This is a genomic window from Mycobacterium gordonae (genome assembly GCF_017086405.1).
GTDB classification, from domain to species: Bacteria; Actinomycetota; Actinomycetes; order Mycobacteriales; family Mycobacteriaceae; genus Mycobacterium; species Mycobacterium gordonae_D.
This window is the reverse complement of record NZ_CP070973.1, coordinates 5,756,783-5,987,468: the sequence shown is the minus strand read 5'-3', so window position 1 is coordinate 5,987,468 and position 230,686 is coordinate 5,756,783. Positions and strand designations below refer to the sequence as shown.

At 66.1% G+C, this 230,686-nt stretch carries 212 protein-coding genes, 4 tRNA genes and 8 pseudogenes (2 of these 224 cut by a window edge); 122 read left to right on the top strand and 102 right to left on the bottom strand.

The annotated features are described in order from the left end of the window. Both istA and istB read left to right on the top strand, forming a co-directional pair. Positions 1–969, top strand: the 3' portion of a protein-coding gene (istA, locus tag JX552_RS25595; RefSeq protein ID WP_205873161.1) for an IS21 family transposase. 273 nt of this gene lie to the left of the window's left edge; 969 of the gene's 1,242 nt are visible here — the last part of the coding sequence; its start codon lies beyond the left edge, outside the window; the stop codon is at positions 967–969. 2 nt (positions 970–971) lie between these two features. After that, on the top strand, positions 972–1,754 hold the full coding sequence (gene istB, locus JX552_RS25590) for an IS21-like element helper ATPase IstB (protein ID WP_205873160.1): 783 nt from the start codon (positions 972–974) through the stop codon (positions 1,752–1,754). A gap of 40 nt (positions 1,755–1,794) precedes the next feature. Here istB and JX552_RS25585 read toward each other — a convergent pair whose 3' ends face one another. The 8 genes from JX552_RS25585 to JX552_RS25550 form a co-directional block, all read right to left on the bottom strand. Next, positions 1,795–1,956 carry a hypothetical protein gene (locus tag JX552_RS25585; RefSeq protein ID WP_205874589.1) on the bottom strand — a complete coding sequence of 54 codons (162 nt, stop codon included), beginning with the start codon at positions 1,954–1,956 and terminating at the stop codon, positions 1,795–1,797. 129 nt (positions 1,957–2,085) lie between these two features. Further along, positions 2,086–2,158, bottom strand: a tRNA-Arg gene (locus JX552_RS25580). Between the two features lie 49 nt (positions 2,159–2,207). Beyond that, positions 2,208–3,032, bottom strand: coding sequence for an LLM class F420-dependent oxidoreductase (locus JX552_RS25575; protein WP_205874588.1), 825 nt, complete (start codon positions 3,030–3,032; stop codon positions 2,208–2,210). Between the two features lie 7 nt (positions 3,033–3,039). Next, positions 3,040–4,110, bottom strand: a complete 1,071-nt coding sequence (locus JX552_RS25570; protein ID WP_205874587.1) for a poly-gamma-glutamate hydrolase family protein — start codon at positions 4,108–4,110, stop codon at positions 3,040–3,042. Further along, positions 4,111–5,352, bottom strand: a complete 1,242-nt coding sequence (locus tag JX552_RS25565; protein WP_205874586.1) for an Nramp family divalent metal transporter — start codon at positions 5,350–5,352, stop codon at positions 4,111–4,113. A gap of 77 nt (positions 5,353–5,429) precedes the next feature. After that, positions 5,430–6,137 (bottom strand): flavodoxin family protein, encoded by a 708-nt coding sequence (locus JX552_RS25560; protein ID WP_205874585.1) that lies wholly within the window; start codon positions 6,135–6,137, stop codon positions 5,430–5,432. A gap of 80 nt (positions 6,138–6,217) precedes the next feature. Next, positions 6,218–7,297: an NAD(P)H-dependent amine dehydrogenase family protein gene (locus JX552_RS25555; protein ID WP_205874584.1), complete on the bottom strand. Its 1,080-nt coding sequence runs from the start codon at positions 7,295–7,297 to the stop codon at positions 6,218–6,220. Positions 7,298–7,307: 10 nt separating this feature from the next. Further along, positions 7,308–8,099: an SDR family oxidoreductase gene (locus JX552_RS25550; protein WP_205874583.1), complete on the bottom strand. Its 792-nt coding sequence runs from the start codon at positions 8,097–8,099 to the stop codon at positions 7,308–7,310. Positions 8,100–9,375: 1,276 nt separating this feature from the next. Here JX552_RS25550 and pstS (JX552_RS25545) point away from each other — a divergent pair. Genes pstS (JX552_RS25545) through pstA form a run of 3 tightly spaced genes read left to right on the top strand, consistent with a single transcriptional unit; the run spans position 9,376 to position 12,389 of the window. Next, positions 9,376–10,494: a phosphate ABC transporter substrate-binding protein PstS gene (gene pstS / locus JX552_RS25545; RefSeq protein ID WP_205874582.1), complete on the top strand. Its 1,119-nt coding sequence runs from the start codon at positions 9,376–9,378 to the stop codon at positions 10,492–10,494. Between the two features lie 12 nt (positions 10,495–10,506). After that, complete coding sequence (gene pstC, locus JX552_RS25540; protein WP_205874581.1) at positions 10,507–11,481, top strand: phosphate ABC transporter permease subunit PstC; 975 nt, start codon at positions 10,507–10,509, stop codon at positions 11,479–11,481. Then, complete coding sequence (gene pstA / locus JX552_RS25535) at positions 11,478–12,389, top strand: phosphate ABC transporter permease PstA (protein WP_205874580.1); 912 nt, start codon at positions 11,478–11,480, stop codon at positions 12,387–12,389. The genes pstC and pstA overlap by 4 nt, the downstream gene beginning before the upstream one ends. 6 nt (positions 12,390–12,395) lie before the next feature. Here pstA and JX552_RS25530 read toward each other — a convergent pair whose 3' ends face one another. The 4 genes from JX552_RS25530 to JX552_RS25515 form a co-directional block, all read right to left on the bottom strand. Next, positions 12,396–14,513, bottom strand: coding sequence for a serine/threonine-protein kinase PknD (locus JX552_RS25530; RefSeq protein WP_205874579.1), 2,118 nt, complete (start codon positions 14,511–14,513; stop codon positions 12,396–12,398). 263 nt (positions 14,514–14,776) lie between these two features. Then, the gene (gene pstS / locus JX552_RS25525) at positions 14,777–15,901 is read right to left on the bottom strand and encodes a phosphate ABC transporter substrate-binding protein PstS (protein ID WP_205874578.1); all 1,125 of its coding nucleotides are present in this window, start codon (positions 15,899–15,901) and stop codon (positions 14,777–14,779) included. Between the two features lie 47 nt (positions 15,902–15,948). Continuing rightward, positions 15,949–16,875: a non-homologous end joining protein Ku gene (ku, locus tag JX552_RS25520; protein WP_205874577.1), complete on the bottom strand. Its 927-nt coding sequence runs from the start codon at positions 16,873–16,875 to the stop codon at positions 15,949–15,951. 4 nt (positions 16,876–16,879) lie between these two features. Continuing rightward, positions 16,880–17,830, bottom strand: a complete 951-nt coding sequence (locus JX552_RS25515) for a carbohydrate kinase family protein (protein ID WP_205874576.1) — start codon at positions 17,828–17,830, stop codon at positions 16,880–16,882. A 24-nt stretch (positions 17,831–17,854) separates the two neighbouring features. Between JX552_RS25515 and JX552_RS25510 the strand changes: the two genes are divergently transcribed. Together JX552_RS25510 and JX552_RS25505 are read left to right on the top strand one after the other, a co-directional pair. Beyond that, on the top strand, positions 17,855–20,128 hold the full coding sequence (locus tag JX552_RS25510; RefSeq protein WP_205874575.1) for an ATP-dependent DNA ligase: 2,274 nt from the start codon (positions 17,855–17,857) through the stop codon (positions 20,126–20,128). Continuing rightward, positions 20,125–22,062, top strand: a complete 1,938-nt coding sequence (locus JX552_RS25505) for a fumarylacetoacetate hydrolase family protein (protein ID WP_205874574.1) — start codon at positions 20,125–20,127, stop codon at positions 22,060–22,062. The genes JX552_RS25510 and JX552_RS25505 overlap by 4 nt, the downstream gene beginning before the upstream one ends. A gap of 100 nt (positions 22,063–22,162) precedes the next feature. Here the strand turns inward: JX552_RS25505 and JX552_RS25500 are convergent, their stop codons facing one another. Further along, a complete protein-coding gene (locus JX552_RS25500) occupies positions 22,163–23,080 on the bottom strand; it encodes a class I SAM-dependent methyltransferase (RefSeq protein WP_205874573.1) in 918 nt (305 codons plus the stop codon). A 56-nt stretch (positions 23,081–23,136) separates the two neighbouring features. Between JX552_RS25500 and JX552_RS25495 the strand changes: the two genes are divergently transcribed. Beyond that, positions 23,137–23,952 carry an enoyl-CoA hydratase/isomerase family protein gene (locus JX552_RS25495; protein ID WP_205874572.1) on the top strand — a complete coding sequence of 272 codons (816 nt, stop codon included), beginning with the start codon at positions 23,137–23,139 and terminating at the stop codon, positions 23,950–23,952. Between the two features lie 3 nt (positions 23,953–23,955). Here the strand turns inward: JX552_RS25495 and JX552_RS25490 are convergent, their stop codons facing one another. The 4 genes from JX552_RS25490 to JX552_RS25475 form a co-directional block, all read right to left on the bottom strand. After that, complete coding sequence (locus JX552_RS25490) at positions 23,956–24,825, bottom strand: TIGR03619 family F420-dependent LLM class oxidoreductase (protein WP_205874571.1); 870 nt, start codon at positions 24,823–24,825, stop codon at positions 23,956–23,958. 54 nt (positions 24,826–24,879) lie between these two features. After that, on the bottom strand, positions 24,880–25,644 hold the full coding sequence (locus JX552_RS25485) for an STAS domain-containing protein (RefSeq protein WP_205874570.1): 765 nt from the start codon (positions 25,642–25,644) through the stop codon (positions 24,880–24,882). A 333-nt stretch (positions 25,645–25,977) separates the two neighbouring features. After that, positions 25,978–27,141, bottom strand: a complete 1,164-nt coding sequence (locus JX552_RS25480) for a DUF4873 domain-containing protein (RefSeq protein ID WP_241010728.1) — start codon at positions 27,139–27,141, stop codon at positions 25,978–25,980. After that, complete coding sequence (locus JX552_RS25475; RefSeq protein WP_205874569.1) at positions 27,138–28,043, bottom strand: AurF N-oxygenase family protein; 906 nt, start codon at positions 28,041–28,043, stop codon at positions 27,138–27,140. Before JX552_RS25475 ends, JX552_RS25480 begins: the two co-directional genes overlap by 4 nt. Positions 28,044–28,169: 126 nt before the next feature. Here JX552_RS25475 and cobF point away from each other — a divergent pair, with 126 nt between their 5' ends. The 7 genes and pseudogenes from cobF to JX552_RS25445 all read left to right on the top strand — a co-directional run bounded on the left by cobF (position 28,170) and on the right by JX552_RS25445 (position 35,303). After that, positions 28,170–28,913 (top strand): precorrin-6A synthase (deacetylating), encoded by a 744-nt coding sequence (cobF, locus tag JX552_RS25470; protein WP_205874568.1) that lies wholly within the window; start codon positions 28,170–28,172, stop codon positions 28,911–28,913. A gap of 101 nt (positions 28,914–29,014) precedes the next feature. After that, positions 29,015–30,712 (top strand): PE family protein, encoded by a 1,698-nt coding sequence (locus tag JX552_RS25465; RefSeq protein ID WP_205874567.1) that lies wholly within the window; start codon positions 29,015–29,017, stop codon positions 30,710–30,712. A 123-nt stretch (positions 30,713–30,835) separates the two neighbouring features. Next, positions 30,836–31,693, top strand: coding sequence for a PE family protein (locus JX552_RS25460; protein ID WP_205874566.1), 858 nt, complete (start codon positions 30,836–30,838; stop codon positions 31,691–31,693). Between the two features lie 126 nt (positions 31,694–31,819). Next, positions 31,820–33,532, top strand: coding sequence for a PE family protein (locus tag JX552_RS25455; protein WP_205874565.1), 1,713 nt, complete (start codon positions 31,820–31,822; stop codon positions 33,530–33,532). Positions 33,533–33,619: 87 nt separating this feature from the next. Continuing rightward, positions 33,620–33,916 (top strand): annotated as a pseudogene (locus JX552_RS32750) (DNA-formamidopyrimidine glycosylase family protein); the annotation flags it as partial. Positions 33,917–34,069: 153 nt separating this feature from the next. Continuing rightward, complete coding sequence (locus tag JX552_RS32745; protein WP_241011211.1) at positions 34,070–34,537, top strand: zinc finger domain-containing protein; 468 nt, start codon at positions 34,070–34,072, stop codon at positions 34,535–34,537. A gap of 16 nt (positions 34,538–34,553) precedes the next feature. Continuing rightward, positions 34,554–35,303, top strand: a complete 750-nt coding sequence (locus JX552_RS25445) for an SDR family oxidoreductase (RefSeq protein WP_205874563.1) — start codon at positions 34,554–34,556, stop codon at positions 35,301–35,303. Between the two features lie 75 nt (positions 35,304–35,378). Here JX552_RS25445 and pgi read toward each other — a convergent pair whose 3' ends face one another. The 3 genes from pgi to JX552_RS25430 form a co-directional block, all read right to left on the bottom strand. Next, positions 35,379–37,040 (bottom strand): glucose-6-phosphate isomerase, encoded by a 1,662-nt coding sequence (gene pgi, locus JX552_RS25440; RefSeq protein ID WP_205874562.1) that lies wholly within the window; start codon positions 37,038–37,040, stop codon positions 35,379–35,381. 35 nt (positions 37,041–37,075) lie between these two features. Beyond that, positions 37,076–38,047, bottom strand: a complete 972-nt coding sequence (locus tag JX552_RS25435) for an esterase family protein (protein ID WP_205874561.1) — start codon at positions 38,045–38,047, stop codon at positions 37,076–37,078. Between the two features lie 61 nt (positions 38,048–38,108). After that, positions 38,109–38,423 (bottom strand): chorismate mutase, encoded by a 315-nt coding sequence (locus JX552_RS25430; RefSeq protein WP_205874560.1) that lies wholly within the window; start codon positions 38,421–38,423, stop codon positions 38,109–38,111. Positions 38,424–38,774: 351 nt separating this feature from the next. On the opposite strand from JX552_RS25430, the pseudogene JX552_RS32740 reads away from it, so the two are divergent. Together JX552_RS32740 and pcrA are read left to right on the top strand one after the other, a co-directional pair. Then, positions 38,775–40,792: pseudogene (locus JX552_RS32740) on the top strand (PPE family protein). A 53-nt stretch (positions 40,793–40,845) separates the two neighbouring features. Then, positions 40,846–43,179, top strand: coding sequence for a DNA helicase PcrA (pcrA, locus tag JX552_RS25415; protein WP_205874559.1), 2,334 nt, complete (start codon positions 40,846–40,848; stop codon positions 43,177–43,179). An 85-nt stretch (positions 43,180–43,264) separates the two neighbouring features. Here pcrA and JX552_RS25410 read toward each other — a convergent pair whose 3' ends face one another. Both JX552_RS25410 and JX552_RS25405 read right to left on the bottom strand, forming a co-directional pair. Continuing rightward, complete coding sequence (locus tag JX552_RS25410) at positions 43,265–43,816, bottom strand: hypothetical protein (protein ID WP_241010727.1); 552 nt, start codon at positions 43,814–43,816, stop codon at positions 43,265–43,267. A gap of 3 nt (positions 43,817–43,819) precedes the next feature. Beyond that, positions 43,820–44,884, bottom strand: a complete 1,065-nt coding sequence (locus JX552_RS25405) for a M23 family metallopeptidase (protein WP_241010726.1) — start codon at positions 44,882–44,884, stop codon at positions 43,820–43,822. A 281-nt stretch (positions 44,885–45,165) separates the two neighbouring features. Between JX552_RS25405 and sucC the strand changes: the two genes are divergently transcribed. Beyond that, the gene (gene sucC / locus JX552_RS25400) at positions 45,166–46,329 is read left to right on the top strand and encodes an ADP-forming succinate--CoA ligase subunit beta (RefSeq protein WP_205874557.1); all 1,164 of its coding nucleotides are present in this window, start codon (positions 45,166–45,168) and stop codon (positions 46,327–46,329) included. A 23-nt stretch (positions 46,330–46,352) separates the two neighbouring features. On the opposite strand, the gene JX552_RS25395 is transcribed toward sucC, so the two are convergent. Beyond that, positions 46,353–47,612: an IS110 family RNA-guided transposase gene (locus tag JX552_RS25395; protein WP_205873902.1), complete on the bottom strand. Its 1,260-nt coding sequence runs from the start codon at positions 47,610–47,612 to the stop codon at positions 46,353–46,355. Between the two features lie 338 nt (positions 47,613–47,950). Between JX552_RS25395 and sucD the strand changes: the two genes are divergently transcribed. Then, positions 47,951–48,853: a succinate--CoA ligase subunit alpha gene (gene sucD, locus JX552_RS25390; protein WP_205874556.1), complete on the top strand. Its 903-nt coding sequence runs from the start codon at positions 47,951–47,953 to the stop codon at positions 48,851–48,853. A 69-nt stretch (positions 48,854–48,922) separates the two neighbouring features. On the opposite strand, the pseudogene JX552_RS25385 reads toward sucD, so the two are convergent. Beyond that, positions 48,923–50,124: pseudogene (locus JX552_RS25385) on the bottom strand (PE family protein). Positions 50,125–50,254: 130 nt separating this feature from the next. On the opposite strand from JX552_RS25385, the gene JX552_RS25380 reads away from it, so the two are divergent. Continuing rightward, complete coding sequence (locus tag JX552_RS25380; RefSeq protein ID WP_205874555.1) at positions 50,255–51,781, top strand: acetyl-CoA acetyltransferase; 1,527 nt, start codon at positions 50,255–50,257, stop codon at positions 51,779–51,781. On the opposite strand, the gene JX552_RS25375 is transcribed toward JX552_RS25380, so the two are convergent. Continuing rightward, positions 51,778–52,626, bottom strand: a complete 849-nt coding sequence (locus JX552_RS25375; protein ID WP_205874554.1) for an LLM class F420-dependent oxidoreductase — start codon at positions 52,624–52,626, stop codon at positions 51,778–51,780. The two genes, JX552_RS25380 and JX552_RS25375, sit on opposite strands and share 4 nt — an antisense overlap. A gap of 183 nt (positions 52,627–52,809) precedes the next feature. On the opposite strand from JX552_RS25375, the gene JX552_RS25370 reads away from it, so the two are divergent. The 6 genes and pseudogenes from JX552_RS25370 (at position 52,810) to JX552_RS25345 (ending at position 60,928) form a co-directional block, all read left to right on the top strand. After that, positions 52,810–53,712, top strand: coding sequence for a DUF5336 domain-containing protein (locus JX552_RS25370; protein ID WP_205874553.1), 903 nt, complete (start codon positions 52,810–52,812; stop codon positions 53,710–53,712). Between the two features lie 39 nt (positions 53,713–53,751). Then, entirely contained in the window at positions 53,752–55,071 is a 1,320-nt protein-coding gene (locus tag JX552_RS25365) for a cell division protein PerM (RefSeq protein ID WP_241010725.1), read from the top strand. Positions 55,072–55,338: 267 nt separating this feature from the next. Further along, the gene (purN, locus tag JX552_RS25360; RefSeq protein ID WP_205874552.1) at positions 55,339–55,968 is read left to right on the top strand and encodes a phosphoribosylglycinamide formyltransferase; all 630 of its coding nucleotides are present in this window, start codon (positions 55,339–55,341) and stop codon (positions 55,966–55,968) included. After that, positions 55,965–57,530 (top strand): bifunctional phosphoribosylaminoimidazolecarboxamide formyltransferase/IMP cyclohydrolase, encoded by a 1,566-nt coding sequence (gene purH, locus JX552_RS25355; protein WP_205874551.1) that lies wholly within the window; start codon positions 55,965–55,967, stop codon positions 57,528–57,530. Before purN ends, purH begins: the two co-directional genes overlap by 4 nt. 44 nt (positions 57,531–57,574) lie before the next feature. Then, positions 57,575–58,956, top strand: a pseudogene (locus JX552_RS25350) (sigma 54-interacting transcriptional regulator). Continuing rightward, entirely contained in the window at positions 58,949–60,928 is a 1,980-nt protein-coding gene (locus JX552_RS25345) for a vWA domain-containing protein (RefSeq protein ID WP_205874550.1), read from the top strand. The pseudogene JX552_RS25350 and the gene JX552_RS25345 overlap by 8 nt, the downstream one beginning before the upstream one ends. Before the next feature lie 71 nt (positions 60,929–60,999). Here JX552_RS25345 and JX552_RS25340 read toward each other — a convergent pair whose 3' ends face one another. From JX552_RS25340 to JX552_RS25295, 10 genes are all read right to left on the bottom strand, one after another. Continuing rightward, positions 61,000–61,656 (bottom strand): LppA family lipoprotein, encoded by a 657-nt coding sequence (locus JX552_RS25340; protein ID WP_241010724.1) that lies wholly within the window; start codon positions 61,654–61,656, stop codon positions 61,000–61,002. Then, the gene (locus JX552_RS25335) at positions 61,653–63,287 is read right to left on the bottom strand and encodes an alpha/beta hydrolase (RefSeq protein ID WP_205874548.1); all 1,635 of its coding nucleotides are present in this window, start codon (positions 63,285–63,287) and stop codon (positions 61,653–61,655) included. The genes JX552_RS25340 and JX552_RS25335 overlap by 4 nt, the downstream gene beginning before the upstream one ends. Next, a complete protein-coding gene (locus JX552_RS25330) occupies positions 63,284–63,580 on the bottom strand; it encodes a WXG100 family type VII secretion target (protein WP_205874547.1) in 297 nt (98 codons plus the stop codon). The genes JX552_RS25335 and JX552_RS25330 overlap by 4 nt, the downstream gene beginning before the upstream one ends. A 96-nt stretch (positions 63,581–63,676) precedes the next feature. Then, a complete protein-coding gene (locus JX552_RS25325) occupies positions 63,677–64,279 on the bottom strand; it encodes a DUF1707 SHOCT-like domain-containing protein (RefSeq protein WP_205874546.1) in 603 nt (200 codons plus the stop codon). An 84-nt stretch (positions 64,280–64,363) separates the two neighbouring features. Next, positions 64,364–65,149, bottom strand: coding sequence for an enoyl-CoA hydratase family protein (locus tag JX552_RS25320; protein ID WP_205874545.1), 786 nt, complete (start codon positions 65,147–65,149; stop codon positions 64,364–64,366). Continuing rightward, a complete protein-coding gene (locus JX552_RS25315; protein ID WP_205874544.1) occupies positions 65,149–66,315 on the bottom strand; it encodes an acyl-CoA dehydrogenase family protein in 1,167 nt (388 codons plus the stop codon). Before JX552_RS25315 ends, JX552_RS25320 begins: the two co-directional genes overlap by 1 nt. Further along, on the bottom strand, positions 66,315–68,294 hold the full coding sequence (locus JX552_RS25310; protein ID WP_205874543.1) for an acetyl/propionyl/methylcrotonyl-CoA carboxylase subunit alpha: 1,980 nt from the start codon (positions 68,292–68,294) through the stop codon (positions 66,315–66,317). The genes JX552_RS25315 and JX552_RS25310 overlap by 1 nt, the downstream gene beginning before the upstream one ends. 5 nt (positions 68,295–68,299) lie before the next feature. Further along, entirely contained in the window at positions 68,300–69,895 is a 1,596-nt protein-coding gene (locus JX552_RS25305; protein WP_205874542.1) for an acyl-CoA carboxylase subunit beta, read from the bottom strand. Then, positions 69,892–71,040, bottom strand: coding sequence for an acyl-CoA dehydrogenase family protein (locus tag JX552_RS25300; RefSeq protein WP_205874541.1), 1,149 nt, complete (start codon positions 71,038–71,040; stop codon positions 69,892–69,894). Before JX552_RS25300 ends, JX552_RS25305 begins: the two co-directional genes overlap by 4 nt. After that, complete coding sequence (locus JX552_RS25295) at positions 71,037–72,719, bottom strand: acyclic terpene utilization AtuA family protein (protein ID WP_205878681.1); 1,683 nt, start codon at positions 72,717–72,719, stop codon at positions 71,037–71,039. Before JX552_RS25295 ends, JX552_RS25300 begins: the two co-directional genes overlap by 4 nt. 266 nt (positions 72,720–72,985) lie before the next feature. On the opposite strand from JX552_RS25295, the gene rpmF reads away from it, so the two are divergent. The 5 genes from rpmF to JX552_RS25270 all read left to right on the top strand — a co-directional run bounded on the left by rpmF (position 72,986) and on the right by JX552_RS25270 (position 77,634). Beyond that, positions 72,986–73,159 (top strand): 50S ribosomal protein L32, encoded by a 174-nt coding sequence (rpmF, locus tag JX552_RS25290; RefSeq protein ID WP_055576903.1) that lies wholly within the window; start codon positions 72,986–72,988, stop codon positions 73,157–73,159. Positions 73,160–73,270: 111 nt separating this feature from the next. Continuing rightward, positions 73,271–73,957 (top strand): two-component system response regulator MprA, encoded by a 687-nt coding sequence (gene mprA, locus JX552_RS25285; RefSeq protein WP_205874540.1) that lies wholly within the window; start codon positions 73,271–73,273, stop codon positions 73,955–73,957. Further along, on the top strand, positions 73,957–75,504 hold the full coding sequence (locus tag JX552_RS25280; RefSeq protein WP_205874539.1) for a HAMP domain-containing sensor histidine kinase: 1,548 nt from the start codon (positions 73,957–73,959) through the stop codon (positions 75,502–75,504). Before mprA ends, JX552_RS25280 begins: the two co-directional genes overlap by 1 nt. 115 nt (positions 75,505–75,619) lie before the next feature. Beyond that, the gene (locus tag JX552_RS25275; protein ID WP_205874538.1) at positions 75,620–77,089 is read left to right on the top strand and encodes a S1C family serine protease; all 1,470 of its coding nucleotides are present in this window, start codon (positions 75,620–75,622) and stop codon (positions 77,087–77,089) included. After that, positions 77,089–77,634, top strand: a complete 546-nt coding sequence (locus JX552_RS25270) for a MogA/MoaB family molybdenum cofactor biosynthesis protein (protein WP_065045409.1) — start codon at positions 77,089–77,091, stop codon at positions 77,632–77,634. The genes JX552_RS25275 and JX552_RS25270 overlap by 1 nt, the downstream gene beginning before the upstream one ends. A 7-nt stretch (positions 77,635–77,641) precedes the next feature. Here JX552_RS25270 and mscL read toward each other — a convergent pair whose 3' ends face one another. Further along, on the bottom strand, positions 77,642–78,103 hold the full coding sequence (gene mscL / locus JX552_RS25265; protein ID WP_205874537.1) for a large-conductance mechanosensitive channel protein MscL: 462 nt from the start codon (positions 78,101–78,103) through the stop codon (positions 77,642–77,644). A gap of 919 nt (positions 78,104–79,022) precedes the next feature. Between mscL and JX552_RS25260 the strand changes: the two genes are divergently transcribed. The 7 genes from JX552_RS25260 to JX552_RS25230 all read left to right on the top strand — a co-directional run bounded on the left by JX552_RS25260 (position 79,023) and on the right by JX552_RS25230 (position 87,837). After that, positions 79,023–79,760 (top strand): ATP-binding cassette domain-containing protein, encoded by a 738-nt coding sequence (locus JX552_RS25260; protein ID WP_205874536.1) that lies wholly within the window; start codon positions 79,023–79,025, stop codon positions 79,758–79,760. Between the two features lies 1 nt (position 79,761). Next, positions 79,762–82,332 (top strand): FtsX-like permease family protein, encoded by a 2,571-nt coding sequence (locus tag JX552_RS25255; RefSeq protein WP_205874535.1) that lies wholly within the window; start codon positions 79,762–79,764, stop codon positions 82,330–82,332. Between the two features lie 6 nt (positions 82,333–82,338). Next, complete coding sequence (locus JX552_RS25250; protein WP_205874534.1) at positions 82,339–83,493, top strand: lipocalin-like domain-containing protein; 1,155 nt, start codon at positions 82,339–82,341, stop codon at positions 83,491–83,493. A gap of 30 nt (positions 83,494–83,523) precedes the next feature. Then, positions 83,524–84,798 carry a sugar phosphate isomerase/epimerase family protein gene (locus tag JX552_RS25245; protein WP_205874533.1) on the top strand — a complete coding sequence of 425 codons (1,275 nt, stop codon included), beginning with the start codon at positions 83,524–83,526 and terminating at the stop codon, positions 84,796–84,798. Between the two features lie 29 nt (positions 84,799–84,827). Continuing rightward, the gene (locus tag JX552_RS25240) at positions 84,828–85,307 is read left to right on the top strand and encodes an S-ribosylhomocysteine lyase (protein WP_205874532.1); all 480 of its coding nucleotides are present in this window, start codon (positions 84,828–84,830) and stop codon (positions 85,305–85,307) included. After that, positions 85,304–86,434: a sedoheptulose 7-phosphate cyclase gene (locus JX552_RS25235; RefSeq protein ID WP_205874531.1), complete on the top strand. Its 1,131-nt coding sequence runs from the start codon at positions 85,304–85,306 to the stop codon at positions 86,432–86,434. The genes JX552_RS25240 and JX552_RS25235 overlap by 4 nt, the downstream gene beginning before the upstream one ends. 497 nt (positions 86,435–86,931) lie before the next feature. After that, positions 86,932–87,837, top strand: a complete 906-nt coding sequence (locus JX552_RS25230) for a UbiA prenyltransferase family protein (RefSeq protein WP_205874530.1) — start codon at positions 86,932–86,934, stop codon at positions 87,835–87,837. On the opposite strand, the gene JX552_RS25225 is transcribed toward JX552_RS25230, so the two are convergent. From JX552_RS25225 to JX552_RS25210, 4 genes are all read right to left on the bottom strand, one after another. Beyond that, positions 87,830–88,795 carry a polyprenyl synthetase family protein gene (locus JX552_RS25225; protein ID WP_205874529.1) on the bottom strand — a complete coding sequence of 322 codons (966 nt, stop codon included), beginning with the start codon at positions 88,793–88,795 and terminating at the stop codon, positions 87,830–87,832. The genes JX552_RS25230 and JX552_RS25225 overlap by 8 nt on opposite strands. Positions 88,796–88,849: 54 nt before the next feature. Continuing rightward, entirely contained in the window at positions 88,850–89,506 is a 657-nt protein-coding gene (locus tag JX552_RS25220) for an SAF domain-containing protein (protein WP_205874528.1), read from the bottom strand. 92 nt (positions 89,507–89,598) lie between these two features. Further along, on the bottom strand, positions 89,599–89,925 hold the full coding sequence (locus tag JX552_RS25215) for an FmdB family zinc ribbon protein (protein ID WP_205874527.1): 327 nt from the start codon (positions 89,923–89,925) through the stop codon (positions 89,599–89,601). Positions 89,926–89,977: 52 nt separating this feature from the next. Beyond that, the gene (locus JX552_RS25210) at positions 89,978–90,595 is read right to left on the bottom strand and encodes a 5-formyltetrahydrofolate cyclo-ligase (RefSeq protein WP_205874526.1); all 618 of its coding nucleotides are present in this window, start codon (positions 90,593–90,595) and stop codon (positions 89,978–89,980) included. 88 nt (positions 90,596–90,683) lie between these two features. Here JX552_RS25210 and JX552_RS25205 point away from each other — a divergent pair, with 88 nt between their 5' ends. The 7 genes from JX552_RS25205 (at position 90,684) to JX552_RS25175 (ending at position 97,344) form a co-directional block, all read left to right on the top strand. Further along, positions 90,684–91,595 (top strand): UTP--glucose-1-phosphate uridylyltransferase, encoded by a 912-nt coding sequence (locus JX552_RS25205; RefSeq protein WP_205874525.1) that lies wholly within the window; start codon positions 90,684–90,686, stop codon positions 91,593–91,595. A gap of 43 nt (positions 91,596–91,638) precedes the next feature. Continuing rightward, the gene (glp, locus tag JX552_RS25200; RefSeq protein WP_205874524.1) at positions 91,639–92,919 is read left to right on the top strand and encodes a molybdotransferase-like divisome protein Glp; all 1,281 of its coding nucleotides are present in this window, start codon (positions 91,639–91,641) and stop codon (positions 92,917–92,919) included. Between the two features lie 14 nt (positions 92,920–92,933). Further along, on the top strand, positions 92,934–93,587 hold the full coding sequence (locus tag JX552_RS25195) for a GNAT family N-acetyltransferase (RefSeq protein ID WP_205874523.1): 654 nt from the start codon (positions 92,934–92,936) through the stop codon (positions 93,585–93,587). 259 nt (positions 93,588–93,846) lie between these two features. Further along, entirely contained in the window at positions 93,847–94,905 is a 1,059-nt protein-coding gene (sepX, locus tag JX552_RS25190; RefSeq protein WP_205874522.1) for a divisome protein SepX/GlpR, read from the top strand. 49 nt (positions 94,906–94,954) lie between these two features. Then, positions 94,955–95,030 (top strand) — tRNA-Ala (locus JX552_RS25185). A 262-nt stretch (positions 95,031–95,292) separates the two neighbouring features. Next, on the top strand, positions 95,293–96,156 hold the full coding sequence (locus JX552_RS25180) for a bestrophin family protein (RefSeq protein WP_205874521.1): 864 nt from the start codon (positions 95,293–95,295) through the stop codon (positions 96,154–96,156). Positions 96,157–96,534: 378 nt separating this feature from the next. Beyond that, on the top strand, positions 96,535–97,344 hold the full coding sequence (locus JX552_RS25175) for a sulfotransferase family protein (RefSeq protein WP_205874520.1): 810 nt from the start codon (positions 96,535–96,537) through the stop codon (positions 97,342–97,344). A gap of 130 nt (positions 97,345–97,474) precedes the next feature. Here JX552_RS25175 and JX552_RS33495 read toward each other — a convergent pair whose 3' ends face one another. Together JX552_RS33495 and JX552_RS25165 are read right to left on the bottom strand one after the other, a co-directional pair. After that, a complete protein-coding gene (locus JX552_RS33495) occupies positions 97,475–99,964 on the bottom strand; it encodes a PE family protein (protein ID WP_205874519.1) in 2,490 nt (829 codons plus the stop codon). A 132-nt stretch (positions 99,965–100,096) separates the two neighbouring features. Further along, positions 100,097–100,333 (bottom strand): annotated as a pseudogene (locus tag JX552_RS25165) (hypothetical protein); the annotation flags it as partial. A gap of 441 nt (positions 100,334–100,774) precedes the next feature. On the opposite strand from JX552_RS25165, the gene JX552_RS25160 reads away from it, so the two are divergent. Beyond that, the gene (locus JX552_RS25160) at positions 100,775–101,731 is read left to right on the top strand and encodes a helix-turn-helix transcriptional regulator (RefSeq protein ID WP_205874518.1); all 957 of its coding nucleotides are present in this window, start codon (positions 100,775–100,777) and stop codon (positions 101,729–101,731) included. Between the two features lie 50 nt (positions 101,732–101,781). After that, on the top strand, positions 101,782–103,725 hold the full coding sequence (locus JX552_RS25155; RefSeq protein WP_205874517.1) for a SpoIIE family protein phosphatase: 1,944 nt from the start codon (positions 101,782–101,784) through the stop codon (positions 103,723–103,725). Here the strand turns inward: JX552_RS25155 and JX552_RS25150 are convergent. After that, positions 103,717–104,259 carry a hypothetical protein gene (locus tag JX552_RS25150; RefSeq protein ID WP_205874516.1) on the bottom strand — a complete coding sequence of 181 codons (543 nt, stop codon included), beginning with the start codon at positions 104,257–104,259 and terminating at the stop codon, positions 103,717–103,719. The two genes, JX552_RS25155 and JX552_RS25150, sit on opposite strands and share 9 nt — an antisense overlap. A gap of 285 nt (positions 104,260–104,544) precedes the next feature. Between JX552_RS25150 and JX552_RS33780 the strand changes: the two genes are divergently transcribed. The 3 genes from JX552_RS33780 (at position 104,545) to JX552_RS25140 (ending at position 105,178) form a co-directional block, all read left to right on the top strand. Further along, positions 104,545–104,688 carry a hypothetical protein gene (locus JX552_RS33780; protein ID WP_346779289.1) on the top strand — a complete coding sequence of 48 codons (144 nt, stop codon included), beginning with the start codon at positions 104,545–104,547 and terminating at the stop codon, positions 104,686–104,688. After that, the gene (locus JX552_RS33775) at positions 104,685–104,828 is read left to right on the top strand and encodes a hypothetical protein (protein ID WP_346779288.1); all 144 of its coding nucleotides are present in this window, start codon (positions 104,685–104,687) and stop codon (positions 104,826–104,828) included. Before JX552_RS33780 ends, JX552_RS33775 begins: the two co-directional genes overlap by 4 nt. Positions 104,829–104,932: 104 nt before the next feature. Continuing rightward, positions 104,933–105,178 carry a hypothetical protein gene (locus JX552_RS25140; RefSeq protein WP_205874515.1) on the top strand — a complete coding sequence of 82 codons (246 nt, stop codon included), beginning with the start codon at positions 104,933–104,935 and terminating at the stop codon, positions 105,176–105,178. A gap of 2 nt (positions 105,179–105,180) precedes the next feature. Here the strand turns inward: JX552_RS25140 and JX552_RS25135 are convergent, their stop codons facing one another. Next, positions 105,181–105,927 (bottom strand): class I SAM-dependent methyltransferase, encoded by a 747-nt coding sequence (locus JX552_RS25135; RefSeq protein ID WP_205874514.1) that lies wholly within the window; start codon positions 105,925–105,927, stop codon positions 105,181–105,183. A gap of 134 nt (positions 105,928–106,061) precedes the next feature. Between JX552_RS25135 and pat the strand changes: the two genes are divergently transcribed. Genes pat through JX552_RS25120 form a run of 3 tightly spaced genes read left to right on the top strand, consistent with a single transcriptional unit; the run spans position 106,062 to position 108,453 of the window. Then, on the top strand, positions 106,062–107,057 hold the full coding sequence (gene pat, locus JX552_RS25130; protein WP_205874513.1) for an acetyltransferase Pat: 996 nt from the start codon (positions 106,062–106,064) through the stop codon (positions 107,055–107,057). A 37-nt stretch (positions 107,058–107,094) separates the two neighbouring features. Further along, complete coding sequence (locus JX552_RS25125; protein ID WP_205874512.1) at positions 107,095–107,766, top strand: DUF5642 family protein; 672 nt, start codon at positions 107,095–107,097, stop codon at positions 107,764–107,766. Positions 107,767–107,793: 27 nt separating this feature from the next. Further along, the gene (locus JX552_RS25120; protein WP_205874511.1) at positions 107,794–108,453 is read left to right on the top strand and encodes a DUF5642 family protein; all 660 of its coding nucleotides are present in this window, start codon (positions 107,794–107,796) and stop codon (positions 108,451–108,453) included. On the opposite strand, the gene JX552_RS25115 is transcribed toward JX552_RS25120, so the two are convergent. After that, a complete protein-coding gene (locus tag JX552_RS25115) occupies positions 108,450–109,058 on the bottom strand; it encodes an alpha-ketoglutarate-dependent dioxygenase AlkB (protein ID WP_205874510.1) in 609 nt (202 codons plus the stop codon). The genes JX552_RS25120 and JX552_RS25115 overlap by 4 nt on opposite strands. An 81-nt stretch (positions 109,059–109,139) precedes the next feature. Here JX552_RS25115 and arcA point away from each other — a divergent pair, with 81 nt between their 5' ends. Next, positions 109,140–110,348 (top strand): arginine deiminase, encoded by a 1,209-nt coding sequence (gene arcA / locus JX552_RS25110; RefSeq protein ID WP_205874509.1) that lies wholly within the window; start codon positions 109,140–109,142, stop codon positions 110,346–110,348. Positions 110,349–110,449: 101 nt separating this feature from the next. Further along, complete coding sequence (locus JX552_RS25105; protein WP_205874508.1) at positions 110,450–111,298, top strand: type IV toxin-antitoxin system AbiEi family antitoxin; 849 nt, start codon at positions 110,450–110,452, stop codon at positions 111,296–111,298. A gap of 149 nt (positions 111,299–111,447) precedes the next feature. On the opposite strand, the gene JX552_RS25100 is transcribed toward JX552_RS25105, so the two are convergent. Further along, positions 111,448–113,028 carry a dolichyl-phosphate-mannose--protein mannosyltransferase gene (locus JX552_RS25100; RefSeq protein ID WP_205874507.1) on the bottom strand — a complete coding sequence of 527 codons (1,581 nt, stop codon included), beginning with the start codon at positions 113,026–113,028 and terminating at the stop codon, positions 111,448–111,450. 24 nt (positions 113,029–113,052) lie between these two features. On the opposite strand from JX552_RS25100, the gene rsmI reads away from it, so the two are divergent. Further along, positions 113,053–113,922, top strand: coding sequence for a 16S rRNA (cytidine(1402)-2'-O)-methyltransferase (rsmI, locus tag JX552_RS25095; RefSeq protein WP_205874506.1), 870 nt, complete (start codon positions 113,053–113,055; stop codon positions 113,920–113,922). A gap of 22 nt (positions 113,923–113,944) precedes the next feature. Here rsmI and JX552_RS25090 read toward each other — a convergent pair whose 3' ends face one another. The 5 genes from JX552_RS25090 to JX552_RS25070 form a co-directional block, all read right to left on the bottom strand. Further along, positions 113,945–115,303, bottom strand: a complete 1,359-nt coding sequence (locus JX552_RS25090) for a hypothetical protein (protein WP_205874505.1) — start codon at positions 115,301–115,303, stop codon at positions 113,945–113,947. Positions 115,304–115,434: 131 nt separating this feature from the next. Continuing rightward, positions 115,435–116,697 (bottom strand): aminodeoxychorismate synthase component I, encoded by a 1,263-nt coding sequence (locus JX552_RS25085; RefSeq protein ID WP_205874504.1) that lies wholly within the window; start codon positions 116,695–116,697, stop codon positions 115,435–115,437. 47 nt (positions 116,698–116,744) lie between these two features. Further along, positions 116,745–117,647: an RNA polymerase sigma-70 factor gene (locus JX552_RS25080; protein WP_205878680.1), complete on the bottom strand. Its 903-nt coding sequence runs from the start codon at positions 117,645–117,647 to the stop codon at positions 116,745–116,747. A gap of 2 nt (positions 117,648–117,649) precedes the next feature. Then, positions 117,650–118,846 (bottom strand): NAD(P)/FAD-dependent oxidoreductase, encoded by a 1,197-nt coding sequence (locus JX552_RS25075; RefSeq protein ID WP_205874503.1) that lies wholly within the window; start codon positions 118,844–118,846, stop codon positions 117,650–117,652. Positions 118,847–118,960: 114 nt separating this feature from the next. Next, a complete protein-coding gene (locus JX552_RS25070) occupies positions 118,961–119,755 on the bottom strand; it encodes an FkbM family methyltransferase (RefSeq protein ID WP_205874502.1) in 795 nt (264 codons plus the stop codon). A gap of 265 nt (positions 119,756–120,020) precedes the next feature. On the opposite strand from JX552_RS25070, the gene JX552_RS25065 reads away from it, so the two are divergent. The 8 genes and pseudogenes from JX552_RS25065 (at position 120,021) to JX552_RS34290 (ending at position 129,541) form a co-directional block, all read left to right on the top strand. Further along, complete coding sequence (locus JX552_RS25065) at positions 120,021–121,883, top strand: putative bifunctional diguanylate cyclase/phosphodiesterase (RefSeq protein WP_205878679.1); 1,863 nt, start codon at positions 120,021–120,023, stop codon at positions 121,881–121,883. Between the two features lie 138 nt (positions 121,884–122,021). Next, entirely contained in the window at positions 122,022–123,590 is a 1,569-nt protein-coding gene (locus tag JX552_RS25060; protein WP_431195892.1) for a hypothetical protein, read from the top strand. Between the two features lie 137 nt (positions 123,591–123,727). Then, positions 123,728–125,230: a tyrosine-protein kinase domain-containing protein gene (locus tag JX552_RS25055; protein ID WP_205874500.1), complete on the top strand. Its 1,503-nt coding sequence runs from the start codon at positions 123,728–123,730 to the stop codon at positions 125,228–125,230. A 44-nt stretch (positions 125,231–125,274) separates the two neighbouring features. Continuing rightward, positions 125,275–126,705: an O-antigen ligase family protein gene (locus JX552_RS25050; RefSeq protein WP_241010723.1), complete on the top strand. Its 1,431-nt coding sequence runs from the start codon at positions 125,275–125,277 to the stop codon at positions 126,703–126,705. Then, positions 126,702–127,778 carry a glycosyltransferase family 4 protein gene (locus JX552_RS25045; RefSeq protein ID WP_241010722.1) on the top strand — a complete coding sequence of 359 codons (1,077 nt, stop codon included), beginning with the start codon at positions 126,702–126,704 and terminating at the stop codon, positions 127,776–127,778. Before JX552_RS25050 ends, JX552_RS25045 begins: the two co-directional genes overlap by 4 nt. Next, positions 127,775–128,641 (top strand): FkbM family methyltransferase, encoded by an 867-nt coding sequence (locus tag JX552_RS25040; protein ID WP_205874498.1) that lies wholly within the window; start codon positions 127,775–127,777, stop codon positions 128,639–128,641. The genes JX552_RS25045 and JX552_RS25040 overlap by 4 nt, the downstream gene beginning before the upstream one ends. 50 nt (positions 128,642–128,691) lie before the next feature. After that, positions 128,692–128,955, top strand: a pseudogene (locus JX552_RS34295) (DUF222 domain-containing protein); the annotation flags it as partial. A gap of 112 nt (positions 128,956–129,067) precedes the next feature. Beyond that, positions 129,068–129,541, top strand: coding sequence for an HNH endonuclease signature motif containing protein (locus tag JX552_RS34290; protein WP_431195891.1), 474 nt, complete (start codon positions 129,068–129,070; stop codon positions 129,539–129,541). Here the strand turns inward: JX552_RS34290 and JX552_RS25030 are convergent. From JX552_RS25030 to JX552_RS24980, 11 genes are all read right to left on the bottom strand, one after another. Then, entirely contained in the window at positions 129,493–130,566 is a 1,074-nt protein-coding gene (locus JX552_RS25030) for a glycosyltransferase family 4 protein (RefSeq protein WP_205878677.1), read from the bottom strand. The two genes, JX552_RS34290 and JX552_RS25030, sit on opposite strands and share 49 nt — an antisense overlap. An 11-nt stretch (positions 130,567–130,577) precedes the next feature. Then, positions 130,578–131,681, bottom strand: coding sequence for a transferase (locus JX552_RS25025; protein ID WP_205874497.1), 1,104 nt, complete (start codon positions 131,679–131,681; stop codon positions 130,578–130,580). Further along, positions 131,678–132,931, bottom strand: coding sequence for a class I SAM-dependent methyltransferase (locus JX552_RS25020; RefSeq protein WP_205874496.1), 1,254 nt, complete (start codon positions 132,929–132,931; stop codon positions 131,678–131,680). The genes JX552_RS25025 and JX552_RS25020 overlap by 4 nt, the downstream gene beginning before the upstream one ends. Positions 132,932–132,989: 58 nt before the next feature. Beyond that, positions 132,990–134,957 (bottom strand): glycosyltransferase, encoded by a 1,968-nt coding sequence (locus JX552_RS25015; RefSeq protein ID WP_205874495.1) that lies wholly within the window; start codon positions 134,955–134,957, stop codon positions 132,990–132,992. Next, complete coding sequence (locus JX552_RS25010) at positions 134,954–136,420, bottom strand: flippase (RefSeq protein ID WP_431196009.1); 1,467 nt, start codon at positions 136,418–136,420, stop codon at positions 134,954–134,956. Before JX552_RS25010 ends, JX552_RS25015 begins: the two co-directional genes overlap by 4 nt. A gap of 17 nt (positions 136,421–136,437) precedes the next feature. Further along, positions 136,438–137,958, bottom strand: coding sequence for a sugar transferase (locus JX552_RS25005; protein ID WP_241010721.1), 1,521 nt, complete (start codon positions 137,956–137,958; stop codon positions 136,438–136,440). Beyond that, positions 137,955–138,797, bottom strand: a complete 843-nt coding sequence (locus tag JX552_RS25000) for a WecB/TagA/CpsF family glycosyltransferase (protein ID WP_241010720.1) — start codon at positions 138,795–138,797, stop codon at positions 137,955–137,957. The genes JX552_RS25005 and JX552_RS25000 overlap by 4 nt, the downstream gene beginning before the upstream one ends. 10 nt (positions 138,798–138,807) lie before the next feature. Beyond that, positions 138,808–139,476, bottom strand: coding sequence for a PIG-L deacetylase family protein (locus tag JX552_RS24995; protein WP_205878674.1), 669 nt, complete (start codon positions 139,474–139,476; stop codon positions 138,808–138,810). Next, on the bottom strand, positions 139,473–140,273 hold the full coding sequence (locus JX552_RS24990; protein ID WP_205874493.1) for a glycosyltransferase family protein: 801 nt from the start codon (positions 140,271–140,273) through the stop codon (positions 139,473–139,475). Before JX552_RS24990 ends, JX552_RS24995 begins: the two co-directional genes overlap by 4 nt. 232 nt (positions 140,274–140,505) lie before the next feature. After that, a complete protein-coding gene (locus JX552_RS24985) occupies positions 140,506–141,654 on the bottom strand; it encodes a PPE family protein (RefSeq protein WP_205874492.1) in 1,149 nt (382 codons plus the stop codon). 18 nt (positions 141,655–141,672) lie between these two features. Further along, a complete protein-coding gene (locus JX552_RS24980) occupies positions 141,673–141,972 on the bottom strand; it encodes a PE family protein (RefSeq protein WP_205874491.1) in 300 nt (99 codons plus the stop codon). Positions 141,973–142,381: 409 nt separating this feature from the next. Here JX552_RS24980 and JX552_RS24975 point away from each other — a divergent pair, with 409 nt between their 5' ends. Next, the gene (locus JX552_RS24975; protein ID WP_205874490.1) at positions 142,382–143,059 is read left to right on the top strand and encodes a TetR/AcrR family transcriptional regulator; all 678 of its coding nucleotides are present in this window, start codon (positions 142,382–142,384) and stop codon (positions 143,057–143,059) included. A gap of 139 nt (positions 143,060–143,198) precedes the next feature. Further along, the gene (locus JX552_RS24970) at positions 143,199–143,903 is read left to right on the top strand and encodes a TetR/AcrR family transcriptional regulator (RefSeq protein ID WP_205874489.1); all 705 of its coding nucleotides are present in this window, start codon (positions 143,199–143,201) and stop codon (positions 143,901–143,903) included. On the opposite strand, the gene JX552_RS24965 is transcribed toward JX552_RS24970, so the two are convergent. The 3 genes from JX552_RS24965 to metG form a co-directional block, all read right to left on the bottom strand. Beyond that, positions 143,900–144,463 carry an LbetaH domain-containing protein gene (locus JX552_RS24965; RefSeq protein ID WP_241010719.1) on the bottom strand — a complete coding sequence of 188 codons (564 nt, stop codon included), beginning with the start codon at positions 144,461–144,463 and terminating at the stop codon, positions 143,900–143,902. The genes JX552_RS24970 and JX552_RS24965 overlap by 4 nt on opposite strands. A gap of 95 nt (positions 144,464–144,558) precedes the next feature. After that, on the bottom strand, positions 144,559–144,924 hold the full coding sequence (locus JX552_RS24960; protein WP_065133381.1) for a PAS domain S-box protein: 366 nt from the start codon (positions 144,922–144,924) through the stop codon (positions 144,559–144,561). A gap of 157 nt (positions 144,925–145,081) precedes the next feature. Further along, positions 145,082–146,644, bottom strand: coding sequence for a methionine--tRNA ligase (metG, locus tag JX552_RS24955; protein WP_205874488.1), 1,563 nt, complete (start codon positions 146,642–146,644; stop codon positions 145,082–145,084). A gap of 58 nt (positions 146,645–146,702) precedes the next feature. On the opposite strand from metG, the gene JX552_RS24950 reads away from it, so the two are divergent. From JX552_RS24950 to JX552_RS24925, 6 genes are all read left to right on the top strand, one after another. After that, positions 146,703–147,548, top strand: coding sequence for a TatD family hydrolase (locus tag JX552_RS24950; protein ID WP_205874487.1), 846 nt, complete (start codon positions 146,703–146,705; stop codon positions 147,546–147,548). A gap of 218 nt (positions 147,549–147,766) precedes the next feature. Further along, positions 147,767–148,894: a resuscitation-promoting factor gene (locus tag JX552_RS24945; protein WP_205874486.1), complete on the top strand. Its 1,128-nt coding sequence runs from the start codon at positions 147,767–147,769 to the stop codon at positions 148,892–148,894. Beyond that, entirely contained in the window at positions 148,858–149,802 is a 945-nt protein-coding gene (gene rsmA, locus JX552_RS24940) for a 16S rRNA (adenine(1518)-N(6)/adenine(1519)-N(6))-dimethyltransferase RsmA (RefSeq protein WP_431196008.1), read from the top strand. The genes JX552_RS24945 and rsmA overlap by 37 nt, the downstream gene beginning before the upstream one ends. 66 nt (positions 149,803–149,868) lie before the next feature. Further along, entirely contained in the window at positions 149,869–150,831 is a 963-nt protein-coding gene (locus JX552_RS24935; RefSeq protein WP_205874484.1) for a 4-(cytidine 5'-diphospho)-2-C-methyl-D-erythritol kinase, read from the top strand. A gap of 248 nt (positions 150,832–151,079) precedes the next feature. Further along, a complete protein-coding gene (locus tag JX552_RS24930; protein WP_205874483.1) occupies positions 151,080–152,714 on the top strand; it encodes a fatty acyl-AMP ligase in 1,635 nt (544 codons plus the stop codon). A gap of 185 nt (positions 152,715–152,899) precedes the next feature. Next, positions 152,900–153,841 carry a DUF302 domain-containing protein gene (locus JX552_RS24925; RefSeq protein WP_205874482.1) on the top strand — a complete coding sequence of 314 codons (942 nt, stop codon included), beginning with the start codon at positions 152,900–152,902 and terminating at the stop codon, positions 153,839–153,841. 6 nt (positions 153,842–153,847) lie between these two features. On the opposite strand, the gene JX552_RS24920 is transcribed toward JX552_RS24925, so the two are convergent. The 4 genes from JX552_RS24920 to JX552_RS24905 form a co-directional block, all read right to left on the bottom strand. Then, positions 153,848–154,810, bottom strand: coding sequence for a hypothetical protein (locus JX552_RS24920; protein ID WP_205874481.1), 963 nt, complete (start codon positions 154,808–154,810; stop codon positions 153,848–153,850). 43 nt (positions 154,811–154,853) lie between these two features. Next, positions 154,854–155,429, bottom strand: coding sequence for an aminoacyl-tRNA hydrolase (pth, locus tag JX552_RS24915; RefSeq protein ID WP_205874480.1), 576 nt, complete (start codon positions 155,427–155,429; stop codon positions 154,854–154,856). A gap of 6 nt (positions 155,430–155,435) precedes the next feature. Then, positions 155,436–156,092 carry a 50S ribosomal protein L25/general stress protein Ctc gene (locus JX552_RS24910; RefSeq protein ID WP_205874479.1) on the bottom strand — a complete coding sequence of 219 codons (657 nt, stop codon included), beginning with the start codon at positions 156,090–156,092 and terminating at the stop codon, positions 155,436–155,438. A gap of 192 nt (positions 156,093–156,284) precedes the next feature. After that, positions 156,285–157,154, bottom strand: a complete 870-nt coding sequence (locus tag JX552_RS24905) for an oxidoreductase (RefSeq protein WP_205874478.1) — start codon at positions 157,152–157,154, stop codon at positions 156,285–156,287. 107 nt (positions 157,155–157,261) lie between these two features. Between JX552_RS24905 and JX552_RS24900 the strand changes: the two genes are divergently transcribed. Continuing rightward, positions 157,262–157,705, top strand: a complete 444-nt coding sequence (locus tag JX552_RS24900; protein WP_205874477.1) for a nitroreductase family deazaflavin-dependent oxidoreductase — start codon at positions 157,262–157,264, stop codon at positions 157,703–157,705. Positions 157,706–157,775: 70 nt separating this feature from the next. Continuing rightward, positions 157,776–161,090, top strand: coding sequence for a LuxR family transcriptional regulator (locus tag JX552_RS24895; RefSeq protein ID WP_241010718.1), 3,315 nt, complete (start codon positions 157,776–157,778; stop codon positions 161,088–161,090). An 87-nt stretch (positions 161,091–161,177) separates the two neighbouring features. Here the strand turns inward: JX552_RS24895 and JX552_RS24890 are convergent, their stop codons facing one another. The 5 genes from JX552_RS24890 to JX552_RS24870 all read right to left on the bottom strand — a co-directional run bounded on the left by JX552_RS24890 (position 161,178) and on the right by JX552_RS24870 (position 164,880). Beyond that, positions 161,178–161,834 (bottom strand): LpqN/LpqT family lipoprotein, encoded by a 657-nt coding sequence (locus JX552_RS24890; protein WP_205874475.1) that lies wholly within the window; start codon positions 161,832–161,834, stop codon positions 161,178–161,180. After that, on the bottom strand, positions 161,831–162,175 hold the full coding sequence (gene arsC, locus JX552_RS24885; RefSeq protein ID WP_205874474.1) for an arsenate reductase (glutaredoxin): 345 nt from the start codon (positions 162,173–162,175) through the stop codon (positions 161,831–161,833). Before arsC ends, JX552_RS24890 begins: the two co-directional genes overlap by 4 nt. Next, complete coding sequence (locus JX552_RS24880) at positions 162,176–163,156, bottom strand: ribose-phosphate diphosphokinase (RefSeq protein ID WP_205874473.1); 981 nt, start codon at positions 163,154–163,156, stop codon at positions 162,176–162,178. A gap of 73 nt (positions 163,157–163,229) precedes the next feature. After that, positions 163,230–164,693, bottom strand: a complete 1,464-nt coding sequence (glmU, locus tag JX552_RS24875) for a bifunctional UDP-N-acetylglucosamine diphosphorylase/glucosamine-1-phosphate N-acetyltransferase GlmU (RefSeq protein WP_205874472.1) — start codon at positions 164,691–164,693, stop codon at positions 163,230–163,232. A 115-nt stretch (positions 164,694–164,808) separates the two neighbouring features. Beyond that, positions 164,809–164,880, bottom strand: a tRNA-Gln gene (locus JX552_RS24870). 585 nt (positions 164,881–165,465) lie between these two features. Between JX552_RS24870 and JX552_RS24865 the strand changes: the two genes are divergently transcribed. The 7 genes and pseudogenes from JX552_RS24865 (at position 165,466) to JX552_RS24835 (ending at position 168,998) form a co-directional block, all read left to right on the top strand. Beyond that, the gene (locus JX552_RS24865) at positions 165,466–165,606 is read left to right on the top strand and encodes a hypothetical protein (RefSeq protein WP_205874471.1); all 141 of its coding nucleotides are present in this window, start codon (positions 165,466–165,468) and stop codon (positions 165,604–165,606) included. A gap of 194 nt (positions 165,607–165,800) precedes the next feature. Beyond that, positions 165,801–166,633, top strand: a pseudogene (locus JX552_RS34285) (transposase); the annotation flags it as partial. 96 nt (positions 166,634–166,729) lie between these two features. Further along, on the top strand, positions 166,730–166,873 hold the full coding sequence (locus JX552_RS24855; RefSeq protein WP_205874470.1) for a hypothetical protein: 144 nt from the start codon (positions 166,730–166,732) through the stop codon (positions 166,871–166,873). A 29-nt stretch (positions 166,874–166,902) separates the two neighbouring features. Next, the gene (locus JX552_RS24850; RefSeq protein ID WP_205878778.1) at positions 166,903–167,406 is read left to right on the top strand and encodes a hypothetical protein; all 504 of its coding nucleotides are present in this window, start codon (positions 166,903–166,905) and stop codon (positions 167,404–167,406) included. Between the two features lie 9 nt (positions 167,407–167,415). After that, positions 167,416–167,787: a hypothetical protein gene (locus JX552_RS24845; RefSeq protein ID WP_205874469.1), complete on the top strand. Its 372-nt coding sequence runs from the start codon at positions 167,416–167,418 to the stop codon at positions 167,785–167,787. A 235-nt stretch (positions 167,788–168,022) separates the two neighbouring features. After that, positions 168,023–168,616 (top strand): TetR/AcrR family transcriptional regulator, encoded by a 594-nt coding sequence (locus tag JX552_RS24840; protein ID WP_065135958.1) that lies wholly within the window; start codon positions 168,023–168,025, stop codon positions 168,614–168,616. Between the two features lie 106 nt (positions 168,617–168,722). Further along, positions 168,723–168,998, top strand: coding sequence for a hypothetical protein (locus tag JX552_RS24835; protein WP_205874468.1), 276 nt, complete (start codon positions 168,723–168,725; stop codon positions 168,996–168,998). Here JX552_RS24835 and JX552_RS24830 read toward each other — a convergent pair. Next, positions 168,971–169,756: a type III PLP-dependent enzyme domain-containing protein gene (locus JX552_RS24830; RefSeq protein ID WP_431195890.1), complete on the bottom strand. Its 786-nt coding sequence runs from the start codon at positions 169,754–169,756 to the stop codon at positions 168,971–168,973. The two genes, JX552_RS24835 and JX552_RS24830, sit on opposite strands and share 28 nt — an antisense overlap. Before the next feature lie 108 nt (positions 169,757–169,864). On the opposite strand from JX552_RS24830, the gene mfd reads away from it, so the two are divergent. The 8 genes from mfd (at position 169,865) to JX552_RS32720 (ending at position 179,425) form a co-directional block, all read left to right on the top strand. Then, positions 169,865–173,509: a transcription-repair coupling factor gene (mfd, locus tag JX552_RS24825; protein WP_205874467.1), complete on the top strand. Its 3,645-nt coding sequence runs from the start codon at positions 169,865–169,867 to the stop codon at positions 173,507–173,509. Further along, positions 173,509–174,615, top strand: coding sequence for a nucleoside triphosphate pyrophosphohydrolase (locus JX552_RS24820; protein WP_205874466.1), 1,107 nt, complete (start codon positions 173,509–173,511; stop codon positions 174,613–174,615). The genes mfd and JX552_RS24820 overlap by 1 nt, the downstream gene beginning before the upstream one ends. Before the next feature lie 186 nt (positions 174,616–174,801). Further along, complete coding sequence (locus JX552_RS24815) at positions 174,802–175,533, top strand: lytic transglycosylase domain-containing protein (RefSeq protein WP_205874465.1); 732 nt, start codon at positions 174,802–174,804, stop codon at positions 175,531–175,533. 52 nt (positions 175,534–175,585) lie between these two features. Beyond that, positions 175,586–176,875, top strand: coding sequence for a phosphopyruvate hydratase (gene eno, locus JX552_RS24810; RefSeq protein ID WP_205874464.1), 1,290 nt, complete (start codon positions 175,586–175,588; stop codon positions 176,873–176,875). Between the two features lies 1 nt (position 176,876). Continuing rightward, complete coding sequence (locus JX552_RS24805; protein ID WP_241010715.1) at positions 176,877–177,551, top strand: FtsB family cell division protein; 675 nt, start codon at positions 176,877–176,879, stop codon at positions 177,549–177,551. Beyond that, the gene (locus JX552_RS24800; protein WP_205874463.1) at positions 177,544–178,035 is read left to right on the top strand and encodes a DUF501 domain-containing protein; all 492 of its coding nucleotides are present in this window, start codon (positions 177,544–177,546) and stop codon (positions 178,033–178,035) included. Before JX552_RS24805 ends, JX552_RS24800 begins: the two co-directional genes overlap by 8 nt. After that, positions 178,026–178,976, top strand: coding sequence for a Ppx/GppA phosphatase family protein (locus tag JX552_RS24795; protein ID WP_205874462.1), 951 nt, complete (start codon positions 178,026–178,028; stop codon positions 178,974–178,976). Before JX552_RS24800 ends, JX552_RS24795 begins: the two co-directional genes overlap by 10 nt. A 119-nt stretch (positions 178,977–179,095) precedes the next feature. After that, positions 179,096–179,425 (top strand): hypothetical protein, encoded by a 330-nt coding sequence (locus tag JX552_RS32720; RefSeq protein ID WP_241010714.1) that lies wholly within the window; start codon positions 179,096–179,098, stop codon positions 179,423–179,425. A 140-nt stretch (positions 179,426–179,565) separates the two neighbouring features. Here the strand turns inward: JX552_RS32720 and JX552_RS24790 are convergent, their stop codons facing one another. From JX552_RS24790 to JX552_RS24735, 12 genes are all read right to left on the bottom strand, one after another. After that, the gene (locus JX552_RS24790) at positions 179,566–180,246 is read right to left on the bottom strand and encodes a response regulator (RefSeq protein ID WP_205874461.1); all 681 of its coding nucleotides are present in this window, start codon (positions 180,244–180,246) and stop codon (positions 179,566–179,568) included. Next, on the bottom strand, positions 180,243–182,792 hold the full coding sequence (locus tag JX552_RS24785; protein WP_205874460.1) for a sensor histidine kinase: 2,550 nt from the start codon (positions 182,790–182,792) through the stop codon (positions 180,243–180,245). Before JX552_RS24785 ends, JX552_RS24790 begins: the two co-directional genes overlap by 4 nt. A 12-nt stretch (positions 182,793–182,804) precedes the next feature. Next, positions 182,805–183,659 (bottom strand): potassium-transporting ATPase subunit C, encoded by an 855-nt coding sequence (locus JX552_RS24780; RefSeq protein ID WP_205874459.1) that lies wholly within the window; start codon positions 183,657–183,659, stop codon positions 182,805–182,807. Position 183,660: 1 nt separating this feature from the next. Next, entirely contained in the window at positions 183,661–185,766 is a 2,106-nt protein-coding gene (gene kdpB / locus JX552_RS24775; RefSeq protein ID WP_205874458.1) for a potassium-transporting ATPase subunit KdpB, read from the bottom strand. Then, a complete protein-coding gene (kdpA, locus tag JX552_RS24770) occupies positions 185,766–187,436 on the bottom strand; it encodes a potassium-transporting ATPase subunit KdpA (protein ID WP_205874457.1) in 1,671 nt (556 codons plus the stop codon). The genes kdpB and kdpA overlap by 1 nt, the downstream gene beginning before the upstream one ends. Continuing rightward, positions 187,436–187,525: a potassium-transporting ATPase subunit F gene (locus JX552_RS24765; RefSeq protein WP_205874456.1), complete on the bottom strand. Its 90-nt coding sequence runs from the start codon at positions 187,523–187,525 to the stop codon at positions 187,436–187,438. The genes kdpA and JX552_RS24765 overlap by 1 nt, the downstream gene beginning before the upstream one ends. Positions 187,526–187,903: 378 nt before the next feature. Continuing rightward, the gene (locus JX552_RS24760; RefSeq protein WP_205874455.1) at positions 187,904–189,436 is read right to left on the bottom strand and encodes a sensor histidine kinase; all 1,533 of its coding nucleotides are present in this window, start codon (positions 189,434–189,436) and stop codon (positions 187,904–187,906) included. Positions 189,437–189,443: 7 nt separating this feature from the next. Continuing rightward, positions 189,444–190,217: a response regulator transcription factor gene (locus JX552_RS24755; RefSeq protein WP_205874454.1), complete on the bottom strand. Its 774-nt coding sequence runs from the start codon at positions 190,215–190,217 to the stop codon at positions 189,444–189,446. A 501-nt stretch (positions 190,218–190,718) separates the two neighbouring features. After that, positions 190,719–191,003 (bottom strand): WXG100 family type VII secretion target, encoded by a 285-nt coding sequence (locus JX552_RS24750; RefSeq protein WP_205874453.1) that lies wholly within the window; start codon positions 191,001–191,003, stop codon positions 190,719–190,721. Positions 191,004–191,038: 35 nt separating this feature from the next. After that, entirely contained in the window at positions 191,039–191,335 is a 297-nt protein-coding gene (locus JX552_RS24745) for a WXG100 family type VII secretion target (RefSeq protein WP_205874452.1), read from the bottom strand. 120 nt (positions 191,336–191,455) lie between these two features. Further along, a complete protein-coding gene (locus JX552_RS24740) occupies positions 191,456–192,649 on the bottom strand; it encodes a PPE family protein (protein WP_205874451.1) in 1,194 nt (397 codons plus the stop codon). A 52-nt stretch (positions 192,650–192,701) separates the two neighbouring features. Continuing rightward, positions 192,702–193,583 carry a PPE family protein, SVP subgroup gene (locus JX552_RS24735; protein ID WP_205874450.1) on the bottom strand — a complete coding sequence of 294 codons (882 nt, stop codon included), beginning with the start codon at positions 193,581–193,583 and terminating at the stop codon, positions 192,702–192,704. Between the two features lie 349 nt (positions 193,584–193,932). Here JX552_RS24735 and JX552_RS24730 point away from each other — a divergent pair. Further along, positions 193,933–194,006 (top strand) — tRNA-Leu (locus JX552_RS24730). 38 nt (positions 194,007–194,044) lie between these two features. Here the strand turns inward: JX552_RS24730 and JX552_RS24725 are convergent. Continuing rightward, positions 194,045–195,268 carry a tyrosine-type recombinase/integrase gene (locus tag JX552_RS24725; protein WP_205874449.1) on the bottom strand — a complete coding sequence of 408 codons (1,224 nt, stop codon included), beginning with the start codon at positions 195,266–195,268 and terminating at the stop codon, positions 194,045–194,047. A gap of 4 nt (positions 195,269–195,272) precedes the next feature. Further along, positions 195,273–195,845 carry a DUF6214 family protein gene (locus tag JX552_RS24720; RefSeq protein WP_205874448.1) on the bottom strand — a complete coding sequence of 191 codons (573 nt, stop codon included), beginning with the start codon at positions 195,843–195,845 and terminating at the stop codon, positions 195,273–195,275. A 376-nt stretch (positions 195,846–196,221) separates the two neighbouring features. Between JX552_RS24720 and JX552_RS24715 the strand changes: the two genes are divergently transcribed. The 11 genes from JX552_RS24715 (at position 196,222) to JX552_RS24665 (ending at position 202,559) form a co-directional block, all read left to right on the top strand. Further along, entirely contained in the window at positions 196,222–196,617 is a 396-nt protein-coding gene (locus JX552_RS24715; protein WP_205874447.1) for a DUF2742 domain-containing protein, read from the top strand. A 32-nt stretch (positions 196,618–196,649) separates the two neighbouring features. Next, entirely contained in the window at positions 196,650–197,993 is a 1,344-nt protein-coding gene (locus JX552_RS24710; protein ID WP_205878671.1) for a DNA primase family protein, read from the top strand. A gap of 148 nt (positions 197,994–198,141) precedes the next feature. Then, entirely contained in the window at positions 198,142–198,552 is a 411-nt protein-coding gene (locus JX552_RS24705) for a hypothetical protein (RefSeq protein WP_205874446.1), read from the top strand. Beyond that, the gene (locus JX552_RS24700) at positions 198,549–198,797 is read left to right on the top strand and encodes a WhiB family transcriptional regulator (protein WP_205874445.1); all 249 of its coding nucleotides are present in this window, start codon (positions 198,549–198,551) and stop codon (positions 198,795–198,797) included. The genes JX552_RS24705 and JX552_RS24700 overlap by 4 nt, the downstream gene beginning before the upstream one ends. A gap of 53 nt (positions 198,798–198,850) precedes the next feature. After that, positions 198,851–199,114, top strand: a complete 264-nt coding sequence (locus JX552_RS24695) for a hypothetical protein (RefSeq protein ID WP_205874444.1) — start codon at positions 198,851–198,853, stop codon at positions 199,112–199,114. Next, positions 199,111–199,434: a hypothetical protein gene (locus JX552_RS24690; protein WP_205874443.1), complete on the top strand. Its 324-nt coding sequence runs from the start codon at positions 199,111–199,113 to the stop codon at positions 199,432–199,434. Before JX552_RS24695 ends, JX552_RS24690 begins: the two co-directional genes overlap by 4 nt. Before the next feature lie 364 nt (positions 199,435–199,798). Further along, positions 199,799–200,104, top strand: a complete 306-nt coding sequence (locus JX552_RS24685) for a hypothetical protein (protein WP_205874442.1) — start codon at positions 199,799–199,801, stop codon at positions 200,102–200,104. Then, positions 200,104–200,979, top strand: a complete 876-nt coding sequence (locus tag JX552_RS24680) for a hypothetical protein (protein ID WP_205874441.1) — start codon at positions 200,104–200,106, stop codon at positions 200,977–200,979. Before JX552_RS24685 ends, JX552_RS24680 begins: the two co-directional genes overlap by 1 nt. Positions 200,980–200,995: 16 nt before the next feature. Continuing rightward, positions 200,996–201,196, top strand: coding sequence for a hypothetical protein (locus tag JX552_RS24675; protein ID WP_205874440.1), 201 nt, complete (start codon positions 200,996–200,998; stop codon positions 201,194–201,196). Between the two features lie 696 nt (positions 201,197–201,892). Beyond that, a complete protein-coding gene (locus tag JX552_RS24670; protein ID WP_241010713.1) occupies positions 201,893–202,198 on the top strand; it encodes a hypothetical protein in 306 nt (101 codons plus the stop codon). After that, positions 202,185–202,559 (top strand): hypothetical protein, encoded by a 375-nt coding sequence (locus tag JX552_RS24665; protein WP_205874439.1) that lies wholly within the window; start codon positions 202,185–202,187, stop codon positions 202,557–202,559. The genes JX552_RS24670 and JX552_RS24665 overlap by 14 nt, the downstream gene beginning before the upstream one ends. Positions 202,560–202,671: 112 nt before the next feature. Here JX552_RS24665 and JX552_RS24660 read toward each other — a convergent pair whose 3' ends face one another. From JX552_RS24660 to JX552_RS24640, 5 genes are read right to left on the bottom strand one after another with little or no spacing between them, the layout of a single operon-like run. Then, on the bottom strand, positions 202,672–203,811 hold the full coding sequence (locus JX552_RS24660) for a hypothetical protein (protein ID WP_241010712.1): 1,140 nt from the start codon (positions 203,809–203,811) through the stop codon (positions 202,672–202,674). 1 nt (position 203,812) lies between these two features. Continuing rightward, positions 203,813–204,469 carry a hypothetical protein gene (locus JX552_RS24655; protein ID WP_205874438.1) on the bottom strand — a complete coding sequence of 219 codons (657 nt, stop codon included), beginning with the start codon at positions 204,467–204,469 and terminating at the stop codon, positions 203,813–203,815. Between the two features lie 51 nt (positions 204,470–204,520). Further along, positions 204,521–205,000, bottom strand: coding sequence for a riboflavin biosynthesis intermediates N-glycosidase (gene ybiA, locus JX552_RS24650; RefSeq protein ID WP_205874437.1), 480 nt, complete (start codon positions 204,998–205,000; stop codon positions 204,521–204,523). Then, positions 204,997–205,497, bottom strand: a complete 501-nt coding sequence (locus JX552_RS24645) for a hypothetical protein (protein WP_205874436.1) — start codon at positions 205,495–205,497, stop codon at positions 204,997–204,999. The genes ybiA and JX552_RS24645 overlap by 4 nt, the downstream gene beginning before the upstream one ends. Next, positions 205,494–205,775 carry a hypothetical protein gene (locus tag JX552_RS24640; protein WP_205878777.1) on the bottom strand — a complete coding sequence of 94 codons (282 nt, stop codon included), beginning with the start codon at positions 205,773–205,775 and terminating at the stop codon, positions 205,494–205,496. The genes JX552_RS24645 and JX552_RS24640 overlap by 4 nt, the downstream gene beginning before the upstream one ends. A gap of 93 nt (positions 205,776–205,868) precedes the next feature. Between JX552_RS24640 and JX552_RS24635 the strand changes: the two genes are divergently transcribed. After that, on the top strand, positions 205,869–206,315 hold the full coding sequence (locus JX552_RS24635) for a hypothetical protein (protein WP_205874435.1): 447 nt from the start codon (positions 205,869–205,871) through the stop codon (positions 206,313–206,315). Between the two features lie 23 nt (positions 206,316–206,338). Here JX552_RS24635 and JX552_RS24630 read toward each other — a convergent pair whose 3' ends face one another. From JX552_RS24630 to JX552_RS24620, 3 genes are all read right to left on the bottom strand, one after another. Continuing rightward, positions 206,339–206,776: a hypothetical protein gene (locus JX552_RS24630; RefSeq protein WP_205874434.1), complete on the bottom strand. Its 438-nt coding sequence runs from the start codon at positions 206,774–206,776 to the stop codon at positions 206,339–206,341. A 33-nt stretch (positions 206,777–206,809) separates the two neighbouring features. After that, a complete protein-coding gene (locus tag JX552_RS24625; RefSeq protein ID WP_205874433.1) occupies positions 206,810–207,121 on the bottom strand; it encodes a hypothetical protein in 312 nt (103 codons plus the stop codon). Between the two features lie 77 nt (positions 207,122–207,198). After that, a complete protein-coding gene (locus tag JX552_RS24620; RefSeq protein ID WP_205874432.1) occupies positions 207,199–208,083 on the bottom strand; it encodes a zinc finger domain-containing protein in 885 nt (294 codons plus the stop codon). Between the two features lie 297 nt (positions 208,084–208,380). On the opposite strand from JX552_RS24620, the gene JX552_RS24615 reads away from it, so the two are divergent. Next, positions 208,381–208,575: a hypothetical protein gene (locus JX552_RS24615; protein WP_205874431.1), complete on the top strand. Its 195-nt coding sequence runs from the start codon at positions 208,381–208,383 to the stop codon at positions 208,573–208,575. A 337-nt stretch (positions 208,576–208,912) separates the two neighbouring features. Here the strand turns inward: JX552_RS24615 and JX552_RS24610 are convergent, their stop codons facing one another. From JX552_RS24610 to JX552_RS24600, 3 genes are all read right to left on the bottom strand, one after another. Further along, on the bottom strand, positions 208,913–209,608 hold the full coding sequence (locus JX552_RS24610; protein ID WP_205874430.1) for a hypothetical protein: 696 nt from the start codon (positions 209,606–209,608) through the stop codon (positions 208,913–208,915). 277 nt (positions 209,609–209,885) lie between these two features. After that, positions 209,886–210,287, bottom strand: a complete 402-nt coding sequence (locus tag JX552_RS24605) for a hypothetical protein (protein WP_205874429.1) — start codon at positions 210,285–210,287, stop codon at positions 209,886–209,888. Positions 210,288–210,629: 342 nt separating this feature from the next. Continuing rightward, on the bottom strand, positions 210,630–211,889 hold the full coding sequence (locus tag JX552_RS24600; RefSeq protein WP_205874428.1) for a TolB family protein: 1,260 nt from the start codon (positions 211,887–211,889) through the stop codon (positions 210,630–210,632). Positions 211,890–212,018: 129 nt separating this feature from the next. Here JX552_RS24600 and JX552_RS24595 point away from each other — a divergent pair, with 129 nt between their 5' ends. Next, complete coding sequence (locus JX552_RS24595; RefSeq protein WP_205874427.1) at positions 212,019–212,585, top strand: dihydrofolate reductase family protein; 567 nt, start codon at positions 212,019–212,021, stop codon at positions 212,583–212,585. A gap of 23 nt (positions 212,586–212,608) precedes the next feature. Here JX552_RS24595 and JX552_RS24590 read toward each other — a convergent pair whose 3' ends face one another. Beyond that, complete coding sequence (locus JX552_RS24590) at positions 212,609–213,886, bottom strand: PQQ-dependent sugar dehydrogenase (RefSeq protein ID WP_205874426.1); 1,278 nt, start codon at positions 213,884–213,886, stop codon at positions 212,609–212,611. 90 nt (positions 213,887–213,976) lie between these two features. Here JX552_RS24590 and JX552_RS24585 point away from each other — a divergent pair, with 90 nt between their 5' ends. The 11 genes from JX552_RS24585 to JX552_RS24535 all read left to right on the top strand — a co-directional run bounded on the left by JX552_RS24585 (position 213,977) and on the right by JX552_RS24535 (position 223,941). Beyond that, the gene (locus JX552_RS24585) at positions 213,977–214,978 is read left to right on the top strand and encodes an AAA family ATPase (protein ID WP_205874425.1); all 1,002 of its coding nucleotides are present in this window, start codon (positions 213,977–213,979) and stop codon (positions 214,976–214,978) included. Between the two features lie 7 nt (positions 214,979–214,985). Then, positions 214,986–215,852, top strand: a complete 867-nt coding sequence (locus tag JX552_RS24580; RefSeq protein ID WP_205874424.1) for a DUF58 domain-containing protein — start codon at positions 214,986–214,988, stop codon at positions 215,850–215,852. Continuing rightward, the gene (locus tag JX552_RS24575; RefSeq protein WP_205874423.1) at positions 215,842–216,315 is read left to right on the top strand and encodes a hypothetical protein; all 474 of its coding nucleotides are present in this window, start codon (positions 215,842–215,844) and stop codon (positions 216,313–216,315) included. The genes JX552_RS24580 and JX552_RS24575 overlap by 11 nt, the downstream gene beginning before the upstream one ends. Then, positions 216,312–217,271, top strand: coding sequence for a hypothetical protein (locus JX552_RS24570; RefSeq protein WP_241010711.1), 960 nt, complete (start codon positions 216,312–216,314; stop codon positions 217,269–217,271). Before JX552_RS24575 ends, JX552_RS24570 begins: the two co-directional genes overlap by 4 nt. Continuing rightward, a complete protein-coding gene (locus JX552_RS24565) occupies positions 217,268–218,176 on the top strand; it encodes a vWA domain-containing protein (RefSeq protein ID WP_205874421.1) in 909 nt (302 codons plus the stop codon). The genes JX552_RS24570 and JX552_RS24565 overlap by 4 nt, the downstream gene beginning before the upstream one ends. Beyond that, positions 218,173–218,907 (top strand): hypothetical protein, encoded by a 735-nt coding sequence (locus JX552_RS24560; RefSeq protein ID WP_205874420.1) that lies wholly within the window; start codon positions 218,173–218,175, stop codon positions 218,905–218,907. Before JX552_RS24565 ends, JX552_RS24560 begins: the two co-directional genes overlap by 4 nt. Positions 218,908–219,048: 141 nt before the next feature. Further along, positions 219,049–219,495: a putative copper homeostasis (lipo)protein LpqS gene (lpqS, locus tag JX552_RS24555; protein ID WP_205874419.1), complete on the top strand. Its 447-nt coding sequence runs from the start codon at positions 219,049–219,051 to the stop codon at positions 219,493–219,495. Between the two features lie 216 nt (positions 219,496–219,711). After that, positions 219,712–220,836 (top strand): PPE family protein, encoded by a 1,125-nt coding sequence (locus JX552_RS24550; protein WP_205874418.1) that lies wholly within the window; start codon positions 219,712–219,714, stop codon positions 220,834–220,836. Between the two features lie 82 nt (positions 220,837–220,918). Beyond that, a complete protein-coding gene (gene lpqS / locus JX552_RS24545) occupies positions 220,919–221,386 on the top strand; it encodes a putative copper homeostasis (lipo)protein LpqS (protein ID WP_241010710.1) in 468 nt (155 codons plus the stop codon). 97 nt (positions 221,387–221,483) lie between these two features. Next, positions 221,484–222,668, top strand: coding sequence for a PLP-dependent cysteine synthase family protein (locus JX552_RS24540; protein ID WP_205874417.1), 1,185 nt, complete (start codon positions 221,484–221,486; stop codon positions 222,666–222,668). Between the two features lie 7 nt (positions 222,669–222,675). Then, the gene (locus JX552_RS24535) at positions 222,676–223,941 is read left to right on the top strand and encodes an MFS transporter (RefSeq protein WP_205874416.1); all 1,266 of its coding nucleotides are present in this window, start codon (positions 222,676–222,678) and stop codon (positions 223,939–223,941) included. 89 nt (positions 223,942–224,030) lie between these two features. Here JX552_RS24535 and JX552_RS24530 read toward each other — a convergent pair. Beyond that, positions 224,031–224,508 (bottom strand): annotated as a pseudogene (locus tag JX552_RS24530) (transposase); the annotation flags it as partial. A gap of 253 nt (positions 224,509–224,761) precedes the next feature. On the opposite strand from JX552_RS24530, the gene JX552_RS24525 reads away from it, so the two are divergent. The 7 genes from JX552_RS24525 to JX552_RS24495 form a co-directional block, all read left to right on the top strand. After that, the gene (locus JX552_RS24525) at positions 224,762–225,079 is read left to right on the top strand and encodes a hypothetical protein (RefSeq protein WP_241010709.1); all 318 of its coding nucleotides are present in this window, start codon (positions 224,762–224,764) and stop codon (positions 225,077–225,079) included. 167 nt (positions 225,080–225,246) lie between these two features. Then, positions 225,247–225,918, top strand: a complete 672-nt coding sequence (locus JX552_RS24520) for a TetR/AcrR family transcriptional regulator (RefSeq protein WP_205874415.1) — start codon at positions 225,247–225,249, stop codon at positions 225,916–225,918. Positions 225,919–226,378: 460 nt separating this feature from the next. Next, complete coding sequence (locus JX552_RS24515; RefSeq protein WP_205874414.1) at positions 226,379–227,173, top strand: MlaE family ABC transporter permease; 795 nt, start codon at positions 226,379–226,381, stop codon at positions 227,171–227,173. A gap of 1 nt (position 227,174) precedes the next feature. Continuing rightward, complete coding sequence (locus JX552_RS24510; RefSeq protein WP_205874413.1) at positions 227,175–228,035, top strand: MlaE family ABC transporter permease; 861 nt, start codon at positions 227,175–227,177, stop codon at positions 228,033–228,035. 5 nt (positions 228,036–228,040) lie between these two features. Next, a complete protein-coding gene (locus JX552_RS24505) occupies positions 228,041–229,348 on the top strand; it encodes an MCE family protein (RefSeq protein WP_205874412.1) in 1,308 nt (435 codons plus the stop codon). Then, positions 229,345–230,385 carry a virulence factor Mce family protein gene (locus JX552_RS24500; protein ID WP_205874411.1) on the top strand — a complete coding sequence of 347 codons (1,041 nt, stop codon included), beginning with the start codon at positions 229,345–229,347 and terminating at the stop codon, positions 230,383–230,385. The genes JX552_RS24505 and JX552_RS24500 overlap by 4 nt, the downstream gene beginning before the upstream one ends. Beyond that, positions 230,382–230,686, top strand: the 5' end (the start) of a protein-coding gene (locus JX552_RS24495; RefSeq protein WP_205874410.1) for a virulence factor Mce family protein. 1,117 nt of this gene lie beyond the right edge of the window; only the first 305 of its 1,422 coding nucleotides appear in the window; it begins with the start codon at positions 230,382–230,384; its stop codon lies off the right edge, out of view. Before JX552_RS24500 ends, JX552_RS24495 begins: the two co-directional genes overlap by 4 nt.

The window sequence follows — 230,686 nt, the reverse complement described above, 5'->3', positions numbered from 1 at the left end:
CGCGAGCGGGTCCGAGCGATCCGCCCGGAGCACCTGCTCGCCGATCCGGTTGACCGCCTCGACCATCCTCCGGGGCGAGCGGTTCAGTGCGACCTGTGGTTCCCGGCACCCAGGATCGCGGTCGGGTTCGGCCAGGAGGCGATGCTGCCGGTGCTGGTGATGGTCGCGGCGTTCTCCCGGTTCATCGCCGCAATGATGCTGCCCTCGCGTCAGACGATGGACCTGGTGGCCGGGATGTGGCAGCTACTCTCGGGCAGCTTCACCGCGGCACCCCATGAGTTGTGGTGGGACAACGAGGCCGGGATCGGACGCCGCGGTCGGTTGACCGATCCGGTCACCGCGTTGATGGGCACGCTCGGGTCGCGGCTGGTGCAACTCAAACCCTATGACCCCGAATCCAAGGGGATCGTGGAGCGAGCCAACCGCTATTTGGAGACCTCGTTCCTGCCGGGGCGCAGCTTCACTTCGCCAGCGGACTTCAACACTCAACTGGGCCAATGGCTTCCGACCGCCAACGCCCGTCGGGTGCGGGTCCTCGATGGTCGTCCGGTCGACTTCCTCGACGGCGATCGAGCCCAGATGCTGGCGTTGCCGCCCGTGGCGCCGGTCACCGAGGCGGTGACCTCGGTGCGGCTGGGGCGCGACTACTACGTGCGGGTGGCCGGCAACGACTACTCCGTGGACCCGCATGCGATCGGACAGCTCGTCGAGGTGAGGACCACCTTGAATCAGGTGGTGGTGACCCGAGCGGGGCGCCAGCTGGCGGCTCATGACCGCTGCTGGGCGGTACGACAAACGCTGACCGATCCCACCCACGTCGCGACTGCCGCAGCATTGCGTCGACAGTTCCAAACCGGCCCACCACCGGTGGTCGGTGATTACCTGGTCCGTGATCTGGCCGACTACGACCGCGCGTTCGGTGTCGACTTCACCACGGCAACAGTCACTTCCGACGGGGAGGTGGCGTGATCATGGCCGAGGATCCGATCAAATCCGTCCTGCATTACGCCCAGGCCCTTAAGGCGCCGCGCATCCGCGACGCCGCCGCCCGGCTCGCCGAGCAAGCCCGTGACGCCAACTGGACTCATGAGGAGTATCTGGCGGCGGTGCTTTCCCGGGAGGTCGCGGCCCGGGAAGCCTCCGGTGCGGCGACCCGCATCCGCTCGGCGGGGTTTCCGACGCGCAAGTCGTTGGAAGACTTCAACTTCGATCACCAACCGGCCTTGAACCGGGACATGGTCGCCCACCTAGGCACGGGTGCGTTCCTGGCCAGGTCCCGCAACGTGGTGCTGCTCGGCCCACCGGGAACCGGCAAGACTCACCTCGCCATCGGATTGGCCATCAAAGCCGCCCAGACCGGGCATCGCATCGCGTTCGCCACCGCGGTGGACTGGGTCGCTCGCCTCAAGGCCGCCCACACCGCGGGGCGACTGCCCGTCGAGTTGGCCAAGTTGCGCCGCATCGGCCTTCTCGTCGTCGACGAGGTCGGATACATCCCCTTCGAACAGGACGCCGCGAACTTGTTCTTCCAACTGGTCTCCAGCCGCTACGAACACGCCTCGCTGATTCTGACCTCGAACCTGCCCTTCGCCCGCTGGGGCGACGTGTTCGGAGATCAAGTCGTCGCCGCGGCGATGATCGACCGCATCGTCCACCACGCCGACGTCCTGACCCTCAAAGGCTCCAGCTACCGGCTCAAAGACACCGGAATCGACACCCTGCCCTCCGCCAGAGCCGACAACACGGCACAATAACCACCGACCACGTGGCCTACTTTTCACCGTCGTCTGTGGCCTAGTTTTCGACCGTCGTCAACAGCCGGTAACGGAATCGAGGCGACAAAGCACGTGTACCGCGCTTCGACGTGCTCGCCGTCGATGGCGTGACGGCCACCTGACAAATCGACAAACCATCGGCAATCACGGCCATCACGGCCTGATACCGCTGCTCGGCCACGCTCAACTCCCTCATCTAGGGAGTGTCAAGGATCAACCGAAGTAACTGTCAAACATCAGCCGAAACACTGTCAGGCATCAACCGGAGGCGAAATGTCAAACATCAACCGACGTCATACATGTACCCCTGTGCCCCCGGCAGGATTCGAACCTGCGACACCGGCTTTAGGAGAGCCGTGCTCTATCCCCTGAGCTACGGGGGCGACGGGCTGAGCTTACCGGGCGTCCCGTCGACCACCGACCGCTCACCGATCAGCGCAGCTCGGCGATCACATTGGCGAAGTTGTCGATGTGGTTGTCCTGCACGGTGAAGTGCGTGACGCCGTACTTCTCCCGGTGCCCCGCAAGTTTGTCCGCCATCTCCCGCGGAGAGCCGCTGAGTACCGAGTGCATGGCCAGCAGCTCTTCATCGGAGCGGTCCGGCGCGTTGCGGCGGGTCAGGGACAGGTCGGGCATGGTCTCGTCCGGACCGGGCACCGCGGTGATCACCAGGTTCAGTTCCAGCGCGCTGAACCGGTCTCCCGCCGCGTTGCGGACGAACTCGATGCGCTCGGCCAGCGGGTCCTCGACGTCACGCACTCTGGCGCCGGTGAGCCCGATGATGTCGGCGTGCCGGGCGGCCAGCCGCATCACCCGGTCGCCGCTGCCGGCGATCATGATCGGCACCCGCGGGTGATGCTCGGTCAGGTACTCCGTCATGTGCTGCAGGTAGTCGACTCGCGCGCCCGCGCTCGGATAGGACAACTCGGCGGCCTCGAATTCCTCTCGGACGTAACCGGTTCCGAGTCCGACCTCCAGACGCCCGTCGCTGAGGATGTCCAGGGCGCCGATGTCGCGGCTCAACAGCGCCGGCTTGTAGAACGCTGCGTTGAGCACATACATGCTGAGGTGGATTCGCTTGGTCACCATGGCCGCCGCCGTCAGCGTGGGAAACGGCGCCGCCGCACCGAGATGGTCTGGCACGCAGAGGACATCGAATCCGATATCTTCGGCCCGCTTGGCGATCTCCACCAAGGCCTCGCGCGACCTGAAGTAGCGGATGCTCAAGCCGAATCGAAAATCCTTGTCCACCAACAACCTCCAACTAATCCGAAGACACCTGCCAGGAACGGGCTGCGGTCGCCAACCCCTGCGTCAAACTGGATGTGACCGGTGACAAACCGTCGGCACCCGGGAGTGGGCTACGGGGGCTGAGACCGCGGGCTCGAACCGGCAGTTCGAGCTGTGTCCCTCCATTGCGGACCCGGTTCACTGGGTTGTCCGGATGCAGCCCCCTCAGCTCCGAGGGGATCGCGTCGAGATCGGTGATGACGGCATACCCCGGCAGCCGCACATGTCCGGCCACATGGTCGGCGAGTGCGCGGTTGCGGCCGCCGGCCAGCAGCTGTGTGCCGCGCCCGAGCCGGCCGTAGCCGTGCAACGAGACGGCGACGTCGACGTGGTCGAGAAACTCGGCCAGCTGTGCAGACTCGGCCGGATCGAACCGTGACGACGGCAGGTGGTGCGGATAGCGGTTGGGATGACGCAGCAGATACACCGAGGCACCGGAGGCCTCGGCGGCGCGCTCGGCGATCACGTCGGTCATCTGCTCGAGACCGCCACCATGGATCGCGAGAAAGCCGAAGCGTGACCGCAACCGGCTCAGCTCCACCACGCCCGGCTCGCTCAACAACTCCGAAAGAGACTGCGGCCCAGACCCGTCGGAGGACGCTGGTGCCGGCCAGTGGGTCGGGTCCCAGCGGTGCAGAAAGTCGATCCAGCGCTGCGGCAGCCCGTGGTGCAGCGCGCCGTCGATGATGCGCGACAGGTAACCGGGTCGGGGAGGTCCCGGGGTCACCCGGTGGTCGATGTACACCCAAGCCGGCAAGGGCCCCGAGTCGGTGTGCACGTCCATCTGGTCCCGCCGATAGCGCACCGGCACACCCTCGGCGCTGTCCAGCACCGTCAGGTCGCGATCGGAAAGGCGCCACAGCACACCGTGCACTTCGCTTCCCGCGCACGGCTCGACCGTGGCCACCCCGCGCTCGTTGATCAGCCAGTCGTGGTTGCACAGCACTGCCGGACGGGGGTCAATGGCATCGGGACAGCGTGCCGCCATCTGTCGCACGCACAGGTTGGATCCGTATGCGAAGTAGAGGTGCCGGCGGACCGGCATTCAGCCCGTCACCGTCAGATAGATCAGCGCCACGTTAAGCAGACTAATCATCACCGCGACCACCCAGCCAACGACCGTCGTGGCGGGATGGTTGGCATCGGAGCCCATCAGCTTCCGGTTAGCGGTGAGGCGGACCAGCGGCAATATCGCGAACGGGATCCCGAACGACAGCACCACCTGGGAGAGCACCAGGGTTCGGGTGGGGTCGACGTTCATCGCCAGCAGCGCGATCGCCGGACCCAGCGTGACGAGGCGGCGCACCACCATCGGCACCGACCAGTGCAGCAACCCCTGCATGATCATCGCCCCGGCGTAGGCGCCCACCGAGGACGATGCCAACCCCGACGCCAGCAACCCGATCGCGAACAGCACCGCGATCGTCGGCCCCATGGTGTCGCGCACCGCGCCGTACGCGTCATCAATGGATGCCACATCTCCGTGGCCGCGCATGTTGAACGCGGCGACCAGCAGCATCGCGGCATTGACCCCGCCGGCGATCACCATCGCCACGCCGACGTCCCAGCGGGTGACGCGCAGCAACCGCCGCCGGGCAGCGCCCGCCTCGGGTTGCCCGTGCCGGTCGCGGGACAGCCCGGAATGCAGATAGACCGCATGCGGCATGACGGTGGCACCCAGAATCGCGGCCGCCAGCAACACGCTTTCGGTGCCCTGGAACCGCGGCACCAGCCCGGACATCACCTCGCCCGCCGGCGGTGTGGCGACGAAGAAGCTGGCCGTGAAGCCCAGGGCGATCACCAGCAGCAATCCGGTGATGACCGCCTCGAACAGGCGTTGGCCCCGACGGTCTTTAATCAGCAGCAGCACCAGGGAGATGGCGCCGGTGATCAGTCCGCCCAGCGGTAGCGGCAGCCCGAACAGGATGCGCAATGCGATCGCCCCGCCGATCACCTCGGCGACGTCGGTTGACATGGCGACGATCTCGGCTTGTGCCCAGTAGGCCAACCGCGCAGGACGCCCCATTCCGCGGCCGATCGCCTCCGGCAGCGAATGGCCGGTCACGAGCCCGAGCTTGGCCGACAGGTATTGCACCAGGCCCGCCATCACGTTGGCGCCGACGATGACCCACAGCAGCAGATAGCCGAACTTGGAGCCGGAACTGACGTTGGCCGCGACGTTGCCCGGGTCGACGTAGGCGATCGCGGCGACGAAGGCGGGACCCAGCAGATACCAGCCCGCCCGGTCCGAACCCGCCTTATCCGGGATTGCCGTCTCTTGCGCCAACTTCGCGACCCGTACCTATCCGTCGAAGTAAAAAGTTAGGTTAACCGAAACCTGACGTGCCGCGGGCATCGAGCAGGTCAGCTGCGGTATTCGGGATTGGCGAAGGTGGGACGGCAACCCGCGTCCCACTCCGTGCGCTGGTTGCCCTCGGCGGGTATGCCTCCGCCGGCCTTCAGCATCCGCGCGACGTGCACGAGGTTGTAGGTCATGAATGTCGTGTTGCGGTTGGTGAAGTCGTTCTCCGGGCCGCCAGAGTCCGGATCGAGATACGACGGCCCTGGGCCGGCCGGCCCGATCCAGCCCGCGTCGGCCTGCGGCGGAATCGTGTACCCGAGATGCTGCAGGCTGTAGAGGACGTTCATCGCGCAATGCTTCACGCCGTCTTCATTGCCGGTGAGCAGGCAACCACCGACCCGTCCGTAGTAGGCGTACTGCCCCCGCTCGTTGAGCAGATGGGAACACGCATACAGCCGCTCGATCACGCGCTTCATCACCGAACTGTTGTCGCCCAACCAGATTGGTCCGCAGAGCACCAGGATGTCGGCGGCCAACACCCGCTGATAAAGGGCGGGCCATTCGTCTGTGGCCCACCCGTGTTCGGTCATGTCCGGCCACACACCGGTGGCGATGTCATGGTCGATCGCGCGCAAGTTGTCGACCTCGACACCCTGCTCACGCATGATGCCGGCGCTGCGTTCGATCAGTCCGTCGGTGTGGCTGAGGTCCGGGGAACGTTTCAGGGTCGCGTTGATGAACAGGGCGCGCAGGGCGTCGTCAGTGGTCAAGGTCTGCCTACCTGCCTGATTAGTGGTGGCGTTTTCGCCGTGAGGATACCGCTGTCGGCGAACGCGACAGCCAGGAGCAATCAGTCAGCCGGTCGATACAGACCGCGACCGGTGATGAGCGGCAGATCCAGGGTGGTGCGGATCCCTGGCGGGGCCGCCACCACCGCGGGAATTGCGTTGACCACCCGCATTGCGGTGGCGACCAGACCCGCGTGGTTGTGATCGCCGTGTGGGCTGCTCAGGCAGATGTCCATTGCGTACGACGGCTCACCGGTGATCTCCACCCGGTAGGAGCCGCCGGGCTGGGCGGGCTGGGGCCAATGCGGACACAGGTCCTCGCGCAACCGGGTGATGTGTTCGAGCACCACGGCCGGTCGTCCGTCGACCAGGCCCAGCACCTCGAACCGCAACGCCGCGGCGCTGCCCTGCGGGACATGACCCGACGCGATGTCGAAGGCCTCGGGTGCCGGTACCCGTTCATATTTCTCGGTGACCTGGTCAAGCGAAATGCCAAGGCCCGTGGCAAGTTGTCGCACCACCGAACCCCAGGCCAGGCTCAGCACTCCGGGTTGCAGCAGGATCGGCGTCTCGTCGAGCGACTTGCCGAAACCCATCACGTCGAACATGACGACGGCGCTGTCGTAGGTCGCGTAGTCGACGATCTCCATGCACCGCACCTGCTCGACGATCTGACAAGTGCCGGCCAGCGCCATGGGCAGCAGGTCGTTGGCGAAGCCGGGATCGATGCCGCCGACAAAGAGGCTCGAATTGCCTTCGCGTGCTGCATCTTCCAGCGGCTTGATCAGCTCCTCGGGAAGCACCTGCCACGGGTACTGCAGGAAGACCGGTCCGCTGCCGACGACGTTGACGCCGGCCGCCAGCACGCGCCGGTAGTCCTCCAGCGCTTCCGGTAGGCGGTTGTCGGCCATGGCGTTGTAGACAGCGCATTGCGGTTTGGTGGCCAGTACGGCGTCCAGATCGGTGGTGGCCAGCACGCCGGTGGAGGCGTCCAGGCCGGCCAGTTCCGCTGCGTCCTTGCCCGCCTTGGCCTCTGAGGACACCCAGACCCCGGTGAGTTCGAACTCCGGGTTCTCGATCAGGGCCCGGAGTGAATGGATGCCGACGTTGCCGGTGCCGAGTTGCGCGACGCGAATTGCCATGGTCAGTTCCTCACAGATCCGGGACGGGGATGTCGAGATTGGGGTAGGTCAGGCCGCCGTCGACCTCCAGCGTCTTGCCGGTCAGGAAGCCCCCGGCGGGCGAGGCCAAATAGACTGCGGCAGCGGCGATATCGAGAGGATCGCCGAGGCGGCGCAGTGGCGTTGCCTGCTCCATCGGTGCGCGGAGCTCCTCGTTGCCGGCCACCACGTCGAGCGCCGAGGTCAGGATGGAACCCGGCGCGATCGCGTTGACCCGGATGCGCGGGCATAGGTCCAGCGCGGTCAGGCGGGTGTAATGGGACAACGCGGCCTTGGCGGTGCCATAGGCGGCGAAGCCGCGGCCGGCCAGTCGGCCGATGGCCGAGGTGATGTTGATGATGCTGCCTCCACCGGAGTATTCGAGCATCAACGGCACGGCGGCGACGGTGAGGGCGTGCGCGGTGCCCACGTTGAACGTGAAGGCGTCCTTGAGGTCTTTGGTCGAGGTGGTCAACAGTGTGTTGGGCATCGTGCCGCCGACGTTGTTGACGACGATGTCTAGTTTCCCGAAGGCATCAACGGCCGCGCCGGCCAGCTTCGCCGTGTCCTCGGGGTGCGCCAAGTCGGCGGTGACCACGTGAGCACGCCGCCCGGTGGCCCGGACCTGCTCGGCCACCTGGTCCAACTGAGATTGTGTTCGCGACGAAATGACGACGTCAGCACCGGCTTCGGCGAATGCCAGCGCCATGGCCGCACCCAGGCCACGCCCGGCTCCGGTGATGACGGCGACTTTGTCGTCCAGACGGAACCTGTCGAGGATCACGGCGGCCTCGCTTCAGTAGTCGGCCGAAACGGTGTGCGCCGTCCCGGAATGAAGTTCTGTAACAGGTTCTACTTTGTCATACCGTCCGGGAAACGTAACGCAGGAGGCCCCGAGTCCGATGCCGTCGGACGGGGGTGGCGAGCGGTGCGCGCAACCGCCGTTCCACCTCCGGGAGGGGGTCCGCGCTTTGCTGTGCCTTTCACTAAACCCCCTTCGGGTGGATGTGTTTTGGGCCGGTGTGTGCTCTCGCGGAGCAGTCGCGCGATTGTTGTGGCGCTGCCGAAGCTGCCGAAACGAGAGCCGTGAGCTTGCTGTCGTCGGCCCCCATTGAGTCGAACCGTAAGCGCCCAGGTCAATAGGGGCATCGAACAATGGCACGCCATAAGATGTTTGTTATTGGAACGTTCTGTGACCAGTGGTCATTGTGACGCACTTTCACAGAACGGTGAATTTGTTTATGAATTGGATTCGGTCGCTGTGTCAGCTGCGTTAGCGAATGCTCGACTTCTGGATAAACAGTTCGTCAGATTCCGAACCGCGCGCTCGGTCCCGGCTCGGCGCCATGGTCGCCGCGGCCCAGCGGACAGGCTAGGGCACGATCCAAGTGGGTTGTGCAGCAGATTATTTCGCTGTCGGGAGCATCGTCGGCGCGGCGCGCGAACGGGGGGCGCGCGCCCGACGGCCGGCTTGTTGGACGCCCTGAATTGTTTTACCCAAGTCCTTCTCGTGCGGTGGGCGTGTGTCGGCAAACTGTCGAATGAAGATGGCTTCGACCGCCAACTTCGCGTGTGTTGCCCGGCGCGTCTCGGCCGTATTCCACTAAATTGCCCGGCTGAGGGCTGCCAAATCGCTCACTCGGGTGGCGCCAAGTTGTGCACGCCGGTGGCAACCAGCGCCGGTGGCAACCAGCGCCGGTGGTATCGAGCGCCGGTGGCGGGCGCCATCGTGTCCGAGCCGTCCATGTCGGCCAGGCTGTGATCGAAAAGGCCGGTCCCGCAGCGGGATCCGGTCGGGTCGGCCCTGACGCCCGGCGATCGCCGAATTGCGGTTAGCGGTCGTGCTTCCTGGGGACACCGGCCGGTATCGGTGCGGAGCCCGGTGAAGACGCCGGGCCGGGGCCGGCGCGGGATGCGGCAACGTCGCTTTCGTCGACTCTTTCACTGCTCGTTACCTGTTGTTAATGTAGCGGCAAGGGAGTGAGGAAAGGGTCTGGGCGGACAAGCCGTGGCGGAGGGACGGCGGTTAGTATGTTTCGAGTCTACCGATAGGAAGTGAATTGAAACTCAACCGATTTGGTGCCGCGCTGGGTGTCCTGGCATCAGGTGCACTGGTGTTGTCGGCGTGCGGTAGCGACAACAACGCGAGTGGGGGAGGTCAGGGTACTTCGGGCGGCTCGTCGGGCACCGTGAATTGCGGTGGCAAGAAGACGTTGAAGGCCAGTGGCTCGACGGCGCAGGCCAACGCGATGACCCGGTTCGTCAAGGCATTCGAATCCGCCTGCCCCGGCCAGACGCTGAACTACACCGGCAACGGCTCCGGCGCGGGGATCAGCGAATTCAACGGCAACCAAACCGATTTCGGCGGCTCCGACTCGCCGCTGGGCAAAGACGAGGCGGCCGCGGCGCAGAAGCGGTGCGGCGACTCGCCGGCCTGGAATCTGCCGGTCGTGTTCGGCCCTATCGCGGTCACCTACAACCTCGGCGGTGTCAGCTCACTGAACCTGGACGGGCCGACGCTGGCCAAGATCTTCAGTGGCGCCATCACCAGCTGGAACGACCCGGCGATCGCGGCGATCAACTCCGGTACCAACCTGCCTGCCACCCCGATCCACGTCGTGTTCCGCAGCGACGAGTCCGGTACCACGGACAACTTCCAGCGCTACCTCGAGGCCGCCGCCAACGGCGCGTGGAACAAGGGCACCGGCAAGGCGTTCAAGGGCGGCGTCGGTGAAGGCGCCAAGGGCAACGACGGCACCTCGGCGGCCATCAAGAACACCGAGGGCTCGATCACCTACAACGAGTGGTCATTCGCCCAGGGGCAGCGCTTGAACATGGCCAAGATCATCACCTCGGCCGGCCCCGAGCCGGTCGCGATCGGCACCGATTCCGTCGGCAAGACGATCGCCGGTGCCACGATCGCGGGCCAGGGCAACGACCTGGTGCTGGACACGATCTCGTTCTACCGGCCCACGCAGCCCGGTTCGTATCCGATCGTGCTGGCCACTTACGAGATCGTCTGCTCGAAGTACCCGGACGCGCAGGTCGGGACGGCCGTGAAGGCGTTCCTGCAGTCGACCATCGGCAGCGGCCAGAACGGGCTGGGTGACAACGGCTATGTCCCCATCCCGGACGCGTTCAAGTCGAGGTTGTCGACCGCGGTCAACGCGATCTCCTGATCTGAGGTTCACGTGGTCAAAGCCCCGCTAGCAAAGTCTGCGCTAGCGGAGGTAGACGCGCGCGCAGCGCGCCGGGCGGATCGCCTGTTCAGGCTGGTAGCTTCGGCGGCCGGTTCGACGATCGTGGCGGCGATCCTGCTCATCGCGGTGTTCCTGCTGATCAAGGCGATTCCGTCGCTGCGCGCGAACCAAGCGAACTTCTTCACCAGCGCGCAGTTCGATACCTCCACCGACGACACGCTGGCGTTCGGAATCCGCGACCTGTTCATGGTCACGGTGCTCAGTTCGATCAGTGCCCTCGCACTGGCGGTGCCGATCGCCGTCGGTATCGCCGTGTTCATCACCCAGTACGCACCGAAACGGCTGGCGCGGCCGTTCGGGGCGATGGTCGATCTGCTGGCTGCCGTGCCGTCGATCATCTTCGGGTTGTGGGGGATCTTCGTCCTGGCCCCGAAGTTGCTGCCGCTGGCCACCATCCTGAACAAGAACCTGAATTGGGTGTTCCTGTTCAAGAAGGGCAACGTCTCGCTGGCCGGTGGGGGCACGATCTTCACCGCGAGCATCGTGCTGGCGGTGATGATCCTGCCGATCGTTACCTCGGTGTCACGCGAAGTGTTCCGCCAGACCCCGCCGATCCAGATCGAAGCCGCGCAGGCACTGGGCGCCACCAAGTGGGAGGTGGTGCGGATGACCGTGCTGCCGTTCGGTCGCAGCGGCGTCATCGCGGCATCCATGCTGGGCTTGGGTCGCGCGCTGGGCGAAACCGTGGCGGTGCTGATCATCCTGCGCTCGGCCGCCAAGCCGGGAAACTGGTCGCTGTTCGACGGCGGCTACACGTTCGCGTCCAAAATCGCCTCGGCGGCTTCGGAATTCAGCGAGCCACTGCCGACCGGTGCGTACATCTCGGCGGGATTCGCGTTGTTCGTGCTGACGTTCATGGTCAATGCCGCGGCCCGCGCGATCGCCGGCGGGAAGGTCAACGGATGAGCCAGATCAGCGCCACCGCCCTGGAACAGCCGGTCAAGGCGATGCTGTACCGCCACCTCAGCGTGCGGCGCCGGGTCGCGAACAACGCTGCGACGGCTTTCTTCCTCGCCTCGTTCCTGATCGCGCTGGTCCCGCTGGTGTGGCTGCTGTGGGTGGTCATCGCGCGCGGCTGGCATGCGGTGATCCAGGCCGACTGGTGGACGCACTCGCTGCGCGGGGTGCTGCCGGAGGAATTCAGCGGCGGCGTTTACCAGGCGCTGTACGGGACGGTGGCTCAGGCGGGCGTGGCGGCGCTGATCGCGGTGCCGCTGGGTCTGATGACCGCCGTGTATCTGGTCGAATACGGCACCAGTCGACTGGCGCGGGTGACCACGTTCATGGTGGACGTGCTGGCCGGCGTCCCGTCGATCGTCGCTGCGCTGTTCATCTTCAGCCTGTGGATCGCCACGCTCGGATTCCAGCAGAGTGCCTTCGCGGTGTCGTTGGCGCTGGTGCTGCTGATGCTGCCGGTGGTGGTGCGCTCCACCGAGGAGATGCTGCGGCTGGTGCCGGACGAGTTGCGCGAAGCCAGTTACGCACTCGGCGTTCCGAAATGGAAGACGATCGTGCGGATCGTGGCGCCCATCGCGATGCCGGGCATCATCTCCGGCGTGCTGCTAGCGGTCGCCCGGGTGATCGGCGAGACCGCCCCGGTGCTGGTGCTCGTGGGTTACAGCCGGTCGATCAATTACGACATTTTCAACGGCAACATGGCGTCACTGCCGCTGCTGATCTATACCGAACTCACCAACCCCGAACACGCCGGTTTCCTGCGCGTCTGGGGAGCGGCACTGACCCTGATCATCATCGTCGCCCTGATCAACCTGTCGGCCGCGGGGATACGGTTCCTGGCTACTCGGCGGCGCTGACCCGGTTCACGAGCCGGGCGGAAGGCGCAGCACCCGGCCGTTGCCACGGTCGGCGACGTAGACGTTGCCCTTCTTGTCCACCGCAACCGACAACGGGGTGTTCAGACCGGTGAACGGCAACTCCACCGATGCGGTCGCGCCGGCGGGCAGCTTCGCCACCACGTTGTTGTCATGCTCGGTTACGTAGACGTTGCCGGCGCCGTCGACGGTGATGCCCCACGGCGCGCTCATGCCGGTGAACGGCAGCACCGTCTGATTGCTGGTCCCGGCATCGAGCATCAACACCCGGTTGTTGTCGGTGTCGGTGACGTAGATGTTGCCCTCGCTGTCCAACGCCACCCCGTCGGGGTTCTTCAAGCCCTGAAACGGCAGCTCGGTCTGCGTGTTGCTGCCCGCCGCCAGCTTCAGCACCCGGTTGTTGCCGCGGTCGGCGACGTAGACGTTGCCCTGCGGGTCCACGGCGACGCCCTCCGGGTAGTTGAGCCCGGTGAAGGGCAGCACCACCTGGTTGTTCGACCCCCCCGCCAGTGCCACCACCCGATTGTTGAAGTCGCTGACGTAGATCTTGCCGGCGCCGTCCACGGCGATGCCCTGCGGTTCGTACAACCCGTTGAACGGCTTGACCGTGGGGGACGTGGATCCGTCCGGCAGCGCCACCACGCGGCCGTACATCGTCTGGTTGGTGACATAGATGGTGCCGCTGCCGTCGACCGCAACCCCGCCCGGCGCGAAGCGGAAATTGAGACCGTTGAACGGCATCACCTGCTGTCCGCTGGCGTTCTGCGTCGACGATTTGTTGCCGTCTTTACCGCTGAGGAAGAACGCGGTGGCGGCGATCACGACCAGCAGGACGGCCACGGCGGCGGCGCCGATGATCAACGCCTTGCGCGACTTGCGTGACTCGGGCGGTGGCGACGGCGTCATCGGATGCGGTTGCGACGGCTGCTGGTAGGGCGGCGGACGCATGGGGACGGGGCCCGACGGGGCGACGCCGGGATGGCTGGCCCAGCCGGCGGCGGCCACCGGGGCGGCCTGGGTGAACTGATCGGAGTTGTTCTGCGGCCGGTCTCGCCATCCGCCGCTGTTGGACGGCAACGGTTGAGCAATCGTCTCGTCCCCGGTGCGAAACGGGGGCACCGGGGCTCGCATGGTTGCGGGGCTGCTCGGATAGGAACCCGAGCCGCCCTGGCTGGACCAGCCGCCCGCTCCGGGGTCTACCGCAGGGAGCATCAGCGTCTCGTTGTCGCCCTGACGCAGGATGGTGGCCTCCTGGCGCTGTTCGGGCGTGCTGAGCGCCTCGTGCGCGGCCATGGCCAGATCGCCGGCGGTCATGTAGCGCTCGGTGGGATTCTTCGCCATGCCTTTGGCGATCACCTGGTCCAACGCGGCGGGGACGCGTCCGGGCCGCAGCACGCTCGGCCGCGGGACCGGCTCCATAAGGTGCGAGGCGATCAGGCGCTCGACGCTGTCCGCGCGGTAGGGCGGCGCCCCGGTCAGGCACTCACCTAGCACGCAGGCGAGCGCGTAGATGTCGGCCCGGTAGGTGACGTCGTCGCCGGTGAACCGTTCCGGGGCCATGTAGTTGTAGGTGCCGACGGCCATGCCGCTTTGCGTCAGGTTCGGGTCGTGCGCGGCGCGGGCGATGCCGAAGTCCACCAGATAGGCGAAATCATTCTGGGCGACCAGGATGTTCTCCGGCTTGATGTCGCGGTGGGTGATGCCGCTGGCGTGCGCGGCGTCCAGTGCGGCGGCGACCTGCCGGATGATGGCGACCGTCCGGGCCGGGGTGAGTGGGCCGAACTGCGTCAACATGGACCGCAGCGAAACACCGTCGATCAGGCGCATCTCGACGAAGAAGTGTCCGTCGAGTTCGCCGTAGTCATGGATCGGCACGATGTGCGGCTCGTTGAGGCGGCCGGCGATATCGGCCTCCCGCTGCATCCGGGACCGGAATACCGGGTTGGTGGAGAACTGCGTCGAGATCAGCTTGAGCGCCACCACCCGGTTCTTGCGCGTGTCCTCGGCTTCGTAGACCTCGCCCATTCCGCCGCGGCCGATCAGGCGTACCAAATAATAGGGCCCAAAGCGTGACCCCACCCGCGATTCCGACCCGGTGTTGGTCACCGTCGATGCTCCCTTCGCCCGGCAGACGCCACCGGCGCCGTCGCGCCGAAACTGATGGTTAACACACGGTAAATCCTCCCAGAGCGGGCACACAACAAAATCCGGCGACTCTGGATGAATTTTGAATCACGAGTGAGTAACGGGCGGTCGGAAGACCGCCCTGTCGGGCAAAGCCTATACGCGCTGAAATCCGTTGTCGGCCAATGACAGTCATAGTCTTTGATGGAACCGGCCGCCTGGCAAGGGGTCCCGGTGACTGGCGGTCACGCGATGGCGTTGACCACCGGCACCAATTTCGACTGGAACGAGTTCGGCAGCGGGATGTATCCGTACTCGTCCAAACCGACCTGACCGTCGCCAATTGTGGCTTGCATGAACGCCTTTACCGCCTGGCCGGTCGGGGTGTCGGGATATTTCGAGCAGACGATCTCGTAGGTGACCAACACGATCGGATAGGCGCCGGCCTGGGTCGGCTTGTAGAACGACGACGTGTCGACGATAAGGTCGTTCGTGTCGCTTCCGGCTTTGAAGGTGGCCCCGGCGATCGTCTTGCCGACGGTCTCGGCGCTGATCGACACCGCCTGCGGCCCGGCCGAGGTGATGATCTGGGCCATGTTCAGCTGGTGGCCCACCGCGAAGGACCATTCGTTGTAGGTGATCGACCCGTCGGTTCGTTTCATGGCCTGCGACGTACCGTCGTTGCCCGCAGCGCTTTCGCCGACGCCGCCGTTGAACACCTGGCCCGTGCCTTTGCCCCAGGCGCCGTTGGAGGCTGCGTCCAGGTAGCGCTGGAAGTTGTCGGTGGTTCCGGACTGGTCGCCGCGGAAGACGACGTGGATCGGCGTGGGTGGCAGGTTGGTGCTCGGGTTGAGTGCCTTGATGGCCGGGTCGTCCCACTTGGTGATGGCGCCGTTGAAGATCCTGGCGATGGTGGGTCCGTCCAGGCTCAGCGAATTGATCCCGTTGATGTTGTAGGTCACCGCGATGGGGCCGAAGACGACCGGAACGTCCCACGCCGGCGAGCCGCACCGCTCGCGGGCCCGATCCGGTTCGCCTTTGTCGGGATTCATCGGGGAGTCTGAACCGGCGAAGTCTGTCTCATTGCCGAGGAACGCCTTCATGCCGGCGCCCGAGCCGTTCGCGGCGTAGTCCAGGGTGTGGCCGGGGCAGGCGTGGATGTAGGCGTAGACGAACTGTTCCATCGCGTTCTTCTGCGCGGTGGAACCGCCGGCCAGGATCTTCTTCTTGCCGCCGCAGTTCACCGGGACCACCGGCGCGGCGCTGGAAGACGAGGACGCCGATTTGCCGGAGTTGCCGCCACATCCGGACAGCACCAGTGCGGTGACGACCAGCAGACTGAGGGCGACGCCAGATCGAGTCAACTTCACGGCAACTCCTCGAGGGGTCGGCAGCACGATGAGCTTACCCGGGGTGCTCATTTGCTGGTGGCTTTGGTGCCAGCCTTCTTGGCGGCAGATTTCTTGGCCGGCGCTTTCTTGGCCGGAGCCTTCTTCGCCGCCTTGGCGGGGGCCTGCTGCGCGGGCTCCTTCTTGGCGGGTTCCTTGTCGGCGCCCGAGCGTGCTTTCACGCTGGCCTCCAGTTTGGCGAGCAGGTCGGAGACATCCTCGGTCTCGTCGAGCTCGGTCGGCTGTTCCTCAACCGTAAAGGCTTCTTCGCCTTCGAGTTTGGCGTCGACCAGTTCCTGCAACTGTTCCTGGTAGGTGTCGTGGTAGCGGTCCGGGTCGAAGTCGTCAGCCATCGACTCGACCACCTGGCCGGCCATCTTCAACTCGGCGGGCTTGATCTCCACCTCTTTGTCCAGCACCGGGAAGTCCGGGTCACGGATCTCGTCGGGCCACAGCAAGGTATGGATCACCATCACGTCGCGTTTTCCGAAATCCTTGACCCGTAAGGCAGCCAGCCGCGTCTTGCTGCGCAGCGAGAAATGCACGATCGCCATCCGGTCGGTCTCGGCGAGCGTCTTGGCAAGCAGCACATAGGATTTGGATGATTTCGAGTCGGGCTCCAGAAAGTAGCTGCGGTCGAATAACATCGGGTCGACCTCGCTGGCCGGGACGAACTCCAGAACCTCGATCTCCCGGCTGCGTTCCTCGGGCAGGGTGGCGATGTCGTCGTCGGTGATGATCACGCTCTTACCGTCGTCGGATTCGAAGGCGCGGGCGATATGGCTGTATTCGACGACCTCGCCGCACACCTCGCACACGCGCTTGTAGCGGATGCGGCCGTTGTCCTTGTCGTGCACCTGGTGGAACTTGATGTCGTGGTCCTGAGTGGCGCTGTACACCTTGACCGGCACATTCACGAGCCCGAAAGCGATCGAGCCCTTCCAGATGGAGCGCATTTTGTCAGTATGCCCCGTGCGCATCCGGGTAGTCCGGTGACACCCGTGGGTGAGTGTGCGCCTGCAACGCGTGCCGGTCCGGGAGATCCGCACCGGCACGCGCGACGGTCAGTGCCGAGGCGGTGGCCGCGACTTCCAGTGCCGATGCCAGCGTGTCGAGAGTGATGCGGCGTAGCTGGTCCCGCCGATCGCCGCCGAGAAGGCCACGTCCCCACAGCGTGTCGAGCAGACCGACCATGAATGCGTCGCCGGCGCCGACGGTGTCGACCACGTCGACAGGCTTGGCCGGCACCTCGGCTCGACCGGCCGCGCAGCAGGCCGACGCCCCCCGATCGCCCTGGGTCAGCGCCACGATCGCGGGTCCACAAGCCAACCAGCTGCGCGCGGTGTCCAGCGGCGCGCGCTCGGGTACCAGCCAGCGCAGATCTTCGTCGCTGACTTTCACCACGTCGGCGCGGCCGATGAGATTGTCGATGCGTTCGCGCGCCTGGTCGCGGTCGGCGATCAGCGACGGCCGCACATTGGGGTCGAACGTGACCGTGGCGGACACCCGGTAGGTGTCCAGCAGCGCGGCGACAGCCAGGCAGCCCGGTTCGCGCACGGCGGCGATCGATCCGGTGTGCACGAACAGCGGCGGCGGGACGGGCGGGGTACCTTCGAGTCGCCAGTCCAGGTCGAAGTCGTAGGTGGCCGAGCCGTCCGCGGCAATAGTGGCCATCGCGGTCGATGTCTTGTCGGCATCAGCGCTGCCCGGGACCAGTTGCACCCCAGTGTCTTTGAGGTATTCAGCGATCTTGCGGCCGTAGGCGTCGGTGCCGATGTGGGTCAGGAAGTCGACGTCGCGGCCCAACCTTGCCAGTCCGGCGGCGACATTCAGCGGGCTGCCGCCGACATGCTCGGACCGCCCGTTGACGATGTCGATCAGGGCTTCGCCGATGATCAGCCCACGCGCCATGCCCAACACGTTACGTTGAGGAGTATGGGTGCGGCGTCACAGCAGCAGGTCAAGCTGACCAACGCCGACAAGGTGCTCTACCCGGCCACCGGGACCACCAAGGCCGAAATCTTCGACTACTACACCGGTATCGCCGAGGTGATGCTGCCACACATCGCCGGGCGGCCGGTCACCCGCAAACGCTGGCCCAACGGAGTCGATCACGACTCGTTCTTCGAGAAGCAGCTCGCCTCCTCCGCGCCGGATTGGTTGCCCCGCGCCAGCGTCAAGCACCGTTCCGGGACCACGACCTACCCGATCATCGACAGCGTCGACGGGTTGGCATGGATCGCGCAGCAGGCGGCGCTGGAAGTGCACGTGCCGCAGTGGCGATTCGAGGCGGAGTGGACCCGGGCCGGTGAGAGCCTCAAGCCGGGCCCGTCGACTCGCCTGGTGTTCGACCTGGACCCCGGCGAAGGTGTGACGATGACGCAGCTGGCCGACGTAGCGCGCGAAGTGCGGGACCTGATCGCCGACATCGGGTTGCGGACCTATCCGCTGACCAGCGGCAGCAAGGGCCTGCACCTCTACAGCCCGCTCGACGAGCCGGTGACCAGCCGCGGTGCCAGCGTGCTCGCCAAACGCGTTGCGCAGCAACTGGAAAAGACGATGCCGAAACTGGTCACCGCCACGATGACCAAGAGCTTGCGGACCGGCAAGGTGTTCATGGACTGGAGCCAGAACAGTGGCGCCAAGACCACCATCGCCCCCTATTCATTGCGCGGGCGCGAACATCCGACGGTCGCGGCGCCGCGCACCTGGGAGGAACTCGACGACCCGGATCTGGGCCAGCTCAGCTACTCCGAGGTGCTGGACCGGGTGGCGCGCGACGGCGATCTGCTCGCCGAACTCGACGCCTCGGATACTCCGGTGCCGGTCGCGGACCGCCTGAGCAAGTACCGCAGCATGCGCGACGCGTCCAAAACCCCGGAGCCGGTTCCGCGGGCGAAACCGGCTGCCGGGCCGGGCAATACGTTCGTCATCCAGGAACATCACGCTCGCCGGCTGCACTACGACTTTCGGCTGGAACGTGACGGTGTGCTGGTGTCCTGGGCGATCCCGAAGAATCTGCCCGAAACCACGTCGGTGAATCACCTGGCGGTGCATACCGAAGACCACCCGCTGGAGTACGGCGGCTTCGAGGGCACCATCCCCAGGGGGGAGTACGGGGCCGGCAAGGTGATCATCTGGGATGCGGGCACTTACGAGGCCGAGAAGTTCCTGGACAACGAGGTCATCGTGACGTTGCACGGCAACCGGATTTCCGGGCGCTACGCGCTGATACAGACCAACGGCGACCAATGGCTGGCGCACCGGATGAAAGACCAGAAGGTCTTCGACTTCGACGGCCTGGCGCCCATGCTCACCACCCACGGGTCCGTCGCCAAGCTGAAGGAGGGCCAGTGGGCGTTCGAGGGCAAGTGGGACGGATACCGGCTGCTGGTCGACGCCGACCACGGCAACATTGCTTTGCGCTCGCGCAGCGGACGCGACATCACGTCCGAATTCCCGCAGTTGCGTTCGGTGGCAGCCGATCTCGCGGATCATCATGTGGTGCTGGACGGTGAGGTGGTGGCGCTCGACGGCCACGGCGTGCCCAGCTTTCATCAGATGCAGAATCGAGTGCGCGCCACCCGCATCGAGTTCTGGGCCTTCGACCTCTTGTATCTGGACGGCCGGTCGCTGCTGCGGGCCAAGTACTCCGACCGCCGGCTTCTGCTGGAAACCCTGGGTGCCGCAGGTGATCTCATCGTTCCCGAGCTGCTGCCCGGCGACGGTGCGCAGGCACTGCAATATTCGGCCGAGCACGGCTGGGAGGGCGTGGTCGCCAAGAAACGGGACTCGACGTATCAGCCCGGCCGACGCTCGGCGTCGTGGATCAAGGACAAACTCTGGAGCACCCAGGAAGTCGTCATCGGCGGCTGGCGGCAGGGAGAGGGCGGACGCAGCAGCGGCATCGGCGCGTTGCTGGTCGGCATTCCCGGACCCGCCGGGTTGCAGTTCGCCGGCCGCGTCGGCACCGGATTCACCGACCGTGACCTGGCCAACCTCAAGAAGACGCTGGAACCGCTGCACACCGACGAATCGCCGTTCAGTGTCAAGCTGCCCGCCCGAGACGCCCGTGGGGTGACCTTCGTGCGGCCGACACTGGTCGGCGAGGTGCGCTACAGCGAATGGACTCCGGACAACCGGCTTCGCCAGCCCAGCTGGCGCGGGCTACGGCCCGACAAGAATCCAAGTGAGGTGGTGCGCGAATGAAGTGGGTGACCTACCGCAGCGCCGAGGGGGAACGAGTTGGCGTGCTCTCCGGTGACCAGATCTATGCCGTGGCGCCGGGAACGACGCTGCTCGACCTGATCGGCAGCGGGCCGGAGGGGCTGCGTTCGGCCGGCGAAGCGGCGTTGGCGTCGCCGGCATCGGTGGTGGCACTGGCCGATGTCTTGCTGGCGGCGCCGATTCCGCGCCCGCCGTCGATCCGGGACAGCCTGTGCTTCCTCGACCACATGCGCAACTGCCAGGAAGCGACGGGCGGCGGCCGGGTGCTCAGCGATACCTGGTATCGCATCCCGGCGTTCTACTTCGCCTGCCCGGCAACGGTATTGGGGCCCTACGAGGACGCGCCGTCCGCGCCCGGCAGCGCCTGGCAGGACTTCGAATTGGAGGTCGCCGCGGTGATCGGGGTGGCCGGCCGCGACCTCACGGTCGAGCAGGCCGAGCGGGCGATCATCGGCTACATGATCTTCAACGACTGGTCGGCACGTGACCTGCAGATGCTGGAAGGCCAGCTGCGGATCGGACAGGCCAAGGGCAAGGACAGCGGGGTCACGCTGGGCCCGTACCTGGTCACCGCGGACGAACTCGAGCCTTATCGCCAGGGCGGCAAGCTCAGCCTGGACGTGCGGGCGCTGGTCAACGACACCGTCGTCGGCACCGGGTCGACCGGGACGATGGACTGGACCTTCGGTGAGGTCATCTCCTATGCCTCGCGCGGTGTGACGCTGCGCCCCGGCGACGTGATCGGCTCCGGCACCGTGCCCACCTGCACCCTCGTCGAGCACCTGACGAAGCCGGCGTCGTTTCCCGGCTGGCTGCGCGACGGGGATGTGGTGACGCTTCAGGTCGAAGGGCTGGGGGAGACCCGGCAGACCGTCCGCGCCTCTCCGGCGCCTGTTCCGCTTGCGCCGCGTCCGAATCCGGCGGCGGCTGCTGAGGCGGTGCGGGTCAACCCGGCGCCCGCCAAGGTGCCCTACACGCGCGGGCTGCACTCGGTCGGTGACAGGGTATGGGCGTGGACGCTGCCGGACGGCGGATTCGGTTGGAGCAATGCCGGTTTGGTGGCCGGTGACGGTGCGTCGCTGCTGGTGGATACGTTGTTCGATCTGCCGTTGACACGCGAGATGCTTTCGGCGATGAGGGGTATCACCGAGGGCGCGCCGATCACTCAGGCGTTGATCACCCATTCCAACGGTGACCACACCCACGGCAACCAGTTGTTGGATCCGGACGTCGTTATTATCGCCGCGGCCGGCACCGCCGAGGAGATCTCGCACGATCTCACCGCCGACCGCCTGGTCACCATCCAAGTGGCTGACCTGGGCCCGGTCGCGACGCCGTTCGTGCGGGACCGCTTCGGGCACTTCGACTTCCGGGGCATCAAGGTGCGCAACGCCGACCAAACGTTCGACCGTTCGCTGACGATCGACGTCGGCGGCCGCCGAGTCGATCTGATCAACCTCGGCCCCGCCCACACCGCGGCCGACTCGGTGGTGCACCTGCCCGATGCCGGTGTGCTGTTCGGTGGGGACCTGTTGTTCATCGGGTGCACGCCCATCGTGTGGGCCGGCCCGATCGCGAACTGGATCGCTGCGTGCGATGCGATGATCGCATTGGACGCACCCACCGTCGTGCCCGGCCACGGCCCGGTGAGCGATCCCGACGGAATCCGCGCTGTGCGTGACTATTTCGTGTATGTCACCGAGCAGACTGACGCTCTGTATGCGAAGGGCCTGTCATTCGCCGAGGCCGTCGACGCCGTCGACCTCGGTGAGTACGCGTCGTGGCTGGACTGCGAGCGGGTGGTCGTCAACATGTATCAGCGGTATTGCGAACTGGATCCGGCGACTCCGGCGCGGGAGGTGCTGGGGTTGGTGGTGATGCAGGCGGAGTGGCTGGCGAAGCGGGGGAATGGCTGAGCGACGGGGATGTCTACCGACGGCTACTCGATCAAGACCATCGCGCTGGCTCAACGACCGCCCGTCCCGCGACCGTCCGCGTCATAGCCGATCCGCCCCGCTACCCCCACGACGCCCGCACAAACCCGATCGACTTCGCCGGCCCCGCCAGACCGGCCTCGCCCAGCGGCGCCAGCCCCGCCGCACTGAACAGCTCGGCCAGGTTCGACGTGATCGTGTTCCACCGGTTCGCCCACAGATGCGCTGCCACGTCGGTGTGCTCGCCGGGGTAGGTCAGGGCTGCGATATCCAGATCCAGTCCGAGCTCGCGCCACGAGTCGGTCATACGCACCGCCTGTTGCTGATCGGCTACCGACCGCCCGGCGACCTGTCCGTAGTCGGCGGCCAGCCAACTGCCGGAATCACTGAGCGAGATGACGTTGTCAAGCAACCGGACTTCGGCTTCCTGCGGCAGGAAGCCGATCAGCAAGCCCTCGGCGAGCCAGGCCGTCGGCTGGTCCACGTCGAACCCCGCGGCCAGCAGAGCCGCGGGCCAGTCGTCGCGGAGATCGATGCCGACGGTGCGGTGGTCGACGTCGGCGGTGACACCGAGCGCCCCCAGCGTCGACGTCTTGAAGTCGATGACTTCGGGCTGGTCGATCTCGAACACTCTGGTGCGGCCGGGCCATGGCAGTCGGTAGGGGCGGCAATCCAGCCCGGAGGCCAGGATCACGAACTGTTGCACGCCCATGCTGCCGGCCTCGGCGAAATAGTCGTCGAAGAACTTCGCGCGGGCGGCGAACGTGTCGATCATCCGTGGGAAGCCCAGTTTCCCGGCAGCGTCAACCTCGTCGAGCTCACCCGCCGCAAGCCGCACGAAAAGCTCCACTCCCACCGCCCGCACCAGTGGCTCGGCGAACGGGTCGTTGACGATGATGTTGTGGCGTCTGCTGGCGGCCGCCCGCGCGGCCGCGACCATGGTGGCGGTGGCCCCCACGCTGTTGGCCAGGTCCCAACTGTCGTCATCGGCGCGTGCCATGGACCTACCGTAAGCCCGGTACCCGCCAGTCCGCTGAAGTCGCTTAACGTTCGGATATGGCACCCGAACCCGCAGTCACCCTGGAGACCCTCGAGGACGAGATCGCCTGCATCACGCTCAACCGGCCCAAGCTGTTGAACGCCATCGACGGATCGTTGCTCAACGGGGTCGACGAGGCACTGAACACGCTGAGCCACGGCGACTTTCGTGCCGCGATCCTGACCGGAGCCGGCCGCGGGTTCTGCGCCGGTGCCGACCTGAGTGGTACCGGGGAGGCCTGGACCGACGTGAAACCCGCCACCCCGCCGTTCAAGGTCACCTACGACGCGCAGGTGCGGCTGGCCGATCTGCTCGTCCAGATGTACGAGCTGCCTATTCCGGTGATCGCCGCGGTCAACGGTGTCGCCGTCGGCGGTGGGCTCGCGTTCGCGCTGCACTCGGACATTCGGATTGCATCAGAGAACGCGCGGTTCGGCTCGGTGTTCATTAAAGCGGGTTTCTCGTCGATGGACATGGGCACCAGCTACCTGCTGCCCAAGATCGTCGGCGCCGGCGTCGCGCGCGAGCTGATGCTGACCGGCCGCATCATCGACGCCGCCGAGGCTTACCGCATCAGGTTGGTGCACGAAGTGGTCTCACCCGCCGATCTGATGGAAGCGACGCTGGCCAAGGCCCGCGAGATCGCCGCGAACAACGCGTTCGGGGTGTGGCAGACCAAGATCGGCCTCAACGCGGCGCTGGACGCCCCGAGTTTGCGCCATGCCATCGAGATCGAGAACCGCACTCAGATCCTGACCGGCTTCACCAGCAATCCCACCGAGGCCGCCATGGCGCATCGAGAGAAGCGGGCGCCGAAGTGGGATCCGCTGTGATAACTAGACTTTCGACATCACCTTGTCGGCGTACCTTTCCAGGTGCCCGACCTTGACCTCGAGCGGCTCCAGATCCGGTCCCTTGATGTAGGGCCAGCGGAAGCCGACGATGACATCGGTGACGCCCTTGTCCTCGAGACGCTTGATGCCGTCGACGGTGTAGGCGTCCGCGGAGATGACGTGAATCTCGAACGGGCCGCTCTTGCCCTCTTCCTCACGGAACTGCCGCACCCGAGCGATAAGTCGGTCGAGTTCCGCCGGGTCGCTGCCCCCGCCGTGCATCCAGCCGTCCAGACGCGCGGCGCGGCGCAACGCGGCGTCGGCGTGACCGCCCACCAGGATCGGGATCGGTTGTGAGGGAGCCGGACTCATCTTGGTCTTGGGGATGTCGTAGAACTCGCCGTGAAATTCGAAATAGTCGCCGGTAGTGAGGCCCTGCACGATTTCGATGCATTCATCGATTCGCTTGCCCCGCTTGGTGAATGGCAACCCCATCAGCTCGTAATCCTCCGGCCACGGGCTGGTGCCCACGCCCAGGCCCAGCCGGTTGCCGATCAGCGCGGCCAGCGAGCCCGCCTGCTTGGCCGTCAGGGCCGGGTGCCGGACCGGCAGCTTGAGGACGAAGAAATTGAACCGCAGTGTCGTCGTCACCGCGCCCAAAGCCGCTGTCAGGACGAATGTTTCGATCATATCCTTGCCGTCGAGGAATTCGCGGTTCCCGTCGGGCGTGTACGGATACTTCGAGTCCGATTCGAAGGGGTAGGCGAGGCTGTCGGCGATGGTCATGCTGTGGTACCCGGCCGCCTCGGCGGCTTTGGCCAGCGGGATGTAGAAAGCGGGGTCGGTCATCGACTCGGCGTAGCTGAACCGCACGTGATGTCTGCTTTCGTCGAAGGGGTGCGTCCCCCGACAGTAGAACCTGGGTCGTTAGAGCTGGTTCTCCGGCCCGATGACCGCCCACACCGTCTTGCCCGACGAGGTCGGCGTGCTGCCCCAGGCCCGCGACAGTGCTTCGACGATGGCCAGCCCGGAGACGTCGATGCCCTTGGAGGGAGAGGTCAGTCGCAACGCTGGTGCGCTGCTGGAATCGGACACCGCGATGGTCGCCGTCTGCCCCTCGCACTCGATGCGCATCACCGGGTCGCTACCGGTGTGTTCCAGCACGTTCTCGATGAAAACGTTCACCACTACGAGTGCGACCGGGATCAACCCGGGTTTTGACCAGGTGGTCAGCCATTCGCGGACCAGCTGCCGCGACTCGCGCAGGCTGGTGAGGTTGGCGGGCAGCTTCGCCTGCGCGTGCTGCAGCTTGCGGCGGCCGAGCTTGGCGACGCCCTTCAGCGCCCCTTTCTCGGTCGGATAGACGGGCATGAACTGGGCGACCCCGCTGCGGGTGATCGCTTCGCGGGTCGCGCGGTTCGACGAAACCAGGACGATCGGCACATCGGGCCGGGTGTCCAGCTGCCAGCGCGCGCTGACGAAGGCCGACCACGAGGCATCGTCGGGCACTTGAAGCGCGCTGACGTCGACGATGACAGCGCTGGGCACATCGAGCGTGGCTTTGGTGATGGTGTCCCGCAGCTCCGCGGAGTTCTTGGCGTCCAACAGGCCTTCGGCGGTCAGCACCGCCACCGACTGCTCGGTCCGCGATGCCAGGGCCAGCGAGCTGGAGGATTTGGCGACCGCGCTCATCGGGATGCCAGTCCGATCGTGTCGTCCGGTTCCATGTCCCGCTCCTCGAACTCATGCCCCGCCGCCGAATGCCGCCAAGAACGTCTATCTTCGGCCAACCGGGCCGTTTTGCGAAAGTGTGGACCCACCGGTGCGGCCCGGTATCGGTCCGCGGGGCTGAGCAGCGCCGGCGATCACGACGCCGAGCACTGCCGTCCCCGCTGTCGGGTCGCCGGCCGCAGCATGCACCACAATCGGGGGACTACCCATTAGCTGCCGGTGGTCAACCTCCAAATTGGAGCGACACCTAGCCTAACTGCTGTCTGATGGGTGCAGCTGCACGAATTTCGGCCGTCAGCCGTTGCGGGCGTACGGCGGCGCGCCGACCCCTGCCACCGAGTGCGTTCCCCAGGGCGTCTGCTCGACGATCCGGGCGGTTGCGCTGTGCCGGCCCACCGACAACGTTCCGACCCGTTCTCGAGACAGTTCCGCCACGTCGAACACGGTCCCCTGCCAGTGGTAATTGCCGTCGAGCGGATCCAAATGCCCGACCAGTCGCACGCGGACCGGATGGCGGGTGCCGCCGACCTCTAGCGTCGCCTCGCCGTCATAGGTGTCTTCGTAGTCCGGCGCATACGCCGACAGGTCGAACGCCGATGCCGCCGGTGGTGGCGGGGCGGGTGCGAGTTGGGCGCGTTCGTTGTACACCTGCTGGCTGCTGTGGCGCACCTCGATGCGGCGGCTGCCGCTGCGGTGCAGCAGCGCCACGCAGTCCGCGATGTAACGGGCCTGGGCATTCACGTCGGGCCCTGCGACGAGGAAGTAATTCGGGAACCCACGCACTGCCACGCCGAAGAACGGCTCCATGCCGTCGACCCAGGTTTGACGCAGGGTCAATCCGCCGGAACCGGCCAACGGCGGATCGTCCTCGATCGTGAAACCGGTGCCGTAGATGATCGCGTCGACGGAGTGCTCGCCGCCGTCGACGGTATGGATGCCGGTAGCGGTAATCGATTCGATCGGCGGTGCCACGTGCGGTCCGCTGCAGGTCCGGCGGAGCAACCGACGCTTGACTCGGGTGGGCCACAGTTCGATGTCGGTGACCACTCGCCGTGGGGCATGCGGAAAAACGGTTACCGCGCTTGCTGATTCGACGAGCCGGCGCAGGCGGTGCCCGGCGAACGAGTCGGTGCCGACCACCGCGATCCGCTTACCGGTTGCGTGGAAATTGTTGTCCCACTTCGCTGCGTGGAGCGAGTCGCCACGGAAATCGTTTTGGCCGTTTATCCTCGGAACCCAGGGGGTGGCCGGTGCCGGGCGGGCGGCCACGACGACGCGGGTCCGGACGACGTCGTCGTCGGTGTGTAACGCCCAACTGTCGGTGTCGTCGTCGAACGCCGCCCGCTCTACCCCGTCGAGCATCTCGATGTGTCCGACACCGGCTGCCCCCAGAGCGGCCTGCACGCTGCGGCCACGGGCTCCCGTACCGACGATCAGCACCGCGTGCGGTGTCGTCACAGGAACCTGCTGCGCTTCCAGCCCCGGCGTGCGATCCGGCCCATCAGCCCCACTTCGGTCAAAAACGCTGCCAGCGGAGCGAATCCGGCGACCTGAACCTCGCGGCGGTGCTCGCTGGTGCGTGCGGCGTGCCGGGCCCGCATCGGGTCCAGACCGGCACGGGCGTAGGGGACCGGGTTGCTGAACAGGTAGTTGAAGAAGTATCCGCCGAGGCCGTTGATGTTGGCCATGAACCAACGATTGAATCTGGGCATTTCGGCCGCCCGCTTGCGCGCACCGTCTCGCGCGAACTGAATGTGGCGAGCTTCTTCGGTGACGTGAATTCTCATCAGCCGCTGAATGATCGGCTGCAGCTCCGGGTCGTCCATCATCTGCCGCTGCAACGAGTCGAAGATCTCCTCGCCGATCAGCGCGGCTACCCACAGCATCGAACCGCGCTGGAACGCAAGCGGCAGCGCATTGATGATGTAGCGGTGAAAACGCCTCGGCTGCACGGGTTTTGCGCCGATCCGTTCGATCGCCTTACCGAACATGACCATGTGCCGGGTTTCGTCGCCCAGCTCCGTCAGCTTGTAATGCGTCGATCGGCTGGTGGGATCCTCGTGCAGGATGGTACGCAGCAAGGACTGGTTGAGCATGTTCTCGAACCAGATGCCGGCCGAGAGCGTGTTGACCAGTTCCTGGCGGGAAAGCTCGATCTGCTGCTCGCGGCTCATCTCGTCCCACATCGGTGTGCCGTACAGCGACACCAGTCGGGGTGGCAGGAAGAACTTGTCCGGGTCCAGCGGGGCGTCCCAGTCGATATCGACGACAGGTTCATAGGACTTCTTGACCGAGCCCTTGAGCAGACGCTCGGAGAACTCTTCACGACTGGGCCCACCCGGGCGCACCGCAGTGGTCATCGTTGACCGTCCCTTCGATCGCGTACCTCCGACGTTAGGCAGATCACACCGCATAGTCAATACCATTGGTACCGGATACCGCCGGTTCCGGGTAGAAATCCCGCATCCTCAATTAGCTTGGGCGACATGACCCGTCACATCCACGTCATCGGCGTCGGTGCCGGTGACCCCGATTATGTGACCGTCCAGGCGATCGACGCGCTCAACAACACACAGGTGTTCTTCGCCATGGACAAGGGCGAGGCGAAGAGCGATCTGGTCGCGTTGCGCCAGCAGATCTGTGCGCGCTTCATCCGGGAGCCGGCCTACCGGTTCGTCGAACTGACCGATCCGCAGCGCGCCGCGGTGGGCGACTATCGGCAGGCGGTGTCCGACTGGCACGCCGCGCGCGCCAGGATCTGGGCGGATGCCATCACCGCCGAACTCGGGCCCGACGGCGTGGGCGCCTTCCTGGCCTGGGGCGACCCGTCGCTGTACGACAGCACGCTGCGCATCCTTGCGGCGGTGGCCGCCGAGGTGGACTTCACCTTCGACGTCATTCCCGGCATCACCGCGATTCAGGCACTGACCGCCCGGCACCGTATTCCCCTCAATGACATCGGCGCGCCGGTGCTGATCACCACCGGCCGTCAATTGCGCGCTCATGGATTGTCGGGCGCTGCGGTGGTGATGCTCGACGCCGACTGCTCGTTCCAGGTTTGTCCGCCCGACACCCGGATCTGGTGGGGCGCCTATCTCGGCACCGCGGACGAACTGCTGAAGGCGGGCACCGTCGGGGCGGTCGGCGCCGAGATCGCGGCGTTACGGGCACAGGCCCGCGCGCGGCACGGCTGGATCATGGATACCTACCTGCTGCGGCCGCGCGACTGATCGCACCGCTGTTATCAGGCGTTATGCACTTTCAACGCCTTATTGCACAGATGTCGGAAAGTCTGCGAACATGTGCTCCCTAGAGCGACGGAGGTATGGGGATGGCGTGGGTTTTCGCAAATCCCGAATACGTGGCAGCGGCAGCGCATGACCTGTCCGGGATCGCATCGACGATCGGCTCGGCGAACTCGGCGGCCGCCGCCCCGACTTCCGCCGTCCTGGCCGCCGGCGCCGACGAGATATCGGCGGCCATAGCCTCGCTGTTCAGTGCACACGCACAGGCATATCAACTGGTCAGCACTCAGGCCGCGGCGTTTCACCAGCAGTTCGTCGCCTTGATGAGCGGGGGTGCGAACCAGTACGCCGCAGCGGAAGCCCTCAATGCGGCACCGCTGCAAGCGCTCGCGGCCGCGGCGACCACCGATCCGTTCGTCGCGCTCACCGGCCGTCCCCTGATTGGCAACGGCGTCGACGCCACCACGCCGGGAGGCAACGGCGGCGACGGAGGCTGGCTGTTCGGTAACGGCGGCAACGGCGCTCCCGGCGCCGCGGGCCAGAACGGCGGCAGCGGCGGATCCGCGGCCTTTTTCGGCAACGGCGGCAATGGCGGCGCCGGTGGGGCGGGCGCGACCCCCGGTGGCCCGGGACTGCCCGGCGGCAACGCCGGTAACGGCGGTAACGGCGGCAGCGGCGGCTGGATCTGGGGCACCGGCGGAAGCGGAGCCGCGGGCGGGCTGGGCGGCAGCGCGACGATCCCGTTGGGCGCGCAAGCCGTCGGCCAGATCGGCGGCAACGGCGGCCATGGTGGCTTCGGTGGTCGCGGCGGATTGCTGTTCGGCGACGGCGGGGTGGGCGGTCGCGGCGGCGGTGGCGGGCAAGGCACCAGCAGCATCGGCGTCAACCCGGGATTCGGTACCGAGGGCACCGGCGGGTTCGGCGGCAACGGCGGCAACGGCGGTCAGGCTGGCTGGCTGTACGGCAACGGCGGCGCTGGCGGCAACAGCGGCGACGGCGGCGGGTACATCAACCAGGCCGCGTATGGCGGCGCCAACGGCGGTTCGTCCGGGACCGGCGGCACCGGAGGCAACGCCGGTTTGTTCGGTCATGGTGGAGCGGGCGGTCACGGGGGTCTGGGCGCCAACGGCTTGTCCGGTAGCGACAGCGGTGGCGATGGTGGCGGCGGCGGTTGGGGCGGCGAGGGCGGCACCGGTGGACTGATTTGGGGTGACGGCGGGCTGGGCGGCAACGCCGGCAACGGTGGGACCGGCGGGAACATGGGTGACGCGTTCATCCTGAACACCGCGGGCAACGGCGGCGCCGGCGGCTGGGGCGGCGGCGGTGGCGCGCCGGGCGTGTTCGGCAACGGGGGCGGCGGGGGGAACGGTGGCAACGGCGGCATCGCCGGGCATGGCAACGTCGCGCAACCGAGCCCGCACGTCGCCCACGGTTATGCAGGCCAAGGCGGCAACGCCGGGCAAGGTGCCGACGCCAAGCTGTTCGGCAACGGCGGTAATGGCGGGCAGGGCGGCAACGCTGCCGGCAGCCCGGATCCCAGCAAAGGCCAGGCAGGAGGAATGGGCGGCTTCGGCGGCGACGGCGGCCTGATCTTCGGCAACGGCGGCAATGGTGGCGACGGCGGCCTCAACGGCGTCGTCGGCGGCAACGGCGGGGGCGGCGGCAGTGCCACCTTCATCGGCAATGGCGGCAACGGCGGCAACACCCACGGCCCGGGCGGGCCCGGCTTCGGCGGCGACGGAGGGATTCTGGGCGTTGCCGGGGCTCCCGGCATCACCATCTGACCTCGCCTTGGGGTCCGTCGCCGAAAAGAACGTGCGCTCCGGGGGTCGATTCCCGCGCTAGGATCTGATTCCACGTGCTAAACACGTGATAGGCACTTCACACTGGTCGGGAAAGGTTGCCGAATGTCCTATGTGTTCGCCAGTCCAGAGTGGGTTGCCGCAGCGGCCTCGGATCTGGCGAGCATCGGTTCCACGATCAACGCGGCCAGCGCGGCGGCGGCGATGCCAACTTCCGCGGTAATGGCGGCAGGCGCCGACGACGTGTCGGCGGTGATCGCGGCACTGTTCGGTGCGCACGCGCAGGCCTACCAGCAGCTGAGCGCGCAGGCGGCGATGTTTCACGAGCAGTTCGTCCAGCTGATGAGCAGCGGCGCCAATTTGTATGCGGGCGCAGAAGCCGCCAACGCGACGCCGATGCAGCAGGGCGCGGCGCCCTCCAATGACGTCGCTATGGCCACCGCAGCCGCGGCACAGTCAATGAATACCGGCGCTGCCAACCGGGTAGGTGCGGCGCTGGGCGCCGCTCGAAGCGGTGCTTCGTCGTTCGCCTCCCGGGCCACGGCGCTCGCCCGGCCGGGGGGTCGGCAGGACTCTTCGGCAACGGCGGCTGCGGCGCGGTGGGCGCCCTGGGCGGTCAGGCCGGTGTCGCGCCGGCCGCCGACATCGCGGCCGCCGAGGCTGCTCCGGCGCAAGCTTTCGCGCCCGGCTTCTTCGGGCCAGCCGCCGGATTCGGCGCCGCGAACGGCCAGCCCGCCGCTCAACCCGCCAAGGGCAGTAGCGAAGGGCACTCGGCCGCGACCACGCATGCGGAGCACGCCGCGCCGAGCCGTGCGCTCGAGGGCGACCGCAGCGGCTGGCTTCATGGTGACGGCCCGTCCCTCGCCGGTCACACCCTTCGCGGTGGAGACAGCCTCTTCGCCCCCGATGGACGAGGCGTCGGATTGTTCGGACATAGCGCGTCCGGTGGCAGTGGCGCTTTAGGCGAAACCGGCATCGCTGCACCGGCCTAGTCCCTGACTTCGCCAAATCCCTGATCGAGGCCCGGCCAGAGCGCTACCATGCCCTCTCACTTGGAACTCGGGCGAGGTCTATCGGGAAGGCTGCCGCATGTCTTTTGTGTACGCGTCGACGGAGTATCTGGCCGCGGCGGCATCCGATCTGACGACCATCGGTTCCTCGATCAACCAAGCGAGCGCGGCCGCGGCGGCGCCGACATCGGCGGTGCTGGCTGCTGGCGCCGATGAGGTGTCGGCTGCTTTGGCGGCCATGTTCGGTGCGCACGCGCAGGCCTATCAAGCGTTGAGTGCCCAGGCAGCGTCGTTTCACCAGCAGTTCGTTCAGCTCATGAGCACAGGCGCCAACCAGTACGCCACCGCCGAAGCGCTTAGCGCGCTGCGGATGCAAGCATTCGCTGCGGCCACCAATGATCCGTTTGTAACTCTGACCGGTCGTCCGCTGTTCGGCGACGGCGCCAACGGTGTCAACGGCACCGGTGGCGCAGGTGGCGACGGCGGGTGGCTGTTTGGCAACGGCGGTAACGGAGGCTCGGGTGCGGCGGGTCAGAACGGCGGAGCCGGCGGATCCGCGGGTCTGTTTGGCAACGGCGGAGCCGGAGGTGCCGGCGGCGCCGGCGCCAACGCCGGCGCCAACGCTGCAGGCCAGGCAGGCGGAAACGGTGGTGCCGGTGGTAGTGGCGGATGGCTGTACGGCATGGGTGGTCAGGGTGGGGCCGGGGGTAGTGGTGGCAACGCCCACGGCGCCGCCGGAGGCGGCCAGGGGTTCAGCGGCGGCTCGGGCGGTAACGGCGGTGTCGGAGGCGCCGGCGGACTCCTTTTCGGCCAGGGCGGCGTCGGTGGTCGGGGTGGTAACGGTGGCGACGCCACTGGTGGATTGAATATCGCCGCTCCTGGTAGCGCCGGGCAGGCCGGCAACGGCGGCAACGGCGGCCACAGCGGCTGGGTGTACGGCGACGGGGGTGCCGGAGGGAACGCCGGCAACGGCGGGTCGTTTGTCACCGATTTCAACGTCGGCATCGGCGTCAGTGGAGGCGGTTTTGCGGCGACCGGAGGCAACGGTGGCAGCGCCGGGCTAGTCGGTAACGGCGGTGCCGGCGGGAACGGCGGTCTCGGTGGCCAAGGCCAGTCGGTCTCCCTCGGCATAGCCCTCCTTGCCGGTAACGGTGGCGATGGTGGCTTCGGTGGCAGTGGCGGCAATGGGGGCCTCTTCATAGGCAACGGCGGGCAGGGTGGGATAGGTGGTCTGGGTGGTAACGGGGGGGACATCCTAGTGGCCGCAGTCGGTGGCAACGGCACAGGCGGCTACGGAGGCTTCGGCGGCGTCGGTGGACAAAGCGGTCTGATCGGCAACGGCGGGAGTGGTGGCGCCGGTGGTAACGGCGGGAATTCGGGCACCGGCGGCAATCTCGGTGGCGGCGCGGGTCCCGGTGCGGCGGGAGGCATCGGCGCCGACGCCAAATTCTGGGGGATGGGTGGAGCCGGCGGGAACGGTGGCAACACCGGGGCAGTCGGGGCTGGCCCGGCAGCAATGGTGTTCCAGACCGGCAGTGGCGGCGACGGCGGTGATGGCGGCATCTTTTTCGGCAACGGCGGCAGCGGCGGATTCGCGGGCACCATCCCGGCTGGCTTCATGGCTCCGCCGAACACGCTCAGTGGTGTCGGTGGAAAGGGTGGAAACGCCGCATTTGTCGGCGATGGCGGCAACGGCGGTGCGGGAGCGGGTGCGAGCCAGGGCGGTGTCGGCGGTATTGGCGGACGCGGCGGGCTGCTATTCGGCCATGCCGGCGTCAACGGACCCGCCTAGTTGGTCCGGCAGACTTCGGCATTGGGCGGACCGGCGCAACGGGCCGGGGCCGCGAACACCGTCCTCGCCTTCGTGTGCACGTAAACCATGACGGCGATGCCGGGCGCCGCGTTGCAACGGCACGTCCGGCACACTGAACACGTGCCCGAACTCCCTGAGATCGAAGCGCTGGCCGACCATCTGCGCCGGCACGCTGTCGGGTTGACCGTCGGACGCGTCGACGTCGCCGCGTTGTCGGTGCTCAAGACCTTCGACCCACCGATCAACGCCCTGCATGCCCAGACCGTGGTCGGGGCCGGTCGGTGGGGCAAGTATCTGGGCCTGCAGGCCGGTGACTTGTGGCTGATCACCCACCTGTCCCGCGCGGGGTGGCTGCGCTGGTCGGACAAGCTGGCCGCGGCCCCGCTGCGGCCCGGCAAGGGGCCGATCGCGCTGCGCGTGCACCTGGGTACCCCCGGGGAAGCCCCCGGCTTCGACCTCACCGAGGCGGGCACCCAGAAGCGGCTGGCGGTGTGGCTGGTCAACGACCCGCAACAGGTGCCGCAGGTCGCGTCGCTGGGTCCGGACGCGCTGGAGCTCGGGCCCGACGATCTCGCGCGGGTGCTGGCCGGCAACACCGGGCGGATCAAGACAGTCATCGCCGACCAAAAGGTGATCGCCGGCATCGGCAACGCCTACAGCGACGAGATCCTGCATGTCGCGCGCCTTTCGCCGTTCGCTACCGCGGCGAAACTGACCGCCGAGCAGCTCACCACCCTGCACGACGCCATGATCTCCGTCCTGACCGACGCCGTGAGCCGATCCGTCGGTCAGGGCGCCGCCATGCTCAAAGGCGAAAAGCGATCCGGGCTGCGGGTCCACGCTCGCACCGGACTGCCCTGCCCGGTATGTGGGGACACCGTGCGCGAAGTGTCGTTCGCGGACAAGTCTTTTCAGTACTGTCCGACGTGTCAGACCGGCGGCAAGGTGCTGGCCGACCGGCGCATGTCGCGGCTGCTCAAGTGATCGATATGCTGCCTGAGTGACCCGCCAGAAAATCCTCATCACCGGAGCCAGTTCCGGCCTGGGCGCCGGCATGGCCCGCGCTTTCGCCGCCCAGGGCCGTGACCTGGCGCTGTGCGCGCGCCGCACCGATCGCCTGGAAGAGCTGAAAGCAGAACTCTCCCAGCAGTATCCGTCGATCACGATCGCGGTGTCGCAGCTCGACGTCAACGACCATGACCAGGTGCCCAAGGTGTTCGCGGAGTTGAGCGAGGAATTGGGCGGCATCGACCGCGTCATCGTCAATGCCGGCATCGGCAAGGGCGCTCGGCTGGGCTCGGGCAAGTTGTGGGCCAATAAGGCGACCCTGGAGACCAATTTGATCGCGGCGCTGGTGCAGATCGAAGCCGCCCTGGAAATGTTCAACCAGCGTGGCTCCGGCCATCTGGTGCTCATCTCCTCGGTGCTGGGCAACAAGGGTGTGCCCGGAGTCAAAGCCGCGTACGCCGCAAGCAAGGCCGGACTCAGCTCGCTGGGCGAATCGCTGCGCGCCGAATACGCCAAAGGCCCGATCAAGGTCTCGGTGATGGAGCCGGGCTACATCGAGTCGGAGATGACGGCCAAGTCAGGCACCACGATGTTGATGGTGGACAACGAAACTGGCGTCAAGGCGCTCGTTGCCGCCATCGAACGTGAACCGGGTCGCGCGGCCGTGCCGTGGTGGCCGTGGGCGCCGCTGGTTCAGCTAATGCGGGTGCTGCCACCGCCGCTGACCAAGCGCTTCGCCTGAGCCCGGCGAGCAGACGCAAAAGCACCCGACACGCCGGGAAAAGGGGTGCTTTTGCGTCTGCTCGCGGTCGAAATGTTATTGGGCGCGGCCTCTTTCGGACCGGTAGTGGCGTACCAGTGCATCGGTCGAGCTGTCCGACAGCTTGTCCGGCGGCGGGTCACTGGTGATCACCGGCAGCAGCGCCTTGGCCTGCGTCTTGCCGAGTTCCACGCCCCACTGGTCGAAGGGGTCGATTCCCCACACCACACCTTCGGTGAATACCTGATGCTCATAGAGTGCGATCAGTTGCCCTAGTACAGACGGTGTCAGCCGTGTAGCCAAAATCGAAGTGGAAGGCCGGTTTCCGGGCATCACCTTGTGCGGCACCACATCCTCCGGGGTGCCTTCGTCGGCGATCTCCTCGGCGGTTTTGCCGAATGCGAGCACCTGGGTCTGGGCGAAGAAGTTGCTCATCAGCAGGTCGTGCATGCTGCCGGTGCCCTCGGCGGTCGGTAGGTCGTCCAGGGGTTGGCTGAAGCCGATGAAGTCGGCCGGTATCAATCGCGTGCCTTGGTGGAGGAGTTGGTAGAACGCGTGTTGGCCGTTGGTTCCTGGTTCTCCCCAATAGATTTCACCGGTGTCGGCGGTCACCGGCGTGCCGTCGGCCTTGGTCGACTTACCGTTCGATTCCATGGTCAGCTGCTGCAGATAGGCGGCGAACCGGGCCAGGTCGTTGGAGTACGGCAACACCGCGCGCGATTGTGCGCCGAAGAAGTTCGAATACCACAGCCCGATAAGCCCAAGCAGTGCAGGCGCATTCGACTCCAGCGGTGCGGTCCGGAAATGCTCGTCGACGATGTGGAAGCCGGAGAGGAAATCGGCGAATGCTTCCCGGCCGATCACGGCCATCACCGACAGCCCGATCGCCGAGTCCACCGAGTAACGCCCGCCGACCCAGTCCCAGAAACCGAACATGTTGGCGGTGTTGATGCCGAATTCGTCGACCAGCCGCTTGTTGGTGGAGACGGCGACGAAGTGCTTGGCCACCGCGGAGTCGCCGAGTGCGTCGGTCAGCCAGCGGCGCGCGGCGGTCGCGTTGGTCAACGTCTCCAACGTGGAGAACGTTTTCGACGCCACCACGAAAAGCGTTGTGGCAGGGTCTAGATCGCTCAGCGTCGCGACCAGGTCGGCGGGGTCGACATTGGAGACGAAGCGCGCCGAGATGCCGGCGTCGGCGTAGTGGCGCAATGCCTGGTACACCATGACCGGGCCCAGGTCCGAACCACCGATCCCGATGTTGACGACGGTCTTGATGCGCTCGCCCGTGGCGCCCTTCCAGTCGCCGCTGCGCAGCCGGTCGGTGAAGTCGCCCATCGCGTCGAGCACCTCGTGCACTTCCTTGACGACGTTCTGGTCGTCCACGATCAGGTCGGCGTCACGGGGCAGTCGCAGCGCGGTGTGCAGCACCGCGCGATTTTCCGAGGTGTTGATGCGCTCGCCGGCGAACATGGCGTCGCGCCGTTCTTCCAGCTTGGCCGCGCGGGCCAGCGCGGTCAGCAGTTGCACCGTCTCGCGGGTGATGCGGTGTTTGCTGTAGTCGATATAGAGGTCGCCGACAGTGAGGGTGAGGTCTCGGCCGCGGTTGGGATCGTCGGCGAAGAGCTCGCGCAGGTGGGTGGCTCCGATCTGATCGTGATGCTTGCGCAGGGCGTCCCACGCCGAAGTGCCGGTGATATCGGGAATTGATTCGGAGGTCATGTTTCGACCCTAACGCCGAGTGGCCGGTCACAGCCTCAGCGCGATGCACCGCCCAGCACCCGTTGCAGATCCGGCAGCATCGCCTGCAGCTGCTCACCCCAGTACGACCACGTGTGAGTGCCGTTGGCCGGGAAGTTGAAGACGCCGTTGTGGCCGCCCCCGGCCTGGTATCTGGTCTGAAAAGCCTTGTTGCTGATACGCGTGGCGCTTTCCAGCAGACTGGCGTCGAGCTTGGTGCCCACCTCCGACGGGCCGCCGTTGCCGGTGTATACCCAGATGCGCGTGTTGTTGGCCACCAGCTTCGGCACGTTGACGGTCGGATCGTTGGCCGCCCACGCCGGGTCCCCGGGCGGCCCCCACATGGCGTCGGAGTGAAACCCTCCGGAGCCCAACTGCGCCGCGCTCACCAGGGCAGGCCAGTTGCCGGCGGACAGATTCAGAAAACCCGACATCGAGGCGGCATAGCCGAAGTTCCGTGGATGATCGGCGGCAAGCACCAGGGCGGCGGAACCGGACATCGACGCCCCCACCACCGCGTTGCCCGAGGCGTTGATCGCCTTGTTGGCCGCCAGCCATGCCGGCAATTCCTCAGAGAGAAAGGTCTCCCACTTGTAGGTGTACGTTCCGCTGCGGCCGACCGCGGGCCGGTACCAATTGGTATAGAAACTCGCCTCCCCGCCCACCGGCAAAACCAGGGACAGTCCGGATCGGGCGAACCATTCGAACACCGCGAGGTGGATGTCCCAACCATTGAAGTCGTCACGGGCAAGCATCCCGTCGAGCAGGTAGACCGCGCGGGTACCCCCGCCCTGGAACTCCACTTTCACCTGACGGTTCATCGAGGCCGACGGGACCATCAGGTATTCGATCGGCGTTCCCTGTCTCGACCATGCGAACGACGTGGCGGCACCCTCGGACAGCCCGCCCAGCACGGCGAGCAACGCTGCGGCTGACACCGATATCAGCCGGCGCAACGGCGAAAGCGCAGCTATTGATGCCGTAACCATTTCCGGCGAAATTTACCCTGGCAAAGCCGCGATTCGCCGAATGTAACGTAATTAGTGCCGTTTAGTGGCCGAGTCGTCCCCGGCCCAACCGCAAGAGCAGCATCGCCAGATCCTTACCTTCGGGACCCAGTTCGCTGTAGCGCTCGATGACTTTCATTTCGCGGCTGTGCACCAGCCGGGTGCCGCCGGAGGCCATCCGCACTTTGCCGATCGCCTGCGACACTTCGGCGCGGCGCTTAACCGCTGCCAGGATCTCGGCGTCCAGGCGGTCGATCTCCTGGCGCAACTCGTCGATGCCGAGGTGTTCGGCACCGATGGTCTCTGTGTTCATCTCTGCAATCTCCGCGTTCTCGTGAGGTGGTGGTTCTGGTCTCATCCGGTTCGGGCCTCACACAAGAGACGAGCCCCGAATCCGGAAGCGGACCACGGGGCTCTGCGAAAGCAGCTAGACCACGGGCACCGCTGGCCGGTACCCGTAAAAAAATCGGGGCTGCGTATTGAGCACGCACCGAGTGTGCCACCAAGTGGCGTACGTGTGCAAAAACCCGGCAGCAGGATCAACCCTCGGCCCAGTCGGCTCATCGTCCGCGACGTTGCGCGGCAAGCGAAGTGAAGGCATGCACAGCAAGGAACGTTTCGTCGAAATGCCCTATGCGGCCGAGCGCATGCCCGTAGGCTCACTTTTCGCAGTAGTGGCGGTCGTTGGATGGTCACGAAGGGACGGTCGATGAATTTCTCGGTATTGCCGCCAGAGATCAACTCGCTGCTGATGTTCAGTGGCGCCGGGTCCGTTCCGATGCTGGAAGCCGCGCAGGCCTGGGACGTGTTGGCCGCAGAACTCGGCGCAGCTGCCTCGTCATTCGGTTCGGTGACCGCCGGGCTGGTCGGCCAGGCGTGGCAGGGTCCGGCGGCGGCGGCAATGACGACCGCAGCCTTGCCGTATACGAACTGGCTCACCGCGGCGGCGGCCCAGGCCGTGGACGCCGCCGGGCATGCTCGCACGGTGGCGGCGGTGTTCGAGGCTACGCAGTCGGCGATGATCCAGCCAATTGCCGTGGCGGCCAACCGTTCTCAGTTCGTTCAGCTGGTGTTGTCGAACCTGTTCGGCCAGAATGCTCCGGCGATCGCGGCCACCGAAGCCGTCTACGAGGAAATGTGGGCCCGGGACGTCGCGGCGATGGTCGGCTATTTCACCGGCGCCTCGGCCATTGCCGAGGCGCTGCCTCCGTGGGATCAGCTACTCCCGCAACTCTTCTCCGCCGTCGGCAACGTCGGCGCCGGGAATCTGGGTCTGGGAAACATCGGCAGCGTCAATCTGGGCAGCGGCAACACCGGTGGTCTCAACTTCGGTAACGGCAACAAAGGCAACCTCAATTTCGGTGACGGCAACCTCAACGGGATCCTCAATCTCGGCGGCGGCAACACCGGTTCGTTCAACCTCGGCGGCGGTAACACCGGGAGCAGGAACCTCGGTGGCGGCAACCGGGGCAACGGGAACATCGGCTTCGGAAACTCCCAGAGCACCGGCGGCGGAAACGTCGGCAGTGGCAACAGCGGCAGCGGCAACTGGGGAACGGCAATACCGGCAATCTCAACATCGGCAGCGGAAACTTCGGCAGCTCCAACATCGGCTTCGGAAACAGCGGTCCCGGCGCGGTGCCCACGGCCGGCAACTCCAACCTGGGCCTGGGCAACACCGGCAACTCCAATATCGGCATCGGGAACTTCGGCAACTTCAATATCGGCCTGGGCAATAGCGGCGAGTTCAACATCGGCTTCGGCAACTCTGGCAAGAACAACTTCGGCATCGGTCTGACCGGAGAGAATCAGGTGGGGATCAACTTCAACGGGTTGAATTCCGGAAGCGGAAACATCGGCCTGTTCAATTCCGGCAACAACAACGTCGGATTCTTCAACTCCGGACACGGCAACTGGGGTTTCGGCAACTCCGGTGACTTCAACACCGGGCTCGCGAACTCTGGCGACATCAATACCGGCATCATGAACTCCGGTCATCACAACACCGGCTGGGTCAACACCACCAACACTAACGTGGGCTTCGGGAACTCGGGCCACGGAAACGTCGGGTTCTGGAACGCCGGTAGCAACAACGTCGGCGTCGGCAACGGTGGCGGTTTCGCGGTCGGTGCCTTCAACTCGGGCTCGAGCGGCGCCGTGGGCTTCCTTAACTCCGGTGCCAGCAGCGTGGGCTTTTTCAACTCGGGCTCGGGTAACACCGGCTTCGGAAACTCCGGCAACACCAACACCGGTTACTGGAATTCGGGCAGCATCAACACCGGCGCCGGCAACGCGGGCGCGGTCAACACCGGTTTCGGCAGCGCGACCAATACCGGCGCCGCCAGCTCCGGTTTCGGCAATACGGGTGTCGGCACCTCGGGCTTCAACAACAACGGGAACAGCACCTCGGGTTTCCAGAACACCGGCAACTCCAGCGAGGGCTACGGAAACATCGGCAATTTCCAGACCGGCTTCCAAAACACGAACAGCCGCAACACGGGCTTCTTCAATTCGGGCTTCAACGCCGTGGGCTTCTCCAACACCGGCAGTTTCGCCATCGGTTATGCCAACGGCGGCGTCACGGGCAACGTCGGCTTCATGAACGTCGGGACGGACAATTCGGGTTTCGGGCAATCGGGCACGCTGAACTCCGGTTGGGGCAGCTCGGGTAGTAAGAGCTCGGGCAGCAACCATACGGGCGTGAACCAGTCGGGATTTCAGTTCTAGCTGCGCACGGCCGGCGGCGGACTGTCAGCCGGCGGCGGTAAGTTTGGACCGACATGAGTGTGCATGCAACCCAAGCCAAGTACCCCCGTCCCAGCGCGGTAGACGAACTGCTGGACGGGCTCAACCCACAGCAGCGCCAGGCGGTGGTGCACGAAGGCTCGCCGCTGCTGATCGTCGCCGGCGCCGGATCGGGCAAGACGGCGGTGCTGACCCGCCGTATCGCCTACCTGATCGCCGAGCGCGGTGCCGGCGTCGGCCAGATCCTGGCCATCACCTTCACCAACAAGGCCGCCGCCGAGATGCGGGAACGGGTAGTGAATCTGGTCGGTGACCGCGCGCGGTACATGTGGGTGTCCACCTTCCACTCGTCCTGCGTGCGGATCCTGCGCAACCAGGCGTCGTTGATCGAGGGCCTCAACTCCAACTTCTCTATTTACGACGCCGACGACTCCCGGCGGCTGCTGCAGATGATCGGCCGCGACATGGGCCTGGACATCAAGCGATACTCGCCGCGGCTGTTGGCCAACGCCATCTCGAACCTCAAGAACGAACTCATCGACCCGCACCAGGCGGTGTCCAGCCTCACCGACGAATCCGACGATCTGGCACGCACCGTCGCATCGGTCTTCGGCGACTACCAGCGCCGGCTGCGGGCGGCCAACGCGCTGGACTTCGACGACCTGATCGGTGAGACGGTCGCGGTGCTGCAGACGTTTCCCGACATCGCCCAGTACTACCGGCGCCGCTTCCGCCACGTACTGGTCGACGAATACCAGGACACCAACCACGCCCAGTACATGCTGGTGCGGGAGTTAGTGGGGCACGGCACCGCTGAATCGGAAGACGGCGTGCCGCCTGCCGAACTCTGCGTGGTCGGTGACGCCGACCAGTCGATCTACGCCTTCCGCGGAGCCACCATCCGCAACATCGAAGACTTCGAGCGTGACTACCCGGACGCCACCACCATTCTGCTGGAACAGAATTACCGCTCGACGCAGAACATCCTGTCGGCGGCCAACTCGGTGATCGCCCGCAACGCCGGACGCCGCGAGAAGCGGTTGTGGACCGACGCCGGCGAAGGCGAGCTCATCGTCGGGTACGTCGCCGACAACGAGCACGACGAGGCCCGATTCGTGGCCGACGAGATCGATGCGCTGGCCGACCGCGGCGATATCACCTACAACGACGTCGCTGTCTTCTACCGCACCAATAATTCGTCGCGCTCGCTGGAGGAGGTCTTCATCCGGGCCGGCATCCCGTACAAAGTCGTTGGGGGAGTGCGCTTCTACGAGCGCAAGGAGATCCGCGACATTGTGGCCTATCTGCGGGTGCTGGACAACCCGGGTGACGCGGTCAGCATGCGGCGCATTCTCAACACCCCGCGCCGCGGCATCGGCGACCGGGCCGAGGCGTGCGTCGCGGTGTATGCCGAGAATACCGGCGCCAGCTTCGCCGACGCCCTGCAGGCCGCCGCCGAGGGCAAGGTCCCGATGCTCAACACCCGCGCGGAAAAGGCGATCGCCGGCTTCGTCGAGCTGCTCGACGAATTGCGCGGGCACCTCGACGACGACCTGGGTGAGCTCGTCGAGGCGGTGTTGGAACGCACCGGATATCGCCGCGAGCTGGAATCGTCGACCGATCCGCAGGAGTTGGCGCGGCTGGACAACCTGAACGAATTAGTCAGCGTCGCACACGAATTCAGCATCGACTTGGCGAATGCGGCCGCCTTGGCCGATGACGCGCCGGAGGACGAGGACGTTCCCGACACCGGCGTGTTGGCCGCCTTCCTGGAGCGGGTGTCGCTGGTCGCGGATACCGACGAAATCCCCGAGCACGGTTCTGGACTGGTGACGCTGATGACGCTGCACACCGCCAAGGGACTGGAGTTCCCGGTCGTCTTCGTCACCGGCTGGGAGGACGGCATGTTCCCGCACATGCGGGCGTTGGACGACCCGATGGAGCTGTCCGAAGAGCGGCGCCTGGCTTACGTCGGCATCACCCGGGCTCGGCAGCGGCTCTACCTGAGCCGGGCCATCGTCCGTTCATCCTGGGGCCAGCCCATGCTGAACCCGGAATCGCGTTTCCTGCGTGAGATCCCGCAACAACTCATCGAGTGGCGCCGGGTCGCGCCCAAGCCGTCGTTCAGTGCACCGGTCAGTGGCGCGGGGCGGTTCGGGACCCCACGCTCGGCGCCCGTGCGTTCCGGTCCGAGCAAACGGCCGCTGGTGGTGTTGGAGCCCGGCGATCGGGTGACGCACGACAAGTACGGCCTGGGACGCGTCGAGGAAGTCTCCGGCGTCGGAGAATCGGCGATGTCGCTGATCGACTTCGGCAGTGCGGGACGGGTCAAGCTGATGCACAACCACGCGCCGATCAGCAAGCTCTGAGCTCATCGCGCCGAGCGTGCACTGACGGCGACAAAATCGCGAAAAACTAGCCCTCAGTTCACATTCGGCGAAGACGCGGGCCGCACTATTCGGCCCAGCGCTTGGTATCCGGCAGCATCGCCAGGACCACGCTCGCCACCGGCAGCAGTGGCAGCGCGTGCACTATCCATCCCACCCGGGCGCCCGCGATGAACACGCCGAGGTACGTCAGCAGCGCGACAATCGCTCCGGCCACGATCAGATAGCGCCCGAACTGGCGGCGCAGCAACAACATGATCACGCCGCAGACCGTGGTCAACGCGAAGACCAGTGCCAGGAATCCGACGGCGATGCAGAACAGTCGGTCGGTCTGCCACCAACCGGCGATCAGGTCGGTGGCCACTACCGACGTCGCCCATCCGCTGACAATGCTCACGGCGCTGGCCGCCACCGCCGTCCGGGCACTCGGCTCGTGCCGCAGTACGGCGGGCAGCGGCGGAAGCCCTGCGGGACGCGGGATCTGGGTTGTTGGTTGAGAAGTGATCGGGGGCAGCGGACCGGTTGGCGCACGCCGAATGATCTTGGTGCGTGCCCCGTTCGGTGGCTCGGTGGGCTCAGGCGGACTTTCGCTCAGGGACGGATCGCTCGGCCCGGTCACCGTTCAGCCGGCGTAGTTGCCGACGGACAGTCCCCGCTTGGCCAGCCACGGCACGGGGTCGATCCGCTCACTGCCACCCAGCAGCACCTCGAAGTGCAGGTGCGGGCCGGTGGAGTTGCCGCGATTGCCCATGGTGGCGATCTGGTCGCCCGCCATCACGCGTTCACCGACGCTGACCAGCGTGGTGTTGACGTGGCCGTACAGTGTGACGGTGCCGTCGGCATGCATCAGCTTGACCCAGGCGCCGTAGCCGGCGGTGGGCCCGGCGTCGATGACGACGCCGTCGGATACCGCGTAGATCGGCGTCCCGATCGCGTTGGCCAGGTCGATACCGGCGTGCAGGACGCCCCAGCGGTAGCCGAAGTTCGAGGTGAAGATGCCCTTGGTCGGCATGACGTACAGCGGCTGCTGCAGGCGCGCCTCGCGCTGTGCCCGCTCCTGTGCGAACGCCACGCCGCGGGCGAATTCCTCGTTGTGCACCGCAACGTTGGCCGGCTGCGCGGCGATCACCTGGACGCCACGTGGCGCGCTGGAGCCGGGCGCGCCCGACCCGCCGGTGAGCGTCGAGGCGTTGGCGGTAAGCACGGTCTCGATCTTGGTGTTGTTGTCGGACTGGCTAACCGCGGTGTGCGTGGCCGCGGCTGCCGCTCCGGCGGCCATCGCCCCGATCAGCAGACGCCCCTTGGCGGCACTGGTCGGCTGCTTGCGGTGGCTGCCGCCGCGGCGCGGGGCGGGCGTGACGTTGATGGCCTGGGTGATCGCGTGCGCGGTCTCGACGGAAACCCGGGGCAGGACCTCGGTGGCCGGGGCGGCCAGCCACAACGGCGTCAGATCGTCGGTGTCGTCGAGGTCGTCGAGTTCCGGGGCCTGCAGCAGCAAGTCGTCGAACGCGAACTCGGATTCACCGAAATCCAACTCGTCGAGGTCGGCCAGCTCCATGTCATCGAGTTCATCAAACCCATCTAACGGGATGATCTCGGTGACTTCATTGCGCTGATGGGGCCAGCGTTCCCGGGATGCGCGCGCCGATACTGCGGCGGCTGAGCGGGCGAAAAGGTGCTGGGACAACCTGAAATGTCCTCGGATCGTGACCATAACGTTATCTGGACCTTGAGAAGGTATCCGCAAACGTAGGGGGCTGGCAACCTCAGTATGGAAACCGGTCATTTTTGTGACTTGGATCACGTTTCGTGTCGATGGCCATGGCGTGACGTATGCCACAGCGGTGGGATGCGGCGGCAAGGCTGATTTCCGGGGTCGATACAGTTCCTCCGTGCGAGTTGCCGAGTACCGGCACCGCCACCCTAGTTGGCCCTAGCAAGTAAGCCGAGCAAAGGCAGTGACGCCCCATGGATCTGTTCGAGTATCAAGCTAAGGAACTGTTCGCCAAGCACGGCGTACCCGGCACGCAGGGCCGGGTGACCGACACCGCCGAAGGCGCAAAAGCCATCGCGGAGGAGATCGGTGCCCCCGTGATGGTCAAGGCGCAGGTCAAGACCGGCGGCCGGGGCAAGGCGGGTGGCGTGAAATACGCCGCGAACGCCGAGGAAGCCTACGAGCACGCCAAGAACATCTTGGGCCTGGACATCAAGGGCCACATCGTCAAGAAGTTGCTGGTCGCCGAGGCCAGCGACATCGCCGAGGAGTACTACCTCTCGTTCCTGCTCGACCGCGCCAACCGCACCTACCTGGCGATGTGCTCGGTCGAGGGTGGCATGGAGATCGAGGAGGTCGCCGCCACCAAACCTGACCGGCTGGCCAAGGTGCCGGTGAACGCCGTCAAGGGTGTCGACCGGGCCCTTGCACGGTCCATCGCCGAGCAGGGCCACCTGCCCGCAGAGGTGCTCGACGCCGCCGCCGTCACGATCGAAAAGCTATGGGGCGTATTCGTCGGCGAGGACGCCACCCTGGTCGAGGTCAACCCGCTGGTGCGCACGCCGGATGACAAGATCTTGGCGCTGGACGGCAAGGTCACCCTGGACGCCAACGCCGATTTCCGTCAGCCCGGGCACGCCGAGTTCGAGGACCGCGCTGCTACCGACCCCTTGGAGCTCAAGGCCAAGGAACACGACCTCAACTACGTCAAGCTCAGCGGTGAAGTCGGGATCATCGGCAACGGCGCGGGCCTGGTGATGTCGACGCTGGATGTGGTCGCCTACGCCGGTGAGAAGCACGGCGGCGTGAAGCCGGCCAACTTCCTGGACATCGGGGGCGGTGCGTCGGCCGAGATCATGGCGGCCGGACTGGACGTGATCCTGGGCGACCCGGAAGTCAAGAGTGTGTTCGTCAATGTCTTCGGCGGCATCACGTCGTGCGACGCGGTGGCGGCCGGGATCGTCAAGGCCCTGGAAATCCTGGGCGACGAGGCCAACAAGCCGCTGGTGGTCCGCCTGGACGGCAACAACGTCGAAGAAGGCCGTCGCATCCTGGCCGACGCCAACCACCCGCTGGTGATCCAGGCCGACACCATGGACGCCGGCGCCGACAAAGCCGCCGAGCTGGCGAGCGCCTGAAAGACATCTCACGAAGTTAAAGGTCAAGCCGCGAGCTGGAGAGGAGGTGGGAACGCAACATGTTCGTCGTAGAGCTGGCCGGTGTGCAGGCAGTGGTGGAGTTGGCCGAGGAATTTGTTGAACAGGTGTCGTTGGGCTTGATGGTTCCAGTCTCCGGCTGCGCGGCGGGCGTCGAAGTGCCTGCGGGCTCCCGGGGAGGCGCGCAGCGATGCCAGGGCCCAGATCGGGCCGACAGCGTTGAGGCGACGGTTTTTGATATGGCGTTGCAGGACAGCGGTTTTCTTGCCGCTAGCACGGGTGATCGGCGCCGATCCGGCGAACGCTTTGAGTCCGCGGGCATCGGCGAAACGGGTGCGGTCGTCACCGATCTCGGCGAGCACCCGGGCACCGGCGAGCATCCCCAGTCCGGGGAAACTGGTGATGATCTTGGCGTCCGGGTGTTGGTCAAAATGGGCGATCGCCGCCTCGGCGAGTGCGTCGGCGGCAGCGCAGGCCGCGTCGAACTGGCTCAGCAGCGCGGTCAGGTGAATGCCCATCGCGTTCTCCACCACCGGTGGCTGGTGCAGGTAGGTGTCGGTGAAGATGTCGCGCAGCCGCTCGACGTCACGGTCGAGGTAGCGTTTGCGGCCGGCTTTGATCAGCAGCCGCCGCAACCGGGCCGGCGTCAGGTTGGCGGCCTGAGTGGGCGTCGGCGCGGCGGTCAGGACGGTGCGGGCATCGGCGCGGGCCAGTCCGCCTTCGGGCAGGCCGGCGAACGCGACCAGCGCGGCCGGGTAGAAGTCTTTGAGGAGATCGCGGATCTGATTGCCGACCTGCTGACGCGCCCAGACCGCGTCCTGCTGGGCCCGGGCCAACACCCGGATCGCTTGGGCCAGATCGGTATCGGCCGGCAACGGGCGGTGCGCGTCTGGGTCGGTGCGCACGATGTTGGCGAGCAGCACCGCGTCGGTGGCATCGGATTTGGCGCCGGAGACCGAGTACCGGGCCCGGTAGCGGGAGGCAGCCAGTGGGTTGATCGGATAGATCACCCGGCCGGTTTCGCGCAACGCCGCGACGAACAGGCCACGGTCGGTTTCGATCCCGATCGGGATCGGATCCTCGGCGGTGTCGCCGGCTTCGGCCAGCAGCGTCAGCAGTGCGGCGAATCCGGCGGCGTCGTTACTGACCCGGCCGCGGGCCACCACTTTGCCATCGTCATTGATCACCGCGACATCGTGATGGGCTGTAGCCCAATCAATTCCGCAATACTGTCTCAATGTTCCTTGACTCCTTCGGTTGATCATCGTGCTGTTACCGGTGGACTCACGCGGCGCCCTAATCGTGGGACTCAAAGGTCCGTCATCTCACTAGCCGTCCGTGACTCCAGCGCACCGCAGGACTTCGTTCTGTCGAAGAGCTCAAGGCTCGGGAACAACCATCGGGAAGTCAACCCTGCGGCAGGCTCGGGCAACGGAATCCCACCACCTCACCGGGAGGTCTGCCGCCAGGCGCGCCGTTCTTTCAGAAGTCGTCGAACGACGGGACAACTCAGGCGTCACCTGGCAGCAGACCGATCAGAAATAGTCCCGGTCATTTCGACCGATCAACCCATCCCTACAAACGATTAGGACCCCTGAGAGCAATGGCTATCTTCCTGACTTCTGAGAACAAGGTCGTCGTCCAGGGCATCACCGGCGCAGAGGCCACCAAGCACACCGCGCGGATGCTGGCGGCCGGCACCCAGATCGTGGGCGGGGTGAATGCCCGTAAGGCGGGTACCACGGTCGCGCACAAGGACGCCGAGGGCAACCCGATCGAGTTGCCGGTTTTCGGCAGCGTCGTGGAGGCGATCGAGAAGACCGGCGCCGATGTGTCGATCATCTTCGTGCCGCCGGTGTTCGCCAAGGACGCGATGATCGAGGCCATCGACTCGGAGATCCCGTTGCTGGTGGTCATCACCGAGGGGATTCCGGTGCAGGACAGCGCATATGCCTGGGCCTATAACGTCGAGAAAGGCCAGAAGACCCGGATTATCGGGCCGAACTGCCCGGGCATCATCAGCCCGGGACAGTCGCTGGTCGGCATCACCCCGGCCAACATTAGCGGTCCCGGTCCGGTCGGGCTGGTGTCCAAGTCGGGCACGCTGACCTACCAGATGATGTACGAGCTGCGCGATTTCGGGTTTACCACCTCGATCGGCATCGGCGGCGACCCGATCATCGGCACGACCCACATCGACGCCATCGAGGCGTTCGAGAAGGACCCCGACACCAAGCTCATCGTGATGATCGGTGAGATCGGCGGTGACGCCGAGGAGCGCGCGGCCGATTTCATCAAGGCCAACGTCACCAAGCCGGTGGTCGGCTATGTCGCGGGATTCACCGCGCCGGAGGGTAAGACCATGGGCCACGCGGGCGCCATCGTGTCCGGTTCATCGGGCACCGCGGCCGCGAAGAAGGACGCATTGGAAGCCGCCGGCGTGAAGGTCGGCAAGACGCCGTCGGAGACCGCTGCCCTGGCGCGGGAGATCCTGAAGACCTTGTAGCGCGCGAGCAGCCGCAACAGCCCCTCGTTTCGTGCCGAAATGAGGGGCTGTTGCGTCTGCTCGGCTGAGTCAGGGCAGCCCGTCGGCGCCGAGGAGCAACCCGGCGGTGCCGCCCTGCCCGACCACACCGCCCGGGCCACCGGGGTTGCCGCCGTTGCCCCCGTTGCCGATCACCTTGGCGGAGCCACCGTTGCCTCCTGCTCCGGCGCTACCGACGGCGAAGAACTTCTGGCCACCAGTACCACCGGCGCCGCCGTCTCCGGCGAGAATTCCGCCGTCGCCGCCGTTACCGCCGACTCCGCCCAGGTCTGCGCCGAAGCCGCCGTTCCCGCCGACGCCGCCCGGACCGAAGAGTGGCGTCGCCCCGCCGTCGCCACCGTGGCCCCCAATGCCGAGCAGTACGCCCCCGGTGCCCCCGGCGCCGCCGAACCCGGCGTTGCCCTGCGGGCCGAAGCCACCTGTCCCGCCGGTGCCCCCGAACCCCGTGAGACCGGCGTTGCCGCCCGCGCCGCCCGCACCGGCGACACCAGAACCGGTCCCGCCGGTTCCGCCCACGCCTCCGGCGCCGCCGGCGCCGAACAGGACGCCGATCAGAACTTGGTCCGTTCCGCCTGCGCCGCCGCCGCCACCGATGCCGAACAATCCCGCCGCGCCACCCGCACCGCCCTGACCGGCGGGAGCGCCGGCGGCGACGGCCCCACCGCCGGTACCACCGGCCCCCGCCGAAACCGATGAATAGCCCGCCCGCGCCGCCTTTCCCACCGACGCCGCCGTCTCCGGCGCTGCCGCCGGGCCCGCCAGTGCCGAACAATCCCGCGGCGCCGCCGTTACCACCGTTGCGCAACGCCGAACCGCTCCCGCCGGCACCGCCGTCGCCCCACAGCAGCCCGCCGTCGCCGCCATTGGCTCCGGATCCCGGTGCGGCGTTGGCCCCGTTGCCGATCAGCGGGCGGCCGAGCAGCAACTGGGTAGGTGTATTGATCACGCCGAGAATCTGCTGCTCGATAAGCTGCAGCGGCGAGGCGGCCGCCGCCTCCGCGGTGGTGTACTGCGCCGCGCCTGCGCCCATCAGCTCTACGAATTGGCTGTGGAACGCGGCCGCGTGGGTGCTGAGCAACTGATAGGTCCGGGCGTGGGCGCCGAACAGGGCGGCGATCGCCGCGGACACTTCATCGGGCCATCGCGTTGGCCTGGCTGAGCGTCGAGCCGATGTTGGCCAGATCGGCGGCGGCGGCCGTGAGGAAGTCGGGCGCCGTGGTGACGAAGGACATCTGCTCACCTACCCACGGGCGATGGGGTGTTCGAGAGGTGCTTGGCGTATCCCGATATTGCTGCAGGTGAGCCCGGTTTCCCCGGACCCGCCGCGGCTGTCTCGCGGCAGGTCCGGTAGATAGTAAGGCTATGAATCTTGATCCGCGGACGCCCGTGCTCGTCGGCGTCGGGCAGGCCGCCGAGCGCATCGACGACCCCGGTTATCGGGCGATGTCGCCTGTAGAACTGGCCGCGGCCGCAGCCCAGGCCGCGCTCGACGATTGCGGCGTCACCGCCGCTGCCGCCGAGGTCGACACCATTGCGGCGCTGCGACAGTTCGAGATCTCCGGACCGGTGGCCAACGCGCCGCTGGGGCGGTCCAACAATTACCCACGCTCGGTCGCCAAGCGGATCGGTGCCGAGCCGCGTCGTGTGATTCTGGAGATCGTGGGCGGGCAGGGCCCCCAGCACCTGGTCACCGAACTGGCGAGCGAGATCGCGGCGGGTCGCTCGGAGGTCGCCCTGGTATTCGGCTCGGATGCCACGTCCACGCTGCGGTATTTCGCGGGGCGCGAGGACAAGCCGGACTTCAGCGAGACCGTCGACGGTGACCTGGAAGACCGCGGACCCGGCATCGAGAAGTACATGTCGCACTACACGGTGATTCACGGACTGGTGGATGCGCCGACGCAATACGCGCTGATGGAGAACGCGCGGCGCGCGACCACCGGCCTCGGGCCGGCCAGCTACCTGCGGCGGATGGCCGAACTGTTCGCGCCGTTCAGCAAGGTCGCGGCCGGCAACCCCTACTCCGCCGCGCCAGTGGAGCGGACGGTCGAGGAATTGCTCACCGTCACCGAGAGCAACCGGATGATCGCCGAGCCCTATCCGCGGTTGCTGGTGGCCCGCGACCAGGTGAACCAGGGTGCGGCGGCGCTGCTGATGTCGGTGGAGGCCGCGCGTCGGCTCGGTGTTCCCGAGGAAAAATGGGTGTTCCTGCACGGACATGCCGACCTGGAAGAGCAGAGCTTCTTGGCGCGTCCGGATCTGGGGCATGCGCCGTCGGCGGTCATGGCGGCCCGCGAAGCACTCGACGTGGCCGGCATCGGCGTCGACGATATCGCCACCTTCGATCTGTATAGCTGCTTTCCGGTGCCGGTTTTCAACATCTGCGACGGGCTGGGTATCGCCCCCGACGATCCGCGCGGGTTGACGCTGACCGGCGGGTTGCCGTTCTTCGGCGGTGCCGGCAACAACTACTCGATGCACGGTGTTGCTGAAACCGTGAATCGAATGCGAAGCGTCCCAGGGCAATTCGGTCTTGTCGGGGCCAACGGCGGCATCCAGAGCAAGTACTCGGTCGGCGTCTACTCGACCACCCCGGCCCAGTGGCGGCCGGATCGCAGCGCGGAACTGCAGGCGCAGATCAACAGCGGACCGACCGTGTCGGTCACGGAGAACCCCGACGGTCCCGCCACCATCGAGACCTACACGGTGCGTCGCGATAACGGCCGACCGACGGGCATCGTCATCGGTCGGCTCGCCGCCGACGACAGCCGTTTCCTGGCCACCACCGAGGACGACGCACTGGTGGCCCTGTTGACCGACGGTGACCCGCTCGGGCAGCCGGTGCTGGTGCGCTCGTTCGATTACGGCAACCGCTGCACCGCAGGTTAGGCGAAGGACGCCAGCTTGCCGGCCAGTCGCTCCACGTATGAGGCCACCTTGTCCTCGTCGGCGTCCGGCAGGCCGAACAGCACCTCGGTCACGCCGAGGTCCGCCCAGCGGGCCAACTTCTCCGCATCCGGCTTGAAGTCGAGCGCCACGATCTGCGGGGCACCGTCGCGGCCCGCTGCCGCCCACGTGTCCTGCAGCAACTTGACCGGCTCATCGATGTCGAAGTCGCGCGGCGTGGTGATCCAGCCGTCGGCGCTGCGCGCGATCCACTTGAAGTTCTTTTCGTTGCCCGCGGCGCCCACCAGCACAGGAATGTGCGCCTGAGCCGGCTTGGGCCACGCCCAGCTCGGACCGAATTTCACGAACTCGCCGTCGTACTCCGCCTCTTCCTGGGTCCACAGCGCGCGCATCGCCTCCAGGTACTCGCGCAGCATGGTCCGTCGCCGGCCGGGTGGCACGTTGTGGTCGGCCAACTCGTCGGTGTTCCAGCCGAATCCGACACCGAGACTGACGCGCCCGCCGGACAGATGATCCAGCGTGGCGATACTTTTCGCCAAGGTGATCGGGTCGTGCTCGACGGGCAAGGCCACCGCCGTCGACAGCCGGACCCGAGACGTCACCGCGCACGCCGCGCCCAGGCTCACCCAGGGGTCCAGAGTGCGCATGTAGCGGTCGTCGGGCAGTGACTCGTCACCGGTGGTGGGATGAGCCGCCTCGCGTTTGATCGGGATGTGGGTGTGTTCGGGCACGTAGAAGGTTTGAAAACCATGCGTGTCGGCGAGTTGCGCGGCTGCCGCCGGGGAGATGCCGCGGTCGCTGGTGAACAGAACGAGGCCGTAGTCCATGCCCCAATTTAGAACGTGTTCTACTTTTGTCCGCGGGCGGCCCCTGGGTCCGGCCCCGGCGGCTGGCGGCATTGGTTGAGGAACGTGCGCTAGCGTGGTTGATCGAATGGCGTCGTAGGAAGCAACGCAGCGTGGTGGCGCCGCCCCGGCGTTCGAAGGCAGCGGAAAGCAACAGGAGGACTCATGACCTACCCGCCCGGTAGTCCCGGATACCCATCCGCGCAACAACCGGCCGGCTCGTACGGCGCCGCCGCACCTGCCGCCCCCGCCGAGCCAGGCGAAAGCAAGCTGGGGCTCTACCTGGCCATTGCGGTAGCGGCCCTGGGCCTGTTGGCATACTTCTTCAGCTTCGGCCCGATGTTCACCTACAACTCCGAGATCGGTGGATCCGGCGCTGAGGTGTCCGGTGACACCGGCTTGGCGGTTGCCGTCGCCCTGTTGGCCGCGCTCCTCGCGGGTGTCGGGCTGCTGCCCAAGGCCAAGAGCTACGTGCCCGTCGTGGCGGTGCTCTCGGTGCTCGGCGTGTTGCTCATCATCGCCGCCACATTCAACAAGCCCAGCTCGTTCTCCACCGGCTGGGCGCTGTGGATCGTGCTGGTGTGCATCGTGTTCCAGGCGGTGGCAGCGGTCGGTGCGCTGCTCCTGGACTCGGGTGTGATCACCGCGCCGACGCCGCGTCCCAAGTACGACCCGTTCGGCGGCGGTTACGGGCAGTACGGGCAGTACGGGCAGTACGGGGGCCAGCCGGGCGGGTACTACGGTCAGCCGGGTGCACAGCAGCCCGCGCAGAATCCGGGGCAGTCGTCCGGGTACGGCTCGCAGTATGGGGGTGGCTACTCGTCGAACCCCAATCCCCAATCCGGCGGATTCTCGGCGCAGCCCACGCAGCAGGTGCCCCAGCAACAGGGCCCGACCAACACCCCGCCCACCGGCTTCCCGAGTTTCAGCCCGCCACCCCCGGTCAGCGCAGGCACCGGATCACAAGGTGGGTCTGCGCCGGTTAACTACGGCAACCCCGCCAGCGGTGGCCAGCAGTCGTCCTATGGTCAGGGCCAGCAGTCGTCGCCTGGTTCGGCGCCGGTATAACCGTGCGCTCGCGCGCCTAGTCAGGCTCGTGCGCGAAGAGTGACGAGGGTGTCGGCAAGAAACGGAGAAACGGGCGCCCGTCAGGCGCGGGACCTGGTCCGGGTCGCATTCGCTCCCGCTGTGGTGGCGGTGGTGGTCATCGCGGCAGTGACGCTGCTGCAGCTGCTGATCGCCAACAGCGACATGACCGGCGCATTGGGCGCCATCGCCAGCATGTGGCTTGGGGTGCACCAGGTACCCGTCTCCATCGGCGGTCGTGAGCTGGGCGTGATGCCGCTGTTGCCGGTCATGCTGATGGTGTGGGGTACCGCACGGACCACGGCGCGCGCGACCTCGCCGTATTCGTCGTGGCTGGTGATCCGGTGGGTCATCGCGTCGGCGTTGGGCGGTCCGCTGTTGATCGCCGCCATCGCACTGGCCGTCATCCACGATGCGTCGTCGGTGCTGACCGAGCTGCAGACGCCCAGTGCGCTGCGCGCGTTCACCAGCGTGCTGGTGGTGCACGCCGTCGGGGCCGCGATCGGGGTCTGGTCACGGGCGGGACGGCGCGCCCTGGCCGCGTCTGTACTGCCCAACTGGCTCGGTGATTCGTTACGCGCCGCTTCGGCCGGGGTGCTGGCCCTGCTCGGACTCTCCGGTGTGGTGACGGCGGGGTCGCTGGTCGTGCACTGGTCGACCATGCAAGACCTGTACGGCATCACCGATTCGATCTGGGGCCAGTTCAATCTGACCGCGCTGTCGGTGCTGTACGCGCCGAATGTCATGGTGGGTGCCGCTGCAGTCGCCGTCGGGTCCAGCGCCCATATCGGCTTCGCGACGTTCAGTTCGTTCACCGTGTTCGGCGGCGACGTGCCGGCCTTGCCGATTCTGGCGGCGGCGCCCACTCCGCCACTGGGTCCGGTCTGGGTCGCGTTGCTCATCATCGGCGCGGCATCCGGTGTGGCGGTGGGTCAGCAGTGTGCCCGGCGTGCGCTGCCGCTCATCCCTGCGGTTGCCAAGTTGCTGGTGGCGGCCCTGGTGGCGGCGATGATGATGACGCTGCTGGGTTACGGCGGCGGCGGCAAGCTGGGTAACTTCGGCGACGTCGGCGTCGACCACAGCGCCATGTTCCTGGGCGTGTTGTTCTGGTTCACCGTGGTGGGTGGGGTCACCGTGGTGATGGCCGGAGGCGTTCGGCGACGGCCGCGACGGCGGCGGGTCAAACCGGCGGCTCGGGTGCCGGTGCCGGAGCCGGTGGACCAAGACGAGCCGTTGTTGGGGGCTTTCGACGACGATGATGTCGACTTAGGTGGCGAAGAGGAACCCGCGTCGCCCGACGGGCAGGCGGACGATCCGCCCCGCGTTTCGGAGGAAGACTAGTTCGTCTCGGTCCGCCTTGAGTCTGCAAAGGTGGCGTCGAGTCTGAGCTGAGGGCTGCGCCAAGGGCGGCGGGATAGCCCTGGGTGCAGTCTCGTTGAAGCCTCCGGCCGCAGAGCGGCCGGCATCGTCGCCCGACTAGGCTCGACTTGTCGGACTCCTCCTCCGGCCGCAGAGCGGCCGGCATCGTCGCCCGACTAGGCTCGACTTGTCGGACTCCTCCTCCGGCCGCAGAGCGGCCGGCATCGTCGCCCGACTAGGCTCTGGCGTGTGCAGGAACCGCTCCGTGTACCCCCGAGTGCACCGGCGCGGCTGGTGGTGCTGGCATCCGGCACCGGTTCGCTGCTGAACGCGATGCTGGACGCCGCCCGAGGTGACTATCCGGCGCGGGTGGTGGCCGTGGGGGTCGATCGCGACTGCCGGGCCACCCAGATCGCCGCCGGCGCCGACATTCCCGCCTTCGCCGTCCGCGTCGGCGAGCACCCGACCCGCGACGACTGGGACGCGGCGATCACCGAGGCCACTGCCGCCCACCACCCCGACCTGGTAGTCTCCGCGGGATTCATGAGAATTCTTGGCCGGCAATTCCTTTCGCGATTCAACGGTCGCATCCTGAACACTCACCCGGCCCTGCTGCCCGCCTTTCCCGGCGCGCACGGCGTCCGCGACGCGCTGGCTTATGGCGTGAAAGTCACCGGCTGTACGGTGCACCTGGTGGATGCCGGCGTGGACACGGGCCCGATACTGGCGCAGCAGCCCGTCGAGGTGCGCGACGGCGACAACGAAGAGACCCTGCATGAACGCATCAAGGTTGTGGAGCGCCAACTGCTGGTGGAGGTGGTGGCCGCGATCGCGACCCGCGGTGTGACGGTTACAGAGCGAAAGGCGACCCTGGGATGAACATCGACAAGAAGCCGATCCGTCGCGCCTTGATCAGCGTGTACGACAAGACCGGTCTGGTCGAACTCGCCCAGGGCCTGACCGCCGCCGGTGTCGAGATCGTCTCGACCGGATCGACCGCGAAGACCATTGCCGACAAGGCGATTCCGGTGACCCGCGTCGAGGAACTCACCGGCTTTCCGGAGGTGCTCGACGGCCGCGTCAAGACCCTGCACCCCAAGGTGCACGCGGGCCTGCTGGCCGACCTGCGCAAGCCCGAACACCGCGCCTCGCTCGAGAAGCTCGGCGTCGCCGCCTTCGAACTGGTCGTGGTCAATCTCTATCCGTTCACCCAGACCGTCGACTCCGGTGCCAGCCCCGACGAGTGCGTCGAGCAGATCGACATCGGCGGGCCGTCGATGGTGCGCGCGGCGGCCAAGAACCACCCCAGCGTCGCGGTGGTCGTCGACCCGCTCGGGTACGACGGCGTGCTGGCCGCGGTCCGGCACGGCGGATTCACCCTGGCCGAGCGGAAGAAGCTGGCGTCGTTGGCTTTTCAGCACACCGCCGAATACGACATCGCCGTGGCGACCTGGATGCAGCAAACGCTGGCGCCCGAAGAACCGCCGCAGGAGTTCCTGCACTTCTTCGCGAAGAACTGGCGCCGCCAGGCCACCCTGCGCTACGGCGAGAACCCGCACCAGCACGCGGCGCTCTACACCGACCCCGCCGCCTGGCCGGGTTTGGCGCAGGCCGCGCAGCTACACGGAAAAGAGATGTCCTACAACAACTTCACCGATGCCGATGCGGCCTGGCGGGCGGCCTTCGACCACCAGCAGACGTGTGTGGCGATCATCAAGCACGCCAATCCGTGCGGCATCGCGATCTCCGACGTCTCGGTTGCCGACGCCCACCGCAAGGCCCACGACTGCGACCCGTTGAGCGCCTTCGGCGGTGTGATCGCGGCCAACACCGAGGTCAGTGTCGAAATGGCGGAGTACGTCAGCACCATCTTCACCGAGGTCATCGTGGCGCCCGCGTACGAACCCGGCGCCGTCGAGGCATTGACGCGCAAGAAGAACATCCGGGTGCTGCTCGCCTCCGAGCCACTCGAGGGCGGACACGAACTCCGCCCGATCAGCGGTGGCCTGTTGATTCAGCAGCGCGACCAACTCGACGCCCCCGGCGACGACCCGAACAACTGGACCCTGGCCACCGGCGAGCCCGCCGACCCCGCCGCCCTCACCGACCTGGTGTTCGCCTGGCGGGCCTGCCGCGCGGTCAAGTCGAACGCGATCGTGATCGTCGCCGGCGGCGCCACCATCGGCGTCGGCATGGGCCAGGTGAACCGGGTCGACGCAGCCCGGCTTGCCGTCGAACGCGGCGGTGACCGGGTCAACGGCGCCGTGGCGGCCTCCGACGCGTTCTTCCCCTTCCCGGACGGACTGGAGACGCTTACCGCCGCCGGCGTCAAAGCAGTCGTGCACCCGGGGGGTTCGGTGCGCGACGAGGAAGTCACCGCGGCCGCCGCCAAAGCCGGTGTCACGCTGTACCTCACCGGCGCCCGGCACTTCGCGCACTGAGCGCTCACCGAGTCACGGTCGTGCGCAGCGCGTAGCTTGGAGAGGTGACTTCACCGAGCAATCTGCCCCGAACCCTTGGCGAGCTGCGTGCCTCCGGTCATCGCGAGCGGGGGGTCAAGCAGGAGATCCGCGAAAATCTGCTTACCGCGCTGGCGGACGGCGACGAAGTATGGCCCGGCATCCTCGGTTTCGACGACACCGTGATTCCTCAACTCGAACGGGCGTTGATCGCCGGACACGACTTCGTGCTGCTCGGCGAACGCGGCCAGGGCAAGACCCGCCTGCTAAGGGCGCTGACTGGTCTGCTCGACGAGTGGACGCCGGTGATCGACGGATCCGAGTTGGGCGAACACCCCTACACACCCATCACCCCGGAGTGGATCCGGCGCGCCGCACAGCTGCAGGACGACCTGCCGGTGGCCTGGAAGCACCGCAGCGAGCGCTACACCGAGAAGCTCGCCACGCCGGACACCAGCGTGGCCGACCTGGTCGGGGACATCGACCCGATCAAGGTCGCCGAAGGCCGCAGCCTCGGCGACCCGGAAACCATTGCCTACGGACTGATCCCGCGCGCACACCGCGGCATCGTCGCCGTCAACGAGCTGCCGGACCTGGCCGAGCGGATTCAGGTCTCGATGCTGAACGTGATGGAAGAGCGCGACATCCAGGTCCGCGGCTACACGTTGCGGCTGCCGCTGGACGTGCTGGTGGTGGCCAGCGCCAACCCCGAGGACTACACCAACCGCGGCCGCATCATCACTCCGCTCAAGGACCGGTTCGGCGCCGAGATCCGCACCCACTACCCGCTGGAGTTGGCGGCCGAGATCGGCGTGATCGCCCAGGAGGCCCACCTGAGCGCCCAGGTGCCCGACTATCTGCTGCAGGTGATCGCCCGGTTCGCCCGCTACCTGCGCGAGTCCAGTTCGGTGGACCAGCGTTCCGGGGTGTCGGCGCGCTTCGCCATCGCGGCGGCCGAGACGGTCGCGGCCGCGGCCCGGCACCGCGGCGCGATCCTCGGCGAGACCGACCCGGTGGCCCGGGTGGTCGACCTGGGCACCGTCATCGAGGTGCTGCGCGGCAAGTTGGAATTCGAATCCGGCGAGGAAGGCCGCGAGCAGGCCGTGCTCGAGCACCTGCTGCGCCGCGCCACCGCCGACACCGCCTCCCGGGTGCTGGGCGGTGTGGACGTCGGCACTCTGGTGTCCGCGGTCGAACGGGGATCCGCGGTGACGACGGGGAACGTGTGTCGGCCAAAGACGTGTTGGCCGCGGTGCCCGGGCTGCCGGTCGTGGACAAGATCGCGACGAAATTGGGCGCCGAGTCCGAGGGGGAGCGGGCCGCGGCATTGGAACTGGCGCTGGAGGCGTTGTATCTGGCGAAGCGGGTCGACAAAGTCTCCGGGGAGGGGCAGACCGTCTATGGCTAGTAGCGGGCACTCACAGCGATACTCGGCGTATACCGGCGGTCCCGATCCGCTGGCTCCGCCGGTGGATCTGCGTGAGGCGCTCGAACAGATCGGGCAGGACGTGATGGCGGGCACCTCGCCGCGCCGGGCCCTGTCCGAATTGCTCCGGCGCGGCACCGAGAACATGCGCGGCGCCGACCGGCTGGCCGCCGAGGCCAACCGCAAGCGTCGGGAGTTGCTGCGGCGCAACAACTTGGACGGGACTCTGGGAGAAATCAAGAAGCTGCTGGACGAGGCGGTGCTGGCCGAACGCAAGGAACTGGCCCGTGCGCTGGACGACGACGCGCGCTTCTCGGAGCTGCAGCTGGAGTCGTTGCCGCCGTCGCCGGCGAAGGCGGTCCAGGAGCTGTCCGAATACCAGTGGCGCAGCCCGGAGGCCCGGCAGAAGTACGAGCAGATCAAGGACCTGCTGGGGCGGGAGATGCTTGACCAGCGCTTCGCGGGGATGAAGCAGGCTCTGGAAGGCGCCACCGACGAGGACCGCCAGCGGGTCAACGAGATGCTGGACGACCTGAACGACTTGCTGGACAAGCACTCTCGCGGCGAAGACACCCAGCAGGACTTCGAGGAATTCATGGACAAGCACGGCGAGTTCTTCCCGGAGAACCCGCAGAACGTCGATGAGCTGCTGGACTCGCTGGCCAAACGGGCCGCCGCCGCGCAACGGTTCCGCAACAGCCTCAGCCAGCAGCAGCGCGACGAGCTGGACGCGTTGGCGCAGCAGGCCTTTGGGTCACCGTCGCTGATGAACGCGCTGAATCGCCTAGATGCCCATCTGCAGGCCGCCCGGCCGGGTGAGGACTGGACGGGGGATCAGCAGTTCTCCGGCGACAACCCGTTGGGCATGGGCGAGGGCGCCCAGGCGCTGGCCGACATCGGCGAGTTGGAGCAACTGGCCGAGCAGCTCTCGCAGGCGTACCCGGGCGCGACCATGGACGACGTCGACCTTGACGCGTTGGCCCGGCAACTCGGTGACGACGCTGCCGTGGATGCCCGAACGCTGGCCGAACTCGAACGTGCGCTGCTCAATCAGGGCTTTCTGGACCGGGGTTCCGACGGCCAGTGGCGCCTGTCTCCCAAGGCCATGCGCAGGCTCGGTGAGACGGCGTTGCGCGATGTGGCACAACAACTTTCGGGTCGACATGGAGAACGTGACCACCGGCGGGCCGGCGCGGCCGGTGAGCTGACCGGAGCCACCAGGCCCTGGCAGTTCGGCGACACCGAACCGTGGAACATTTCCCGCACCCTCACCAATGCTGTGCTGCGACAGTCTGGAACGCATACGCTCGACGGCTCGTTGCGCATCACCGTCGACGACGTCGAGGTCTCCGAGACCGAGATGCGTACGCAGGCCGCCGTGGCGCTGTTGGTGGACACCTCGTTCTCGATGGTGATGGAGAACCGGTGGCTGCCGATGAAGCGGACCGCGCTGGCGCTCAACCATCTGGTGAGCACCCGGTTCCGGTCAGATGCGTTGCATATCGTGGCCTTTGGCCGCTATGCCCGTACCGTGACGGCCGCCGAGCTGACCGGCTTGGAGGGCGTCTACGAGCAGGGCACCAACCTGCACCATGCGCTCGCACTGGCGGGCCGCCACCTGCGCCGACATCCCAACGCGCAGCCCGTCGTGCTGGTGGTCACCGACGGAGAGCCGACCGCCCACCTGGAGGACTACGGTGGGGAAGGGCGTTCTGCTGTGTTTTTTGATTACCCGCCGAATCCGCGGACCATCTCCTTCACCGTCAAGGGTTTCGACGAGATGGCCCGGCTTGGCGCGCAGATCACCATTTTCCGGCTGGGCAGCGACCCCGGGCTAGCCCGGTTCCTGGACAAGATCGCCCGCCGGGTCGAAGGGCGGGTGGTAGTGCCCGATCTCGACGGACTCGGAGCCGCGGTCGTGGGGGACTACCTACGTTCACGACGGCGCCGTTGACAAGCGCGAGGAGACGCGAAAGCAACGCCAGCAGCACGAAAAGGGCGCTTGCACGTGGTGCTTGCGCCCAACTAGTAAGCGTCGACGCTGCGGCCGCCCGGCGATCCGTACAGGTATGGGTAGTGCACACTCGGGTCGTTCGCGGGCCGTGAGTCCGGCGGCGGCGGTGCGGTCCGCCACGCGCCCGGCAGGTGGCAGCCCGTGTCATAGGAGTAGTCCAGGGGACCGCCGCCGCCGCTGACCAGGTTGACCCTGGCGCCGTCGTCGCGGATCTGAGAATCGTTGGCCGCACCTATCGGCAGCGGCGGACTGCCGGGCGCGGAGTTGTTCGGCGCAAAACCGGCGGCCGCGAATATCGGAGCGAGTTCGGTGGCGATCTGCAGCCACTGGGTGGCAGCGGGTGGCGGGTCGGCGAAAAACATGTCGCTGTTGACCTGACGGCCGATGCTGCGAGTGAACGGGTCATCGCAACCGTTAGTGGAGTGAGTGGCGGCCATGCTCGAGAACCGGCTCTGGGGTGAGTGTTTGCCGATCACCGCGCGAATTGCGGTGTCGAGCTCGCCGAGCTGACGCTCGACGGCTTCCAGATCGGGCCGAGCGTTGACGATCCGTTGCAGCCGGTCCAGTTCGGACCGTCCAGGATTGGCGCTCGGATTCCAGGCCGTCGGCTTGAGGCAGCCAGCCAATGTGAGGGCGATACCGAGCAACGCCACCGCCCGCCGGGTCATGGCCGGCATGGGTCAGGCCGGGGGGTGATCAGGTCGGCGGGCAGTCCCGCCAGCACCACCGCAAGGTTGTAGCCACTCATCCGTAGATTTCCGTTGCTTCCCGCGCGGGCATATTCGGAATGCCCATAGGCCTGTTCGTGCAATTGCCCGTCACCGTACGGGTAACCCCACGCGTACCCCTCATCAGTGGACAACTCGGCCATCCCGGGCACGTCCTGGGGCGGGGCGCCGAAGGCTTTGAATCCCGGAATAAGCTCGGCGACAACGTCGTCCGCACCGATCATGAAGTAGGCGTGACCGGGCGGTGTGCCAAGCTGCGCGGCGTCGGTGAGTTCGGCGCCGGGCGAACCGTACAGCACCACATCGCTCACCGGAGCGCCCTGCTGCAACGCCAGGCTGGTCGTCAGCGACCCGTAGGAGTGCCCGAAGGCGACGATGTGCGGGTCGGGGATGTTGCCGGCTGCCGCGAGGCCGCGGTAGAAGCTGTTGAGGGCTCGGGCGCCGTCGCGTGCTTGCCAGTCGTGCGCCACATCGCGCAGGCTGTCCGGTGCGTCGTAGCCGAGCCAGGCGATCGAGGCGACTGCATCGGGGTTGGCCACCTTGGCGTTGCGGCGCAGCAGTTGTGCCTCGTCGCGTTGAATCCTGGCCTGTCGCACCATGTCCGCAGTGCTGTCGCTCACCCGGGTGGTGAGCCCGCCCACGGTGACCCCGACGCGTTCGGCGTTGTCGACGTCGCCGACTCCGACAGCTGCGAGCACCTTGCCGGGGATGCTGGCGGTGTCCAGCAGCAGCAGGCTGGTGTCGGGATTCTCCGCCAGGGTGGCGCGCAGCGTCGTCAGGTCTGCCAGCTTGGCGGGGTCGGTATGCCAGCCGTAGGAGTCGACCCACCCCTGCTGCAATCGGGTGAGTTCCCGTTGCAGCACCGGCACATTGAGTTCGCTGCGGACATCGGCCGGGACGCCGTCGAGGTTGCGCAACCCGTTGGGCGACCATTGCTTGAGCCGATCCTGCTGACCCGGGGTCAGCGCGTGCCACCAGGCGGCGACGGCGGCAGGATCGGTGCCCGAGGCCGGCAATCGCGGCATTCGGGGCGGCCGGTGGCCGAGTTGCGCGTCGACCTGTTCACTGCCTAGGTCGCCGTCCGCGCCGCGGATCGCCGCGGCCAGATCTTCGTCCGCGCGCTCGGCGTCCGCCAACAGCCGTTGCAGGCCCTCGGTCAGCAGCACCGCCGCGTCGACGATGGCCTGCCGCCTGCCGGGCGGAATGTCGGCCAGGTCCGACGGTGGCAATGCGGAGCCCAGCGTTTCGTCGATCGCCAAGTGGTTTTCCCGCGCCGTGTCCCGCATCGCTTGAAGCCGCCGCTTGATCGCGGCCACTTCCTCGGCAGCCTGTTCGGCCGCACGACCGACGGCGGCACAGGCGTCGGCGTGGTCGTCCAGGACGAGCGCAGTGTGTCCGGTTGCCGCGTGCGCCGCCGCCGCGGCGTCACCGCCAAAACTCAGCAGCCGCATCAACTCGGTGACCGCCGCTGCGGCAGTGTGGGTTCCGTGGGCGCGCCGGATGGCGGCGTCGAAGACCGCGGTGATGGCGGCGGGATCCCAGCGCTCGATATCGGCCAGGGTCACCGTCATCGGAGCGCGGCAGCGTTGCTTTGCTCCATTTCGCGCAAGGTGGCCGCGGCGTACCGCATGCCGTCAGCATGCCCAGCCAGGCGGGCGTGGTGTCCGTCGCCGACGAGCGCCCACCGATTCAACAATTCCGCGAGCGCTGAGGCCGACGCCCCGACCCATCCTCGCTGCGCATCGTCGGCGTCGCGGTGGCACGCCCGTTGTTCCTCCTCTAGTGCCTGGCCATGGTTCGTCAGTTCCGTGCCCACGTGAGCCAGCACATCCGGAATTGCCCGCAACTCTGCTGCCACCGTCACCCGCCTTCCTCCGACGCGAACTCTCGACGAAGCCTGGCACCGGACGACTGGGCCCGCCACTCACCTCAGTGGCCGCTGTTGACTACTTGCGCGTGATTACTTGCGCGCCTTGCGCGCTTTGCGCTTGATGCCCACGCCGCCCCACAGCGAGAAACCCTTGATCTTCACCGTGGGCGCACCCCGGGTGCCCTCGCCGACCACCTCGTGGTCGAAGTTGCCCATCACCCCGCGGCCGTGGATCTCGACGTTGATTTCGGGCGGCAACAGGAACGTCTGAGCGCTCATGATCGAGTACGCGTGAATCTCAACCTCGGTGGAGGTGAAGTCCGCATAGCGCAGGTCGATCACACCGCTGCCCCAGAAGGTGAAGGTGGTGAGCTTCTTAGGGATGTTCCACCGCCCGCGGCGCTCGAAGCCGCTCATGATGGCCAACAGCAGGGTGGAAGGGGCCGGGTTGCAGTTGCCGCCGCGCCGGGGGCTGACCGCAGTGCCGGGCAGGTCGGCCCGCAGTCGGTCCAACTCCTGGTAGGTGGTGGCGGCGTAAGCCTTGGTAAGGCGGTCTTCGTACTCGTTGAGTTGGAGGCGGCCCTGCTCGGCCGCGTAGGCCAGCAACTGCGCAATCTGGATGCGATCGGTGTCCTCTGCGCGCGACAATTCGTCACGCGCGGCCTTCGCATCACGCTGGGCTGGGTTGGTCATGTCACCCGCGAGCTTACGACTTTCCCGGTTTGCTGCAAAAGGTGTTGTCTGAACTGCAACCTTGACAGCACCCACCCGGCCCGGTCAGGACGGTGTGCCCGGGTCGGAGACCCAGCTCGGCGGTCGTTTCTGCAGAAAGGCAAGCATGCCTTCGCGGGCCTCTTCGGACACGAACAGCCGCGCGGACTCCTCGGTGAGCCGCTCAGCGTCGCGGTCGAAGCCTTCCAGTACAGCGGCGGTCGTGAGCGCCTTGGATGCGGCCAGGCCCTGCGGTGATCCGCGCCCGACGTCGGCGACCAGACCGGCCACCGCGGCGTCCACGTCGTCGGCGGCCAGGGTGATCAAACCGATCTCGGCGGCTTCGCTGGCGCCGAACGTTGCGCCGGTGAGGTAGTAGCGTGCCGCGGCGCGTGCGGACAGCTTCGGCAGCAAGGTCAGCGAGATGATCGCCGGCGCGACGCCGATGCGCGCCTCGGTCAGGGCAAACGTGCTGCGCGGTCCGGCCACGACCATGTCGCATGCGCCGACGAGACCGAAGCCGCCGGCCCGCACGTGGCCGTCGATGGCGCCGATCACCGGTCGCGGGGAGGAGACGATGGCGCGCAACAGCGCGGTCATCTCCTTCGCCCGGGCCACGGCCAGCTCGAACGGGTCACCCCCACCCGCCTCCGACAGGTCGGCACCGGCGCAGAAGGTGCCGCCGCTGTGGCCGAGCACCACCACCCGCACCGCCGGGTCCGCCGCGGCCGCGCGCAGGCCTTCGTGCAGCTGGGTGACCAGCGTCGTCGACAGCGCGTTTCGGTTGTGCGGTGAGTTCAGGGTCAGCTTGGCTGCCACGCCCTCGCGGGCGTACTCGACGAGGGTGTCCATCAGTACGAGCGGGGCAGGCCCAGCGACGTCTGCGCGACGAAGTTCAGCACCATTTCGCGGCTGATCGGGGCGATCCGCGCCAGCCGCGACGCGGTCAACATGGCCGCCACGCCGTACTCCTTGGTCAGCCCGTTGCCGCCCATCGACTGGACGGCCTGGTCGACGGCCCGGGTGGATGCCTCGCCGGCCGCGTACTTGGCCATGTTGGCCGCCTGGGCCGCCCCACCGTCGTCTCCGGCGTCGTAGAGCGTCGCCGCCTTCTGCATCATCAACTTGGCCAGTTCGACCTCGATGTGGCACTGCGCCAACGGGTGCGCCAGACCCTGGTGCGAGCCGATCGGGGCGCCCCAGACCTGGCGGGTCTTGACGTAGTCGACGGCTTTGTCGAGGGCGAACCGGCCCATGCCGACCGCGCTGGCCGCACCCATGATCCGTTCGGGGTTCAGGCCCGCGAAAAGTTGTGCGATTGCCGCATCTTCGGCGCCGACGAGTGCGTCGGACGGCAGCCGCACGTCGTCGATGAACACCTGGAACTGACGCTCGGGGCTGATCAGCTCCATCTCGATCGGCGTGTAGGTGAACCCGGGCGCGTCGGTGGGCACCACGAACAGCGCCGGCCGCAGTTTGCCGGTCTTGGCTTCTTCGGTGCGACCGACCACGAGCACCGCCTGGGCCTGGTCGACACCGGAGATGTAGACCTTCTGGCCGTTGAGGATCCAGTCGCTGCCGTCGCGGCGGGCGGTGGTGGTGATCTTGTGCGAGTTGGATCCGGCGTCCGGTTCGGTGATGGCGAACGCCATGGTGAGGCTGCCGTCGGCGATGGACGGGACCCAGCGCTTCTTCTGCTCCTCGGTGCCGAACTTGCTGATGATGGTGCCGTTGATGGCTGGTGAGACCACCATCAGCAGCAGTGCGCTGCCAGCGGCCGCCATTTCCTCCATGACCAGCGCGAGTTCGTACATGCCGGCGCCGCCGCCGCCGTACTCCTCGGGCAGGTTGACGCCGAGGAAGCCGAGCTTGCCCGCTTCATTCCACAATTCGGTGGTGTGTTCGTGGGCGCGGGCCTTCTTCAGGTAGTACTCGGCGCCGTAGTTCGATGCCCATTCGCGCACCGCCTTGCGCAGCGCCTGGCGGTCTTCGCTTTCGATGAAGCTGGTATCGGTCATCACGAATCTCCTTCTGGCTCAGACGCGTCCACCCTCGCGAGGACTGCGCCTACTTCGACCTGCTGGCCGGTCTGGACGTTGATCTCCGCGAGCACCCCGTCGGTGGGCGCGGTGATGGTGTGCTCCATCTTCATCGCCTCCAGCCAGATGAGCGGCTGGCCGGCGGTGACGGCGGCGCCGACTTCGGCGCCGATCCGGATGACGTTGCCGGGCATGGGTGCAACCAGTGAACCCTGCTCGACGGCGGAGCCCGGTTCGGGGAAGCGTGGTACGGCCACCAAGTGCACGGGGCCGCGTGCGGAGTCGACGTAGATGTCGTCACCGAAACGGGCGACGGCATAGCTGGTAGCCACCCCGCTCTCGGCCAGCACGACCTGCTCCGGCGAGACAGACACCAGTTGCACCGACGGGTCCTGCGGCAACGCCAAAGAGGTTCTGGTGAAGCGATATTCGATCCGTTGCTCGGTGTCGGAGTCGTCTCGGTAGGTCTTGACCTGGTACCCCGAGGACAGGTTGCGCCAGCCGGAGGGGAGCGAACCCAGCGCCCCGGCAGTGACGCGGTTGTGCGCCGCGTCGGCCAGCGCGGCCGCGATCGCCGAGACCCGCGCCGCCGCGGCATCGGCCAGTGGCGCTGACAGCTCGGCCAGACCGTGCGTGTCGAAAAACGCGGTGTCGGTGGCCCCTTCGAGAAAAGCCCGGTGCCGCAACACATGCACCAGCAGTTCGCGGTTGGTGCGTAGGCCGTGCACGTGGGTGCGGGCCAGCGCGTCGGCGAGCACCAGCGCGGACTGCCGGCGGGTGGGAGCATAGGAGATGACCTTGGCCAGCATGGGGTCGTAGTAGATCGACACCACCGAGCCGTCGACGATGCCGGAATCCAGCCGGATTCCGGTCCGGTGCCCCAGTGAGCTGAACTCGGCACGCACCGACGGCACCTGGATGCGGTGCACCGTGCCGGCCTGTGGCTGCCAGCCCTGCGCGGGATCCTCGGCGTAGAGCCGTGCCTCGATCGAATGTCCTTGCGCCACCGGGGGGTCAGCGCCCAGCCGACCGCCGTCGGCCACCTCGAGCTGCAACTCGACCAGGTCCAGCCCGGTGGTCTCCTCGGTGACCGGATGCTCGACCTGCAGCCGGGTGTTCATCTCCAGGAAGAAGAATTCGCCGTTGTCGTCGGCGAGGAACTCCACGGTCCCGGCTCCGGTGTAGCCGATCGCGCCGGCGGCCAGCCGGGCGGCCTGGAACAGCTTGTCGCGCATCCCCGGAGTTCGCTCCACCAATGGCGACGGGGCCTCTTCGATCACCTTCTGGTGACGACGCTGGATGGAGCATTCCCGCTCACCCACGGCCCACACGGTGCCGTGGGTGTCAGCCATCACCTGCACCTCGATGTGGTGCCCGGTGGGCAGGTAACGCTCGCAGAAGACAGTCGGGTCGCCGAACGCCGACTGCGCCTCGCGTTGTGCGGCTTCGACTTCGGCCGTGAGTGCGGACAATTCCCGCACCACCCGCATCCCCCGCCCGCCGCCGCCGGAGGATGCCTTGACCAGCACCGGCAGCTGTGCCTGCGTCACGGTGTCCGGATCGAGCTCCTCGAGCACCGGCACTCCGGCCGCAGCCATCAGTTTCTTGGACTCGATCTTCGAGCCCATCGCGCGCACCGAATCGACGGGGGGACCCACCCAGGTCAGACCGGCCTCCTGTACCGCCGCCGCGAATTCGGCGTTCTCGGAGAGGAATCCGTAGCCCGGGTGCACGGCGTCGGCACCCGCGGCGCGGGCGGCGGCAATGATGGCCTCGGCATTGAGGTAGTCATTGGTCTTCGCCAGCCGCACCCGTGCGTCGGCCTCGGCGACGTGCGGGGCCGACGCGTCCGGGTCGGTATAGACGGCGACGGTGCCCAGACCCAGCCGCCGGCAGGTGGCGAACACCCGCCGGGCGATCTCACCGCGGTTGGCAACCAGTACTTTGGTGATCCCCATGAAGCTCACATCCGGAAGACGCCGAAGTTCGACGTCCCCTTGATCGGGCCATTGGCTATGGCGGACAGACACATTCCCAACACGGTGCGGGTGTCGCGCGGGTCGATCACCCCGTCGTCGTAGAGCATCCCGGATAACACCAGCGGCAGCGACTCGGCCTCGATCTGCCCTTCGACGGCGGCACGCATCGCGGCGTCAGCTGCCTCGTCGACCTGCTGCCCGCGCGCCTCGGCGGCGGCCCGGGCCACGATGGACAACACGCCTGAGAGCTGCGCGCCGCCCATGACGGCGGACTTGGCGCTGGGCCAGGCGAACAGGAACCGGGGGTCGTAGGCGCGACCGCACATGCCGTAGTGGCCCGCGCCGTAGGAGGCGCCGATCAGCAGGGAGATGTGCGGCACCGTCGAATTGGACACGGCGTTGATCATCATCGAGCCGTGCTTGATCATGCCACCCTCTTCGTAGTCCTTGCCCACCATGTAGCCGGTGGTGTTGTGCAAGAACAACAATGGCGTGTCCGAGCGGTTGGCCAGCTGGATGAACTGGGTGGCCTTCTGCGACTCCTCGCTGAACAGCACACCGCGGGCGTTGGCCAGGATGCCGATGGGATAGCCGTGCAGTTGCGCCCAGCCGGTCACCAGCGACGACCCGTACAGCGGCTTGAACTCGTCGAAATCGGAGCTGTCGACGATGCGAGCGATCACCTCGCGCGGGTCGAACGGGATGCGCAGGTCGGGGGGCACGATGCCGATCAGTTCTTCGGGGTCGAACAACGGCTCGGTGACCGGCTTGGGCGTCGGGCCGCGCTTGACCCAGTTCAGCCGGGCGACGACACGGCGCCCGATGCGGATCGCGTCGAGTTCGTCATGCGCGAAATAGTCGGCCAAACCCGAGATGCGGGCGTGCATTTCGGCGCCGCCCAGTGACTCGTCGTCGGATTCCTCGCCGGTGGCCATCTTCACCAGCGGCGGGCCGGCCAGAAAAACCTTGGAGCGTTCCTTAATCATCACCACGTGGTCGGACATGCCGGGCACGTAGGCGCCACCCGCGGTCGAGTTGCCGAATACCAGTGCGATGGTCGGGATTCCGGCGGCCGACAGCCGCGTCAGGTCGCGGAACATCCGTCCGCCCGGGATGAAGATCTCCTTCTGGGTCGGGAGATCGGCGCCGCCGGACTCCACCAGGGAGATCACCGGAAGGCGGTTCTCGAAGGCGATCTGGTTGGCGCGCAGGATCTTCTTCAGCGTCCAGGGGTTGCTGGTGCCGCCTTTGACCGTGGGATCGTTGGCGACGATCATGCACTCGACGCCCTCGACGACGCCGATCCCGGTGACCGTGCTGGCTCCGACCTTGAAGGCGCTGCCCCAGGCGGCCAGCGGGCTCAGTTCGAGGAACGGGGAGTCGGGGTCGACCAGTAGCTCGACGCGTTCACGGGCGGTCAGCTTGCCTCGAGCATGGTGGCGGTCAACGTATTTGGGACCGCCGCCTTCGACGGCGTTGGCGAATTCGGCGGCGATCTCGTCGAGCTTCGTCGTGGTGGCGGCCGCTGCTTCGGCGAAGGTCGCGCCGTTGGGGTCCAGCGTGGACCGCAGACGCGTCATGACTGGTACCCCAGCAGTTTGGCGGCCAGTGCGGTCAGGATCTCGGTGGTTCCACCGCCGATGCCCAGGATGCGCATGTCCCGGTACTGGCGTTCGATCTCCGATTCGGCCATATAGCCCATGCCGCCGAACAGTTGGACGCCCTGGTTGGCCACCCACTCCCCGGCCTCGACGGCGGTGTTCTTGGCGAAACACACCTCCGGGATCAGGTTGGTCTCTCCCTCGAGCTGGCGTTCCACCACCCGGCGTGAGTACACCCGCGCAACGTCGATGCGGCGCGCCATCTCGGCCAACGTGTTCTGCACCGACTGCCGCGAGATCAACGGGCGGCCGAAGGTCTCGCGGTCCCGGCACCATTGCGCGGTGATGTCCAGGCAGCGCTGAGCACTCGAATATGCCTGGGCGGCAAGGGCGATGCGTTCTGAGACGAACGCCTGCGCGATCTGCGCGAACCCGGTGTTCTCCACTCCCACCAGGTTCTCCACCGGCACCCGCACGTCGGTATAGGAAAGCTCGGCGGTGTCGGAGGAACGCCAGCCCATCTTGTCCAGCTTCCGCGACACCTCGAAACCCGGTGTGCCCTTGTCGACCACGATGAGTGACACCCCCGCGGCACCGGGGCCGCCGGTGCGCACCGCGGTCACGACGAAGTCGGCGCGCACCGCGGAAGTGATGTAGGTCTTGGCGCCGTTGATCACGTAGTGGTCACCGTCTTTGACCGCAGACGTCCGCAGGTGCCCGACGTCCGAGCCGCCGCCAGGTTCGGTGATGGCCAGTGAGCCGATCTTCTGGCCGGCCAGCGTGGGCCGCACATAGGTGTCGATCAGCCGCTGGTCGCCCGAGGCGATCATGTGCGGCACGGCGATGCCGCAGGTGAAGAGCGACGCGAAAACGCCGCCGGGAGCCCCGGATTGGTGCATCTCCTCGCAGATGATCACCGCGTCGGCGCCGTCGCCGCCGCCACCGCCGACGGACTCGGGAAAGTTCGCCCCCAGCAGGCCCGCCTCGCCGGCGCGCAGGTGCAGATCGCGCGGCAGATCGCCGGTCCGTTCCCACTCGTCGACGTTGGGCAGCACCTCTCGTTCGGCGAACGAGCGCACCGTCTTGCGCAACTGTTCGCGCTCGGGTGTGGTCCAGATGCTCATAACAGACTCTCCGGAATGTCGACGTGACGGCTGCGCAACCATTCGCCCAGCCCCTTTGCCTGCGGATCGAAGCGGGCCTGGTAGGCCACACCCTGGCCGAGGATGTCCTCGATCACGAAGTTCACCGCCCGGATATTCGGCAGCACGTGCCGCGTGACGGGCAGGTCGGCCGCTTCGGGCAGCAACTCCTTGAGCAGTTCAACGGTCAGCGCGTTGGCCAGCCAGCGCCACTGGTCGTCGGTGCGGACCCAGACCCCGACATTGGCCGAGCCGCCTTTGTCGCCGCTGCGGGCACCGGCGATCAGTCCTAGCGGTGCGCGCCTTGTGGGCTGGGTCGGCAGCGGCTCCGGCAGCTCCGGACCGCCCGCTGCATCTAGCGCCAAAGTTTCAGTCGCACAAGGTATGTCGACGCGGGTGCCGTCGGCGTGCACCGCGACGTGCGGCACCAGTCGGGCGTCCACGTAGCCCGGGGTGTAGACGCCGTATACCTGCCCGTCGCCCGGCGGGGCGGTCGAGGTGAAGCCGGGATAACTGGCGAGCGCCAATTCGACTGCCGCAGCGGAGAACTTGCGTCCGACATTGTCCGGGTCCGGATCCCGGACCACGCAGCTCAGCAACGCGCTGGCGCCCTGTTCGGTGTCGGCGTCGGAGTGGTCGGTACGCGCCAGCGTCCATTCCAGCTCAGCGGGCTTGACCCTCAGCGTGGCCTCGAGCTGGCGCCGCACCAACTCCGCCTTGGCCTCGATGTCCAGACCGGTCAATACGAACGTCATGGCGTTGCGGAAGCCGCCGATGCTGTTCAGCGACACCTTCAAAGTCGGTGGCGGCGGTTCGCCGACGACGCCGCTGATCCGCACCCGGTCGGGGCCGTCGGACGATAGCGCGATGCTGTCCATCCGGGCCGTCACATCCGGATTGGCGTAGCGGGCGCCGGTGATCTCGTAGAGCAGCTGCGCGGTGACGGTGTCGACGCTGACCAGGCCGCCGGTGCCGGGATGCTTGGTGATCACCGCGGACCCGTCGTCATAGACCTCGGCCAGGGGGAAGCCGGGATAGGTCAGGTCAGCGACTTCGGTGAAAAACGAGTAGTTGCCGCCGGTGGCCTGCGTGCCGCATTCGATCACATGTCCGGCGACGACGGCACCCGCAAGCTGGTCGTAGTCGGTGCGGCGCCAGCCGAAGTACGCGGCCGCCGACCCGACGATCACCGAGGCGTCGGTCACCCGGCCGGTGACCACGACGTCGGCGCCCGCGCTCAGGCAGTCCGCGATTCCCCATCCGCCGAGGTACGCGTTGGCGGTCAGCGGCGTGCCCAGGCCAAGCTCGGCTGCGCGCGGTTGCAGGTCGTCGCCTTCCACATGGGCCACCCGCGCCGGGATGCCCAGCCGCGCGGCCAGGGTGCGGACCGCGTCCGCCAGCCCGGCCGGGTTGAGGCCGCCGGCGTTGGCGACGATGCGCACCCCGCGCTCGTGCGCCAGACCCAAACACTGTTCAAGCTGGGTGAGGAAGGTCTTGGCGTAGCCGCGTTCCGGGTTCTTCATCCGGTCGCGGCCCAGAATCAGCATGGTCAATTCGGCGAGGTAGTCGCCGGTGACGTAGTCGACCTCGCCGCCGGTGAGCATCTCGCGCATCGCGGACAGCCGGTCACCGTAGAAACCGGAGCAGTTCGCGATACGCACGGCGCCAGAAGGGGCCTCGGAAGACAATGGGCGCGTCCTCCCTCCATTGGGATGATTCGGCGGCCGCAATGAACCAACCAACCGGTAGGTTAGCGGGTGTCGGCGGCGGTTCGTCAACCGGCTCGGCGCGTGCCTGCCCCGGGGGCATTTTGGTGACCGGCCGGTTCACCGACTACCCTTGAGGCCAACTGTCGCCGTCCGGCCCCCACGGCCATGGCACGCGACACGCCCGACCAGCAACCCCACCCGAGGAGTTAGGCCCGACCATGGCCGTACCTAAGCGCAGAATGTCGCGCTCGAATACCCGCAGCCGGCGTTCGCAGTGGAAGGCCACCGCGACCGGGTTGGTCAACGTGAACGTGGCCGGCCAAAAGCACAAGGTGCCGCGCCGCCTGCTCAAGGCCGCCCGTCTCGGCCTGGTTGACCTCGACAAGCGCTGACGCTCGGTCTGGATTGACCGGCTCCTTAGCGGAGCGTTCAACGCTCCGCATCGTCGTCCGCTCGGCGCGCCTCTCAGGCCGCTCTCAGGCCCTGGTACGAAACTAGGCAGCGTGCGAATACTTGTCGTCGACGACGATCGTGCCGTGCGTGAGTCGCTGCGCAGGTCGCTCTCCTTCAACGGCTACTCGGTGGAGTTGGCCCACGACGGGGTTGAGGCGCTCGAACTGATTGCCCGCGACCGGCCCGACGCGGTGGTGCTGGATGTGATGATGCCGCGGCTGGACGGACTCGAGGTGTGCCGGCAGTTGCGCAGCACCGGCGACGATCTGCCCATCCTGGTGCTCACCGCCCGCGACTCCGTCTCCGAGCGGGTCGCGGGTCTCGACGCGGGGGCCGACGACTACCTGCCCAAGCCGTTCGCCCTCGAAGAGCTGCTGGCTCGCATGCGTGCGTTGCTGCGCCGCACCAAGCCCGAGGACGCCGCCGAGTCGGTGGCGATGACGTTTTCGGACCTGAGCCTGGACCCGGTCACCCGAGAGGTCATCCGGGGACAACGCCGGATCAGCCTCACCCGCACCGAGTTCGCCCTGCTGGAGATGCTCATCGCCAACCCGCGACGGGTGCTGACGCGCAGCCGCATCCTCGAGGAAGTGTGGGGATTCGATTTCCCCACCTCGGGTAATGCGCTCGAGGTGTACGTCGGGTATCTGCGCCGTAAGACCGAGGCCGACGGCGAGCCGCGGCTGATCCACACCGTGCGCGGGGTGGGTTACGTGCTACGCGAAACACCCCCCTGATGAACTGGTTCCGCCACCCTGGCCGGACCGCCCGCGCACCGCTGCGGGCCACCAGTTCGTTGTCGCTGCGATGGCGGGTCATGCTGCTGGCGATGTCCATGGTGGCGATGGTCGTGGTCCTGATGTCCCTGGCCGTGTACGCGGTGATCTCCGCCGCGCTCTACAGCGACATCGACAACCAGCTGCAGAGTCGGGCGCAGCTGTTGATCGCCAGCGGTTCGCTGGCCGCCGATCCGGGCAAGGCCATCGAGGGCACCGCCTATTCCGACGTCAACGCGATGCTGGTGAACCCGGGCAAGTCGATCTACACCGCCAACCAACCGGGGCAGACGCTGCCGGTGGGCTCGCCGGAGAAGGCGGTCATCCGCGGTGAGCTGTTCATGTCCCGGCGCACCGCCTCCGACCAGCGGGTGCTGGCGATCCACCTGAACAACGGCAGCTCGCTGCTCATCTCCAAAAGCCTCAAGCCGACCGAACACGTCATGAGCAAACTGCGTTTCGTGCTCCTGATGGTCGGCGGGGTGGGCGTCGCAGTAGCGGCGGTGGCCGGCGGAATGGTGACCCGGGCCGGGTTGCGTCCGGTCGGCCGCCTCACCGAAGCGGCCGAGCGGGTGGCCCGAACCGACGACCTGCGTCCTATCCCGGTGTTCGGCAGCGATGAACTGGCCAGGCTGACCGAGGCTTTCAACCTGATGCTGCGGGCGCTGGCCGAGTCGCGGGAACGGCAGGCACGGCTGGTCACCGATGCCGGACACGAACTGCGCACCCCGCTGACGTCACTGCGCACCAATGTCGAGTTGTTGATGGCCTCGATGGCACCCGGAGCCCCGCGGCTACCGGAACAGGAGATGGTGGACCTGCAGGCCGACGTCATCGCGCAGATCGAGGAGTTGTCGACGTTAGTCGGCGATCTGGTCGACCTCACCCGGGGCGACGCCGGCCACGCGGTGCACGAACCGGTGGACATGGCCGAGGTCATCGACCGGAGTCTGGAGCGAGTTCGGCGGCGCCGCAACGACATTCACTTCGACGTCGAGGTGATCCCGTGGCAGGTGTACGGCGACCCCGCCGGTCTGTCGCGCGCGGCATTGAACCTGATGGACAACGCCGCAAAATGGAGTCCGCCCGGCGGGCACGTGGGCGTCACGCTGCGCCGGCTGGATCCGTCGCACGCCGAACTGGTGGTGTCCGACCGGGGACCGGGAATCCCGCCGCAGGAACGGCGCCTGGTTTTCGAACGCTTCTATCGCTCGACGTCAGCGCGGGCGATGCCCGGTTCGGGGCTGGGATTGGCGATCGTCAAGCAGGTTGTGCTCAACCACGGGGGATCGTTGCGTGTCGAGGACACCGAACCGGGCGGCCAACCGCCGGGAACGTCGATCTACGTGTTGCTACCGGGGCGCCCCATGCCGTCCGCCGCCCACCCGGCGTCCGTCGCCGCCGCCGAGCGCGACACCGAAACCGACATGCGCCTAAACCAGCCGGGGCCCACCAAGGACAACGCAAACTCACGGGGATCCGCGAATGTCATCTCAGTCGATTCTTAGTCCGCGCGCGCAAGGTAATTGGCAGATAGTGTGGAAAACCAGCGCCGTGCAAGCAACGCATGGTCGAGTCGGCTTGAAATAAGCCCCCAAGGTAGAGGAAGAACGTTTTAGCGACATGACGAATCACCCGAGGTATTCGCCACCGCCGCAGCAGCCGGGTTACAGTGCCACGCCTAATCAGCAGGTGCCTCCCGCTTATGCCCAGGGGCAGCAGAACTACAACCAGCAGTTCGACTGGCGGTATCAACCCCAGCAGCAGTTCCGGTCCTCCTACGACCCGCTCAGTGGCACCGGAGGGGGCCCGATACCCGGAAACACCGGGTCCGGTCCCATCCCCGGCAATACCGGTGCGGGCCCGATCCCCGGCGGTACCGGAGCCCGACCGATCCCGGTCGGCACCGGCGCCGGCCCGATACCGACTGGTCCAGGTCCGATGCCCCCGATGATGCCGCCGATGTCGCCGCCGCCGCCGCGGCGTCGGCGCTCGGCCGGATTGATCTTCGGCGGATTGGCCATCGCAGTGGTCTCCGCCGGCATCGGTGGTGCGGCCGCGACCGTCGTGGAGCTGGGTCACCAGTCCGGCGCCGGCCACGGCACCACCGCCGCATCGGGCGGGGCCCCTAGTGTTCCGGCGGCCAACATGCCGCCCGGCTCGGTCGAGCAGGTGGCGTCCAAGGTGGTGCCCAGCGTCGTCATGCTGGAGACGGATCTGGGTCGGCAGTCCGAAGAGGGCTCCGGCGTGATCCTTTCGGCCGACGGGCTGATCCTCACCAACAACCACGTCGTCGCGGCGGCCGCCAAGCCGCCCGCCGGAGGTCCTCCGCCGAAAACGACGGTGACCTTCTACGACGGCCGAACCTCGACGTTCAGCGTGGTCGGGGCGGACCCGACCAGCGACATCGCTGTGGTCCGGGTGCAGGGTGCCTCCGGCCTCACCCCGATCGCGTTGGGCTCCTCGGCGAGCCTTAAGGTCGGTCAGCCGGTGGTGGCCATCGGGTCTCCGCTGGGATTGGCGGGCACCGTCACCACCGGCATCGTCAGCGCGCTCAATCGGCCCGTCTCGACGACCGGCGAGGCCGGCAATCAGAACACCGTGCTCGACGCGGTTCAGACCGACGCCGCGATCAATCCCGGTAACTCCGGTGGCGCGCTGGTCAACATGAATTCGCAGCTGGTCGGTATCAACTCGGCCATCGCCACGTTGGGCGCCGATTCCGGGGACGCGCAGAGCGGCTCGATCGGGCTGGGGTTCGCGATCCCCGTCGATCAGGCCAAGCGCATCGCCGACGAACTGATCAGCACCGGTAAGGCGACGCACGCTTCCCTGGGTGTGCAGGTGACCACCGACAAGGGCGTCCCCGGTGCCAAGGTGATGGAGGTCGTGGGCAACGGTGCGGCCGCCAACGCCGGAGTGCCCAAGGGCGTCGTCGTCACCAAGGTCGACGACCGTCCGATCAACAGCGCCGACGCGCTTGTCGCCGCGGTGCGTTCCAAGGCGCCCGGGGACAAGGTGGCGTTGACATATCAGGATCCTGCCGGTGGCAGCCGCACAGTGCAGGTCACGCTCGGGAAGGCGGACAGTTGATGAAGGTCGAAGGGCAGCTGTCCGACCTCGGATATACGGTGGCACCCATGGAACAGGGCGCGGAGCTGGTAGTCGGGCGGGCACTTGTCGTCGTGGTCGACGACCGGACGGCGCACGGCGACGAAGACCACAGCGGGCCGCTGGTCACCGAGTTGCTCACCGAAGCCGGGTTCGTGGTCGACGGCGTGGTGGCGGTCGAGGCGGACGAGGTCGAAATCCGAAACGCCTTGAACACCGCTGTGATCGGCGGGGTGGACCTCGTCGTGTCGGTCGGTGGCACCGGTGTGACACCGCGCGATGTCACCCCCGAAGCCACCCGTGACATCCTGGACCGGGAAATCCTGGGCATCGCCGAGGCCATCCGTGCCTCGGGCCTGTCTGCGGGCATCACCGACGCCGGCTTGTCGCGCGGGTTGGCCGGGGTCTCCGGAAGCACGCTCGTGGTTAACCTGGCCGGCTCGCGCTACGCCGTGCGGGATGGGATGGCCACACTCAACCCGCTGGCCGCGCACATCATCGGCCAGCTGTCGAGCCTGGAGATCTGAGTCAGCCTCAGCTCTCGGCGCGGGGTCCGTAGTCCGGCGGAGCCGACAGCGGCACCGCTGCGGGTGGACCTCCGTGCCTTCCAGAGGAACTGCCGTTGGACTGGGCCAGCAGATCGCGGATCTCCTTGAGGAGCACGACCTGCGCGTCATCGGCCTGCTCCACCTCACCCTGCTTGCGCAGCTTGCTGTAGGGCAGCACGACCAGGAAGTACACCACCGCCGCGACCAGGATGAAGTTGATCGCCCCCGACAACACGGCGTTAAAGTCGATGTACTGATCGCCGGTGATGTGGATCTTCAGAATGTTGATCTGCGACGTCTGGTTGACGCCGATCGAACTCACCAGCGGCTTGATGATGCTGTCGGTGAAGGCCGTGACCAATGCCGTGAACGCCGTACCGATGACGACCGCGACGGATAGGTCGACGATGTTGCCCCGCGAGAGAAACTCCTTGAACCCCTTGAGCATGAGGATGTCCTTTCTGCAGTGATCATTTGCTGATCCCGGGGATAAAACCCAGGAAAAACCTAACCCAATCGGTGCAATTTGCCAGCACAGCATCGCCCGTCGATTTGCCGACGGCGCGGGCAGTACGGCTCGCGAGCGCAGGAAACTCGTGTCGACGACGTCCAAACGTAGGCCAGGAGCGACGGTGGGTAGCCTCAGCATCCGGTCCCGGTCCCGGTCGAGGAATCGACCGGACGACCATCCAGGACCCCCGCCCGACGGTGGTGAGCGTTGAAAGCTATTGAGCCAGCTGCGTATTGAAGTCGTGCGGTGAGTTGAACCGACGGCCAGGGAGAAACAAGGGCGGCGACGGGGTCGGTCAACCGTCAGCGCACCCGATCCCGGCCTCATCGTCCCACCGCAACTCGTGGGGCACCGCCGTGAAGGTGCCCGAGATACAGCTGCCACATCCCAAGCACTAGGTCGATGGTTTGGTCCGAGGGCAGCATCACTGCGGCGATGAAACGCGAGAACGCTGCCACCATCATCAGCACTGGCAGCATCGCCTCATGGCCGAATCGATAGCGACCTGGCCCGGTGGGAACCATAAATCACAAGGGATCATCGGCTTGGCAGATGTTCGAGTCGATCGACCGGATCCGTTGGTAGCTACTCCGGGCGCATCATCCGCACCCGCTCGCAGAGCCACAAGATCGAGCCCGTCCAGCCGACGCGCTCGGCGATCACTGCCGCCGGCATCTGCTGACAGCCCAGCTGCACCGCGTGGATCTATTGCGCTACAAGGTATTACGCGGGTCTAGCCACGGTTGTGGACCCTCGCGGTGCTATCGCGCCTTATTCGACATTGGTCTAACAAGACCCTTTCCGGCTTGCTATGTGGGCCATACAATATGCCCCAAATGGCTAGCATGGGAATAACGTGACTCAGGATCCGTTCGTCCAGTTGAAGGACCTGAGCCGCGACTTCCGCGAAGGCGAAACCGACCGTCAAGTCTTAGACCACGTGACGGCCGATTTCTTCACCGGTGAGGTCGTGGCACTCCTTGGGCATAGTGGCAGCGGCAAAAGCACACTGCTCAACCTCATCAGCGGCATCGAACGGCCCACCTCGGGTGGTGTCATAATTGACGGTCGCGACATTACCAACATGCGTGAACGCGACCGAACTCGGCTCCGGCGCGATAAGATCGGCTTCGTCTTCCAATTCTTTAACTTGATCCCGATTTTGACGACAATCGAGAATATAACTTTGCCCCAAGAGCTGGCCGGCGTGCCGCAACGGAAAGCCGCAGGAGTTGCCCGGGATCTCTTGCAAAGAGTTGGTATGAGCGGACGTGAACACACTTTTCCCGACAAACTCTCGGGCGGCGAACAGCAACGGGTGGCCATTTGTCGCGCGTTGGCGCATAATCCTGCTCTGGTTCTTGCCGATGAGCCTACGGGTAACCTCGACGAAGAAACAGGAAACAGCGTGCTGGCACTGCTGCTGGATTTGACCCGAGGCGCAGGCAAGACGCTGATCATGGCCACGCACAATCTGTCGGTGGCATATCGTACCGACCGAGTTCTCTACTTACATGACGGTAAATTAGTCTCCGACCTCGCACCGGTACCCGATACGAACGACCCGGTCAAGTCGGGCCAATTATCTGATTGACATGAGCAAGACGATGGCCGTCAGTTCATTACCCCTTTGCCGCACGGCATGGCGCCGGATAAGGCAACGGCCTTTCCAATACGTCCTGTTGATCCTGGGTATCGCCTTGGGTGTCGCGATGATCGTGGCGATCGACCTGACCAATGGCTCGGCCAAGCGAGCTCTTGACATCTCGGCGGAGGCGATCACAGGCAAAGCGACACATCGCCTGTCGGGAGGCCGTGCCGGCAGCCTCGACCAACAAGTTTATCTCGATCTCCGGAAGCGTGGATTTGATTCTGCGGCTCCGGTCATCGAGGGGTATGTGCTGGCTCCCGCCTTGGGAAATCGCCCACTGCGCCTGATGGGAATCGACCCCTTTGCTGAGCCGCCTTTTCGCCCCGAATTGTGGCGCGACCAAGATCCTGCGTCGGCCAGCCGATTTCTCGTTCATCCTAACGGCGTAATGCTGAGTCGCGACATGGCAGAAAAATACCATTTGAGGTTGGGCGAATCCTTTGTCTTGCAAGTGCAAGGCACGCCCAAGGCCGTGATGTTAGTGGGACTAATCGCACCAGCTGACAAGATCACGGCGGAACGGCTTCAAGACCTGATCCTCGCTGATATCGCCACAGCTCAAGAACTATTCAAGATGCCCGACAGGCTGAGCCACGTGGACTTGATCATCCACGATAGCGCAACCGCAGCGCAGATCGAGCGAGATTTACCGAGCGGCGTTCGCCTGGAGCCCGCGGCCGCTCAAAACAATACCTTGAAGCAGATGATGACGGGCTTTACCGTCAATCTTACCGCCATGAGCTTGATCGCTCTGCTGGTTGGACTCTTTTTGATCTACAACACCGTAACCTTCAACGTTTTGCAGCGCCGTCGCCTGTTCGGGGTCTTGCGTTGTCTGGGCGTAACCCGCGCCCAGTTGTTTGGCCTGATTTTGACAGAATCCTTCGCTGCAGCCGTTATCGGCAGCGCATTAGGCCTGTTGCTAGGCGTTGGCCTAGGAGAAAGTTTGATTGGCCTCGTAACGCAATCAATCAACGATCTCTACTTTGTCGTAAATGTGCGCGAGGTCGCTGTGTCAGCGTGGGTCTTATTGAAGGGGTGGGTCGTCGGCGTCGTAGCGGCGCTCTTGGCCGCGTTGCCACCCGCTATCGAGGCTATGCGCACTGCTCCGGCCAGTAGCCTGCGTCGATCCGAGCTCGAAGGCGAGGTCAGCGTCGTCATTCGGTGGCTGTGGGTGGGGGGCATTGCGCTGGCCGGCTGCGGTGCTGTGATGCTGTGGTGGCCGGGCAAGAACCTGGCCCTCGGATTGGTCGGCTTGTGCACCGTGGTGATGGCCTTTGCGCTGATTGCGGCGCCGCTTGCCCGAATAATGATGTTGCGCCTGGCTCCGCTGCTCGGCCGGTGGCTTGGTCCATTGGGATGGATTGCCCCGCGCGATATTGTGCGCTCCTTGAGTCGAACTTCGGTCGCTATCGCCGCTTTGATGACCGCCCTTTCAGTGACTGTAGGTGTTTCGCTGATGGTTAGCTCATTCCGAAAGACCTTCACCGACTGGCTCGGGCTGACGTTACAGACGGATATCTACGTGACCGCCCCGGCGCTGAGCTCAACTCGCCCAACAGGCAATCTGCCTCCGGATGCCGTCAACACTTTGGATAAGTGGCCAGGCGTTCGGGAGGCAGTCATGAGCCGCTACGTTTCCGTCTATTCCCCCGATTGGGGGCGGGAGGTGGATCTGACAGCGGTTTCCGGCGACATATCTGACGGGAAACGACCGTATAGGTGGATCAGCGGCGATCCCGCTGTGCTCTGGAAGCGTTTCTTAGCCGGCGAGGGAGTGATGTTGTCGGAGCCTTTGGTTTCCCGACAGGGTTTGAATGTTCCGCCGAAGCCGATAACCCTGACGACTGAGTCGGGCCCTAGGCAATTCCCAGTCTTAGCGGTGTACGCGGATTATACCTCGGACCAAGGCGTGGTGCTTATGGATCAAGCCACTTACCGTAGCCTCTGGCACGACCCAGAAATAACAAACTTGGCTCTCTTCCTGCAACCCGGCAAAGATGTCGACCGAGTGCTGCATGACCTGCAGATGGCGTATGCGGGCCGCAAAGACATCGTAATTCAGTCCAGCCGCAGTCTGCGCGAGTCAGCGCTTGCCACTTTCGAGCGCAGCTTCAGCGTTACCGAGGCCATCAAGCTGGTCGCCACCACGGTCGCGGTCGTCGGAATACTGGGCGCTCTGATGAGTTTGGCATTGGAAAGAGTTCGTGAGCTGGGGATCTTTCGTGCGATCGGGATGAGTCGCCGGCAATTATGGCGAATGATTATTTTTGAAGCTGGCCTGATGGGTGGAATGGCTGGCCTGCTGGCGATGCCCGCTGGACTGGCGCTGGCCTGGATCCTCATACGAATAATCAACGTGCGGTCATTCGGTTGGATGTTGCACATGCAATTCCAATTCGGAGACTTCAGCAGCGCCCTCGCGGTGGCGGTGATCACTGCCGTCGCTGCGGGACTGTATCCAGCATGGCATTCCTCGCGCTTGAACATCGCCTCGGCGATCAGGGAGGAGTGACATTTGATGAAGAAATTGAGCGTACTGCTCGTTGCGGCCCTGATTGTTGCCACGACGTGGTGGTGGTGGGCGCAGCCGCAAGGTACAGGAACTCCTCCCCGGTCGTTCCTCGGACTATTGTCCGATGAAGATCAAACCGGGTATGCGACGGCTACGCAGCCGGGCGCTATCAGCTTTCCACGCGACTTGGGCGCTCACGAGGAGTATCAACACGAATGGTGGTATTACACCGCAAATTTGTCGACTGCTGATGGACGGCGTTTCGGCGTCGAATTAACCTTTTTCCGGCGGGCGTTGACACCGCCACTGAAAACGGCGACGGCTGCCGGGACATCGCTGTGGCGCGCGGATTCAGTCTATTCTGCGCATTTTGCGGTCAGCGACATTAGCGGCGGAAAATTCCATCCGTTTGAGAAGTTCAGTAGAGGAGCCGCCGGGCTTGCCGGTGCCAGAGCGCAACCCTACGCGGTGTGGCTGGAAGACTGGTACGTGCATGAATCCGAAAATAACTCGCTCGAAATTCACGCGAAAGCCGACAACATCGCTGTGGACTTGACGCTGCAGCAAACCTTACCGCCAATTAAGCAGGGAATTGACGGCTTGAGCCTCAAAGGTGACCAAGCCGGGAATGCTACGTATTACTATTCCATGGTGCGACAGCAGACGCAGGGCAAGCTAACAATCGGTGATGACAAATATGCGGTCAACGGCCTTAGCTGGCACGACCACGAATACGGAACGAGCGCCCTAGATCCCGATGACATCGGTTGGGATTGGTTCTCACTGCAATTTGATGACGGCACCGCTCTCATGCTGTTTCAGATTCTCAAAACTGACGGTCGGGTAAAGCCGACATCGAGTGGGTCATTCATCTCGCGCGACGGCACGATCACCAGGTTGAAGATCGCAGATTGGCGGTTGACAACGAAGGACCGTTGGACAAGTCCGCGCAGCGGCAAGACCTACCCAATCGCGTGGGAGCTCGAGATCGACCAACTGGGCTTGAAGATGTCCGGGTCAGCCCTGATGCCCGATCAGGAGTTGCCGCTATCGACCACGTATTGGGAGGGAGCGGTGGCGTTCGGCGGACGTCGCGGAGACCAATCTGTCGAGGGCCGGGGATATGTAGAAATGACCGGCGCCGCGGGATCTCGACGTTGACAGCTAGAAAGCGTGTCGCACCGGCGGCGCATGGAACTCAATCTGAAACGAGGAAAAGTGATTAAACTTAGTTACAGCACTTTCGGCCTCACAAACATCGATTTCCTACAGGCGATCACCGAAGTCAGCGAGGCCGGTTACGACGGCGTGGAATTGGCATTCCACCGCGATCAATTCAATCCGTTCAATCTCACGGATGACTATGTCGACGCCGTCAAGAAGCGGCTTTCGTCGGTGCGGACGAAAGCCGCTTGCGTGGCAACCGCTTCCCATTTCTTTAGCCCAAGCCGTCCGCACGAACCATCCCTGATGAGCCCCGACCTTGCTGGTAGGAAGCGGCGCATCGATCTGATCCGTCGCGGTATCGACCTGGCGCGCCGGCTGGATGTTCCCCTGGTCACTTTCGGCAGTGGATTCATTCGGGATGAGCACCTGATGAATGCATTGCCGGACCCTCGTGAACTGCTGGTCGACAGCATCCGGCAGTGCCTGAACTATGTGCACGACGATGAGGACATCACGTTACTGATCGAACCCGAACCGGGAATGTTCATCGAAACGATAGACGAGGGCTTGAGCCTGATCGAGGACGTGGGATCAGATAAATTCCGACTGCACGTTGATATGTGTCACCTGTATTGTTCACACCAGGATTATGTCGGTGCAATGGCGAGGGCCGCACCTTATGCGCGCTTCGTTCACGTGTCCGACGCCCAAGCCGGGTACAATCTGAAAATTCTGAAGATGGCGGAAGGCTTGCACCTTGATCTTGCCTTCGCGAACTATCTGATCTACTTTCCGGAGAGCGCAGACTATTTGTTGGTGGATCCCGACCATCCGATGTACTTCTGTGATCAGCCACCCTCCGAAGTGCAGACGAAAAAGCTGCAAGAGATTCTCGATTCGGTCGGCATAAAACACCAAGTCAGTGTGGTGAACTATGGAAATCTGGACGCGAGCGACTCGCCGTACGATGACGAAGTATTCACTTATCTTATATCGGTGCCCGGCCTTAGCTACGATGTCCTTGAACGCGCGCGACCGATCATACTCCACTTGCGTACGACCAAAGATGCGCACGGACATCTGTTGATGGATAAGATGGTCGCGAATACACTGACCGGTATTGTTCACTTCCACGAGATTCCCGGTGAGGGAACGATGGACTTTAGCGCAGGCTTCAAAACTCTCGTGGAGAACGGTTTCACGGGATATGCTTCAGTGGAGTTGTATCATCACGTTACCTCTTGGAAGAAGGCGATGACTGATAGTCATAGGCACTTGTCGCAATGGATTCAATTATGAACGCCCGGAGCAACACCGTAGGAGCGTTGATGATTGACTTGGAGCGGCTCGGTTGGGAGCCCGGGACTGTCGGCGAACTCGATCATCGATTACTCAGGGCGCCGCACGTGAAACTGCGGTCGGCAACGGCGGGACCCGGAGGTGACGTGGTCTATTGCGTCGATCTACGCGTAAGTCAGCCGAATAAGGTTTTCTTATCCGCTACCGAGATGCATTCATTCGAGCACTTTATGCTTTACGGATTCCAAGAATATCTGCCCGAAAACTTCCTCTCGGTGGGTTTGATGGGGTGCCAGACTGGTTTTTACCTGGTTCTTCTCAATGAAGGTGACGCGGTGACGATCTGCTCCACCTACGAAGCCATCCTCAATGACATTCTGGATGCCTCTGAAGTGCCCTATGTCAACGTCCAGCAGTGCGGTAATGCAGAAAATCACAGTCTAAAGCATGCGCAGGTCCTTGCTGCGAAGCTACTCGAAGGCAGAGCCGGCTGGCGGCGTGTGGTATGACCGATACTTTGTTGACGCGGCGCGTCAAGTTTGCATCCACTATTGAGTACGACGTCATCAATGTAATCGACGTCTTTGATGTGGAGAATATGGCTTTACTTCTGCCAGGCAAAGTGAAGAACGGCTGCCGGTTCGTTGTCGTGGATAAGAATGTGGACCTGCATTATGGCGACAAGATGCGAAGCTACTTTGCGCACCATGGCGTCAAGGCGAAATTTGTCACGTTCCCCGGTGGCGAAGAGAACAAGACGATCGACTGTTTCTTCTCCATCATTCGAGAATTGGACGGATTCCCAATCCATCGCAGGGACGAACCGATCATCGCGATCGGCGGCGGAGTTTTGACCGACGTCGTTGCCTTCGTGGCGAGCACGTATCGCCGCGGTGTGCCGCACATAAAAATTCCTACGACGTTGATGGGCTATGTGGATGCATCCGTGGGCATCAAGAATGGGATCAATTTCGCAGGCCACAAGAATCGACTCGGCTGTTTTCAGGCACCGCAGAAGGTCCTACTCGACAATTCCATGTTGCAAACGTTGCCGCGTCGTCATATTTTGAACGGCGTTTGCGAGATCGTCAAGCTGGCAGTCATTGCCGATGCCGGTCTGTTCGCTTTGCTGGAAAGCTACGGGCGGGACTCCATCGAACTTTGTTTTCAAAGTAATGAAGGTCGTGCGATCCTGGACGGCGCGATCGCCGGGATGATCCGGGAATTAGAGCCTAATCTGTTCGAGGAGGACCTCGAACGCAAGGTCGACTTTGGTCACACCTTCAGTTATGGCTTGGAGGCGCGTCACGATTCGGATCTGTTGCATGGTGAGGCGGTGCTGCTCGACGTCCTCCTCTCGGTGGAGATCGCTCGGTCGCGGAAAATGCTGAGCGAGCCGAATACTGAGCGGATTTTCGAAGTCGTTAGAAAGCTGGCGTTGATCGCCGATGTTTCGGAACTGGAGGCGCACTTGCTTTGGAGCACACTGGAGGAGCGTGTTTATCACCGTAACGGACTGCAGCGGGTGCCGCTGCCCCGTGCCGTCGGTGATTGCGTCTTCGTCAACGACATCACATATGTCGAGATAGCGCGTGCGGTTGAGCAACTCAATGGCAGGATGGCACTGCGACAGTGACCGGGTTTGACAATGGCGACGAAGATGAGGTTGGCAAGTCCGACGCTATGTCGGATCGGTGGTGGTACCGCCAGGGCGACATGGCCACGCTACATGCCACGAATCCGCTTTGGATGAAATCTTCTTCGACGTCGGTCGATGGCCGCGGCCGTCTGATTCTTGATGTGGGGTGTGGTGGGCGGTCGTCTTATGGCGGCGCTGGCGAAAGCTGGCCCGCTAGTGCCGGGCTTCGATCTGCCGTTTGATTCATTAAATCCTGCGCGCAGGACCGTTGAGTTGGAAAGGCTGGATTGCGACTAGTGGTATGACAGCATCGAGAATGTTGCCATGCGGCTGGAGGAAGGTTTTGACGTCGTGACATGCATGGGACTTCTTAAGTATGTGCCGAATCGGCAACAAGTACTGGCGTACCACGGCCGCATAGTTGAGGCGGATGTTCGTGGCTTCTCTTCAACTATCAATCGCATGCTGGAGTCGGTTCGGTTCGGTGAAAGCTGATGCAGGCCCAGGTGAAGCAATTCCTTGCGCTTTCTCGCGCTAAGCACGGTGTCCTGGACCTGGCCACTCCGGCATTTTGCGCAGGGATTGCGCTCGGCGGCTTTCCGGCGGGGCGGGTCGTTGTTCTCGCGGTGTTCACGGGGCTTGCAGCCTACTTGGCGATATATGCGCTGAACGACTTGCTGGGCAAGGCTGTCGACGAAGAAAAATTTGCGAAGGGTATCAATGCGGGATACTCCGTTGAGGCTTCGGAGTTTCGTTACCCGTTAGCGCAGAGGGCGCTGAGCTATCGAAGTGCAGTCCTCTGGTTTGGCGTGTGGTTCGGTAGTGCTCTCGTGTGCGGTTTTTTCCTCAATCCGGTGATCGTAATAATCTTGCTGGTCGCGGCGCTGTTGGAAGTTGTCTACGTGCGGCTATTGAAGGTCACTTACTGGCGAACGGCGGTAAGTGGTCTGGTTAAGTCGAGCGGGCCCATTGCTGCTGTCTTCGCGGTGGCACCACACCCGTCTTGGGCACTGGTGCTGTTGGTGTTGGTCTGGGTCTTCTGTTGGGAGGTCGGCGGGCAGAATGTTCCGGCCGACTGGAACGATACTGAGGAGGATAAGCGAGTCGGTGCCAAGACCATTCCGTTGACACTGGGCGTCAAGGTTGCCGGCAACGTCGTGATGGCCGCCTTGACGCTGACGGTGATCGTCAGCCTTTGTCTCCCACTGGTATCGCCACTTCGTCTCGGATTGCCCTACATACTGATCAGCCTGGCCGCCGGTGTTTTCTTCCTTCTCGTACCAGGGTGGCGACTCCGTCGTGCCCATGAGGGGAGACAAGCGGCCAGGCTTTTCGACAGCGCTAGCTATTACCCGCTAGTGCAATTGGTGGCAATCGTCGTCTTTGTGTTGATCAAGTAGCAGACTCGAAGGAACCGTGAACAGCGGAGTCGACCACCGCCATCAAGGTGTGACTAGCTTCGCACGCAGGTAAGCACGAAATCTCTTGGCGCGCTTGCTCAGTGTAGGTCCGGATGGATTCCATCGCGGCAACGATGCCGGCTTTGCTTTGCAGGAGCGCGACGACGTCGGTGGCGGTGTAGTTCCGGGTGGCCAGTGACCTTTGCGTGAGTGGCTGGCGGACATCTTCGCCCGGCGCTTCCCCTGTCAAACTTTCGATTTTGTCGACGCTGCCGCTGAGCGCGGCGACGTCGTCGGAGATCTGAAATGCGCTGCCTACCAGGCGACCTAGCCGGGATAGATGGACGACGGCTTCGTCGCCGGCGCCGGAGAAGATCGCTCCCAATTGTCCGGCCGCCGCGACCACACATCCGGACGTCTCGCGGACGCATCGCAGGTAGTGGTCGAAGAGGTCAACGTCGTTGGCTGGGCCACGGGTTGCGCGAAGTTGCCCGGCGACCAGCTCGGCGAAGGTGTCGGCGATAACGGCGAATGCGCGCGGACCAAGCTCCGCGCCCAACCGTGATACGACCGCAAACCGGTAGTCGCCCACCAGGATTGCGACGTTGTTCTTCCATCGTTGGGTGTCGCTGAGTTTTGCAGAAGCCAACTCAGATTGGTTTGCGACCTCATTGTGAGCAAGCGTGGCCAGATACATCAATTCAACGGCTGCACCGGCCGTGGTGACCTGCGACGTGTGCGGTTCAGTGCCGAACTGTGCCGCGAGGACCGCGAAAACCGTCCGGAGTCGGGTGCTTTCGGATTCCAACGGCAACAGCATCGCGTCGCGGATGATCTCCTCGGTCCCAAAGAGTTCGCGGCTGATGAGCTCGTCGATTCTGCTGAGGCTGTCAGACACGCTGGCGCCAAATTCGGGGGCGCTGAGCGTGGACACTTCAGACACGCAATCTGGTGTCACGCATACACTTTAGGTGTTCTGGCGGCTTAGCGGTAGACGCAATTTTCTCGGCGCTCAGTGCAAGACGACCGTCACCGTCTGACCCAGTGCCGCAACGGCAACCGTCGTTGCTACCCGGTTCGGCAGAGCTACCAGTACCACTCGGCCGTTGTCTGCAGCGGGTAACTCTCGGTGAGCCGAAACCAGGATCACGATCGCGTCGGTGGCCAGGACGCGGGATTCCGGTTGTGAGTCGTGGGCCGTCGCAGCCAGCACGTCGACGACATCACCGACCCGGAGCAGGTCGATCAGCGCATCGTCGGCCAGGTGCAGTGGCACGATCCGCGCTCCGGGGCCCGCAGTCGACTCGGCCAGCCGGCTACGCAGCAAACGCACGTCGGTGAGGATCTCGCCACGCCGGGTCGGGCCGGCCAGTGTTGAACCGATCACGTTGCCGGGGTCGGCCAGCGCCCCCGCGGGAACCGTTGTCCTCAAACGCTTTTCCAGACGTACATCGGCGGCGGTCAGTGCGGTGCCGGAGCTTAGGTCATGATCGGCTACCAACACCTCGACATCGTCGCCGGCAGGATCGGGGCGCAACGCCGCGATACCGGCCAGCACCATCAGCCCGCACGCCGCGATACGACGGGCCAGAACGGTTCGCGTCCAGTCCGGGCGCCAGGAGGTGGTGATACGAGTGAGCAGTGTCGGATTCAGCGATGGCTCCCGCACGCCGTCACAGTAAGCGCGGGGGGACGTCCGGTCAGTAGTGGTGCGAGTTGGCCTGTGGATAATCGCCGGCGTGAGGTGAACGTGGATAGGCGCTAACTGGCCGCGGTCGCGGTAGAGGCAGTTGCGCTGCTGGAAGCCTTTTCGGTCGACCCAGACGACTTGCTTTCACTGGAGCCCGAACTCGGGCCCGAATTGCTCGCAGCAGACGAGCCTTTCGACGAACTCTCGTCCTTTTTGCCAGCCTCACGGCTGTCGGTGCGGTAGAAGCCGCTGCCTTTGAACACCACCCCTACCGAGTTGAACAGCTTGCGCAGGCGACCCGAGCACTTCTCACAGGTGGTCAGCGCGTCGTCGGTGAACGCCTGCACTTTGTCGAAGCGGTCTCCGCATTCGGTGCACAGGTAGCTGTACGTCGGCACAAAAACCTCCGGATGATGTCAAGTCTGAATTAGCACTCTACCGTTTCAAGTGCTAGAACCGCCACGTGATGGCGATCATTCCCGGGTCGGCCAGCGCAACCAGCCCGCGTTCCGGGGTGAGCGCATGCGTCATGAGCACGTCATGCGGCTCCGAGGGCAACTGGTCGACCAATTCGGTGTCCCGCACGACCGCCACCAGACGCGATCGGGGGGCGCGGGCAGCCAGCGAGCGGTCATAGAAGCCGCCGCCCCGGCCCAGCCGCACCCCTCGGCGGTCGACCGCGAGCGCCGGAAGCAGTACCAGCTCGGCATCGGCCAGGGCGGATTCCGGCAACCACGGTTGGGGCGGTTCCTGCAGGCCCCACAGCCCGGTCGCGAGCTCCCCGGGGCGATACTCGCCCCACCGCAACGGCAGCGGGGTGTCGTCGTGCGTGGTGCGCGCCACCGGCAGCAGCACCCGGTCCGCGTAGAGCAGCAGTTCATCGAGCATGTCCGCGGTGCCCGGCTCCGAACCCACCGGGACATATGCGCACACGGTGCTACCTGGGGTTACCGCCATTTCGAGGTGGTTGTGAAGCATCCGTGCTTCGGCGCGGTGTTGTTCGTCGGAGACCAGGCGCCGCGCCGCCTTGATCTGTCGCCGCCAGGCCCACTTGCTCGCGGTAACCATGGCATCAACCATGTCAGACCCCCGGCGACCCGCGCGTTCTCCCCGCCAGCAGGTTTGTACGCGGCCGATAAGGCTATGGTGAGAACCGATGTCACGACCAGAGATCCCGATCCCGTTTACGGCGATCGTCCCCGCCGCCGGCCTGGGCACCCGTTTTCTTCCCGCGACGAAGACAGTGCCCAAGGAGTTGCTGCCCGTCGTCGACACCCCCGGAATCGAGCTAGTGGCCGCCGAAGCCGCCGACGCCGGCGCCGAACGTCTGGTGATCATTACTTCCGAGGGCAAAGATGGCGTCGTCGCGCACTTCGTCGAGGACCTGGTGCTCGAGGGCACCCTGGAAGCCCGTGGCAAGAAGGCGATGCTGGCCAAGGTCCGGCGCGCTCCAGCACTGATCAAGGTCGAGTCCGTCGTGCAGGCCGAACCGCTGGGACTGGGCCACGCGATCAGTTGTGTGGAGCCGACCCTGGCGGCCGACGAGGACGCGGTGATGGTGCTGCTGCCCGACGACCTGGTGCTGCCCACCGGCGTGTTGGAGACGATGGCGCAGGTGCGGGCCGAGCACGGTGGCACGGTGCTGTGCGCCATCGAGGTGTCGGCCGACGAGATCAGCGCCTACGGCGTTTTCGATGTCGAATCGATTCCCGGTGGCGACAACCAGGACGTGCTGCGCGTCAAGGGCATGGTCGAAAAGCCCAAGGCCGCAGACGCGCCGTCGCTGTTCGCGGCCGCCGGACGCTACGTGCTGGACCGCGCGATTTTCGACGCCCTGCGCCGCATCGAACGCGGCGCCGGGGGAGAAGTGCAGCTCACCGATGCCATCGCGCTGCTGATCTCCGAGGGCCATCCGGTCCACGTCGTCGTGCATCGCGGATCCCGACACGACTTGGGAAATCCCGGCGGCTACCTCAAGGCTGCGGTTGACTTTGCATTGGATCGTGACGACTACGGCCCGGAACTGCGGCGGTGGTTGGTGGCGCGATTGGGCCTGACCGAACAGTAGCCGGCGGCTCAGTTCGCCTGGCTGGACGGCGGGAAGGCGCACTGTGCGTTCTGTGGAGGAGCAACAGGCACGGATATCGGCAGCGGCGGTGGCCCCCAGGCCCATCAAAGTTGCGATCGCCGAGGCCCAGGGGCTGCTGTGCGCCGAAGAGGTCGTGACCGAGCGCCCGCTCCCCGGTTTCGACCAGGCCGCCATCGACGGATACGCGGTGCGCAGCGTCGACGTGCTCGGGGTCGGTGATTCGGGGCCCCTGGAGGCCGTCGGCGACGACGGCGTCGCCGGGGTTCGCGAGGTGGTCACCCTGCCGGTGATGGGGACCATCGAGGCCGGTACACGGACTCCGAGCCGGCTGCAGCCGAAGCAGGCGGCTCGCGTGCAGACCGGTGCGCCGCTGCCGACCCTCGCGGACGCCGTGCTGCCGCTGCGCTGGACCGACGGCGGAATGAACCGGGTTCGGATTCTGCGTGGGGCGCCCTCGGGTGCCTATGTGCGACGCGCCGGTGACGACGTGCAACCGGGGGATGTGGCGGTACGGTCCGGGACGATCATCGGCCCCGCGCAGGTGGGGCTGTTGGCGGCGGTCGGCCGCGAACGCGTGCTGGTGCATCCGCGCCCGCGGGTGTCGGTGATGGCGGTCGGCGGCGAGCTGGTCGACATTTCCCGCAGTCCCGGCAACGGTCAGGTCTACGACGTGAACTCCTACGCGCTGGCGGCGGCGGCACGCGATGCCGGGGCCGAGGTCAACCGCGTCGGGATCGTCAGCAACAACCCGAAGGAACTCGGCGAGATCGTCGAGGGCCAGCTCAACCGGGCCGAAGTGCTAGTGATCGCCGGCGGGGTGGGCGGTGCGGCAGCAGAGGCCGTCCGTGCCGTGCTGTCTGAACTCGGTGACATGGAGGTTGTGCGGGTGGCCATGCATCCGGGTTCGGTGCAGGGCTTCGGTCAGCTCGGCCGCGACGGCGTGCCGACGTTTCTGTTGCCGGCCAACCCGGTCAGCGCCTTGGTGGTCTTCGAGGTGATGGTGCGGCCGCTGATCCGGCTGTCCCTGGGCAAGCGGCATCCGATGCGCCGCATCGTGCAGGCCCGCACCCTGTCGCCGATCACCTCGGTGGCTGGTCGCAAAGGGTTTCTCCGCGGGCAGCTGATGCGCGATCAGGAGAGCGGCGAGTATCTGGTGCAGGCGTTGGGTGGAGCGCCGGGAGCGTCCTCGCATCTGCTGGCCACACTTGCCGAGGCGAACTGTCTGGTCGTGGTACCCAGTGGGGCCGAGCAGATCCGTACCGGCGAAATCGTCGACGTCGCCTTCCTGGCTCAGCACGGCTGATCGCGGCGGGGCCCGTGAACCTGTTGCGATCCAATTCCCGCCATCCTGGCTGGCCGCTGAGCATGGGACCGCTGCGAGTCGCGGCCGGGGTGATCCGGTTGCGGCCGGTGCGCATGCGCGATGGCGCGCAGTGGAGCCGGATCCGGCTGGCCGACCGTGCGAAGTTGGAGCCGTGGGAGCCCAGTACGGATGGTGACTGGTCGGTGCGTCACTCCGTGGCTGCGTGGCCGGCGGTGTGCTCGGGGCTGCGCGCCGAGGCGCGCAAGGGGCGGATGCTGCCCTACGTGATCGAGTTGGACGGGCAGTTCTGCGGGCAGCTCACCATCGGCAATGTCACGCACGGTGCGTTGCGGTCGGCGTGGATCGGCTACTGGGTGTCCAGTGAGCACACCGGCGGCGGGGTGGCCACGGGTGCGGTCGCCTTGGGGCTCGACCACTGCTTCGGCCCGGTGATGCTGCACCGGGTCGAGGCCACCGTCCGCCCGGAGAATGCCGCCAGCCGCGCTGTGCTGGCGAAAGCAGGCTTCCGCGAAGAGGGCCTGCTGCGGCGGTATCTGGAAGTCGACCGCGGCTGGCGCGACCACCTGCTGGTGGCGCTGACCGTGGAAGAGGTTTACGGATCGGTGGCATCGACGCTGGTGCGGGCCGGTCGTGCCAGCTGGCTCTGACTTTTTGCCCCATGTTCCGCCGAGATGGCGGTCAGGGCTGTGATCGGGCGCTGATGGCGACCGTGACGGCAATCTCGATGCCTGCACACATAGGGCGCGCACCCAACCGAAATAAAAATGTGGCTAGCGTGACATATGTGGCGTGTGATGCTTGAAAGAGGCAAATTACAGGTGTGTAATTGCCCTGGTCGCAGCGACCCGGCCACGCAGGTCAACGATCAGGCCTCGCGGGGATCGCAACCGAAGAGAGCAGGTCATCATGCCAAGCATCCCGCAATCGTTGTTGTGGATCTCGCTTGTGGTGCTGTGGTTGTTCGTGCTGGTGCCGATGCTGATCAGCAAGCGCGACGCGGTCCGGCGCACCAGCGACCTGGCCCTGGCGACCAGAGTGCTCAATGGCGGTGCCGGTGCCCGCCTGCTCAAGCGGACCGGTCCGGCGGCCGGTCACCGCAGCGACCCCGACTGGAAGCCCGAGGAAGACTGGGACACCGAGCCGATCGACGGCGCCTTCGCCGACGCTGACACCGATCACGCGGCCGACGACGCCGACACCGACGAATTGATTTCCCAGCGATCGGCCGTCACCGCGATGGCACGGGCCGATCAGGTGGCCGAGGCCGCCGACGCCGAGCCCGACTACCTCGACGTCGACGTGATCGACGAGAACGCGCCTGCGCTGCCGGTGGGTGCCAGCGCGGCACAGTCTCAGGGGCCGGCGCTGCTTGCGGTCGAGCCCGAGGCAATCGACGAGCACGATGTCGAGCACGACGACCTTGCTGATGACGAGTACGAGTACGTCGAGGACTCCTCCGGGTTGGAGCCCGAGGAAGACGACGACGAGATGGACGCCGCGCCACCGGTCTACCCGGTCGGTGTCAACCGGCGCCTCCGGTTCGACAACAAGACCGCCGCGGCGGTCAGCGCCCGCAAGTACACGTTCCGTAAGCGGGTGCTGGTGGCGATGGCGGTTGTGCTGGTCGGGTCGGCGATCGCCGCCTTCGAGGTAACGCCGACGGCGTGGTGGCTGTGCGCGTTTGCGACCACAGTCACCTTGATGTACCTGTTCTACCTGCGGCGGCAGACCAAGATCGAGGAGAAGGTGCGCCGGCGCCGGATGCAGCGGATGGCGCGCAGCCGGCTGGGCGTGGAGAACACCCAGGACCGCGAATACGACCTGGTTCCCTCGCGGTTGCGTCGCCCGGGCGCGGTGGTCTTGGAGATCGACGACGAGGACCCGATTTTCGAGCACCTGGACTATGCGGTGCCGATGCGCAACTACGGTTGGCCTCGCGACCTGCCGCGCGCTGTCGGACAGTAGTCGCGGTTCGTTGCATCGCGACCGCGGCTGGTAGCCTGCTTAGCGATCAGGGGCTATGGCGCAGTTGGTAGCGCGACTCGTTCGCATCGAGTAGGTCAGGGGTTCGAATCCCCTTAGCTCCACCAGTGTGATGAGTCGCGTCACCGGTTACAGATTCCCCGGCCATCGGCCGGGGTTTCGTTTTGGTTGGGCCGGTAGTCGTGGTGGGGTCGATGGTGTGGCGATTGTGTAGCGTTCCCTGGTGATGGCGCGAGCTTCATCCATCCGGCGGTGGTGCGGCAGGGGCATGATTCGCAGTTTGAAACTTGGCATGGCCGTCGCCACGAAGCTCTCACGAAGAAGCCCGCGCCCGTTGAGCCCATCTAACCCAACTACGCGAAATTAATTATGATCCAATACGATTCGCACAAATGGCTGGACCACTTTTTTGACATCCGCGGCTCGCTGGTCCGGGAGATCATCGGCCGAGTCTCCCTATGCGTCGCCTGGTCGGCGGCGGTCGTGGCCTTTCACAACTATGTCGCGCCGGTCGGCATGCCCATCCAGCTGCACACACTAATGGGCCTCGCCCTTGGTCTCCTTCTGGTTTTCCGCACCAGCTCCAGCTATGACCGTTTCTGGGAGGGGCGCAAACTATGGGGAGGGATCGTGAATGAAACACGGAACCTCGTCCGGAGCGCCAGCGTGTACATCAAGGGGGATCCGGCGCTGGTCGCCCGACTCACTCGATGGACAGCTGCCTTTGCCTGGGCGGCCATGCACCGCCTGCGCGGTACCGAAGGCCTCGGACCGCAAATCACCGAACTTCCGCCCGCCGAGGCGCAGAAGGCGATCGACGCCCAACATCCCGCTCTCGCTGTCGCCGGCAACATGTCCGACTGCCTCCGGGAGGCCCGCGAGCGCGGCCTGATCTCTGACATCATGCTCACGTCGATGGACCAGAACATTCAGCTCCTGGTCGACTACCTCGGCGGCTGCGAACGAATTCACAAAACGCCGATGCCCTTCGCCTACGCCGTTCACCTGCGCCGGGCCCTTGTGCTCTATTGCTTCACCCTCCCGTTCGCCATGGTCGACACCTTCGGCTGGACCACAATTGTCGACGTCCTGATCATCGCTTACACATTCTTCGGCATCGAGGAAATCGGCGTCGAGATTGAAAGCCCCTTCGGCGATGACGCGAATGACCTTCCGCTCGAGGACATCTGCGAAACGATTCACAAGAACGTTTACGCCCAGGCAGGCATTTAGCAGCACTCGCAATGCCCTTCCCGCTAAGGGATGTCTTATCCGGATCCGATTTGTCTCCGACGGTCGAGTTCCTCCCAATGCCTCCACCAGTCACCAGTACCTCCACCAGTGCGAGACATCGCTGCCCGCATAGTCCTACTTTGCCAACGAGGTATTCCAGGTGTAGCGGCTGGCGGCCGCCGCGGCGGCTGGGGGCCTCGACCGGGCGATTGTTCCGATCCAGTGTTCCCAGAAGCCGGGGTGATGAGCTTGGACAGGCGGCCGCGTTCCTGTGCGATCGCCGATAAAGGAATTTGCGATCGGTTAATATGACGGCGTTACACGGGGTAGACGTCCGCCGGGTATTTCATGGCGCGGAATTGAGGTCAGGGGTGTGCCGTGAAAGCCATTCATTTCATCTCGGGTCTGCCGCGTTCGGGTTCGACGCTGCTAGCCGCGTTGCTACGCCAGAACCCGCGGTTCCAGGCGGGAATGTCGGGTCCGTTGGCGGGCCTGTTCGGTGCCCTGCTCGACGAGATGAGCGGGCGCAACGAGTTCTCGGTGTTCATCGATGACGCCAAGCGCGAGCGCATCCTGCGCGGGCTGTTCGACGACTTCTATGCGGACTCCACCGCCGAGGTGATCTTTGACACCAATCGCGGCTGGTGTGCGTGGATGCCGGCGATTGCGAGACTGTTTCCCGATGCGAAAGTGATTGCCTGCGTGCGTGAACTGCAGTGGGTGGTGGACAGCATCGAGCGGTTGATCCAACGCAACGTCTTCAGCCCGTCGTCGATCTTCAACTACAGTGCCGGCGGAACGGTCTATAGCCGCGCTCAACAAGTGGTGGCGCCCGATGGCATGGTCGGCGGCCCTTACGATGCCCTCAAGCAGGCCTGCTACGGCGCGCAACGGGATCGACTGTTGTTGCTGCAGTACGAAACCCTGAGCACCGACCCGGCCAAGGCGATGCAGGCCGTCTACTCGTTTCTCGGCGAGCCGGTGTTCGACCACGACTTCAGCAACGTCCAATACGACGTCACCGAGTTCGACGAGCGCGCCGGCACGCCCGGACTGCACACCGTGCGCCCCATGGTCAAGGCTGAACAGCGCGATACGTTGCTACCGCCGGACCTGTTCGACCGCTTCATCCACGACGCCTTCTGGCGCGACCCGGAGGGGATTCCCCCCGGGCTGATGATCGTGTGAGGTTTGTTCTGTCGCAAGGCGAAGTGCTGCTTCGCGCGTTTCGCGTCCCGGCACGCATGACAATGGACATAGGGCAAACCACGAGCCCATGCCGGGCTGGTGACGCGGGGCGTCGATCATCGGCGATCTGTCACGGCACATTCGCGCCGGGTGTACCGATGATCACGTCTCCCGTTACGACGGCGGGAGGGGGAACCGTGAGGTCGGCGGAGCCGCCGTTGCCGCCGGTGTTGCCTGAGCCGGTGCCGCTACCGCCGTTGCCGCCGGTGCCGGTGCTGGTGGTGATGGTGCCGCCGGCGTTTGCCTGGAAGACGGATTCCCCGCCAGTGCCGCCGCTGCCGTTGGTAATGCCGGCACCGCCGGCCCCGCCGTTGGTGGCGCTGTCACTGACCGTGCCACCCCCGACGGCATTGATTCGGCCGAGGCTTCCGGCGCCGCCGTTGCCGCTGCCGGTACCGGCCCCGCCGAGCCCGCCGGTTGCCGAGCTATTACTGACGGAGCTGCCCGCCCCATTAGCGAAGAGGGTGCCGCCGCCCCCTACGCCGCCGCGGCCGCCACCGAGGCCCGCCCCACCGCCGCCGCCCGTCGCCGTGCTGCCAGTGACGGCGCCGCCGTAATAGCCTCTGATGGAGCTGTAGCTTCCGTAGCCGCCGATGCCGCCGGTGGAGCCCGCGCCGCCGGCGCCGCCCGTGGAGATGGCGCTGACGGAGGTGCCCGCGCCCCTGGCGGCGATGTAGCCACCGCCGCCGGAACCGCCGCGGCCGTTGGTGGCGCCCGCACCGCCGAGGCCGCCGGTGGCCGTTCCAGTGGCGGTGCCGCCGTTATAACCGCCGATCCGGGCGACGCCTCCGTTGCCGCCGCGGCCGCCGGTGGTGCCCGCGCCGCCGATGCCGCCGCTGGCGGTCCCGCTGGCGGAGCCGCCTGAATTGGCAAATAGGTAGCCGCTCCCGCCGGCGCCGCCGCTGCCACTGGTGCCCGCGCCCCCGACGCCACCGGTGGCTGTGCCAGTGACGGTGCCACCCGCGCTAGCGCTGACGCTGGCGTTGCCGCCGCGGCCGCCGGTCGCGGAGCTGGTTCCACCGACCCCGCCGTCCCCGCCGGTGGCAGTTCCGGTGACGGAGCTGCCTGCCCCGCTGGCGAAGAGGGTGGCGTTGCCTCCGGTACCGCCAACGCCGCCCGGCGCCACGGTGGTACCGGCGCCGCCGATGCCGCCGACACCGCCGATCGCGCTACCGCTGGCCGTGCCACCGCCGGTGGACACCACCCTGGCGCCCCCGCCGCCACCGCCGCCGCCACCGCCGTAGCCCGGCCCGCCGCTGGTGGCTGCTGCGCCTGCGCCGCCGGCCCCGCCGGCGCCAGCGGTCGCACCCGTACCGTCAGCCCCGCCGCTGCCGCCGTGACCGCCGTCTCCGCCGGCACCGTCGGTGCCACCGACGCCGCCAGAAAGGCCGCCCCTGCCGCCGGTACCGCCAGACCCACCCCCGCTCGTCGAGGTGCCGACGCCGCCCAGCCCGCCGGTGCCGCCCCTGCCGCCGTCACCGGCGCTAGCTGCGGCACCAGCGGACCCCAAGAATCCGCCCGAGCCACCGGCTCCGCCGACGCCACCGGTGCCGCCGTCGCCGCCTATACCGCCGCTACCGGCGCTGGCGAACTGCGTGCCCGCGGCGCCCTGCGCGCCCGTCCCACCCATGCCACCGTCCCCGCCGACACCGCCGGCCCCGCCGGCCGCGAACAGCCCGACAGCGTGGCCCCCGACACCACCGACCCCGCCCGGGCCGCCGCGGCCGGCAGCCGCACCGGGCGCGGCCATCGGGTCGGCGGTCGGGTTATAGCCGGGTCCGCCCTGCCCACCGGCACCACCGGCACCGGCGGCTCCACACAGCTGATAGCTGGTGCCGCCGGCCCCGCCATGACCACCCATGCCGGCCGCCGCTGTTGCTGAACCGGCCGCACCCAGCCCACCGACACCACCGGCCCCGCCGCCGCCGAACAGCAGCCCACCAGCACCCCCGTTGCCTCCGGTACCGCCGACCGCGCCGCTGCCCGAATAGGCGGTCCCGCCGGACCCGCCGTGACCACCGGTGCCGAACAGGAACGCCGACCCACCGGCGCCACCACTGCCGCCGGCGGGGCTGGCGACTGTACCCGGCGTGCCTGACCCGCCATCGCCTCCGTTGCCCCACAACCATCCACCGGGCCCACCGGCCTGCCCGGTGCCCGGCGCCCCATTGGTGCCTGGCCCGAACAGCGGGCGCCCGGTGAACTGCTGGACCGGCGCATTGATCGCGTCTTGCACCCCCGCAGCCGCCGCCGCGGCCGCTTGCAGCGGCGACGCGGCGGCAGCCTCGGTGGTGGCATACAAAAACCCACCGCCATTTAGCGCCTGCACGAATTGGTCATGAAACAGCGACACCTGAGCACCCAGCGATTGGAACTGCTGGGCATAACCACCAAACAACGTCGCGACCGCCGCCGAGACTTCATCCTCAGCAGCCGCCGCAATCCACGTCGTCGAACCCTGCGCTGCCGCGCGGGCCTCCCTGATCGACGACCCCAGGCTGGTCAAGCTGGAAGACGCTGCGGCAAACTCGTCGGGCGCGGCGAACAGAGAAGAAGACATGCTAACCCCCATCACGAGCGGGCGACCAGTCCGAGGAAAATCCTCACGACAATGTCGAGACGCTACGCGCGCCCGTCCGAGTAATCGCGGGCCTTTCCGATCTGATGACACAGGTCCCGTGCTTTAGGGACCTAGGTCACACGTCTCGAGGCTGGCAAGTGAGCGCAGCAAGAACCCGGATTCGGGTCGGCGGCGGCGCAGATTTCGCAGGAAAGTCTCGCGCGATCTGCGGGGTGGGCCGAGGGCACCGGGTTGGCTTCAGGTCGTGAAAGAACCGCTCCCGGTTCGCCAGTCGCCGGTTGATCAGATCGGCTTCGCCGTCCGTCTGGCCAGGAAGTCCCGGCAACCCTCAATGCCGCAGCGATTCATCGTGTCTCTATTCCTTTGAAATCGTTGTCGCATAACGGCGTAACCGCTCGCCGTCGTGCTTTTCGGTGGCCAGCCGGCGAAAGGCCCAGTGGGGAAGGACAATCCGATTTCACCGGATTCGGCGTCCGCGGTAACCTGCTGCGCCTCTTTCGCCCTGCTGATCACGCCGACCAGGAATTCGAGGAGCGGGCCGGAGATCTCGGCCAAGGCGGCCTCGAACGATCACGCCCGCGTGTCGGGCGGCCGGGCCTCGCGGACGGATGGTGGAGCAGTCCTGGTGACCCCAAAGGGCACGCTATGCAAACGATCGTCGATGACGGCCGCCAGCGACACCGGGCCAGGTCGCCAGTTTTGCTGGATTAGCAGGGCCCTTGTTGGATAATGGGCCTTGTCGGTTCAACACGATGCCGCGGTAGTGGTCGCTATTGAAAGCCCGCGCAAATGTTCACTGTCCTACTCGACACCACCGACCTCGGCGAGGCCGAGGAGGTTGTCAGCGCCAGCTTCGGGCGCATCCGGATGGCGGCGGGTGAGCACGGGCTACCGACCCGGAGTCGGCTGCAGCGGTCTATGGTCGGGTCGACGAGTGTCGATGTCGCCCACTTCGACTACACCTTCAGCTACGCCATGGTTCCCCCAGAGCGGATCCTGCTGGTCCGAGTCCATTCGGGCAGCATCGACGCCCGCGTCGAACGGGGTGCTTTCCAAGGATTCGGCGCGGGTCAGGTCGGGGCTTTCGGCGCCGTCGCGGGCGAGTCGCTGATCGGGATGTGCCGCCACACGAATGCCGACGTCTATTCCCTGGACCGGGATCTGCTCAGCCTCGTCGCGGCCGACTCGCCGGATCCCCGGGACATGGTGCGGCTCACCGGCTCGGTCCCGATATCCCCGGCTGCCGGCGCGCAGTTGGTCGCCGCGCTGGACCACGTGCGCGAATCGGTGGCTGTGGACCCGGACGCGGGCCGGAACCCGCTCGTCGTGAGTGCCGCGCAGCGTTACGTCGCGGCGAGCATGCTGGCCGCCTTCCCCAGCACCGCGGAGTTGGAGCCGATCGCCCAGGACCGACGCGACAGCACCCCGGTCCTGCTCAGACGCGCCATCGCGTTCATCGAAGACAACGCCGACACCGACATCTCGCTGACCGACATCGCGGGCGCGGTCTACGTCACTCCGCGGGCTTTGCAGTACATGTTCCGTAAACACCGTGACTGCACGCCGATGGAATACGTACGCCGCGTCCGCTTGCACCAAGCCCATCTCGACCTTGTCGCGGGGGACCAGGAAACGGTGACCGTGGGCGGCGTCGCGCGGCGATGGGGATTCGGGCATCTGGGCCGCTTCGCCGTCTACTATCGGCAGCATTACGGCGAGAGTCCGCATGTCACCCTCCGCGGCTAGGCGGCGCCCCTGCCGAGTGGGAATTGCAGCGCCAGGGGTACAGGGGTGCGATGAGTGCCGACGATGACGTCGACCGCAGCTGTGGCGGTGACGGCGCGGTGCGCGCGACCTTTGACAGCCTGCCGGTGATCGCCTGCGCGCTGGACGGACCCCGGCTGCGGCTGGTGGCCTGCAACGCGGCGCATCGCGCCTTCTACCCGAACGCGCTGCTGGGGGTGGCCGCCGACGACTTCGGACCCGAGCTTCGTGAGCAAGGCATTCTCGACATGTACGACCGCGTCTATCAGACCGGTGAACCGCTGCGCATCGCCGACGTGCGTGTCCAGGTCGACCTGGACGGGACCGGAATTCGGGAACGTTTTGTCGACATCACCGCGGTTCCACAGCGCGGTCGACGGGGCGAGATCACCGGTGTCCTGATCGTCGGCGCGGATACGACCGAGTCGGTACGGGCCCGGCTGGCTGCCGAAGAGCGGGCCCGCGAAATGGCGGGTCGGTATCAGTCGGTGCGTGCCGCGGCCGACGTCATGCAGCGCGCGCTGCTTTCGTCGAGTTTGCCGGTGGTGCCCGGCGCTGAGATCGCCGCCACGTATCTGGTGGCGACGCAGGACACCGCTGCCGGTGGTGACTGGTTCGACGCGCTCACCGATCCCGCAGGGCGATTGCTGCTGGTGGTCGGGGACGTGGTGGGGCATGGGGTGCACGCTGCGGCGGTGATGGCTCAACTGCGCACCGCGGTCAGAATGCAACTTCACACCGGCGCAAGCATTGTCGACGCCCTGTCAGCCGTGGACCGGTTCATCGCGGAAATCCCGGGGGCGAGGTCGGCCACCTTGTGTGTCGCCCGGTTCGACACGGCAACCGGGGAAGTCGAATATTGCACCGCCGGCCATCCGCTACCGCTGGTCATCACCGCTGTCGGCAAGGCGCACTATCTGCAGCCTTCCGGAGCGGGCCCGCTGGGCAGCGGTCGTGGTTTCGGCACCCGGAGGGCAACTCTGGCGGTGGGGGACGTGGTGATGCTCTACAGCGACGGGATCATCGAACGGCCCGGTCGCGAACTCGCCGCCAGTTCCGCCGAAGTCGCCGACATGGCGGTCCGGGTCCTCAGCGGGAAGATCTTTCCGCTCGATCCGGCCCAGACGGGGGTGGACAGGCTGTGTTCGCAGGCGGTGGAGTTATTGGTGCGCGCCACCGGATACAGCGACGACATCACGCTGCTCGCCGCCCAGCGCCGCACTGCTCCACCGTCGTTCCACGTCGAAGGCCGGGCGGACGAGACCGCCGAGCGCACGGTGCGGGCGAGGCTGCGTCAGTGGCTGGCGGGGTTGGGGGCCGACGCCGGCAACACCCTGTCCCTCGTGCACGCCGTCAGCGAACTTGTCGCCAACGTGGCCGAACATGCCTATGCCACAGCATCTCCCGGTGACTTCACCATTGACGCGGAACTCAACGAAAATGGTCGGGTACGGGTGGTGGTGGCGGATTCCGGCACCTGGAAGCCAACCGACAGCGACGCCCGCCGGGGCCGTGGTCTGTTCATCGCCCAAGCGGCGGTGCCTGACTTGGTCATCAGACACGGCGCGGAGGGCACTACAGCCACGGCTACTCAACTGCTGACGCGGCCGTCGGTCTTTACCGAGTTGGCCGTGCCGGCGCCACGGGCCTCTACGCCGACCACATTCGACGTCGGCACCTGCGATGACGACTACATCGTCGTCGTCGGAGATGTCGATACCCTCGCCGCACCGGAACTGGCAGAGGCACTTTCGGCACTCAGCAGGGCCGGCACCAGGTCGGTTATGGTCGATTTGAGCGCGGTCACCCATCTGGGCTCCGCCGCCGTCAGTGTGCTCGCCGACGCATGCGAACGTGCCGATCGCCAGCACACCCTGTGCACCCTCGTCGCGGTGCCCGGTGGCCCCGCACACGACATCCTCGCCATGGTGGGGTTGCCTACGACTGAGGTGGCGGTCGACCCGCCGTTACGCTGATTCGAGTGAAAATAGTTCGGGTGCAATGGGTTTGGTGCGGTAGGTGCGCGCACCCGAGGATACGGTCAGCACGATGCGCGGTGACGGGTCTTCGCTGCCAGCGGCGTTCTGCGCGGCAGTGGCGAACCGTTGTGCGTGCCGAAACTCGGTGAGGAAGACGGCGCTGCCCTGGGGCGGGATCTCACAGGGAACGTCGTCGCCGGCAATCGGCTTCTCGACCGGCACCAGCGAGGTCCCGTCGGGATCGGTGCGGATGGCCCAGCCCGCGACCTGAAACGGGGCCCGGCCCGCATTGACCACCCTGACGCCGATGATGAGCGGAATGTCCTCGAGCTGGTCCGCGACGGCGGCCAGTGACTCGCGCACGTCGCAACTGGCGTCATTGGTCACCAGCCCGTCGGTCGTCAGCCGTCCGATTACGGGCTTGAGTCTCGGACGGGGTCGCTGTTGCCGGTAGGCGGCCAGCTGCCAACCCAGCGAAATCACCGCGAGGACGGTCGCGACCAAGCCGAGAACGAACCCGGCGACGCTCATCGCACGCTCCAGAAATCCACCACGAGATAAAACTACTGGCTAGAGTCGTTGCCTTGGGGGAAGGAGGGGTGGCGAGTGAGCAGTTGGATCGTCGCCAATGTGTGATCGTGGCTTCTGCTGATTCTGCTGGTCGTCCTCATCGCCAGCGGCGCGGTGCTGGTCCGCCAACTGGTCCGAAGCAAGTTTCCCCAGCTCGGCGCCGGTGACCACAACGATGCCATCCGGTTCGCGTATGGGATCGTCGGCTACGTCTAGCCGTTCTTCATCGGTGTCGTCGTCTCCGGCATGTGGAGCCAGATCAGCACCGAGGACGCCCAGGCCCGCGATGAAGACACGGCCGGGATCCAGCTGGCCAGGGACCTCACCGCGTCCGACCAGCCCGACGCCGACCGAATCCGGGCGTCGCGCATCCCCGGATCCACAGCGTGACGGTCGTGACCGTGGGCGTACTGGTGGTGGCGAGCCGGGTTCTCGTCCTTGAGTTTTCGCACCCCTTTGTGGGCGAGATGGCAACCTCGCCCGACCCGCTGCGCGATGTGATCACGGTGCGTTCGGTTCCGTCGACCTGACCGTGCGGCGCGGAGCCTGATGAAGTTCCAAAATTCCGCTGAGCAATCACTGAGACCGTGTTTCGGCACCGGAGTGTGTCGTGATCCGGCCCTAGCCTCATGGGATGAGCACCAAGTACTACTTGCAGAAGGTCCCTGCCGAGTCCGTCGAACCCGGCTATTCGCTGGCCATCCCAGACGGCGGCAGATTCCGCCTCTTCGAGGTCGAATGCGTGCAGATGTCGCAGCGCAGCGGGCAACCCATGATGATCACCCTGACGTCGCAAGGGGCACGGCCGCGGGTGCTGGAATATGAAGCCGGTACCCCGGTGGTCCGGTTGTTCGGTGTCTGCGAGGCCGCCGCGTCGTAGCGCTACTCCGGTTTGGCCCCCGTGACGAACTGCAGCGCACGCTGCGTCTGCTGTTCGACATCGATCAACCTGGCCTCGGTGAACAGGTCGACGAAGGCGTCCTTGTCAAACATGGTGAGCCCGATCAGGCGCGCTGTGGTGTTGAGGGCCAGGTTGATCGGCGGTGGCTGGCCGGCGTAACTGGTCAGGATGGCGATCCGTCCGCCGGGCCGCAGCACCCGGATCATCTCGTGGGCGACCCGGAACGGCTCGGGTATCAGGTAGAGCGCACCGAAACAGCAAACGGCATCGAAGGTCTCGTCGCCGAACGGCAACTCGCGCGCATCGCCGCGCACGTAACAGGTCCGTGGTCCGCTGTTGTCCTGCACGGCCCGGGTCAGCATCGGCTCGGAAATGTCGAACCCCACCGCAAGACTGCCGGTGGACAGTTGTGCGGCCAGCGGCGCGGTGAAATTGCCTGGGCCGCAAGCCACGTCGAGCAACCTCTTGGCGCTGCGCAGGTGCAGGGCGGTTGCCGCGCGGCGCTCCTCGGCCTGCGTGGTGACGCCGCTGGCCAGATAGAAAGACGTCGGGCGCCACAGCCCTTCGTACACGGTGGCGACGAACGGGCTATTCATGGCCCGTTGAGCAAACGTGGGAACCGGAGCAGCGGTCGATTCGCCCAACACGTCGAGGTAGCCGTGCCGCAACGTCGCGGGCTTGTTGAGCAGACTGCGGGTCAATTCGACCCGGTCCTGGTTGTCGATCATCTCTGGTCCGTTTCGGGAGTCTTGGGTCTGACTGGCGACCTGCTGCCAGGCTAGTGCGAGTGCCGCGGCGCTCCTTGCAGGGGCGGTAGCCGACGCCATAACCTGGGGCGGATCGGACCCAAGCTGGGTTAAGCATGGACGGGATGGCCGAATTGGGCGTCGTGGGGGCCGAAGAACTCGCGGGAATGGACATCTTCAAAGGTTGTCCAACCGAGGATCTGCTACCGCTGGCGTCCTGTCTTGCCCCGCTGCAGGCCCCGGCCGGGCAGATGCTGATGCGCCAGGGGGAGCACGCCGTCTCCTTCCTGCTGATCAACTCGGGCAGCGCCGAGGTGATGCACGTCGGCGAGGACGACACGGTGATCGTCGAACAGTTGGTGCCCGGCATGATCGTCGGGGAGATCGCGTTGCTCCGCGACATTCCGCGCACCGCGACGGTCACCACGCTCGAACCGCTGACCGGCTGGATCGGCGGCAAAGACGCCTTGACCCAGATGGTGCATATCCCCGGGATCATGGACCGGCTGGTCCGCACCGTCCGGCAGCGTCTGGCTGCTTTCATCGCACCGATCCCGGTTCAGATGCGCGACGGCAGCGAGCTGATGCTGCGTCCCGTCCTGCCCGGCGACAGCGAACGCACCGTGCACGGGCACGTCCACTTTTCCAGCGAGACGATCTACCGGCGCTTCATGTCCGCGCGGGTGCCCAGCCTGGCGATGATGCACTACCTGGCCGAGGTCGACTACGTCGACCACTTCGTGTGGGTCATGGTCGACGGCAGCGACCCGGTGGCCGACGCCCGTTTTGTCCGCGACGAGAAGGATCCGACGATCGCCGAGATCGCCTTCACGGTGGCCGACGCGTATCAGGGCCGAGGGATCGGAACGTTTCTGATCGGTGCGCTGGCCGTGGCCGCCCGGGTGGACGGTGTCGAAAGATTCTCTGCGCGAATGCTTTCCGACAACCTGCCGATGCGCACCATCATGGACCAGCACGGCGCGGTCTGGCAGCGCGAGGACATCGGCGTCATCACCACCGTCATCGATGTGCCGCGCAAGCCGGGTTTCGGGCGTGCCATGGAGGAACAGATCAGAAAGGTCGCCCGACAGGTGATCGAGGTGGTGAGTTGATCAGAGCTGCGGCCGTGTTGCCGTGATATGAACGGGCATGCGGCCGTTCTGGTTTGGCCTGCTGTCGGCCTTGGTGCCGGCAGCCTGCGCGGCATCGCCCGCGCCGACTCCCTCGGTGACCTCGTCCTCTCCGGCGGCTGCGCCGGCGCCGGGAGGCATCACCCCCGCCAACATCCGCCGCGTGGGTCGGGAGTTGCCGCCCGATTACGAGTCGTCCAACATCGCCCGTGCCTCCTCGCCCCGCGTCATCTGGGGCCTTGGCGACCCGACGGTGGCAAACCCGCCCGACTGCATGGCGCTGGCCGATCCGGCGGCCGGGCGCGATCAGCCCGCGCAGGGTGTCTCCGGCTCAGGGTCGGGCGGAATCGTCGACGCGGTCGTCGTGGCGACGCCGGTGGCACTGGCCCGCGACGTCGTGGCCGCCTGCGCGCACTGGGACCTGGCCGCCGGGCGCACCCAGGTGAGTGTGGGGCTCATCGACGCGCCGCCGGTGGACGGCGCGCAGACCCTTGGCATGGTTGCCGACATCCGCGCCGCCGCCGAGTCGGGCAGCGAAATCGATTCACGCGCATACACATTCATTGCCTACCTGGGTGGCTACTACGCGTTCACCACACTCACCACCGATCCCGGATCGATGTTGCCGCCGCTACCGGCGCAGTTCGCCGCAGATCTACTGGTCAAAACGGTCTCTACGTTGCGCGGCTGAGCATCGGGGTTGGGTAGATTGGCCACGATGTTCAAGCTGGTGCTCGCACTGTGTTCGGTGTGCCTGCTCGTCGGCTGCTCCCCGGGGGCGGACCACTCGAGGCCCGCCAAGGGCGACATCGCGAAGATCTTGGACGTGAAGTCGAGCTTCGGACCGGAATTCAAGGTCACCGACGTCACTCCCCGCGCGATCGACCCGCAGTTCTTCGCCTCCCGCAAGCTGCCCGACGGGCTCACCTTCGACCCGCCGAACTGCGCCAAAGCCGCCGTCGGGCCCGACATGCCGGCGGGCGTGGAAGGCAACATGGCGGCTATCTCCGCTGAGGGCAACGGCAATCGTTTCGTGGCGATCGCGGTAGAGACCTCCAAAGCGCTGCCCCTCAGTGACCCCGGCAAGGACTGTGCCAAAGTCGGGTTTTCCGGTGCTCAGCTGCGCGGCGCCATCGAGGTCGTCGATGCCCCGCAGATCGACGGCGTCCACACCCAGGCTGTGCACCGCGTGTTGCAGGCGTTGGTGCAGGGGTCGCCGCGGACCGGGGAGCTCTACGACTATTCCGCGCAATTCGGTGACTATCAGGTGATCGTCATCGCCAACCCGCTGGTGGTTCCCGGCCAGCCGGTGGCCAAGGTCGATACTCAGCGGGCGCGCGACCTGCTGGTCAAGGCGGTGAACGCGGTCCGCGGCTAGCGCACGTCCCGGGGCCGGAATTGGATGCTGACCCTGGGGCCCGCCGCCCCGGTCGTCTTGGGAACCGCATGCTCCCAGGTGCGCTGGCACGAGCCGCCCATCACCAGCAGATCGCCGTGCGCCAGCGGAAACCGCAGCGAAGGGCCGCCGCCGCGTCGCCGCATCGCAAACGTGCGGGTGGCCCCCAGGCTGACGATCGCCACCATGGTGTCCTGCGAGCTGCTGCGGCCGATCGTGTCGCCGTGCCACGCCACGCTGTCCGAACCATCCCGGTAGCAGCACAATCCGACGGTGGTGAAGGGTTCACCCAGCTCACCGCCATAGATGTCGTTGAGGCGCCGCCGCAGCCGGGCCAGCGCTGGGTGCGGCGGATCTTCTACCGCCAGATCGTGGAAACTGACCAGCCGGGGCACATCGACCACCCGGTCGTACATCTGCCGGCGCTCGGCCCGCCACGGCACGGTGTGTAGCAGCGCCTCGAGCAGGTCCAGGCCGTCTATCGGGCCGTCGCGCAGCCAATTAGCGCGGATGTCGATGAAGGCGCCGTCGCCGAGTTGTCTGCGTTCGTTGTGCTCGAATAGCGAGCCCTGCGCCGCGATCGCCACGGATTCGAGTCTATCGCACACCAGTTCGATCGTTCGGCGTGTGACGCGCCGGACACGGACCGCGCGGCTACGGTTTGGGGTGTGGGTGTCGAGCTGGGAGTCAATTCCGAGGTGGGCGCGCTCCGGGTCGCGATTCTGCACCGTCCGGGCGCCGAACTGCGCCGGCTCAACCCGAGCAACAACGACCAGTTGCTGTTCGACGGGCTGCCCTGGGTAGCCCGAGCGCAGGACGAGCATGACCAGTTCGTCGAGTTGTTGCGCAGCCGCGGTGTGGAGGTGCTGTTGCTGTCTGAGCTGCTGGCCGAGGCGCTGCAGCACAGCGGCGCCGCCCGGATGCAGGGTGTCGCAGCAGCCGTTGATGCCAGACGGCTCGGACCTATTCTGGCGCAACAGCTTTCGGAGTATCTGCGGCGTTTGGAGCCGGCCGCCCTGGCGGACGTGCTCACTGCGGGCATGACCTTCGAGGAGCTTCCGGCCAGCACGCGCACCGGGGTGTCGCTGGTACTGCGCATGCATCACGGTGCGGATTTCGTCATCGAGCCGCTGCCGAACCTGGTGTTCACCCGTGACTCGTCGATCTGGATCGGGCCGCGGGTGGTGATCCCGTCGCTGGCTCTGCGCGCGCGTCGGCGGGAGGCGTCGCTGACCGACATCATCTACGCTCACCACCCCCGGTTCACCGGCGTGCGGCGGGCCTACGAGTCGCGTACCGCACCCGTCGAGGGCGGGGATGTGCTGTTGCTGGCGCCGGGCGTGATCGCGGTGGGGGTGGGGGAGCGGACCACGCCAGCGGGAGCAGAAGCGTTGGCGCGCAGCCTCTTCGACGACGACCTCGCCCACACCGTGCTCGCCGTGCCGATCGCCCAGAAGCGTGCGCAGATGCATCTGGACACCGTGTGCACGATGGTCGACACCGACACGATGGTGATGTACGCCAATGTCGTCGACTCACTTTCGGCCTTCACCCTGCGGCGCGTCGAGGCCGGCGTGGCGATCGACGACGCCCAACCGTTCGCGGAGGCGGCCGCCTGCGCGATCGGCGTCGAAAAGCTGCGGGTGGTCGACACGGGGCGCGACCCGGTGATCGCCGAACGTGAACAGTGGGACGACGGCAACAACACCCTCGCGCTGGCACCCGGTGTGGTCGTCGCCTACGAACGCAATGTCGCGACCAACACCAGGCTGCAGGACGCTGGCATTGAGGTGCTCACGATCGCCGGCTCGGAACTGGGCACCGGCCGCGGCGGACCCCGGTGCATGTCCTGCCCGGCCGCCCGGGACTCTAGCTAGCCTTCCGCCGAGATTGCGGTGAGGGTCGTGGATGCGAGCTATCCACAGCCACGACGGCAACCTGGCTGGGCGAAGTCGGGCGTTGGCTGCATCATCGCCGCGTGGCACCGGTATTTCGCGGCAGCGAAGCGCTAGCGAGTGGGGCGCTCACCCGCGGCCAATTGCGTTGGAACTATCGGAAACTCCACCATGACATCTATCTGCCGAAAGACGCATCGGGGTCGCTGCGGAACAATATCCACGCGGCGTGGCTGTGGTCGGGTCGCCAAGGTGTCGTCGCGGGCCGCGCGGCGGCCGCACTGCATGGAGCACGGTGGATTGACGACTTCGCTCCGGTCGAGCTTCTCGGCCGGTTTCACCATCCGCCGCCCGGTGTGATCGTCCGCCGGGAGCGAATCAGTGCCACGGAGGTCACGGGGCTGGCCGGCTTACCCGTGACAACGCCGGTGCGAACGGCGTTCGATCTCGGCCGGCATCTGCCACGCAATATAGCCGTCAGTCACCTCGACGCGCTGTCTGCTGCAACCGGGCTGGTCGAGGCTGACGTGGCGCCGCTGCTTGTCCGCTACACGGGCGCCAGAGGGATCCGCCTGTGTCGAAAAGCGTTGCCCCTGATGGACGGTGGCGCGCAGTCGCCGAGGGAAACCTGGCTGAGGCTCTTACTCGTGGACGGGGGTCTGCCCAGGCCGGTCACCCAGATCGCGGTGCGAAGCGCTGCTGGCGCGGTGTTGGCCCACTTGGATATGGGGTGGGAGGAGCCGATGGTTGCTGTCGAATACGACGGCGACCAGCACCGCACCGACCGGCTGCAGTACGTAAAGGACATCAGGCGTTGGGAGATGGTCGAAGAACTCGGCTGGCGAGTCGTCAGGGTGGTCAAGGAGGACCGCACCAGCCGAATACTGAAGCGGGTCCGCGACGCACTGGCAGCCCGAGGATTGCTGAGTTGAACCGTCGAGGTTGCCGTCACGGTCGCGGTCAGCGATCAACAGCGACCACAACGGCAATCTCGCCGCCAGCGACCCGCTCGCCGCCAGCGACCCGCTCGCCGCCAGCGACCCGCTCGCTGCCAGCGACCCGCTCGCTGCCAGCGACCCGCTCACCGCCAGCTGGGCAGCCAGATCTCCATGTCCCAGGTCTGCTGCGAGATCGGCAGGCCGGTCAGCACCGGGAACAGCCAGGCAAAGTTCGTCACCACCAGCGACACGTAGCAGCACACGAAGATCAGCCCCAGCGTGCGCCGCTCCTTGTTCTGCCGAGGCTGATGCAGGATGTCGCCGAGTATCAGCGCGATAGCCATCACCAAGAACGGCCCCATGGTCGCCGCGTAGAAGAAGTACATCTGCCGGTCGATCTCGGCGAACCAGGGCAACCACCCCGCGCAGTAACCCACCCACACCACCGCGTAGCGCCAATCGCGGCGCACCACCATTCGCCACGTCGTGTAGAGCAGCACCGGGACGGCCAGCCACCACAGGGCTGGGGTGCCGACCAGCATCACTGCTTTGACACAGGATTGGGCCCCGCAGCCCGCGACGTCGTTCTGGTCGATGGCATACAGCACCGGCCGCAGCGACATTGGCCAACTCCACGGCTTGGATTCCCAGGGGTGGTGATTGCCCGCGGAGTTGGTCAGCGTTGCGTGAAAGTGAAATGCCTTGGCGGTGTAGTACCACAGCGAACGGATGGCGTCCGGCAGCGGCAGCACGCTGTCTGGGCCGATGGTCTGGCCCACCTGATGGCGGTCGATCGCCGTCTCCGAGGCGAACCAGCCCGCATAGCTGGCCAGATAGACCCCGAACGGGATCAGCACCAGCGCGTATACCGACGGAACGACGTCACGGCGCAGCGCTCCCAGCCAGGGCCGGGGCACCTGATACTGACGCCGGGCGGCGACGTCGAAAGCCAGCGACATGACGCCGAAGAACGCGATGAAGTACAGGCCGGACCACTTGGTCCCGAACGCCAGGCCGAGCAGCACCCCGGCGCTGAAGCGCCACCAGCGCACGCCCAGCCGCGGACCCCACACCGTCTCGGCGCAGCGGCCCTCCAGGAAGGCATTGTGCATCCGCGCGCGAACCTGGTCCCGGTCGACGATGAGCGCGCCGAAGGCTGCCACCACGAAGAAGGTGAGGAACCCGTCCAGCAACGCCGTGCGCGCCGTGACGAAGCTGACGCCGTCGCAGATCACCAGCACTCCCGCGATGCCGCCGACCAGACTCGACCGGCTGATGCGCCGGACGATCCGGGTCACCAGCACCACCAGCCCCACGCCCAGCAGCGCGCCGGTGAACCGCCAGCCCAAGCCGGTGTAACCGAACAGCGCTTCGCCGGTCGCGATCAGCTGTTTGCCGACGGGCGGATGTACGACCAGGCCGAACCCGGGGTTGTCTTCTATCCAGTGGTTGTGCAGGGTCTGCCAGGCCTGCGGCGCATAATGCTTCTCGTCGAAGACGGGCGTGCCGGAATCGGTCGGCGAACCCAGGTTTAGGAACCGGGTGGCCGTGGCAAGCACGGCGATGACGCCGGTTACGATCCAGCCGCGCAATCGGTCTACCGGGCCGAAATCGGCGACGGGCACCAGGGGAGCGGGGCTGACGACAGGTACGGAGTGCCCCGGGCCGGCCTCCTCGTCAAGGCCGGCCTCGCTGCGGGAGGTTTCTTGGGGCGGGGCGGTCATCACGTCGATCGTAGGCTGTCCGTCATGACCACTGGGCGCCTGTTACTGGCCGCGACGCCGTTGGGCCAGCCTGCGGATGCGTCACCCCGCCTGATCGAAGCGTTGGCCGACGCCGATGTGGTGGCTGCCGAGGACACTCGCCGGGTACGCAACCTGGCCAAGGCCCTCGACGTCGCGATCGGCGGCCGGGTGCTCAGCCTGTTCGACCGGGTCGAGACCGCCCGGGTGGCGACCCTGCTGGATGCCATCGGGTCCGGAGCCACCGTGCTGGTGGTCAGCGATGCCGGCATGCCGATCATCAGCGATCCGGGCTACCGCCTGGTCGCGGCGTGCATCGAGGCGGACCTGCCGGTGCAGTGCCTGCCCGGACCGTCGGCGGTGACGACCGCACTGGTGGTCTCGGGCTTACCGGCTGACAAGTTCTGCTTCGAGGGCTTCGCCCCCCGCAAGGGTTCGGCACGCCGGACCTGGCTGGCCACCTTGGCCGACGAGCGGCGCACCTGTGTGTTCTTCGAATCCCCGCGCCGGCTGGCCGCCTGCCTGCGCGACGCGGTTGAGCAACTCGGCGGTGCCCGTCAGGCCGCGGTTTGCCGGGAGCTGACCAAAGTGCACGAAGAGGTGGTGCGCGGGTCGCTTGACGAGCTGACAGCCTGGGCGGCCGGTGGCGTGCTCGGCGAGGTCACCGTGGTGCTGGCGGGCGCGACGCCTCGCGCCGACCTGTCGACACTGGTGGCCGACCTGGTCGCCGAGGTGGAGAACCTGGTCGCCGGCGGCATCCGCATCAAAGACGCGTGCAGCCACGTGGCCGCCGGCTACCCCGAGGTGCGTTCACGACAGCTCTACGAAGCGGTGCTCAACTCCCGACGCGAGGCGCAGGAGGCGGCCCAGGAGTAGGTCGCAGCCAGCCCTCGGAAGCTCAGAAGCAGGGTCCGCCCGGGATGGGGCACAGCGGCGGGTGCGGGATGGCCGGCAGGGCCGGCAGCGGCGGCGGGGCGGGCAGCGGCGGCAGGCCTTGCGGCAGCGGGGGCAGACCCTGCGGCAGCGCCGTGGGGATACCGGCCGCGGCGGCCATGGCCGGCAGCGCGGCGAGCACCGTGGCCGGGTCCACGCCCGGCAGTGCCGGTGCGCCGCCGAGCAGGGCGGGCAGCGCCGCCGCCAGCATCGCGGGGTTGACGCCCGGGATGCCGCCACCGGTCAATGCGGGCAGTGCCGCCGCCAGCATCGCCGGGTCGATCCCGGGCAGCGGCGGCAGACCCGGAATGCCGGCGGCGATCGCCGGCAGAGCGGCGATCAGCGCCGCCGGGTTCACACCCGGCAGGCTCGGCAGACCTGGGATACCGCCGGCGGCCGCCAGCGCGAGCAGATCGGTCGGCGACACACCCGGCAGGCCCGGCAGGCCCGCGGAGGCCAGGGCCATCAGGCTCGCCGGTGAGATGTCGGGCAGCCCCGGCAGGCTGATGCCGGGCAGGCCACCGGCGGCGGCCAGACCGATCAGACCGGCGGGCGAGATACCCGGCAGGCCCGGAATGCTGAGAGCCGGCAGCCCCGGCAGGCTCAGCGCGGGCAGAGCGGCCGCCGGCAGGGCCGCAGCTGCCGACGGCAGCAGCATCGAGCCGAGCGAGCTGATGGTTCCCTGCGCCGCGGGCAGAATGCCCGAGGACTGCAGAGCGTTGTACGCCAGCACCACATAGGTGACGGCCAGCGCGCTCGTGGACACCACGCTGGCCACGGTGTTGCCGACGCCGAGGACGCCGTTGACGACGGCAGACGCCGCGTTCACTCCGTACGGCACGCCGGCCAGGCCGGCCACACCACCGGCGTAGCCGTAGAGATCCGGCAGGCCCGGGATGCCGACACCGGGCACGCCGCCGATGCCGGGGAGCGCCGCGGCGTTCGGGTCGAAGCCCGGGGGCAGCGCACCGGTGGGTGGCGAGGCAGGGGGGACGGTGTTGTTGGCGCCGGGTAACAGTCCGGGTCCGGCGGGCGACGGGTTGGGAGGTGTGTAGGCGGCAGGCTCGGCGGGCGGCTTGGGCGCCACCGCCGGTGACACTGGCTCTGGCGGCTCGAGTGCTGACGGCGCGCCATTGGGCGCGGTCGCGGCGGGCTTGCCGGTTTGCGGCATGAGCACCGATGCCAGCTTGTCGCACTGCTGACCTGCGCTGCAGGTGCCAGCCCCGGTCGACGTTCGGCTCTGGTTGGAGATCGTCAAGGGCGCAACCGCCAGCGCGCCACCCAACACGGCGGCAGCCGCAGCGCCAACGATTGCAACTCTCATGACAGTCCCTTCCCCACGCCCGCATCCGCGCTCACGAACACGCGTCGATGGCAGCAGCTTATGCGCACCGCGCAGCTCATGTGGCCGATCGGGAAAATCCGCACCTCTCGGTTAATCCGTCGAGACTTTGCTCAGCTAACTCGCGTCGCCGTCACGGACGTCGGCGGCTCGACCACCGGTGCGGCCTTGTGCAGGCACTCCGCCCATTCGGCGTCTGGGTCGGAGTCAGCCGTGATGCCGCCGCCCACGCCGAGCACAGCATTGCCCAGCGGGTCGAACTCGACAGTCCGGATCGCGACGTTGAGCTCGCAACCTGCCACTGGGGAGGCCATTCCGACTGTGCCGCAATATATTCCGCGCCTATTTTGCTCCCACTGCGAAATAAGCTGGCGCGCACGTAGTTTCGGCGTGCCGGTGACCGATGCCGGGGGAAAGGTGGCGTCCAGTAACTGCGACATCGGCAGCTCGGCCGGTACTCGGGCCGATACCGTCGACACCAGATGCCACACTCCGGGTGCGCGCCGCACCACCAACAGTTCCGGAACGTGGACGGATCCCGTAATAGCCACTCGACCAAGGTCATTACGCACTAGGTCGACGATCATGATGTTCTCGGCGACTTCCTTGGGTGAGGCCCTCAGTGCCGACGGCCAGGCATCCAGTGGCAGCGTGCCCTTGATCGGGCTGGACGTCACCACGTCACCTCGGCGGTGTAGGAACAGTTCCGGAGACAGCGACGCCACTGCGCCCCACCGGCCCGCGACGTAGGCCGCTCGGGCCGGGGAGGTTCGGGCGACGCCGTCGATGAAGAAGTCCAGCGGGGATCCGCTGACGTTTCCGGTGAACCGGGTGCACACGCAAGCCTGGTACACCTCGCCGGCCGCGATCGCCTCCAAGCATGCCAGCACACCTTCACGGTGTGCTGAGCGGTCTCCGGTCGTCCACTCGATCTGGCACATTGGTGCCGTTCTGGGGGGCAGCGTCAGTGCCTCGGCCAACCAGTCCGGCAGTCGTGCGCCGGACAGGCTCTCATACCACCATTGCCCGTTGAGATCGCGCCGCAGGACGCAGTCAGTCCAGCCGCCAGCAGCCTCGGGAATCCGGTGCGGCAAACCGTCTGCTCCCGCGTCCGGATAGGACAGGAAGCCGATCCAGCCGCCACCCACCGCTCCCAGCTCGGCCTTTGCCGCGCGGACCGCTTCCTCGGGGGCGCAGAACACCTCACCGGCAGCAATCCGCTGCACCGACACGCTGGGGGCGATGACGGCCGACGCGCCGAACCACTCACCGGTCAGTGCCGCCGGCGGAGGCAGGCCGAGCCGGCCGGTGGCGCGGCCGACGGCGCGCAGCACCTGCGGCGCACCACCCAGATCGCCGAGCCGGTCGATTCGCACCGACCTAGCTTGACAGAACCATGGATCGTCGCACGCCAGGGCCGAGGTCAGCGGCGGCTGATCTGCCGCGTGTTACCCAGCGCCACGAGCTTGTCGGGGTTGCGCATCGCGTAGAAGTTGGTGATCTTGTCGTCGACAATCTCGACGGTGATCACGCCTTCCATGCGGCCGGCCAGGTAGAACACCACGGCTGGCGCGCTGTTGCAGGTCACCGTCTCGATGTGTAACTGGGCGTGCGTCTTGCGCAGGAGGCCGACGATAGCCTTGGCGACCTTGTCCGCACCCACCACCGGCTTGCGCGCCGCGCTGACCTTGCCGCCCCCGTCGGCCATCCACACGGCGTCCGGGGCCAGCATGCCCACCAGCGCCTCGACGTCGCCGTTGGCCGCCGTGGCCAGGAACTGCGCGGTGATCTCCGCGTTGCGCCGGGAGTCCACCGAACCGAATCGCTTGCGCCGTGCGTGCACGTGTTCGCGTGCCCGGTGTGCGACCTGGCGCACGGTCGCCGCCGGCTTGCCCACTGCGTCCGCGATTTCGCTGTAGTCGAACCCGAAAACTTCCCGCAGCACGAACACCGCCCGCTCGTCCGGGGTCAGCGCTTCGAGCAGGATCAACATGGCCATCGACACCGACTCGGCCAATACCACGTCGGCCGAGGCGTCCTGGTCTTTGAGCAGCAGCGGCTCGGGCAGCCAGGGCCCGACGTACTCCTCGCGGCGGCGCGCCTGGGCCCGCAGCGCGTTGAGCGCCTGCCGGGTGACCAGCCGGGCGAGGTAGGACTTAGTGTCCCGCACGTCCGACAGCTCGACTTCGGCCCAGCGCAGGTAGCTGTCCTGCAGTACGTCGTCGGCTTCGGTGGCCGAGCCGAGGATCTCGTAGGCAATGGTGAACAACAGCGGGCGCAGCAGGGTGAAGCGCTCCGCATGCCCGCCGTCGTTCGATGACGCCACGCTCACCGCAGCACGGTCTGCTGGTCGGCAGGCAGCTGCGCCGGCCGGCTGCCGCCCTTGAGCCAGCGGTACCAGCCGGGCTTCGCCGCCTCCTTGCGCAGGCCCCACAGGGTGCCCTTGCAGACCAACTCCTTGATCGACGCCGCCGTGCGGCCGCCGATGTACAGGTTCACTGGGGTGTCGTCTTTGCGGGCCAGCTGGATGGTGCCGAAAGTGCGGCCGACACTGATGCACTGCCCGGTGAACGCCTGGTCGAGCACCGCCGGAGCGGTCCCGGCGATCCGGGACAACACCGTGTTGGCGGCCTGGGCGGCCAGTGGAATGGCAGCCTGGCAGCTCATTCGCAACGGCTGGTTGGAGGGTGCGGCGGCATCGCCGGCGGCGACGATGTGCTCGTCGCTGACGCTGGTCAACGTCTCGTCGGTGAGCAGCCGGCCCAGCGAATCGGTGCGCAGCCCACTGCGGACGGCCAGATCCGGAACGCCGAAGCCGGCCGTCCACACTGTCACCGCGCTCGGCAGCATTGTGCCGTCGCCGAGCACCACCGAATCCCAGCGGACCTCGGTGACGGCCGCGGATTCGAGCACGTTCACGCCGAGCTTGCGCAGTTGCCTGGCCACCGAACGCCGGCCCGGTCGGCTCAGCGACGGGCCCAGAATGCCACCACACACCAGGGTCACCGCGCGGCCCTGTTCACCGAGTTCGCCGGCGGCTTCGATGCCGGTCAAGCCGGCTCCGACGACGGTTACCGGGGCGTCGTCGCGCAGATCGGCCAATGCGTAACGCAGCTTCTGCGCGCCTTCCAGCTCGGACAGCACGTGCGCGTACTCCGTCGCGCCCGGCACCGCGACCGGTGCGGCACCGGTGCTGCCGATCGCGTAGATCAGATAGTCGTAATCCAGCTCGGCACCCGAGGCCAGTAGCACCCGCTGGGCGGCGGCGTCGATGTGGTCGGCGGTGTCGACGACCAGCCGGACGCCTTCGCCCAACAGCGCGCCGTAGTCCGCGGTGGCGGTTCCGGTGCCGGCGGCCAGCTGGTGCAGCCGGATCCGCTCGACGAACTGCGGGCGCGGATTGACCAGGGTGATGTCGACGTCGGTCCGCAGCCGGAGGTGGTTGGCCGCCATCGTCCCGGCGTACCCGCCGCCCAGCACGACGACGTGCGCCTTCCGGTTGTTTGAGTTCGACTGTTCAGACATCGTTGTCTCCTTCTCGGTGTTCGGTTACACCTTTCAGACACCGTCGACCGGCGATCCGTGACAGAAGAAGCCGAAATTGTGAGCTGTCTCACGGCTTGACGGCGTCAAGCCCGCTCAGGCGTCCGCCGGCTCGAAGACGAAGTTGTTGACGTACACCCCGCGCGGCGCCCAGTCGTCTTCGGCTCCGCCGATGTGGGCGGGATTCTGGTGGGTGGCGGCGTCGAACTCCTCGATGGGCCGGCGCTGGTCCTCGAGCCAGAAGTACCCGCGGAAACCGAGCCCGGTCAGCAGCGCGGTGATGTCGGCGACGGCGTTGGCGTGATGGCGTTCCTCGGCCTCCACCACGATGGTCGGCCGGTTGCGCCGCAGCGTGTTCACCGCGCCGCGAAGGACGGCGAGCTCGTGGCCCTCGACGTCGATCTTGACCAGGCCCACGTCGTCCAGGCGCAGATCGTCCAGGCGCTTCACTGGAACCTCAATGGTCGCGACCGGGCCGCCGACCGCGGTGTCCAGGACATTCTCGTCATCTATGGTGCTGCGGCCGGGATCGGATTCCACCACCCGCATCGCCGTGGCTCCGGGCTGGTCGGACAGGGCCACCGCTTCGATGCGCACCGCCGCCCCGGCGGCGGCGAACATCAGCGCCAGGTCGCGGGCTTGTGCCGGCCGGGGTTCGAACGCGATCACCGAGCGCGACGAGGACAGCATCGCGATCGCGAACTCGCCGACATCGGCTCCGATATCCAGGGACACTCGTTCGGGGTCGCACAGCGAGGTCACCAGCGCCACATCCGGACGGGACTCGCCCAGCCGCTGCAGAATCTTGAATTTGCGCTTCCAGAACATGTGCGGCGCGACGGTCTTGGCCGCCGGCGCGAGCAACCGTTTGGCCGATCGTGCGACAGACATCTGCCTGACCCTAGTCGAGCCCGCACGCGTAGTCCGAGGCGACCACGCAGGTCAGCCGACTTTCCGCCGGGGCAGCGGAGGGCTTGCATGCTAGTCTCTGTTAACCAGGAAATCCATCCGTGACCTGCGGCGGTCCGGGTAAGCGGCCACCTCGATGCGCATCGCCGGGCATCGATGACCGGCGGGCCCGAATACGGTCCGCCGAACGGGTTGGTCACCCATAATTGACGCAGCCGTAGGCATGTGCACAACATCGGAGGTCTCGTTGCCGCGCAGCTTGGACCTCGTCGTCACCTCGGTGGCTACTCAGCTCATGGAGGCGACCGCGTCCACCGCTACGCAGGTGAGTGAGCGGGTGCTCGCTCAACTGGTGGAGCAATTCGACGTGGACGCGAGTTTCCTGCGCCACCACGACCACGACATCCGTGCCTCGGTCCTGGTGGCCGAATGGCCGCCGCGCGACAACGTCCCGGATCCCGACCCGCAGGCGGTCGTCCACTTCACCAGCGCCGACCCGGTGCTTGCCCAATGTGAGCACGGCCGCAAGCCGGTGGTGATCCGGCCCGACCAGAGCAACCGGTCGCTGCGGTGGGTAGGGGGCGCCAAACAGACCGCGTCGCCATCCGTGGCGGCCGCGCCGCTGGTGTCGGGCGAGATGACGACAGGCGTGCTGGGTTTCGTCAAGTTCGGCGCACGCAGGTGGAAACAGGAAGAGATCAACACCCTCGAGGCCGTCGCGGCGCTGTTCGCCCAACTGCAGGCCCGGATCGCCGCTGAAGAGAAGCTGCGATATCTAGCCGAGCACGACGACCTGACCGGGTTGTACAACCGCCGGGCGCTGGTCGCCCACCTGTCCGACCGCCTGGCGGCCGGCAACCCCGGGCCCGTCGCGGTGCTCTACATGGACCTCGACCGGCTCAAGTCCATCAACGACTACCTCGGCCACACCGCGGGCGACTGGTTCATCCGGGTGTTCGCCCAGCGCCTGCGGGTGTGTGCCGGCAGCCAGAGCATGATCGCGCGACTCGGTGGCGACGAGTTCGTCGTCATTCCGGACCAGACGATGTCGAGTGCGGCGGCCGAATCGTTCGCCCGTCGCCTGGGCACGATGCTGCGTGAGCGCCTGGCCATCGGGGGCCACCAGATCACCCGCACGGTCAGCATCGGGCTGGCCGTGGGCATGCCCGGCCGGGACAACAGCACCGATCTGTTGCGCCGCGCAGACGAAGCGGTGCTGACCGCCAAGCGCGCCGGCGGAAACCAGGTGGCCCTGTCCACCGACGACATGTCGCTCAAGAGCGCGTTCCGCAACGACATCGAGCTGCACCTGCAGGGCGACATCGACAGCGAAGCGCTGCTGCTGCACTACCTGCCCGAGGTCGACCTGTGGACCGGCGCGATCGTGGCCGCCGAGGCGCTGGTCCGGTGGCGGCACCCGATCTGGGGTTTGCTGCTGCCCGACTCGTTCATCGGGGTCGCCGAGTCGACCAACCTCGCCGGTGAACTCGGCCGCTGGGTGATGCGCAGCGCCTGCGCGGAGTTCAGCCGGTGGCGGTCCAACGGCGTTGGGCAGAGCGCGGTGCTGCGCATCAATGTGTCACCCGTGCAGCTGATCACCCGCGGCTTCGTCCGTAGCGTGGCCGACACGATCGAGGAATTCGGAATCGACGGCGGCTCGGTCTGCCTCGAGATCACCGAGCGTGCGGTGGTCCACGACATCGAAGCCACCCGCAAGACCCTCTCGGAGCTCAAAGAGGTCGGGGTGCAGATCGCCATCGACGACTTCGGCACCGGCTACGCGGTGTTGTCGCACCTGAAGTCCCTTCCCGTCGACATGCTCAAAATCGACACCGGGTTTGTTCGCGATCTGGGCACCAACGCCGGTGACCTGGCCATCGTGCGCGCGATCATCGGTCTGGCCGAGGCGTTCGGCCTGCAATTGGTGGCCGAGGGCGTCGAGACCCCTGCCGCCGCATTGACTTTGATGCAACATGGTTGTCACCGGGCGCAGGGATTCTTGTTGTCCCGCCCCGTTCCGGGCAACGCCATGGAGGCGTTGCTGGCCGCTCGCTGGATGCCGATGCCGTTCCTCGCCGACCGTGAGGCGCTGACGCTCGGCGCAATCTAGCTCACGCAGAGATTGGTTCGAACAATTAGGAAAATCACTCTTGTCGCTGTCGCCTGCGTAACTGTCCTCGTCGCCGGCACCGCGCTGTTGATCGGCGCCTGCGGTCGCTCACACACCGATCCCGGCCCGCTGGCCGCAATGGTGAGTCCCGCCATCCCGCCGGCCGCCCAGGAGATATCCAACCCGCTGCGCGGGCAGTACGAGGACCTGCTGGAGCCGCTCTTCCCGCAGGGTGAGCCGGCCCAGCAGCGCTACCCGGCCTGGCCCGCGTCCTATGACGCGAGCCTGCGGGTCACCTGGCGGCAGTTGCAGCCGATCGACCCGGCGACACTTCCCCCGGACGCGCCCGACGACCGCAGGTTCGACTTCAGCGTCATCGACGACGCGCTGAACAAGCTCGCCGAGCGCCGGATGCGGCTGACACTGCGGGTGCAGTCGTACAACTCGTGCTGCAACGCCACCTACCCGAACAACACCAACATCGAGATCCCCGACTGGGAACGGGCCAAAACCGGCACCAGCACCAGCTATCCCGGTACGGGCAACGGGCCGGTGCAAGTGGTGCCGAACTTCAACGACCCCACCTACCTCAACGACTTCGCCCAGTTGCTGGCCGCCCTGGGGCGCCGCTACGACAACGACGAGCGGCTCAGCGTCTTCGAGTTCTCCGGATACGGGGACTTCAGCGAAAATCACGTCGCCTACCTGCGTGATTCGCTGAATGCGGCGGGGCCCAGCCCCGACCAGAGTGAGGCGGCGCTGGGCTATTACAGCCAGTTCCGCGACCAGAACATCACCAAGGCCTCGATCCAGCAGTTGGTCGCAGCGAACGTCAACGCCTTCCCCCACACGCAGGTGGTGGCCACTCCCAACAACCCCGAGATCATGCGCCAACTGCTGGCCGACGACGTCACCAAGAAACTGGTGGCGCCGGTCGGGGTCCGGTCGGACTGTCTGGGCGTCTACGCACCACTGCCGGTCTGGGCGGAGTCGGGGCACTACGTGCAGACCTCCGACCCGTTGGTCGGCGCGCTGAAGGACCGCCTGGGCAAGGCGCCCGTGATCACCGAGTGGTGCCAGCTCCCCGACGGGACCACCCCGCAGTCCTACTACGACAAGGGCCTGCACGACGTGATCCGCTACCACGTCTCGATGACGTCGAGCGTCAACTTCCCGGATCAGGACGCCACCTCGCCGATGGATCCCAAGCTGTACGTGCTCTGGGCGCAGGCCAACGCCGTCGCAGGCTACCGCTACTCGGTGGAAGCCCGGGCGGGGTCGCAATCGCTGCAGGATCAGGTGGCGTCCATCTCCGTCACGTGGACGAACTACGGCGCCGCGGCGGCCACCGAGAAGTGGGTGCCGGGCTACCGGCTGGTCGACTTCGCCGGGAAGACGATTCGGACCCTGCCCGCCACCGTCGACCTGCGCGGCCTGGTGCCCGATTCGTCGGGCGACCGCAGCATCGATCAGCCGCCGCCCGCGTCGGCCACTGAGTCCGTGCACATCGACCTCAAAGGCCTGGCGCCGGGTCACTACACGCTGCGTGCGGCGGTCGAGTGGCAACAGCACAAGCCGAACGGTTCGCATGCGGTGAACTACCCACCCATGCAGCTGGCCCGCGATGGCCGGGACGACTCCGGTTTCTACCCGGTGGCCACGCTCGACGTGCCGCGTGACGTGCTGGCGGGCAACCCGAAAGCGTGACGCCGGCCGACTGGCCATACCGATAGACTGGTCACAGTTTGTTTATCGTACCAAAAGTAGGTAAATTAGCTGTGGGGGGACAAACTGTGCTCCCCGCTCGGTGAGGTGATCGCGCGGTAGCCCCAGAGAGGCATCAGATGGATTTCCGAACGTTCGTCCGGACCCTTTTGCTGCACTGGAAGCTCTTCCTGGGTGCCGTACTGGCCTGCTTGGCCGGCGCGGCGGCGATCACGGCGTTCCAGACCAAGAGCTACGAATCCTCAGCGACGGTACTGATCTCGTTCTCCGGTGAGACCGACCTCATGCAGGTCTACCAGGGCACCCAGGCCGCCCAGGAGCGGTTGTCGTCGTATGCGGCGATCGCCGGCGGTCATGCCGTGGCGGACAAGGCCGTCGCCCAATTTCACCTGCCGGTCAGTGCCGACCAGCTGGCTAGTCAGACCAAGGTGGCATTCACCCCGAAGACAACGCTGTTCACCATCACGGTCACCGACACCGATCCACAGCGCGCCGCGACCCTGGCCAAAGCCGTGGCCGACGAGTTCACCATGATGGTCGGCTCACTCGGGGGCACCCCGAAGCCGACCGGCACCCCTGCCACGACCACGGCGCCGACCGTGCCCGCCTCGGCAGCCCCCGTCGCCGACGGGGAGCAACCGTCAACCCAACCCAGCGAGACACCGGTGGCGTCGACGACGTCCTCGCAAACGACGCAGAGCCCTGCTTCAGGCACCCCGTTGCCGGTGGCAAGGGCGACGGTTATCGAGCAGCCCGGCGTGCCCGACAAGCCGGTCAAGCCGGTACCGGTGCGCAACATGGCGATGGGTCTGGTGGCCGGGCTGCTGCTGGGCACCGGCGTAGCGCTGACCCGCGAGGCCGCAGATCGCACCGTGCGCGACCGCGCGAAGGCGGAAACCCTCTCCGGGCTGCCGACCCTGGCCGAGCTGCCCGGGCACCGCGGCAGCGCGCCGCGATTCGGCACCGACATCTCCTTTGACGACGCCGTGCGCGGCTTGCGGGCCCGGCTGCTGCGGGCGATGGGGCCGGGAACCAACCGGGTGCTGCTGACCGCGCCGTTCGGCGGCGAGGGCACCACGACGACTGCGATCAACCTGTCCCGCGCCTTCGCCGAACTCGGCGAAGACGTGCTGCTGATCGAAGGTGACACCCGCCGGCCGGTGATCGCCGGATTGCTGAAAGTCGAATCGGGCGAGGGCTTGTCGAACGCGTTGTCCAATCCCGAGATCGCCACCGAAGCCACCAAACCGACCTCGATTCCCAAGCTGTTCGTCCTTGCCGCCCGGTCGATCCGCAAGGAGACGCTGCCGACCAGCGCCTATCTCCCCGAGGTGCTGGACAGGGTATTGGCCGACGTGGCAAAGACTTTCGAGCGAACCGTCGTCGACGGACCGCCGGTGCTGGCCAGCGCAGACTCCGGCCTGCTCGGCGGCGCGGTCGACGCCACGGTGTTGGTGCTGCGGGCCGGACGCACGACCGAGGACGAGCTCGCGGACGCGTTGACCGCGCTGCGGGCGGCCGGGGCCAATGTGGTGGGCACGGTGCTGACCGACGCCCGGATAGCCCGGCACACCAGGGCTGCAACGAAGACGTACCGCGCCAAGGTCAGTGGCCCGACGTGATCCTCTATCTGCGGAGTCGTCACCGGCTGGCCATGGGCGCAGTCATGTTGGCAATCTTCGCGATTGGGTGCTTCGGCTACGGCGCGTTGTCGGTCCGCAACACCACGCAGGGCATCCTGCTGGTCGGTCTGACGTTCTTCCTGATCGTCTACTGGGCCAAACCGGAACTGATGATCGGTCTGGCGCTGTTTCTGGGATGCGCGGCGCTGCCCCAGGGACTGCATGTGGGCAAAGTGATCGGCCCGGTGTCGATTTACGCCTCGCACGTGGTGCTGGTGTTGGCCATCTGCTTCGTCCTGCCTGTGGTGCGGCTGCGCATGTCCGACTACCTGCTCCCGGGCATGTTCGGGCTGTTCGTGATTTATTCTGCCGCGGTTGGCTTTTCGATGGGACACACCCCCGCGATCGTGGTGCGGGAAACGACGTTCCTGTTGGAGATGCTGGCCGGGTTCGTGTTGGCGCTGGTGGTCGTGTACGGCGACTACCTCATGCTGTCGATGCGCGCGATCGCATTCACGCTGTGGTTCTCGGCTGGGATGGCCGTCCTGGGTTCCTCCGGTGGCATCCGGCTGGCCGGCCGCACCGAAAGCCTGCAGATGGACACCGGTGACGACGCCAACCGGATCATCACCTCCGCCCTGATACCTGCCATCGCCGTGCTGACCGCGTTGGTCGCCGCGCAGATCCTCGGCCGGGTCAAGCCCGCCACCTACCTGCTGCTGGGTCCGCCCGCGTTGGTGGTGGCGGTGCTGGCGTTCACCCGCAACACCCTCATCTCGGTCGGGGTTGCCGCGGTGGTGGCGTTCTTCGCCAGCATGGGCTGGTCGTCGGTGCGCCGGGCGGCCAGGCTGGCGATCACCGCGGTGGGCATTCTGGCGGTGACTATCCCCGGTGCGTTGTTCCTGCTGGGCGACTCGTCGGCCGGGGTGTGGCTGGCCAATCAGATCACCGGATTCAGTCACCGGGTGCTCGGCAGATCCTCCGGCGCGGCGCTCACCCAGGATCCCTCGACGCTGGCCAGATTCGAGGAGGACCGGCACCTCAACGAGGCGATCGCACAGGCGCCGCTGTTCGGGCACGGGCTGGGTTACGCCTACCAGCTGCCCTTCGGTGGGGACGATCCGACCGAATTCACCCAGTCGCTGGGCACCACGTACGCCCACAACTTCTACCTCTGGTGGCTGGCCAAGTCCGGCGCAGTCGGGATGGCCGGTTTCGCGGTGTTCGCGTTGACACCGCTGGTGCGGGCGCTGCGCAGCGCGTCGGTGCCGGCCAAGATCAGCGCGGCAGTGAGCATGGGGCTGATGGTGATGTGCATCATCGACCCGCTGCCGGAGGAGCCGACCAACGCGATGACGCTCGGCATCACACTGGGAGGTGCGATGGCGTTCGCCATGCGGGGACACCGCGATGACGGCACGACATCCGCTGAACTCGCCGACGAAGCAGATGAGCTCGCGGAGGTGGCGCGGTGACCCGGGTGCTGCTGGTGGGCCCGGCGCCTGCCCAGGCGGCCAGCCGTGGCGGCATGGCGACCGTCATCACCCTGATGGCCGCCCACCCCGATGTGCGCGTGACCACGGTGCCGACGTATATCGAAGGGCCGCTGTGGTTTCGGCTCTGGACGGGCGGATCGGGGATGTTGCGGGCCGCCTGGCTGGTGGCCCGCCGGCGGGTCGACGTGCTGCACGTGCACCTGGCGCACGGCGGCAGCGTGGTGCGCAAGGCGCTGCCCCTGGCCGTGGCTCGGTGGGTGCAGGTGCCGGCCGTGGTGCATGCGCACAGTTACGATTTCGCCGGCTGGTTCGACAAATTGCCTGCTGCGGCTAAGGGTTTGGTTCGGCGCCTGCTGGTGGCCGATCAGTGGCTGGTGCTCGGTACCCGCCACGTCGAGGAGTACGCCGGCCGACTGCGGCTGCCGGCCGGGCGGATCAGTGTGCTCAACAACGCGGTTCCGATTCCGGATCACCCGGTGGAGCACTCAAATGCGCCGCTGGTGCATGCGGTTTCGCTCGGCCGCTTGGGCGTGCGTAAGGGCAGCTATGACCTGATCCGCGCCGTCGCCGCGCTGGACGGCGAGGTGCGCGCCCGGTTCAGGGTGACGTTGGCCGGCGATGGGGAAGTGGACGAGGTGCGTGCGGCGGTTGCCACCGCCGGTCTGGGTGAAACCATCGCCGTCGCGGGCTGGTTGGATCCGCGCCAACGTGACGAATTGCTTTGCAGTGCACATATTTTCGTACTACCCAGCCACGACGAGGGACTGCCTGTGGCGTTACTCGAAGCGATGGCCTACGGGCTTGCGCCGGTGACTACTTCGGTGGGCAGCATCCCCGAGGCGATCACCGACCGGGTCACCGGCTTGGTGGTGGCACCCGGCCGTCCCGAGCAACTCGCCCATGCGCTGAACGAACTGCTCAAAGATTCCGACCTGCGAGCCAGTCTGGGCGAGGCCGCCCGTAGCCGCGCCGGCGACTTCGGGCTGGACCGGTGGTATCAGCGGCTGACGCAGCTGTGGACCGATCTCGACGGAAAGGCGGTTCAACGATGAAGGTTGCTCTGCTGCAGAGCGAAGCGGCCAACTGGGCGGCGCGGTATGTGACGGTGCGCAATGTCGGCCGGCTGCTGGGTCGCTCGGCGATGACGGCCGCCACCGAGGCGCTCTGGCGCCGGCGATTGACCCAGGACCCGGCCATGACGGTGGCGGATCATTTCACTGCCCGCGGCGCGACCGTCGTCGACGTCGGGGCAAGCTGGGGCCTGTTCACCTATCACCTGGCCCGCCGCGTCGGAAAGGCCGGACAGCTCTACAGCTTTGAACCCCATCCCGACAACGCGCCGATGCTGCGCAAGCTCGACCGGGCGCGACCTCAAGTGCACTTCAGCCAGGCCGCGGTGTCCGATGAGACCGGCACCGCCCAGTTGCTGGTGCCCGAACACCACCATCGGCAGGTGACGGCGCAGGGGAGTCTGGCACATGGGTTCGACGGGCAGGGTGTGGACGTTCGCAAGATCGAGGTGCCGCTGCTGCGCTTGGACGACGTCCTCGAGAATGTCGATGTCGACTTCGTGAAGATCGACGTCGAAGGGCATGAGATGTCGGTGCTCCGTGGCGGCGCCAAGATGCTCCGGCGTTGCCGCCCTGCGATTTTGATCGAGATCGAGCAGCGCCATCTCTCGGTGCCGATCGATGATGTGTTCGGTCAGATCCGGGATCTCGGATATCACCTGTTCTACCTGACCGAGTCGGCGTTGCGGCCTATTGCCCAATTCGACGTTGCGCGCGACCAGATGGACTTCCTCGATGCGGGGGCGGGTTCTGGGGAGTTCCATCCCTTCGCGATGCCGCAGGGTTACGTGCACGACTTCGTCGCGGTGCGGTCCCCGGAGTTGGTGTCCGGGTTCTGCGGCTGAGGGATCTGCGGCGGTGCTCGGTTACCGTTGCCCCGCAATAGAATTGAGGTATGAGTTGCAGCACGCGTGACGACTGGGCGGAGGCGTTGGATGCGCTTCGCGGGTCGGTGTCGCGGTTGTTGGAACTAGGTGCGGACCTGTTGACCAGCCCGGAGTTGATGACGACGCTCGGTGAACTGGAAGTGCGGTGCCGGCGCCTGCCGGTGGTCGGACACACGTTGATCAATCAGCTTGCCGCGCAGACCACTTCAGCCGAGCTGGGTGGCACGCTGGGCCACGCGCTCGCCGACCGGCTGCGGATCGACAAGGACGACGCGGACCGCCGTATCGCCGACGCCGCCGACTTAGGCCCGCGCCGCGCGCCGACCGGAGAACCCTTGGCGCCCCACCACCCTGACCGAGCTGGAAACCGGCACCGGACACGTCTTGACCGCCGGCGGCACCCTGCTGCCCATATCCGACGTCCGCCGGCTGGCCTCCCCCCCGGCCTACCACTACTCCCCCACAAGCGGGAGGTACCCCCGGGCCATCATCGACAAAGAGAAAACCCTGGCCCGGTACCACGGCAAGCGCCTGGCGTCTCCCGAACAACGACTAGCCCTACTCGGCAGAGACGGCGGTTGCACCCGTCCCGGCTGCACCGTGCCCGGCTACGGCACGCAGGTTCACCACGTCCGGGGCTGGTTCAACGCCCGCCGCACCCACATCGACGAGCTCACCCTGGCCTGCGGACGCGACAACAGAATGGTCGAACGTCACAACTACGCCACCCGGCGAAACATCCGCGGCTTCGCCGAATGGATACCACCAAAGCCCTTGGACTTCGGGCGGCCCCGAACTAACTGCATGCATCAACCCAAGAAGTTCCGCGAAAGCGGGGATGACGACGAGGACGGGTAGACGCTGCCGATCACATCCAATAGCCGCTCGGCTGCATGGTCGACGGTAAACCGCTGTGCGTACTGGCGTGCCGCCAGAGCACCGAGCCGAGCCGCACACGCCGGATCGGCCAGCTCATTGAAAGCCTCTGCCAATCCGCTGATGTCATCGACCCCCACGGGGCGGCATTCCGGCGGCTGATACTCGGGCAGTCCGCCGCGGTCGGAAACGATGGGCATCACGCCCAGCTGCATCGACAGCACCTGCACCCCGCTCTGCGACGCCCTCCGGTAGTGGGCCACCGAACCCTTTGCCGCGGCCAGCGTGCCGAGCACGTCGCCGTAGCGGTAGGGGCCCGACCGCCATTCGCTGTGTGGGGGCAGCCGGGCAGCGTCGATCGACCCGTCACCGATCAGCACCAGTTTGTCGCCGCGCCAACGATTTCCGTCGACATGCCGCTGCCATGCCCGCAGCACCACGTCGACGTTCTTGTAGGGATTCAGCCGGCCGATCATGACGAAGTCGCGGCGCAGCTGCGCGCCGAGCGGTTCGGCGGCCAAGGCCGGGTCCAGGTCGCTGGTTAGTGGCAGCACGTGGACCGGCATGCCCGTCACGTCGCGCCGTGTGGTGACCCGGGCAGCGACGTAATCGCTGTAGGTGACGGTGGCCGCCGAACGGGCGCCCCACCGGTCGAATACCTCGAGTTCGTAGGGCGGCCGCCGCTCAGCGGGGTCATGCGGGCGATCGTCGTGCACCAGCTGAATTCGTGGGATCCGGCCGGCCAACGCGATCCAGCGTGGATCGCGCACCAACTCGGTGATCACGATGTCCGGCCGGTACCGGCGAATACGGCGCCATGCGGTGAAACTCGGGCCCCAGGTAGCGGCGGTGCGAAAGCGCGGATCGAGGACGAGTTCGTAGTCGCGGGCGGGTCCGGATTCCGGGTGCCGATCGGAGGTCACCAGCAGCACGTCGGCGCCATGGCGACGCAGTGCCTCGGCCTGAACGCGCGCCAGCGGACGCATCCAGGGTGAAAGCCAGAGAATCCGCGGGGACGTCACGCCGAACCCCGAACGATCGACGTGCCGTGATCCACCCACCAGCGCCCGTTCAGCTGCGGGTACGCGCGCTGAACCTCGTCGTACAGATAGGGAAGCGTCAGCAGGACCCGATCGGGATCGGCGGCGATGAGCTGTTCGGGAGCGATGATCTCGATGTCGGTGCCGGGAATGCGGCGCCCATGCTTGTCGGCTGAGGCGTCGGCGATGCCTCTGATGAGCCGCCGGTCTATCCCGGCGAGGCTGAACAATCCGGGCACCCGCGATCCGGCGCAGTATGCGTACACCGAGAGGTGTCGCTCGGCCTGCGCTTCCAGCCACTGGCGCAGCTGTGTGACATGAGTGTCAGCCGCCTGCTGCATTTTCCGCAGCACGTCGGGCTGCGTCACCCCGAAATGCCGTTCAAACTTCAGAATCTCATCGGCACACCGGTCTCGCTCGACGTGGCCGTGCACCGCTGCGACAAGATATGTCCCGCCGAGCAGGTCGAACTCCCACACGGTGGCGATGCTCATCCCGACCGCACCCAGCAGGTTCGTCAGCGCGGTGAGTGAGTGGTAGCCGAAGTGGCTGTGGCGCAGTAGATTCCACTGACCCTGGCTGATCATCGCGGCCAGCGAAGGGATCTGCACCAGCAAGACGCCGCCGGGTGCGGTGGCCTTTGCCCGGAGTTCCAAGGCGGCCCGCTGATCGGCGTCGTGCATCAAACCGAACGAGTCGAGCACCACGTCGGCGATCTCGGCTTCGCGATAACCGCGTTCGGTGAACAGCGGCAACCACGTTCCGCCGTGCGGACTGCCGAACTCGCGAACCGTGTCACCGCGCAGCCAGCCGGCCGCTGCGACCCGTCGCACTGCGTCCACGGCTTGCTCGCGCATCGCATGTGGCTCCACACTCTGCTGCTCTTCGGCCAGGTCGAAGGCTTCGCCGCCGGCGAGTTGGGCAAGGCCGCAGCAGCCGCACAGGTCCATCGCCAGGGCGTGCCTGGTCTCCTGCGGGGTGAGGGGCTCGGTGATCAGTGGAAATTGTTCGGCTGCAGGAGCTTTACCCAAATCGAGGACGCGGCGCAGCTCAGTGTTGCCACAGCCCCGGCAGTGCCTCATCCGACCGCGGCACTGTGCGATTTCATGTTCGTCGCCAGGTGCAGGTTCGGGAGTGCGTAGACGATCTGGCCGCCCCACTCGGTGACGTAGCTGAGTTGTTCGGTGATCTCGGTCTCCAGGTTCCAGGGCAACACCAGCACCACGTCCGGGCGATCCTTGGCGATCAGTTCCGGGTCGTGGATGGGAATCCGGGTGCCCGGTGTGAAGTGACCGTGCTTGTAGGGGTTGCGGTCGACGGTGTACTCGAGCAGATCCGTGCGGATGCCGCAGTAGTTCAGCAGGGTGTTGCCCTTGCCCGGGGCCCCGTAGCCGACGACCCGTTTACCCTCGGCGCGGCACTGCATCAGGAACCGCAGCAGGTCGTGACGAATTTCTTCGGTGCGGTGGCGCAGTTGCAGGTAGCCCTCGGGGCGGTGCAGTCCGGCCGCCTCTTCGATACGCAGAATCTTGTTGACCCGCTCGGTCGGCGGTCCGGCGACTTCGATCGGCCGGGCCCACACTCGGATGGACCCGCCGTGAGTCGGCAACAGCTCGACGTCGACGACGGCCAGGCCGGCGCTGGCGAGCGCGTTCTGCGCCGAGAACACCGTGTAGTACTGGAAGTGCTCGTGATAGATGGTGTCGAATTGGCCGAGGCACACCAGGTTCAGCGCGTGGTGCACCTCGATGCTCAGCCACCCGTCGTCGGCGAGCAGTCCGCGCAACGACTGAGTGAAACCCCGCAGATCGGGTATGTGCGCGTAGACGTTGTTGGCCACCACCAGGTTTGCCGAACCGTGCTGGGCACGGACCCGGCGGGCCAGCGCCGGATTGAGGAACTCGGACACGGTGGGCACGCCACGTTTGGTCGCGGCCGCACCGACGTTCAAGGACGGTTCGATGCCCAGGCAGGGGATGCCCCGCGCGACGGCGTGCTGCAGCAGGTACCCGTCGTTGCTGGCGACTTCCACCATGAACGAATCGGGTCCTAACCCGAGACGCCTCGCGGCCTGATCGACGAAAGTTTCGGCATGCTGGACCCAGCTGTCGGAATACGAGGAGTAGTAGGCGTATTCGGTGAAGGTCTCCTCGGGCGTGATCAGCGCGGGAATCTGCAGCAGCAGGCAGTCCTGGCATAACCGCAGGTGCAGCGGGTAGGTGGGCTCGGGCAGGTCGAGTTCCTCGGGGGAGAGGATCTTTTCGCACGGCGGAGTCGCACCCAGATCCAGCACGCTGAGCATGCGGTTGGAGTCGCACAAGCGGCAGTTCATGGAATTCTCGATTCGTCGATTCGGTGGATGCGGAACGGGTGGCTACGGGGCAGGGGACTCACATCACCGCGCCGATCGCTTCGAGGTAGGCGTCGGTCATCGCCTCCACGGTGTAATGCGTTTGCAGACGCTCGAATCCGCGCCAACCGAACTCGGGCAATGCGTCGACGTCGGTGAGGATTTCGGCCAATTGGTTCCGCCACGCCGTTACCGAGACGGGTTCGACGACGAAACCAGCCTTGCCGAAATCCAACATTTCCGGGACCGCGCAGATGCCCGACGCGGCGACCGGCACGCCACGCGCCATGGCCTCGAGGATCGCCATCGGGAAGGCCTCGGAGCGGCTCGGGACGCAGAGCAGGTCGGCATCGGCGAGCGCCGGGCCGGGCCCGGGCGACCATCCGCGCCACTGGATGCGGTCGCGCAGGGCTTCCGGGGTGCGGGCTTCCAGTGCCTGCCGGTCCGGGCCGTCGCCGTAAATCGACAGCCGCCAGGGCAGCTCGGTCAGGCCGGTGAGCGCCTCCATCAGCAGGTGGGGGTTCTTGTGCTCGACAATGCGCGACAGCATCACCAGATGTGGCGGCGCACCGGGGGTGCGGACCCGCTCGGCGGGCTCGCCGCAGACGGCTACCCCGTTGGGCGCCACGAAGTGCCGGCCCCTGATCTTGTGGTGCGGGGTCAGCATGTCCCAATGACGCTGGGCGAGAACGATGAAACCGTCGGCGCGATTCATCGCGGCGGTCAACGGCCGCGAGTAGATCGGCCGGTCGGACTCCGGCGGCACATGCGGGGCCACCAGCCAGCGCCGGCCCGAATTGGCCATCCCCGCGGCCTTCCAGAGGGTCGCGAAACCAGTCTCGGTGTTGGTGTCACCGGTGATCAACACGGCCGGGCCCTCGGGCAGGTCGACCATCGGCGCCCACCAGGGCTGGCGCACCACGCGGATGCTGTGTGGGATCTCCTTGAGCAGCGGCCCGAACCGTTGCATGCAGACGATGGTGACCGGATAGCCACGACGGTCCAATTCCCTTGCCAGTATCGACTTTTGACGCTCGGCGCCACCGTACACCAGGCGATTGGTGGTGATGACGATCGGATGCTTGTGGCTGCGACGGGCAGCGATAGCGCTCTTGCGGGCTCCGCGTTTGGACCGCTGGACCCTGTCCAACACCGAGGTGGCGGCCAGGAACGCGTCGGCGTGGTGGACACTGTCCTGGCGTTCCAGCAGCAGGGCGATGTTGGAGCGCAGCAAGTCGCGGTTGCGGAAGCGTTCCACGGTGGACACCTCCGCACCGTGGGTGAAGACTGATTCACCAGCGGTGTTGCCGGCCGCCGGGTTGCCGTGCTCGGCGTGCACTTCGTCGGCGAGCAGGATCCGCCAGCCCGCGGCCGTGGCGCGCTCCTGCCAGTCGGTCTCTTCGCCGTAGAGGAAGAACTCCTCGTCGAAGCCGCCGATCTCGTTCCAAGCATCGCGGTTGATCGCCAGACAGATGCCGGCCATGTAGCCATCGATGCTCTCGGACTCGTCGGGCTGCTCACGGTACAGGTGCGAGAACCGGGTGCCCCGCAGCCGGTCGGAATAGCCCGCGGCCGCGACCACGGACCGGGTCAGGGTGCGGTGCTTGGTGGCGATGTCCCACAACAGCGGGCCGGGTGCGCCCGGGTCGCGAATCAGCGGCGACACGGCGGCGACGCCGGGTTGGCGGAACAGCTCGAGTGTCCGGGTCAGCGGCCCCGTCAACCGCGTATCGGCGTTCAACAGCAGGAAATCCGTGTCGTCGGGCGTGTGCTTCACCAGTGCGTTGAAGGCCGCCCCGAAGCCTAGATTCACCGGCCCGAGCACCCAGTGCACGTCGGGATGGCGCGCCGCCAACTCCTCGCGACCGGGATATTCGTCGCCGCTGTTCTCGTAGACGTAGACCGGCAGTTGCGGCGCGTGCTCGGCGACACTGGCCAGGCACTGTTCCAGGAGTTCGTGGCTCTTGTAGGTCACGATCAGCACCGACAGGGGCCGTTGGGTTCTCATGCGGTCACCTTTTTCCGGAAGAGCGAGGTCAGGGTCGACCAGTTGACGGGACCGGCCAGCACGTTGACGAGCAGGTAGGTGGTGGCGGCGGCGGCCAGCGCGAGTACCACGTTCTGGTCCGAAAGCAGCAGTGCCACAGTGGCGCTGGCCGCCGTCGGGATCAGCAGGCGCACCAGGAAGACCATCGGCGTGCGATACCCGCAATGGTTGCCCAGTCGCCAGCTCGCGAACGTCAGCCCGATCAGCTCCGTGCACACCAGCGAGACGCCGGCGCCGACCGCGCCGAATCGGCCGTCCAGGCACAGGTTGAAGGCCACGTTGGCGGCAAGCGCACCCACCGACAACCGGAAGAAGAAGCGCTGTTCGTGGCAGGCGAACAGGCCCTGCCCGAGGGTTCCGGTGACGAACCGCAACGAGGCGGCGATCAGCAGCAACGCCAGGGTCGGCGCCCCGCGCGTCACGAACTCCGCGTCACCGAACAATCCGATCAGCGGACCGGCCAGCAGCGTGCCGACGACGGCCACGGGGAAGGCGAGGAAGCTCATCAGTTCGACGCTGCGGCGCAGGAATTCGACGTAAGCGCCGACGTCGCGCGAATACAGGCCGGTGGCCGTCGACAGGGTGGACTTCTGGAAGAAAATAGACAGCGCCTCGGTGTTGAAGGCGATGGTGTACGCCAGCCCGTACACGCCCACCTCGGCATGACTGTTGAGCAGGGACAGGATCACCCCGTCGGCACGCCAGTACAGGATGCCGACCAGGGCGACGCCCATCAGCGGCAGGCTTTCGCGCAATAGATCGATGGACTCGCGGGTAGAGAACACCGGGCGCAGCGAGACGTGACGCGCCGCGGCCGCTCCCTGAATTGCCAACTGCACCAACGGCGGTATGAGCTGTGCGACCGCGAACCAGATGATGTTCGCGTGCGTCGCGACCAGCCAGCTCACCATGGCCAGGGTGCCGATCCGGCCGGTCACGTCGGAGACGGCGACGGCGGAGAACCGCACCGTGGAGAGGAACACGGGCTCGAACCGGGTCCGCACCGTCAGCAGCAACAGCTGCCCGGACAACACCACCAGCATCACCCGCACATCGGCGTCGCGGTAGATCAGCAACCCGGTGACCGCCGCCATGCCCGCCAGCGGGACGCAATACATCAGCGACAGGCCACTGTTGACGCGAATCAGGCGTTCCAAGGCGCCCCGGCCCGAGGTGACGCGACGCACGATCACGGTGTTGATGCCGAGGTCGGTCGCGGCGGTCCACATCCCGATGAAGGCGACCGCCACCATCAGCTGGCCGTAGCGGCCGGGACCCAGATAGCGGGCGGTCATCGACACCGAGACCACCGAGGCCAGCATGCCCAGCACCCGGCAGATGAGTTGGACCGAGAACGCATGCGCGATCCGCGACTGCGGTACTTCCGGCGCGGGCGTCGACTCCTGCCCCGTCGGCTCGATCACGGTGTCGCCCTTCATGTCTAGTAAGCTCCGTCGCTGGCCAGCACGGCCTTGAGCGTCCGGGCGATGATCACCAGGTCGCCGGCCATCGACCAGTTGTCGACGTAGGAGAGGTCCAGTCGGACCGAGTCCTCCCAGGACAGATCAGATCGGCCGCTGACCTGCCACAGGCCGGTGACCCCGGGCTTCACCAGCAGCCGGCGCTTGACCTCGCCGTCATAGGTCTCCACCTCGCGACGCAGGGGTGGCCGCGGGCCGACGACGCTCATGTCCTGCTTGAGCACATTGATGAATTGCGGCAGCTCGTCGATGCTGTAGCGGCGCAGCACCTTTCCGACAGACGTGACGCGCGGGTCGTGGCGGATCTTGAAGAGCACTCCGCCGGCGCCCTGGTTCAGCGGCAGCAACCGGTCGACCTGCTTGTCCGCGCCGTCCACCATGGTGCGGAACTTCAACATGGTGAAGGGGCGACCGTCCAGGCCGATGCGTTCGGCGCGATAGAACACCGACCCCTTGCTGGTCATCTTGATCGAGACGGCGGCCGCGATCAGCAGGGGCGCGGTCACCAGGAGCGCGGCCAGCGCAAAGCAAAAGTCGAAGGCGCGCTTCTGCAGGCGCTGGGTGCCCTCGTATTGCGGCTTGTCCACGTGCAGCAGCGGATATCCGGCGATGGGCCGCATGGTCAATCGGGCCCCGGCGACGTCCATCACGCCGGCCGACACGACCAGGTCGACGTCCATCGTCTCCAGCCGCCACATCAGGTCACGGATGGCATGGACCCCGAAATGTTCGGTGCGGGTCACGGCCACGGTGTCGGCGCCGCACAGGCCGATCGCGGCCACCGCGCTGGTTTCGTCGCCGAGGATCGGGATCTCGCGGCCCTGGACCTTGAGGGCTTCCTCGCGCGGCGGACCGTATCCCGGAATGCACACACCGACAACGACATAGCCTTCTTTGGGGTTGCGGATCAGTTCGTGGGCGAGGTGCGTGACCCCGGAACGGTCACCGATCGCGAGCACCATGGTCTGGTACTGGCCGTGGGCCCGCATGCGCCACACGTACTTTCGCCACAGGTTGCGGCTGGCCAGCAGACCCAGTGTGCCGACCGGAAGCGCGACCGCCAGGTAACCCCGGGCCAGATCGATCTTGGCTAGCAACGTGACCATCGCGATAATGCCGAAGACCGAGAACGACGCGCTGGCCAGCCGACGGTATTCGTCGATGCCGGCCCCGATGATCCTGGGCGACCGGGTGTGAAACACCGAGATGGAGGAGAGCCACAGCAGCGCGAACAGGCAGGAGAACAGCGTCATCACGGGGCCCGGGTAACCCGACATGTTCGGCGAGTCGCCGAAGCGGACGAACTGCGCGAGCATGATCGCGCCGCAGACGATTATCGAATCGGTGATCCGCAGGCGAGCGGAATATTGTTGCTGCCAGCGCGAAATGGTGCTGACGTCCCTCGTCGGCACCGCGACGAGGCGTGAGCGGCCGGACTTCGAGTGCAGGATGGCCGCCATGCTGGCCGATCTCTCGGTCATGCGGACACCGCTTCGGTTGCCGGGCCGGCGATTCCGACCTGGTCGTGGCCGCCGACGTAGTGGACGCCGGGGTAGCAGATGAGCTGCGCGCGGGCGGCGCGCAATAGCGCGATCGGGCCCTGCAGCAGGTAGCGCCGCGCGAGTCGGCGCGGCTCACGGGTCAACCGGTACAACCATTCCAGACCCGAGCGCTGCATCCACCCCGGAGCACGGCTGGTCGCGCCGGCCAGGAAGTCGATCGCGCCGCCGGACGGTAGGAACACTCGCGCGCCCGTCGCATGCCCGTGCTGGTCGACCCACCTCTCCTGGCGCGGCTTGCCCAGACTGACCACCAGCAGGTCGGTGCGTGCCGCACGGATTGCGGAACACATTGCGGTCGAACATGATTCGATGTCATCGGAGCCGGGTGCCCACATGCCGGAGACGGCCAGCCGCGGGTAACGCGCGCGCAGGTGCCCGGCCAGCAACTGGTGAGTCTGCGCGCTGCCACCGAAGAAACCGACCCGGTGACCGTTGGCTTCGGCCAACGCCAGCACGGACGGCAGCAAGTCCGCTCCGGTGACGCGCGGCCACGGACGTGCGGTGAGCAGCTTGCCCCGCCAGGCGATCGGCATGCCGTCGGCCAGCAGCAGCCATTCGACTAGGCCGTTGGGGGCGGCGCTCGCGACCCGGAAGTGGTGCAGGTGATCCAGATTCACCGAGCCGACGGCCAAGCCGCGGCCTGACCGAGATCGCAGGCGCGAGTCGACGATCGACAACACCTGGTCGATCTCGCAGCGCTCGACGACGCTGCCGCTGACGACCATGCGCACCGGGGCCTGGGGGAGTGTGTTCGCCATGGTTCGGCCGTCAGGGATGCGGGCCGGCGGCCATCGGGTGCAAGACGGCCTTCTCCACCACAAAGCCCTCCGCGTAGCGCGCGCGGCTCTGCACACCGCGCACCCGCATCAAGCCGAGGAAGGTTTCGTCGTCGAACCAGTCGCGTCCGGCCTGGGACGGATATAACTCGGCGAGCAGCCGGGTCTTGCGGAGTGCGGTGTCCGCTGAAACCGGAACGTAGAGAGTGGGATTGGGTAAGTCGGACTCCCATTTGAGGATCTCGTAGCCCAGCACCAGGTGGGCGCGGAACTCGGTCGGGATCAGTTTCGCCAGCAGCCGATGGTCCTGGTGGTAGTCCGCGCGCTGGGGGCCCAGCACCAGGTCGGGCTCGCAGCCGCGGCGAAACTCCGCGAGCTGTCCTTTGACCGCGCCCCAGTGCTCAGGCAGTCTTCCGTCGGGCAGGTCGGCCACCGTCAGGCGCACGTCGGCCTGCGGGAAGAACGCCGCGAAGGCGCTCTTCTCCTCGATTTCGCGCTCCGTGCCGGCGCCGGTCAAGACCAGTGCGTGGATGACCAGGCCGGGATTGCCGCGCTCCAGCTGCATCAGGGTGGCGCCGGCGCCGATGAGGATGTCGTCGCAGTGCGCACCTATCGCCGCGACCGAGCCGATGCCTGATCCGGAGAAAGTCAGCGGGATCATGCCGACGCTGCCGCCAATGCCGCCGGCGTCTCCCAGACCGCCCATGGCCGGATGCCTCGGTTGTAGTCGGCGTCGAGTTCGGCGCGCTCCTTGAACGTGTCGGCCGGCTTCCAGAACCCTTCGTGCTGGTAGCCGAGTAAGCGGCCGGTGCCGGCCAGCTCCATGCACGCGTCGCCGACCAGGTCGCCGTTCTCGGGGATGAGGTCGATGACGTCCTGACGGAGGACGAAGTAGCCGCCGTTGACCCAGATGGGGAATTTGGCGATGGGAGCGATCTCCTTGATGTCGCCGTGGGTGCTGACGTCCACACAGTGGAACGACGACTGCGGCGGTACGACCAGCATCGACGCGGCGGCACCGGCTGTGTGGAACCGCTCGATCATCGTGTCCAGCGGCGCGTCGGTCAGGACGTCGGCGTAGTTGGCCAGGAAGTACTCGTCACCACCGAGGTGCTTGCGGACCCGGCGCAGCCGCTCGCCGATCGGTGACTCCAGGCCGGTGTCGACGAAGGTGATCGTCCAGTTGGACATGTCGGTGTCGAGCAGCTCGACTTTGCCGCCGCGCATGACGAAGTCGTTGGATTCGGTCTCGCGGTAGTTGACGAAGAAGTCCTTCACCAGTGATTGGCCGTACCCCAGGCACAGGATGAACTCGGTGTGGCCGTAGTGCGCGTAGTAACGCATCACGTGCCACAACAGCGGGCGCGGGCCGACCATCTGAAGTGGCTTCGGGACGAGGTCACCCGCGGCGCTGCGCATCCGCATGCCGTAACCGCCGCAAAACAGCACGACCTTCATTTGCGTGCCCCCCTCTGCAAACTGCTCACTGCCGTTCTCCTCCCACCGGTGCGCGGGCTCCCATACCCACTTAGTTGCTAATACCCATTATTACATACTATTTGAACGGATTAAGCCGAAAATTATGACTAGCAGTACCCAAAGATGGGATGTTTTCGCTCTAGTAACCTAAGAAACCTGCTAGTTGCTGAGTCGTGGTCGGACTTGCCATGGCCGGCGTACCGGCGTCAGCTCACCCGCCGTATCCGGCGGACGGAGGCTGCGCCATCACTGTGGGGACGAGGCCGTACCTCGGCCCTGCTGCCGGACCCTGACCCGCAGCCGCCCTCGGCATCCCGCCGAGCAGGCTCGGTGGGACGTTGCCGACGGCCCCCGGAGCGGCGCCCGGCAGAGCCGAGCTGACGCCGGTGAGGTGGGCCGTGGGGATCACGCTGGTCCATGCCGGCGGCACCGACAGCGACCCGAGGCTGGCCGCCTGGCCCATGGCCCCCAGGGCAGCGCCGCCGACCGCATCTGCGCCCACGGCGGCCGCGCCGGCGGCAACCTCGGCCGCCTCGGCCGCTGCCTCGCCCACCTGGGTGGCTGCCGCGGCCATGCCCTGCATGGTCTGGGCGATGCCCAACACGCTGCTGATCGCGAAGAGCGGCATCACCATGATGTTGAGCAGGTTGGCAATGTCGCCGCTGGAGGTGCCGATCGGTATGCCGGCGGCCGCGGTGCCGAGCGAGGCCGGCGCCGCCATGCCTTGCAGCGCCGCCGGAACCGCGCTGACCAGCGAGGCGAGTGTCGCCTGGGTCGCCGCGGCCTCGCCGGTTGCTGCCGATACCGCGGCGGCCTGAGCCGCGGCGCCGGCCGGGTCGGCGATCTGGGGCGGCGTTTCGAACGGTGACAGGGTCGACGCCGCCGCCGAACTGGCCGCATAGCCGTACATGGCCGCGGCGTCCTGGGCCCACATCTCGCTGTAATGGGCCTCGGTGGCCGCGATCGCGGGGGAGTTCTGGCCGAAGAAATTGGTCGCGATCAAAGCCGCCAGCAGTGTCCGATTGGCGGCGATCACCGCGGGTGGAATCGTCATCGCATATGCCGCTTCGTAGGCGCTGATCGCCGCCCGCGCCTGGGCCGCCGCCTGCTCGGCCTGAGTGGACGTCGCACCCATCCAGACCGCGAACGGGGTGGCGGCTGCCGCGGCGGCGATGGCTGCCGGACCGAGCCAGGGGCCGCTGGTCAGGCCGGCAATCACCGACAGGTACGAGGAAGCCGCCGCGGCCAGTTCGGTGGCCAGTTCATCCCAGGCGACGGAGGCCGCCAGTAGCGACTCGGCCCCTGCGCCCGTGTACATCCGCGTGGAGTTGATCTCCGGCGGCAGTGCGCCAAAATCCATTGCCCATCCCCCTGATCGTCAGCCGGCCGCCGCGGCGTTGGCCGCCTCGGTTACGGCGTAGCAACCGGCGCTGGCCTTCATGACCTGCACGAACATCTCGTGGATCGCGGCGGCCTGCGCGCTCACCGCCTGGTACAGGTGTTCGTGGGCGGCGAACTGCGCTGCGGTCAGCGCTGACACCTCGTCCGCGGCGGCCGGAAATATCGCCGTAGTCGGTCCCGCGGCGGCTGCGCCCACCGTGTCCACGGCGCAGCCGATGCCTTGCAGCGTGCTGGCCGAAGCGGCCAGAACTTCTGGCTGCGTGGTGACGAACGACATGCACCTCTCCTAACGCGAGCGTTGACGGTGTAGTGGGCCCCGAAGGTGGCAGTCATCGCAACCAACCTGAACTAGCAGTTCGGACGCGTTTTCCTGCCTCTTGCAAACCAACAGATTAGGTGTATACCCATTCTACATACTTTTTGAACGTAGCTTCTTGCATCAACCTACCTAAAGTATTGCCTGGGCGTAGATGCAGTCATGTCGGCGTGTAACGCCGCAGGTCGGCGGGAACTTGATAACCTCACAGGTGGCGTCCAATGTGCCGCTTGAGACACACGCCGGTGGACGGCTCACCATCCGATGGTCTGGCCACCCGGTCGAGGAAGGCATCGCGATGGTGAAGGTGATCGCTCCGCTCAGCATTGCTAGTCGCTGTTCGGCACGCCCGAAAGTGTGTTGCGGGTAGATGTCGACTGAATCGGCCGACGGACGAGCGGACAGCACCCGGCAACAGATTCTGCGGGCGGCCGCACATCAATTCGCCCGCCGCGCCTATCACGACGTCGGACTGGACGACATCCTCGCCGAGGCCGAACTGACCAAGGGTGCGATGTACTTCCACTTCCGCTCTAAGCACGCCCTTGCGGTAGCGATCATCGAGCAGCACACCTCGGGGGGTCGGGCAGCCGTCGAAGATCTGCTGTCCCGGCAGCTCTCTGGCCTGGAGACCCTGATCGACTTCTCTTACCTGATCGCGGTGCAGGACCTCTCCAAGGATGTGGCCAGGGCCGCGCTGCACCTCATCGAGTCGGTCGGACGCACCGAAGGACTGCAGGCCTCCCTGCTGAAGGGTTGGGTAGATGCCCTGGCGAGCGTGGCCCAGCGCGCTATCAGCGAAGGGGACGTCGCCCAGCGGTGGGAGCCCGGCGACATCGGACGGATGATCGTGTCGATGTACCTGGGACTGCGCCAGACCAGTGACCTCGACGACCCGCGGGGCTTCCTGCTCGACCTGGAGAGGAACTGGGTTCTCATCCTGGCCGCGGTTCTGCAACCGGACCGGGCCGACTACTTCGCGCAATTCCTGCGGCGACGTACGGCCCTGGCGATCAAGGCCGCCCCCGCCCAGGTGAGCGCGACTTAACCGGACACCGGAGAGGATCTGGCACGCGCAATCGAAAACGCCGCGCCGTCTGCTGTTAGGCTTATCGGGCTGACCAGCAGGAACAAGACGCCGAGGTCCGGAGCTGAACCGGATTGACATCACTGGGGAGGCATGGCCAATGGCGCGCCAGGTTCGATCCGAGGTAACCCGGCGGAAGATTCTGGACGCGGCGATCGACGTCTTCAGCGAAGTCGGTTACGCCGCCGCCGGATGGGGCACCATCATCGAGCGAACAGGGATGACCAAAGGCGCCCTCTACCATCACTTCGACTCCAAAGAGGCGCTGGCGTCGGACATCATCGACGAGGGTGCCGAAGTCCTGGTCGGGGCGTTCCGCAACGTCTGTGGGTCGTCATCGCCCGCCCTGGAGAACATGATCCACGGCACCTTCGCGATCGCCAACGTGCTCAGCACGGATAAGACAGCGCGTGCGGCCGAGCAACTGATCGCTGCCCTGAGTGGTTTCAACGACGCGGCGGCGCGGTGTTGCGCAAGCTGGGTGGCGGAAATGGCGGTCCAGGCCCGCGCGGCGATCGACGAGGGTGATCTTCGGGAGGACGTCGACCCGCAGTCGCTCGCCGAGTCGATCGTCGGCGCGATGGTCGGGACCCGGTTGCTCTCCATCGCGATGGCGCGGAGTCGCCACAGCGAAGGCATGCTCGACGAACTCAACGGCCAATTGAGCCAGATCTGGATTGTTCTGCTCCCCGGCGTCGCGGCGGAGGCATCCCTGCCGTACTTCCGGCAGTTCCTCGCCCGTGAAGCGCTGCGACACACCCGGCCACGCGCGCCGGTCGGGGCTCCGGAAGCTACCTCGGGTTAGGCGCTGACGGCCCGGGCCCGGCGGTCCTTGACGATCCGGGCCGGCACGCCGGCGACGTCGACGTCGTCTGGCACCGGCTTGGTCACCACCGCTCCTGCGTAGATGCCGACGCGGCTGCCGACATTGGCGCCGAGCACCATGGCGCCGGGATAGATGAACACGTCGTCGCCGATGCTGGGGTACTCGCCTGGACGGCCTTCGCCGATCGTCACGCCCTGATGGATACGGCAGTTGGCGCCGATCTTGGCTCGATGATGAACGTGCACCCATCCGACGTGGGCTACTGACAGACCGGGGCCGAACGCGTTGAGCGGAATGCCGAACCCGAGTTTCTCGCCCAAGAACTTCAGCCGCAGACGCAGGTATGCCGCGACGAGTCGCCCGGCCGGCGTTCGGGCGGTGTTCGTCCAATACTCGGTCTTGCGCAGCATCCGCTGAAAATAGGGGGCCCGGTGCATGATCCGGTAGCGGTGCCGCCAACGCTCAAGTCCTTGCGCATGCAAGTCCGCCGCGAGGTAGGACTCCAAGTCGTTGCGAGTCTTGATCACGACAAAAACCATACTACAAGTATCAACAATGTCTTATTCCGATACTGACAGTCTAGGGAGATTCATATCTTGCGCGGTCGGCCCGCGGCTGCGCGTGCCGGCGGCGGTCAGCGCTCTTCTTCCCACAACTGTTCGGTCAGGTCCTGGAACGCGGCCAGAGCAAATTTGTCGTCGGCGCGCATCACCGCCGACCTGCTCATCAACGCCCGGACCACCGAGCCGTCTTTGTGTGCCAACTCGACCACCATGTTCGCCAGGGCGTGGACGAACGAGAGCAGCGAGGACTCCGACTCCGGTGCCTGGTGGAATATCTCGTGGAACCGAAGCGCCAGCACCTCTTCTGGATCGCAACCCACCATCTGGGCAAACGCGGTGTTGGTGAACAGGATGCTGCCGTCGTCCGCGATGGCGAGGACTGGGACCGGTATCCGCTCCAGCACCACCAGTGCAGGCAACTGCTTCAGGGTGGTCATCGGGGATTGGCTCGGCTGCCGATTCCGTCTTCGTTCCACCTGCCGATTATGGCCTATTGCTGAACGCTGCCCCACACCGCTTGGCACGAAAACCCGAACTGCGGTTCGTAATGTGGCCGCCCGGCTTCGTTTTGGCTACTTGACGTGGCGCTAGTGCTCACCCCGTTGCGGGCGCCTGGTAGCGCGGGAACACTCCCGTCGGCGAGGGCAGCGGCGTCCCGGGGGTCAGCCGGGCCGCGATGGCGGCGAAGGACCGTCGCTCCTGCGACTGGCCCAGCAGATCCAGCAACTTGTCTGCCGAGTCCGGCATGACCGGACTGACCAACAATGCCGCGATGCGGACCACCTCGCAGGTGACGTAGAGGGTGGTCCGGAACCGCTCCTGGTCTTGCTCGGCATCGCTCTTGCGCAGCACCCAGGGCTGTTGCGCGGAGAAGTATCTGTTCGCGTCACCGAGCATCAGCCAGATCGCCTCCAATGCCAGATGCATTGCCTGCGAATCGAAATGGGCGCGAACTCGACTCAGCAGCCCGTCGGCCGTAGTCAGTAGTTCGTTGTCGGCGTCGACGAACTCACCCGGCTCGGGCACCACCGCGCCCAGGTTCTTGGCCACCATCGACAGCGACCGCTGCGCCAGATTCCCCAATTCGTTGGCCAAGTCGGTGTTGATCCGCGTGATGATCGATTCGTCGCTGTAACTGCCGTCTTGCCCGAAAGGTATCTCGCGCAACAGGAAGTAGCGGACCTGGTCCACCCCGAAAGTGTCCACCAGCGCCACCGGATCGACGATGTTGCCGACCGACTTACTCATCTTCTCGCCCCGGTTGTGCAGGAAGCCGTGCGCGAAAACCCTTCGAGGCAGGTCGATTCCGGCCGACATCAGGAACGCCGGCCAGTAGACGGCGTGAAATCTGATGATGTCCTTGCCGATCATGTGCAAGTCAGCGGGCCAGAAACGGCGGAACAACGCCGAGTCGGTGTCGGGAAAACCGGCTCCGGTCAGATAGTTGGTCAGCGCATCGACCCAGACGTACATGATGTGGTCGGGATGACCGGGTACCTGCACGCCCCAGTCGAACGAGGTACGTGAGATCGACAGATCGTCCAGACCGCCCGAGACGAAGCTGACCACCTCGTTGCGGCGGGTCTCGGGCGCGATGAAGGCCGGGTTGTCGCGGTAGTGCGTCAGCAACCTCTCGGCGTAGGCCGATAACCGAAAGAAATAGGTCTGCTCCTCGGTCCACGTCACCGGCGTGCCGGTTTCGACCGCGATCCGGGTGCCGTCCTCGAGCAATTGGGTCTCCGATTCGACAAAGAACCGCTCGTCGCGCACCGAGTACCAGCCGGCGTAGTTGTCCAGGTAGATGTCGCCGGCGGCCTCCATGCGCCGCCAGATCTCCTTGGAGGACACGTGATGGTCGGGGTCGGTGGTGCGGATAAACCGGTCGAAGGAGATGTTGAGCTTTTCCTGCATGCGCTGGAAGACGTCGGAGTTGCTGCGCGCCAGCTGCGCGGTGGGTACCCCGGCGGCCACCGCGGCCTGAGCGACCTTGAGGCCGTGCTCGTCGGTTCCGGTCAGGAACCGCACGTCGAAGCCGTCGAGTCGCTTGAAGCGGGCGATGGCGTCGGTCGCGACGTATTCATACGCGTGACCCATGTGCGGCGCGCCGTTGGGATAGGCGATCGCGGTGGTGACGTAGTACGGCTGGTGTTGGTTCATCGGGGCTCCACCCTAATCGGCTCGCCCGCCGCCTCGCGTGTCCACATATCGTGGGCGGGTGAGCGCCAAACGAGAAGCACCGCCCGCCCCGGAGCCGCTTTCGCCGTTGATCGACGCCCACACCCATCTCGACGCCTGCGGCGTCTCGGACGCGCCGGGCGTGCGTGCCGTCGTCGACCGCGCCGCGGCGGTCGGTGTCACCGCGGTGGTCACGATCGCTGACGACCTGGAATCGGCACGTTGGGTGGCGCGGGCTGTCGAATGGGACCCGCGGGTGTACGGCGCAGTGGCGTTACATCCGACGCGCACCGACGCGCTGACCGAGAAGGCCCGCGCCGAGATCGAGCGGTTGGCGTCTCATCCGCGCGTGGTCGCCGTCGGTGAGACGGGCATGGACATGTACTGGCCGGGACGGCTCGACGGCTGTGCCCATCCGGACGTTCAACGCGAGGCGTTCGCCTGGCACATCGATCTGGCCAAGCGGACTGGCAAGCCGCTGATGATCCACAACCGTGACGCCGACCGTGAGGTGCTCGACGTGCTGCGTGCCGAGGGCGCGCCCGAGACTGTGATCTTTCACTGTTTCTCCTCGGACAGTGAGATGGCTCGCACCTGTTCGGCAGCCGGATGGTTGCTGAGCCTGTCCGGGACGGTCAGCTTTCGTAACGCCCGCGACCTGCGCGAAGCCGTTCGGTTGATACCGATGGACCAGATATTGGTGGAAACCGACGCACCATTTCTCACGCCCCACCCCTATCGGGGTGCAGCGAACGAATCGTACTGCCTGCCCTACACCGTGCGCGCCATCGCTGAACTGGTGAATCGCCGGCCGGAGGAACTGGCGGAAATCACCACGAGCAACGCTCGCCGGGCGTATCGCCTGGATCGGACGACGGCGCTCTAGCTTCCGAACCACGCCAACGTCCGCATGCAGGAGTTGCCCTGCACTGGTCGGTTCGTTACCGTCTTGTGATCGAACGGGTGGGCCTATGGGCCCATTTGTTATTTCAGCTGAATATGGTCGGTTGCTCGTCGTGAAAACTTTTGCTGCGGTGTTGCTGCGTAAGTGTCGTGTAGGTCGGAACGAACTCGGGATACGTAGAGATTGACTGGGATTTGACATTGAAACTGCTCACTAAACTTCATCGAACCGAATCGCCCACATTGCGCCTGTTGGTTGGCGCCCTGCTGCTGGTACTGACCTTCGCCGGCGGATACGCCGTGTCGGAATCCAAGACCGTCACACTGACCGTCGACGGCACCTCGATCCGCGTGCAGACCATGCGGTCGAAGGTGATCGACATCGTCAGAGAGAACGGGTTCGCCGTCGAGGGACGCGACGACCTGTACCCGGCCGGCGACGTCACGGTCGGGGACGCGGCCACGATCGTGCTGCGCCGCAGCCGGCCGTTGGAGATCACCCTGGACGGCCAGAATTCCCGGCAGGTCTGGACCACGGCGTCGACCGTGGACGAGGCGCTGGCCCAGCTGGCCATGACCGACACCGCTCCCGCTGCCGCGTCGCGGGCCAGCCGTGTTCCGCTGTCGGGCATGGCCCTGCCCGTCGTCAGCGCCAAAACGGTGCAGATCGACGACGGCGGCGTGGTCCGCACCGTGCACCTGCCGGCGCCGAACGTGGCCGGACTGCTGGAGGCCGCCGGCGCTCCCCTGCAGGACAGCGACCAGGTGACACCCGCCCCGACGGCGCCGATCAGCGACGGCATGCAGATCCACGTCACCCGTAACCGCATCGAACGGGTCACCGAGCGGATGCCGCTTCCGCCGCCGGCGCGGCGCATCGAAGACCCCGAGATGAACATGAGCCGCGAGATCGTCGAAGATCCGGGCAGCCCCGGCACCCAGGATGTGACGTTCTCGGTAGCCGAGATCAACGGGGTTGAGAGCGGCCGCCTGCCGATCGCCAACGTGGTGGTGACCCCGGCCCGCGAAGCGGTGGTGCGCGTCGGCGCCAAGCCCGGCACCGAGGTGCCGCCCGTCAGCGACGGCACCATCTGGGATTCGCTGGCCGGCTGCGAGGCCGGCGGGAACTGGGCGATCAACACCGGAAACGGCTTCTTCGGCGGCGTGCAGTTCGACCAGGGCACCTGGGAAGCCAACGGCGGGCTGCGGTATGCGCCCCGCGCTGACATGGCCACCCGGGAAGAGCAGATCGCGATCGCCGAAGTGACCCGGCAGCGTCAGGGCTGGGGCGCCTGGCCCGTGTGCAGTGGACGAGTGGGTGCGCGCTGACGATCCGGCTGCTCGGGCGCACTGAGATCCGGCGGTTGGCCAAAGAACTCGATTTCCGGCCGCGGAAAGCCTTTGGTCAGAACTTCGTACACGACGCGAATACGGTGCGTCGGATCGTCACGGCGTCCGGCATCGGCAAATCCGACGTCGTTCTCGAGGTTGGCCCGGGACTGGGTTCGTTGACGCTCGCGCTGCTCGACCGCGGTGCGACCGTGACCGCCGTGGAGATCGATCCGGTGCTGGCCGACCGGCTGCCGCAGACGGTGGCCGAGCATTCCAACAGCGAAGCCCAGCGGCTCACCGTGTTGCATCGCGATGTGCTGACGTTGCGCCGCGAGGAGGTGGCGGCCGAACCGACCGCGGTGGTGGCCAACCTGCCCTACAACGTCGCCGTCCCCGCGCTGCTGCATCTGCTCGCCGAATTCCCCTCCATCCGCACTGTGACGGTGATGGTGCAGGCCGAAGTCGCCGAGCGGCTCGCCGCCGAGCCCGGCGGTAAGGAATACGGCGTACCCAGCGTCAAAATGAACTTCTACGGCGCGGTACGACGGTGCGGCACCGTGTCGCCGACGGTGTTCTGGCCCATTCCGCGGGTCTACTCCGGGCTGGTGCGCATCGACCGCTACGAGACCTCGCCGTGGCCCACCGACCAGGTGTTCCGCAAGCGGGTGTTCGAGCTGGTCGACATCGCTTTCGCGCAGCGGCGCAAGACGTCACGCAACGCGTTCGTGGAGTGGGCAGGATCGGGTAACGAGTCGGCCCGCCGTCTGCTGGCGGCCAGCATCGACCCGGCCCGCCGCGGCGAGACGCTGTCCGTCGAAGACTTTGTCCGGCTGCTGCAGCGGTCCGGCGACGGGGACCTCGGTACCGGCGCCGCGCCGGATCCCACTCCGGCAACCACCGGCTGAAGTGCGGAGCGGGCACTCGTCGTGCCGCTGCGTGTGCTTCTCCGATGGCAGCGATAGTCTGCTGCGGTGTCCGCATCTGACGGCAATACCGCTGAGCTGTGGGTGCCCACCGGGTCGACCACCGTTCGGGTGCCGGGGAAGGTCAACCTGTACCTGGCCGTGGGCGACCCCCGTGACGACGGTTACCACGAACTGACGACGGTCTTCCACGCCGTCTCGCTGTTCGACGAGGTGACGGTTCGCAACGCCGATGTCCTGTCCCTCGAGCACGTCGGGGAGGGTGCCGACACGCTGCCCACCGACGAACGCAACCTGGCCTGGCGGGCCGCCGAGTTGATGGCCGACCATGTCGGCCGCGCTCCGGACGTGTCGATCTTGATCGACAAATCGATTCCGCTGGCGGGGGGCATGGCCGGCGGCAGTGCCGATGCGGCCGCTGTGCTGGTCGCGATGAACGCCCTGTGGGAGCTCAACCTGCCCCGGCGCGACATGCGACTGTTGGCCGCTCAGTTGGGCAGCGACGTGCCGTTCGCGCTGCACGGCGGCACCGCCCTGGGCACCGGCCGTGGTGAGGAGCTGGCTACGGTCCTGTCGCGCAACACCTTCCACTGGGTACTGGCATTCGCCGACAGCGGGTTGCTGACCCCCGCGGTCTACGCCGAACTGGACCGATTGCGCGAGGTCGGGGATCCGCCCCGGCTTGACGAGCCGGGCCCGGTGCTGGCGGCCCTGGCCGCCGGGGACCCCAAGGAGCTTGCGCCGCTGCTCGGCAACGAGATGCAGGCGGCGGCGGTGAGTTTGGACTCGGCGTTGCGCCGGACGCTGCGGGCGGGCGTGGAGGCGGGCGCGCTGGCCGGGATTGTGTCCGGATCGGGCCCGACATGTGCATTCCTGTGCGACTCGGCGGACTCCGCCGTCGATGTCGGCGCCCAGCTGTCCGGGGCGGGTGTGTGCCGAACAGTTCGCGTCGCCAGCGGGCCGGTGCCGGGTGCCCGCGTAGTGCCGACGCCCGCGACGCCCGGCGACTGAATGGTGGCGGAGTTCACTCCGTTGTGACATCGCACTCATATCCCGTTACCGTTTGGCAGTTACTTAAGAGTTGCCTAAGATAAGCCGCGGTGGCGAGTACCGACAGCCCAATGCGGGGCCGCAACTCTCTACCAAATCGAGATCTAAACGCTGTCCAACGTGTGCGCGCGCCTGCCTCTGAGTGTGACCTGGCACGTGCAACATGAAGCTCGGACCTTGGGGACAGCGCCAGTACCGAGGAGGTTTGCGTGAGCAGGTTTACCGAGAAGATGTTCCGCAATGCCCGCACCGCGACGACGGGCATGGTCACCGGTGAACCCCACGAACCTGTCCGTCACACCTGGGGCGAGGTCCATGAGCGCGCCCGGCGCATTGCGGGCGGTCTCGCCGCCGCGGGCGTCGGACTCGGCGACGCCGTCGGCGTGCTGGCCGGCTTCCCGGTGGAGATCGCTCCGGCAGCCCAGGGCCTGTGGATGCGCGGGGCCAGCCTGACCATGCTGCACCAGCCCACTCCGCGCACCGACCTGGCCGTGTGGGCCGAAGACACGATGACCGTCATCGGCATGATCGAGGCCAAGGCCGTCATCGTCTCGGAGCCGTTCACGGTCGCTATCCCGGTGCTCGAGGACAAGGGCATCAAGGTGCTCACCGTCGCCGATCTGCTGGCGTTCGACCCGATCGACCCGATCGAGGTCGGCGAGGACGCGCTGGCGTTGATGCAGTTGACCTCCGGATCCACCGGTTCTCCCAAGGCGGTCCAGATCACCCACCGCAACATCCACTCCAACGCGGAGGCGATGTTCATCGGCGCCGAGTACGACGTCGACAAAGACGTCATGGTCAGCTGGCTGCCTTGCTTTCACGACATGGGCATGGTCGGATTCCTCACCATCCCGATGTACTTCGGCGCCGAGCTGGTCAAGGTCACGCCGATGGACTTCCTGCGCGACACTCTGCTGTGGGCCAAGCTGATCGACAAGTACAAGGGCACCATGACCGCGGCGCCCAACTTTGCCTACGCACTGCTGGCGAAGCGGTTGCGCCGCAACGCCAAGCCGGGCGACTTCGACCTGTCGACGCTGCGCTTCGCGCTGTCCGGCGCGGAGCCCGTCGAACCCGCCGACGTCGAGGACCTGCTGGACGCGGGCAAGCCGTTCGGCCTTCGCTCGTCGGCGATCCTGCCCGCCTACGGGATGGCCGAGACGACGCTGGCCGTGTCCTTCTCCAAGTGCAACTCCGGTCTGGTCGTCGACGAGGTCGACGCCGACCTGATGGCCGCCCTGCGCCGGGCCGTCCCCGCTACCAAGGGCAACACCCGCCGGCTGGCCACGCTGGGACCGCTGCTGAAGGACCTCGAGGCGCGCGTCGTCGACGAGAACGGCAATGTGATGCCGTCCCGCGGCGTCGGGGTCATCGAACTGCGCGGTGAGTCGCTCACCCCGGGCTACATCACGATGGGCGGCTTCATCCCCGCGCAGGACGAGCACGGTTGGTATGACACCGGTGACCTCGGCTACCTCACCGACGAGGGCCACGTCGTGGTGTGTGGCCGCGTCAAGGACGTCATCATCATGGCCGGCCGCAACATCTACCCGACCGACATCGAGCGGGCCGCCGGCCGCGTCGACGGCGTCCGTCCGGGCTGTGCGGTGGCCGTGCGCCTGGACGCCGGACATTCCCGCGAATCCTTCGCCGTCGCGGTCGAGTCGAACGCCTTCGAGGACCCCGCCGAAGTGCGCCGCATCGAGCACCAGGTGGCCCACGAGGTCGTCAAGGAGGTCGACGTCCGGCCGCGCAACGTCGTCGTGCTGGGCCCGGGAACAATTCCGAAGACGCCGTCCGGCAAGCTGCGCCGGTCGAACTCCGTCACCCTGGTCACCTAGGTAGCGCGAGCAAACGCACCCGTTCTGGGCGAAAATCAGCTGCTTTTCGCGTCAGGTCGCGCCCGTGAGACCGTTCTGTTTCGCTGGATGACTATTCGCTATTGAGAACCAGCCGCCTGTGGTGGATTCTCATGGTGGCCATTTGCTGATGGTCCTGTGTCCGTCGGAACCAAGGGAGCGGCACCATGGTGGTATCGCGAGTCGTGCTGGCGCAACTGATCGTGGGCATCGCTCTGACGCTGGCCGGTTGTCACGACGGTCGCAGCATGAGCCCGGCTGAGCCGCCGACCACGGCCGGACCCGCCGAAGGGTCGCGCAACGTTTCGACGAAGTACGTCAGCTACACCGCCAATCAAGGATTCGAGGCCACTGTCGGCGCACTGAACAAAGCTGTCGCCGACCACGGGATGATGATCGTCGGCGAGGTGAACCAGGACGCCGAGTTGGCGGCCAACGGACTGCGACTGCCCGGCGCACACAGTTTCTTCGTCGGTAATCCGCAGCTCGGTAAGACGTTCTTCGCCGCCACCACGGCGATCGGGGCGGTGGTTCCGGTGCGCATGCACGTCTGGGCGGACGCCGATGGTCCGGCCCACATCGGTTACTTCGACCCGGCGCCGGAGTTCAGCGCTGTTGATCCCGGACTCGGCGACGGCGGGCAGCAGATCTCCCAACAGATCCGGACGATTGCCGAAGCCGCCGCCGTCGGCCCGATGACGACAGCCACTGTCGATACCCGGTTCATCACGGTCGCGTCGAACGCCGAGTTCGAGGCGACGGTCGGCGCCCTGCACGATGCCGCCGACAAGCACGGCTTGGTGATCCTCGGTGACCTGAACGAAGAAACGAGGTTGAAGGCTGTGGGGGTGCAATCGCAGCGCGCGCACAGCTTCTTCCTCGGCGATCCGCAGCTCGGCAAGACGCTGTTCGGCGCCACTCAGGCGATCGGTGCGGTGGTACCGGTGCGGGTCACCGTGTGGGCAAGCGAACGCGGCGGCCCGGCCCTGATCAGTTACTTCGATCCGGCGCCGGAGTTCGCCGTGGTCGAACCGGCGCAGGCCGACGCGGGAAAGAAGGTGTCCGACACGATCCGCGCGACGGTCGACAGCGCGGCCGGGAAGCAGTAGAGCGGTTCATCGCCGGCGCGCCCAGTCGCGCGCCGCCGCGATGAAGCCGGTGACGAATTCCCTTTGTGCCGTATCGAATTCGCTGCTGTAGTCCATCGCGTCGTTGACCGCCCGGTGTTCGAACTGCAGCGTGCAGCAGTCGGCTTGGTAGCCCTCGATGTACATGCTGGTGGCGCTGAGCGCCATCAGTTGGGTGTCGTCGCCGACCGGCGGTTGGACGAGGTTGCGCGAGCCGCTGCGCAGGATGCGGATCTGGTCGTCGACGAAACGGTCGGACTCCCTGACGGCACCGGCTCTGAGAATGCCGGTGGGACCTAGGTAGTGGCAGTTCAGCGTGTCGTTGTTGACGCTGCCGCGCGCCATCGCCACTTTCCCGCCGACGAGGTGGTCGGCGACCCGCACGCCGGCGCATTCAGGAGCGATATCCTGTTGCGGCGGAACGAAATCCGTCGGCAACTTGGCGCCGACCAGCCGGGCCAGATTGACCAGTTCTTGTTGCGTGGCCATCTCGTTGGGTGCGCCCAGCAGTGGCGTCCAGGTCAGCACGAACTGCATCGAGCCGTGCTCCACGGCAATCTCAGACTCCGTCTCCCCGCGCACGAAAAACGCTCTGTCCGAATCGACGGTGACGTCCTGGCTGTTTCGGGCGCGGCGGCCGCCGATGAGATTCGCGACTTCGGGAACGGGGCCGCCGATCGGAACGCTCAGCACCACACCGCCGAGGTCGTCCTTCGGGCTGTAGTGGCACGAGGCCATCCCCGCCGGGTGCAGCTTTGAGGTGTCCAGGCGTTTGGTCACCAGCAGCGTGGGCGTCAGGCGATGGTAGGTGCTCTGGACGTCAGCGATCGGCAGCGTCGAACAAAGATCGGACAAGTGCGACGGTGGCGGACTTGGGGCCGGTTCACATCCCGTTGTCGCCAGCAGCATGGCGGTCGCCGACGCACATGCCGTCCACAGCCTGTGTCTCATTCTCCGCATCCGAGCCGACGTTACTGACCGTGTGTTGAATTGCCTACCACGCGTGTACCCGGTTTTGGGCAGGCTCTAGCCCCAGTTCGATGAGCAATTCGGTGGCGTCGGCCGCTTGCTCGCAGATCGTCGGGACCTCGGGCCGCTCGGTGGCGTTGAAGGGCTCCAGCACGAAAGCCGCCGGGTCCTTTCGCCCGGGTGGACGGCCGATCCCGATCCGGACGCGGTGAAACTCCTTGGTGCTCAGGGCGGAAGCCACCGAGCGCAAGCCGTTGTGACCGCCTTCGCCCCCGCCGAGCTTGAGACGGATGCGACCGAAGTCGAGGTCGAGTTCGTCGTGGAGCACGATGATGTCAGCCGGGGGCACCGAATAGAACTTGGCCAGTGGCCCCACCTGGCGCCCCGACTCGTTCATGTAGCAGCGTGGCTTGGCCAGTACCACGGGGCGTCCCGCCAGCCGGCCGGTGGCTATCTCGGCGCCGGAACGCTTGTGCGCCTTGAATTTCGCGCCCAACCGGGCGGCCAGGACGTCGGCAACCATGAACCCGACGTTGTGCCGGGTCCTGGCGTAGTTCTCGCCGGGATTGCCCAGGCCGACCACCAGAAGGGGCTCGGCCACGTTGCGCTACTCGGACTCGTCGGAGGCCTCGGTGGCCTCCTCGCCGGCTTCGCCCTCTTCTGCAGCGGCCTCGCCTTCCTCGCCTGCGCCCTCTTCGGCAAGGTCCTCAGCCGTCGGCGCCTGCACCACGTTGACGACGAGCAGTTCGGGGTCGGAGACCAGGCTGACGCCGCGGGGCAGCTCGATCTGGCCGGCGGCGAACTGGGTGCCGGCTTCGGCGCCCTCGATGGACAGGGTGAGCTGCTCGGGAATCGACAGCGCCTCGGCCTCGATCTCGATGGTGTTGGCTTCCTGGGTGACCAGCGTGTCAGGACCCGGGTCTCCCTCGACGACGACGTTGACCTCGACGGTCACCTTCTCGCCGCGGCGCACGATGATCAGGTCGGCATGCTGGATGGTGCGCTTGATGGGGTGAATCTCGATCGCCTTGGTCAGCGCGAGCTGCTCTTTGCCGGCGATGTCCAGGGTGAGCACCGCGTTGGTGCCGGAGTGGCGCAGCACGGCCGCGAAGTCGTGCCCGGGCAGCTCAAGGTGCTGAGGGTCGCTGCCGTGGCCGTACAGCACGGCGGGAATCCTGCCGTCGCGGCGGGCGCGGCGGGACGCGCCCTTCCCGGTCTCGGTTCGCACCGTGACGGCGAGCTGGTTGACTGTTGCCTTGGCCATGTGTCGCTCCTGTGTGTGAAGGCACGGCCAGGGATCGCGACAGAATGCCGGTCTCCGTCGATAACGGTGCTGGTCTGTTGGCCAGCCACCCTCGCCGTGACGCCCGGTCAGGTTATCCCACCTGCGCGAGCAGACGCAAAATCCCCTCAGAGCGAGCGCGCCAAGGGGATTTTGCGTCTGCTCGGCGGTGGTTCAGAGCGGAAATGCGGTGCCGGTTAGCTGTTCCGACAGGTCCCACAGCGCCGCGGCGGTCTGTGCGTCCTGGGCGGCCCGGCTGCGTCCGACGGGCTGGGTTCGGCCGATGTAGCCGAATCGGGGGCCGACGAACGAGTTGCCCGGCACGTCCTGGGAAGCCGCGTACAGCGTTTGCCGGGCGCCGAAGTCGGCATCGGTGGCAATCAGCCGGGTGGCCGCCGACACGACCGTATCGCTGATCTTGCGCCCGGAGGCTCCCTGCAGATTGGTGTGCGAGTAGCCGGGGTGAGCGGCCACCGCACGCAGCGGCGCCCCGGCCTTGTCAAGACGGGCCTGCAGTTCGCCGGTGAATAGCAGGTTGGCCAGCTTGGACTGGCTGTAGGCCAGCCACGGCGAGTAGCGGCGGTTCTGGTGGTTGAGGTCGGCGAGATCGATCCGGCCGGGCCAGTGCGCCATCGAGGACACCGTCACGACGCGGTCGGTGAGCTTCGGCAGTAGCAGGTTCGTCAGCGCGAAGTGGCCGAGGTGGTTTGTTCCGATCTGGCTCTCGAAGCCGTCCTTGGTCAACGCGTACGGGGCGGCCATGATGCCGGCGTTGTTGATCAGGATGTCGGCCCCGTCGACGCCGTCGGCGAACTGCCGCACCGATGACAGGTCCTGCAGGTCTAGCGCCCGGACCTCGACCAGACCCTTGATGTTGGCCGCCGCTTTCTCGCCCCTGGCCGTGTTGCGCACGGCCATGATGACGGTGCCGCCGCGGCGGGCCAACTCGCGGGCGGTCACCTCGCCCAGGCCACTGTTGGCGCCGGTGATGACGACGGTGCGTCCGGCGAACGAGGGAAGGTCAGCCGCGGTCCAGTTGGTCATGCTCCCCAGTCTGCGATGTTCGACTTCACGGGCGCGCTGAGGGTCGTCGGGGCTGGTGATCCCGCAGCCGCTGGTGCATCGCGATGCGACTGGGCAAGACTGGAACTATGACGTCCTTGGCCGAGCGGGTGCTGTTCAAGTTCCTCAGCGTGCACGACAAGATCTACCAGGCGACGAACGGCCGGATCGGGCATCGGGTGCCGGGTATGCCCCCCAACCTGCTGCTGCACACGGTGGGCGCTAAGACGGGTCAGGCGCGGACCACGACCCTGACCTACGCCAAGGATGGCGATGACTATCTGGTCGTGGCATCAAAAGCCGGCTACCCCAAGGCGCCCGGTTGGTATCACAACCTGAAGGCCAACCCCGACATCGAGATCAATGTGGGCGCACAGCGTTTTGCTGTCACCGCCCATCCGGTACTGCCGGACAGTCTCGACTACGCGCGGCTGTGGAAACTCGTCAACAAGAACAACGCCGACCGCTATGTCGAGTACCAGAAGAAGACGTCACGGCCGATTCCGGTGATCGTCCTGCGGCCTAGGCCCTGACTCCTCCGCGTCCGAGAATTGCGCCTTCTGGCGGATGTTGTCGGCGTCAGTGGGCGCGATGCTGGCTACCATGAGCAAACACGCGGAGACGCCGCCACTGACCTGGGATGAGTCGAGTGTGAGCGAGTTGCTGCCGACCGGGACGGTGACGCTGCTGTTGGCTGACGTCGAGGGTTCGACGCGGCTGTGGGAGAACCAGCCCGAGCAGATGACCGCGGCGCTGGGCCTGTTGAACCGGACGGTGGACGAGGCGGTCGCCGCCCATGACGGGGTGCGTCCAGTCGAGCAGGGTGAGGGCGACAGTTTCGTGGCTGCATTCGCCCGCGCGTCGGATGCCGTGGCATGCGCTCTGGCCGTGCAACAGGCGCCGTTGGCGCCGATCCGGATTCGAATTGGGTTGCACACCGGTGAGATTCAGTTGCGCGACGAGGGCAATTATGCGGGACCCACGATCAACCGGGCGGCCCGGATCCGTGATCTGGCCCATGGCGGTCAGACGGTGTTGTCGGGGGTGACCGAAGGGCTGGTAATCGATCGGTTGCCCGCGGGCGTGTGGCTCACCGAGCTGGGCAGCTATCCGCTGCGCGGTGTGCCGCGTCCGGAGCGGGTGGTGCAGTTGTGTCATCCGGACCTGCGCAACGAGTTCCCGCCGCTGCGGGTGCGTACTGACGTTGCGTCGCATAATCTTCCGGCGCAGTTGACCAGTTTCGTCGGGCGCCAGGCGCAAGTGACGGACATGCGGCAGCTGGTGATCAGCAACAGGTTGGTGACTCTGACCGGTGCCGGGGGCGTCGGCAAGACGCGCCTGGCCGTCGAAGTCTCTTCGTTGTTGAGTGCCGAATTCTCCGACGGCATTTGGTATGTGGACCTGGCTCCGGTCACCAACCCCGCCGTGGCGTCGTTGACCGTTGCGCGCACCCTCGGCCTGCCCGATCAGCCGGGGCGCTCCACGACGGAGCTGCTGGTGCGGTTCATCGGAGAGAAATCGATGCTGCTGGTCCTGGACAATTGCGAGCACCTTCTCGACGCGTGCGGAGCCTTGGCGGTCGAATTGCTCTGTCCCTGTACACGACTGAGTATTCTTTCCACCAGCCGTGAGCCACTGGGCGTGCCCGGCGAGCTGACCTGGCGCGTGCCGTCGCTGTCCCTTGCCGACGAAGCGATCGAGCTGTTCGCCGACCGCGCTCGTCAGGCTCGACCCGATTTCGTTGCAAACGAGCCGAATACGGGGCTCGTCCGGGAGATCTGCGAACGGCTCGACGGAGTTCCGCTGGCGATCGAGCTTGCCGCGGCACGTATCCGGGCGCTGTCGCTGCACCAGATCCGCAACAGCCTGCATGACCGGTTTCGGTTGCTGACCGGCGGTGCCCGCACCGCGGTGCGACGACAGCAGACGCTGCGGGCATCGGTGGACTGGTCGCATGCGCTGCTGACGGATCCGGAGCGGGTGTTGTTTCGCCGGCTTGCAGTCTTTGCCGGGGGATTCGATCTCGAATCCGCTCAGGCGATCGGGGCCCGCAGCGAGATGGAGGCCTACCAACTTCTGGACCAGCTCAGCCTGCTGGTGGACAAATCACTGGTGGTCGCCTCCGAGATGAGCAGCAGTGCCGGCACCGACTACGGAATGCGCTACTCGATGCTGGAGACAGTGCGCCAGTATGCGCAGGAAAAGCTTGGTGAGTCGGGTGAGGCCGAGGACGCTCGCACCCGGCACCGTGACTACTACACCGCGACGGCAGCTGCGCTGGCAGCGCAAGGTCTGGTGGGCGTGGACCGGCTACTCGCCTGGGCGCGAGCCGAAAGTGACAATCTGCGCGCGGCATTCGCGTGGAGCCTGGACAGCTCCGACCGCGAATCGGCCTTACGTCTGGCGTCCGCGCTGCAGGAATTCTGGCTGCGCACCGGACTCTTCCGCGAAGCACTGGCGGCGTTCGACGCGGTTCTGACTCAGCGTCGGCCGGAGGAGATCGCGCCGAGCGTTTGGGTGCGCGCTATTGCCGACCAGTGCATGATCGCGGGGTGGGCGGGCGCCTACGGCCATACCGACCTGGCCCACGAGGCGCTCGAGGTAGCACGCGAGCTGGACGACCCGGCGCTGATCGCTCGGGCGCTCGGTGCATGCGGGATTGCGACCTTCTACAACGCCGAGGTCGCGCAGGGCTTCTTCGCCGAAGCGATCGACTTGGCTCGTGCCACGGGGGAAGAGTCCAGCCTGTTGCCGATCTACAGCTACCAGGCCACCGCGGCGGTGGTCGCCGGAGAACCTGTGGCGGCCATCGCGGCAGCCGAAGCGGGGCGTGATCTTGCCGATGCCCTGGGCGACGGCTTCTTCTCCCGCAACAATCGGGCCTGGCTGGGATGCGGGTTGTGGTTCCGCGGAGAACTCGCTCAGGCCAACGAGATTCTCCGCGGTCTGGTCGCGGAGGCCGAAACGGCTGTTGACCCGTCGGCCACGATCTTCGGGCAGGTCTGCCTCAGCGGAACCTTTGCGTTCCAGGGGCAGGTGGGCGCCGCACACGCCGCCGCGCAAGCCGCGCTGGCCGCGTCGGACAGTGTCGGTGGGATGACCGAAGATACGGTTAACGGAGCGATCGCGCACGCCGCGCTTGCCGGCGGTGACGCAGCGGCGGCCAGGCAGGCGGCCCAGGAAGCCTTGCGGCACTCCGTTCCAGACCGCGAACCGTTCACCCGGAGCGTCGCCCCGTTGGCGGAGGCGTTGCTGGGATGCGGTGATCTGGTCGCAGCACGGCTCTGGGCCGACGAGACGGTGCCCCGGGTGCCAGGCATTTTCCAAATGACCGCGTTGACCGTGCGCGCCTTCGTCGCACATGCCCAGTGCGAGCCAGAACAGGCCGAGCGCGACGCCCACGACGCGCTGACGATAGCCGCTCGGACCCAGGGATACCTGAAGGTGGCCGACACCTTGGAATGCCTGGCCCGTCTTGCGGCCGGCGAGGGCAACGTCGCGTATGGGGCTCGGCTGCTGGGCGCGGCACAGGGAATTCGACAGCGCAAGGGCCACGCCCGCTTTCCGATGTATCAGGCCGGCTATGATCCCGCCCTGGCCGATCTCCGTGAGGCATTGGGCGACAGTGCATTCGAGGATGCATGGGCCGAAGGCGCGGCGTTGTCGATCGAAGAAGCGATCGCCTACGCCCAGCGGGGTCGTGGTGAACGCAAGCGTCCCGCCACGGGCTGGGGCGCGCTGACTCCGATGGAGCTCGACGTGGCGCGGTTGGTCGCAGAAGGTCTGGGCAACAAGGACATCGGCGCGCGGTTGTTCGTGTCACCGCGTACGGTGCAGAGCCACCTTCGGCATGCCTACGCCAAGCTCGGCCTGACTTCCCGCGTGCAGCTGGTGCAGGAAGTGTTGCGCCACGGCTGAGTGGGGGTTCCCGAGATTACCGTGAGGGCTGTGAATCCGCGCGGATCGCGACCATGGCGGCAATCTCGGCGGCCGACGGCGCCCCGCCTACTTCCTGGCGACCACGAACCCCCGGATGATCGCCTCGACATCGTTGCTCTCCGCGACCGCCTGTTCGGCCAGGCTGGTGATGATCAGCTGCACCAGGTAGCGCTGGTTGTCCGGCGCCGGCCCGGTGGGCAACACGACCCGGTTCCAGCTGCGCATCCGCGCACCCTTGAGCTCATAGGTGCCCTGGACCATTGACGAGGGGAAGCCGTTGTAGTCGGCGGTCGAAGCGTCGAGTTCGTGAAAACTGTCCGGAAGGTCGGCGTTGGCATGCTTGATCGCCTCGGCGGGATTGAATTCCCCTCGCAACTTGAACACCACCAGCATCGCCGCGGGGTAGCTGTCGCCCTTGGAGATCATCACGGCTTTCGGGCTGGTCTTCGAGTCCACGGCACGCGGTTTCCAGCCCGCCGGCGTCGGGATCGACACGACCATGTCGCTCAGGTCGCTCGGCAGCACCGCATCGCCGAGAACACCTTCGCCTTCGAGATATTTCGACAGCGGAACGGGGGGCTCGGTGGGCTTGGGTGAAGTGCTACTGGCTGTCGACGGCGTCGTCCAGATCGACTGATAGTCCGCTGTCTTCGGACCACAGGCAACCGTCAGAGCGGCCACTCCGACGGCAGTCACGCATACTCGTATCGCCTTGACAGTCACAGAATTTCGCGCACCGTGTCGATCGGGCGAGCCAGCCTGGTGCCGTTCGGCGTGACCACGAACGGCCGTTCGATCAAGATCGGGTGTTCGGCCATGGCGTCAAGCAACTCGTCATCGCCGGCGTCGGCGAGGTTCAGTTCGGTGTACAGCGATTCGCGTTTGCGCACGGCGGCGCGTACCTCGATGCCCGCGTCGCGGATCATTCCTTCCAGCTCTTCCCGGGACGGCGGCGTCTTCAGGTACTGAATAACCTGCGGATTAATACCGTTGTCCCGCAACAGCTCCAGCGTCTTACGCGAGGTGCTGCATTTGGGATTGTGATAGATGACGGCCTCGCCCATCTAGGCATCCCCGTCGAATAGTCCTGTGACGGAGCCGTTTTCGAAGACAGCGCGGATAGTGCTGGCCAGCAGCGGCGCGATGGACAGCACGGTCAGTTGCGGGAAGCGCTTCTCCTCGCCGATGGGCAGGGTGTTGGTCACGATCACCTCGCGCGCGCCACACGAGGCCAGGCGCTCGGCCGCCGGGTCGGACAGCACGCCATGGGTGGCCGCGATGATCACGTTCTTGGCGCCGTCGTTGTGCAACAGCTTCACGGCGCCGGCGATGGTGCCGCCGGTGTCGATCATGTCGTCGATCAGCACACAGGTGCGCCCGGCCACCTCACCGACCACCCGGTTGGACACCACCTGGTTGGGCACCCGGGGGTCCCGGGTCTTGTGGATGAAGGCCAGCGGCACGCCGCCCAGCGCGTCGGCCCACTTCTCGGCGATGCGCACCCGGCCGGAGTCGGGGGAGACCACGACCATGTTGCCATCGGGGTAGTTGTCCCGGATGTATCCGGTCAGCAGGTTCTGCCCGCGCATGTGGTCGACGGGCCCGTCGAAGAAGCCCTGGATCTGATCGGTGTGCAGGTCGACGGTGACGATCCGGTCGGCGCCGGCGGTCTTGAGCAGGTCGGCGACCAGGCGCGCGGAGATCGGTTCGCGGCCACGGTGCTTCTTGTCCTGGCGGGCGTAGGGGTAGAACGGCATGACCGCCGTGATCCGCTTTGCGCTGCCCCGCTTGAGCGCATCGATCATGATCAGCTGCTCCATGAGCCACTGATTCACCGGCATCGGGCAGGACTGCAGCACGAACGCGTCGCAGCCGCGGACCGACTCCTGGAAGCGCACGAAGATCTCGCCGTTGGCGAAATCCCGGGCCGTCTGCGCGGTGACGTGGACGTCGAGTTCTTTGGCGACCTGCTCGGCCAGCTCCGGGTGCGCCCGGCCGCTGAAGAGCATCAGATTTTTGCGGTTATCGGTCCAGTCGTGGCTCACCGGGCTGCCCTCGCCGTGTCGGGATCGAAAGAAAAGGAACGCCCCATCGTAGCCGGGTTACTGAAAGGCGAAGTCACGGTGTCTCGCTGGCGTCGGAGTTGCGGGTGGCCCGCTCGGCCGCCTCGGCGGCCGCCGTGCCGGGCCGCCTGCGCTGTACCCAGTTCTCGATGTTGCGCTGCGGACCGGCCGACACCGCCAGCGCACCAGGGGGGACATCGTCGCGCACCACGGTCCCGGCGCCGGTGTAGGCGCCGTCGCCGACGGTCACCGGTGCGACGAACATGGTGTCCGAGCCGGTGCGGACGTGCGAGCCGATGGTGGTGCGGCTCTTGGTGGTGCCGTCGTAGTTGACGAACACGCTGGAAGCGCCGATATTGCTGTGTTCGCCGATGTCGGCGTCGCCGACATAGGTCAGGTGCGGCACTTTGGTCCCGGCGCCGATGGTGGCGTTCTTGGTCTCGACGAATGCACCCAGCTTTCCTTCGGTGCCTAGCACGGTTCCGGGCCGCAGGAAGGTGAAGGGGCCGACGGTGGCGCCGCCGCCAATGGTCGCGGATGTGCCGTGCGTACGGCAGACGGTGGCGTTGTCGCCGATGGTGACGTCGGTCAGTGTCGAGTCGGGTCCGACATGGCAGTGAGCGCCGATCTGGGTGCGTCCGAGCAGCTGGGTGCCGGGGTGGATGACGGTGTCGCGTCCGATGGTCACGTCCACGTCGATCCAGGTGGTCGCCGGATCGATCACGGTGACGCCGGCCATCTGGTGGGCGGCCACAATCCGGCGGTTGAGCTCGGCGCCGAGCTCGGCGAGCTGGACGCGGTTGTTGACGCCCGCCACCACGGCGCTGTCGTCGATGTGCTGGGCGCTGACGGTGTGGCCGTCGCGGCGCAGGATGGCGACGACGTCGGTGAGGTAGAGCTCCTGCTGGGCGTTGTTGGAGCTCAGCCGGCTCAGCGCGGACCGCAGCGGCGCGATGTCGAAGGCGTAGACCCCGGTGTTGACCTCGCGGATACCGCGTTGTGAGGGCGTCGCGTCGGTCTGTTCGACGATCGCCATCACTTCGTTGTCCTGGGTGCGCAGGATGCGGCCGTAGCCGTGCGGGTCGTCCAGCGTGGTGGTGAGCACCGTGACGGCTGCCGCGGCCGATCGGTGGGTGTCGATCAGGTCGGCCAGGGTGTCGGCGTCCAGCAGGGGGGTGTCACCCGCGGCGACGACGACGATGCCGGCGTAGTCCTCGGGCAGCGCGGACAGACCGCACAGCACCGCATGCCCGGTTCCCAGCGGTTGATCCTGCAGGGCGACGTCGATGGTGCGGCCCAGGCTGTCGGCCAGTTCGGCGACCAGCGGCGAAATGCGCTGGTGATCGTGGCCGAGAACGACGACGAGATGCTGAGGCGCGAGCTTGGTCATCGCGTGCAGGGAGTGCGACAGCATGCTGCGTCCGCCGAGGGCGTGCAGCACTTTGGGGGTGTCAGACCGCATCCGGGTGCCTGGCCCGGCCGCCAGGACAAGGACCGCGGTGTCACCACGAAAACTCATCAACTCTCCTCAAGTTTCGCCTGGCGAGCGTGCGCGTTTGCACGCCGACACGCCGTTAAGAGTGGCATCAGGTGCACGCTCGCGGCAAAAAGCGGCATCAGCGGCACAAGCAGAGCTCCGTCGCCAGGACTCGAACCTGAACTATCTGAACCAAAATCAGAGGTGCTGCCGATTACACCACGACGGATCGCCCCTGAGACTTTAGTCTGCCGACGATGCCGGCCGCTTGCGGCCGGAGGTGGAAGCGGACAGTCGAGCTTTAGTCTGCCGACGATGCCGGCCGCTTGCGGCCGGACGAGCAGATCCTAGCTTCGAGGACGAGGACGACTTGCCGACCCAGGAGGTGTGTACAGCGACCGCAGTCACGATTTTCTCAATGCGAGACGTGACGAGCTGCCGCCAGCGTTCGACAACGGTGCCAAATGGCATCTTTGTTGTGTGTGGTGGGCTTAACAGGTGCTGTGAGGGAGGACCTGATGGCGAACTTCAGTGTGACCCCGGATAGTGTCCGTGCCGGTGCCGGCAAGATCGGCACGGAGAGCGCCTTGGTGAGCGGGCTAGCGGTGCCGGACCCCGCCGCTGCGGCGGCAGGTCCTCGTGGGGTTTGCTACCGCCGCGCAGCTGTCGGCGGTCCGTGATGCGGTGGTGTCGGCGTTGAAGGTGGCCGGTGGGCGCTATGAGCAGATGGCGTTGTTGTTTCGCAACGCCGCGGACACTTTCGCTGAGGCTGATCATTTCGCGGTGTCGGAGGACTGGGTCGTCACAGACACCTATGAACTACCCCGCTGCGAAGAAGCTGGCGAAGCGGATGGGCCTAGATGACTCCGACATCAACGCCGTGCAGTCCGAGCGGGCCAATGAGGCCGCCACCGAATCGGTGACTTTGCAGCTCCTGGCTGATGAGCTGATATAGATCGGGTTGGTCCTTCACAAACGCCTCCGGGGGTGTCAGGAAGGGATTGTCAGTAGTTATCCCTTTAGGGATTCGAGCGTTGGCGCGCTTGAGTCCTCGTGACACGCCCCGGAGGTGTTGTTGTGTCTGTGCATGTTGCTCCAGTGACGTCGTCCACGATCGTCGTTGCCGTCGATGTCGGCAAGACGTCAGTCGGGCGAGGTCAGCCGATCACCGATCGTGCGGTTCGCATCGGTGAGCTGGCGGCCTGGGCTACCCACCGATCGCGGCGGGTCGCGGTGCGTAGCGCGACGAAAAATCAGCTGCTCGGTCAACTCGACCGCGCGTTTCCGGGGTTGACGCGGGCGTTGCCCGATGTGTTGGGCACCAAGATCGGCCGGCTGGTCGCCGCCGAATTCAGCGACCCTGCTCGGCTTTGTGCCCTGGGAGCCAGCCGGCTGATCCGCTTTGCCGCGCTGCGCGATGTCCAGCTGCGCCGTCCAGTCGCCCGGCGGCTGGTGGCCGCCGCCAAAGACGCGCTACCCACCCGCGACCTGTGGTGGCCCGGCGGGTGTTGGCCGCCGACATGGGGTTGCTGGTCGATTTGGACACCCAAATCCAGGATGCCGAGGCTGAACTGGCCGCGTTGTTGCCGCTGAGCCCGTACGCCACGCTGACCTCGGTGCCGGGCTGGGGCGTGGTCCGGGTATCCAATTATGCTGCGGCCCTGGGTGATCCGGACCGGTGGCCAGGACCCCGTCAGGTCTACCGGGCGTCGGGACTGTCACCCATGCAGTACGAATCGGCCGGTAAGCGCCGAGACGGGAAGATCAGCCGCGAGGGTAGTGTGGCGCTGCGCCGCGCCCTGATCGACCTCGGCATGGGTCTGTGGCTCACTGAGCCCGCCGCCAAAACCTATGCCACTGAGCTGAAATCGCGCGGCAAGCACGGCGGGATCATCACCTGCGCGCTGGCGCATCGCGCCACCCGCATCGCCTATGCGCTGGTCCGCGACCACGCCGGCTACGACCCCTCCCGCTGGAGCTAACCACCACCGGTTTGGGGTTTCCTCGGTCCTGACCCTCGGCGCCGCAGACGCAGGAGCTGTCCACCTGCGGGTGGATGGTGGGGCGAGCCAAACAAAGTGCCGCAGAACTACGGTGGCTACATCATGCCCGGGGCAACACTAGACAACATGGGAATCCTGGTCAGCCAATGGAACGCCACACCAGTCAACCCCGGCATCCCCTACACCGTAGAGCAGTTCCAGGTGCACCCGAACAAATAGACCATCGCGAAAACGTTGACAGGACAGACATGACCGCCAAAACACTCACCATGGCTGCTGGGGCGGTCCTCACTGCTGCAATCACTGCATGCACCGCACACGCTGAGCCATCCAAGTTTCCCGACCTCAGCGGCTACATACCGGTCAACGTCGCCGACTATCGAATCGACACCACCACACCAGGAATGCCCTCTAGCCAAATATTCTTCCTCACCCCCGACGGTATTCCGTGTACCTTCAGCACAGGCACCGCAGGCTGCAAAGGGGACAACCTCCCTGGTGTCCCGGCCGAGGACAAAGATCCCTTTACGTATCTCGATACCGTCACCGGAATACAACCGGCCAATTCAACCCCGTACGTTAACAACACTATTCAGGGCCAGCAGATAAAGACTCTGCCTCCGTTTCATTCGATCACGGTCAGTGGAGTGATCTGCGGGGTGGATGACAAGAAGATGACCGCGTGTAAGGACCCCCAAGGGCGTGGTTTCGTGCTGTCTCCCGCGTGGTCGGGGTGGCTGGGAAAAATCTAAAAATAGAACATGGCTGATATCTCCCAGCTGCACTCACTGATACAGAAAGCACTGCGGACCGGAGATGTGCCGAACCGGCGGGAGCTGGTCCACCTGCTGGGCGGGAAAATCCCGAACCTCTCCGACCTGGCCGACGAAACTGTCTCTGACAAGAACGCAACCGAACGGGAACACTCTGATGCCGAAGCGTTCCGCGGCCGCTACCACGCCATGGTGCAGGAGAGAATCTCTGATTGGCTCGACGACCATCCCCAGTATGGAAACGCCGTTCCTGGGGCCGTGCGACACCGCATCGAAGATGACTGCGACCGCCAAATACAGCATCAGTGGGCGACCCAGAGAAGAAGACTCGCCCCACACAACGACGATCAAAATTACTGAGTTACACCGCAAGACGAGAATTGGTGTCGCGCGCAAGGTGCATGTAACGCAAAAGCAGCTGATGGTTCGCTCGCGGTCTGATGGGTCGCGTGTGCGTCCACTGCTTTGGTTGTGTATCCACGGCGGCCGAGTCGCCGTTCGACCGCCGCGTACGCACACGCGAATCCATCGGTGCACGCTCGCCAGACCCCGATACCCTGAACGCGTGGCTGAACCACGCACACCGCGCGCCCGGATGACCGGTAGCGAGCGCCGGCGCCAGCTCATCGGTATCGCCCGCTCGCTGTTCGCCGAACGCGGTTACGAGGGCACCTCAATCGAAGAGATCGCCCAGCGCGCCAACGTGTCCAAACCGGTCGTCTACGAGCACTTCGGCGGGAAGGAAGGTCTCTACGCCGTCGTGGTGGACCGGGAGATGTCGGCGCTGCTGGACGGCATCACGTCGTCGCTGACCAACAATCGGTCGCGGGTGCGAGTCGAGCGGGTCGCGCTGGCATTGCTCACCTACGTCGAGGAACGCACCGACGGCTTCCGCATCATGATCCGCGACTCGCCCGCCGCGATCAGCTCGGGCACCTACTCCAGCCTGCTCAACGATGCCGTCAGCCAGGTCAGCTCCATCCTCGCCGGTGACTTCGCCCGTCGCGGACTGGATCCCGACCTGGCCCCGCTGTACGCCCAGGCGCTGGTCGGTTCAGTGTCGATGACGGCGCAGTGGTGGCTGGATACCCGGGAACCCAAAAAGGAAGTTGTGGCCGCACACCTGGTCAATCTGATGTGGAATGGCCTCACGCATCTGGAGGCCGACCCGCAACTGCAGGACGAGTAGCAAGAACTTCGCAAGCGTCTGCTGTTGTGATCGGTTCCAGCGCGGGCGGCGCCCACTCGTTGGGTAGTCGGCACGCTCGGGAAAAGCCAGTTACGGAGGAACCGACATGAACCGATCAACTCCCGTCAAAGCAGCGCTGCTGGGGTTGGCAACAACTGCATTGGTATGGGGTGGGGCCGGACTGGCCGCACCTGCCGCCCAGGCAGCCGGCGACTGCCCGCGGCTACAGGCTTGCACCACCTGGTGCCCCGGGGATCCGAACCCGGCGGGCCGGCCGGTGCCGTGGGACGGCAGCGTCTGCCACGACTACTACTGGGACTCCTATGGCGTGCACGACGTGGGCACCGGAGCGTTCTACTCCTGGGCCACGATGCCCTGGTAGTCACCGGCAGGTATCTCGACGACGACGGCGGGCCGGGGGAAATGCTCGGCCGCGCAGCCTTCGTCCACCGCATCCTCGATCACCGCGGCCAGCTCGCGCGGATCGCCGCAGCTGGGCAGGCCGAGGCTGAGTTCGGTGAGGATGACGCCGTGATGGGTGCGGACGTCGGCCATCGCGGCGATCATCCGTCGAATCGCCTCGCCACACAGGACCGGGTCAGCGATATGGCAGTGCATGCCGACCAAGTCGAGCGTGCGGTGTGCGAGCACCCACCGCACGGCGTCGGCGGCGTGATCACCACCCACGGTGAACCCGAACTCCTGGTCACTGATCTCGCCGCCGCGGTGCCCGTGGATGTCGACATCCGGGATAACCTGGATGAGCACGCGTTGGTAGCGGACCAAATTGGCCAGATAATTCACTTCGAATGGGTCGTCGACAACGATGCGGCCCACCCCGGCGGCCACCACGCCCCCCAGCTCGTGCAGGGACATCGCGTTCACATGCACGATGACGCGGGCCGGGTCGATTCCGCCGGAGAAGGCGAGTGCCAGTTCGCCGGCCGAGCAGACGTCGACGCCGAGCCCGTGCTGACGCACCCAGCGGGCCACCGCCCTGGCTGCTAACGACTTTCCTGCGTAGACCATCTCGACGTGCCGCAACGCTTTGTGGTCGCGGTGGGCGCGATGGTGGAAGTCAGCTTCGTCACAAATGGGGGCTGCCCGACCGACCGAGGGCAGCATGTGCAGCAGTGTCATGCCCTCCAAATTGCGCCGAGACCAGCCCGAATGCTGTTCTCCTTACGCTTTCTTGACGGAGCCGGGCGCAATATTGACGAACTGCCGCGCCCTAGAATGGTGCACACCATGACCGCACCGGGGACTGCGAGCCCAGATACCCCGATCGCGGGGCTCGTCGAATTGGCGCTCACCGCGCCGACGTTCCAACAGCTCATCGAGCGCGCCCTCGATCGACCCGAAGTATTGCCGCTGGTCGGACCGGCCAGCGCGCGTCTCTTCGTGGCCAGTGCGCTGGCCCAGCACACGACGTTGCTGGTGGTTACCGCAACCGGCCGGGAAGCTGACGACCTGAGCGCCGAACTGCGGGGCGTGTTCGGTGACGCGGTGGCGGTGTTCCCGTCCTGGGAGACGCTGCCGCATGAGCGGCTCTCGCCCGGTATCGATACCGTCGGCACCCGGATGATGGTGCTGCGCCGGCTGGCCCATCCCGACGACGCCCGGCTGGGCCCACCGCTGCGCGTGGTGGTGACGGCCGTCCGTTCGCTGCTGCAGCCGATGGCGCCGCAACTCGGCCGCCAGGAACCGCTGACGCTCACCGTCGGCGACGAGACACCGTTCGAGGAGGTGGTCCAAAGGCTCGTCGGCCTGGCCTACACCCGCGTCGACATGGTCGGACGGCGCGGCGAGTTCGCCGTGCGCGGCGGCATCCTGGACGTCTTCGCCCCGACCGCCGAGCACCCCGTGCGCATCGAGTTCTGGGGCGACGAGGTCAGCGAGATGCGGATGTTCGCGGTCGCCGACCAGCGCTCGATTCCGGAACTTGCGGTGGACACGCTGGTCGCGGTCGCCTGCCGCGAACTGTTGCTCAGCGACGATGTCCGGGCGCGCGCTGCCGCACTGGCCGGGCAGCAGCCAGCGTCGGAAAACACCGTCACCGGCAGCATCATCGACATGCTGGCCAAGTTGGCCGAGGGCATTCCGGTCGAGGGCATGGAGGCGTTGCTGCCGGTTCTGCGTCCTGATGACCATGCGCTGCTCACCGACCAGCTGGCCGCGGGGACGCCGGTGTTGGTCTGTGACCCGGAGAAGGTGCGCACCCGGGCCGCCGACCTGATCAAGACCGGCCGTGAGTTCCTGGAGGCGTCGTGGTCGGTCGCGGCATTGGGCACCGATGCGCCGGTCGACGTCGAGCAGCTGGGTGGGTCGGGGTTCGCCGAACTGGACGAGGTGCGCGAGTCGGCGCGCCGGTCCGGGCACCCGTGGTGGACGTTGAGCCAGCTTTCCGACGAGTCGGCGATCGAATTGGACATCCGGTCCGCCCCTTCGGCGCGGGGGCACCAGCACGACATCGACGGTATCTTCGCGATGCTGCGCGCACACGTGGCCACCGGGGGATATGCGGCCATGGTGGCGCCGGGCACCGGAACCGCGCATCGCATGGTGGAGCGGCTGGCCGAATCCGATATTCCGGCGGGCATGCTGGACCCGGGCCAGACGCTCAAGCCGGGGGTCGTCGGCGTCTTGAGGGGTCCGCTGCACGAAGGCGTCGTCGTCCCGGGCGCCAACCTGGTGGTCATCACCGAAGCCGACCTGACCGGCAGCCGGGCCACCACCGGCGAGGGCAAGCGGTTGGCGGCCAAGCGGCGCAACACCGTCGACCCGCTGGCGCTGACCGCCGGCGACCTCGTGGTTCACGACCAGCACGGCATCGGCCGGTTCGTCGAAATGGTGGAGCGCACCGTCGGCGGAGCCCGTCGCGAATACCTGGTGCTGGAATACGCATCGGCCAAGCGGGGCGGTGGGTCCGACAAGTTGTTTGTCCCGATGGACTCCCTCGACCAGCTGTCGCGCTACGTGGGAGGTCAGGCGCCGGCGCTGAGCAAACTCGGTGGCAGCGACTGGACCAACACCAAGACCAAGGCCCGCCGCGCGGTGCGCGAGATCGCCGGTGAGCTGGTGGCACTTTATGCGAAGCGGCAGGCCAGCCCCGGACACGCGTTCGCGCCCGACACACCCTGGCAGGCCGAGATGGAGGACGCCTTCGGCTTCACCGAGACCGTCGACCAGCTCACCGCGATCACCGAGGTGAAGTCCGACATGGAGAAGCCGATCCCGATGGACCGGGTGATCTGCGGTGACGTCGGCTACGGCAAGACCGAGATCGCCGTGCGGGCGGCGTTCAAGGCAGTCCAGGACGGCAAGCAGGTCGCCGTGCTGGTGCCGACCACGCTGCTGGCCGACCAGCATCTGCAGACCTTCACCGACCGGATGGCCGGCTTCCCGGTGACCGTCAAAGGGTTGTCCCGATTCACCGATCCGGCCGAGTCCCGCAAGGTGATCGAAGGCATGGCCGACGGATCGGTCGACATCGTGATCGGCACCCACCGGTTGCTGCAGACCGGGGTGCGCTGGAAAGACCTTGGCTTGGTGATCGTCGACGAGGAACAACGCTTCGGGGTCGAGCACAAAGAGCACATCAAAGCGCTGCGCAGCCACGTCGACGTGCTGACCATGAGCGCAACCCCGATCCCGCGCACCCTCGAGATGAGCCTGGCCGGCATTCGCGAGATGTCGACGATTCTGACCCCGCCCGAGGAGCGCTACCCGGTGCTGACCTATGTCGGCCCGCACGACGACAAGCAGATCGCCGCCGCTCTGCGACGCGAACTGCTGCGCGACGGGCAGGCGTTCTACGTGCACAACCGGGTCAGCTCCATCGACCGCGCCGCGGCCCACGTCCGAGAGCTGGTGCCCGAGGCCCGGGTTGTCGTGGCGCACGGACAGATGCCCGAAGACCTGCTGGAACGAACCGTGCAGGGGTTCTGGAACCGCGACTACGACATCCTGGTGTGCACCACGATCGTGGAGACCGGCCTGGACATTTCCAATGCCAACACTCTGATCGTGGAACGCGCCGACACTTTCGGATTGTCCCAGCTGCATCAGTTGCGCGGGCGAGTGGGTCGCAGCCGCGAGCGTGGGTACGCCTACTTCCTCTACCCGCAGAACGCGCCGCTGACCGAGACGGCCTATGACCGGCTGGCCACGATCGCGCAGAACAACGAGCTGGGGGCCGGTATGGCGGTGGCGCTCAAAGACCTCGAGATCCGCGGCGCCGGCAACGTGCTCGGCGTCGAGCAGTCCGGGCACGTCGCGGGCGTCGGCTTCGACCTGTATGTCCGGCTGGTGGGTGAGGCCGTCGAGGCATATCGGGCCGCAGCGGACGGGCAGACCGTGACCACTCCGGAAGAGCCCAAGGAGGTGCGCATCGACCTGCCGGTCGATGCGCACCTGCCGCCGGACTACATCGCCAGCGACCGGCTTCGGCTGGAGGGTTACCGCCGTCTGGCCGCCGCCACTTCCGATGCCGCCGTCAGCTCGGTCATCGAAGAGCTCATCGACCGGTACGGTCCGCTGCCCGAGCCCGCCGAACGGCTGGTGGCGGTCGCGCGGCTGCGGTTGCTGTGCAAGGCCTCGGGAATCACCGAGGTCAGTGCCGTATCGGCCGCTTCGACGGCGGTGGTGCGGCTGTCCCCCCTGACGCTGCCGGACTCCGCCCAGGTTCGCCTGGCACGGATGTACCCGGGCGCCCGGTACCGGGCGACGACGTCCACGGTGCAGGTTCCCATCCCGCGCGCCGGCGGTATCGGCGCCGGGCACATCCGCGATGTCGAGTTGGTCCAGATGGTTGCCGATTTGGTTACTGCGCTGGCCGGGAAACCGCAGCAAGATGTCGGTATGACGAAATCGGCGAAGGAGCGGCAAGCCTGATGATTGTCGTCCTGGTCGACCCCCGCCGCCCGGCGCTGGTGCCGGTGGAAGCCATCGAGCTGCTCCGCGGGCCCGTCCAGTACACCGAGGAGATGCCGATCGCGGTGCCGTGGTCGCTGCCCGACGCGCACCCGGCCTACACCGGTGAAGACGCTCCGGTGCTGTTGTCGTCGGATCCGAACCACCCGGCGGTCACCGCGCGGTTGGCGGCCGGCGCCCGGCTGATCGCCGCCCCGGAACGTCAGCGCGGCGAGCGTTTGATCGACGCTGTCGCGATGATGGACAAACTGCGTACCGCAGGGCCCTGGGAAAGCGAACAAACCCACGACTCGCTGCGCAGATACCTGCTGGAAGAGACCTACGAACTGTTGGACGCCGTGCACAGCGGAAACCTCGACTCGGTGCGCGAAGAACTCGGTGACCTGTTGCTGCAGGTGCTCTTTCATTCCCGTATCGCCGAAGACGCGGCCTTGCTGCCGTTCACCATCGACGACGTCGCCGATACGCTGATGCGCAAGCTCGGCAATCGGGTGCCGGGAGTGCTTGCGGGTGAGGCGATTTCGCTGCAGGATCAGTTGTCTCAGTGGGAAGAGGCCAAGGCGTCCGAGCGGTCGCAGAAGTCGCGAAACTCCGTGTTGGACGACGTTCACACCGGGCAGCCGGCTTTGGCGCTGGCGCAGAAGGTGATCCAACGCGTGCGACAGGCCGGACTGCCCGCCGAGTTCATCCCGGCCGAGGTCACCACGATCAACCTGTCGGCCGATTTCGATGCGGAAAACACATTGCGCGCAGCCGTATTGGACTTCGTCGAATCGGTTCGTTTGGTCGAGAAGGCGATTGCCGCCACCCGCCGCGGCGACAGCGTCGCCGAAGAACTCGACATGACGCCGTTGGGCTTTGTCACCGAAGAGGAGTGGCGGGCACACTGGCCGACCGCGGCGTCGAGCCTGGAAGAGTCCGAGTCGGCGTTCGAGCCCGAGTCCGAGCCCGAACCGGAGTCCGAGTTCGAACCGGAGTTCGAGTTCAAACCGGAACCCGAAGTCGCCGACGATAAGCCGGAAGCTCCCAAGGAGTCGCGTCCCAAGAAGCGCAAAGGGCGCCGCTGACGGGCTTTCAGCCAGGTTTGCGATAACTCAGAGGAGCTCCACAAAGAACCAGTTCGTGGGCCGACGACGGGCACGATGTGGTGTGCTGAGCGGTTTCGTGAACGGGGCACTCCGGCAACCCGTGGGACGATGTTGAGGGCCGAAAAGGGTGAGGCGCCCCGATAGGGAGATCGACAGGGAGAGTTTGTGTCGCCAAGACGTTGGTTGCGCGCGGTCGCCGTGATAGGGGCGACCGCGATGCTGTTGGCGTCAAGTTGCACCTGGCAGCTCAGTCTGTTCATCCCGGAGGGAGTGCCGCCGCCGGCGGGGGATCCGGTGCCGCCGGTCGACACGCATGCCGTCGGTCGTCCCGCCGATCAGTTGCGCGAGTGGGCCGAGGCGCGGGCACCGGCGATGGAGATGCCGGTCCTCGCGCTGGAGGCCTACGCCTACGCCGCCCGCGTTGCCGAAGTGGAGAACCCGAAATGCCACATCGCCTGGACGACGCTGGCGGGCATCGGGCAGGTGGAGAGCCATAACGGCACGTACCGCGGTGCGACGATACTGCCTAACGGCGACGTCCGGCCCCCTATCCGGGGTGTGCTGCTCGACGGCAGCGGCGGCAATCTGCGCATCGTGGACAACGGCGCCGGCCTGCTGGACGGTGACAACGGCGTGGAGCGCGCGATGGGGCCGATGCAGTTCATCTCCGAAACCTGGCGTCTGTACGGGGTGGACGCCAACAACGACGGCAAGGCCAGCCCGGACAACATCGACGATGCCGCACTCTCGGCCGCTGGTTATTTGTGTTGGCGCGGAAAGGATCTCTCCACCGCGCGCGGCTGGATCAATGCGTTGCGCGCATACAACAACTCCGGGGTGTATGCGCGGGCGGTGCGAGACTGGGCGACCGCCTATGCGGCGGGTCACCCGCTGTAGAAAGATGTACCGCCGGGGGCCGCAACAGAGCCAGAGCGCAAAGGAGAACCCAGTGCCGATTATCGAGCAGGTCGGAGCCCGCGAGATCCTTGACTCCCGCGGCAACCCGACCGTCGAGGTCGAGGTCGCGCTGATCGACGGAACATTTGCCCGCGCCGCGGTGCCGTCGGGCGCATCGACCGGCGAGCACGAGGCGGTTGAGCTGCGCGACGGCGGTGACCGGTATGGCGGCAAAGGCGTGAAGAAGGCCGTTCAGGCGGTGCTGGACGAGATCGGACCGGCAGTCATCGGGCTCAACGCCGACGACCAGCGGCTGGTCGACCAGGCGCTGGTCGACCTCGATGGCACGCCGGACAAGTCGCGCCTGGGGGCCAACGCGATTCTCGGCATCTCCCTGGCGGTTGCCAAGGCGGCGGCGGATAGCGCCGCTCTGCCGCTGTTTCGGTACCTGGGCGGACCGAACGCCCACATTCTGCCGGTGCCCATGATGAATATCGTCAACGGTGGCGCGCACGCCGATACCGGTGTCGACGTCCAGGAATTCATGGTGGCTCCGATCGGCGCCCCGAGCTTCAGCGAGTCGTTGCGCTGGGGGGCTGAGGTGTATCACGCGCTGAAGTCGGTGCTGAAGAAGGAAGGGCTGTCCACCGGCTTGGGTGACGAGGGTGGCTTCGCGCCGGACGTGGCCGGCACCACCGCGGCGCTCGATCTGATCAGCCGGGCCATCGAGTCGGCCGGCTTCAAGCTCGGTGTGGACGTCGCCCTGGCGCTCGACGTCGCGGCCACCGAGTTCTACACCGCGGGCACCGGATACAGCTTCGAGGGCTCGACCCGCACCGCCGACGAGATGACGGAGTTCTACGCCGGCCTGCTCAACGCCTACCCGCTGGTGTCCATCGAAGACCCGCTGTCCGAAGACGATTGGGACGGCTGGGCCGCTCTCACGGCCGGCATCGGTGACCGGGTGCAGATCGTCGGAGACGACCTGTTCGTCACCAATCCCGAGCGGCTCGAAGAGGGGATCGAGCGAGGCGTGGCAAATGCATTGCTGGTCAAGGTGAATCAGATCGGCACGCTGACCGAGACGCTGGACGCGGTCGCCCTGGCGCACCACAGCGGATACCGCACGATGATGAGCCACCGCAGCGGCGAGACCGAGGACACCACCATCGCGGACCTGGCGGTGGCCGTCGGCAGCGGCCAGATCAAGACCGGCGCGCCGGCCCGCAGCGAACGGGTCGCCAAGTACAACCAGCTGTTGCGGATCGAAGAGGCGCTGGGTGATGCGGCCCGCTACGCCGGTGATCTGGCGTTCCCACGGTACGCGGTGGACCCCAAGTAGCTTGTCTCCCAAGCCCGATCCGAAACGGCGATCCCCGGCCTCCCGGCCGGGGAAGCCGGGTGATTCGGCTCGGGCGCGTCGCTCCGCCGGGCCGGCGAAGCCGTTCGCAAAGCCTGTGTCCAAGCCCGCACAGAAGGCTCCCGACGCAACCCGGTCCACCGGCTCGTTACACGAGCATGTTGTGGATCCCATCAAGCGGTCTTTCACCGAATCCGTTGAACAGCGGTCGGATCAGCGGCTGGGGTTCACCGCTCGGCGTGCCGCGATCCTCGCCGCGGTGGTCTGTGTGCTTACGCTGACGATCGCCGGGCCGGTGCGCACGTATTTTGCGCAGCGCACCGAGATGGCCCAATTGACCGCGACCGAGGCCGCGCTGCGCCGCCAGATCGCCGAGTTGGAGCAGCGCAAGGGTCAGCTGGCTGACCCGGCTTACGTCGCGGCGCAGGCGCGCGAACGTCTCGGATTCGTCAAGCCCGGAGACATTCCGTTCCAGGTCCAGCTTCCGCCCGGGGCGGTGGCGGCTCCACAGCCCGGTGCGGAGGTGGGTGGTGCGGCCAAGAACGAGCCTTGGTATACGTCCTTGTGGCACACGATCGCCGACGCGCCGCACCTGCCACCCGGGGCCGGCCCGGCGCCCGAGCAGGCCCAACCCAACCCGCCGTCCCCCGGTGGTTGATCCCGCCGACCAGGAGGCCGTGGCGCGCCAGCTGGGTCGCGAGCCTCGTGGTGTGCTCGAAATCGCCTACCGATGCTTGGACGGTGAACCGGGGGTGGTGAAGACCGCGCCGAAACTTCCTGACGGGACACCGTTTCCGACGCTGTACTATCTGACGCACCCGCTACTCACGGCCGCGGCGAGCCGGCTGGAGACGACCGGTCTGATGCGCGACATGACCGAAAGGTTGCGCTGTGATCCGGATTTGGCCGCCGCGTATCGTCGGGCACATGAGTCTTATCTTGCCGAGCGGGACGCTATCGAACCGTTGGGTACCACATTCTCGGGCGGCGGCATGCCGGACCGGGTCAAGTGCCTGCACGTGCTGATTGCGCATTCACTGGCCAAGGGTCGGGGGGTGAATCCGTTCGGTGACGAGGCGCTGGCGCTGCTGGCCGCGGAGTCCGGCGCGGCAGCTGCTCTGATTGGGAGGCAATGGCTTTGACGCGACTCGCCGCTATCGACTGCGGTACCAACTCGATCCGGTTGCTGATCGCCGACGTCGAGGGTCAACTGCTTCGCGATGTACACCGGGAGATGCGCATCGTCCGGTTGGGTCAGGGCGTGGATGCGACAGGTGAGTTCGCCCCCGAGGCGATCGCCCGAACGCGTGCGGCGCTGGTTGACTATGCGGGACTTCTTCGCCTGCATGATGTCGAGCGGGTGCGAATGGTGGCCACCTCGGCGACACGGGACGCGGCCAATCGCGACGTCTTCTTCGCGATGACAGCCGACGTGCTGGGCGAGGTGATTCCTGGTTCCGTTGCCGAGGTGATCACCGGTGACGAGGAGGCTGCGCTGTCTTTTCGTGGTGCGGTCCGCGAGCTGGACGAAGCGGGTGGGCCGTTCGTCGTGGTCGACCTGGGGGGTGGGTCTACGGAGATTGTGCTGGGTAATTCCGCCGACGCGATCGTGGCGGGTTACTCGGCCGACATCGGTTGTGTGCGCTTGACGGAGCGGTGTCTGCATTCGGATCCGCCTTCATCGGAGGAAGTGGCGGCCGCGCGCGACGTGGTGCGTGCGCGGCTCGACGTCGCCTGGCGCGAGGTGCCGGTTGCTGGGGCCAGGACCTGGGTCGGGCTGGCGGGGACGATGACGACATTGTCGGCGCTGGCGCACGGATTGACCCGCTATGACGCTGCGGCGATTCATCTTTCGCGGGTGCCGCTTGACGATCTGGTGGCGGTGTGCGACGGACTGATCTGGATGACCCGGGCGGAGCGGGCCGCGCTGGGTCCGATGCATGAGGGCCGCGTCGACGTCATCGGTGGTGGAGCGATCGTGGTGCAGGAATTGGCACGTGAATTGCGTTCGCGGGCAGGAATTTCCGAGTTGATCGTCAGTGAGCACGACATCCTGGACGGGATCGTGTTGTCGATCGCCTAGTCACTCTCGTCACTTCAGCCTCTGGAAATCTTGGGTGTCCGGCTGCCCGCCTCCTAGCGACAATTTGCGCATGCACAGACTGAAGTGCGCGCGCCGTGCCGACATGCGACGGTGCCCCAATGGCCCCCGCCTTATGTCTCCGCGGAACCGAACTCCGATACGTGCTCACCTGGCAGCTGGCGTTGCACGGACCGGCAACCATTGCCGAAATGATCGACGCATTGGAGTGGCACGGCTTCTGCGTGAAAGGCAGAGCGTCGAAAGTCATTTCGGATGCGCTGCGATGGGAAATCAGGCGGGGCCGGGTTCGTCGGCTCGGCCGGGGCAAATACGGCCCTGCGGGCATGCCACGGTCTACCGAATACCGCATCCACCAACGGGTCTTGGTGCTGCGGGATAGAGCTCGGTTGTCGCGCAAAGGCGGACAAACAGGCAGGCATCTTTTCTAGGGGCTGAGGTGACCCGCTAGCCATGGGCTGAAGTGACCCATGCGATCGGAACGAAAACGCCACCGCGCGGCGCGAGTTGTCGCTCGAAGGCGGGCAACCGGACACCCAACTTTTCCAGAGGCTGAAGTGACAAGAGTGACTCAAACCTCGAAGCGGTAGCCCATGCCCGATTCGGTCAGCAGATGCCGGGGATGTGACGGGTCGTCCTCGAGCTTGCGCCGCAGCTGCGCCAGATACACACGAAGGTAGTGGGTTTCGGTCGCATACCCCGGCCCCCACACCTCCTTCAGCAGCTCCTCGCGACCGACCAGTTTGCCTCGATTGCGAGCGAGCACCTCGAGCATTCCCCACTCGGTCGGCGTCAGGTGCACCTCGGCGCCGGCCTTGGTGACCTTCTTGGCCGCCAGATCGATGGTGAAGGCATCGGTTTCGATGACTGGCTGGTCGGTCTCGGAGGCCGCCGTGTTGCGGCGCACCGCCGCCCGCAGCCGGGCCAGAAACTCGTCCATCCCAAAGGGCTTCGTTACGTAGTCGTCGGCGCCGGCATCCAACGCCTGGACTTTGTCCGCTGAATCGCTGCGCGCCGACAGCACGATCACCGGGGCGGACAGCCAGCCGCGTAGGCCCGCCAATACGTCGATCCCCGAGATGTCCGGCAGCCCGAGGTCCAGGATCACCACCTCGGGCGGATGCTCGGCAGCTGCTCGCAATGCCCCAGCCCCGGTCGAGGCGGTGATCACCTCGTACCCTCGCACGCTCAGGTTGATCTTCAGAGCCCGCAGGATGTGCGGCTCGTCGTCGATCACCAGCACCCTGGTCATGTTGCGCTCAGATCCACCACAACGGTGAGGCCGCCGCCGGGGGTGTCACCGGCCGCGATCGTCCCACCCATGGCCTCGACGAAGCCGCGTGCCACCGACATGCCCAGGCCCACGCCCGTGGTGTTGTCGTGATCGCCGAGGCGCTGAAACGCTTCGAAGATCTGATCCTCGGCCCCGTGCGGGATGCCCGGCCCCTCGTCGATGACGTTGATCAGCACCCGATCACCCACTCGACCCGCATTCACCCGCACCACGCAGTCGGGCGCGTAACGCAGCGCGTTGTCGATCAGGTTGGCCAACACCCGTTCGAGCAACCCGACGTCGGCCATCACCACCGCGTCGCCGACATCGACCTTCACCCGGTCGATCGCGGACCGGAAGAACCCGGTGGCGCCTGTGCCGATACTGACCAGCGCGCGCTGCACCACTTCCTCCAGATACACCCGGTGCAATTCCGGATGTATGACACCGGCGGCCAACCGCGACGAATCGAGCAGGTTGCCCACCAAAGCGGTCAGCGAGTCGATGGACTCCTCAATGGTGGCCAACAGTTCGGCGGTGTCCTCGGGCGAGAACGCGACGTCGCCGGCGCGCAGGCTGGACACGGAAACTTTGGCTGCCGCCAACGGGGTTCGCAGATCGTGGCTGACCGCTGACAGCAGCGAGCGACGCAGCTCGTCGGCTCGCACGATCGCTTCGGTGCGGCTGGCTTCGTCGGCGAGTTCGCGCTGCTTGATCAGCCCCGCCGCCTGCGTGGCCACCGCGTGCAGCACCCGGCGATCCCGCGCAGCCAGTCGTCGCCCACCCAACAGCATCCAGAACTCGTCGTCGCCCACCTCGATCGCGGTGTCAGCGGAATCGACTGTGGCACAGGCATCCTTGCCCACGGACGCGACGACAGCCCGTCGGGTGCGCCCATCGACGGTGTCTTCACGCAGCATGCTCACCGCACGCTGCGAGTAGGTCTCACGCACCCGCTCCAGCAGCGTTTCCAGGTCTGCGCCGCGCAACACCGAGCCGGCGAACAGCGTGAGCAGTTCGGCCTCCTGGGAGGCGCGGCGCGCCTCGCGCGAGCGTTTGGCCGCCCCATCGACCAGCACCGCGACGGCCACCGCGATCAGCAGTAACACGACCTCGGTGACGGCGGCAGATGGCTCGGCGATGGTGAAGGTGTGCCGCGGGGCGGTCAGGAAGTAGTTCAACAACAGGCTGGACAGCACCCCCGACAGCACGGCGGGGCCGACGCCGCCGAACAACGCCACCACCAGCACTCCGACGAAGAACAGCGCGCTCGCGCCGCTGGTGTCCAGGTACCGGTCCAGCCATGCCAGGGTGCCACCGCAGATCAGGGACGGCACCAGGACGGCCGCCAGCCAGGACGCGACTCGGCGCTCCCGCGGTGAGATCGAGGCGGTGCGAACTCCGCGCCTGGACTCCTCATGGGTGACCATGTGCACGTCGATCTTGCCGGAATGCTCGACGATGGCCGGACCGATTCCCTCGTCGAAGATGCGCGCCCATCGCGGTCGTCGGGAGGTGCCGACCACCAGCTGGGTCGCGTTCATCTCGCGGGCGAAATCCAGCAGAGCGCCGGGCACGTCGTCGCCCACTACGGTATGCAGAGAGGCGTCCAGGCTGTTGGCCAGCTCGCGAATCTTGGCCATCCGGGTCTCGGACAGGCCGGCCAGCCCGTCCCCACGCACCACATGGACCACCATCAACTCGGCGGTGGACTTCGACGCGATTCGAGACGCTCTGCGCACCAACGTCTCTGACTCCCGTCCACCGGTGACGGCCACCACGACGCGCTCCCGGGCTTCCCACATCGCGGTGATCTTGTTTTCCGCACGGTATTTCGCCAGCGCGGTGTCGACTTGGTCGGCCAGCCACAGCAACGCCAATTCCCGCAGCGCAGTCAGGTTTCCGCGGCGGAAATAGTTGGACAACGCGGCATCGATCCGTTCCGGCGCATAGACGTTGCCGTGAGAAAGCCTGCGCTGCAGCGCTTCGGGGGTGATGTCTATCAGTTCGACCTGGGACGCCTGCCGGACGATCGAGTCGGGAATCGTCTCCTTCTGCTCGATTCCGGTGATCTGGGCAACGACGTCGTTCAGGCTCTCCAGATGTTGGATGTTCACCGTGGAGATCACCGTGATGCCGGCGTCCAGCAGCTCTTCGACGTCCTGCCAGCGCTTGGCGTTCTTGCTGCCCGGGGTGTTGGTGTGGGCGAGTTCGTCGACCAACACGACCTGTGGACGGCGGGCCAACACCGCCGGCACGTCGAGTTCGGCGAAGCTGCCGCCCCGGTATTCGATGAAGCGCGGCGGAATGGTCTTGATCCCGGCAAGCAGCTCAGCGGTTTTCGCCCGACCGTGGGTTTCGATGACGGCGGCTACGACGTCGGTGCCGCGCTGCAGACGCCGATGGGCTTCACCGAGCATCGCGTAGGTCTTACCGACGCCTGGGGCCGCACCGAGATAGATGCGTAGCTCACCGCGCTTGGTACGGTGCTCGCTAAGGCTGACGTCGGTCACGTCAACCATCATCCCTCCGTGACCCTAGCCGGTGACCGGGTATCGGCGGTCGAGTTGCAGGTTGAGCAGCAAGACGTTGACGCACGGTTCCCCGAAGAACCCGAGCGCCCGGCCAGTGCGGAACTGCGCCAGCACATCCCGCACCTGGTCCGGGCTGACGCGACGGGCCCGCGCCACCCGTGCCACCTGGAGGTCCGCGTAGGCGACCGAGATGTTCGGGTCCAGTCCACTGCCACTGGCGGTTACAGCGTCGGCAGGCACCACGGGGTTGGCCGGCGCGGCGCCGCGGATCGGCACCCTTTGGCCGATTGAGTAGTCTTCGCCGTCTTTGGCGCACTCCACCCGGACTCCCTGGTAGCTGACCAGGAAGGGCGCCGCCGTCGTCTGGCACGGCTCGTTGACGCTGACCACCCGGGTGGGGTGGGTAACCGCGCCGCGGGCATCGCGCGGGCCGATCACCGCCAGCACGGCTCCGACGCCGCCGTCGGTGCAGAAAGGACGTGAGCCGTCCACTCGCTCCAGCTTGCCCACCGCCACGCTGCGCGAGCACACCTGATTGAGCAGGCTCATGTTCTCCGGTCCAAGATTGCTCGCGCCCGTCGACAGTGGTTCATACCCGTTGCCGGCCGCCGACGGCCGGCTCTGGAAGTACTGCGGCAGCGGGTTGCCGGCGGCGTCGGTGAACAGTTGACCGACCAGCCGACTACCCACCGGCTTGCCCCCCACGGTGACGATCGACCCTTCGGCCTTGTCATGCAGTCCGGGGATCTGCGCCACCAGCCAGATGAACAGCGGATAGACCAGGCCGAGGAGCACCGTGAGCACCACAAGTGCCCGGCAGGCGGCCCAGTGGATGCGGAGAAAACTGGAGAACGTCATGTCAGGACATCCCGGGGACGAATTGGACGATCAGATCGATCAGCTTGATTCCGAAGAACGGGGCGACGATGCCTCCCAGTCCGTAGACATAGAGGTTGCGGCTCAACAGCTTTGACGCGCTGCTCGGCGTATACCGCACCCCCCGCAGCGACAACGGGATCAGCAACACGATGATGATCGCGTTGAAGATCACCGCGGACAGGATCGCCGATTGCGGGCTGTGCAGCCGCATCACGTTCAGCAGATCCAGGCCGGGGTACAGGGTGACGAACATCGCCGGGATGATCGCGAAGTACTTAGCGATGTCGTTGGCGATGGAGAACGTGGTCAACGCGCCGCGGGTGATCAACAACTGCTTGCCGATTTCGACGATCTCGATCAGCTTGGTGGGATCGGAATCGAGATCGACCATGTTGCCGGCCTCTTTGGCGGCCGACGTCCCGGTGTTCATCGCCACACCCACATCGGCCTGAGCCAACGCCGGCGCGTCGTTGGTGCCGTCACCGGTCATCGCGACCAGCTTGCCGCCCTCCTGCTCCCGCTTGATCAATGCAAGCTTGTCTTCGGGTGTGGCTTCGGCGAGGAAGTCGTCGACCCCGGCCTCATCGGCAATCGCTTTGGCAGTCAACGGGTTATCGCCGGTGATCATCACGGTGCGAATGCCCATCCGGCGCATCTCGTCGAACCGCTCCCGCATACCCTGCTTGACGACGTCCTTGAGATGGATCACGCCGAGCACCGCAGCCGTGCCGCCGCGGCTTTCCCCGACCACCAGCGGGGTGCCGCCACCGGCCGAGACGCCGTCGACGATCACCCCGAGCTGGCTGGGCACCTGACCGCCCTGGTCGCGTACCCATTCCGCCACCGAACTGGCCGCGCCCTTGCGCAACTGGTGGTCGTCGACGTCGACGCCGGACATGCGCGTCGCGGCAGAGAACGTCACCCACTGGGCGTGGGCGAGTTCGCCGGGAGTGCGTGCGCGTAATCCGAAGTGCTCCTTGGCGAAGACGACGACCGAGCGTCCTTCCGGTGTCTCATCGGCCAGGCTGGACAGCTGCGCGGCGTCGGCCAGTTCCTCCGCCGAGACTCCGTCGACCGGGATGAAGGCGGCCGCCTGCCGGTTACCCAGGGTGATGGTGCCGGTCTTGTCCAGCAGCAGGGTGTTGACGTCGCCGGCGGCCTCGACCGCGCGTCCGGACATCGCCAGCACGTTGCGCTGCACCAGCCGGTCCATGCCCGCGATACCGATGGCCGACAGCAACGCGCCGATCGTGGTGGGGATCAGGCACACCAGCAGCGACACCATCACGATGCCGGTGACGCCACTTCCGTTGAGCGCCTGAGTGTCCGGGACACCGGGGTTGCTCGTCTTGGAGTAGATCGCCAACGGTTGCAGGGTGGCGACGGCGAAGATGAAGATGATCGTCAGCGCGGCCAGCAGTATGTTGAGCGCGATCTCGTTGGGTGTCTTCTGCCGGTTGGCGCCCTCGACGAGCGCGATCATCCGGTCGATGAAGCTTTCGCCGGGCTTCTGGGTGATTTTCACGATGATCTGATCGCTCAGTACGGTGGTGCCGCCGGTGACCGCCGAGCGGTCGCCGCCGGACTCCCGGATCACCGGTGCCGACTCACCCGTGATCGCCGACTCGTCCACTGAGGCAATGCCTTCCACGACATCGCCGTCGCCCGGGATCACCTGCCCGGCCTCGACCACGACGATGTCGCCCTGTTGCAGCAGTGGAGCGGCCACTTCTTCCTCGACCAGTGGCCGGCCGGGTGCCCAGCCGGTCAGCCGTCGCGCCATGGTCTGGGTCTTGGCTTTGCGCAGCGTCTCGGCCTGCGCCTTGCCGCGGCCTTCGGCCACCGCCTCGGCGAGGTTGGCGAACACCACCGTCAGCCAGAGCCACGCCACAATCAACCAGGCGAACCAGGTGGGGCTGGCGATGGCCAGCATGGTCGCCCAGACGGCGCCGATCTCGACGATGAACATGACCGGGTTGCGCCACAGCGTGCGCGGGTCGAGTTTGGTCAGTGCCTGCGGTGTCGACTTCCACAGCATCGCCGGGTCGAGCATGCCGCCCGGTAGCGCCTTGGTGGTCGCGCTCATCAGTGAATTCCTTCAGCGAGGGGCCCCAGCGCCAGCATGGGCAGGAAGGTGAGGGCCACGAGGATCAAGGTGACGCCGGCGACCATGCCGACGAACTGTGGCCGATGGGTGGGCAGGGTGCCCACCGACTCGGGCGTGGCACCCTGTTTGGCCAGTGATCCGGCCAGGGCGAGCACCAGGATGATGGGCACGAATCGGCCGAAGAGCATGGCCAGTCCGAGAGCGGTGTTGTACCAGTCGGTGTTGACGCTGAGCCCGGCGAAGGCCGACCCGTTGTTGTTGGCCGCGGAGGTGAACGCGTACAGAATCTCCGAAACTCCGTGCGGCCCGCCGTTGAGCATGCCGGCGCGTTCGCCCGGCAACGCCATGGCGATCGCGGTGCCGGTCAGCACGATCAACGGCGTCACCAGGAAATAGCTTGCCGCCAGCTTGATTTCGCGCGGATTGATCTTCTTGCCGAGGTATTCGGGGGTGCGGCCCACCATCAGACCGGCGACGAAGACGGTGATCAACGCGAGGATCAGCATTCCGTACAGACCCGAACCGGTGCCGCCCGGAGCGACCTCGCCGAGCTGCATGTCCAGCATCGTCATCATCCCGCCGAGGCTGGTGTAGGAGTCGTGGAAGGAGTCGACGGCGCCGGTGGAGGTGAGCGTGGTGGCATCGGCGAAGACGGCCGAGTCCGCGACGCCGAAGCGCTGCTCGACGCCCTCGGTAGCCGCGCTCACCGCGGTCGGCACGGTGCCGTGGTGCTGCAACTGGAACACCATCAGCAACGTGACGCTGATGACTGCCAGCGTCACCATGACCGCGACGATCGCATAACCCTGCTTGGTGTTGCCCACCATGCGCCCGAACGTGCGCGGCAGCGAGAAGCTGATCACCAGCATCAGAAAGATTTCCAGCCAGTTCGTCCACGCGGTGGGGTTCTCGAACGGGTGCGCGGAGTTCGCGTTGTAGAAGCCGCCGCCGTTGGTGCCCAGCTCTTTGATGACTTCCTGGCTGGCCACCGGACCGCCGGTGATCGTCTGCTGGGCACCGGCCAGGGTGGTGACGACCTGGTCGTGCAGGTGGAAATTCTGGATCGCCCCACCCGCGATGAGCACGATGGCACCGACGACGGCGATGGGGAGCAGAATGCGCACCGTTCCGCGCACCAGATCCACCCAGAAGTTGCCCAGCTCGCCGGTGCGCTTACGCGCAAATCCGCGCACCAGCGCGACTGCCACGGCCATGCCCACGGCCGCCGAGACGAAGTTCTGAACTGTCAGGCCGGCCAGTTGAACCAGGTGGCCCTGCGTCGATTCGCCGGAGTAGGCCTGCCAGTTGGTGTTGGTGACGAAGCTGACCGCGGTGTTCCACGCCAGCCCCGGCGTCATTTTGGTGGCCGGGTCGTGCAGGTGTAAGGGCAAGCCGCCCTGCACAAGCTGCAGAGCGAACAGGAACAGGATGCTGACCGCGGAAAACGCCAATACGCTGCGCGTGTAGGCGCCCCACGTCTGCTGCGAGCGGGCGTCGACGCCGATCAGTCGGTAGATCAGCGACTCGGCCCGTGAGTCCTTCTCCGCGGAGTAGACCCGGTACATGTAGTCCCCCAACGGCACGTGCACCAGCGCCAGCGCCGCGACGAGAAAGGCGAGGAAGACGATTCCCGCTGTTGTTGTGCTCATTAGAACCGCTCCGGAAACAGCAGCGCGCATACCACAAACACAGCAAGGATGCCGGCCAGCAACAGGCCGACGATGTTCTGGTAGTTCACAACCGCTCGACCAACTTCTGCACCATGCCCAGTACGGCGAATACCGCCAGCGTGAGCACGGTAAATGCCAGCACACCCATCATGTCTCCGTTCGGCGCGGCCCCGCGTTCGAATCTGCCTCGTCGAGTCGGCTCCAGGGAGCACTCGGAGGCAAGGCCAGCCTGACGCTAATTGCAGCCCCACATCCAGGGCCTTTGGTTGACACTTTCCTAACGTCATGGCGGCCCGCCTTTACGGATTCTTTACAGTTCCGCAACGGGCCATGTGGTGACGGTCACGGAGAAGGCGATCTGCCCAAGGCGGCCGACCAGGATCGGCCAATAGATGCGTAAAGGCTTGTCGTTGCGACCCATTGAAGGAGGCCGAGTCGCTGACTGGTTAGCGCTCGGAGGTTTTCGCGCGTGGCCGGGTGATCATGGGGATGCGCACGCGAAACACCGTTTCGCCGTTTGCCGATTCCGCGCACACCGTGCCCTCGTGCGCCTTGACGATCGAATTGACGATCGCTAGACCCAGTCCGTGGCCCGCACCGTTGGAGCGCGCCTTGTCGGCACGCACGAACCGTTCGAACAATCGGGGCAGCACATCAGGGTCGATGTCGGGTCCGTCGTCGGTGACGGTCAGTTCGACGTATGGCGCGGCCGGTCCATCGGGGCTAGGGGAGTACTGGCAGGTGATGCCCGTGGTGACGGTGACGTCGGGGGGAGTGTGTACCCAGGCGTTGGTGAGCAGGTTGCTGACGGCCTGATGGAGCCGCGCGTGGTCTCCGGTGACCCACACCGGTTGCTCCGGCAATTTCTTGACCCAATGGTGCGACGGTGCCGCGACCGCCGCGTCATTGACGGCGTTGATCACCAGATTGGTGAAGTCCAGTTCTTCGGACTGCAGATCCTGACCTTCGCCGAGGCGGGACAGCAGCAGCAACTCGTCGACCAGCGATGCCATTCGCCGCCCCTCGGACTCGATACGCGCCAGTGCGTATTCGGTGGTGGGCGGCAAGGCCGAGCTGTCCTGACGAGTCAACTCGGCGTAGCCCTGGATGGCCGCCAACGGAGTACGCAGTTCGTGACTGGCGTCGGTGATGAATTGCCGCATGCGCATATCGGATTCGACGCGGTGCGCCAGCGCGCTGTCTACGTTGTCGAGCAATCTGTTGAGCGTGTGCCCGACGATTCCCACCTCGTTGTCGGGGTCGGTGTCTTCCCGCCGGACGCGCACGCTGATCTTGTGGTCTTCGTCGGCCAGCGGCATGGCGGCGACCTCGGCGGCCGTCGCGGCGACCCGGCTCAGCGGGCGCAAGGCGTAACCCACCACCCAGGTGGTGAGCACCGCCGTCACCACCAGTGCCGTGGCCACCAGCAGCGTGGTGGTGAGTTGCTTGCGGGCGATGATCTGGTCGGCCAGGCTCAGCGAGACCCCCACCACCAGGCGGTCGGATCCTACGGTGCGGCTGTCGATTTGATGCGGGCCCAGACTGCCCAGGTTCTCGATCCGCGACGGCCCTTCACCCCACGACTGTGCCTCGATGGCGCGGACGACGTCCGGTGGTGCGGGTCGGGGTTCGTCTTCCGAAAAGACCGCCGAGGCAACAACTTTGCCGTCGCGGACCACCGCGATCAGGTTTCCCGGCGTCTGGCCGGTGAATTCCAACAGGGCCTGGTTGACCGGCGGGATGCCACGGTGGATCGAGGTGTGTTCGCCGTTACGGTATCTGGCGTAGGCGTGCGTGAACGCGTGCATCGATTCGGCCACTTCGGCGTCGTTCATCGCGGTGACATAGCCCCGCAAGGTCAGCACCGAGACGGCGCCGACGGCCACCAACACGAGCGTCACAACCGTCAGCACGCCCAGCAGCAGCTGGCGGCGAAGGGAACGGGGGAGCCATCGCGGAATCTGGCGGTCCCCCGTCATACCAAGCTCATTCCGGTGGTCGGAGCATGTACCCAATGCCACGGACGGTGTGGATCATCGGCTCGCGGTCGGCGTCGATCTTCTTCCTCAGGTACGAAATGTACAGGTCGACGATGCTGGTGCGGCCGGCGAAGTCGTAGTTCCACACTCGGTCAAGGATTTCGGTGCGGCTCAGTGCGCGTCGCGGATTGCGCATCAGGAACCGGAGCAGTTCGAACTCGGTCGACGACAGCGACATCGGGGTGCCGCCGCGGGTGACCTCCCGGCTGGCGGCGTCCAGTTTGAGGTCGCCGACCTTGAGGGATTCGTCGGCCGGTGGGGCCAGGTGGCTGGACCGGCGCAGGAGACCGCGCAGCCGAGCGACCAACTCTTCGAGGCTGAACGGCTTGGTCATGTAGTCGTCCGCGCCGGCGGTAAGGCCGGTCACCCGGTCCATCACCGAGTCGCGGGCAGTGAGGAACAGGGTGGGGGTGTACGTTTCGGACTCCCGGACCCGCTGCAGGATCTGCAAACCGTCCACGTCGGGCAGCATGATGTCCAGCACCAGCACGTCGGGGTTGATCCTGTCGAACTTAGCGATGGCCTCGCGCCCGTTGTGGGCGGTTTCGACGTCCCAGCCCTCGTAGTGCAACGCCATCTTGACCAGGTTGGTCAGGGCCGGTTCGTCGTCGACCAGCAACACGCGAATCGGTGAACCGTCAGCCCGGTTGATCCGGGGCAGCTGGCCCAGGATTGCTTGCCGTGGACGTTGGCTACGCGCATATCCCTGCATTGCGGTCATATTGGACCATTCTTTCAACCACAAATATGGTTGTCACTGTCTTCATAGATTTCTCAAATGTCCGTGAACCAGTCCGCTGTCCTCGGGTGTCGATCGTATGCGGGTCGGCCATGTCCCGCCACCTCCCCGCAGGAGGGCATGACCAGCACCAAAAGTGCGGTAGCACAAGTCAGTTAGCAACAGCGGCGGCACAGCAGACGTAATGACCGGCTGGCGGCGGCAACAGCTTCGCCGACTTGCTTGACCGGTCGGTGGGCCCCGCCGGCGTGTCGGTTGGAGAGGTGGTGTCCATTGCATTCGTACGCGGCTGGACGCGGGTGCCGGCCGGCCGATCAGCCCTGTGGTGACATGCGGTCGGCGTGCCCGCGCCGTGGCGGTCCCGGTCGTGACCGAAGACCGCAACAGACCCGCTGGCAAATATCGCCCAGGACGGGCAGGTAACGAAAAGAGGCGTGGCCGCACACCTGATGGTGTGCGGCCACGCCGTCGATCAAGCGGTTATCAGGCCCAGCTGGACCCGACGGCGCTGTCGGTCTGCGCCATGTTGTTGCCGGCGCTCTGGACCTTCTGGCCGTGAGAGTTGGCCTGCTCGTAGATCACCTGGAAGTTGCGGCCCAACTGGGCGATGAACTCCTGGCAAGCCACCGAACCGGCGCCGCCCCAGAAGTCACCGGCAGCCAGCACATCGCGAACGATGGCCTGGTGCTCGGCCTCCAGGTTGGCGGCCTGGGCGCGGATCAACGCACCGTGGGCGTCGACGTCGCCGAACTGGTAATTGATGGTCATTCTTGTCCTCCTGATTCGGGTCTGTTGGGCTGCTGCTAGCTGCTGAGGATCTGCTGCGAGGCCTGCTCTTGCTGCTCGTAGTTGTTGGCGTCGCGGACCAGCCCGTCCCGCACCCCGTGCAGCATGTTGACGATGTTGCGGAAGGCGGTGTTCATCTGGCCCATGGTGTCCAGTGAGGTGGCCGAGGCCAGACCGCTCCAGCCGGCGCCGGAGATGTTCTGCGCCGATGCCCACATGCGGCGGGCCTCGTCCTCGACGGTCTGAGCGTGGGTCTCGAAGCGGCCCGCCATGTCGCGCATTGCGTGCGGGTCGGTCATGAAGCGTGTTGTCATATTGCGTCTCCTATCTCGAAGTTGATCGTGCGATTGCTAGCCGTCCAGCGGTAGAGACTACGGCTCGGCGGCCGATTGCTGGCGTAAACGAGTGACTTGGTCCCCCTTTTTTTCCTGGCGTCAGACGACGACCTGCTTGGGCATGACGATCGGCTTGAACCCGTACCGCGGTCCGGCGTACGCGCCGGCGCCCTTGGCCGCAGCGGCCATACCGGGCATTCCGGCCATCACTCCCGGTGCCGCAGCTTCCTCCGGGACCGTCCAGCCGCTGCCGGCCAGCGCGGTTCCGGCCGCCGCCTCGACGGCCGGGGCCGCGCCGGCCCAGCTGGCCGGCACCGACAGGCTGCCGACGAGCGAGGCTTCGCCGAGGCTGGCGGCCGCGCCCGCGGCTCCCACCTCGCTGGCCAAGCCCGCCGCTGCGCCTTCTGCCGCTGCTGCCGCCGCCGGCGCCGCCGCTTCCGCGGCCGCCGCGGCAATGTTCGCGTCGATGGTGTGCGCGGCGAAGATGCCGTTCGGGATGGCGGCGAACATGAACCACGACGCCGTGACACCGATCTGCTGGATGCCGTTGAAGATGAACGGCGTACCAAGGAAGCCGTCCAGCGCAGTGAGGAATTCCTGGACAGGGACCGGCAGGGCGTTCCACAGGCCGGTGCCGATGGACGAGGTGCCCAGTGCGAGGTTGCTCAGCTCGGACTGCAGGCCGGTGACGATGTCGCCCAGCGACGCGGCGGGTCCGACGGCCTGGGCCGCAGCCACAGCGGCGGCTTGAGCGCCCGCGCCACCAGGGTTGGTGGTCTGCGTCGCCGGCAGCACCGGTTCCAGAATCGCTGCTGCCGCTGCACTGGCCTGGTAGGTGGTCATCGCGATGACGTCCTGGACCCACATCTCCATGTACTGCGCCTCGGTCGCCATGATCGCCGGGGTGTTGATGCCCAGGAAGTTCGTGGCGACGAGCGCGGCCAGCAGAGCCCGGTTGGCCGCGATCACCGGCGGCGGCACCGTCGCGGTGAACGCCGCCTCGTAGGCGGCCGCAGACGCGGCGGCTTGGATACCCGCCTGTTCGAGGGTTGCAGCGGTGCTGGTCAACCATCCCACGTTCTGCTGAGCGGCAGCGGCCGCGGACGTCGATCCGGCGCCGGTCCACTGTTCGGTGGTCAGTGTCGTGACGATCGACTCGTACTGGGCCGCCGCGGTGCTCAACTCCGAGGCGAGGTTGTTGTAGGCCGCGGCCGCCGCCATGAGCGGTCCGGCGCCCGCGCCGCTGTACATGAGCCCGGAGTTCACCTCGGGGGGGAAACCTGCGTAAGACATTGCTATACCCGTTTCTCTTGGCTTGTTGGTGGTCGCTGGTGGTTGCGTCGGCTTAGACGGCGGTCAGCTTGGGCATGACGATCGGCTTCACGCCATAGCGCGGTGCCCCGAAGCCGGCACTGTTGCGGGCGGCCGAGGCCAGGCCGGGAACGCCCGGGTAGATGCCTCCGGATGCGGCCGCCGGGGCAGCCGTGAAGCCGGCGCCGGACAGCGCACTGGGAGCGGTGCTGGACACCAGGGTGGTCCCAGCAGCCCAGCTCGGCGGGGCGGACATCGCGCCGACCAGCGTGGAGCTGCCGACGCTGGCAGCCACCGGGCCAACGGCGCCACCGGCGCCGGTCAGCCCGCCCTCGATCGCGGCACCCTCGATGGCCGCGTCGGCGGCGATGTCCTCGGGGACGCCGAAGCCCTCCGGGAACAGGCCACCGCTGGTCAGACCCAACATGTTCGACGAGGCCGAGGCGAAGTTGCCGATTTCGTAGCTCGCGATGTTGGCCATGTTGCTCGACGGGTTCAGCGGCTGACCGCCGAAGCTGGTAACTGGTCCGCCCAGCAGCGTTGCCAGCTGGGTGATGAAGTTGTCGACCGGCGAAGGGGCTGCCGGTGCGGCCTCCGCGGCGGACGCGCCGTCGGCCAGGACGGCGGCGGCCGCGTTCGCCGCCTCGGACTGTTCGTAGGTCCCACTGCTCAGTCCCAGGGTCTGCACAAACTGCTCTTGCATTGCCTGGGCTTCGGCGGCGATCTGCTGGTACAGCGCGCCGTAGGCGGTGAAAATGCCCGATTGCATGATCGAGACCTGGTCGGCGGCGGCCGGAGCGATGGCGGTGGTCGGGGCCGCGGCGCCTGCGTTCTGCGCCGCGAGGGCACTGGTGATCGCTCCCAGCTGCGCCGCCGCGGCGGCCAACTCTGCGGGCACTGCTGTCAGAAATGACATCTATTGCTCCTTAGGTGTGAAAAACGAGTCGCCCCTTGAATCCCCGGGTCGACCCTGTGTGTTTGCGTACCGGCCCCTGTGCGTTGGCGTAACGCTAACTAGCCCGCGCTCCACAGTTGTGGTCGAAAGCCGCAGGGTGACGGACGTTTACGGCTTATTAACGAAGGCGCTCGCAGTTTTAACAAGCTCTTGTCGGGGGATACGGCGGCGTCATCTGGGATCCGGGGGCCGGCGACCCCTTGGGGCGCGCGGCGCGCGATCCTACATAGAGATTGGTTCTGGCGCACATTAGCCTTTCGGGGGTACGCAACGTCCCTGAAGGAGCTTGCGCACGCTAGATTCGCGCCGGGCCCCCATAGCCCAATTGGCAGAGGCAGCGGACTTAAAATCCGCCAAGTGTCGGTTCGAGTCCGACTGGGGGCACAGGAAAACGCAGGTCAAACGTGGTGCGGAATGGCAGACTAGCCCGGCGAGCCGGTCTCGGTGTCACCGGATGTCACAACTCGACTGAAACTGCTTCCGGCGGCCTTCAGCGCTTCGTCCTGGGAGTGGGCGTACACGGTGAGCGTGAATGCGGCGCTGGCGTGGCCTAGCCACGCTGCGATGACTGCGATCGGAACCCCGCGGAGGTGCATCAACGTCCCGCATGAGTGGCGCGCATCGTGCAGCCGCACCCGCTTGATCTTCAGCGCGTCGAGCATCTTGCCCCAACGCCAATAGATGAGGTTGGGATGGTAGGGCTGGCCGGTCTCGTCGCACGCGACGTGCTCGCCGGGGCCGTATCCCTCACCGAATGCCAGCCGTTCCTCTAATTGGCGCTTGCGTGCCGCCTTGAGCACGTCGACCACCTCATCGGGCAACGGCAACGTCCGGTTGCTCGCCTTGGACTTCGGAGTGCCGGTGACAATCGTCTTACCGATGTTGATTCGGTTCTCGCTGACCCGTAGGTGCTTGGGCGGCAGCGCGTTCTCGCCCTCCTGGACGGGCTTGTCACTCAAGTTGACATTGCACCACCGCAGCCCGGCGATCTCGCCGCGCCGCAACCCGTACAGCGCCAGCGTCCACACGTGCCGGTCCCGACAGTCATAGTCAAGGATCGCGAACATGTCTTTATCCGTCAGCGTGCGGAACTTCTGAGGGTCGCCGGCCACTCGGTCCACTAGGCGCGCGACGTTGCGCACCGCGTTACCCTGCTCCACCTGATCGCCAAGGACAGCTGTCACTAGGTAAAGCAGGTAATTGACGCTGCGTGGTGTCCATTCCTTGCGGCCGTCGACTTCGCCGCGCCGCAGCCGGCCCACAAGGCCGTCGAGGTCCGCTTTCGACAGCTTTTGGACTTCGAGGTGGCCGAGTTCGTCGCGCAAAGCTTGGAGCTTCGAACGGTGCCCGGCGACCGTCGACTCCTTGAGTGAGTGCTTGGAGGTCAGCCAGTCCTCGCATGCCTGATCGACCGTCAACCTGCTGGCGGCTACGTAGGTGCCTCCGGCAACTCCACCGGCTACCTTTGCGAGCTCATCGCGCGCCGCCTTCTCGGTCGGGAACCGGCGGCGGATCTGCCGACGCTTTCCCGACTCTGCGTCCTGGCCGATGTCAACGGTCAGCTGATAGCGGATCTCCGCCTTGCCGGTTCTGCGGTTCCTAACCTCAACCTTGCGGATCTGCGGGGGGAGCTGCTGTCGGCTCATCTGCTTACGCTTTCTTCTTGCCGGGCGTGGTGGGCGGCAGCAACCCGGCTTTTCGGGCCAGCTCGACGTAGCGCGCCGCGGTCCGTTCGGAGACACCGAAGGCACGCATAATCGCGACGTTCGGGCGGTTTGCGACGTGTGCCCGATAGATGTCGGCGGCTTCCTGTAACCGTTGGGGTTCCATGCGAGGTCGCCCCGACCGGGCGCGCCGAGCGTTCGCCATCGCTGCGTGGCGGTTCGACGCCGGCTTACGTATCCGCTTCAGGCGCCCGGCCTCGTCAACGTCCCCAACCGCTGAGCACGCGGCCACGATTGAATCCACCCACTCATCGAGGGGTACATCGAGGTCTCTTTTTCGCACATCTCGCCCGTCAGGTCGCGCCTGAACTGTCACCTCGACACACACCGGAACGCCTTGTCGCACTTCGATTGTCATCTTGAAATCGGGCTTTTTCGGCAGCGAAGAGTATACGTCGATACGTCGAGGCACCCAGCGGTCGCCGACGGCAACCCAATCATCGGGGTCATATGCATCGTATGTGGCTGTACCGAAGCCTGGGAAGTTATGCACCGGCATCGGCACTAATCCCCACTGTCACAAAGTTCCACGCTAATGACATGGTTAATAGTGGCATGGCTGTGCAACGCTGTCAACAGCCGCCAGACACACGGCGGATACCGACGAACAGAAACTGGTGGCAGACGTTGCACAAGTTGGATACCGATCGAGTCGTGGCAGCAGCTGCCGTCGCTGCGCCACCGCTACTGGTGCCGATAACGAGCGGCCCAGGTGGCGTTAGTGCACAACTAGGCGGCATCGGCAGAACAAAGATCTACGAATTGGTTGACGGCGGCGAGCTAGTCAAGGTCAACATCGGTAGGAGAGCCTTCATTACGGCGGAATCCATTGCGGCCTATGTGGATAGACTCAGCGAGGCTGCGACAGCCTAAAAATGGACCAACGAAGAAGCCCGGGATCAGAGGCCCGGGCCACCTCGACGACACCACTCGCTAGTAGTCAGCGTACAGCTGTCCCGGCTTCGCAGCAGGTCTCGTGGGAACCCGTCCATGCATTCCTGCAAGCTGCACTGGCGCAGGCGAATACCGGCCCCCTCCCATGGGCAGGCACACCGGCATGGTGCGAGCTGGCCGACGGAGATCCACGGAAGCTCCTGGCACTGGCGGCCGCTGGCGAACACCACGTTCTCCGTGTCGAAGCCTGTCAAGCAGCCCGTGCCGAAGCCAGCCGCGCGGTGTCCAACGCCTGCAATTGGGCCCGGGTCAGCCGAGATATCCAGCAGCGCAGGAGCTTCTACATGGAGCGGCCGTGGCTCAGGAGGACGTCGTGACGGACCTCGACGAAAGTCACGCCCCGGCCGACATGCCCCCAGCCGACGACGGCGTGACGCACTCTGGGCAAGTTCGCATGGCCTACCGGCTCGCAGCCGCTTTCCGCGACCGACTGCTGCATGTGCATGGGATCGGCTGGCACTACTGGGACGGTAAACGCTGGGCCGAGGACGACCGCGGCCGCGCCAAACGCGCGGTTCTCTCCGTACTGCGGACGGCGCTCGCTGAATCCTTAGACGATAAGAGGCTTCGCGCCGACGTTCAGCGTTGCGAGTCCGATGCAGGCATCACCGGCACGCTTGGAGTGGCGGCCGCACTGCTTCCATTCGCGGCAACGCTGGCAGACCTCGACCCCGACCCGTACCTGCTCAACGCGGCAAATGGGGTGTTGGACCTGCGCACGATGGAACTATCCGAGCACCACCCGCGACACCGTATGACGAAGGTGACCACGGCAGCATACGACCCTGATGTACCTACCGGCCGATGGTCGTCTTTCCTTGAGCGCATACTGCCCGATCCGGCGGTGCGCGACTACATGCAGCGACTATGCGGTGTAGCGCTGGTCGGCCGAGTCATCGAGCACGTATTGCCGATCCTGGTTGGCCTCGGCGGCAACGGAAAAGGCACCTTCTACACCGCCCTATTGCATGCGCTCGGCGATTACGGGCTCGCAGCTGAACCCAATCTGCTCATGCACCAAGACAACGCGCACCCCACTGGCGAAATGGATCTTCGCGGCAAGCGATTCGTTGTCGTAAGCGAAACGCAGGAGGCCAAGCGACTCAACGAGGCGACGATGAAACGGCTGACCGGCGGCGATCCGATCCGCGCGCGGCGAATGCGACAAGACTTCGTGCAATTCGATCCGAGTCACACGGCGGTGCTGGTAACCAACCATCTGCCCCGAGTCTCTGGGGACAGCAAGGCGGTCTGGGATCGCCTCAGAGTCGTGCCGTTCAACGTCACCATGCGCGATACTCCCGATGACGACAAAGACCTGTCGGAGAAACTACGCCTGGATGCAGACCTAATCCTGAGCTGGGCTGTGGCGGGATGGACTGACTACCAGGAACGCGGCGGTCTCGACGCCCCGGACGCTGTGCGAGTAGCCACCGACAAATACCAGCAAGATTCCGACGAAGTTGCTCGGTTCGTCGCCGACGAATGTGTCACCAGCTCGCCAGTGCTCAAGGCCACCACATCGCAACTTTTCGAAGCTTGGCAAAAGTGGCGGATACCAGAAGGCATTCCCGAGATCTCCCGGAAGGCATTCGGCCAGTCGCTCGACACCCATGGCTACCCGGTAACTGACAGGAGCCAGGACGGTCGGTGGCGCGGCGGCATCGGTCTAAAAGTGGCGGCCGGCCAATGACGCATGACGCATATGACGCATTTACCCATTCCCCCATACGCGCACGCGGATTGGCGTCATACCTTTCGAGCGTCACATACGTCACGCTTTTGCGTTCACGCAGGTCAGCGGCACTGAACCAAAAACCGCGGCAATTGAGCGGTGCGCGGTGACCGCCACGGTGCTCTTCCTCGAGGCTGGCTCCCGGTGCACAGTGCAGTTTGCCTACGAGCCAGCCATCGTCGAGGTATTGAAGGCGGTCGTTCCTGCCTATGCCCGGAGCTGGACTAAGGCTACGAAGCAATGGAAGGTCGACACCGATTGGGCACAACCACTGGCGTCGGCGCTGCGCGGCATTGGCTGCACCGTCATCGGATTCGACGATTTGCACCAGCCGCCCCAACACCAGCCGTGCATCACATGGGCGCAGAGCCTTTTTCGTGCAGTCGGTGAGAAGCGCGCGTCCGCCGTACATCGCGCGCTGACCAAGGTTCTCCATCCCGACAACACCCAGACCGGTAGCCACGAGCTTCAACAGCAACTAAACGACGCTCGATCTGAACTGGAGGAACGCCGGTGACTGCCCCGTGGGTTGAGCTGACGGCCGCGGTCCTCTCCGGAGTGCCGAAGCTCCCGGGCGCACTCTGCGCCGGCCGCTCCGAGCTGTTCGACGGCGACACCGACGACGCGACTGCCCGGGCGGCGGAGCTCTGTCGCCGCTGTCCGGCCCGTGACCCGTGCGGTGCATGGGCGGAGACGTTGGCGCACAACCGCGCTCACGGCGTCCTGGCCGGCCAACGCCGCGAGTGGGGTCAGCCACCCTAGCCAACTCAAGATTCAACCACAACGAAGGGACATACAGCGAGATGACTAACACGATGACCATCACTATCCGAGAGATCGCAGGCCAACAGATGATCGACTCCCGAGGCACAGCATTGCTTTACGGCGTCGACCCCTGCGCAATCGAAGCATTGCCTATCGTCGCCGGCGCCATGCGCATTCCCCACATGTGGATTAAACGCGGCCGCCGCCGCGCCCGAGAAGCAATGGCGGCCACTGGATCCGAATCGTATGTCGACTGCCTTCAGTACTGGGCACGGCGGGACTACAACGCGGAATTGGAGCTGGTCTACCGATGAGCACCATGCCGCCACAGGCTCTCGGCCTCGAAGACCAGGCCCGCGCCGCCCGTCTCGCCCTGGCCGTCTTTGACGACGACCGCCAAAGGTATGACGCTGCAATGAAAGATGCGCTCGGCGCTGGCCCGGAATTAGTCTATGCGTTGACCCGCAACTGGATTCAAGCCCTCGTCGAGCACCAAGGTACGGCGCGTGCCCGGGTCCGCGTCGAGCGCATCCTTGCCGGTATCACTGAGCATTACGCCGAGCTAGCAGAGCAAAAGCCCCCGATGCCGGACGCCGCCGACGACTTCGATCCGGAAGGCGACGAGCCGTGGTGACAGGGAACGGTTCGCGTGCAGCTCTCTGCGAATGACGTCGAAAAGGCGTTGTACTGCGTCAGTGAATTGGTGGATCGCCGATGCCGGGCTGGAATCGTAGTGCCGCACTGGATGATCGAACTCGGTAAGCGGTTCGACCTCGCGTCCCTGACCAGCGGAATGTCCCCAGCGGGACATGAAACTGACAGCGGCAGTGAATCATTGGAGACGGTTGAATTGGTTACCACAGCGGAGGCGGCGGGCTTGCTGGGAATCTGCGCCCGACAGGTCCGGCGCCTCCGCCCAGATCTAGACGGCGAGATCATCGGCGGTCGAATCGTTTACAAACGCCACGCAGTGATCGAGTACGCGAAGGAGAGGGCAAATGGGCGACATCGCCGAAGCGTTCGAGCAACATCTGAGGAGCCTGTCAGACACGGACTGGAACGCTCTGGTTGAACGCGTCCGGACACCCGCGAACCCTTCCGGCGATCAGCAAGAACCCCCGCCGCAAAGCGCCGACTCAGGCGGCGCGCCAGAGCGGCTCCCTGGCGCCGGCGGGAAAGAGGCCGCTGCCCAAAGATTCGGCGCGCCGACACCGGCGCGGCCAGGCCCCGACACACCGCGTTCCGGTCAAGGTGCGGCTGGCCGCGCTGAGGCCGAACGCCGCTTCAAAAAGGAGAACCGCTAATGATCGAATCCATGGACCAATTCCTAGCCTCGACCGAGGGCCGGCTCGCACCGGAAGCGCATCACACCGCGGTACGTCTCGCCAACCAGGCACGTCAAAAGCTGGCCGACCTGTACAGCGCGACCGAACCCCAGCCCCCGGTCCCTGACCCGTTCACTGCAGGAGCCGTCACCGACGAGTGGATCGCCGCCGTAATCGAACGAAGCGCGCAGCAAGACCTAACGACCAAGCGCCGCAACATCCTTGTCAGATTCATCGCCGACGCCGACAACCGCGCCAAGACCTCCGTGCCCGACACGGACGCCGTCCTACGCGCCTACCACGGCAAGCTTGTCGAACTTCTCGACAACGCCCGGGAACTGGTCGACCAGCTCGACGGCGCCAACAACGCCGAAACCGCGATCGACAAAGGCGTCGGCCCACAGTGGAAACAGCTGTCCGAACTCGCCCGCGACTACCAACAGCTGCGCAACGCCCAAGAGTCGCACGTGCCGCAAGACATCGTCATCTCAGCGCGGCCGAGCACCGGCACCGGCGAACACCCCGCGAGCGACCTATTCCTACGCAACCTCGACGACATTTGGCCACACTGGCGACAGCCTGACCTCACACCCCGAACCATCCGCCTGGACGGCCGGCGGGATCGCACAGAACCATGGCCCACCGAACCCGTCCCACAGCTCATCTGGCTAGCGACATCGCAAGCCGAACCCTGGATCCCCACCATCGCGCAACTGCGCACCCTGTGGCGGCAACGCAAGACCAAAGCCAACCCCCAACCCCGACAGATCGGCCCACGACCAACCAACGTCCAAGTGACCTACGGATCGACCTACGGATCACCGAACAAGACCGAGCCCGCACCCACCGGCTAACGCCGAAAGGAACGCAATGCCAGATGCATTCGACACGCCACTCGACCAACTACCGCCCATCACCCGCGCCCTGCGTGAGTCCTGGCCCGCCAAGACCACCCCACTAGGCAACACGGCCGCCACCGAGCCCGTGCCTACCTCACACAGCATGCGCGCCCTACTCACCGCCGTACACCAACTCGAAATACGCCTGGCCGCAATCGAAGGCAGCGGCTAATGAGACTTGGCGGCGGCCGGCGTCAAACCTCTACTGCAACGAGGCAAGGACGCACCATGACGGCCCTGGACAATGGCACGAGCGCGTACCTGCGCACGGCCGCCGCCAACAACCCAACCGACACGACCAGCGTGACGGTTGCCCGCCTGATCACCAGCGCGACAACGCGACAGAGCCACACGGCCACGCACAGCGCCACGCAACCAGCCGCCCAACGCCAGCCCCACCCCCCATGGGTACCCCCCCTCCGGGTGGGGAAGGGCGGAACGCCGCGGGGTTCTGTGAAATATGCTGCCTGCACGCATCAGCGCAGGGTTTCTGTCACAGATATCCGGCCCGGATCCGCCCCAGATCGACGACTGAGGTCCCAGAAGAACCTCGGTTCTTTGCGTGGTGGTCATGGCTAAGAAAACGTGCGCTAGCTGCAAAAACGGGTTTCTCGGCCGGGCGGGCGCACAGTACTGTTCGCCGGCGTGTAGGCAGCGCGCGCGGCGGGCCGCCGTGGGCGATAAGTGTGACAAACGGGCCGATAAGTGTGACACCGGTGTCACAGATGCGGCGGTGGCCGCCAGGGCGCCGCGGCGCCGGCGGGCTGGTGGCCGGCAGGCGGATAGCACCAATGGTGCTGGCGCCGGCAACACTGCCGGTAACCGCTCGGCGGAGGCTGTTGCTCTGCTTGACGCCCTTGCTGCGGAGATGGCGGAGAACAGCGAGGACCGTGGCTTGGCGGGTGATGACGCTCTGACCTGGTCGGCTGCAGAGCGCGTGGTGGTGGAGATGGCCGCGGATGCCGTTGATCGCAAGGTCGACTTGACCGCGCGGTATTTGGCCAGCGATGACGACAAGGTCCGGGTGAAATTGTCGACGGAGATCCGGCTGCTTGAGAGCAGTGTCGCGAAGCTGCTCAAGGCGGTGAGCACCGATTTGCCTGAGCCGCAGTCGAAGACGTCGCGCAAGGCTGCTCACGCGGCGCATGTGAGGTGGGACCGTGGCTCGAGCTAGGCAATCATCAGGCGGCAGTCGGGCGCTTCGAGTTCCCGGCCTGTATGCGCGCATATTGGAGCATGAGCAGGTGCCGCGGCCGGACCCGCGCTGGCGCTACACGGAGGCCGGCCAGCAGGGCAAGCCATGCCCGGACCACATGCTTCAGCACTGGAGGTTGTTGCCGGCGTTGGAGCGGGGGGAGCCAGTGAAGCTGCCGGGATGGTGCCATCACCTGGGGCGACTGGAGTTCCCGGACCTGGGCGCCGCGCTGCCAGGGCTTGCGGAGGCGATCGTTGAGATGCAGGTCGAGCACGGCAAATGGGTGGTGCTCATGGTGCAAGCCGACGACATGCTGGTACCGGTGCGGCGGTCGCGTTGAGTGTCGCTGTGCCACCCATATGCAGGAGCTGCGTCGCCGCCTCACAGGGGACGCCGGGGGGCTGCGCCACCGCGGCAGTGCCACGATCAGCGAAAAATTAGCGAAAGCCTTTTCAGCTGTTGGATGTGAGCCATGCTGATAATGCGGCGTTGGCAAGTTCGTCGTCTGTGAGTTCGAGTTGCTGGGCGCGTTGCTGGACATCTTCGAGAAGGTGTGGGTCTACTTTCCCGGGTACTTTTTGCATTTCGCCCGGGGGTTGCGGTGTTGGCGCCGTGCGCAGTTTGTCGCGGGGAAAGAGGTCGATGAGCGACATCATCTGCTCGGCGGTTATCTCGATCGGCTGACCGCGGCTAAGACCCCACTGCTGCAACAGCTTTAGGTCGGCTGACTCTTTGCAGATACCCTTGTTGTGCACGAAGTCATTTCGAATCAATCGGACGTCGCCGAAGTAGTCGTAGAGCACGTCGCTGCGGCGGATACGGTCGTCGCAGCGCTTATCGAAGTAGGTTGCAATCCGGCCTCGGAATTGTTCTTCCCAGAGGGCAAACGCGTAGGTGAACCATTGAGCATACGCAACCGCCTGCACCTCGGGATAGTTGTCGAGATTGTCGCTACCACCTACAGCCATCCATACCGTGACACCGGCGTCGACCGCTAGCACAAGGTCCTGCATGTGGATGCGGCCGGGTCCACCGGTACCAACGTATGTCAGCGTCTTGACGTCGAAGTAGTGACCGACATCTTCGGGAAGATGGCCTTGCAGGAATCGTTCGTGGGGCCTTTCCCATTCCGCTACCTTTTTTAGCAGCACGTTGTGCGACGTCAAGGTAACGACTAACGAGATCAGAAACGCCCGTTCCAATTCTTCGACGATCTCGTCGATCGATGACTCTGCCTCCGTGATGCGCTGCTGCAGGAGCGGTATCGTGGCCTCTGCGGCGGATTTGAGAGCCTCGACGCTATCGGAGAATCCTGCGCCGAACGAAAACCCTTTGAGCGCTTGCGAGACCGGATCGAGGATTCCTGCGAGCCAAGAGTTACCACCTAACCGTTGGCTTTCAAACGTCAGAGCGATGGAATCCCGCGCCGGGAGCGTCATCACTTGCTGATCTCGCTCGCTTATGACTCCCATTCCCGACATACGGGTGGCCGCCTCGGCGTATCCGTCGACGGTCCGTTTGGCCAGCTGCATTACCGACTGGGCTTTCTGCAGTACGCCGAGCCATCGCTTGGTCCGACTGTGTAAATACATCTCAATCCCCTTTAGATACGGATGTCTCCTCTTCTGCGCTTGGGGCTTCTGCCGATTGGACGGGATGCGATGACTGCGGTATCCGCTGTGATCGTTTCAGCTGCAGTCTGCTTCGAAATGTGGGCAGATCGATTTCGACCGGAAGCACGTCGATTGCCGCGACCTCGAGTTGACCGCATGTGTTCCGCATTGCCCAAACACGTTGCAGCACAACAAGCACTGCTTCGAAGCGCTGTTTGTCGCCCAGCCGGTGGTCGTGCAGGGGTTCGGCATCTTCGCCCGTCATCAGCCCGCGATGCTGCACCGCCAGCTGAATGATCAGCGGTCGAAGTTTCGGGTTGCTGATTTCACAGAGGGCTTTGATAGTGGCTTCCTGGACGGCTTGAGTGAGCTGACTGTGCCTGCGGCCAGAATCGGTGTCGACCCATTCGGTCAGGTCGCGCTCCTGGAACTTGCCGGCCGCTGGAACGAATACGCTGAGGCTGTCGAGTAAGCGTCTGGTATCGATGATTAGTTGAGCGATCAAGGCCCTCTGGCGGTCCTTTCGGCCTTCCGCTTGCCCGCGCCGATAAGTCCTACTCGCCGAGCTGACGGTGACCAAGACACCGACCAGAGCTAGTGTTGGCGCGATGATGGGGATCCAGTCTTCCACCCTCATCCGGTGCATACTCCTCGTTGTCGTCTAGTCAATCGCATTGCTGTACTTTGGTCAGGGTTCTAACGAAGGCCGCTTTGCGAACAGTCTCAGCCGCATGGCCATCAGGATGACGCCCAGGGCATTCGCGCCCGGGATGTCGTGATGCTCATCGCACCGGCATGATCCCCAGGTCTGGTCGTGCCAGTCGTTGCCTTCCAACAGCAGGCTGCCGGTTGTTGCGTGGAGCTGCGCGGCCAAATCAAGGTTGTGAGTGAATTTCGCGGTGACGATCTCCTCCATCACGGGGAAGCGGCTGCGATCCCACCCGTCTACGAGTGGCGCCGCGCGGCCAATCCGCTGCGCCTCCAACGGATCTACTGAGGCAAGGATGGCCGCGCGGGCATCCGTGTCGTCGGTCTTTGCTGCCATGTACGCGTGCTCGCTCGTCGCGAATATTCGGCCACGGTGCGGTGTGATAGCGGGATAGAAGTTCGACAGAAAGAAGTGCTCACCACGGAACCGGTCAATCACCGGCACCCATAACCCGCTCATGCCCGTGTTGCCTCGTCGAGGAGATAGCCGAGCCCCTCATAGGACAAGTGGTAGCGCAGCGCCCATCCCGGCCGGTTAGCTGCGAGCCAGCCGCGGATGGCCTCGGCCTTGTCCGAGGCCGGGGAATCGTTATCGAGGCCGGCGTCGACGAGGATGTCCCAGCCCATGTGGGCGTCACCGAATGTGCTGATCGTGCCGGCGACTGAGTCGGCATCCTCGATGCTGGCGGCCAACTGGTGCATCTTCACTGTCATGTCGTCAAGGTGGTCGCTGCCCGCGTGGAGATACCAGTCCGCGCAGTCGCGTACGGCGCGAAGGATATCCCGCGGAATGGGGAAGTGCGCCTTCGTGATTGCTGAGATCAGGTCATACAGCGCGAAGTACGGCTCACCCGCATGGAGGGACAGAAATATCGAGCTGCGGATGCCTTCGGTCGGGCATGGATCAGCGGCGTTGGCGAGTGCTTCGGCGACGTCATACGGATCGTGGGTAGTCAACTTGGTTCTCTTCGGATTGGCTCTGTGATCGACCGGTGGTCGGCCGGGCGCCGGCGTGGCGGCAGGGTTGGCAACCCGGTGGGGCCGGGGCGTGCTGATGCGCCCACGGGCTGCCACTTCACCGACGCGGCCATCAACTGATGGTGCTCGTAGTCGGCTCGGGATGCGATCGCCGCCCGGGCCCGCTGTCTGCGGTCCAGCCATACCACTGCGCCGACCACGATCAGCGGGATGAGGATGAATGGGTAGGCACCGACCGCTGCGAGAGTGAACAGCACCGACGGGACTCCTAGCGCGACGGTCGCGGCCGGGTGCCGATCCGTCCAACTACCGTGCGAGCAACGAGCTTCAAGTCCGCAACCTGCGCACGCGTGCCTGGCCATGAGCTGACATTACGCCCGCGGCTGCCGCAGCACGAGGCTGCTGAGAAACGATCGCCCGTCGCGGGCGATATCGGCCTTCAGGCCCGGTTTACCGCGATCAGCGGATCCGCTATGTCACGCTATGCCGACCTATTGCCCCCTCAAAACCCGGCAGTAGCTAACTTCCTAGTTCGTGCAGTCACTGCGACAATCAACCTCATGATCGAACGAAACCCCGCAGGGCCGCCCGATATAAGTGTTCGGCGCGTCAATGGTGAGGTCGAGATCCTCCCTGACGGCACGACCGTCAACATCGATCAAGATTGGCTGTTGACCGTGACCGAGCCGGGCCGCCGACCCCGTCAGTTGAACGAGTACGAATGGCTTGAGGTGGCAACGCCTGACGGCACGGTAGTGGGAAACGATTCGCCGAATCGCGACCCGAGCCGCAACTAAGTTCCTGAATAGCCTTTGCGCGCTTAGCTGTACAGTGCGTGGCCGCCGGCGCTCCCGAGCGCGGCAATAGCGATCTTGGACCCGCCTGAAAGCAAGCCGTCCAGAATCTTCCGGGCCCGCGTGCGTTCGGGTTCGTCGAGTTGCTCGTCGTTAGCGGCTGCCTCGAATGCGGCGATCAGCCGCTCGACCATGCTCTCGGGCGTGGGCCAGGCCCCGGCCACCTGGTAGGCGGTGCCGATTGGCGGGCCTACCGCGATGACCTGCCCGCCCATCGCTGTTGGCCCCTTTTCGAAAAACGGAACAGTCTGAAGCGCGCGCAGAGCTCGCTGGGTGGTGTCTTCGTCGAATCCGGTCTTGCGTGCGATGTCGCGCGCACGGGTCAGGTGCCTGCCGGTTTCTTCGTAGATCTGCACAACAGCCTGCAGGACGGGTAGGTCGCGGTTCGCCCAGGTGTCTTCCATGCCGGCGAAGTTACTCCGCGGCGAGGTTCGCGGTCATCGTCGTGGCCATTCTGAGGGTTCCATGTCATCAGTCCACCAGGGCGGCCTGATCAGCCCGATCTCAAGATCATCAGAATCGTTGATCACGCGCTCGCCGCCGCCGTAAAACTTCACCGTCGTGTAGTAGAAGACAACCCCAGATTCTTGGTCGGTGAAGAAGCCCTGGGCGCGCCCGGAAACCGAACGCCACGGACTTCCCGGGTCATCTGACTCACGCAGCATGTACGGCTGGCCTCTGAGCTGCTCCAAGTCAGTGCCCTTGCAAAGCCGGGTCCAGTCGGGCTCGGACGGGCCGTTTGAACTCACAAATCGATTCTTCCACCCCGGGCGAAAGAGCAATAGGGGGTCGCATTTGCAACACGACCCCCTATCCTGGGTTGCTCTCAGCGGTCTTGCCGCTGTTGCCAACGCTGCCATGTACGACGCGCAGACGCCCGCAGGAAGCTCCGCAACTCCTCGACCTCCGCGGCGTCGAGTCGATCGGACCGCACGAAGTACCAGCGGATTAGCCTTGCGAGGTCGTCACGGGTCCGCTGCAACAGGCCGTCGTTGTACACGCGCAGGCAGTCCACGCAGTCCCCGTCGCGCCACGACTCGCCGGTGGCGTGGTCGGTGTACTGATCTGTGTGCACTGGCTCTGGCGCCAAGTACTGCGGCTTGATGACCTGGCGCGCCGCGGTCGATTCACCGCGTAGCGTGTGGACACCGCCGCACAGAGTCGGCACCTCGCGGATGCCAGCTGCGCGCGCCTTGTCCCCGTCCTGCACCCACCACAGGTGCCGCAGATTCGGGTTCCGTGGAAACTGCCGGAAATACCGCTCGCGCAACCGTTCGCGGTCCGGTGCGTACTCGGGCCGATCTGGCCACTGCCCGCCAAGCGCATACCGCTGGTAGGCCTCCGCGTAGTCGACATGCGCCGACCCGGGATCGCGCAGCAGCGCATGCCGGGTCCGGCACCCGCAAGCCACACATTTCAACGTTCCGGTATTCAGCCAGCCGCGCGGATCGTCACCAAAGCCGCCGCTGGCACGATTCTCGTCGTTGCTGCCGAAGAAGTAATTGCCGCTGACGGTGCGCGGGTGGCCACACACACAGCACAAGGCCTGCCGCTTCGGCCGTTGCGGTTTCGGTTCGGCGAAGTGAATCCGGCGGCTGTGTGGCCAGTCGAGCTCGCGGCCGCCGTTGCGGGTGACGCACGGTGTGCCCGGGTCGGCGCCGCAAAACGGGCAACGATGGGTCAGGGACGGGTGTTCTGTTTTCGAGCGCACTGAGATAAACTCCTGTGTCGTGTTCTGAAAGCCCCTTAAGTAAGGGCTTGAGGTACGAGAAGGCGGTTCCCGTGCAGGGGAGCCGCCTTCAGTCATTTGCGAGGTAGTTGGACTACCGGGCAATGTGAAAGGCGTTGCAACAGAAGCTTGTCGGGCGGCCCGCGTCCAGTGTCATGCAACTCCGTGCTCCCTTCTCGAATTGACGTAGCGCGCTGTTTAGCGCGCTGGAAATCACAACTGTAGCGCGCTGGAAAGCGACGCAGAAGCCCGGTTTCAGCCCGCTACACTTTTGCGCTTGTGGACCACCTCGGGCTCATCCGGCGCGCCGCCAGGAAGCGTGAGTCGCGCCGGATCGCGTTCGACACGGCTGACGAAGAACTTCGTCAGCTGATCCGGGAGGGATTCGAGCAGGGCATCTCGGGCGAGCAGCTGGCCGTCGCGGCCGGGCTGTCGCTGTCTCGCGTGTACCAGATCCGAGATGGACGCCGATAAAGGTTCACTTCGACACCTCGGTGTCACGACGGTGTCACAACTCAAGTCACACACCCGCGAACGACGACGAACACCGGCGGAACGTAGCCGCTGGTCAGGGGTGGATTGCAAATACCGGCGGGCACCGGCGGACGTGTGTTGCAGGACTTAAAATCCGCCAAGTGTCGGTTCGAGTCCGACTGGGGGCACTGCGTTTGAGTGGCAGACGGCGGTCCTGGTTCGGCCGGCGGCGCGGAACGGGCCGTTTCTGCCGGCTGGCTTGCTGACCGTGACGAAATAGTGGGCGACAACGCTGTTTCCGTACCAGGCTTTCGGCCGATAACGGCGCCCGAACCGCCTATTTGCCGACGTCGGCGCAGGCGTGTTCGTCCGGCAGCAGTGGCCGCATCGCGAGTTGCCAGAGCTTGTTCTCTGAACGCCACGGCGCACTCCGGCTCGCCCCCGCCGCCGCGGCGGCTACGGCGTCAAGGTCGTTGCCGGCCACGACGAGGCACCGGGCCGACGGAGCGGGCCAATCCGTCGGCGTGCCGACCGTTGCCAGGTCGCCGAGCGGCCACGTTGCCGCAGGTGCGGCCGTAGCGTCCGCTGCAGGTCCGAGCACCCATACGGCCACCCCCGCCGGTGCGTAGGTGCGCGGAGCACCCGCACCGGTGATGCTGTCCGGATGCTCGAGCAGGTCCATGAGGCGCCAGACGCGCTCACGTGCGGCGACGGTGGCGGCGTCGAGGTCAGCGACCGGGTACCCCAGCGCGCGGACGAGCACGTCGTGCCGCTTGCCGTCGGTGACGACGAGAATGCGGGTGTTGACGGCATCGAAGATTTTCGGAGCGCCGAAGTCCGGTGAGTCGGCGAGGAGTCCCGCGTTGTTCGTCTCGGTGAGCAGGTTTTGCAGGGTGGATTCGGGGATTCGGTGTTCCTCCAAGGTGACCAGCGCCGGGATGTCGGTCGCCCGATCGACCTGTCGGAGGTAGTGGCCGTTCCCCGAGATCCACACGCGGGGCAGCGTGTCGCCGACGCGCACGACGGGTTGCACGAGCCCGCCCCGCGGGAGACTTCGATCACCACCTGCTCGGCGCCACTGGGGTGGGTGAATTGTCGGGTCGTCGTGGTTGTGGGTTGGTCATTCCCGGCATGGGTGCAACTTGCGATCAGGACCATGGCAACGGCCAGAACCGCGCCCGGAACGGCCTTGCGGCGACGATGATCACGATCCTGCGGCCGGACCCGCCGCCCACCGGCCACGGCCTGTTGTCTAGGGCCGCGAACCGCAGTTGGTAGAGCCTGATTGATCCGCTCCATAGTCTGCGCGTCTACTGGGACGGCGCCCACGTTGCGGTCCACTCAGATATCGGTTCGTGGTTCGGGTCTTCACCAGAATTGGGTTCCGGCTGGGAGGTGAGGCAACTGTTGGTCATTGTCCGCTGGTAGGGACCCCAACGCGCATTGAGGGTTCCGTCGGGGCGAAAGATGACGGTGATCGGCCCGGACATTTCGGTGGTGCCGGTGCATTCGGGACTCTGCGGATCTGGGAACGTCGCATAGGAGCTGGCGGACCCGGTCATCGTCCAGCCCGACATCTTCCCGGTCATCGTGCCCGTGTACGACTGCGTCGGCTTGAGGTTCTTCAGAGTCTCGTTGCAGGTGATCGAATCCGTGCTGATGCGGCAGTCGGAAACCAGATCGCCGTTCTGAATTTCGAAGTGCGCGGGCAAGCTCGCCGGACCACCTCCGGCGGCGGAGGATGCTGTCGACGTCGAACGTGTGCTGTCTGACTCGGACGGCTTCGGTGCGGCGGCCCAACGGTTGCCACTCGTGCAACCCGCAAGCTGTATCGCGGTCGCGACCACCGCGGTGATAACAACGGCTCTGAATACTGATCCGGACAACGGCAGCAGCCTTTCCGCAACCCCTCAACCGCTGACCATAGGGACGCGGTTTGCGCTCCCGATAGGGCTGAAGGACCCTAGTTGCCGGCAGACGGGACGGCATTGCGTTGAGCCCCGGTCGTTTAAGCCACTCGCACGTCGCGACCGGGCAGCAGGCGTTGCCGATCGTCAGGGAACCGGCGGGAAGGCAAAGCTGTCCACGCCGCTGTCGACCCGCTTGGGGTCACGCCCCTCGGCGTCGGTGAAGATAAGCTGCACTTCTGGCGAATTATCAAGGTAGGCAAGGATATTGCCGGCACCCCACGCGGGTCCTTGGACGGCATGACAAACGCCCCCGCCCCGAGGGGTTTCAGTACAAACCGACTTGGTCGCGACTTCGGTGACCGTCGTGCGCGGTAGCGAGGAACCCTTGTCGAGAACCTGAATAACCCTCGCAGCAGGGGCACCCCGCCCGACCTGTTGCGCCGTGAAGGCCACCGCACCGGAGTCCAGGATCGTCATGTCGCGGTAGGACCAACCTTGCGCGGTGAACAACGGAGTGGGGGCGGCCGGCGTCGCACCGGTTTCGACGGAGGCTGCGACCGAGTAGACGCCACCAGCGCGGAGGGTGAAGGGGTTCTTGGGGAGCATGAACGGATCTGAGGTGTCCCCGTTGGTGAACAGGATCGCCCGCCCGTCCCTGGCGTAGCTCACCGATGATGCGTTCGGGCCGGTGGCGACAGACGTGGATGCGCCGCCGACGGCCAGGGCGTTGACGTTCGTCGGCCTGACGTCGCTGCGTTCGTCCAACCAGGCGATGTGACTGCCGTCCGGTGCCCATGCGAAGGCGGGTTCGGCGAACGGCGCCCACGCGGTGGCGGATTGGGATGCAGCCGGCGGTCTGGGCGCGATTGCTCCTGTGTCGGCCGCCGCGACGAGCAGGACGCCTCCCTCTACCGCCCCACCAGTCGGGTTGTCGACGAAGGCCACATGGTGTCCCGTCGGCGACCAACGGGGCCTGGCGACCATTGGCGGAAGGCCGCCGCTGCCGTGCGGAAGGCCGGCGGGGTCCACCAGTCGCCGGGGTGGCGCCAGGGGTGCGAGTTGCGGCGAAAGGTCGAGCACCCACAACTCACCGCCATAGTCGGAGGCTGTCTTCTTCCGGACGAACGCCACGTGCGCGAGGTCGGGGGACGGCGCCGGTTGCGCGTCTGCCGGTCCGTCTGTCAGTTTCCGGCCGGGGGCGCCGGCGGGTTCGCTGACGTACAGCGACCCTGCCTTCGTGTAGAACAAGGCGCCCGGTTGCACGATTTTGGGGGTGGTGGTCGCAGACGTCGCTGTGGTGTCCGTTTGCGTGGTGGTCGGGTTCGTCCTGCTCGCCGGCTGACAACCGGCCAGAACCAGCACGGCCAGCAGTGCGGCCCACCGACCACGGTGAGCCATGTTCATGGCCATCACCGTAACGCCGCGTTGACTGTGAGCATTCGAATTCGTCGGGAATAGCACGGCTAGTCCGAAGCGAGCGCGCGTAACGCTTGCGCCGCAGTGAGTTTTGCCCGCCGGTGCAGTCTGATCTGTATGGGCAAACTCATCTATGGCTTCAACGTGTCGCTGGACGGGTACATCGCTGACGCGCACGGCAACATCGACTGGTCCGAGCCGAGCGAAGAACTGCACCAGTACTGGAACGACTTCGAGCGGGAAACCGCCCTGTCGTGCTACGGACGCCGGATCTACGAACTGATGTCCGCGTATTGGCCGACCGCGGATACGGCACCGGACGCCACCCCGCTGATCGTCGAGTTCGCCCATATCTGGCGCGACATGCCCAAGGTCGTGTTCTCGCGCACTCTGGAGTCCGTCGACTGGAACTCCCGCCTGGAACGCGGCGATCCGGTCGAGGTGGTGACGAAGCTGAAGGCCGAAACCGACGGGAGGCTGGAGGTGGTCGGCGCGACGCTGGCCGCACCGATCGTGCAGGCCGGACTGGTGGACGAGTATCGCGTCGTGATAGCGCCCACTGCCGTGGGCGGGGGCACACCGTACTTCCCGACGCTGCCGGCATGGATCTCGCTGCGACTGGTGGAGAACCGCACCTTCCCGGGCGGCACGGTACTGCTGCGCTACGAGGCGAAACACGACTGAACGGGCGCAGGAACCTCAGTGGTTTACCGCCCCGGCGGCGCCAGCCGGTACACGGCGCCCGCGTCGTCGTCGGTGACGTACACCGCGCCGTCCGGCCCGACCACCGCGGCGACCGGGCGGCCCCATCGGGACCCGTCGCCACTCTGAAAGCCGCCGACGAGCGTCTGCTGATCGCCGAGAGCACCATCCCGCCAGGCGAAGAACGACACCTCGGGTGCGCGCGGCGGCTTCCGATTCCACGAACCGTGGATGCCGACCAGGGCGCCGTCGGCGTACGGCTGCGGCAGCGCACCGGTGGTGAACGACAATCCCAGTGGCGCCGAGTGAGCGCCCATGCTCTGCTCGACCTTAGCCAGCGCCGAGCAATCCAGCTCAGATCCGTCCTTGTTGGTCGTCATGTCGCGGATGAACGGCATATCGGCGGGCCCACCGTCGGGATTGCAATAGGGCCAACCTAATTCGCGTCCAGGAGTGAGGCGCGCCAGTGACTCCGGGGGATGGTCGTTGACGTAGCCGACGTCGACCTTTCCCGCCGCATCAGGTGCGTTGTCGCGGTTGTTGACCGCGGTCCACACCGATCCGTCGGGCGCGACCGCGAGGCCGGTTCCGTTGCGCACTCCCGTCGCGAACGGCTGCGCCGGGCCGCCGCCGGGCGCAATCCGCATGATCGTCGCCCTGGGCGGGTTCGCCGTGCGGTCCTGCGGCGAGATGTTGGCCGTCGAACCGATCGAGAAATAGACCGCACCGTCAGGCCCCACGGCCACACTCTTGAGCGCATGCGCGTACGCGCCCTGCAGATCAGGGCTGCGAGCGTCGGGAAGGCCGGCCGCGACGGTCCGGCCGTTGACCGCCCGTCCGTCGACGTAGTCGTAGGCGTCGATCTGGTCACTCTCGGCGACGTACAGCGTCGACCCCGCGAACGCCATGCCGTGCGGTTGGTCGAGATCGCCGAGCAGCGTCGCCTGACGGCCCTGTGACAGCCTGACGATCTGCCCGCTGGCCGGGACCGACACCAGCAGGGTGCCATCGGGCGTCCAGGTTGCCAACCGCGCCTTGGGGATTCGCGCCCACACCGATATCGTCCAGCCGTCGGGTATCAGCGCCTTTCGCGGTTGGTCGAACGGCGCCGTTGCCAGGCCGGCGGGCACGCCGACGGGGGCGGACACCAGCTTCCCCGACGCCGGCACCGGCGGCGCGGGCCCGGTGTCGGACGAGGGTCGGGACTGCGTCGAACACCCTGCCAGCACGAGGACGCCGACCAGGACAGTGGCCAGCATGTCGCGAGGCGCCAAGATTCGCATGGCGCCACGCATACCCGCCCGACATGGATCTACCCCCGGCGGCGGGAGCAAGAGTGTGGAAGCCGGGCCCCCGGGTATAAAGGCGAGCATATGACTACAGCACGAACACAACCGGATCAGCGCGAGCTCGACGGAATCCGGCGGATTGTCGACGCCGTTTCGGAGGCGTTCGCCGCCAAGATCGTCGGGCAGCGTGACCTGCGGGAATCGCTGCTGATCGGGTTGCTCGCCGGCGGCCACGTGCTGCTGGAGAGCGTGCCCGGCCTGGCCAAGACCACCGCCGCCAAGGTGCTCGCCGAGTCCATCCACGGCCGTTTCCAGCGCATCCAGTGCACCCCCGACCTGCTGCCCAGCGACATCATCGGCACCCAGATCTACGACTCCGCGACCAACTCGTTCGTCACCCAACTGGGCCCCGTGCACGCCAACATCGTGCTGCTCGACGAGATCAACCGGTCCAGTGCCAAGACGCAGAGTGCGATGCTCGAGGCGATGGAGGAGCGCCAGACCACGATCGCCGGCCAGGTGCACACGCTTGCCGACCCGTTCCTGGTCATCGCCACCCAGAACCCGGTGGACCAGGAAGGCACCTACCCGCTGTCCGAGGCGCAGACCGACCGGTTCCTGCTGAAGGAGATCGTGCGCTACCCCTCTCCGGAGGAAGAGGTGGAGGTGATGGCGCGGATCGACGCCGGCGTCTACGACACCCGGCAGCCCACCGCGCCCGTCGTCAGCCTCGAGGACGTGCTGCGTCTGCAGGACGTGGTGCGCCATGTCTACATGGACCGGGCACTGATGCTCTATGCGAGCCAACTGGTCGACGTGACCCGCCACCCCGGCCGTGCGCTGCCCAAACAGATCGCACGGTTGGTCGAGTACGGTGCCAGTCCGCGCGCCACGATCGCCTTCTGCAAGGCGGCGCGAGCCCAGGCGGTGTTGTCCGGGCGGGCGCACGTGCTGCCGGAGGACATCGCCAAGCTCGCGCACCGGGTGCTGCGGCACCGGCTCATCCTCGGGTTCGAAGCGGCCAGCGCCAACGTCACTCCCGAGACCGTGATCGACGCCGCGCTGCGGGCCGTCCGGGTGCCCTGAGTCCGCCTTGGGCAAGCACCTCAATCGGGCCAAAGCCCACTTCGGCACCGACACCCGCGGACTACTCGAGGGCGGTCGCTACGCGCTGTCGCATACGCGCAGCCTGGAATTCGACGACCTACGCCCTTACGTTCCCGGTGACGACGTCCGCGACATCGACTGGAAGGCCTCCGCCCGTTCGGGCAGCGTGCTCATCAAACGGTTCATCTCCGAGAAGCACCACAAGATCCTGCTCGTCGCCGACGCCGGCCGCAACATGTCCGCCGTGGCGCCCAGCGGGGAGTTCAAGCGTGACGTCGCAGCACACGTCATGGGTGCGGTCGGTTTGATCGGATTGCGCCGCTCCGACCAGATCGGCATGGTCTTCGGCGACAGCCGCGGCTGCGTGAACGTTCCGCAGCGCCGCGGCGAAACGCACGTTGAGGGACTGCTGCACCGCTGGTACCAGCACACCATGACCGCGCCCGGCACCAGCGACATCGCCGCCCAACTCAATTACGTCGCAACGCATTACCGCCACACCATGCTGCTCGTCGTGGTCTCCGACGAACCCGACATCAGCGAGGAACTGCACGGAGTGCTCGCCAGGCTGACCGGGCGCCACGACCTGCTGTGGGCGATGGTGTCCGACATGCCCGCGGTAGGGCCCGACAACACCGACGGGTACGACGTCGCCACCGGACGTTTCGTCCTGAACGGAGCCGACCTCGGTCCGCGGGTCGTCGCCGCCTACCGCCGCGCCGAACAGGCCCGCCGCGACCGGCTCGCCAAATTCCTGACCCGTCGGGCGATCCCGCACGCGATCATCGCCGGCAGCAACGACATCCGCCGCGAACTCGTCGGCCTGACCGAGGCGGCCGGTCGTGCCGGATGACCTGCTGCACCACGTCTTCGGTCCGCAGCCCTACTCGTCCTGGTGGCTGGTATCGGCCGTGCTCCTGGCGCTGGCCGTCATCGCTTGGTACGCAGGCGTTTTCGTGTGGACGCTGCCGTCACACCAGCTGCGGCGCATCCCCGTGGTGCGCCGGGTGCATGCCCGGGTGATCCGCGAACGCTTCGCCTGGCGCGTTTCCCGCTTCGCCGACGAACACCGCGCCGGGCGGTTGTCGACGCCGCGGGCCTGCGCGGCGATCAGTCGCACGGTGCGCAGCTTCCTGGATCAGGCGACCGGTACCAAGGCCCAGTATCTGCACGTCGGGGCCCTGGCCGACGGCCAACTCGACGCGGCCGCACCGCTGCTGACTCTGCTGGACGACGCGCAGTTCAACGCCGAGACGACTGTCGACGTCGCCGACGTGAGTCCCATGGCGCAAGAACTGATCCGCTCGTGGACGTGAGGTGGTGGCCGGTAGCGGCCATCGGAACAGGATGCGTCGTCGTCGTCGTGGTGCTGGCCGCGGTGCTGCCCATGACCGCCGCCCGCCGGCGGTTACGTCCGCTGGCCAACATCGCACGCCTGACCCGGCTGCCCGAGTACGCCAAAGTGGCTCGGCTGCGCTCACTCTCGACGATCGTGACCCTGGTGGTGCTGACCGTCATGTTCGGCGCTGCCACCTGGACGGCCGCACGGCCGACCGCGGCCGACGAGGAATTCGCCGCCACTCCCGCCGAGGACATCATGCTGTGCGTGGGACAGCCGTTGGCGGATCGTGCGACGGTCGAACTGCTCGACTACTTTGCGCAACAGACGGGCTCGGCGCCGCAGAGCCAACGCATCGGCCTGACGTCGATCAACCGCCGGTTGGTACCGCTGACCCGCGACCATCAGTACGCGGTGTCGCGCTTCGGCGAGTACGCCCGCGCACCCAGGCTGCAGTCGGCGTCGTTTGCCCCGGCGGTGCCGTACACGGACTACGCAACCAGCGTGGAAGATGTTCTGGCACTGTGTATCGCGGGTTTTCCCAACTTCGAGCAACGCGGCACGCATCGACGCTCGGTGGTCTATCTGGGACCGTCCGACCTGCGCGTTGCCGGTGAGCAGCGGGCAGCGTTGTTCACCGGCAGCGCGGTGCGGGAGTTGGCCGAGCGGGCCGGGGTCCAGTTCAATGTCATCGACACTGCCCCGTCGCCGAAGAGCGGTTCCTTGCTTGCCCTGACCGAGCAGACCGGTGGTCGGTACCTCGCCCCGGGATCGGTCCCGGACGCCCTCGACGGTATCCGGGCGCACCACGGGTCGGCGCGCAACGGCGCGATCGCGAAGGCGGACGCCACCGACGCACCGGTGGTGCCACTGGCCATCGCGCTGTTCGCGGCGACGGTGCTCTCGGTGGCGCTGATGGGGTTGCGCCGATGACGTTCCAACCGGTGCTGCCCTGGCCGATACTCGCCGTCGTCGCCGGTGCGCTGGTCTTGGCGCGCCTGGTGGCGCTGCGTCAGGTGCTGTTATCGGCGGGTGCGCGGCGCGGGCGCACGGTGCTGCGTTGGAGTGGTGTGACGCTGGCGGTGTTGTTGGTGATCACCGCCTCGACCCGACCCGCGCTGCGCGACGACAAGACACGCGGGGGAACGACCCCGGCCGCCGGTACGAACCTCAACGTCTTCCTGGTAGTCGATCGGTCGGTGGACTCGGCTGTGGTTGCGGGCATGCGCGAGGACATCGCGACATTGATCAAAAAGTATCCGGCGGCGCGGTACGCCCTCATCGACTTCGCCGCGCGGGCCACGCTGGACTGGCCGCTGTCCGAAGACGTCTGGAGTCTGCGTCCCACCATCGCCGCTCTGGATTCCTACCGCGGGGGCCCGAATGCGGAACGAGACGTCGACGCTGCGGCAGCGAGCAATGTGCTGCGCTATCAGCTCATTCAAGCGGCCCAGCTGTATCCCGGTACCCGAAATGTTGTGCTGTACTTCGGGTCCGGTGCTCCCGGATCGAGTGCCCCGCAGGGCGACTTCAACAGCGGATCGGTCGACGGCGGAGCGGTGTTGGGGTACGGCAGCGCCGACGCCATCGACGAAGCCGAATTACGGAAGCTGGCAGGCCAGCTCGTCGTGCCGTATGAGCACCGGGAACCCGGTCAGCCCTTTGCGCCGGAGCTGCCCGACCGGCCGAGCGCCGCCGGCACCCGCGAGGAGGCCGGCGCGCTGCTCGAGTTGTACTGGCTGCCTGCGAGTCTCGCCGCGGCTCTGCTGCTGAGCGAGATCTACCTGTCGGTGCGCGAGTTCCGGCGCGCCCGTCTCACCCGGCGGGACGCGGCATGACGCGGCGCCCCGAACGATTGCGGCTGCGACGCCGGCTGCTGACCTACTCGGCGCCGTTGGTCCTTCTCTTGGTGCTGGTCATGGTGAAGCTGATATCGGTTGTCCTGGCCGGAGATTCGGCGGTGTCCGCTTTCGAGCGCGGTGATGGTGGCGCCGTGCGCGACGATGCGGCGGTGCTCGGCGTGGCCAATGTGGTGGAGCCGGCGAAGGCGCCGTTCGCCGCGGGCGCCGCCGCCGTACTCGACGGCCGGCTCGAGGACGCCGACAGGGATTTCGTCGCCGCGCTGGCCCGCACCGACGCCGCAGACTCGTGCCCGGTGCGGGTCAATCTCGAACTGGTCCGCGAAACCCAGGGTGACGGTGCCGCGGCAGCCGGCGACCGGTCACGCGCCGACGAACGTTATGGCAGCGCGCTGACCGTCATCGCAGACGCGCCGCGGGTCTGTTTCGCCGACAACACCGATCCGGACACGCAGCGGCAGGCGATCCGCCGCGACGCCGAAAAACGGTTGGCGGACAAGCGGAATGCGTTGAACTCCGGCCCGCCGGCGGCCCCGCCGGCCGCGCCGCCACCACCTCCGCCGCCCCCGGTAGCGCTCCCGCTGCCGGTCGCCGTATCACCCGACGGCCGGGAGATCCCGCCGCGCCGGCTCGACCCGACCGAAGGCGATCCGCTGACCAAGTTGCAACAGGTGCTGCAGGACGCGGCCGGCGCGGCGCCGCCGGGGTAGTCAGCGTCCGGCGCCGCGAAGGTAGTCCGCGGCCGTGTTGATCCTGCGCCGGAGGCGAGTTTGCGCGAGTAGCTGCCGCCCTCGACGCAGGCTCCATGCCACCATTGGGAACGGCCGCGGGATGCTGTACCCTCTGGGGGTATGGGCCCTGTCCGAGAATGGTCGGATGTCCGACGTATCGGGGCCTATCAGCCTGCCCGGTTGCTGTTCTTCGCCGTAGTGGCGGCCGCCGTGGCGCTGCTGGCGGTGATCGGGCACTGCGTCCCGTTGCGCTCCGGGGCTCAGCCGCCTCACTCCGCGGCGCCGCTGCTGTCGTCAGTGGGGACCAAGGCCGCGGGCCCCGCCCATCAGCCGCTGCTCCTCGGTGGCAAGTCAATATGCAAGGCGTCCAAGCTCTTAGCGACCGCCGCGCTTCCCCGGTCGCCCTCCACCCCCTTGCTGCTGCTTGGTGGCGTTCTGGCGGGATTATTCGTCAGGAATCGGCAGGCGAAGCTGTTGGCACCGGCCGGACGCGGGCCGCCTGGTGCCCTGGCGGCACACGGATCCGGCCGAGCCCTGCTGACCCTGTTCTGTCTCGCTCGACGCTGATCGGTCATCCTCCGGCCGCGGCGCCATGCCGCGACGGCCGGTGAACCTGGGCCCACGTCAACGTCCGCGCGCCCCACGTCGCGGCCCAAGAAGCGACGACCACATGGTTGGCACGGTGTCTGCCGGCGCAGTGAACCCGTTGAGCTGCAAGCTCTATGGCCACTCTGCCGCGCACGTCGGGCCCCCGCAGCCACGGTCGCCCGTCAAGGAACTTTGATGGACTTCGGGATACTCCCACCGGAGATCAACTCCGCTCGAATGTATTGCGGCCCCGGCTCGGCGCCGTTGCTGACCGCCGCGACAGGTTGGGAACATTTGGCGGCTGAGTTGAGTTCAGCGGCAACCTCTTACGCGGCCGTCATCGCTCGATTAGGCGCCTTGTCATGGCACGGTCCGGCGTCGACGTCGATGGCTGCGGCGGTTGCCCCGTATGTGGCATGGATGACCACCGCGGCCGCCCACGCCGAGGAGGCCGCCGATCAGGCCCGGGCCGCCGCGGGGTGCTACGCGGCGGCGTTTGCGGCAACGGTGCCGCCGCCGGTCATTGCCGCCAACCGCAGCTTGTTGATGGCACTCGTCGCCACCAACATCTTTGGGCAGAACTCCGCGGCCATCGCGGCCGCCGAGGCCCAGTACGCCGAGATGTGGGCCCAGGATGCCGCAGCGATGTACGGCTACGCCGGATCTTCGGCGGCGGCATCAAGGCTGACGCCGTTCACCTCACCGCACCAGACCGTCGATCTGTCGGGGTTGGCCCAGCAGGGCGCCGTGGTGGCACAAACGGCCGGAGATGCAGCCGGGTCGGACGTTCAGGCGGTTCTCGGTCAGCTGACGTCGGCGCTGCCGACGGCGTTAGAGCAACTCGCCTCGCCGGTGCTGTCCGGGTCGGCGCTGAGTTCGGTGACTCCGCTGCTGTCGGTGACAAGCTCGAGCGCGTGGATAGCCAGTGCCGGTCTGTCGACTGCCGAAAAGCTCAAAGGTCTGCTCCCCGCCGCCACCGCCGCACTGGCACCGGCGGTCGCCGGCGGGATGAGTTCGGGCCCGCTCGGAGCGGGTATGGCAGGTAGCAGAGCGGCGGTGGCGGCCGGTGTCGGCCGGGCGGGCCTGGTCGGTGCGTTGTCGGTGCCGCAGCCGTGGACGACCGCCATTCCGGACAGGGCAGCGGCGGCGTTGGCGGGCACCAGTCCCGGCGCTGCGGTGGCGGCCACCGATGGGCCAGCAAGCATGCTCGGCGGGCTGCCGTTGGCGGGTCCGACCGGACGCGGTGTAGCCGGCATGGTGCCTGACCCGAGATTTCTCGAACGACCCGCGATGGTGCCGCGCTGGCCGGCCATCGGATAACGGGATGAAACCGCATCGTGCGAACCAACCGCAACCGACGCGTGGTTGTCGCCGCGCCATCCCGGGGGTACCCTATGGGGGTATGTGGGACTTACGGGCGGCCGGCGAGGTGATGGTGCCCGTGCCAACCCCGACGCGGACCGGCAGGGCCTTCGGCGAGCAGCCGCGCTGGCGTTCGCCGGCCGCCGCGGTCCTGGTGGCGCTACTGGTCCTCCTCGTCGGGCACTCCGCGATGCTGCACCCCGAATCTCACGCACCGCACCCGCCGCATGCACTGCTGTCTTCGCTGGGCGGTGAAGTCTCGATGGTCATCGACCACGCGCACCTGTTGGACGGCTCGTCGACGGACTGCCACAACGAACTCGCGACTGCGGTCCTACCACGTTCATCGACCACCTTGGTTCCGCTCGGCGTCGCGGCCGCGGTTGTCGCGATCACCACCATGCCGGCCAGTCTGGTCCCGCCAGCGGGCCGGGGGCCGCCGAGCACATTCGCTTCTGCGCCTGTTGGGCAAGACATTTCGACGCGTTTCTGCGTATCTCGTCGCTGATCGTTCAGCGTCTGGTCGTCGTGCATGGACACACGACCCGATGACAGCTGACCGATATCAGGGTCACCCCAGGTGACCACCGACGAAAGCGACGATCATGAACAATCTTCTGTCCCTGGAAAACTGCGAACGTTTCGAACTGTCCCGTGACTCTGCCGAGCGCCGCCACTTCTGGCGCTCAAGCGTGGCGCAGCGGACTGCGTCCCGGGTGAACTCCGGCAGGTGCGCTCCGACCGCCACCGCTAACCGCCAGGCCCGAGCCTTGGTTGGCGACACCCAGGTCGTGCGGGTCGGGGCCCCGTTCGGTGCCGACGGCCGCGGCTTCTGGGCCAAGCTGGAGGGCAATAATCCCGGTGGGATCAAGGACCGTCCCGCCCTGCACATGGTCGAACGCGCCCGGGCGCGCGGGGACCTGCGGCCGGGCGGTCGTATTGTTGAATCGACAAGTGGGACATTGGGTTTGGGTCTGGCTTTGGCTGGGCAGGTGTACGGCCACCCGGTCACCCTGGTCACCGACCCCGGCATGGAGCCGATCGTGCAGCGCATGCTTGCGGCATACGGGGCGGAAGTCGATGTGGTCACCAAGCCACATCCGTCGGGGGGATGGCAACAGGCCCGCAAGGACCGGGTGGCCGAACTGATGGCTTCAGATCCGCGGACCTGGAACCCCGATCAATACAACAACCCCGACAACGTCGATGCGTACCGGCCCCTTGCCGACGAACTCGTCGACCAGTTGGGCAAGGTCGACGTCCTGGTGTGCTCGGTGGGAACCGGTGGTCATTCGGCGGGTGTCGCGCGGGCGTTGCGCCGATTCAACCCCGACCTCAAGTTGATTGGGGTGGACTCCGTCGGCTCGACGATTTTCGGCCAACCGGCGGCCGCAAAGCGGTTGATGCGTGGGCTGGGCTCGAGCATCTATCCGCGCAACGTCGACTACACCGCTTTCGCGGAAGTGCACTGGGTGGCTCCGGCAGAGGCGGTGTGGGCCTGTCGCGCGCTGGCGAGCACGCACTACTCCAGTGGCGGCTGGAGTGTCGGCGCGGTAGCGCTGGTCGCTGGCTGGGCTGCCCGCACTCACCCGGCCGGAACGTGCGTCGCCGCGATCTTCCCCGACGGGCCCTTGCGTTACTTCGACACCATCTACAACGACGACTACTGCCGCCAGCACGATCTGCTCGACGTGGCGCCGCCGACCGAACCGGCCGTCATTGCGCGACCTTCCGAACGGGTGGTGCAGTCGTGGACGCGGTGCTCCACGGTGATCGATCCCACTCGGTGATGCGGTAATGGACTTCATCGCGCAGTTCCGCAGCTTCGACTGGCCCAGTCGGATGCTGATGATCAACCAATTCGGGATCAACGTCGGCTTCTACATGTTGATGCCGTATCTGGCCGATTATCTCGCCGGACCTCTCGGGATGGCGGCGTGGGCGGTCGGCTTGGTCTTGGGAGTCCGGAACTTTTCGCAGCAGGGCATGTTCATCGTCGGGGGAACCCTCGCCGACCGCCTTGGCTACAAGCCGCTGATCGTGGTCGGTTGTCTGCTGCGTACCGGCGGTTTCGCGTTGCTGGTGGTGGCCCACTCTCTTCCCGTGGTACTCGTGGCGTCTGCGGCCACCGGTTTCGCCGGCGCACTGTTCAATCCGGCGGTGCGTGCCTATCTGGCCGCCGAGGCAAGCGAACGCCGAGTCGAGGCGTTTGCAGTGTTCAACGTCTTCTACCAGGCGGGTATCCTGCTCGGCCCGTTGGTTGGAATCATGTTGCTCGCCATCGACTTTCGGGTCACGGCCGCCGCCGCCGCGGCGGTGTTCGCGGTACTCACCGCAGCGCAACTGTGCGCCCTGCCTCCGCACCGCGCCGATCCCGCACCGGCAGAAGGGACCGTTCTCGACGACTGGCGATCGGTGGTCGCCAATCGGTCCTTCCTGCTGTTCGCGGCGGCGATGATCGGCTCTTACGTGTTGTCTTTCCAGGTTTATCTCGCGTTGCCGATGCAGGCGGCGATCCTGTCACCGCGCCATCAATCCGCATTGGTGGCGACTATTTTCGTTCTTTCCGCTCTTGTGGCCGTCGCCGGACAAATGCGCATCACGAGTTGGTTCGGGGTGCAGTGGGGACCCGGGCGTAGCCTGTCGGTCGGGTTGACCGTCCTGGCAGCGGCATTCGTGCCCCTGACGTTGTTATCCGACCGGTTCGGGACGACTGCGTCCGTCGCCGCCCTCCTGGGGTCGGCGATCATGCTGGCCATCGGCTCTGCCGCCGTCTTCCCCTTCGAAATGGACACGGTAATGAGACTGGCCGGAGGTCGCTTGCCGGCCACGCATTACGGCTTCTACAACACCGTCATCGGCGTCGGGATTCTGCTGGGAAACCTGGCTACCGGCGCCATCATGGGCGCGGCGCGGCAAGCAGGCATGGTCGAGCTCGTCTGGGCGGGACTGACACTCGTGGGCATCCTCGCCGCACTGGGTCTGCGCCGCCTGGACTCAACCCACCACCTTCGGCCGCAGGACGTGGCGGTGAGCGCCGAAGACGAGCCGGCAACGCAGTGACGCGTCGACCTGTGCGCGGTGATTGGGTCTGCTGCACGAATAGGTGACAGTTTTGACCTGACCCATCCGTTGGGTTCCATCTTCCGTGACTAACTGACGGCGGTGAGGGTGTTGTTGGTGAAGGATAGTTCGTATTCGACCGGGGTGCGGTAGTCCAGCGCGGAGTGGCGGCGTCGGCGGTTGTGGAAGATTTCGAGGTAGTCGAAGATCGCGTTGGCCAGCTCGACGCGGGTCTTCCAGTTCTGGCGGTTGAGCAGCTCGATCTGCATGACCAGAAGCTTTCCATCATGGCATTGTCCAGTCCGTCACCGATCGAGCCGAAAGACGGCACTAGTCCAGCCGCGCGGATCTTCTCGCCGAAAACCCAAGAGGTGAACTGGGTTCCGTGATCGGCATGCACTATTCCCCCGGTGGCCGGGCGACGGTTGCGGATGGCCATGTCCAATGCGTTGACTACTAACGTGGAGTCCGCACGTGATTTATCGACCAGCCCACGATCCGGCGGCTGAGTGCATCGAGAACCGCGCGGCAATACAGCCAACCTTCGCGAGTGCGGTGTTGAGTGATCTGGACTGGTTACCCACTTCTCTGCCACCGCAAAGGCGACGCCTGGCGCGAGCAACCGCAATCCCGGCCGGGTCAGGCGCAAGTGCGCAATCGGTCAGCCCCGTGGTGATATGGCAACCAACGGCCTCTTGACAGGGGCCTTAATGCCCTGGTAGGGCCGGGTATTCGGAGGTAATGTCCGACATACCGCCAGGTCGGGATTTTTAGGAGCGCCCGGACCCGACGGGGACAACCTCGCTAAGGGAGTGCACAGATGTTGAACCGCGTACCGATGCATACGAACGGGGTCTCTCAGCGGCGCACGCAGGATGCGGAGCTACTCAAGAAGTCCGGCGCGCACAAGCTCGTCGTCGCGGACCGCGACGGCAACTGCTTGGCATTCATACTGGCCTGGGACAGCTTCGACTATGACCCTGAGACCGATACCTATGTGTGCGTCGCCGACAGCGACGGTCGAGAACTTCTCACCATGTACACCGCCGGTGAGATCAAATCAGCTCCGGGGGCGAACATGTACGTCGTCACGGCGCCGGACACTGCCAACCGCAGTAGGCCGTTGCAAGCTCTGTGATCTGAGAGTTCCGACCGGCGGCTCTCGGGTAGCTCTTCGCGGCCGATCCATGGTCGCGCATCCGCTGACGTATCCGGCGACTGTGCGGCGGATGTCGTTAGGGGATGTTCTCGCGGCGATGGTTATGATAGACCGTTCGTACGGTTAGTCTACGCCGAAGGTGTTACATGCCCAGATCGCCCGGCCGACGTAGTGAGATTCTCGACGCGTTCGTCCGCTATGTAGCCGAACGTGGCTATGAGAGAACGAATATCGGCGATATCGCCGATGAGTTGGGAATGTCCAAGGGCACCATAGTTCACCACTTCGGGACTAAGGCGCAGATGCTCCGGGAGCTGACCGAAGCCCATCTGGCCAGTCAGCTCGATGTGTTGCGGATGGTCTGGGATCGCGTGGCCGCCCCGCACGAGCGCATCGCCGCAATCATTTTCACCTCCGCGTTGCTGCAGGTGCTGGCCCGGGACGCGACGGTGGCGAGCCAGCGCGAGGTGGTGCAGCTGGCGGACGACCCGGCGATGCAGCAGGTGCGCAAGTTGCGCCATCAGCTGCAGGCGCTCACCATCGACGAGCTCCGCAATGGCGTGGAGTGTGGCGTATTCCGAAGTGTGGACGTCGATCTCGCGGCGTTGCAGTTGTGGGGATCGCTTGAGTGGATGTGGGTGTGGTTCGACCCCAATGACTCCCGGACCCCCGAACGGGTGGGCGCCGCGTTCGTAGATGTTTTCCTCGGCGGACTGTTGCTGGACCGGCTGGGACTGAGCAAGTGGGCCAGTCCGTCGGCCGACGTTGTTGGGGTGGTGCGCGAGTGTCTCAGCGCGGTCACGGGCGCACCGAACTAGCCGGTTGACGAACGAATCCCCAGTGTGGACTGAGGATTTGAGCGTGCGCTGCAACGCGTCCCGTTATTGACCGCACGTATAGTCGTATAGCCGGGAACGCGCGCACTCCGTCCCGCTTCTAGCCCCAACGGCTGGCGGCACTGTCGGGATGAATTACCTGATCAGTCGTGTTTCTGGCGGCGAAACCCGGTCCCGGTCGGAGGCGCCGTTATCGGCCTGCGCGACGGCGCCGTGCGGATCTGTTGACTGCACGTACGGTCTAATGCCATAGTTGCCGCGTGGCGCAATCGTGGGCGGCATGGAGCCGAAGGGTGGGGACCGGGACTGCCGGTCAGCCGGAGCACGTGGTGCCGCGGCAAGACGGAGCGCATCCGCATCACAACCTGGCGACCCGAAACACATTGAAATTCAACACGGTTCAGCGGATCAACCGGCCCGGCTACGTCGGGGGCTCGTGCCGATGACCGCCTCACACACCGTGGCTGGCCGGGTGGGCAACAAGATCCGTCCCGGCACCGAGGTGGCCGGTGGCTTCTTCCGGATGTGCGTGCTGACCGCCAAAGCTCTGAAACGGCCTTTCGAGTGGCGCGAATTCATCTGGATCGGCTGGTTTTTGATGCGGGTGTCGCTGCTGCCGACCATCGCCGTGTCCATCCCCGAAACCGTGCTGCTCATTTTCACGCTTAACGTCCTGCTGGCCGAGTTCGGCGCGGCCGACGTCTCCGGCGCCGGTGCCGGGATCGGCGCGGTCACCCAGCTCGGGCCGATCGTGACGGTGCTGGTCGTGGCAGGCGCCGGGGGCACGGCGATCTGTGCCGACCTCGGCGCCCGCACCATCCGGGAGGAGATCGATGCGCTCGAGGTGCTCGGCATCGACCCGATCCACCGGCTGGTGCTGCCCCGGGTCGTCGCCTCGACAATCGTCGCCGTCCTGCTCAACGGGCTGGTGATCGCCGTCGGACTGGGCGGTGGCTACCTGTTCAGCGTGTACCTGCAGAACGTTTCGAGCGGTGCTTATCTCTCCACTCTGACCGCCCTCACGGGCCTGCCCGAAGTGGTGATCGCCAACATCAAGGCGGCCACCTTCGGGCTGATCGCCGGCCTCGTCGGGTGTTATCGCGGCTTGATCGTCCGAGGCGGGTCCAAGGGTCTGGGCACTGCCGTCAACGAGACCGTGGTGCTGTGTTTCATCGCGCTGTTCGCGGTCAACGCGGCCCTGACCACCATCGGCGTCAGGTTTGGAACGGGACGCTGATATGACAACTGCCGCAACACATCGCAGGATGCCCCGGGCAAACCTCGGTCGCTACGGGGAAGTGCCGGCCAAGCTGTTGCTGGAGCTCGGTCAGATGGTCTGGTTCGCGGTGACCGCGGTCGCCCAGATCCCGTTCGCCCTGCGCCGCTACCCCAAGGAGCTGGTGCGGATGGTCGCCCAGATGGGGATGGGTACGGGCGCGATGGCCGTGGCTGGCGGCACGGCCGCCATCGTCGGGTTCATCACGCTGTCCGCGGGATCGTTGGTCGCCATCCAGGGCTACGCGTCGCTGGGGAATATCGGTGTCGAGGCCTTCACCGGCTTCCTGGCCGCCATGGTCAATGTCCGGTTCGTAGCGCCGGTGGCCGCCGGTCAGGCGCTGGCAGCCACCGTTGGCGCCGGTGCCACCGCCGAACTGGGCGCCATGCGCATCAGCGAAGAGATCGACGCGCTGGAAGTGATGAGTGTCAGGTCGATCGCCTTCCTGGCGTCCACCCGGGTGGTGGCGGGTCTCATCGTCATCGTCCCGCTCTACGCCTTGGGGATCACCATGGCCTTCGTGTCCACGCAGGTCACCACCGTTCTGCTGTACGGGCAGTCCGCTGGCACGTACAACCACTACTTCCACACCTTCCTGCGCCTCAGCGACGTGGGCTGGTCGTTCGCCGAGGTGATCCTGGTCGCGGTGGTCGTGATGACTACTCACTCCTACTACGGCTACACCGCGCACGGCGGGCCGGTCGGCGTTGGTGAGGCTGTGGGCCGGTCGATGCGGCTGTCTTTGATCACGATCGTCGTCGTCGTTGTGCTGACCGCGATGGCGGTCTACGGCAAAAACCCGAACTTCAACCTCACGGTGTAGCCGATATGACCATGCCGGTGAAGGAGAATCCGCCACGCATTCCGCCCTACAAGACGGCGGCCGTGGCGTTCCTGGTGGTCTTCTCCGTGGTGTTGGGGTTCGTCTGGTTTCAGTTCCGGGGCAAGCTGACGCCGAAGACTCCCTTGACGATGGTGGCCCCTCGGGCCGGCCTGGTGATGGACCCGGGATCGAAGGTCACCTACAACGGGGTGGAAATCGGCCGGGTCACCAACATTTCGGAGATCCAGCGCGACGGCGTCCCGGTGGCCAAATTCGCTATGGAAGTCAATCCGGAGTACATCAGATTGATTCCGGCCAATGTGGAGGCCAAGATCAAGGCCACCACCGTCTTCGGCAATAAGTTCGTTGCCCTCACTTCGCCGAAGAACCCGACACCGCAGCGGATTTCGTCGACACAAGAAATCGATGCAAGGTCGGTGACGACCGAGTTCAATACTCTGTTCGAGACTCTCACCGCGATTGCGGAGAAGGTCGACCCGGTCAAGCTGAACCTGACGCTGTCCGCGGCCGCGCAGGCCCTGACCGGGCTGGGCGACAAGTTCGGGCAGGCGATCGTGAACGCCAATGCCATCCTTGACGACATAAACCCTCGAATGCCGCAGGTGCGTCACGACATTCAGCAGTTCGCCGCCCTGGCCGACACCTACAACAACGCCGCGCCGGATCTGTTGGACGCGCTGAATCACGCGGTGGTCACCGCGCGCACGCTACACGGGCAGGAAGCCGAGCTGGATTCCGCGTTGCTGGCTGCCGCCGGCATGGGAAACACCGGCGCCGACATCTTCGAGCGCGGCGGTCCCTACCTGCAGCGCGGCATCTCGGACCTGCTCCCCACCGCCCGGCTTTTCGACACCTATAGCCCCGAAATCTTCTGCACGATAAGGAATTACCACGACGCCGAGCCGGCAGCCTATGAGACCACAGGCGGCGGCAACGGGTACGGACTGAAAACCATGACCGAACTGACGTCAGGGCTGGGCGGCATTCTGACGCTGCCCGGGCTGACCGGCACGGTGCTCACCCAAGGCCTGCTGCAGGTGGCCGGGTTGGTCGGCGGGGCGCCGAATCCCTACACCTATCCGGAGAATCTTCCACGGGTGAATGCCCGTGGGGGACCAGGCGGCGCGCCGGGCTGCTGGCAGCCGATCAACCATGATTTCTGGCCGGCGCCGAGCCTGGTGGTCGACACCGGCGCCAGCCTCGCACCGTACAACCACGTGGACACCGGTTCGCCGTACGCACTCGAGTACGTGTGGGGCCGCCAAGTCGGGGACAACACGATCAACCCATGAAAATCACCGGCAGCGCAATCAAACTCGGCACCGTCTCGCTGGTGCTCTTCCTGATCGTCGTGTCGATCTTTGTGGTCTTCGCGCAGATGCGGTTCACCAGCACCAACACCTATTCCGCGGAGTTCAGCAACGGCAGCGGTCTCAAGGACGGCCAGTTCGTGCGCGCCTCCGGAGTGGAGATTGGCAAGGTCAAAGCCGTAAACCTGATCGACGGCGGCAACCGGGTGCGGGTCGACTTCGACGTCGACCGCTCGATTCAGCTGTACCAGTCGACCACCGCCCAGATCCGCTATCTGGACTTGCTCGGCAATCGCTTCATCGAACTCAAACGAGGCATGGGTGACGGCGCAGACCAGATACTGCCGGCAGGCGGATTGATCCCGCTGTCGCGCACCTCACCGGCCCTGGACCTCGATGCCCTGATAGGTGGATTCAAGCCCCTGTTCAAAGCCCTCGAACCGGACAAGGTCAACACCATCGCTTCGGCCATTGTCACCGTCTTCCAGGGGCAGGGCGGGACCATCAACGACATCCTCGACCAGACGGCACAGCTGACCTCGCACCTCGCCGAACGTGACCAGGCGATCGGTGAAGTGGTCAAGAACCTCAACATCGTCCTGGACACCACCGTCAAGCACCGCAAGGAGTTCGACGAAACGGTGGACAACTTCGAAAGGTTGATCACCGGTCTGCAGAACCACGCCGATCCGCTGGCCGCCGGACTGGCCAACATCAGCAACGCCGCCGGGACGGTGTCGGAACTCTTGGCTGACAACCGAGCGCTGTTGCACAAGGAGATCAACTACCTGCAGGCCTTCCAGCAGCCGCTCGTCGATCAGCGTGACCAGCTCAGCGACCTCATCCACAAGACCCCCACCGCGCTCAACCTGATCGGACGCAGCATCGGTCTTTACGGCGACTGGGTGAACTTCTACGTCTGCGACCTCTCGATCCGGTGGAACGGATTGCAGGGCGGCGGCCCGGTTCGCACGGTCCGGATCTGGAATCAGCCCACCGGCAGGTGCACGCCCCAATGAGGACACTCACCGAATTCAACCGCAACCGCGTCGGTCTGATGGGCATCACGGTGCTGGTGCTCGTCGTCCTCGTCGGCCAGAGCTTCACCAGCGTCCCGATGATGTTCGCCGCCCCGGCCTACTACGGGCAGTTCGCCGAGTCGGGTCAATTGAACAAGAACGACAAGGTGCGCATCACCGGTGTCAATGTCGGCAAAGTGGAGAGCATCGACGTCGAGGGCGACCACGTACTCATCAAATTCTCTATCGGCGACCACACCATCGGCACCGAAAGCCGGCTGGCGATCAAGACCGACACCAT

What these genes read in the sequence shown, in the direction of transcription:
- istB (WP_205873160.1), top strand. Translation starts at nt 972, where the DNA reads ATGGCCGAGGATCCGATCAAATCCGTCCTGCATTACGCCCAGGCCCTT.
- JX552_RS25570 (WP_205874587.1), bottom strand. Translation starts at nt 4,110, where the DNA reads ATGCCGGTCCGCCGGCACCTCTACTTCGCATACGGATCCAACCTGTGC.
- JX552_RS25555 (WP_205874584.1), bottom strand. Translation starts at nt 7,297, where the DNA reads ATGGCAATTCGCGTCGCGCAACTCGGCACCGGCAACGTCGGCATCCAT.
- pstA (WP_205874580.1), top strand. Translation starts at nt 11,478, where the DNA reads ATGAGCCAGATCAGCGCCACCGCCCTGGAACAGCCGGTCAAGGCGATG.
- ku (WP_205874577.1), bottom strand. Translation starts at nt 16,875, where the DNA reads ATGCGCTCCATCTGGAAGGGCTCGATCGCTTTCGGGCTCGTGAATGTG.
- JX552_RS25515 (WP_205874576.1), bottom strand. Translation starts at nt 17,830, where the DNA reads ATGGCGCGTGGGCTGATCATCGGCGAAGCCCTGATCGACATCGTCAAC.
- JX552_RS25510 (WP_205874575.1), top strand. Translation starts at nt 17,855, where the DNA reads ATGGGTGCGGCGTCACAGCAGCAGGTCAAGCTGACCAACGCCGACAAG.
- JX552_RS25505 (WP_205874574.1), top strand. Translation starts at nt 20,125, where the DNA reads ATGAAGTGGGTGACCTACCGCAGCGCCGAGGGGGAACGAGTTGGCGTG.
- JX552_RS25500 (WP_205874573.1), bottom strand. Translation starts at nt 23,080, where the DNA reads ATGGCACGCGCCGATGACGACAGTTGGGACCTGGCCAACAGCGTGGGG.
- JX552_RS25495 (WP_205874572.1), top strand. Translation starts at nt 23,137, where the DNA reads ATGGCACCCGAACCCGCAGTCACCCTGGAGACCCTCGAGGACGAGATC.
- JX552_RS25485 (WP_205874570.1), bottom strand. Translation starts at nt 25,644, where the DNA reads ATGAGCGCGGTCGCCAAATCCTCCAGCTCGCTGGCCCTGGCATCGCGG.
- JX552_RS25475 (WP_205874569.1), bottom strand. Translation starts at nt 28,043, where the DNA reads ATGACCACTGCGGTGCGCCCGGGTGGGCCCAGTCGTGAAGAGTTCTCC.
- cobF (WP_205874568.1), top strand. Translation starts at nt 28,170, where the DNA reads ATGACCCGTCACATCCACGTCATCGGCGTCGGTGCCGGTGACCCCGAT.
- JX552_RS25465 (WP_205874567.1), top strand. Translation starts at nt 29,015, where the DNA reads ATGGCGTGGGTTTTCGCAAATCCCGAATACGTGGCAGCGGCAGCGCAT.
- JX552_RS25460 (WP_205874566.1), top strand. Translation starts at nt 30,836, where the DNA reads ATGTCCTATGTGTTCGCCAGTCCAGAGTGGGTTGCCGCAGCGGCCTCG.
- JX552_RS25455 (WP_205874565.1), top strand. Translation starts at nt 31,820, where the DNA reads ATGTCTTTTGTGTACGCGTCGACGGAGTATCTGGCCGCGGCGGCATCC.
- pgi (WP_205874562.1), bottom strand. Translation starts at nt 37,040, where the DNA reads ATGACCTCCGAATCAATTCCCGATATCACCGGCACTTCGGCGTGGGAC.
- JX552_RS25435 (WP_205874561.1), bottom strand. Translation starts at nt 38,047, where the DNA reads ATGGTTACGGCATCAATAGCTGCGCTTTCGCCGTTGCGCCGGCTGATA.
- JX552_RS25430 (WP_205874560.1), bottom strand. Translation starts at nt 38,423, where the DNA reads ATGAGACCAGAACCACCACCTCACGAGAACGCGGAGATTGCAGAGATG.
- pcrA (WP_205874559.1), top strand. Translation starts at nt 40,846, where the DNA reads ATGAGTGTGCATGCAACCCAAGCCAAGTACCCCCGTCCCAGCGCGGTA.
- sucC (WP_205874557.1), top strand. Translation starts at nt 45,166, where the DNA reads ATGGATCTGTTCGAGTATCAAGCTAAGGAACTGTTCGCCAAGCACGGC.
- JX552_RS25395 (WP_205873902.1), bottom strand. Translation starts at nt 47,612, where the DNA reads ATGATCAACCGAAGGAGTCAAGGAACATTGAGACAGTATTGCGGAATT.
- sucD (WP_205874556.1), top strand. Translation starts at nt 47,951, where the DNA reads ATGGCTATCTTCCTGACTTCTGAGAACAAGGTCGTCGTCCAGGGCATC.
- JX552_RS25380 (WP_205874555.1), top strand. Translation starts at nt 50,255, where the DNA reads ATGAATCTTGATCCGCGGACGCCCGTGCTCGTCGGCGTCGGGCAGGCC.
- JX552_RS25375 (WP_205874554.1), bottom strand. Translation starts at nt 52,626, where the DNA reads ATGGACTACGGCCTCGTTCTGTTCACCAGCGACCGCGGCATCTCCCCG.
- JX552_RS25370 (WP_205874553.1), top strand. Translation starts at nt 52,810, where the DNA reads ATGACCTACCCGCCCGGTAGTCCCGGATACCCATCCGCGCAACAACCG.
- purH (WP_205874551.1), top strand. Translation starts at nt 55,965, where the DNA reads ATGAACATCGACAAGAAGCCGATCCGTCGCGCCTTGATCAGCGTGTAC.
- JX552_RS25345 (WP_205874550.1), top strand. Translation starts at nt 58,949, where the DNA reads ATGGCTAGTAGCGGGCACTCACAGCGATACTCGGCGTATACCGGCGGT.
- JX552_RS25340 (WP_241010724.1), bottom strand. Translation starts at nt 61,656, where the DNA reads ATGACCCGGCGGGCGGTGGCGTTGCTCGGTATCGCCCTCACATTGGCT.
- JX552_RS25335 (WP_205874548.1), bottom strand. Translation starts at nt 63,287, where the DNA reads ATGACGGTGACCCTGGCCGATATCGAGCGCTGGGATCCCGCCGCCATC.
- JX552_RS25325 (WP_205874546.1), bottom strand. Translation starts at nt 64,279, where the DNA reads ATGACCAACCCAGCCCAGCGTGATGCGAAGGCCGCGCGTGACGAATTG.
- JX552_RS25320 (WP_205874545.1), bottom strand. Translation starts at nt 65,149, where the DNA reads ATGGACACCCTCGTCGAGTACGCCCGCGAGGGCGTGGCAGCCAAGCTG.
- JX552_RS25315 (WP_205874544.1), bottom strand. Translation starts at nt 66,315, where the DNA reads ATGACCGATACCAGCTTCATCGAAAGCGAAGACCGCCAGGCGCTGCGC.
- JX552_RS25310 (WP_205874543.1), bottom strand. Translation starts at nt 68,294, where the DNA reads ATGGGGATCACCAAAGTACTGGTTGCCAACCGCGGTGAGATCGCCCGG.
- JX552_RS25305 (WP_205874542.1), bottom strand. Translation starts at nt 69,895, where the DNA reads ATGACGCGTCTGCGGTCCACGCTGGACCCCAACGGCGCGACCTTCGCC.
- JX552_RS25300 (WP_205874541.1), bottom strand. Translation starts at nt 71,040, where the DNA reads ATGAGCATCTGGACCACACCCGAGCGCGAACAGTTGCGCAAGACGGTG.
- rpmF (WP_055576903.1), top strand. Translation starts at nt 72,986, where the DNA reads ATGGCCGTACCTAAGCGCAGAATGTCGCGCTCGAATACCCGCAGCCGG.
- JX552_RS25280 (WP_205874539.1), top strand. Translation starts at nt 73,957, where the DNA reads ATGAACTGGTTCCGCCACCCTGGCCGGACCGCCCGCGCACCGCTGCGG.
- JX552_RS25275 (WP_205874538.1), top strand. Translation starts at nt 75,620, where the DNA reads ATGACGAATCACCCGAGGTATTCGCCACCGCCGCAGCAGCCGGGTTAC.
- JX552_RS25270 (WP_065045409.1), top strand. Translation starts at nt 77,089, where the DNA reads ATGAAGGTCGAAGGGCAGCTGTCCGACCTCGGATATACGGTGGCACCC.
- mscL (WP_205874537.1), bottom strand. Translation starts at nt 78,103, where the DNA reads ATGCTCAAGGGGTTCAAGGAGTTTCTCTCGCGGGGCAACATCGTCGAC.
- JX552_RS25255 (WP_205874535.1), top strand. Translation starts at nt 79,762, where the DNA reads ATGAGCAAGACGATGGCCGTCAGTTCATTACCCCTTTGCCGCACGGCA.
- JX552_RS25250 (WP_205874534.1), top strand. Translation starts at nt 82,339, where the DNA reads ATGAAGAAATTGAGCGTACTGCTCGTTGCGGCCCTGATTGTTGCCACG.
- JX552_RS25245 (WP_205874533.1), top strand. Translation starts at nt 83,524, where the DNA reads ATGGAACTCAATCTGAAACGAGGAAAAGTGATTAAACTTAGTTACAGC.
- JX552_RS25240 (WP_205874532.1), top strand. Translation starts at nt 84,828, where the DNA reads ATGATTGACTTGGAGCGGCTCGGTTGGGAGCCCGGGACTGTCGGCGAA.
- JX552_RS25235 (WP_205874531.1), top strand. Translation starts at nt 85,304, where the DNA reads ATGACCGATACTTTGTTGACGCGGCGCGTCAAGTTTGCATCCACTATT.
- JX552_RS25230 (WP_205874530.1), top strand. Translation starts at nt 86,932, where the DNA reads ATGCAGGCCCAGGTGAAGCAATTCCTTGCGCTTTCTCGCGCTAAGCAC.
- JX552_RS25210 (WP_205874526.1), bottom strand. Translation starts at nt 90,595, where the DNA reads ATGGTTACCGCGAGCAAGTGGGCCTGGCGGCGACAGATCAAGGCGGCG.
- JX552_RS25205 (WP_205874525.1), top strand. Translation starts at nt 90,684, where the DNA reads ATGTCACGACCAGAGATCCCGATCCCGTTTACGGCGATCGTCCCCGCC.
- sepX (WP_205874522.1), top strand. Translation starts at nt 93,847, where the DNA reads ATGCCAAGCATCCCGCAATCGTTGTTGTGGATCTCGCTTGTGGTGCTG.
- JX552_RS25180 (WP_205874521.1), top strand. Translation starts at nt 95,293, where the DNA reads ATGATCCAATACGATTCGCACAAATGGCTGGACCACTTTTTTGACATC.
- JX552_RS33495 (WP_205874519.1), bottom strand. Translation starts at nt 99,964, where the DNA reads ATGTCTTCTTCTCTGTTCGCCGCGCCCGACGAGTTTGCCGCAGCGTCT.
- JX552_RS25160 (WP_205874518.1), top strand. Translation starts at nt 100,775, where the DNA reads ATGTTCACTGTCCTACTCGACACCACCGACCTCGGCGAGGCCGAGGAG.
- JX552_RS25155 (WP_205874517.1), top strand. Translation starts at nt 101,782, where the DNA reads ATGAGTGCCGACGATGACGTCGACCGCAGCTGTGGCGGTGACGGCGCG.
- JX552_RS25150 (WP_205874516.1), bottom strand. Translation starts at nt 104,259, where the DNA reads ATGAGCGTCGCCGGGTTCGTTCTCGGCTTGGTCGCGACCGTCCTCGCG.
- JX552_RS33780 (WP_346779289.1), top strand. Translation starts at nt 104,545, where the DNA reads ATGTGGAGCCAGATCAGCACCGAGGACGCCCAGGCCCGCGATGAAGAC.
- JX552_RS25140 (WP_205874515.1), top strand. Translation starts at nt 104,933, where the DNA reads ATGAGCACCAAGTACTACTTGCAGAAGGTCCCTGCCGAGTCCGTCGAA.
- JX552_RS25135 (WP_205874514.1), bottom strand. Translation starts at nt 105,927, where the DNA reads ATGATCGACAACCAGGACCGGGTCGAATTGACCCGCAGTCTGCTCAAC.
- pat (WP_205874513.1), top strand. Translation starts at nt 106,062, where the DNA reads ATGGACGGGATGGCCGAATTGGGCGTCGTGGGGGCCGAAGAACTCGCG.
- JX552_RS25125 (WP_205874512.1), top strand. Translation starts at nt 107,095, where the DNA reads ATGCGGCCGTTCTGGTTTGGCCTGCTGTCGGCCTTGGTGCCGGCAGCC.
- JX552_RS25120 (WP_205874511.1), top strand. Translation starts at nt 107,794, where the DNA reads ATGTTCAAGCTGGTGCTCGCACTGTGTTCGGTGTGCCTGCTCGTCGGC.
- JX552_RS25100 (WP_205874507.1), bottom strand. Translation starts at nt 113,028, where the DNA reads ATGACCGCCCCGCCCCAAGAAACCTCCCGCAGCGAGGCCGGCCTTGAC.
- rsmI (WP_205874506.1), top strand. Translation starts at nt 113,053, where the DNA reads ATGACCACTGGGCGCCTGTTACTGGCCGCGACGCCGTTGGGCCAGCCT.
- JX552_RS25090 (WP_205874505.1), bottom strand. Translation starts at nt 115,303, where the DNA reads ATGAGAGTTGCAATCGTTGGCGCTGCGGCTGCCGCCGTGTTGGGTGGC.
- JX552_RS25075 (WP_205874503.1), bottom strand. Translation starts at nt 118,846, where the DNA reads ATGTCTGAACAGTCGAACTCAAACAACCGGAAGGCGCACGTCGTCGTG.
- JX552_RS25070 (WP_205874502.1), bottom strand. Translation starts at nt 119,755, where the DNA reads ATGTCTGTCGCACGATCGGCCAAACGGTTGCTCGCGCCGGCGGCCAAG.
- JX552_RS25060 (WP_431195892.1), top strand. Translation starts at nt 122,022, where the DNA reads ATGGTGAGTCCCGCCATCCCGCCGGCCGCCCAGGAGATATCCAACCCG.
- JX552_RS25055 (WP_205874500.1), top strand. Translation starts at nt 123,728, where the DNA reads ATGGATTTCCGAACGTTCGTCCGGACCCTTTTGCTGCACTGGAAGCTC.
- JX552_RS25050 (WP_241010723.1), top strand. Translation starts at nt 125,275, where the DNA reads ATGTTGGCAATCTTCGCGATTGGGTGCTTCGGCTACGGCGCGTTGTCG.
- JX552_RS25040 (WP_205874498.1), top strand. Translation starts at nt 127,775, where the DNA reads ATGAAGGTTGCTCTGCTGCAGAGCGAAGCGGCCAACTGGGCGGCGCGG.
- JX552_RS25025 (WP_205874497.1), bottom strand. Translation starts at nt 131,681, where the DNA reads ATGAGGCACTGCCGGGGCTGTGGCAACACTGAGCTGCGCCGCGTCCTC.
- JX552_RS25020 (WP_205874496.1), bottom strand. Translation starts at nt 132,931, where the DNA reads ATGAACTGCCGCTTGTGCGACTCCAACCGCATGCTCAGCGTGCTGGAT.
- JX552_RS25015 (WP_205874495.1), bottom strand. Translation starts at nt 134,957, where the DNA reads ATGAGAACCCAACGGCCCCTGTCGGTGCTGATCGTGACCTACAAGAGC.
- JX552_RS25005 (WP_241010721.1), bottom strand. Translation starts at nt 137,958, where the DNA reads ATGACCGAGAGATCGGCCAGCATGGCGGCCATCCTGCACTCGAAGTCC.
- JX552_RS25000 (WP_241010720.1), bottom strand. Translation starts at nt 138,797, where the DNA reads ATGGCGAACACACTCCCCCAGGCCCCGGTGCGCATGGTCGTCAGCGGC.
- JX552_RS24995 (WP_205878674.1), bottom strand. Translation starts at nt 139,476, where the DNA reads ATGATCCCGCTGACTTTCTCCGGATCAGGCATCGGCTCGGTCGCGGCG.
- JX552_RS24990 (WP_205874493.1), bottom strand. Translation starts at nt 140,273, where the DNA reads ATGAAGGTCGTGCTGTTTTGCGGCGGTTACGGCATGCGGATGCGCAGC.
- JX552_RS24985 (WP_205874492.1), bottom strand. Translation starts at nt 141,654, where the DNA reads ATGGATTTTGGCGCACTGCCGCCGGAGATCAACTCCACGCGGATGTAC.
- JX552_RS24980 (WP_205874491.1), bottom strand. Translation starts at nt 141,972, where the DNA reads ATGTCGTTCGTCACCACGCAGCCAGAAGTTCTGGCCGCTTCGGCCAGC.
- JX552_RS24975 (WP_205874490.1), top strand. Translation starts at nt 142,382, where the DNA reads ATGTCGACTGAATCGGCCGACGGACGAGCGGACAGCACCCGGCAACAG.
- JX552_RS24970 (WP_205874489.1), top strand. Translation starts at nt 143,199, where the DNA reads ATGGCGCGCCAGGTTCGATCCGAGGTAACCCGGCGGAAGATTCTGGAC.
- JX552_RS24965 (WP_241010719.1), bottom strand. Translation starts at nt 144,463, where the DNA reads ATGGTTTTTGTCGTGATCAAGACTCGCAACGACTTGGAGTCCTACCTC.
- JX552_RS24960 (WP_065133381.1), bottom strand. Translation starts at nt 144,924, where the DNA reads ATGACCACCCTGAAGCAGTTGCCTGCACTGGTGGTGCTGGAGCGGATA.
- metG (WP_205874488.1), bottom strand. Translation starts at nt 146,644, where the DNA reads ATGAACCAACACCAGCCGTACTACGTCACCACCGCGATCGCCTATCCC.
- JX552_RS24925 (WP_205874482.1), top strand. Translation starts at nt 152,900, where the DNA reads ATGGTGGTATCGCGAGTCGTGCTGGCGCAACTGATCGTGGGCATCGCT.
- JX552_RS24920 (WP_205874481.1), bottom strand. Translation starts at nt 154,810, where the DNA reads ATGAGACACAGGCTGTGGACGGCATGTGCGTCGGCGACCGCCATGCTG.
- JX552_RS24910 (WP_205874479.1), bottom strand. Translation starts at nt 156,092, where the DNA reads ATGGCCAAGGCAACAGTCAACCAGCTCGCCGTCACGGTGCGAACCGAG.
- JX552_RS24905 (WP_205874478.1), bottom strand. Translation starts at nt 157,154, where the DNA reads ATGACCAACTGGACCGCGGCTGACCTTCCCTCGTTCGCCGGACGCACC.
- JX552_RS24900 (WP_205874477.1), top strand. Translation starts at nt 157,262, where the DNA reads ATGACGTCCTTGGCCGAGCGGGTGCTGTTCAAGTTCCTCAGCGTGCAC.
- JX552_RS24895 (WP_241010718.1), top strand. Translation starts at nt 157,776, where the DNA reads ATGAGCAAACACGCGGAGACGCCGCCACTGACCTGGGATGAGTCGAGT.
- arsC (WP_205874474.1), bottom strand. Translation starts at nt 162,175, where the DNA reads ATGGGCGAGGCCGTCATCTATCACAATCCCAAATGCAGCACCTCGCGT.
- glmU (WP_205874472.1), bottom strand. Translation starts at nt 164,693, where the DNA reads ATGAGTTTTCGTGGTGACACCGCGGTCCTTGTCCTGGCGGCCGGGCCA.
- JX552_RS24865 (WP_205874471.1), top strand. Translation starts at nt 165,466, where the DNA reads ATGAACTACCCCGCTGCGAAGAAGCTGGCGAAGCGGATGGGCCTAGAT.
- JX552_RS24850 (WP_205878778.1), top strand. Translation starts at nt 166,903, where the DNA reads ATGACCGCCAAAACACTCACCATGGCTGCTGGGGCGGTCCTCACTGCT.
- JX552_RS24845 (WP_205874469.1), top strand. Translation starts at nt 167,416, where the DNA reads ATGGCTGATATCTCCCAGCTGCACTCACTGATACAGAAAGCACTGCGG.
- JX552_RS24840 (WP_065135958.1), top strand. Translation starts at nt 168,023, where the DNA reads ATGACCGGTAGCGAGCGCCGGCGCCAGCTCATCGGTATCGCCCGCTCG.
- JX552_RS24835 (WP_205874468.1), top strand. Translation starts at nt 168,723, where the DNA reads ATGAACCGATCAACTCCCGTCAAAGCAGCGCTGCTGGGGTTGGCAACA.
- JX552_RS24830 (WP_431195890.1), bottom strand. Translation starts at nt 169,756, where the DNA reads ATGACACTGCTGCACATGCTGCCCTCGGTCGGTCGGGCAGCCCCCATT.
- mfd (WP_205874467.1), top strand. Translation starts at nt 169,865, where the DNA reads ATGACCGCACCGGGGACTGCGAGCCCAGATACCCCGATCGCGGGGCTC.
- JX552_RS24820 (WP_205874466.1), top strand. Translation starts at nt 173,509, where the DNA reads ATGATTGTCGTCCTGGTCGACCCCCGCCGCCCGGCGCTGGTGCCGGTG.
- JX552_RS24795 (WP_205874462.1), top strand. Translation starts at nt 178,026, where the DNA reads ATGGCTTTGACGCGACTCGCCGCTATCGACTGCGGTACCAACTCGATC.
- JX552_RS32720 (WP_241010714.1), top strand. Translation starts at nt 179,096, where the DNA reads ATGGCCCCCGCCTTATGTCTCCGCGGAACCGAACTCCGATACGTGCTC.
- JX552_RS24790 (WP_205874461.1), bottom strand. Translation starts at nt 180,246, where the DNA reads ATGACCAGGGTGCTGGTGATCGACGACGAGCCGCACATCCTGCGGGCT.
- JX552_RS24785 (WP_205874460.1), bottom strand. Translation starts at nt 182,792, where the DNA reads ATGATGGTTGACGTGACCGACGTCAGCCTTAGCGAGCACCGTACCAAG.
- JX552_RS24780 (WP_205874459.1), bottom strand. Translation starts at nt 183,659, where the DNA reads ATGACGTTCTCCAGTTTTCTCCGCATCCACTGGGCCGCCTGCCGGGCA.
- kdpB (WP_205874458.1), bottom strand. Translation starts at nt 185,766, where the DNA reads ATGAGCGCGACCACCAAGGCGCTACCGGGCGGCATGCTCGACCCGGCG.
- kdpA (WP_205874457.1), bottom strand. Translation starts at nt 187,436, where the DNA reads ATGAGCACAACAACAGCGGGAATCGTCTTCCTCGCCTTTCTCGTCGCG.
- JX552_RS24760 (WP_205874455.1), bottom strand. Translation starts at nt 189,436, where the DNA reads ATGACGGGGGACCGCCAGATTCCGCGATGGCTCCCCCGTTCCCTTCGC.
- JX552_RS24755 (WP_205874454.1), bottom strand. Translation starts at nt 190,217, where the DNA reads ATGACCGCAATGCAGGGATATGCGCGTAGCCAACGTCCACGGCAAGCA.
- JX552_RS24750 (WP_205874453.1), bottom strand. Translation starts at nt 191,003, where the DNA reads ATGACCATCAATTACCAGTTCGGCGACGTCGACGCCCACGGTGCGTTG.
- JX552_RS24745 (WP_205874452.1), bottom strand. Translation starts at nt 191,335, where the DNA reads ATGACAACACGCTTCATGACCGACCCGCACGCAATGCGCGACATGGCG.
- JX552_RS24740 (WP_205874451.1), bottom strand. Translation starts at nt 192,649, where the DNA reads ATGTCTTACGCAGGTTTCCCCCCCGAGGTGAACTCCGGGCTCATGTAC.
- JX552_RS24735 (WP_205874450.1), bottom strand. Translation starts at nt 193,583, where the DNA reads ATGTCATTTCTGACAGCAGTGCCCGCAGAGTTGGCCGCCGCGGCGGCG.
- JX552_RS24725 (WP_205874449.1), bottom strand. Translation starts at nt 195,268, where the DNA reads ATGAGCCGACAGCAGCTCCCCCCGCAGATCCGCAAGGTTGAGGTTAGG.
- JX552_RS24720 (WP_205874448.1), bottom strand. Translation starts at nt 195,845, where the DNA reads ATGCCGGTGCATAACTTCCCAGGCTTCGGTACAGCCACATACGATGCA.
- JX552_RS24715 (WP_205874447.1), top strand. Translation starts at nt 196,222, where the DNA reads ATGGACCAACGAAGAAGCCCGGGATCAGAGGCCCGGGCCACCTCGACG.
- JX552_RS24710 (WP_205878671.1), top strand. Translation starts at nt 196,650, where the DNA reads ATGCCCCCAGCCGACGACGGCGTGACGCACTCTGGGCAAGTTCGCATG.
- JX552_RS24695 (WP_205874444.1), top strand. Translation starts at nt 198,851, where the DNA reads ATGACCATCACTATCCGAGAGATCGCAGGCCAACAGATGATCGACTCC.
- JX552_RS24690 (WP_205874443.1), top strand. Translation starts at nt 199,111, where the DNA reads ATGAGCACCATGCCGCCACAGGCTCTCGGCCTCGAAGACCAGGCCCGC.
- JX552_RS24685 (WP_205874442.1), top strand. Translation starts at nt 199,799, where the DNA reads ATGGGCGACATCGCCGAAGCGTTCGAGCAACATCTGAGGAGCCTGTCA.
- JX552_RS24680 (WP_205874441.1), top strand. Translation starts at nt 200,104, where the DNA reads ATGATCGAATCCATGGACCAATTCCTAGCCTCGACCGAGGGCCGGCTC.
- JX552_RS24675 (WP_205874440.1), top strand. Translation starts at nt 200,996, where the DNA reads ATGCCAGATGCATTCGACACGCCACTCGACCAACTACCGCCCATCACC.
- JX552_RS24670 (WP_241010713.1), top strand. Translation starts at nt 201,893, where the DNA reads ATGGCGGAGAACAGCGAGGACCGTGGCTTGGCGGGTGATGACGCTCTG.
- JX552_RS24660 (WP_241010712.1), bottom strand. Translation starts at nt 203,811, where the DNA reads ATGTATTTACACAGTCGGACCAAGCGATGGCTCGGCGTACTGCAGAAA.
- JX552_RS24655 (WP_205874438.1), bottom strand. Translation starts at nt 204,469, where the DNA reads ATGAGGGTGGAAGACTGGATCCCCATCATCGCGCCAACACTAGCTCTG.
- ybiA (WP_205874437.1), bottom strand. Translation starts at nt 205,000, where the DNA reads ATGAGCGGGTTATGGGTGCCGGTGATTGACCGGTTCCGTGGTGAGCAC.
- JX552_RS24630 (WP_205874434.1), bottom strand. Translation starts at nt 206,776, where the DNA reads ATGGAAGACACCTGGGCGAACCGCGACCTACCCGTCCTGCAGGCTGTT.
- JX552_RS24600 (WP_205874428.1), bottom strand. Translation starts at nt 211,889, where the DNA reads ATGAACATGGCTCACCGTGGTCGGTGGGCCGCACTGCTGGCCGTGCTG.
- JX552_RS24595 (WP_205874427.1), top strand. Translation starts at nt 212,019, where the DNA reads ATGGGCAAACTCATCTATGGCTTCAACGTGTCGCTGGACGGGTACATC.
- JX552_RS24590 (WP_205874426.1), bottom strand. Translation starts at nt 213,886, where the DNA reads ATGCGAATCTTGGCGCCTCGCGACATGCTGGCCACTGTCCTGGTCGGC.
- JX552_RS24585 (WP_205874425.1), top strand. Translation starts at nt 213,977, where the DNA reads ATGACTACAGCACGAACACAACCGGATCAGCGCGAGCTCGACGGAATC.
- JX552_RS24565 (WP_205874421.1), top strand. Translation starts at nt 217,268, where the DNA reads ATGACGTTCCAACCGGTGCTGCCCTGGCCGATACTCGCCGTCGTCGCC.
- JX552_RS24560 (WP_205874420.1), top strand. Translation starts at nt 218,173, where the DNA reads ATGACGCGGCGCCCCGAACGATTGCGGCTGCGACGCCGGCTGCTGACC.
- lpqS (WP_205874419.1), top strand. Translation starts at nt 219,049, where the DNA reads ATGGGCCCTGTCCGAGAATGGTCGGATGTCCGACGTATCGGGGCCTAT.
- JX552_RS24550 (WP_205874418.1), top strand. Translation starts at nt 219,712, where the DNA reads ATGGACTTCGGGATACTCCCACCGGAGATCAACTCCGCTCGAATGTAT.
- lpqS (WP_241010710.1), top strand. Translation starts at nt 220,919, where the DNA reads ATGTGGGACTTACGGGCGGCCGGCGAGGTGATGGTGCCCGTGCCAACC.
- JX552_RS24540 (WP_205874417.1), top strand. Translation starts at nt 221,484, where the DNA reads ATGAACAATCTTCTGTCCCTGGAAAACTGCGAACGTTTCGAACTGTCC.
- JX552_RS24535 (WP_205874416.1), top strand. Translation starts at nt 222,676, where the DNA reads ATGGACTTCATCGCGCAGTTCCGCAGCTTCGACTGGCCCAGTCGGATG.
- JX552_RS24525 (WP_241010709.1), top strand. Translation starts at nt 224,762, where the DNA reads ATGTTGAACCGCGTACCGATGCATACGAACGGGGTCTCTCAGCGGCGC.
- JX552_RS24520 (WP_205874415.1), top strand. Translation starts at nt 225,247, where the DNA reads ATGCCCAGATCGCCCGGCCGACGTAGTGAGATTCTCGACGCGTTCGTC.
- JX552_RS24515 (WP_205874414.1), top strand. Translation starts at nt 226,379, where the DNA reads ATGACCGCCTCACACACCGTGGCTGGCCGGGTGGGCAACAAGATCCGT.
- JX552_RS24510 (WP_205874413.1), top strand. Translation starts at nt 227,175, where the DNA reads ATGACAACTGCCGCAACACATCGCAGGATGCCCCGGGCAAACCTCGGT.
- JX552_RS24505 (WP_205874412.1), top strand. Translation starts at nt 228,041, where the DNA reads ATGACCATGCCGGTGAAGGAGAATCCGCCACGCATTCCGCCCTACAAG.
- JX552_RS24500 (WP_205874411.1), top strand. Translation starts at nt 229,345, where the DNA reads ATGAAAATCACCGGCAGCGCAATCAAACTCGGCACCGTCTCGCTGGTG.